This window comes from Hungatella sp. L36, from assembly GCF_014288035.1.
The window spans coordinates 57,672-288,357 of record NZ_JACOPC010000003.1 but is presented as its reverse complement, the minus strand read 5'-3'; the positions used below and the strand labels follow the sequence as shown (position 1 = coordinate 288,357).

The window sequence follows — 230,686 nt, the reverse complement described above, 5'->3', positions numbered from 1 at the left end:
TACATGAAGAACTTTGCCCTGTTTATCTCTATCTTTTCCTGCGATAACCTTTACCAGGTCATCTCTCTTAATTTTATGCACAGTCGACACCTCCCTATAATACTTCTGGAGCTAAAGAAACAATCTTCATGAACTGTTTCTCTCTTAATTCTCTTGCAACCGGTCCAAAGATACGAGTTCCTCTCGGAGTCTTGTCATCTTTGATTATTACTGCAGCGTTCTCATCGAACCTGATATAAGAACCGTCTTTGCGGCGGGCACCTTTTACAGTACGCACAACAACGGCCTTTACTACGTCACCTTTCTTTACAACACCGCCTGGTGTTGCATCCTTAACGGTAGCGACGATAATATCACCAATATTAGCATATCTTCTTGTAGAGCCGCCCATAACACGGATACACAGTAATTCTTTCGCACCGGTATTGTCGGCAACCTTTAACCTGGTCTCCTGCTGAATCATGCCTGTTACTCCTTCCTGGAAATAATTTATTTCGCTTTCTCGATAATCTCAACAAGTCTCCATCTCTTGTCCTTGGACAGCGGTCTTGTTTCCATTACTTTTACTGTATCGCCCATGTTGCATTCGTTGTTTTCGTCATGAGCTTTTAATTTATACGTTCTCTTTACGATCTTGCCGTATAAAGGATGTTTTACATGGTCTACGATAGCCACAACGATGGTCTTATCCATCTTATTGCTGACTACCTTGCCCGTACGGGTTTTTCTTAAATTTCTTTCCACGCTACGTTACTCCTTTCAATGTTACACACGGTCGTGTGTGTCATACTGAGATGAAAAATATCTACTTAAGCCAGTCTAGCCTTCTCTGTCATAACAGTCTGGATTCTGGCAATGTTCTTACGAACTTCTTTGATTCTGCTGGTGTTATCCAGCTGATTCGTTGCGTTCTGGAATCTCAAGTTAAAGAGCTCCTTCTTTGCAGCTACTAATTCTTCGTTCAGCTCTGTGACTGATTTTGCCTTTAATTCTTCTACATATTTATTCATTTTCACTGTTATCACCGCCTTCTAAATCTGCTTTAGCAGCAATCTTACATCTGCATGGTAACTTGTGCATAGCAAGACGTAAAGCTTCACGAGCCAGGTCTTCAGGTACTCCAGCGATTTCAAATAATACACGGCCTGGTTTTACTACTGCTACCCAGTATTCCAGAGCGCCCTTACCGGAACCCATACGGGTTTCTGCTGGCTTTGCTGTTACAGGTTTATCCGGGAAAATCTTGATCCAGACTTTACCACCACGCTTAATGTAACGGGTCATGGCAACACGGGCTGCCTCGATCTGGTTCGATTTGATCCAACATGGCTCTAAAGCGACTAAACCGTATTCACCATTGCTGATTGTATTGCCTCTTAAAGCCTTACCAGCCATGGATCCACGGAACTGTTTACGACGTTTAACTCTCTTAGGCATTAACATTATTTACCGCTCCCTTCCCTATTTCCTTTAGTTGGAAGTATTTCGCCTTTGTAGATCCATACCTTAACGCCAACTTTGCCGTAGGTAGTATTTGCTTCAGCGAAACCATAGTCAATATCTGCTCTTAATGTCTGTAACGGAATCGTTCCCTCGCTGTAGAACTCTGTACGAGCCATATCAGCGCCGCCAAGACGACCTGCGACTGCAGTCTTGATGCCTTTGATTCCTGACTTCATGGAACGGCCCATAGTGGACTTCATAGCACGACGGAAGGAAACACGGTTCTCTAACTGCTGTGCGATGGATTCAGCTACTAACTGAGCGTCTTTGTCAGGTCTCTTAACTTCTTTGATGTCAACAAATAATTTCTTATCTGTCATCTTCTGAACTTCTGCTTTTAATTTCTCAATTTCAGAACCACCCTTACCGATAACGACACCCGGTTTTGCAGTGTGGATAATAATTTTAACACGGTCAGACGCTCTTTCAATCTCGATATCAGATACGCCGGCACTGTATAATCTCTTCTTCAGGTATGTTCTGATCTTGTAGTCTTCTACTAAATTGTCTGCAAAGTCAGCTTCTGCATACCACTTGGAATCCCAGTCTTTAATAACACCGACTCTTAAGCCGTGTGGATTAACTTTCTGTCCCATTATTTGCCTCCTTATCTTTCATTAAGCACGATGGTGATGTGGCTCATTCTCTTCTCGATTCTATAAGCGCGGCCCTGTGCCCTCGGTTTTACTCTCTTCATTGTCGGTCCTTTGTTTGCGTAGCATTCTTCTACGTAAAGTTTGGACGGATCCATACCGTTGTTATTCTCAGCATTCGCAATCGCTGATTTTAATAACTTTTCTATTAAAGTAGAAGCATATCTGGGATTGTAAGTTACAATACCAAGTGCTGCCTGTGCATCTTTGCCTCTGATGGCGTCTAATACGAAGCATGCCTTCTGAACAGAAACTCTGGCATAAGATAACTTTGCTGACGGTCTTGTGTCCTTCTGAGCATTTCTTTCTCTCTTAATTTGGGTTCTATGTCCCTTAGCCATTGGTGAAGCCTCCTTTCAACTAATCAATCTATTACTTACGTCCGGATTTCTTCTCGTCTTTGCCATGACCTCTGTAGGTTCTGGTTGCAACGAATTCACCGAGTTTATGTCCAACCATATCTTCTGTAACATATACCGGAACGTGCTTTCTTCCATCATGAACTGCAATTGTGTGTCCAACCATCTGTGGGAAGATGGTAGAACGACGGGACCAGGTCTTAATTACCTGATGCTGTCCTGCTGTGTTCATAGCATCAATTTTTTTCAGTAAAGACGCATCCGCGAATGGTCCTTTTTTCAGTGAGCGAGCCATAGGTTCTAACCTCCTTCAATTATTTAATGGTCTTTCCATCTCTTCTTCTAACGATTAACTTGTTAGACTGCTTGTTTTTCTTTCTGGTCTTTAAACCAAGAGCAGGTTTGCCCCATGGTGTACACGGACCTGGACGGCCGATACCGGTCTTTCCTTCACCACCACCGTGTGGATGGTCGTTCGGGTTCATAACGGAACCACGTACAGTAGGTCTGAAGCCCATATGGCGCTTTCTACCAGCTTTACCAATGTTGATAAGGGAGTGATCTCCGTTGCCTACAACGCCGATTGTAGCTCTGCAGTTGATCGGAACCATTCTCATCTCGCCTGAAGGTAATCTTAAGGTTGCATACTTGCCTTCTTTAGCCATTAACTGAGCAGAGTTTCCAGCGGAACGAACCAGCTGACCGCCCTTGCCCGGATAAAGTTCGATGTTGTGTACCTGTGTACCAACCGGGATCTGGCCTAATGGTAAACAGTTACCAATTCTTGCCTCTGCATTCTCGCCGCTCATGATCTTCATGCCGTCTGTCAAACCAGCCGGTGCGAGGATATAAGACTTTGTACCATCTGTATAGCAGATTAAAGCGATGTTAGCAGTTCTGTTCGGATCGTACTCGATGCCGATTACAGTTGCCGGAATGCCATCTTTGGAGTTTCTCTTGAAATCGATGATTCTATATTTTCTCTTAGCACCGCCGCCGCGATGTCTAACAGTGATCTTACCCTGATTGTTACGACCAGCCTGCTTGTTCATTGTAGCGCTGATTAAGGACTTCTCTGGAGTTGTCTTTGTAATCTCGCTGAAATCAGAACCAGTCATATGTCTTCTGGAAGGGGTATATGGGTTATACTTTTTGATTCCCATGTTGTAACTCTCCTTTCTTGCTAAAAGCACTTATACATGAGCCTCTGTTATCATGGCCCGCAAATGCTTCAACGCCGCCTGGCGTTTCATTTTATCGTGATATAATGTTCATCACATAGTTTAGGACCAATACTGCCGTAACGGCGAATATCCTACAGTCCTTCGAAGATTTCGATATCCTTGCTGTCAGCAGTAAGCTGAACGATCGCTTTCTTCGTCTTAGCTGTCTTACCGAAGGTCATTCCTCTTCTCTTGGTCTTTCCTTCTAAGTTCATGGTGTTCACGCTGGCAACCTTGGTTCCCGGGAACATCTTCTCGACAGCTTCTTTGATCATGGCCTTGTTTGCATCCGGATGAACAGTGAAAGTATATTTCTTGGACGCCATAGCGTTCATGCTCTTCTCGGTTACGATCGGCTTCTGGATTACGTCAAAATATTTAATATCTGCCATTATGCGTACACCTCCTCGATTGCTGCAACAGCAGTCTTGGTAGCAACAACTGTGTTATATTTTAAGATATCGTATACATTGATCGTGTTAACAAAAGCAGTCTTAACAGCCGGAATATTCCTTGCGGACTTCACTGCGTTTGCGCTGTCATCGCCAACAACAACAAGTGCTCTGGATACCTTTAAATTATTCAATACGTTCTGGAACTTCTTTGTCTTGATTTCGTCAAACTTTAACTCGTCAACAACGATGAACTTGTTCTCGTTCACTCTGCTTGTAAGGGCAGACTTTAACGCAAGCTTTCTTTCCTTCTTGTTCAGTTTGATCGTGTAATCTCTTGGTGTTGGAGCAAATACTACTCCGCCGCCTGTCCACTGTGGAGATCTTGTTGAACCCTGTCTTGCATGACCGGTTCCTTTCTGCTTCCACGGTTTTCTTCCGCCGCCGGATACTTCAGAGCGAGTTTTCGCTTTCTGTGTGCCCTGGCGCTTATTAGCAAGCTGGCTGACAACTGCTAAGTGTACAAGGTGCTCATTTACATTCACACCAAACACAGCATCGTTTAACTCTAATGTGCCAACTTCATTACCTTCCATATTGTAAACAGATACGTTTGCCATCTGTGTGTTCCTCCTTTCTTATAAAAGCATTAAACTGCTGCTTTTACTGTTTCCTTGATTGTTACTAAGGACTTCTTCGGTCCTGGTACAGCGCCCTTAACCAGAATTAAGTTGTTCTCTGCGTCGATCTTAACGATCTCGAGATTCTGGATTGTTACGCGCTTGTTACCCATCTGTCCAGGCATCTTTTTGCCCTTGAATACCTTGCTCGGGTCAGAACAGGAACCGTTGGAACCTGCATGACGATGGAATTTGGAACCGTGAGCCATAGGTCCTCTGGACTGTCCGTGTCTCTTAATAGCACCCTGGAAACCTTTACCTTTGGAGATTGCGGTTGCGTCGATCTTATCGCCTGCAGCGAAGATGTCTGCTTTGATTTCGTCCTTAACGGAATACTCGGAAGCATTCTCGAACTTGAACTCTCTTACGTATCTCTTGTAAGATACACCGGCCTTATCAAAATGGCCCTTAAGCGGCTTGCTTACAAGTTTTGCTCTCTTGTCAACAAAACCAACCTGTACTGCATTGTAACCGTCGTTCTCAGCTGTCTTAACCTGTGTTACTACACACGGGCCGGCTAAAAGAACTGTTACTGGAGTTAATACTCCGTCCTCATTGAAGATCTGTGTCATTCCGACTTTGGTAGCTAATATACCCTTCTTCATGTTTTTACCTCCTGTTTGTTAATTCTACAGCGGATTGCCGGGATTAAAGATCCCTTCTGCAATCATCCTAGAACAGTCCAATATAAGTGGAACACTATGAGTCCCTCTCACCGAGGTCCGGCGGAATGGTGTGTTGCTTCTATATCTAAACCCTTCAGGATATTACCTTATTAATTGATGCGATGAAGAAAAATTATTTGTTCTTCATCTTGATATCAATGTATACACCGGCCGGCATTTCCAGTCTGGATAATGCGTCCACAGTCTTCTGACTTGGTGTAATGATATCGATGAGTCTCTTGTGCGTTCTCTGCTCGAACTGCTCTCTGGAATCTTTGTACTTGTGAACTGCACGTAAGATAGTTACCACTTCTTTCTTCGTTGGTAACGGCACCGGTCCGCTCACCTGTGATCCTGTTTTTTTCACAGTGTCGATGATTTTGCTTGCAGACTGATCAACTAACTGATGATCGTACGCCTTTAATGTGATTCTCATTACTTGACTTGCCATAAAAAAAGTCGCCTCCTTTTCGCACTTAGTAGAAGTACGACAAGCGGTGACTGTACACGTTCCCGTGTGTGTCCTCCAGGACCCCACACTGATTTTCCGTTTTTTTGAAACAGAATTCTTTAATTGTACAGTGACTTGTCGCCAGTTTCCTAACTTGACATTCGCTCCACGGAAAACCTGCCTCTTGGACAGCAACCTCACGCTTCACAGCTATCATGCCACAGCCTTTACAGGATAGCACACTTTTTTTTACATTGCAAGCATTTTTTTCTTTATTTCTTAATTTTTTTTATTCGATGGCTGATCTGCCGCTTTTGAGGGGTTTTACAGTGTTTCTTCCTATTAGTAATAGCTATTTTATAATCGTTCTGAGGAGACAGTGAAAAATACAAAAGCAGGATCAGAACCATCCCTTTGGCTCCAATCCTGCTTCCCTGTCATTCTTCTTAAATTTTTTATTCTTTCCAAACCGGTTCAATCGGATCCCGGTAGCTCCCGGAGGCGTCTTCGTCATCCACCTTCGTAAGCGATCCGCTGCTGCTCGTCTTGTACTTCACACCGTCCGCGTTCTTGACCGTCGTGTTCTTAGCCACCTTGCCCGATGCATTCACCACATAGGTCGTGTAGCTGTTTCCGGCCGGGATGGTAATCGGCTCATATCTGACGCCGTCCTCCGCCCGCTGCAGCTTGCCCATGTAATAGAGGTATCCGTCTTTAACGCCGGTATAGCCGCGGCCGCTGTCGCTGAAGTAATACGTCTCTTCATCGCCGTCGCCCTCGGTAACCTTGATCTTTCCCTTCTGCATGGTACTCGTCTTCTTGTCACCAAAATAATAGGAGGTATACTCTGAAGTACTTCCAATCCGAACCTTCTGAAGACCGTAGACCGGATTCCCTCTGTCATTGAACAGATACGTCTTTCCGTTGATCTTTGTTAAGTTCTGTGTTGTGGCCTCTCCTTCCTTCGGTCCTGCCTTTGGCGTTCCGTTGCTGGAAAAATAAAACCATTCTACATCACCTTCGTATCCGCTTAAATCCTCCGGCGGTTCGATCGAATACCAGCCGGTCCTTAACTTTCCGCTGGAATCGTAATACTTATAATTCTGAATGTCATAATCTGCGTTATCAACCCCGACATTCTTCCAGCCTGTCTGAAGCGCGCCGTCCGAATCGAAGCAGTACGCTACGCCGTCAATCTTATAAGTACCGTAATCTCCGCTGGTTTCCTTCGGCATATACTTTTTGCCGCTGTCACTGAAATAATACCAGCGCTTTCCGTCGTCATCCTCGTCTCCAGGGGACACACGGTCCGGATCGTAATCACTGTCCGGCGGAAACAGCTTCTGCCAGCCTGTCCTCATTACGCCATCCGTACCACAGTAGTACATGTTATCCAGAACCCATCCAGTCTGCATCTCACCGTTAGAATCGAAATAATACCATTTATTATTAATCTTGGACCAGTTGTCCATAATCGCTTTTCCGCTGCTTCCGAAGTAATACCACTTATACTCGGAGCTGCCGGACTCCTGAAACTTCATCCACTTATCCGTTACCAGAATCCCGTTAGAATCCATATAATAAGTATTATCTACCCATGTATTGACGGCCATTTCGCCATTGCCGTTCAAATATCTCCATAAGTTGTCCGCGCCTTTTTTCCACACATTGGTCACTTTATATCCGTTGGAATCATAGTATGACCAGGTGTTTCCGGACTGCGCCCATCCCTCCGCTGCCCATGCGCTCATGGTGGCAGTTCCTAATGTCAGTACCGCAGCAACTGCCAGCACAACGAAACCTTTTTTCTTCATATTGTCACTCCTTACAGGATTCTCCTTTTTACACTATTCATTGTAGCAATTTATCTGAAATTATTCAACTATTATTATCTTTCAATTCTATTACGATGCCATTTCTTTTTTATATCGTATAAAAGAAGGATTATGATATTAAATATCTGTTTTTCATCGAATATCTGTTTGTATTTTACTCATTCTAAAATTTTTTAGTATCAGAATAGTATCACAGAAGTGTGTACTTTCCATATTCTTCCACTACCATTCTGTCCTCGTAGGTGTATATTTAGCCTAAGGGGATGATGATATGAAAGGGAAAAGAAGATCTATTTTTAAGCGAATAAGATATTTTCTAACACGGCAAGTAAGACTGGACGCTCGGCAGCTAGATTTTATGCAGGAGCACCCAGAGATCGCATCAGACGGAGATCTCGAAGCACCACCAGGAGAATTTCAGAAGATTATGGAGGAGATGGAACGAAGAGGTATCAAACCTGCTGTCAAAAGGCAACTCAAGTTGAAACGTCTACTTGAAAAACTATTCAAAAGAAATAGCCACTGACTTCGGCCAGTGGCATTTTTTAACTATTGTTTTTCGAACATTTGTTTGCTATGATAAAAGAAAAAAGGAGATAGTAAAATGGCAAGTATATGCACCCTGGCTGAAGACATTAATCAGTGCCAGTACTATTATAAGGAAACTTGCGGCTGTGGGAAACCAGAGCAGAAGTGCCTCTTTCTCGAGATTGAACCACAAAAGGCAAAACCAGAGCAGATGGAGCGCCGGGTGAAGTGGTACGAGAAATACTATGAGTAACGATAGGACGGCAGGGCGGAGCTAATGGGGTGGCTACCGCCCTGCTGATTAATGAGCATACTTATATAACGTTTTGTGGATTGTATTGTGATGCAAAGGCGGATAAAAGGGCGGTAATTCACCCTATTATTTTGATTTCCCCTTAATACCAATCAAGGTATATACTTACTAAGACAATTTAAACATTTCAAAAGTAGAATTAGGGCTTCCTGAAGTTACTTGTAAAAATTTGTACTCCAGATAAATCAACAGATTAACTTGCTTATCAATTAGATACTCCAAATCTTTGTCAGAACATGTAATAATCAATTGTTGTTTTAAATTGACACTATGTGTCAAATAATGCTCTCTGGAAATTGTAAAACATGTTCGAGTCGCGTCTAACCGACCAAACACTATTCCTACCTTAGCAGCATTTGTATCCATAATACTTAATAACTTGTTACAATAAGTGTTATCGGGTTTTTTCTTGGGTTCATTTTTACATTCAATAATAAAATAAGGTGCAAGATAGTCAAATACCGACAGCGTCATTGGTTTGATTCCACATAATGCTGTACAATCAAACTGGTTTGTTTGCGTCTTTACGTCATTTGTACATTTTACTCCCCTAATATTGTTGAAAATTTCTTTAATAAGCATTTCTAGGGCTTTCCCCTTTGCTGTTGTATCATCTCCATAATCCAAATCCAGTTTATTCCTCAATTCATGAAATTTCTGGTATGCTGACTCACTCGGATTATAGAAAGATTCATAAATCGTATTTATATCATGAGAAAGCGAGTCAGCCATTGTAAAATTTACAGTAATACCTTCCCCTTGATTTAGCCTCTTCTCTATAGCCTCCTTAATTTCTCCTTCTGTAACATCGGGTAATTGGATTACCTTATATGCTACATAAATATCAGCTGCCGAAATATGTTTATCCTCCTCACAGTCGTCACAATACATTGGTTCTAGTAATGCTTCAGCTATTTCTCCTTTTGATAGCACACTAAGAGTATTGTCACAATCTGGACACTTAGCAAGATAATGTTTTTCAAGAATCTTCTGTTTCTCTGCATATTTCAGAATAGATTCTGCTAAGGAATAGCTTACCCCCAGTCTGGCGGATACTGCTGATGCTGTTATATTCCTCTTACTCTGTCTAGGCAGAGTTGCAAGCCAATAGTCGAAGTTTTCTACGAAATCAGGATTCAGGATATCAATAATTGTCGAAAATTGCTTGTAGAACATTTTGTATATCAGCCTCCTCTGCATATTGCAACGTCTTTACATATCCATAATTTTTTTGGGTTCCGAACTGAACTTCCAGTTGCCTTATATTTCCTGTTAAATATTTTTCATCATTGCGTTTAAAAACCATATTTAATTTTTTACACTTTTTCCCCTTTATAACGGATTTCTTACTATCAAAAAAAGCTTCTGTACACTGTAAAGGTATCGACTTTTCTGATTTTGTATCAATACTGGTTAAATCTAACTCATCATCGGAACTTATTTTAATAAGATATGCTTTTCTATCTTGTTTAAACACATTTTCATTATCTCCATTTATTGAAATATATTTCTCTACCAATATTCTCGTGTCTACTAAAGCCTTTTCCTTATTACGAATATCCAATGATAAATCGCCAAATAATTGATTGACAAAACTAAATATTAAACCATTCTGTGTATCAATTTTTTCCTCAACATCTGCGGGAGTAAAAGAATATTGCTCGTATAATTTATAAAGCATCTGTGAATTTTCATTCTTGACTTTTTGTTTGTCCCTTTCAGTTGTAAACTCAAATATATTGATTATCTGATCGATTGCGGCCACTGCAACTGCCATAGTATTTATTCTTGAAATACCTAAAAGCATTGGATTATTTGCATCATATGGATATAATGTAGATTTAGCCTTTGCTCTGCTGATAACAAACCCTTCATTTAAATATACTTCTATAAATATGGGAAATACTGTAGTCTCTCCATTTTTTCCTTCTTCACCGCACAGATACAATTGGGAAAAAGTGAATTCTATCTTCTGAATTTCGCCCTCGTCCATATAAAAATGATAATCAATCATTTTCCATTCTTCTGAATTTCTGTATGCTAATACATTTTGTCTAGGGCATTCTGGAAAAGCCTCTTTTATCATTGCCTCTACAACTGAAACATCTCTATGCCGTTCCCCAATCCCATGAATTTTTCTATAACAGATCTCCTTGCTTCCCTCTTTAACAATCTTCAAAAGCCACTTACAGACAATTGCTTTATTTTCCTCACTTATTTCAGAAAATCTTTCAATTGAATTAATATAATCCGCTCGTGTACTTACCAATTCCAGGTTATGTTCTTTTAAAAATCTGCGCATAATCGGGTTCTGTAAATAGTTATCCCGATCCAAAAAACTTGGGATTTTCATAGTTTGTCCTCCGTATTGTAAAATAATACCATATAATAAACTATACCATATTTTCATCAGGAGTTCATCTTATTTTGATCCAAAATTATTTTTTTATTTGAACAGATGGTTCTCATTTATCACCTCCTATTCCCCTGCCAGTCCCGGCCACCGCAGTGCACCATCCTGATCTGGCGTCAGCACCACCGGCTCCACGATCATGCGTCCGGCGTTATCCATGATGTACCACTTGCCGTCCACTGTCACCTGGCCCGTACACATGGCTCCATCGTTCCCCAGATAGTACCAGGCTTCCTTATACCGGTACCAGGTGTTACGGACCATCATGCCGGCGCCGTCAAACCAATACCAGTCCTGGCCGTCCTTGTACCATGCATTACGCACCGGCTCCCTGGTATCGCCATTGTAAAATTTCCAGCCGCCATCTTCCTGGCTCCAGCCTGACTTTTTCGGCTGCTCTACTGGATCCTCCGGATAATCCACCATAACATACCCAAGAATACTACTATCCCCCAGCTGATAGGACTTATTGCAGACCATGCCGCCATTACGTACCACCGCGGTCCCGTTGCTGGTATTGCCCTCGTTGGTGTAGATTCTACCGCCGGTCACTCTGGTGACCAATGCGATATGGCTCTGGCGGAAGATTACGCGGTATCCGGGCTTAGGAGTTGCTCCGGCCGCCAGCCATCTGCCTGTGGCTTTGGCACGATCCCGGACTGCGAAGCAGTTATAGAACTGCGGCCCGAGCGTTTTAAGCGCCTGCTCCTTTCCTACCGTCTTGACCTCCAGCCACATCTGATAGACTGCGCACCAGGCGTCTCCACAATAGCCAGGAAGGCCCATAGCGGTTAAGTCCCGGGCGTACTTCGTATGATTGCCATTACCGGCTGTAGGGCCGACCATGGCGTCTAAATCCTTGTCGTTATTCTTCTCGGTATAGCCGGTCTGGCTCTCTGCTAGAGCAAGAAGCTTGTCCAATGTTTTACTCATAAATAACCTCCAATCAAAAAGAGGCCCAGGATCACCCAGGCCCCAAAATCTTGTGACGTCACAAGTTGTGATATTACAACTTTTTGCGATCTCGCAGCAGCTCCGGCGCTCACACTGCCGGCGGGAGTTTCGACCGTCGAAACTATTTCTCACCCGTATCTGCTCCGGCGCTGATAAGCTTTTCTGTAATCGCTAAACCCTTAATCAGGAAATCAGGAACATTAATGCCGTATTCCACCAGATTCTCCAGAATACTGCGGATCTCGTTGATAAGAAGCGTTGCCAGGGTGAACCACCCCAGAAGCGCCAGGAAGCTTAAATTGACCCCCAGTAAATCTTGTCCCAGATGGATAAACAGTTCTGGAATCATGAATGCCACCAGAATAATAATCCAGTATCCAACTTTCTTGACAATCCCTACAATCCCGATACCGCTTGACTCCTTATGCGTCTTCCTGGCCTTCGCCCAGCCGGTTATGTAGTCTAAGATATTACAAAGCAGATACCCGGCAAAGACATACCAGTAAACGCCGAATAACGCAGTTAATAGTGTTACAGCTGCGCCTACGGCAGCGTTGTACTTATCAATAAATTTCATGTCTTGTCCTCCTTATATGGTTGGTGTTTCTGGGTTTTCGGGTTCTGGTGTCGACTCTACCGGCGGTGCGTACACCGTCTCAGCCAGCAGAGCAAGTTCAGTCATCTGCTCCGCAGAGAGCATGTTGAAGGCGAAATATACGCCCAGCTTGTCCGTGGCCTCCTCTTTGGTTGCATAATACTTTTTGCTGATAAGACTGCTCATCAACGTGTAAATCACTGTGTTACTCATAATCTCATACCTCCTGTAAAAGTTTAGTTGTCTGGTTATCTACAATAGCCGCCTGCGTCGCTGTCGGCAGGGCTGCTACTATTGTCGCTATCTGGTTGTCGGTGTACTCTTTGGCCGCCTCATAGCACTGCTCCAGCGCCTTGTGGGTGTCCTTGACGTAGTCCAGAGTCACCGTAGGGGCCGGGCCGCCCGCGGTGATCGTCAAGTGTGTTGTGCCTGCGTAGGTCGTCAGGGCGTTGAGGGCCTGCTGGGTGGCGGAGGGGAAAGGCTCCCAGGTAGGGGTGGCAAGGGGATAGAGGGTGATTGCATCGGCTATAAATTCCCTAAATGCTTCGATCGTTTCGAAATCAGGGTTAAGCGTGCGAATAAAAATTTTTCCCACTTCATCTGTCGCCACATAATCGCCAATAGCGTTAAAGCTAGCACCCTTTGGACGTCTTGTATATTTAGAGCATATAACCATGCAATTTAATTTTTCGATCATATCTGTTGCATCATATACAAACCTATGTCCGGCGCTTCCTGATGCTACATTTAGCTTCCTCCATTGCCCGTTATCCACCACACCAATATACCGCTCAATCCCCCATTCCCCATCTTTGCACGCGATCCTGTCCCGGCACTCTCCGGTCCCATGTAATGGTTCTGTCAAAGTGACGGGGGCAGTTTGGCGGTCTTTGTACGGCTCCCATGGGAGCGGGGTGTCTCCGGCGTTAATCATGATATCCTTATATATTACATAATCATTTACGACGGCCGCGTCACCGATATCGGCATACAACAACAATGCCAATTTTGTAGCCATATCATTTTGAGGATCCTCTATTGTAATTGTAGTGGGAGATTTATTTACATACACCACATAGGATAATACGGATCCATTAATGTCTATCCAATACAATCGGATACCGGGTGTCAAACCGCTTTTACTCGGTATGATACTGCCGTACGATATTGTTAATGTCTTGCCAACAATATTACTTTTATCGTCCACAATAAATCCTGCATATTTTCCGCCATTAGCTCTTGTGTAAGTAATCTTAATGGCTCTTTTGTCCGTGATATCAGCTTCTGCACCTGTCCCCTGTAACGTCACAAGAGATTTGTAAAACATCTGCGCCCCTGTCACCACCAGCTCCAACGTCTGCGGATACTCCACCGACGGGCTCGGCTTGCCTCCGGTGTACGGCTCCCATGGTAAGGCTATGTCGCCTGTGTTGAGCATAGGTTTAAGTGCAACTACTTCCGATGGTATCACCGTTCCCTCCGCACCATCTTTGGCAATAAATCTAATTCTGATATATGCAGTCCCCTCTGTGACAGTAAATTTTCCGTTAGTTGGTTTAATTGACAAACTACTTTGTATTACTTTCTCTTGATTGAAATACATAACGTAATTTAAATATGACTTTAGTCCATCACCGCTTAGCACATAATCTCCGGGCTTAACTGGTATATAATCACTACGCACAAAATTAGAAGCATTATTCGTTGCTCCTGTATCCGCATTAATTCCGCCCTGTACAATCGTGTCAGCATTTAACATCTGCTTCCCCGTGCTCACCGTCCCCACGCTGATAATGTCCTGCGGGTAGTCCGGGCTGGGAGAGGGAGCGGCTCCGGTGTAGGGTTCCCAGGGGAGGGCGGTGTCTCCGGCGTTAAGCATGGGATAACAAACACTATCGGCGGTTACTCCTGATAATACTTTTATTTCTGCACGCGCCCATACATCATGGTCAATTGTAACGGTCGCGCTAGTAACATGGCCTACCTTTGCCAGCTCACCAACAAATTGACCACCCTGTGCACTTATTTCAACAAGCTGAAAATACATTTTACCAACGACCAAACCGGATAATCCCGACAGTGTATACTGCCCCGCCTGAAGCAGGATTTCCGCAACCGTAAATGTAATAGCGGCTGTTGCGGTTCCCGTTATGGAAATTCCACCGTCCGTCTGTGTTTTCACAGTGATACCGTTTTTAGTATCGTTGAATTGAGGCTGCGGTAACAACTGCGCTCCCGTCGTCACCACCTGCTCACTCTTACCTGCCACATCAAGCCCCAGCACCGGCGCCGTCCACGCGTCCTCTACGGTTACGCCGCCCTCACCTGTCGCGGTCTCTGTCAGGGCGTTGGCGTACTTGCTGTCAGACTCCCGTTTTGAGTAACCGGCAAAGGCGGCCTTCTGCGCCTCGACGTAATCCGTGACCTCCTGCTGAGTCTGCGCCGCAGCTATCTCCGATGTCTTAGCGTTGGTCTCGCTAACTTTGGCTGCCGCCGCCGCATCGACCGCTACCTGTATGCTGTCCGCTGCATCATTTGCACGCTGGGCCGCATCTCTGGCAGAGTTGCCCTGCTCCGTAGCGTACTGGGCGGCAATGTCTGCGGCTTCCGTGGAGGTTTTGACTTCTCTGAGCGCGTCCTTAAGAACCTGGAAATCGTCTGAGGAGGCCAATCGGTCTAAGTCTGTGACGGCATCTCGTACTACTACGGGAAAAGTCTGGGATCTAATGTCTCCATCATTGCCAAGAAAATACAGTTCCCCCAAATGGGTTCCCGCTACGGCAGCCATCTGGTCTGTTATTGGGGCAAGAACTGTACTTTCAGTTTCCCGCGTACACGTGGCATTGGCTAAAGTCCCGTCGGTCTTCCGGACGCTGATGTGTATCTGACATCCAAACGGGATAATCCATGGACTCTTGAATGCTACCAGAGATATACGCGCCCATCGGCTGTTCGTGTCGTACTGCTTGATCTCCAACGGATCCTTTTTCGTATCGGCCGCCATGTCAAGCGTATAGTTTTGGATTGTACCGTCCATCTTATCCCTCCTCTGTCACTGCCCGTAAGACCTCGTATTTCTCGGCATCGGTCAGGTTGCGGTATCCCTTCAGGATCTCTTCCACATCTTCCCCCTGCCCGCGCCTGATCTTAAGCGCATAGATAATTATATTTTTCGCCGCTGTACTAAGCATAGTACACACCTCCAATCACATCAGCCAGGATAAGGGACATGTCGTCGATCATGGCCTTGATTGTCTTGACCTCCTCGTGCAGATCGATACCATTGCTGTCGTACTGATAGACCGGCTGTGGACTGGCAGGATTGCTGACGTCCATGCTGGTAACTGCCGCGCCGTCTGGGATCGTGACGACCAGACCGAGGACTCCGGCGGGGACTGTATCCTGACCGTGGATTACCGACCAGATTGTGCCGGTGGCGTCGTAGATGATTAATGATTTCATAAGTTTTCTTCCTTTCTTGTCAGTTATGACGCCCAAATGCGATATACAGCGCCACGCCAACTCGCAAATTCAAAGCCGAAGAACGAGTTGATAGCCAATGTATTAAGGGCGATCGATACGGTTTGTGTTACATTTAATGTATTGTCCAGTACGACTTTGGCATATACGACTTTATTGTTGAGGTCTCTAATCGAAATATAAGAGTTGGCCTGTTTAGCTGTTTTGTGTATTTCAAAATTAACTCTTGTGTACCTGGTGAAGTCAAACGGCGCTTGCATTCCACCATAGTTAGTAACGAATGTAAGTTGTCCGCTATCAAAGTTCGGGAGATCGTACCCCTCGTATTTCGAGAATCCGACTATGTTATTACCTCTTACATACAAATCCGTCGGCATTGGTACATACCCCTCAAAAGTTCCGTCAACGTAGTTACTGCCTATCCAATACCGGTACCCCTTCTTAATCACATTCGCCGGCGGAAGTGATGCAGCTGCTATTTCCACGTTGCCTGTCATGCGTTTCCACGCCGACTGCACTGTCTGAGCATAGGTTTGCGGTGTAATCGTCACTCCCGCCATGGACTGGATCTTGCCCTGCTTTCCCAGCACGTTAATACTGTCCAGCATACAATCCGGGTTAAGTCCGATTGTGGCAGCCACCTCGTCGCGGCTCATATAGACCCACGACTTTCCAGATCCGTCTTGAATCCAGTAACCGGCGCCCATGTAATAATACAGGCCACTGTCGTTTAATCCGCATGATATACCTTTTGTTCCGGATATGTACTCCGGCATAGTCCCGGCTTTTTCTATTCCCTCATCGTTCGTAAAGGTTTTTCCCTTCCGGACATCCGCCGGCTGTGCATTCCCGGATCCCAATACAATGCGTCCGATATTTGCTGCCATCTCCTTAAATGTCGCTGTCGCCGCTGTTGCTACTCTCTTCGCAGTGATGGCTGCGGCAACAAGGGCTTTTCCATCACTGACAGATTTTTTTATCTCATTTACTTCCTCGCCAATCGTATTGAGTTCCTTCGCCCCGAAACTGTCTCCTCGCTGGGTATAATCCGTTGCGTCCTCCGGTGTAACCGTGCCGTCTCCGTTGTCTACCATGCGGAGCTTCCGGCGGGTGAAGATATCATCTTTCCAGTCTGTCTTCATAGTCCTCTTAAACCTCCTAATCTAAATGATAACCGCCGCTTGCCCTCTGCCTGGCCCTGTAAGTTATCGTGGATCAGCAGCGTGGCTGATTCCAGGCGGTTGAGCTCCTGCCAGTCGATAGTGGGGACGTTGCCGTAATAGGTCCGCTTCTGCCCCGTCCGGAACTGATACGTATGATTCCGGATTGTCTCCAGATTCTCCTCCAAGCGGTTGATCTCGGACGGATAAGGCCAGAGACTATAATTGTCTTTGTCCGGATCCACTGTGATGTCAAACTCCCGATACAACTGCGCCGCCAGATCCCGCAGATACGCCAAGTTGTTTTTGATCCGGTTGTAATCCACATAGTTAATCCTGTCCGTCTTAACCCAATTAGTTTTAGGTGTTACCCACGCCATTAACAGCCCTCCTTGCTTTCACGGTACCGGATACGGCTCCGCCGTCGTAATTGATCGTATGCTCCCCGATGTTGATTTGGAGCTTATCCACATATTGGTTCTGGAGGAATACGATATCCCCAGGATCCAGCCGGAAATCCCCACGGTAGCTGATCTCATAGTTGATATTGTTGTTCAGGTAATTTCCAGTCCACTCCGCTACCAGCTGCGCATGAGCCGCATCGTTGATTAGAGGATTAGTCCAGGTCTTACTCTGTCCAGACGGGTTAAGTCTCAGCACATAGTCAGACGGTGTCTGGAGGTATTCGCAGCCGGTGATTATCAACTCCACAGAGCCGGTAACACTGCTTAGATCCACGATCACCTTATAGGCCGTAGACTCCACAATAGATCCAATATTAACTGCATACCCGTGGCTTGCATTAAGCATCGTAGCCACATAACGGCCGCCGCCCTGCACCACGTCCTTAAACAGCTCCTTACGATCAGTGCCCTCATAGTAGTTGGTCATCTGCACCCGGAGATCCTTATACCTATCGACCTGGATACCTGTAGGCGGTTTCCGCATGTTGTGATAGTTAAGTTCATAATCGCTCACGTCCCCAAACTTAACATAGTTGACGATTACATCGTTGTTGGAGTGCGCCTGCGTAAATTCAAAAACTATGGTATCGAACTCCGGAAACTCATGTTCCACTACCATCTCGTTGCCGGTTATCCCCTGCGTATAGCTTTCCTGCAATGCACCGGCCTTATAGGTGTGTATCACCATCTCGACCGGGTGATTGCCGCCAAACTCCATAGACAGGCCGTAGTACTTCATGGCCGCTTCCAGTCGGATTGACAGCTTTGGAGGATCTGTAAATCGCCCATCATCTCCGGCCACCTGCTTGCTTATAAAACCGGTATTTAAGTAGTTACCTCCGTCCTCTGGAAGAAAGTACATACTGCCATCTGCCACCCAGTAATCCTGTGTATACCTGGCATAATCGTACTTAACGCTCGGCAGCACAACCTCTTTAAGGTGCGAGTACTCCATGGCATCGTCCGACGTCACCGTCATGCGCTCCGGAGAGATCACCGTGGCGAATGCTGCCTTAATCCGGATCATACCCTGTCGGTCCTGGTATAAGATGCAGCGGCCTGCGTTGGCTATGATCTGTAACGCTTCTGCATGGGTGACTGCGGGCATCGGGTTGACAACCAGCACCTGCCGCAGATAATCGTCCAGTACGTAATTCCGAGGATCCACGTCTGCATCTGCCAGCACATCGACGGCCAGATCATACAACGTTGTGGTGCCATGCCTCCCCCGGTAATACGTCCCGTTGAGGTTTGCGACTGCATCACGCGCCCCGAAGCTCATGCGGTCGTCGTCGGCCTTCCACGTGTCCAGGTATAGCTTCGCTCCGTCCAGCCACTCGATGGAGCCGTCCGCCAGTGTCACGCCGTACTTGATCTCGACCTCCTGGCCGATCTCCAGATAATATAGGGCGCTGTCGCGGTTCTCGGTGTCAAACTTCCGGCCCTTGTTTTCCACGGTCAGGGATAGGTCTATGGTCGGCAGCTCCTCCGAAATCTGCGACAGATACTCCTTTTTACTGCTCGAGGTAATCTGTCTGCTCTTAAAGTAGATACCAACACCCATGGATATTTTAAAAATCCGGAGCCGCCCCTGGCCGTTGACCATGGCGTGAGGGACGATCCGGATGTACGTAGCGTCCTCGAAAATCTCCTCGGTTATGTATACCCGGCTGCTGTTTCCGATGACATTCAGCGTCTTATTGTCTGACACAACGTCAAAGTCAACCGGGAAGTAATCCGAAAAATCTATAGTCAGCCCCCGGATATCATAGGGGCCGCCGTGGTAATCGATCTGGATTGCCCCCAGCAGCTCCCGGCTGACCGCCCCCTGGTTGAAATAGGGGCTGCCGTCCTCTGGCAGGAATAACATGGAGCCATCGGCCCGCCAGAAGTCTTGTTCGTAAGTCGCGTACATGTACTCTGGGTCGTAGTTGTCCAACAGCTTCCGGGTGTTCGAGAACTCCGTACACTGGCCCGGATCCACGGAAGAGTTATTCTGTGCTGCCTGGTTGATAACACCGATGGTGACGTCCATGTACATCTGATCTCTGGTCTGCTTTGTCTGTGTCTCTTTATAGGCTCTGCTTACCGCCTGCATCAGTCAATCACCCCGCAATCCACCAGATTGACCTTGCACACCTTATACCGGGTGGGCCGGCCGTCACTGTCATATTCACACGGCGTACCGGTCCGGTTGCCCGGGTACATCTGGATTGTAATCCAGCCATCGTGTACCATGTCGGGGATCCGGGCCGTCACTACGAACTCCGAAAACGCCTGTAACATCTCCGCCCACGTAGCTGCGTCCAGATAGGACCATTGCAGGTTATCCACCTTGTACTGATCCCTACCGACGCGGTCCCCGATAAACTCGCCGAGGGCATTTTTACCATCGCTCACGTTCGTGGCGACAATTAAGTCGGCCATGTTGTCGGGAGGCGGAAACTCCCGACCGTTGATTGTAATAAAAGCCACGTCTCCACCTCCTTATCCAAACGAAAAGCCTGACCGTTTTTCGAGATCCTTAAGCTTCTGTCGGATCTCACGGATATCTATGTTGACCACCAGATCAAAGTTCTCGATCAGCTCGATAATCTTCTTAAGTAGATCGATCATAATGATTAAGTACTGCTCGCTCATGCCGTCCGGTCTGGCTGCCATTGCAACGGCCTTATCGACCATATCTCGTATTCTCCCGGTGTCTTCATAGCCAGGACTCGATGATCCCACCATAGCCAGACGCGGCGTTGCATTGCTTGTCATACTCCTTATGCTATTAACCAATGGTGTAAGGGCTGCTCTCATGCCACCCTGTACTGCCTGAGAGATTCCCTGAGTGATCTGCGTGTTATTGGCAACCGCCGCTTTACCGCCCCACTTACCAATCATCTCAGGGGTGCCGTTTTCATTGGCCACAAACATCTGGCCTGATTTCGGGAAGCCTCCGGTTGCATGGCCCTTTACACCTGGGCCACTGTCAACATAGTCGGAAGTGCCTCCCGGCCCGGAACTATCACTGTCACTTTCTTCAGCTTCTTCTTTACCTCGCTTGAACAGATTCTTTGCACCATCTACAATACCGTCCCAGACACTTCCTACAAAATCTGCAATGCCGCCCAGCCAGTTTTTCACGTCTTCCCAGATATTACTCATACCTTCCCACAGTTTGTTCATGATGTTCTTTCCGACTTGCAGCATTTCGTCAAGATTGAAAATATCTTTGATCTTCTGCCAGATTCCATCGAACCACTCTTTGATGGCATTCCACTTTTCCTCAATCGTGGACTTTACGCTATCCCAGATTTCAGACAGCTTATCCTTGATGCTATTGAATATCTCTGATGCTGAGTCTTTTAAACCATTCCAGAGTCCGGAAGCAAACTCCTTAATCTTTCCCCAAATAGATTCCCATACACCTTTAATAACGCCCAGCACCGTACTTATAATATTGCTTATTGCAGTCATCAGGGTATTTGTCAGGCTCTTCATAGCCTCCCATATTTGGCTGAAAAATGTCTTAATGCCTTCCCATGCCTTTTTCCAGTCTCCAGTAAAGATTCCGGTGATAAAATCCATCAAACCGCCCAGCGCGTCGAATACATGGCCCAGAGTCTCGCTAATTCCTTTCCACCAGCCAAAGAACATGTCAACCAGTCCTGATAATGCATTGCCAATGATAGGAACCATTGTCCCAATAAACCATAAAACAAATGGCTTAAGGAAATTTTCCCACACCGTCGTTATAGCATCAGCGACTTTTCCAGTGAAATCAAGAAACTTATCTATAAGAGGGCTTAAATATTGTTCGTGAAACTCCTGGAATTTCTGGGACATTTCTGATATTACCGGGAGGATGTACTGATTATAAGCGTCCAAAAGTTTTTCTGTTATTTCAGAAAATCCTTTTTTAAATGACATGAGCATAGGTGCTACATGGTCGTTGTATGCGTTACCTATTTTGGTGAATGCTTCCTCGATCACTGACTTAATCGTTGCAAATACCGGTTCAATCGCGCTAAATGTATTTTCCAGCGTTGATTTGATATAATCTGCATTATCTATAATCGGGCCAGTAAGCACGTCTAGTAAATCAGCCAGAAACGTGCCTGCCAGTTCAGTAACACCCATAAATCCTTCAGAAAAAATCCCGATGATGTCAGCTGTGATCTGTTTTGCACTGTCACTCCGGAAAGACTCAAATATTTTAGCTACTGCGGTCGAAAATCGGCCACTTATCTCAGAGATTCTGGAACCGATATCAAACATTGCTACAATATATTCGATCAGACGTTCCTTGTTCTGCTCTAAGTACAGGCTGATCCCGCCCAGTAGATTATCAGCAAATGATGCACCAATGCTTGCAGTGGAACCAGCAACTTTACCCAGATTAAATACAAACCGATTTAGAAACTCATCTGCCGCAGAAACGACAGCCGGATCCAGGAATATATCTTTTAGGCTCTGCCCAATATTAGTGATGGACTGCTGAATACTGTCTAAAACGCCTTTATCTCCGAAGGCAATATTAAATCCACCCTTAAACAGACTGGAAAGCTCTCTGGCCTTATCAATGAGTCCCTGATACTTACTATCCATCTCATCAATGGCTGAAGTATCAACTTCCCCCATATCGAACTCGTCGGCCGCATATCCGCCGCTCGCGCCACCAGATCCACCACTATCTGGCGCCTGAATGACATTGAGTTCGTCAATGCCACTTGTGGCTCCCTTGATATCTTTCGCGGCCTTTTTCGCAGCGCTCCCAGCTCCGCCCATGGCTGTTCCTGCATTATCCGCGGATTCTGCTACGCCTTCCATACCGGCGGCTGCAACCGCAGCGCCTCCTCCGCCTGATTTCTTCCCAGCAAACATATCTGTCAGGGATTTAAAAGCATTGGCCAGGCTCATCAACTTGTTGATTATAAGGTTAATAACCTTAATCACAGGAGTAAGGACATTGATGAGCCCTTGGCCGATCGTCGCCTTTAAGCTATCAAACTGAAGTTGCAGGATACGAACCTGATTCGCCCAGCCGTCACTCGTCCGGATAAAATCCCCGGAAGCCAGGGCCAGCTGATCTGTCACGAACTGATACCGTAATGCTACCTTTTCAGCCTCGGTCATTTTGGCCGTAACTTTACCGTATCCGTTTGCCATGGCATAAGCATCGAGTGCATTCTGGGTCATGACAATTCCGAGATCTTTCAAGACCTCAGTTTCTCCGGTGAACACCGCCTTCATTTTGGTGTATGCTTCGTCCTGGCTGATGTTGTAGAACGACGCAACGTCTCCAGCCAGACCGGTAAGGGCCGTAGACATCTCGTAGGCTGCTTGCTCGTTGAACCCGAATGCCTTCGCCATAGCGCCGAACGTACCCGTGAACTTCTTTGCCATCGTTTCAGACAGGCCGAAGGATCCTGCCGCATTCCGGGCGAACTCATCTACTTGTTTTGACATTCGAGGGAATGTCACGTCAACGACGTTCTGGACCTCGGCAAGATCCGATCCCAGCTCAATACAGGAAGCCCCGAAATCTATAATCTTTTTAACTGCAAATGCGGCAGCCAGGGCGGCGCCCGCTTTCTTTGCCATGCCCTGAATGCCGACCATCTGCTTCTTAAAACTTCGATCATTTACTGTAAGGTCAAGACCAATTTGTCCGACGCTCTCAGCTGCCATACTATCACCTGCCTTTACTCATCTGGTAAGACAGGCACATCGGCACAGCGTCTTAGATTCTTAATTCAAATTCCCGTTTGCAATCCTTATTTTTGCATTTAAAAAAGACGCCCTGACACCTGGCGTCCTGATTTCTGATTGCATTAACAGGGTACCCGCAATACGGGCACCTCACTTTTTCTCTTTCTGTTTTTATCTTCTCAATCTCAACCACCTCCGCACAGGAAAGCCATCTGCCGCTCCAGATATTCCATCTGCTGACCGTATGCCTGAGGGCTCATCTGCTCGGCCTGACGTTTATGCCACTCATCGTAAATCCGCTTCTGGTCTGTGGTAAAATGCTTAATTACATCTTTATCCGTCTCTGATCGGATCGCCACGATACGCCCCAACACGGTCTCCGGATCTATTCCGGCCAGAAGGGACTTGAACTCATCCCAACTAACTGACTCAAATTCTTTTGTCCTTATTCTCAGCCCGTACTGCGACAGGAAACTGGAAATAATCAAATTCCAGTCTTCAAACAAATCGTAGTACGGGTCACTGCTCCCCCTGGCTGTTTTCCTCGCCTACTACCAGGTCCATAGCCGCTTCTACCACAGTCGTCCAATCCTCGAAGTTTAATTTAAATTTTTCAATTTCCTTACGGGACTTTTCCGGGAAAATCAGCTCATACGCTTCATTGATTTGATTAATCTCTACACCGCCCGCTGTCATAAAATTCATTACTTTAAGCATGGTTGGAGCATCAGCGTTGACCTCCAGCTTTTTGCCTTTAATCATTAATGACGGATTCCCGTCAAAGGTAAGCTTATCTGTGATATCAATTACTTTTGCCATCTCTTATTCCTCCTTATGCGGCGGGCGCTGCTGGTGTAAAAACCGGCTTGCCATAGCAGACTACTTCAAATTCAAGCGCATCAAGTGCCGCAGTATCCCCGCCGCCTGGTGTCGTTACGTTAATGACACAGTCAAACGCCAGCTTTGCACCAGATACCATTTCCCATTCGAACTTTGTCATTGCATCGCTGCCCATAGCCATAAACAGACTGGCTATATAGTCATTCCCCGGATCGCCAACGCTCCTCTTCCCCTGGAAGGAAAAACTGAGTTTCTTACCAACGACGGCGCTTTTAGCCCAGCCTTCCGCGTCCATTGCATACCACTCATCTGTTGTGTTGTCGATTGTTGGCGCGAAATTGGTCAAATCTTTCGGCATCATCATATCCGCGTCCGCACTTTCCAGTCCCTTCGTTCCAAACTTGAACTTATTATTAGATACTTTAAATACACGTGCAGTTTCTGCCATTTATCGTTCCTCACTTTCCATATACAAAATCCAGCCATATCACATATTCGTATACGCCCTTGTCATCTGTCCCCACATCAACCGGTTCGGGTACCTGAAGGATAATACAGTGAATGGGCGTATCCCCTATGGACAGGCTGGATCCATTTTTAAGTTTCTCATATAACTCATAGGCGGCCTGCTCCGATGCCTGCACGCTCTTATCCCAGTGGATCAGAAGGGAGAGGCGCCGGATATCATAGCTGCTGTATTCGTAGCCACCCAGAGCCATCACAGGCGGCCCGCTGTCTTTTCTATGGTACACGCCGATTGAATGTTCCTTCTTGCCGTTCAGCTTACCGATATAGACATTGTTATCGTCAGCAATTCCCAGGCTTGCAATGTAACCGCGGATATTATCCAGAGTCAACATCATACAGCACCTACTCTCTTATAAAATTGCTTGAAGGCTTTCTTTGCAAAGTCTTCCTGCTTTCCGCCCTTCAGCCATGGCGAATACCACTCACCGCCGGCAAACGGATTCTCATCTGTCTGGTAATCATATTCCGGATGATAGTAAAGCCGGCGGGCATATGGCGTACTGGAAACCAGTCTCGCTCTCCCATGCTTGGACTCGCTGTAATCTACGAACGATGCATCTTCTTCCAGATGGCCGCTGTCAAATGGCATAACCTGCGCCTGTACTACCTCTGTATGCAGTGCTTCCGCCGTCATTTCCAGCGCGGTGACTGCCGCCTGGGTAAGCTGCTTAATTCGTGGAAAATTCATTTTTACCGATGACTTAACCTGCATTAGATCACCTCCAGCTGGCTGTAATTAACCGTCCCATCTGGATTCCTGGCCTTCATTCCCTGTTCGATCCGACGTTCCTGGCCGAACACGGTCACCGTACCGCCGCTGAGTATCGGAAAGTTCGGTGCAATATCACCCGGAAACATGGCCGTGCCAGTGATCTGGATCAGTTTTTTTTCCGCCGTCAGGATTGTCTTAGCTCGGTCCTGAAAGTTACATTTCAGATCCAGATCAAGTATCTGCTCCGGCTCTCCGTGGTTATTCACGTCTTCAGACTCCAGATGGACGTGTATATCTACCTTGCAGAGCTTTTTAGGTACTAAACATGGGTATCTCATTAAATCACCTCGCTAACCGGCAGCACATGCCAGTTTGAGACAACAGGGCATATGTATCACGCATCATCGCCACGCCCTTATCCGTATAGACGTTCCAACTCTGCCCGAATTGAACCGACGCTCCATTCAAACTATAGCCAGATAAAATTGTGCTGATCTCGTCGGCGTTCTCATACTCAAAATCCGCCTGCTGGCAGACTGCTTCTCTGATTGTTTCCTGCTGAAAAGGCGTCAAATTGGAAAATCCCCGGCCTATAATGCGGTTATAGGTCAGGGAATCAATATGGCGGCTGGCCTGCCGGAGCCGCTGATTGATCTCAGCGCATTCCTTCAGGACTGTACCGTGGTACTCGTTAAAGTAATATTCTGATGTGACATATGGTTCGCATGCCATACTATTCACCAGCTTTCTTACCCGGCGCCTTCTGCTCCTGTTTCGCAGCCTTGAGTCCTGCAATTTCTTCTTTCAAGGCTTCTAATTCTTCGTACCGCTCAGCTGCTATTCCCTGCAGGCGTTCGATCTCCTTTACGGCTTTTGCGTGCTCCTCATATGGAACCGTCTTGCCGCGGCCATATGCAATTGTCTCGCCATCATCACCCAGAATATCAAAACCGCCGTCCTGGTAAAACTTCTGCTGTGATTCGTCAATCGTGTACTCCTTGTTTCCTTTAACCGCTCTCATCTTAGCTCCTCCTTACGCTCCGGCTGCCACATTCATGGCACAGCCTTCTACCTTTTTCTCCAACAGGAACAGATCGCCAAAGTTACGGTTCTGGTACAGATAGCCATCTGCGGTCCTGGAATCGGTTCCCGGAGTAAACAGCTTGATATAGCTGTACCTGTCGCGGCAAACCACACAGGATGTATGAATCAGGATCCAGTTGATCTGTTTCGCATCGGTCGCCGCCACACAGCCGGCTGTAAAGTCATACTTTGTCTTCATTCTGGCGGCCGGTACCATCTTAATAGAAACATTATCCAGACTGTGGACATTCCGGTTAATGGTGGAAGGAGACGTCACGGTCATAACCCGCTGAAGCCCCTCTGCCTCCTTAATGATCTTGTTCATGGCCGGAGTGACGTACAGCATTCTCCCCTCTTCCGGAACCCCTGCCTCGTCCATGCGTGCCATCTCCTCATCAAATGCCTCGAGGAAATTTGCGGCTGCTATCACATCGTTGCTGATCCGGCCGGAATATCCTGTAAGTTCTGCGTGGAGCTTGGAAAAACGGTAAGAATCCTTTTCCGGGATCGCCTGCTCCGTTTCAAAGGTATTCTGGATATTTGCCACTGATAAGGTAAGATTCGTTTCGTCGATGTCCATGGGATCAATCCAGAATTCCACATCTCTGTCGTGCTCCAGTTTTTTAGCCTCCCAGTCATTACTGAGGGTACCGGAGTTGAATCCCGGTGTCCTGGTATGATCCTTATACCCGGATACCGTCATTCTCGGGAGTTTAATGGTCTGGGCGTTAATAAACTTCACACTCTGATTGCTCTGTGTCAGTGCATCAGAGCACAGTTCTTTTGCATACTTCTGCTGGAGAAGCTGCGTAAAGGTTGTTGCATAATCGTATACTGCCATGTGTTAGTTCCTCTCTTTCTTTAAAGTCCGAATGCCTTCTTTAAGGCGTCGTCATTACTTGTTTGCTGTCCGGATCCTGAGGCACCTACCTGGATAAAACCGGTAGAACCTGCCGCCTGCGGTTTAAGCGCCGGCACGTCTTCCAGCACCTTATTGATCGCATTTTTCAGCGACTCATCATTGATCTTTCCGTCCTGCCCTGAGACCTGGCTTAAATCCGCCATCTTAAGGACATATGGAATTGTCTTTGCATCAAGCCCCAGACTGATCGCTGTAAGAGTAGCCTCTTTTTCAAGCATTGCCTTCTGGGCTATAGCCTGAGCCTGCGTGATCTGTGTCTGAAGAGCATTCACATCCGGCTGTTGGGCTGCTTTCTGCTGTTTGAATCCTGCAATCGCCTGCTTCATCTCTTCCTCAGACAAGCCCTGCTGTTTGAAATAGGCCTTCAGCGCCGTATCTTCTTTGGCTGCCAATGTTCCATCAAGCATCTGCTGGATCTTACTATAGTCAATCTGTGATGCCTGTGGACTGCCAGCGGCTGGTGGAGTCTGCTGACCCGCTCCTGCTGGTACTGATCCCGCGCCCGGATCTCCTCCCCCTGCCGGCTCTGCAAAAAATTGTAAATTCATCTTTTTCATCATGCTTCAATTACTCCTTTCCATTTTGAGGGTGTCACCCTTATTGCTGTTCATTGTCATCGGTATCGCCGGCCACGCAGATTTTTAAGCCTTGCTCGTGTTTGGGCATAAAAATAACACCCAGGGTAATCCTGCGTGTTAAATCAATTCTATTGCGATATCGCAATAAAATACCACCGGCCATTTACTGACTGGTGGTTATAAACCCGGTATTGTATCCTTTATTCCTTTTGCAAGGCTTGCCGCTTTCTTCATCAGGGTATTTTCTTCCAGATACTCAAGACCTTTTAAAGTAATCTCTGGTCTTGTTAATGACACTCTGGGGTATCCGCAGTCCATAGCATTCCATGTCTCTCCCCCTGTGATGTATCCTTCTTTCAACAACATCGCCATTATACGACTCCATTTCGGTACCGACAATTCAAGCCTTTCCGGAGACAAAATGTCAGCATCAATTTCCTCACAGTCCATTGATTTTTGCAGGATGCGAAGGATTTTATAAATCAAACGAAAATCATCCATCTTCCATATCACTCCTCTTCCCATAAACTGGCAATATTATTTACATCGTCCCCACGTTTCATTGACAAGTTCCCCATCTTTTTTACATTCTCTGATAACGCATTTTGACGCCTGTTTTTTATCAATTGGATTATTGTCATCATCGAAATAGTAGATTTCTGAATAATCGCCCCCGCTTGGTGTTTTCTCTTCGATTTTCTGATATTTCATGGTTCACCTCCTATATTCCCAAAATTAAATTTAAAAGAGATGCTCTGTTAGGAAAACTCTTCTTAAATGCTTCTGTATCTGCAACATATTCTGCTATACTTTCCGCAAAGTCTTCCGCTGGTGCATTTTCTCCATACGGTGTCGGAGATTTCTTTCCTGACTCTATTATATCTTTTTTCATAGACTCTGTCCACAAAACTTCTGAAGAAAAATGTTTTTCAGTCGACGCTATCTGCCTATCTATATAATGGCCGGACTCATGGCAATATGTTCTTACAACGTAGTCATCATTGTGGGGATAATCATGCCGATAAAATGTAATTTTATCTCCCCCGGTTGCATAGGAATGTGTGAAATTTTTGTACTTCTTCTTCCAATAACTATCCTGCGGGTTATAATAATCCACAAATTCAATTGTCTTTGGCCCCTGTTGTCGAATTGTTTCCGGAACATTTTGCCATAATTCAATTGCCTTTTCGGGAGTCATCATTTGCTTTGCAGAATTCATTTTTTCTGGAAAAACGAATTTTGTTCCATCCGGAGTCTCGTATATTGTAGCCTTTGCAGTTCTCTTGACACCACCACAGCCATCTGGAAGACCATAATCCTCTTTCGTAACGGCACAATCAATTCCACCGATTGATATCGGACATTGTTTTTTCCACGCCTCCGCCTTCTGCTGATATTGTTTCCGATTTTCATCATCCAACGAGTTGTCAGACAGCCTGTCAAACTTCTCGGTCTGCCGTTTCGCATACTGTTGTTTGGTCTCCTGCGTATTGGCCTGGCCGATGTCCTCCAACTCCTTCTCTGTCCATGAGTCATCAGCCGTGGAGATACCTGGGAAATAGGTTGTATGGCTGTCCTTACATCGTGGGTGGTATAAGCCAGCGGCTATGGCCTTGCTCATCAACGGATACGACCCATCGGATTTCTTCCCGCCGCTCCACACATCATCAATCAGAACTTTACCAACAAACGGCAGACACTTCGGGCAAGGATTCCCACGCTTTACCATAATAACAGTGGTAATTCCCCATTCCTGCCGCTTCTCTCCCTCTCCCTGCAAATACGCCCGCTTGCTGGCCGTCCTGATTGCCATGTCAGCGTAATCAGCCAGAGTATGGCGGGCTCCGTTTGCATACTCTACACATGTAAGACCACGGGACAACATATCCTTTGTAGCCATGTCCACGGCCTTCTCGTAAGTTCCGGCGCCGGTATTGGCATAGACCTGAGCGTTGTATATTACCTTCCGGTACTCATCATTAGCTTTCCTAAGGATTGCTGTCTCTGCCCGTTCCATATCGTTCGTGGTGGCTTCGATCAGGGCTTCCAGTTTCCGGTTGTTTAGACGGAAGAACTCTGCCGCGGTACCCTGGGAGACTTTATTTGCGCCGGTAAATCCATTCTTAATGGCGTTCAGGATCTGGATCTCTTGCTGCATATTCCCAGTCTGCCTTGCCTTGTAAAGGATTTCTCCAATCTGACCGTTGATATCCTTAAACTGCTTCCCGTAGCGCTTCTGATTGGCTTTCTTATACTTCTCCAGCGTTTTTAACTGTTCTGCCTGCCACATGCTCCACTGGATTCCCTCGTCATCTTCCCAAGCGCGATGACGGTCCATATTCCGGATCATGGAAGCAATCAGTTCGTCCTCGATCGCCTCGAAGGCGGCGCCGATATCATAATCCGCCAACAGCATCACCTCCCGTTTGCATATACTTTGAATCCCTGCGCCTTAAACTGCCGCGTTAGGTTTTTAAGCTGGGTAACGCTCGTACACTTATCGCAGCGCAACTCCGCATATCCCTGTTTCTCAATCGCGTAGATTCCGAAAGGGACCTGCTCACTTGCCGTCTGGAGTAAGCCCTGGTATTCCTTCTGGTTCATCTGGTACAGGTGGTTCATTACTTTGACCTTCATCTGGATTTCCTCCTTCCGTGTTGACCATGAAGCCACCGGCAGCCATATTCATGCCTAGTTCCTCAACTTCTGCGATTCCCTGCTCTGCCTTCAGGCGCTTTACTTCCTCTGCCTTCCACGCCTCGTCCTTGCTATCTCCCCACATCTCCTCCACCTGGGCCTCGATGCTCATAATACTGGCACCAGGGCGGGCCTTAGCCAGCGTCTCAACCTGACTCTCGAATGACGGATTCGCATACTCGCCAAACGGTATCTCGACCTTCACCTCTTCGATCGGTTGCCCCAACAGGATATGATAAGCATTGATGCAGAACGATATCACTTCCGGAAGTTCCTCCTGCAAGGCCTCCACAATGGCATTACGAGTATACAGGGTGGCCTTCTCTTTCTCCCTTTGTGCCTCGGCATTGTCCAGCTTCTTGACGTCAATACCGAGGGTGCTGGGACTGATGATCCCCTGCAAGCAAAGGTCTAAGGCTGTCACATAGCTGGCAAGGTAACTCTCGTGCGGGATATCTGGCTGCTCCGTTAGAATCTGGTTCTTTCCGCCTTCACCCATGTTGTCGTCGCCGGCAATGAACCGGTTATCAAATGCACTCGCCTTCAGCAGCTCCCCGGTTTCCGGATTTCGTGGAATATATGACTCTGGAATGTATGTCCTGGCCCTTCCTGCCCGGAGCGCGTCCATCCATTGCGACCAGGCCTCATCAAATGCATCGAAGCTGTCCAGTTTGCCGTCAAAAATAGAGCCGCCACGACCCTCGTATTTCGTGCTCTCATACACCTTGAGCGGCACTGCCAGGATCACCATCTCATCAAATTTCCAGTCGGATATATTCCGCGTGGCTTCGATGGTCTTCATGTCAACCTCGCGTTCTCCCTTATAGAGCTCATTCCGGATGTATCCATAACCATAATGCTCGTAGAGGACATACTGCTGACGATGGTCTATATATGGTGTTTTAAACACGACCTCTTTTAGCCGGCCGCGCTCCTGTATGATCTCGATCCGCTCCCCCGGATACCATTCCAGGATCGGGTACTGGCTTAAGTTTGTGTCGATCGTCACCTTGTAGGCGCCATCACCAATATACAATACTTCCTTAACAGATCGCTCCAGGGCCTTCCTGAACTTATTTTCTTTCTCTATCTCCTTCCAGAGTTGTTCCTGTGCCGGGCTCTCAAACTCAAAATCATTCATATCGGCCAACACAATCCCGGAGAGGATCCGCACGATCAGACCAGGGAGGCCCGTATGAATCTTCCGCATCTCCATGCCAGGTGTACATTTACTGGCCCAGAACTTATATTTATCTGCATACTCATTGACGCTCTGGTACATCTGTTCCAGTTCGTTACTGTCCCCGCGGTACCAGATCCGGTTTCGGATGGCATTAAGTTCAAAGTCCATTGTTTCCTGAATCTGTATGCTCTGCCCCATGGCCGGCTGGACATCAAGCCAGCTCCGGATCCCTCGTTTGATATTCTCATTCAATGTTGATAGCCACCTCATTTCTCTGCCTCCTCAAATCCTATAAGTCCTCTATATGGGATCCAGCCATACTGTGATGCATTAATCGTATGATCGTTACGGTCCTCGGGGAGATCCTTATCTTCCTGCCAACTGTACCGGTCCAGTTCTCCCAGGTGCTCTCTGCACGTATCTACAACCAGGTAACAGCCCTGCTGGATCCAGCCCAGCATAAACTTAATACGGTCCAGAATCTCAACTTTCTTATAGCTGTCGTTAAATGTGTACAGGCTACCATGAAGGCGCTTCCACTTCTTAAGCTCCATGATTGTCGCCTGATCCGCACAATCGATAAATACGTCCCTGGCAAGCCCCCATGCCTTCCGGTTGTGCTCCAGGAAGTCCAGGAACTTACCCACCGTATCCGATGGCGCCAGCGGCTGCGATAGGTCCGCATTACTGTATACCTTCTCATCCAGCACGATCACGCGCCGGTCCATGGTAGTCCCCTGGAAGATCATGGCGATGGTGTCAGGGGACTTGCTTGAGTAGGACGTATCCAGGCCGGCCGAAAACTTCTTAAATTTAATCTTACCAGCTGCGACCTGTGCCTTCACCCAGGCAACCGTGACCACATGCTTAGACCGCTCGAAGTTCGGGAAGATCAGCCCGGTTGCCCTGCCCCGCAGGCCCTGAATCTTATTCTTCCAGATCTTCGTTCCCTTCGGCGTGTTAGTCATGATCTGATCCAGTTTCTCCTTACTCAGACCTAAGTTGTGAGCAAAAGAAAAGAACCAATGCACCCAGCCGGGTTTCGGTTCCTCTCTCAATTCCTCTCTAATTTCCTGCGGAGTCTCTTCCTCCCATTCGGGCAGCGGCCGGGAGCAGTTGATATACTCCTTGTAGACGTCCAGCCCCGGATCATCGGGGTTAAGCGTCGCCATCATGTAATCGCAACGCATGGACGCTTCACGGATAAACTCAATGTCTGCCGTGTTAATCTCATCGATGTACAGACAGCCGTACTGGCCGCCGAGGGCCTTCTGCCATTTCGTCTTATCACCGTAGCCCATTACATAAATGACCTTGTCACCGCCGGACGTGTGGAAGAGGATATGCGGGATCTTATCGTCTTTGGATCCGTTGCCGTTGTACTCGGCCAGGATCCCGAAATCGTCTATAATTCCCAGATCCTTGTTGATGATGTTCTTCTCGGCGGTGCCGGTGTCTTTGGCCGCGATGATGTGCAGCTTCTTCGGACTCTCAGCCACCTTGAGCATGAACTTAAATAGACCGACTGTTGTCTTACCTGCATAGGTGGTTAAGTACCCTCAAGAAATTCGACGGGTGCATCACACCTAAGAAACGCTTTATACTTCTCTGACAAAAGTAATCGTTCAGAACTCATGAGGTAGCATCACCACCTCTCATCTGTCCGATCAGGTCGTCCAGCTTACTCTTTTCAGTATCGAGGCCGCCGGATAATTCAATCCTATCCTTGAACATTCCCAGGTGCTTCCCCAAGAGCTCCAAGGCTTTAAGCTTATCGGCCATTTTAATCTCACGCTCCAGGCCGTCCTCACCGAAGGTCTTAACCTTCACCGACTGGATCGCCGCTGTATCCTCCGGAAGAGCATCCTCCTTAACCGTTGCGGTCTTTGGGTCGATCACCTCTGCAGCGTTCACGAAGGCAATCTTCGCCAGTTCCTGAACCACCCGTTCAGCATTGACGCCAGTGCGCTTGGAGCGTTCGGCCATCGCGCGGTCTATTTGTGCACGAATAACAGGTTTTGACAGGTTTTCACTTCCAGTTTGCTGTGCCGTATCAGGACTGTACCCGGCACGGATAGCGGCCTGAGTGGCATTTAAGTCGATCAGGTACTCTTCTATGAATCTTTTCTGTTTCTGAGTCATTCAGGCTCACTTCCTTTCTGTTTTTGGGTAAAAGAAAACACCCATCTTTCGACAGGTGCTTCTTAGGGAGAAAACATGAATTATGAAGGATAAATCAGCCACCGACCGGTAAAAGCCGGCGGCCGTCAATTGGGGGAGGAAATCCGTTTTTCAGATCTTCCAGTTTAAAGTGTATCACAGAAAAACCGTCGGAACCGTCGTTTTAAACTTTTTCTAAAAATCTGTCATGTTTACATCTGCAACTATCCGCCGTATAGCTCCCTTTTCTCTTTGGGTACAGATAATTCATTCTGTGCGCTACCTGTACCCAGTTCAGATCTTCCACGTAATACAATGTCATTAAGTTTCTGATCTCAGCATCAGCAATCCCAGATATGTACTCCTCCACCCTCGTTGTGTCTTCTAAAAGTGCCTGCTCCTCTCGTGCCAGAATAAAATCCTGCTTTTTCAGCTCTGCTTTTACTTTACTGATTTCCGAGTAAGGAGTTCCGAATATTTTTACCGTCTGTAAAGGCTTTCTCCCTTTTCTGCCGCAAGCTACCGAATCAGCTACGGTATATCCCTTCTCATTTAGCTTGTTCAGGCGCCTCTGTTTCTTTTCCCGGTGCTCCTGTATCAGTCTTACCCTCGCAAGTCTGTCTGAGTATTGTTCCAGTACCTCTTTGTCCAACGGCCTCACCCCTTCCCTACCCGCGGCTTGTACGCACGTTCCCCATCTAGGTACTCTTCTTCCTTCCTCTGCTGGCCCAGAAGCTGCCGCATCCGATTCAGCGTGTCCCGGTTCTTCTGCTCCTCAAAGAACTTTACAATCCGCTCATTTCGCTTGACAATATCTTTGTTCTGCCTGCGGTATTTCCGACTCTGCTGAAGCTTCGTCGCTACCCGGTTCCGCTCAGACTTATCCACTGCAAATTCCATTGCATGAACCAGATCTTGCAGACGCCGGTCCTCTTCGTTCACATTTTCATAAGCTGCCTTGTATTCCTGGACACATTGGTCTATGAAATTCAAGAAATTCTCCAGTTCTTTAGCCGGACTGTTTTGCTCCAACGGCTCCACCTCCTCTTAACCATGCCAGTTTCTCGATCCTTACCCGATCCCATGTCTCAGCCCACCCTGGTTCAGTATCGTCCACTGCCTCAATCGTATACCGTCTTAAGAATCTGGCCCCGCTGGCCGCATAGGCCGAAACTCTTCTCAACGGGATCCCGATAAGCTGTGATACCTCATCAGCATAGTACTGACCCAGCAGGGCACCACGATCATATACTTCATACTTTTTGTTAAATGCCATGTTTGTTCCTCCTCCAGATCGGCGCCCGTAACTTTGGATCCGGACACGCCGGTGTGTAGCAGTAGGCTGGCTTGTCCATGGACCACGTTCTTTCAGGTGACTGATCTTTTAATAGGTCCTCATATTTCCTGTGCTTCGCCATCTCTTCTTTAAGGCTCAATAGATGGCCTCCCTTCATCGTTCAAATATCAGTTTAACTGATTTTTTAAATATTCTAAATTGCTACTCTGGTTATAGAAAAATCCATATCTGCATAGATTAAAAGAAACATAACAATCACATCCTTCGGTTCCCTGGTTGAATCCATTAAAATCTGCACCAACATAGAAACCACACAAAATAGTTGCTCCGACTATTTCACCATCATTATTTCTGAACCACCGCTTATCATAAACTGTATACTCATCACCAAATACAATTTTTAAAGCCGCTTCCAGTTCTTGCATATTTCTTTTTCCCTTGTAATATTCAAATTCCCAGTCGTCCTCACCATGATAACTCCAGCGAGGATGTCGAAAATAATTACTCAGAATTTCTTTTCTTTTATTAAATTCGGACGAAACCATAAGTCTCCTTTCTCTGCAAAATCTTAATTTTCTGTAAATTCTATAAGTGCATCGAAAATATTTTTCGATAGTTCGTAGTGCCTGCAACGTTTCGATTCATCTTTAATAATCAGATCGCCGGTAATCCCAAACAATACCGAAACGTCGTTCCGCTCCTGCTCGTTGGTACAACTCCCGTTTTTATTCCACACACAATTCGCACACTGTTTCTTCAGCTGAATTTTTCCGGCGGTGTGGTTTAGCTTACCAAGCATGCAATCACAGCCATCATCTTCGGTTTTTGACGGTATGTACCGGCTGCGTCCGGTACAATAGTCCACCTCATCGTATCCATCTCGGTACGTATACGTCCGGGTTTTCCCGCAATACGGACATAATTTTGTAAGCGTCTTCCGCTGTGGTCTGGTGCTATACATATCTTTACCCTCCTTAATCCTTAACCTACCACTACAGTCTCATTACAGGCCGGGCACGTTATTCGCTGCTCATACTCATTCATACCGGTCTGAACAGTTTTCAGATCATCTTCCTTGAACTCCAGCAACGCCCCGCACACCTCACATGTTACCCGGCGCTTCTCGCCGTACTTAATTACTTTCACCATTGTCTCCCCCTCGCTTGATGACCTCCACCAAAATGTCTATGATCTTCTGATATCGTTCTCTCATCTTCTTTGCCGTCTGGTATTCGCTCTTGCTGGCCGAAGCTTCTCGTTTGGCAAATGCCGCTTTTTCTCTGGCGGCCTTAAGGGCCTCCTTGTCCTGTGTGAATTCCACGTAACAGGGGCTTTTCATGTGTTCGTATTGCACTTCCAATTCCTTGTACTCAGTAAAGCAGTCCACATACCTTTCCGCCCAGTATTCTGCGCATCTGTGCTTCTCCGAGGCCTGGTCACGCAGCCATACAAGAATCTCCTTCCGGCGGCTATCATCTAAGCCAGATTCCCGCAGCATCTTAAACATCCTGCGGATCTGTGCCATGCCCGCCTCGGCGAAAAACTCCTCTGCACATATTTTCATATTCCCATTAGGGATACTAAACTCTATTATCAATTCCGGTACCTCCTTATCCTTGCTTTCAGACTCTCCATTACCCAGCTCTGCACGTCGTCTTTTCGTTTCAGGGCTTCCATGACGTCCTCATCGCGTGTGCCGCTGCAGATCAGGTGATGGATAATCACCTTTTCCTCCTGTCCCTGGCGGTGAAGGCGCTTATTTGCCTGGGTATATAACTCATAGTTCCATGTCAGGCCGAACCAGATCACGTGATTGCCTCCCTGCTGTAAGTTCAGGCCGTAGGCGCTGCTGGCGGGATGGGTAAGCAGGATATCGATCTTTCTGGCGTTCCAGTCGTCCTCATCCTGCGTGGTCTTAAGCTCCCTTATCCGCAGTCCCGTCTTTTCCAAAGCCTTCAGGATCCGTGTCCGGTCGTGCTGGAAATTATAGAAGACCAGGGCTGGTTTCCTCTGCAGGGATTCGATCAGCTCCATGAATGCCTCGATCTTGCAGTTATGGACTTTATGTACACTGTGGTCTTCGTCATATACGGCTCCGTTCGCCAGCTGCAGAAGCTTATTGCTCAGTGCCGCCGCACTGGTCACGCTGATCTCCTCCTCGTCCTCCGGCAGGGCCAGAACCATCTCACGTTCCATGTCGTAATAAGCTTTACCGGCCCTGCTGTCCAGCTCCACAGGGATCTCGTGATATGTGATATCCGGCAGCTGTAAGTAATCCTCTGCCTTCATGCTGATGCAGATATCGGAGATTCGTTCCAGGATACTTCCCTCACTCCCCGGCTTCACCTCGTAACTGTAGATCATGCCGTCAGCCCCGCGCTTGTCCGGCTGGAAGTACCGTTCACGGAACTGGGTATACCGTTTCCCGAGACGTTCCCCGCCGTCCAGTAAAAATACCTGAGCCCACAGATCATCAAGCCCGTTGGGGGAAGGAGTTCCAGTCAGCTCCACAAGCCGCTCGATGTATCCGCCCATACTCGCCAATGCCTTAAACCGCTTTGCGCTGTGGCTCTTAAAGCTGCTGGACTCGTCAACCACCACCATGTCAAACGGCCACGCATTCCGGTAATAGTCCACCAGCCACACTACGTTCTCGCGGTTGATGATATAGAGATCAGCTGGCGTGTTAAGCGCCCGGATCCGCTTCGCTTGGCTTCCCAGTACCGGAGATACCCGAAGCATTTTCGTATGATCCCACTTCGCGGCCTCCTTCGTCCAGGTTCCTTCTGCTACTTTCTTCGGGGCAATGATTAAAACTCTGCGGACCTGAAAACGATTATACTTAAGCTCCTTGACAGCCGTCAGCGTGGTGACTGTCTTGCCTAGCCCCATATCTAAAAATAAGCCCAGCTTTTTGGTTTTCAGAATCTGCTCGATGCAGTGCTGCTGATAGGCATGTGGCTTAAATATCATGCGGCATCACCTCCTCCCGGTAAATAATTTTAATCATCGTCATTTTCACACAACTGGGGCTTTTCCCAGTACCATCTCAGTGTCATTCTCAGCTTACAGTCCTCCAGGAAATCCCTGACCTGCGACTCCCCGTACAGGACTTTAACGTCCTGTTTCAGATCCTGCAGGCGGTTAATCTGTACCCTCTGTAGTGCTGAAAGCTGTCCTTTCTCTGTTTTCAATTCCACGAACATTGGTCGTAATCCCGGCAGGATTACAATCCGGTCTGGCACGCCATCGTTACCGGGGCTAACCCACTTATAGGCCCGGCCGCCCAGTTTCTTCACTTCACTTACCAGTATCTTCTCAATGTCTTTTTCCAGCATTGCAACTTTCCTCCTCGCGTGTGTACGTGATATACGTATCAGGCGTCACAGGCTATACACGTATTTACCTATTCTCTCTATTTCTACTACTCTATATAGAATTGGTTTACATAGTTTACACATCTTAGTATTTGTTGTAGTTACGGGGTTTTTCCGCAAACCTTCTATGTAAACATCGTGTAAACCCGTAAACTTTCCCCGCAAACTTAGAATGTTTACGGTAAACTTCCTGATTTTTAAGTATGGTTTACACTCTTTCAAATCCTTTTTGAGTTCCGTACGGGCCATATCTGCGGACATTTTTATTCCGCTTCCAGCCTTTTAGTCCTGACAAAATATTGTTGATTTCCGTGCTATCTGCCCGTTTCAGATACTTTGGTTCGCCTCCGAAGCACTCCACCCAGATTTCCACAGCACAGGTTTTTTCACGTGGTACGAGCTCTACATCACCTACTCCGCCTCCGGCCAGGAACATTTTTCTTGCGGGTATATCCATCTGATCCCAGTTTTTCGGTACCGGCTTTGCCAGATATTCTGAAATCAGCCCTTCTTTTCCGGATGTCTCCCGGTGGCTTTCCTGCTGTTCATAAGCCATATCTTCAATATCCTTCGTAAGATGCAGCTGTTCGCCCAGTGCCCAGTACATATATGCTTCTGCCCATATCTGATCCACTTCTTCCGGCAGATCGTTCCATATGGACTTTATCGCCGGATGTACTCCCACGTCTACGGGCCAGAACCGGCGGTTCCCCGTGGTATCTTTTAAAAATTCCCGGTCATTGGACGTACCAAAGAACACGCAGCGCCGCGGGTGCCGTTCCGTCCTGCGGCCGTATGCGGCCCTGTAGATATCTTCCCTTTTGCTTAAAAACTGCTTAACAGCTGACGTCTCCTGCTTTGACATGGCCGTAAGTTCTCCCACTTCGTTGATCCATGTACCCTGTATCAGCTCTGCGGCCTCCTTGCCCTCAAATGACGTCAGGCTGTCGGAGAACCATTCTTTTCCCAGCATTGCGAGAAACGTACTTTTTCCGATTCCCTGTGGCCCCGTAAAGATCGGCATGTAATCATACTTCACGCCGCCCTCGATGGCTCTCGCAACAGCGGCACACAGGGATTTCCGCATCACGGCCCTGGTATAAGCAGTATCCTCTGCCCCTAAGTACACTGACAGCAGAGTATCCACCCGTTTCACACCGTCCCATTTGAGGCTCTTTAAATACCGCTTTACATCATTAATCATGTTCTGTCCTCCTACTATTGCAAGCGCGTCGTCCAGCTTGTCGCGCGCTGTGATCCCGTAATAAGTTTCCATGTACCAGAAGAATCCTGAATCATCCGGATCTATCCACTGTCGTTTTTCCTCCGACTTATTCCACGGCAGTGTCCCAAGTATGAGCCCCCGTCCGGCGAACTCGTCCGTTACTATTTTTCCTTTCAGCAGAGGGTCATTCTGCAACACGATAATAATATTGTTTACCGTCTTCTGATAGTTTCCATTTCCGTCCACGGCCAGGTGCCCAATCCAACTTAAATCCTCCTGTCTAGCCCTTTCTGTGGGCTCCGCAAAGGCCGCCACAGCCGCCTCGTGCTTCTCTTTGGCTATCAGATCAGCTACGGCCTTATCGTCCATTGCAAGCCTGCTCATGGCTACAAATGACGGCAGCTTGTTGACAGGTGTCCCCTCCTTCGCCTCGTTGTCACGGTCTCCGTACATATGGAGCCGGACCAGATCGAAGGCATTGACCAGCTGATTACAGCATGGGTCGTGGGAGTGGTGGGAGTACAGGAACAGATCCCCGTCATAGATAATCGCCCCACCCGTTGTCTCTCCTCCGGTGTAGGTATACCGGCCGGACGAGGCCGTCTCCTCATACATTCCCGGGATAAACTGATCCATGGCCTGTGTGATGCTGTACGTCCGGCAAAATGCGCCGATCACGCCCCGTTTGGTCGTGGGATCCTCCTGTTTCGCCAGCCGGCGGCGCTCCACCGCTTCCGTTCCCGGAACCTGCGGCCACTGGCTGATATCTCTCCAGTCACCATACATGCCCAGCAGACCGTCCACGCTGCAGAAGAGGTTATCGTACACCTCACACATATACTGGCTGTCAATGCAGCACGACGGCCAGTACATCAGCCTGTTGACTTCGAAGGTTGTCGGATCGCAAAATTCAATACCGATCAGGGAAGCCAGCTTGCGCGCTGCAGGTTCGTATTCGTCTGCTGTAGCTGTCCGGTCCGTTGGGACGATCACGCGGAACCTGGGAGCATATCCGGCATGTTTTCGGGTGCTGTAAACAACTGCAGCACACCCGAGGCCGTTCACGCGCCGCAGGACATCGTCTGCCTGCCCCGCAGGGATATTATCCAGATCCAGTGTTAAAAGATCCCGGCCTTCCGCGCATTCCGGTTTCCGGCGATCTCCGGTAAACGTACCGCCCACAAAGCCGCCCACATCTTTTAGTTCGTCCTGTCTGGCCTTCGGCAGCGCGAGATACTGTTCCAGGGTCTCCGTCCCCCGGATGGGAGTTTTTAATTTTTCGGTAAACTCGGACCACATGATCTCACACCGCGGCCAGTGCGTTGACTTCCGGCTCCCCGCTGTGCTGATCTGCAGCTTCCTGTTATTCTGCAAGTTCTCCCCTCCTAATCCTTCATATAATACTGACTTTCAAACCCGGCGCCTTTCAGCACCAGTCCCGGCGCCCACGGGATCGGCTCCGCCATCAGACCGCAGATCTCTTCCACCGTCGTCTCCATGGGAGCGTCGATGATAACCTCGTCATGTACGTGGAACACCACCTGCAGGCCCTTAGCTGCGATCCTCTCCAGCGTCACCACCAGGCAGTCTCTGGCAATGGCCTGGACGATGTTCTCGACCATCTTTCCACCGTAAGTGCTCGTGACCTCCCACTTCCGTGTCTGCTGGCCTACCGTGTAATAATGGACAGCCATCTTCTCAAAACGGTTCTCCTTGAGAAACGGTTTTGGGTAAAAGAGTTTCCGGCCGCTCGGGAGCCGCACGGTAAGAAAAGACTGTCCATAGATCAGATCCCCTTCCAGTGCAAAGATCAGCCCGTTGATTCCCTGTGGCTGCGCCGTCTCCATAACTGCAAGAGCTGCGTTCTCGATTGCATACCATAAGCCCTTAATCCGGGGATTTGCCTGTCTCCACCGCTGAACAATGTCCGGCAGTTCCTCTTCCGTCAGGCCCATCTGCAGGGCACCCATGGCAATCAGCGCCGAAGTACCGCCCTGATATCCCAGGGCCAGTGTTGCAACCTTGCCTTTCTGCCGCAGGCTGTACTCCGGGTTTCCTTTTGCAATCCGTTCCACAGGCACGCCGAACATCTGGGACGCCGTCGCTTCGTAGATCTTCCCGTGGGTGGCAAATACCTCATTCACCCACTGCTCCCCGGCCAGCCATGCGATCACCCGCGCTTCGATGGCGCTGAAATCCGCTACCACGAACTTATGGCCGGAGGAAGGGATAAACGCGGTCCGGATCAGCTGGGAAAGCGTATCCGGTACGTTGCCGTAAAGGATCTTCACACCGTCATAATTCTTAGCCTTGACGAGGTTGCGGGCATAGTCGAGGGTCTTAAGATAGTTACGCGGAAGGTTCTGCATCTGCACCAGGCGGCCGGCCCATCGGCCGGTCCTGTTCGCTCCGTAATACTGCGTAAGACCCCTTACCCGGTCCCCTTCCCCGCAGGCGGTGTCCATTGCCACATACTTCTTGATGGAGGTCTTCCCTAACTGCTGGCGGATCTCTAACATGCGCTGTACCTTTTCCGGATTAATACCGTCCAGAAGCTCTGACACCGTCTCTTTTCTTAAGTTATCCGTTTCCGTCCCGTTGTCCTGCAGCCATTTAACCAGCTGCGCCGTGCTGTTCGGATTTGATAATCCAGTCAGCCTCACAGCCTCATCAGTCAGCCGTTGTGCGCTGATCTGATCAATGTACAGGGCTCCTTCGATAAGCTCCGTATCCACCCGGACACCATAGGCATTCATCAGGACATCCATCTGCCAGAGCCGTTCTTCCTCCTCCGGCATCGGAAACAAGTCCAGCCGTTTCAGAATCTCATGCTCCGTGACTACGTCCTGACAGCAGTACTCTTTAAACAGATTCCACTTGTCCGTGTCATGCCATGGCTGATTCCAGATCCGGCCGCCATTGGTTTTTGTCGGCTTACATGGTACACAGAAGTACCGGATCAGGGCCCTGCCTGTCGTCAGTTTCTGTTTATCCTGTGGGAGGCCGATCGCTTTGCCTGTCGCGTCCAGTCCGGCAGTATAGCCGCAGTACAGGCCGTGGGCCATGGTACAGCGCCACTGGTCGATCGGAGTCTCATATCCTGCTCGGTTAAGGCAGTACCACTCAAATGCTGCATTATAGGCGTGTTTGATAACGTCTGGATTGTCAAGCATCTCTGCAATTTCAATTGGGATTTCCTCCCCGTTTTTAAGGTCTATGACTTCCACAGAGTAATCATCCAGCTGGTAAGCGAACAGAAGGATCTCAAAATCTGGAGACTGAGCGTACTTGTAGGCCCCTGCCTTGCCGATATCCACGCTGCTCCTTGTCTCGATATCAATACTAAGATGATGCATATAGGTTCCTCCCTGTCAGGTTGAGGGGCCTTGCGGCCCCTCTTAAAATTAATATGGAAGCCCGTTAATCGGGTTAATACGCTGTGCCGATGGCTGTGTGTACTGAGGCTGTGGTGCATAACCGGCGGCTCCCGGAGTTGCGGGCATGGCCGCCCCGTACTGCGGTGTAGCTGACTGGACTCCGAAGGCTTGTGCCGCACTCGGCGCACTGCCTCCCAGTGCCTCCCCGTCTCTTGTCTTCATGACCGGCCCTAGGCCTTTTCCGCAGCCGATTCCCTTCTTGCCACCGAAAGAGTATGGGTAGAAGGATACATTTACACGGCCATACATGCCACTGTAGACCTCAGACTGGTTGATGATCGGGTTTCCCATACTGTCTACGACCTCTGGCCGATAATCCACACTTGCTCCTGCAGTAAATACCCAGTGGCCTTTGCATTCGGGTCCAAACGGCATACCATCAGATGGCTTTACTCCATCACCATCATAAACAGGTGTCGGAATAATTGGAGGGCATGTTCCACCCCACTTATCACTTATGCCTATTTGCTTTGCCGCTTCAATCGCTGCGTTAATCCTCGCCATAGTATTCACATCTGTTTTCGGTACAAGAACGGTCACACTATATTTTTCTTCCTGCCCTGGTTCATTCGCATAGGGCTTGAACAGGTGCACATAAGATAATCTCACTTCTCCAGTTGTTACTCTTGTTAAATCATTCATAGTAAAATTCCTTTCTATTCTTTGTATTTGTTTTTCTTCTTCATAAAATCTGTCAAATTCATAATCATCAAAGTAACTCATACCTGGTCCTCTTTAAATGCTTCAGCCGCGGTTACTTTATTTGTGATTGCCGGTCTCTTATCCGATGATTCCACCAGGGCCGGCTTCCCTGGCTTCCATACAACGTACTCACCTACAGCGTCAGCAAAATCCTTCTTCCCGACTGTCGTCTCCACCTGGGCAAGTGACAGCGGCTTTCTTTCCCACAGTACGGCTTCCTCAGCTACACCGCTCTTAACAAGCGTTTCAAAAGCTTTGTCCATGTCTGTCCACTCTCGTCCACCACGTCCGGACACTGCCTTCCAGCCAGGAACCTCTTTTCCGGCCAGACACTCCTTAAGAGCATAGTCCTTTAAAGCTTCAAGCCATTTTGCTACATCGATCCCCTTCCGCAGGTAGTCTCCTGCCTCTGCATTAGAGATAAGCGGCGGGAGTTTTCCCAGATTGTCCGAAAATGCCAGTTTCACATTTTCATCGGCCCTTGCCCGACACTGTCCCCTCGCCCGGCAGTACTTACAGGTCTCCGGTCCGGGAGCATACTCCCCCTCTCCTTTAATTGCAAGTTCCGCGCGGCCCTTTGCGTACCGGCCAAACGCCAGTACTTCCTCCAGTGGGCACTCCCATTCGGAGATACCGTCTGTGAGCCGTGGCTGCACGATAGACATCCGGATCGTCTCGATCGGATACAGGATTTTATACATCTCGTAAGCTCCCAGAGCGTATAAAGCAAGCTGGGGATTACCCTCTGCCTCCACTCGTCCATTGGGACTCTTTCCATATTTAAAGTCAATGACGTGCAGCACGTTGCCGCAGATCAGGATACAGTCCGCGGTCCCAAACCCATCAGGGACATATACAGAGAAATCAACCCTCTTTTCGATTGCCACATAAGGAGTGCTTTTCATGGCCAGTGCAACACCTTTTATGTAATCAAGGTATTCTTCTGTGTAGCCCATCATCTCATCCTGCCACGGCTTCTCTTTCTTAAGCTTATTGATGGCTGCCGTCAGTTTGCGTTTTCCAAACTCTACGCTGTAAAAGTAATTCCGTACCTTCAGCTCCGCAAGTTCATGGGCCAGCGTCCCCTCCTCAGCCGCTTCCGATGTAGTATCTGGAAATGGCTCCTCCAACCGGGCGCTCGGTGTACAATACAGCCACCGGTGCGCCCCAGATGCACTTAATAATGCATGATCTCTCTCAGCATGTCCCATCAGATCGGAGCCCCCAGTCCTCTAAGTGCTGTGGCAAACGCCCCGTACTGTTCCGGAGGCAGCTGTGTTAATGCCTCCGTGCCGAACTGCGCCAGAAGGTTAATCAGATCGCCCTGCCTGCCGGAGTCCATAAGGGTCATGGCCGCCCTTGCCAGATCGTCAGCGGTATAGGAAGGAGCTGCCGTCTGTACAGGTGCCTGCTGTACTGGAGGCGGTGTTACTGGGGCCATCTGCTGTACAGGTGGCGTTGTTGCTGGAGCAGCCTGCTGTACTGGCGGCTTGTCCTTAGTTTCGACCGTCGAAACTAAATTCCTTGCAAACCCCATCATGTCCTCAAAATCTTTAAATTCAACTGTAATCATAGATTAAATCCTCCTAATTCATTTTTTAATATGATCAGCTCGTCCTTTGTGAGCGTGATTCCTTTTGACATCTGTGACCGATCCTCGTTCCAGCTACGGAGATCGTATTTCGGTTCATGATCTCCCCATTTCACCAGATTTAGTTCCTTGTGATACTTTCCATCTCCCGGAAACTCGATCAGGGTTTCCAGAATCTCGCATTTCAGTTCTTTTGCCATCTTGCACTCCGTTTCTCCCTCTGTTATAATGAGGGTGTAAAATTGTTAGTAGTTACTTTGATTCCCGGACGGCTCCACCCGTCTGGGTTTCTTTTTTTACAACACACATGCCCGTAATAGTAGATACCCTATGTAGGCACAGGCCCCCGCTCCAGCCAGATCAAAGATCCCAACCAGCAGCCATTCCACCCAGTCGATCAGTGGCGGCCGGCTGTCGTCCTCGAAGTCGTCGAGGTTGTCAATGTACTTCTGCATTCTGTATCACCTCACTTTCAAGCATCAAACCAGTGCGTTCACAAAAATACTTTCTTGAAACTCTACCGCGCCTAGTAATAAAGCCTTTGGCTTCCAGTTCATCATTAAGTGTCTTGATGATGTTGTATCCCATGCTCTCTGAGCAATCCATGATCTCGGCCACTTCTGCGGCGGTTATCATTGCGCTCATGGTTTTCGCCTCCTTTCCTCATCTTCCCATTGACACAAATATTCGACGGTGGTATATTTGTCATATCGAACATAAGTTTGTTTTTTGTTAATTTTCTCGCTTGAACAAGTAATCTAAATCGTACTTTGGAAACAGAACATTTCTAATCGCTACTGCGTCTTCATAGTAAAAACCCTTCTTCGTTTCGCCATTTACCGTATCGCTTACAGTTTGGTATCTACAACCAAGCAAACTTCCTATTTGAGTAAATGTTACATTCTCGTCTTTCATAGCGGACAAAAAGTTTCTATACATGTCATCACCTCCTTAAAAATACTGAATTTCGAATTTCATAAGCAAATTATATTCTTTATTCAGTATTTTGTCAACGCGAAATATTCCTTTTTCCGAATTTATTCGCTAAATCGAATATTTTTCATTTACAAAATACGTTTTATGGTATATAATAAAAGCACTTAGAAAACGAGGTAACAGCTATGGAAAAAGCGAGAATTTTAGAAAGGCTAATAAAAGAACAAGGCTATAGCCTAAAATCATTTGCTCTAAAATGTGATATTCCTTATACTACACTATATGGAATAATGAAAAACGGTGTTGGAAAAGCTACTGTCGATAATGTTATGGCCATATGCCATGGGCTTGGAATTACTATGGATGAATTAGAGGAAATGGCCAATGGCAAGAAAGCAACAAAGTTGGAACCTTCTTATACCGACGTAGAAAAACTTGTAGCCAGAAATGGAAAGAAAATGTCTGTTGAGCAGAAAATGCGCCTTATACAGCTTTTGTCCGAAATTGAATTTGAGGACTGATTTTATTGAGAAATTATTTATGCTGCACCGATTTTAACAGAGCTGGACTTAACCGATTGCTAAGTTATGTATTAACTGTCTACAAGGAATGCAATGTAATTGCCTTTCCGATTGATTGTTTTTCAATACTTCGGCATTATGGTTTTAAGGTTTTGAGTTATTCAGAGTTAAAGGAGATCAACTTTGAATTATATACGATATGTCAGAGTTGCACAGAAGACGCTTTTACTTATGAAAAAATTGTTGCCTATAATGAAAACAATACGCCTGAGCGCATTCGCTTCTCATTAATGCACGAACTGGGGCACTTTATTATGGATCTTCCTTCAACGGATAAATCATTCGAAGATCTTGTCGACTATTTTGCCAGTAACATTCTTGTTCCTCGTGCAACTATATGGCATATGCGATCAGATAGTATCAGAGGTATCTGTCATACATATGGAGTATCCTGCATGGCCGCGAATCGGATATACGAAGATTATAAGATGTGCCACTTAAGTGAGTGCAAAGAAATAAATCAGGATATACATAACTGGTTTTTTCCTGTTGTTATACCGGAAATGACGGTGCCGAAACCCAAGCCTATCCTTGAACAGAAAGAGCCTAAAGAAAAACACACCACATGGGCAGAGTATCACGATATGCTTGAGAGATATTTTCCTGAGCGGTTACAAAATTGTGTGTTAAGATAACACTATTTTTTTCAATTTATGAACTAGGGAGGGTTATAATATGTCACTAATCAAATGTACAGAATGCGGCAAGGAATTCTCAGACAAAGCAACAGCATGTCCCAATTGCGGTTGTCCCACCAGCGAAATGGTTCCTTCTGCAGAAGCGGCTCCTGAAGAGTATATCAATTCAGACACCGACATTCAGATAAAAGAATCTGCTGTCAATAAGGTATGGGGAGCAGTACAAAATAGTATGCAAACTATAGCAGAAAATAATAAAAATTCTATAAAATCCACTCGTCAGGTAGGCCCTGTACAAATAGATGAACCGCATAAAATGTTCCGCATAAATGGGGCAGTACCAGTTAATGGTAAAAAAGATGGTATTGGTAAATCAATGTTTAAGGGCATGATGGCTGTTGGTACAATGGGAATGTCTGTTGCCGCTGAAAAACTGGTTGGAGGAGGAAATAAACAAAAAGTTGGGAATAAAGAATGGCTTGAATTTAATGATTTGATCAATTACGATCTTTTAGAAGATGATAGCCTTGTTACGAGTGGAGGAGTTGGGCAAGCGCTGATCGGAGGAGCCATATTTGGAGGTTTCGGTGCGGTTGCTGGCGGTATTACTGGTAAAAGAACACAAAAAAAGAAAGTTGAATCACTTTACATAAAAGCAACAGTAAATAATTTTGGGTCCCCCTGCATCATGATACCTTTAATAACTAAGTCTACTAAGATTAATAGCAAAGAGTATCAAACTGCATTTAACTTAGCCCATCAAATCCTATCAGCATTTGATGTTATCACACATAATAAATAAGCAAAAAGCCCCAGGAGCTACCAACTCCCAGAGCCTTTACATAGATTTTCTCTTGCCGGATCGCTCCAGCAGATATATTCAACTTGAACACTTGAATTATATCATTTCTGGAACGTCCTGGCAAGGGGCGTATTTTTTATACTCAAAAAAAAAATAGAAAGGAATGATATTATGCCTACATATTACGATGAATCAAAGAAAACTTACTTCTGCAAATTCTACTACGTTGACTGGACAGGTCAGCGTAAGCAAAAACTAAAACGCGGATTCCCCCGCAGCAAAGACGCAAAGGCATGGGAGCGGGAATTCCTCCAGAAACAACAGGGCAGCCCGGATATGACATTTCAGGCTCTTTACAATCTCTACATAGCAGACATGGAACATCGTCTCAAAGAATCTACCATGCAAAACAAAAAATATACCTATGGAAAGCATATAGTCCCATACTTCAAGGACAAGACCATCAATCAGATCACTGCGGTAGATATCCGCAACTGGCAAAACAAAATAATAAGCAGCGGCTTTAAAGAAACATATCAACGTCAAATATACAATCAGTTAAATGCTGTCCTTAACTTTGCTGTCACATACTATAATCTTCCTCAAAATCCATGTAAAATTACGGGCTCAATAGGGAAACTAAAAGCGGAGGAAATGGATTTCTGGACACTTAATGAGTTTAACTGTTTCATTCCCAAGGTACGTAATATTACTATGCAGACTGTTTTTTATACACTTTACTATACTGGAATGCGCTACGGGGAACTGCTGGCACTTAATATGGGTGATATCAATTTACAAAACGGAGCTATTACAATAACCAAAACATTCCATCGAATTAAGAAGCGCGATGTGATTACATCACCCAAAACGGAAGATAGCAAAAGAATCGTAACAGCTCCGCCATTCCTCGTAGAACTCATTAAACAATATATTGAGAAAAATTATGATATGCAGCCCGAAGAGCGATTATTCCCCGTTACCAGAAGCAAAATTGTCACCAGCATGAAGCACGCTTGTGAGGATTCTAAAGTCAAAATAATACGAATCCATGACATACGGCATAGCCACGTATCTCTACTCATCGAGATGGGTTTCTCTCCACTCCTTATCGCCGAAAGAATCGGCGACTCCGTTGAAATGGTAAACAAAACTTACGGCCATTTATATCCCAATAAGCACAACGAAGTAGTAGATAAACTACAGCTTTTAGTATCAAAATAGTATCAAAGCAAAATATTAGAGCCAAACGATAGCGTAAATACGTTATTTCTGGCTCTTTATCTTTCAATTCTATTACAATTTTTACGTAAATTATGGATAATGCACCGCTCCGTAACTATGTAAAAAAATCGTCTGCCGTTCAGAACGCTGTTCCCTTGACGCATTTCCCCTTATCCAGTATAATCATAGAATCATAGAACGCATTTTACGGTGAATACAGAAAGGTCAGGGATAAGTGGCATGTGGATTGCAGACGGTTGGAAGGATTATGAAGTGATAGACTGTTCAGAGGGAGAAAAACTGGAGCGTTGGGGTAACTACACGCTGGTTCGCCCGGACCCGCAGGTCATCTGGTCTACCCCAAAGACGGAGAAAGGCTGGAAACACAGGAATGGACATTACCACCGCAGCGCTAAGGGAGGCGGAGAATGGGAATTCTTCGATCTGCCTCAGCAGTGGAGTATTCAATATAAGGAGCTGACATTTCAGCTGAAGCCCTTCAGTTTCAAACACACCGGACTGTTTCCAGAGCAGGCGGCCAACTGGGACTGGTTCGGCAGTAAGATCCGGGAGGCGGGACGGCCAGTCAGAGTCTTAAACCTGTTTGCCTACACGGGCGGAGCCACACTGGCAGCCGCAGCCGCCGGCGCCTCGGTCACCCACGTGGACGCCTCCAAGGGCATGGTGGGCTGGGCCAAGGAAAATGCCAGGTCCTCCGGTCTTGAATCGGCGCCCATCCGCTGGATCGTGGACGACTGTGTCAAGTTCGTGGAGCGGGAAATCCGGCGCGGGAGTCACTATGACGGAATCATTATGGATCCGCCATCCTATGGCCGCGGTCCTAAAGGGGAGATCTGGAAGATCGAGGAATCCATTCATCCGCTGGTCAGGCTCTGTGCCCAGCTTCTCTCGGATGATCCGCTCTTCTATCTCATCAACTCCTACACCACGGGACTGGCTCCCGCCGTCTTAACCTACATGCTGTCCATCGAGGTGGCCAGCAAACACGGCGGCTTCGTTCAGTCGGAGGAGGTGGGTCTTCCGGTTACCAGGACAGGCCTTGTACTTCCGTGCGGAGCCTCAGGCCGGTGGTCATCGACCCCCGTTTAACAGCCTCCATACGGCAGGCGCAAAGCGCCGGATCAGACGGCTTGCCAGCCAGCTGATGACAACGGCGAACAGAGGCATAAAAAAGAACAGAAGAAAAGCAAGAACTGGTACAGGCGGGAGCAGCAATGCTCCCGTTTTGTTGATCAGACGGACAAGTGCAAAGTGAACCGCATATAAAAAGAAGTTATTCTTCATGAAATCTCTGGCTTCGAAAAGCCTTTCCTCCGGCACCATGAGCCACAGGCCGACCGGGACCAGAAGCCGGTAGACCACCGTAACAGACGCAGTCTCCCCCAGGCTGCTGCCAGGCAGATCCGTCCGCAGGGAGATGCAGCCGGCCGCCAGAAGCACCAGACCCGCAATCAGGCGTTTCCGTGACCAGACTCCTTCCACCACCGCTTTTTTGTGTACCGCCGCGAAGGCCGCAAAGGAATAGTAAAACAGCGCGTCCAGGTTCAGAAACGGCAGATCGATCCCCAGATAGACCCCTGTCAGCAGGATCGCCAGAAACACGATTCCGGGCCAGACCCGTTTTACTGCGAGATAGATGAGGGGAGCCAGGAGAATAAGAAGGATCAACTGGTAGAGATACCAGAACACATAATTATAGGTATAATTCAGAATCGCATCAACCGTTTCCAAAAGGCCAAACGGAATCTTTCCCTTACCGATCACATCAGAAATATAGGGAAGCCTGCTTCCGATCACATAGCCGAAATAGTACAGACTGTTCCACACGATATACGGAACCAGAACGCTCCTGATCCGGGAGCTCCATTTGCGCATTAAAATCTCCGGTTTATATCCGCGGAAAAAGAGATAAGAAGAAATCATAAAGAAGCCAGGAACCGCGATCTGAGCGATTTTGTCGCCGAAGAAGCGCTCCAGCCGCACCAGGGAGGCCGCCGCCCCGGTATTTCCCAGGAACAGTACGGCATTATAGGAGTGGACCCAGATAACCAGCACGCTGAACAGGAAGGTAAACCAGTATATTTTATTTCTGAATGTTTTCTCTGCCATGGAAACCGCACCTCCCTCTCCGTCCTGATACTTATTTTATTCTATCACACCCGGAAAAGAACAGGCAATATATTTAGTATAATCCCCACAGCAAACCTCCAGACCGTTACTGTTTCCTCCCAGCCCGGGGCTCTGCCGTCTGGTTTGACTCTGCTGCAAAAAAAGAAGAGGCGGCCGAATTCATTCCGGTCAGCCTCTCCTTATTATATGAAGAAGTTTTATTTCAATCCACACCCAATTATTTTACAGCGTACGGCTGCACCCGATATAAATGTACGGCTTGTTTCCGGCACACTTAACCTTTTACCGCCCCCATCGTAATTCCCTGCGTAAAGTATCTCTGGAAGCAGAGGAACACAATGATAATCGGAACGGAGGCCAGAGCCGCACCTGCCATAATTAATCCGAAATCGTTGGACATTTCGCTCAGCTTACTGGCAATACCTAAAGCAATGGTCTTAGATTCATTCTGAGTCAGCATAACCAACTGCAGCGGATATTCATTCCAGGAGTTAATGAATGTGAAGATCGCCAGCGCACCAAACCCAGGTTTGATGATTGGAAATGCCACATTCACAAAGGTTGTCAGCTCTCCTGCCCCGTCAATCCGGCAGGCTTCCAGAAGAGAGGTCGGAATATTCTCAGAGAACTGCTTCATCATGAATACACCGAATGGCCATCCGACAACCGGGAAGATTACTGCAAACATGGAGCCCCATACGGATTTCAAAAATCCCATAGCTGACATCTGTCTCATCAAAGGAATCAGAATAACCTGCTTCGGGAGTGCCATGGCACATACGAACAGACCGAAGATCAGGCTCTTGCCCCAGAAACGTTTCTTCGCCAGTGCGTATCCCGCCAGAGAAGAGGTAATACAGGTAAGTCCCATCGCCACTACGGAGATGAACACACTGTTAAACAGCCAGCGGATTGCCATCGGCATGCCTATGCCGAAAAGCTTCGTCCCGCTCTTAAAGAGCCGGCTGTAGTTATCCCATGTAATCGTTGTAGGAAACCACTTTACCATTTCACCGGACTTTATAATAATGTCGCTCTTCTCCTTCACGGAACCGGTGATAATCCAGTACAGAGGAAAGAGAAAGAACACGGCCATAGCCGCCAGGAGGATAAGTGTAATCACATAATACGGACTTATTGCTTTCTTTTTATTTCCCATATCTTTCGCCCCTCCTATTCTGATGTTCCACCATTCATGACCTTAAACTGCAAGGCACTGAACAGCGCAATTACAATTGCCAGAACCACACCCATGGCGTTGGCATAACCAAACTCCTTGGTGGTCTTAAATGCGATCTCATACAGCAGGTACATAACCGTACTGGTACTGTAATTCGGACCGCCGGAGGTCAGAAGCTGGATCAGTGCAAAACACTGGAAGCTGTTGATGGTGGTAATAACCGCCACATACAGTGTCGTCGGCATGATAGACGGCCACTTAATATTCCAGAACACCTGGAAATTATTGGCTCCATCCACCTTGGCAGCCTCCTCCATAGAGGCATCCACATTGCCCAACGCTGCTACGTAAAGAACAATCGGCTGACCGATGGAGGTCGTAAACAGGATCAGAATAATACACCACAGGGCCATGGACTCACCGGAAGTCCAGGGAAGCGGCTGCCCGCCAAAGCTCCTGATGATATAGTTAAAAAGGCCGTCATACTTATCGAACATCCATTTCCATACTACAACAACTGCGACGGAACCGGTAACTACCGGAAGATAGAATACACAGCGGAAAAAGGAACGGATACCGGAACGCATCTTATAGATGGCTGTTCCGACCCACAGGGAGAATGCGGTTACAACAGGAACCGATACCACCACGATAATAACGGTATTCACCGCCGATTTTAAGAAAATTTTATCCTGAAAAAGCCGTATGTAATTGGCAAATCCTACGGCAGTTCCCTTCGGATCTGAAAAACTGGCATTGGTAAAGCTGGTGATAACCCCTGACGCCATAGGGAAAATAACAAAGCCTACAAAGAAAATCAGCGCCGGAAGCAGGAACATATATGAAACAAATGTCTCTCTGCGCTGAAGCACCTTACTGCGTGCAGGCATTTTTTCTTTTTTGTTTTTTGGACGCCCGGGTTTCTGTGTGGAAACAGTTGTATTTGCCATTTGTTTTACACTCCCTCCCTAAAGATTGGCTTCCTCCCTCTGCACTCGGCAGAAGAAGGAAGCCATGTAAATGTTACTGTTCATAAATTAGTGTTTATTAGTTGCTGTTTGCACTCGCGTTGAACTCGTCAGCAGCGGCCTGTGGGTCGGTACCGTTGAATACCTGCTGAAGCATATTGAACCACAGCGGACGCATGGCTGCAAAGCCTGCACGTGTATTGTAGTATGGGCCATAGTACTGGCTCCAGGAAGCCAGCATCGCTTTGTGCTCATCTCCAGGATACAGATCGCCAAAGGAAGTACGTACCGGGAATGCATTGGTCTTAACAACACTCTTCGGACCCCATTCTGCATCATCACAGATAAATTTCACGAACTTTTTCGATGCCTCAGCGCGTGCTTCATCTTTGTTGTCAAAGATAGCGAAGCCATTAACCAGATATTCTAAGGAAGGTTTGCCGCTCTCTGATGGGAATGGAACGGAAAGCTGTGTAAAGTCATCTGATGCATATGTAATTTCACTGGAAGTACCAAAGCAGAATGTCATCGCTGCAGTCTCCTGCTGGAACTTCTGAAGCTCATCTGCTGCTGCCATGTCAAAGCCTGCATCGATTGCCTTGCTGTCATACATGCTCTTTAACAGAGTGAGAGCTTTTACGCCATTTTCGCTGATATTCCATTTGCCGTCATCGCCGACGATGGAAGCGCCATATAAGTTATTTACAAGAGCACGGGTACCCTGATCGCCGCCCTGTCCTCCGCAGTATACAATGCCAGGAACCTGTGTGGGAGCTGCGTCACGAAGCGCTTCACACATCTTTACGAAGTTCTCGGTCGTCCATGTACGGTCGCCTTCCAGGTTTACATACTGGAGTGCATCTGCCTTTTCCAGAGCCTCTTTGTTCAGACCCATATAGAATGGAGAGGAGGAAATCGGATACATCCAGGCGGTACCGTCTGCGCCTACGCAGGTTTCAATCAGAGACTGGCTGGTTAAATCGCTCTTCAGTTCGTCTAACATATCATCTAAAGGAACCAGATAGCCGGCTTCTCCAAACTCAATGATACGGCCTGGTGCATCGAAGAGAATGTCAGGTGCTGTACCGGAAGTCAGAGCTGCTGTCAGCTTATCCGGGCCGGACGTAAAGTCGATGTACTCTACCTTGACGTTAATGTCAGGATTTTTCGCAGTAAATGCATCAACGACTTCCTGCTCGTATCCAGTGTCTACGCCGAATGTCGGGAATGCCCACCATACGATATCCGTGGTGCCGCCTGCTGCGGTTGTTTCCGGTGCCTTGCTTGCATCTGTTGCCGCCGCTGTCGTCGTCTCTGGAGCTGCCGTTGTCTCTGCCGGTTTGTTTCCACCACATCCTGCCAGCGTACCAACTACCATAGCCGTTGCCAAACCAAGAGATAAAATTTTCTTCATTACTACTCCTCCTTATAATAAGTCAATTTAACGCCAAAGGCATTTGGTCAATCTGTATACTTTTTGCAATTAAGCGCCTTTCTCGTTTATGAATTTATTATATATCGGAATTTTCTTTTTGTCAATCTGAAATAAAAAAATTTTTCTTTTTTTCTTTTTTTTAGGAATAATCTTTGGTCAGTAAAGTTTTTCAATGACCGACGAAGAAGTCTTTTCGTTATTTTTGCTGCATTTTTCGAAATATCGACGGTAGTATTCTGTATACATTAAATCAATCAGGAACAGCTGGCTGATCTCCGCCGAAGTAGAACCTCCCTGAAGCGGTCCTTCATTGGCTCCGCACAGCAGCGTCACATCGGAAAATGATGTCAGCGGCGATTTGACGAATCTGGTCACGCAGATCACTGTCGCCCCGGCACGCTTGGCCAGTTCCGCCACATGGATGGTGTCCTTTGTGGCTCCGGAATAGGAAAAGACCACCGCCACCTCATTCGCTCTCATCATGGACGCTACCATGGCCTGCATATGAGAATCCTGGACACAGTACACCTTCGGCTCGATGCGCAGAAACTTGTTGGCCGCCTTCATGGCCGTAAGCATACTGGCACCCACTCCATAGAAGCAGATCCTGTCCGCATCATGAAGGTGTCTGATCACCTTATCGAAGTTCTCCTCATTCAGCAGTGAAAATGTCTCCTTCAGCGCGTTTACATTCGTGTTCAGCACCTTCTGAGCCATCTCCGAGAAGCTGTCCTCCTGGCTGATGTCGCCATCCAGCTGACCAAGCCCCGATTTCCCATCGTGAAGGCTTAAGGACAGCATCATCTTAAACTCCTGATATCCCTTCAAATTCATGGTCTTACAAAAGCGGAATACACTCGTATCTCCAACCTCACATACCTCTGCCAGATCCGTAATCGACATAAAAAGCACTTCTCTCGGATTCTGCAGGATATAATCGGCCACCTTCTTTTCCGCCTTCGTAAATTGATTGTACTCTGCTCTGATTTTTGTTAAAAAGTCTCCTTGCATGTTTAATCCCCCTTTATGTTTCCAACGGCAATCCTGCAACGATGCCCATGCATGATGCACGGATCACCGTAATAAGAAAAGGCACGCCGGAAACGGCACCGCTTCATGCCGTTTCCGTCGCGCCTACGCCGCCTCTGCTATTAGAATATACCAGGGAACAGTCGTTTGTCAATTAATAAAAAAAAGATTTTTTATTATATAATTTAAAATTTTCTTTTTAACTGACAAATTATTCCCAGCCGGTTTTCACCCCATCATCCCACACCGATAAAATCCTTTTGGAGAGATTTTCTTTTTTCTCCGGGTAATCCCAGCGATAATGGGAACCACGGCTTTCCTTTCGCAGCAGAATCGCCTTCATCAGACACTCAGATAAATACAGCGCCGCGGTAAGACGGCAGGATACCGCAAGTCCCGCCGTGCCGTCTCCCGTTTCCAGGTATCCCGCTTCACATCTGCACAGCTCCTTGATCCGTTCCAATCGGTTTAATGCAAGCTCCGCCCGCGCGCCATTGCGAATCACCATGGCGCATTCGAAATTCATTTCCTGAATCTGTTTTAAATAGGAAGCGGCATTGGGAATGACAGAGAGCAGTACCTCCGCCCATTCCTCCTCCGGTCCGGAGATGCTGCTGCTCCAGCCGGCCGCGGCTTTCCCCGCGATCTCTCCGAACACCAGGCCATTAGCCGTCGATAAGCCGCCCAGCCGGTCCGCCCCATGCATTCCTCCCGTCGCCTCCCCGCAGGCATACAGGCCGGGAACTCCCGTGCTTCCGTCCGGTCCGATCCTGATTCCCCCGTTGGACGCGTGGGCAAAAATCCCCAGCTGGATGGGATCGTCGATCGTCAAATGCTTCTCTTCTTTCAGCCATTCAAAGTAGGTCCTGATGAATTCCGGCTGATTCTCCCTTAAGGATTCCCGGTACGTCACCGTGACACCCCTGGGATTCCTCAAAAATTCCGTGAACAGCCTGATATCTACCGGCGCGGACGGAAGTCTGGTGGTAAACGGACCGTGGGTGGAACGCACCTCCATCCGCTCTTCCAAATCCGCCTTCCGCCAGTCCTCAAAGATGGAACGCCCCGTCTCCTGGCGGCAGAAATTGCTGTATTTGAACACCTTTTCGTTATAGATCGTCTTCGGTGCCGGAGACAGATACCCTGGCATCATCTGCATAAACTCGATATTTACCAGCTTCGCACCGGCACGGAGCGCCAGATACTGGCCGCATCCGGTGACGTCATCCGTGTTCAGACGGTACTGGAACAGTCCGCCCAGGCCTCCGGAAGCCACAACCAGACTTTTGCAGGAAAACGCGGTCAGTCCGCCTTTCTCCGTCAAGGCCGCCGCGCCGCTTACCCGTCCGTCCGTCATGATAAACTGTAAGATCCGGGTGGACGGAAAGCATCTGACCCCCAGTTCCTCTAACCGGGCCAGGAACACCTCCCGGGCGCTGTCTTTTACAATCCCGTGCCAGTCTCTGTTCTTATAATCAAAACAGGGGATGAACTCCTTCTCCCCTTTGTTTTCAGCTTCCTTCAGCTGGATTCCAAATGCCTTTAACCGGTCCGTCCCCCTGCGGATATGGCTGACCAGGACGGAGACCAGCTCCGGGTCTGCCATGCCTTCACCGACCTTTAAAATCACGGACTTTAGGTCTTCCTCATCCGCTTCACTTTCGGGTCCCACGAGCCCCAGGCCCCATGTCCCCGGATAAAAACTGGAGCCGGAGCAGATGCACGTACCGCTTACGATACAGACATCTGCCCCCGCTTCGGCGGCTGAGATCGCAGCCATAATGCCCGCGATCCCGGCCCCCATGACAAGCACATCACATTTTATTTCGTTTTTCAGCCGCATGTTTGATATTTTCCTCTGCAAAATGGCAGGCGACGTAGTGTTCACGCCCGTCAATGTCATATTTCTTAAGTTCCGGCCTCTGGTTCTTACAGATTTCCTGACACTGGCTGCACCTTCCGTGGAAATGGCAGCCGCTGGGCGGATTCATCGGGGAAGGCACATCACCCTCCAGAATGATCCTCTTTTTCTTATGATGAATATCCGCAACCGGAATCGCGGAGAGAAGGGCCTGGGTGTATGGATGAACGGTATTGCGGTACAGCTCATCCGCCTCAGCCAGCTCCACGATTCTGCCAAGATACATGACTGCGATTCTGTCGCTGATATACTCCACCACGCTCAAATCGTGGGTGATGAAGATATAGGTCAGATTGCGCTCTTCCTTCAGTTTCTTTAACAGGTTTAATACCTGAGCCTGTATGGATACGTCGAGCGCGCTGACCGCCTCGTCACAGATCACAAGCTCAGGGTTGATGCACAGCGCCCTGGCGATGCCGATACGCTGTCTCTGGCCGCCGGAGAACTCATGGGGATAACGGTCCATGTATTCCCGCCGCATATTTACGGCTTCCAGCAGATCGCCGATGATCTTCCTTCTCTCCTCTTTCGTCTTGATGCCGAATTTCTTCAGCGGGTCTGACAGGGACTGGTAGATCGTAAAGGACGGGTTTAAGGAAGACTGAGGATCCTGAAAAACGATCTGAATCTTCTTTCTGGCCTCATCCATCTCCTTACTGGTCAGCTTCTCCAGATTGCGGGGGCCGTTCTCAAATTCGTAGACCATCTCTCCTTCGGTCGGCTTATAGAGCTGAAGGATGGTTTTGCCCAGCGTCGTCTTTCCGCATCCGGACTCTCCTACCAGCCCCAGGGTCTCCCCTTTATAGATGGTCAAATCAATATCGTTGACGGCCTGGACGTAGCTCTGAGTCTTTCCCATAAAGCCGCCCTTGACCGGAAAATACGTTTTTAAGCCTTTGATTGTAAGCAGCGCTTCTTTATTCTTATCATGATTCTTATCTGCCATCGTTTGTCACCTCCTGATACCGTGCACATCGTACCATGTGAGTTCCGCCAAGCTGTACCTCTTCAGGCATGCATTTGTCGCATTCCGGGCAGGCGTAGTCGCACCGCGGCGCGAACTGGCATCCGGGCGGCCTGTTGTACGGATCCGGCGTGGAACCCTTGATCGGGTTGATGTCCTGTTCGGCGCCCCTTCCCAGAACAGGGATGGACTTTAACAGCGCTCTCGTGTACGGATGCGTGGGGTGATCCAGCACCTCCTCCGCAGAGCCGCTTTCGATGATATTGCCCATGTACATGACGGCGACATCGTCGGCCAGCTCGCAGACAACTCCCATGTCGTGGGTAATCAGCATGATAGCCGTGTTGTAATTCTTCTTTAAATGATCCATCAGTTCGAAAATCTGGGCCTGTATGGTCACATCGAGAGCCGTAGTCGGTTCATCGGCGATCAGGACCTTCGGATTACAGCTCATGGCCATGGCGATCATGGCACGCTGTCTCATACCGCCGGAGAATTCGTGGGGATACTGGTCGATTCTCTTCTGAGGATTGGGGATTCCCATGTCGGTCAGAAGCTTTAAGGCTGTTTCCCTGGCCTCCTTCTTGGATACGTTCTTGTTATGGGAACGGATCATCTCCTCAATCTGCCATCCGATCGTGTAGACCGGGTTCAGCGCCGTCATGGGATCCTGGAAAATCATGGCGATATCCTTGCCGCGGATATCCCTCATCTCTTTTCCGTTTCTTTCCAGTTCGTGGATCTTAATATCACCGCGCTTGTCTCCGCTGTGATAGATGATTTCCCCTTCCTCAATCCTGGAAAGCTTGGGAAGCAGCTGCATGATGGAAGTAGCCGTCACGCTCTTGCCGCAGCCCGACTCTCCTACGATACAGAGTGTCTTGCCGCTTTTAATATCCATGGAAACGCCGTTGATCGCCCTGTTGCAGCGCTCATTTGTATAGAAATACGTCTTTAAATTTTTAACGGAAATTACTGCATTATCGCTCATATCCTGCCTCCTAGCCCTGCTGTGTCGGATCTGTGGTATCTCTGATGCCGTCGCCCATGAAGTTGATGCTCATGACGAATAAGGAAACCACAATACCGGTTGGGAGCCACATCCACCAGTTATTCTGAAGAGTGAACATATCCTGAGCCGCATTTAAAATATTGCCCCAGGTCGGGACCTCCAGCGGAACGCCCAGGCCTAAGAAGCTTAAGGAAGCCTCCTCCAGGATAAACATGGCCGTACTCAGTGTAACATTGACAATAATCGGGCTTAACGCATTCGGTAAAATATGCTTATAGCAGATGATAAACGGATTGAGTCCGAACACCTTTAAGGACTGTACGTATTCCTCTTCTCTTATGGAGAGCACCTGGGATCTGGCCATACGGAAACAGGACCCCCATCCGCAGATGATAAAGATAATCACGATATTTTTCGCACTCTGTCCCATGATCGCAACCAGCATCATAACGAGAATCAGCTGTGGAATGGACATGAACACCTCGGAGATCCGGACCATAAGGCTGTCGAACCAGCCGCCGCGGTATCCGCTGTAGCATCCTAAGAGTACGCCGATAAATGCACAGCCCAGGGCGCTTCCGAATCCGATCGCGATGGACATGCGGCCGCCGTACAGGACTCGCGCAAATACATCCCGGCCGATCTTATCCGTCCCAAACCAGTGCTCGCCTGACGGCGGCTTCAGAATAGATTTCATATCCACGGCCTTCGGCGAATAGCCGGTTAAAAGCGGTGCGAAGATACAGGCCAGAAGAATGATCAGGAAAATTACGCCGCCCACGATGGCAAGACGGTTGTTCAAAAGCTTTCGTAGCGCCCGGTTGCCGGACTTCTTGTTCTTCAGTTCTCCGGATTCCTCCATCTGTCGGATCTGGTCAAACTTCCGGTTTAAATGCAGCTGTTTTGATTTTATACTCATCTTCCGTCCCTCCTATCGTTCCAGCTTAATACGCGGGTCTAACGCGGCAGTCAGGATGTCGACCAGCGTACTGGCAAACAGTGTCATGAAGACGAATAACAGCGCCAGCATCATGACCAGATTGTAGTTCTGCGAACGAACCGCCGTATTGAATGCACTTCCGATTCCAGGCCACTGGAATACGGTCTCGATAACTACGGAACCTGCGATCAGGGTCGGAAGGCGGAAGCCCACCAGGACGATAACAGGAGTCAGCGATACACGGAAGCCGTGTACTAAATTCACTCTGAATTCAGAGAGCCCTTTGCTGCGGGCCGTCTTTATGTAGTCCTTGTTCATGGTATCCAGCATGCTGCTTCGGGCGTAACGCATGACACCTGCCGTCATGGAGATTCCCAGAACGAGAGCCGGCATGACGAGATACTTGATTCGCCCTGCAAAATTGACCACGGTCGGATCCGTCCGGCCGCCAACCGGCAGCCATCCTAAATTTAATGCGAAGATTAAGATTGCACAGACACCGAAGAAGAACTGAGGGATGGATACGCCGATCATACCGGCTACGGTCAGAACGTTGTCGCCGATGGTTCCCTTGTAGATTGCGCCGAGAACACCGAGAACACTTCCTAATACGGTGGAGATGCAGAGTGCCGCCACGGCCAGTTCAAGAGTGGCCGGAAGCCGTTCCGCCATAATCTGGATTACAGGCACACCGCTGGAAGAACTGTAGCCAAAGTCTCCGGTCAGCAGGCGGCCCAGCCATTTAAAATAGCGGACAAAAAAAGGATCATCAAGTCCATACTGTGCGCGCAGCGCCGCTACCTGCTCGGCGGTCAGCCTCGCAAGCGCCTCCGGGTCCATCAGGTACGAAACGGGATCGCCTGGTGTCAAATCCAGAAGCCAGTAAATGATAAACGTAATGATCAACAGCATGGGAATCATACCAAGAATTTTTTTAATTGTGTATTTTGCCATTTTATCACCTTTCTTAAAAGTTAAGGGACTGTACATAATATACAATCCCTTAACAGCACCTCCTAAGTGTTACTTGATTTCCCAGTTTTGAATATCCCAGTTATAGTTAAACTGCGGGTTGCCAAGCTTTGCACCCTTTACAATCTTGTCGCTCTGAAGCAGGAAGATTGGCTGATAGTAAAGCGGAAGCTCGAATAATGTCTCATTCTCGTACTTCTGTAATTCGAAGAATGCCTTTCTCTGTACCTCTGCATCTACGGAAGCGTTGGTGGCTGCGATGAGTTCGTCTAACTTCGGATCGCTCGGTGTATGAGAGTTGATGGAATAACCGGTCTGATATCTGTCATAGTACTCATGTAAGGATAACGCTGCATTGGCTGCGTAGCACATATCCCAGTCTACTGCGCTCGGTCCGTTGACCGGATCTTCCGGAGCTTTCCAGAGAATGGTTGCCAGATCGCCTTCTACCAGTCTTGCGTTCATCTTAATGCCTACTTCTGCAAGGTACTGCTGAATGATAGCCATAAGATCCTGTGTCATCTGATCCGTATAGTAATAAACAACATCAAGCTCTGTATTCGGATCCCAGTTTGCTTCCTTTAACAGTTCTTTTGCTTTTTCCGGATTGTAGTCGTAATTGTTCAGTCCGTCTGCCTTGTCCGCTCCGTCTGGTGTCAGGCTGTTTGCAGGAAGTGCTGCGCCCTCGAAAACGCCGTCTAAGATGGATTTCATGTCAAGTGCGTAAGCGATGGCCTGGCGTACTTTCTCGTCTGCCAGAGGCGCCTTCTTGCCGTCCTTTTTGTCAAACTTGTTTAAATACAGGAGACGGGTATAACGCACATTTACGGTGTCGATGGTAAGTCCAGGTGTTCCCTCCAGCGCCTTGACATCGGCAATGTTCTTGGTGTAAGCGTAATCCAGCTTGCCTGCCTTCGCATTCGTTACGAAGTTCGCATCGCTGTCGCCTGCACTCGGATTTAAGTGAATAGTGAAGTTCGCGGTTCCGCCATAGTACTTGTCAAACGGCTTCAATGTGGTGTAGTTGTTCATCTGAACTTCATCTACCATGAATGGGCCGGAACCAACCGGGCTCTGGAAATACTTGGCCTGCTGTAAGGAGATCGGATCTGTATCCGCCAAATACTTCTTAGGCAGAGGAGCAAACTGCGTAAATGTCAGCAGTGCATCCGGTGCGACTTTCTCAAAGGTCAGTGTAATCTTGCTGCCATCTACGGCAATTCCTTCGATGTGCTCGGCGCTGCCGTCTTCATAAGCTGCCGCACCCTTTAATGCTTCAAATGTGGAACGGAATACGGAGTTTAACACCGTTGTCTTAAGCGCATACTCGATACTCCACTGAATATCGTCTGCTGTAATCGCTTCGCCGTCGTGCCAGAAAATATTATCTCTTAACTCAAAGGTCAGTGTCATTCCATCGTCGGACATCTCGTAAGATTTAGCCAGATCGCCTTCACCGGTTACCGGCGCCAGGTTCTCATCGGCAAAGATCAGATGTGCGTACAGGGTTTTGTTATATGTGTATGTACCAGGATTGAGCCACGGTGTCTCGAAGAACTCAGTAGGGCCGCCGTTACTGTAGAGAACACCCGATTCCCCCGCTGCTGCCGGCTCTGCCGGTGCGGCTGTCGTATCTGCCTGTCCCCCCGCGGTGGCAGCTGTAGTGGAACTCGCCGGGTTACCGGATCCACAGCCTGCCAGCAAAGATGCCGTCATTGCCGCAGCCAGTCCTAAAGAAAAGATTTTTTTCAATTTCATGCAATACTTCCTCCTTTTTTAAAATAAAAAGGCGCAATGGATCATTTGTCCTTCATCCGTCACGCCCTTGTTGTTGATAAACACATTATATTACCGAAAATTTATTTTGTCAACATTGAATAGAAAAAAATTTTTTCCATTTTTTATTTTATGTATTTTTTATCCGGTTTACAAATATCCAAAAGATTCCTTCGTGATATTGTATACAGTATTGTAGTATTTCATTTGTTCTCAAAACAATTATGCTTATTTCACTTTGGCCTGCATCAGTTCTGCTTATTGCACTTCAGTCCGGCCGTTCTGTTCTAAGAGTGCACCGGCCAGATACGCCGCGCCCATCAATCCGGCACGGTTGCCCAGTTCCGCCTGGCGCAGTTCCACATTGCGGAAGCTGCTCATGATTCTCGCAGAAGCCTTCTGCTTCACCTCTTTCAGAATATAGGGCTGCGCCATGACACCGCCCCCTAAGACGATACAGGATGGGTTAAAAATATGAATAACAGAAATCAGCCCGTACACGATCTCATCGATCCAGCTGTTCACAATGTCTCTCACCTTCGGATCGTCCAGTCTGGCAAATATCTTTCTTCCATTGTCCAGGTCCCGGTTGTAGGCCATAGCCCTCCGCACCAGCGCTGTAGTGGAAGCGTATTTCTCGTAGCATCCGCAGAAAGGTTCCCCGTACACACTGTCCTCCGGATGGATCATAATACCGCCGAACTCTCCCGCCGAGCAGGCACTTCCCGTATAGATTCCCTTATTCATGACAATGGCGCCGCCGACTCCGGTCCCGTAGGTGATACAGAGAAAATCCTGAAAGTCTCTTCCCGCTCCAAACTGGCCTTCTCCGATGGCTGCCGCGTTGACGTCATTCTCTACAGCGACAGGCACATGAAACTCGCGTTCCATGATCTCCCGCACCTTCATCCCCGTATAACCGGGTATGTTTTCATTGGCGTAGCGGATATAGCCATCCGCAGAATTCACCTGGCCGGCAGTGCTGATCCCGATGGCCTCAAAGTCATCGTACTGACGGAGAATCTCCACAGCCCGCTCCATCACATACCTTCCGCCGTTCCTGGCATTGGTGGCATGCTCCTTCACCCCCACAATGTCCTGTCCGTTCCAGATTCCAGACTTGATGGAGGTGCCCCCGATATCCAGTGCCGCAATCCTCATAACAATCTCCTCCTGATAGAAAAAGGACAAAGAAACTAACTTTTCTGGCCTCTTTGTCCGTCATACCTAACTATTCTTTACTGTATCGCAGCCACAAAATGTCTTGTGATATCCCTCGGTCTCGTGATCGCGGTACCTACAACTGCCGCCAGCACACCGGTATCAAGAGCCGCCTTTAACTGCTCCGGCGTCCAGATTCCGCCTTCCGCGATAACCGGCTTGCCGCAGGTCTCAACGAGATGCTTCATCAAATCAAAATCAGGAAGCTTAGCTCCCTTTGTATAATCCGTATAGCCGTTCATCGTTGTGCCAACCAGATCAAGTCCGATCTGTGCGGCATGAAGACCTTCTTCATAACAGGAACAGTCTGCCATAAAAAGCTGATCCGGATATTTGGCGCGTACTTCTGCGAAGAACTCGTCCAGAGTCTTTCCATCCGGTCTGATGCGGTTGGTGCAGTCCGTGGCAATAATATCCACGCCGCACTCCACAAGCGCATCGACTTCCTTCATGGTCGGTGTGATATATACGTCACAGTCCCCGTAAACTTCCTTAATAATGCCGATTACCGGAAGATCTACCGTTTTCTTAATTTCCACAATATCTGCGACCGTGTTAGCTCTGATGCCGACCGCGCCGCCCTCTTTGGCCGCATATGCCATTCTGGACATAATGTAAGAACTGTACAGCGGTTCTTCCTTTAATGCCTGGCAGGATACGATCAGACCACCTCTGACCCGTTCCAGTACTGAATAATCCATATTAGATACCCCCTCTTGTATTTTTTACTGATTTTTGGGATTTTTAACTGTTTTAATCATAGCACGTATAAAAAATATTTTCAATACAAACATTAAATAAAAAAAAGTTTTTATTTTTATTGATTTCTGCCAGTAATGATGATATGATACACACAGATACTGTTGAATTATTATAATAATTGAAAAGGCAGGTATGTATTATGTCCAAGTATGATGTCAACAAATTCAAAAACGTTACTGTTGCGCTCAACACTCCGTTCGACAAAAACGGCGATGTTGATTTAGAGGCGACAAAGGCCGTTGTAAACTATTTCTGTAACAAAGGTATTAAGCAGATGTATGTCTGCGGCAGTACGGGCGAAGGCTTCCTTCTGGATACGGAAGAAAGAAAGGCCGTGACGGAGACTGTTGTAAAGGAAGCGGCAGGACGCATGAATATCATCGTCCATGTAGGCTGTCCTGATACGAGACATTCCGCCGAACTCGCCAAGCATGCGGAGGCTGTAGGCGCCGATGCTACATCCGCAGTTCCCTGTGTATATTACCACATGGGTGAGGAAAGTGTATACCAGCACTGGACAAAAATTACCGAGGCTGCCGATCTTCCTTTCTTCATTTATAATATCCCGCAGCTGACCGGATTCAATCTGTCCATGGGGCTGTTCGGCCGTATGCTGGAAAACGAGCGCGTTGCCGGCGTAAAATGCTCCTCCGACCCGGCACAGGATATCCTGCGCTTTAAGCTGGCCGGCGGCAAGGATTTCATCGTATTCAACGGACCGGACGAGCAGTTCATCGCAGGACGCCTGATGGGCGCTGATGCCGGTATCGGCGGTACATACGGTGCCATGCCTGAGTTATACTTAAAGATGGACGAACTGGTTAACCGCGGCGAATGGGAAAAGGCCAGAGAAGTGCAGAATCTGGTTACCCCGCTCATTTACCGTCTCTGCTCCTTCCCGTCCATGCACGGCGCAGTAAAGGGAATCATCTCCTTGGACGGCTGTCCGATGGGCGATCCAAGACTTCCATTCCTTCCGGTTGCACTGGATGATCCGAAGCTGGTAGAGCTCTACCACGATATCAGGAAAGCAGTCGAGGATACGAAAGATTTATAAAGACTTTAAAAATCAGTCTGAGAGGATGTACCTGCTTGCAGGCTGCATCCTCTCTTTTTATTTCCGAAGGCAGCGAGCCGGATGCCATGCCTGCATAAGTATTTGGCAGCTGCGGCGGAGTATTTAACTATTTAGGAGGAGGACATCATGAAAAAACACATTGTATGCTACGGAGATTCCAATACCCACGGGTACTGTGCTGCGAACGACGGCCGTTTTGATGAAAATGAGCGCTGGCCGCGTCTCCTGGAACAGAAGCTGGGAGAAGATTATCTCGTTCTCGAGGAAGGCCTGTCTGGCCGGACCACCTGTTTTAACGATCCGATCCACGAGGGCTTGTCCGGGCTGGATTATATTTACCCATGCCTCATGAGCCACGAACCCGTAGATTTGCTGATCATCATGCTGGGAACCAATGATACCAAGGAACGTTTCGGCGCATCCGCCGCCTGCATTGCGCTGGGCCTCAAGCGTCTCATCGCAAAGGCCATCGCCACCACCGACTGCTGGCGGGATAAGAAGCCCAATATCCTTGTGGTCGCTCCCAAGAACATCGAAAAAGAGTACGAGGCCACAGCGGTAGGTGCTACGATGGGCCGCGGCTGTGCGGAAAAATCAGAAGGTCTCGCCGAAGAATACAGAAAAATCGCAGAGTTGATGGGCTGCCACTATTTCGACGCCAATACCGTCGTAAAAGAAAACAATAAAATCGATTATATGCACCTTACAAAAGAGGGCCACGAGGCGCTTGCCACCGCACTGGCCGGTCTGGTGAGGTTACAGTTCACAGCCTGCTGAGAAAATATTAAGGGAATTTTCACATATTTTTCCACGCCTTTGCTCCGGGATTATGGTATACTAAAGAAAAATGTTCCTCGCATAAGGAGAATCATCAGAATGAAGAAAAGAACGCGCGCAGTCAGTCTTTCTTTAGCCCTTGCCATCGCCGTGTCTGCAGTGATCCCATGGACTTTTGCATCCACTTCCGATTCCGCTTCCGGATCCATTTCCGATTCCGGAAGTAATAGAACGGCCTCCTGGAAGGCGGCACAGGGAGACATGCTGTCCGTCAGCCAGAGCGGCCAGTCCCTGCAGACCTTCGCATTGGGGCCAGGACTTGTCAATTTATCCCCGGCTGACCAGTTTGCCACCTACCAATGGGGATTAAAGAATGACGGGGAATTTCAGCTCGTCGAGATAAAAGCAAAGTTCCAGGCCGCTGACAATATCTATTCCGGCGGCAAAGGCGGTTTCGGCCTTCCGGGCCTTGGTCCCGGCGACTTCGAGTCCACGGTTACCGATGCGGTAACGGGTGTCGATATCAATATCCGCCCGGCTTGGGATCTCTATGACCAGTCGGAAAACAAACGGTCCGTGGTTGTAGCCATCATCGACACAGGCGTCGATTATAACCATCAGGAGTTTTCGGGCGCCATGTGGACGAATCCCGGAGAAATTCCTGGTGATGGAATTGACAACGACGGAAACGGTTACGTGGACGATGTTCACGGCTGGAACTTCTATTCCGGCAACAGCCAGATCTTTGTAGGCGAAGAAGACAGCCACGGCACCCACGCCGCAGGCACCATCGCCGCGGTCCGCGGTTCCTACGGAATCGCCGGCATCACCGACAACAATTACGTAAAGATTATGTCCTTAAAGGCATTAGGCGGCAGTGACGGAACGGGTTCGCCCGACTCGGTCATCCAGGCGATTCGCTACGCGGAAGCCAACGGTGCCGCCATCTGTAACTTAAGCATGGGAACCTCCGCTTATAACGAGGCGCTGGCCCAGACCATGCAGAATTCGAAGATGCTGTTCATCGTGGCCTGCGGCAACGGCGGCATTGCCGGAAAGGGATACGACACCGACATTTACCCGGTCTATCCCGCGTCATTCCCATTTGACAACGTAATCTCCGTTGCCAACTTGTTATTCGACGGAAGCTTGAGCCGTGACTCCAACTACGGAGCCGCCAGCGTGGATATCGCGGCCCCCGGAACCTATATTGTCAGCACATTGCCGGGCAATAATTACGGTTTCATGAGCGGCACTTCCATGGCCGCCCCCATGGTGACCGGAGTCGCCGCCATGCTCTACTCCTACCGCCCCGAGATTTCACTGTCCGACGTGAAAAACATACTGCTGAACTCCAGCAGAAAGATGGACCAGTTAAGCGGGAAAATGGTGAGCGGCGGAATGCTGGATGCGTATGCAGCACTGAGTTACCAGTAATATTTAGGTGGGGAGTCAGTGATGGGAGATGTTGGATTTCAGTATTCAGTGAGAAAATTTGGATTTTAAGAACAATTATAGAAAGGACGTTCCTGTCAGGTATTTGGCGGGAGCGTCCTTTTATGTTGGGGCAGGTTGGATTTTATGTGGGGTGGTTTGGGGAGGTGTGGGGAGTTTCGCGTTGGGCTTTATGTGGTTTTCGCATTAGGTTTTATGTTCGATTTTATTTGAATTTCATGTTGCTTTTATGCTTTTTTCTACTATATTTTATAATGTATTTGATGAGACTTTCAAAAGGCCCATTTATAAACTACATGTTTTTATTGAACTTACTCCTCAATCTTCAGAAGATCGATAGCCTCATTGCCTGATTCGCCTGCTGTCTTAGCCGTCAGACGCATGTATAACAGCGGATATGGATTTCCCTGCTCGTCCAGCTCCGTCCTTTTGAAACATTCAAATCCCATGTGCTCATAAAACCCTTTCGCCAACGGATTCTGCTCATTTACACACAATTCGCGTATCCCCAGCTCTTCTATACCATAGGTAAGAAGCCGCCTGCCCAAACCAGATCCACGCAATTCCGGTTCGAGGAAAAGCATCTCCAGACGCTCTCCCGCTGTACCCATGAAGGCAATGGGTTCACACTCCGCATTTATAGCAATCACCAGAGTGGGAACTTCAAGAAGCGCGGCCGGGACATACTTCTCTATTTCCCCGATTTCCTGATCAGACAGGAAAAGATGGGTCTTCTTGACGGAGCGCCTCCATACTTCTGTCAGGCGATCGATCAATTCATCGCTTCGTACTTCCTGCAAAATTATTTCTGCCCGGTTTACCCCCTTTGGCAGCGTTTCCCGATTAATCTCCCGACTCTGTTGATTTTGGTTTCTCTGTATACAATTTCTTAGGGTTGATTCCCCCTGTTCTGATTGATTCTGCATAATCTGCTCCTGCCTTACCGTTAAAATAACCCGGGAAGCACAAGTCTTCCCGGGTATCACTTCCACTTCTTATTCGTTCACTTTCGTCTCTTCTACTCCATGGAACGCCATCTGAAATTCGGAATAAGATCAGACCACTTGTTGACGCCGATAATCGGCTTTGCAAATTCCGTAGCTTCCAGCGTATACTTCTTCTTATCAATGTCACGGAACACCTGCCAGATCTTACGGCGCTTCGTGGCCACAATGGTATCGCCCTGATTCATATCACACTCCCACAGACCAAATGCCAATCCACTGCGCACCTCCAGCGGTGCGTCCACCTGACGGCTTAAGATATAGGCGTCGATATATGGATTACTGTCTACCAGGTAATAAGAATAGGCAAATGCCGCCGCCTGGATCTGAGGAATGTCTCCTCTTGTCGGGCTCTTCGCCGTAAATCCTTCTTCTGTAAGGATAATATGGCGGACATCTCCGGTCGGTGAACGGAATGCAGCCTGTGACATGTAATCGGTAAGAACATTTAAATTAGCGAAGTTGATGACAGGGGAATTAAAGTCATTAGAAATCCATCCGGTCTGCGCATCGTCCCAGAATTCCGGTTCCGTCATAGGCGCCGGATATGGGTGGTAAGCCAGACCCCAGTCCATCTGCCCCTGAGCGTTGGCGATAGAATTAAATGTATCCATGATATTCTTTCCGCCGTATTTTAACTTGTTGTCGATCTCTGCATTCCAGTTATAATCAAGGGAGAAATAGACCCTGTCGTTTGCACTGGTGCTCTTGATTGCCGTATAGAACACACGGAATGCATCCTGATACGCCTGAACGTAGCTGTTTAAATCCCAGGCTCCAGTGTAATTCCACTGCTGGTTATTAATCTCATTACCGATAATCCAGTTGGATATCTTGCCCTGATCCGGATTCGAACCGTTGTACCGCTCTGCAAGGAATGAAGCGATAGCCTTAGTCTGTTCAAAACCGGCCTCTGTTGCCGCGTTAAATAAGTAATAAAATGCTTTTGAAGACTTCTTCGTACCGGGATAGATCAGATCCGGCGTGGCGTCATTCCAGCCATTTAGGATGATAGCCGTAACCGTCATACCTTTACCGGAAAGCGCACTGATGGTTCTGTCGTAATCTTCAATAACCCGCTTGTCGAAATGATACGTCTTACCGTCATACTGGTAGTCAATACCCTGACCTAAAATCTGATGAAAGGCAATATTCGTTCCCACATGTTTGACACCCAGATCAAATGCATCTGCCAGCATGTTAAGCTCGATATTAAGCCCTTTTTTTGTCAAAGGATCGTTAAATGCTGCGGTGTTCGGAGCTACCGCCTCCGGATTTGTGATATAGTGCGGATCGCTGACCTCGATGTATTTCGTCCCATCCCAGACCGCTACCACAAATCTGCTGTATAACCGGTCCTCCGCGGTACCTTCATTCAACGGGAACTGATACGTTACCTCCGTTCCAAATGAAGCGGCCCCTGCGTAATCAAGGCGTCCTTCCAGATTCTTCTGATACGGCTTCTGTTCCACCAGATAGAGAACTCCGTCCGTACCGGTCATGTCTCCGCTGCTGGTGACCTTGACCGTCACACTTTTCTTATCCGGATTGATCAGGCAGGAGGTGATCGATGATTCCACCTTGGGCCCCTGTGTCTCAGCGTTTTCAGCGGTCTCAGTGTCCGCGCTGGCGAATGAAGCAAACACTCCGGTAAAACACAGCAACACTGTAGCCAGAATGCCTGCCGCTCCTTTTCTTATCATCTTACTATCCATTCCTGTTTCCCTCCGTGATGTCTAACTTTATGTACTCTACCATGATACCCAATTGCCATACCATTTGCAATAAAGTTTTTATTACGGAATTCTAAATTTACTTACAATATTGGTACCATCTGGAACTTCAGGAGCCCCTCCATCGAACGCTGCTTTGTGGATATTATGGCTAATAAACGACAAAACTGTGGGCGGTAACAACCTCCATCCAGCATTTTGCTCTTAGACGGTTTGTAAAACGGTCTACCTGCTCCATACCTGGATAGAAAGACATCTGATACGCTTTCTTCCAGTCCTTGTAGGTCACTTCGTAAATAAACTCTTCCGGTAAATCCACAATAGGGGCTGGTGATTTTCTCCTGTTTTCTACAGCGGTTTTGGCAGCCTCACAGAGACGTTCTATAACGAGCTTCTGCGGAACGCAGAAGGTGGCACCGCCCACGCCGCGCTTGATCTCGGCAGTCGAAATCTGCGGTGCCAGTTCTCTGGCATCCCGGCAGACGGCTTCGTCACCAGAGAGAAAAAGAACTGGTATTCCGAGGGAGGAAGCGGTGTAGGTATTGAGCATAAACTCGCTCATATAGCGGCCATTGAGGCGAATGTACTGGCTGTTTCCTGTGGAGGTGTGGCTGATGGCAAACTCCGGATTGCCGGCGGCCGCATGGTACCCAAGAAAAAATACTCCGTCAAAGGTCTCGTCTAGGCCAAACATCATGTTATACGGATGTCCGCTCTTCCCCCGGATCAGCGTTACGTATTCCGGCATCGCGAGAGGGTTGATGTTGGAGGCGTCGCCATGGCCATCCTTTACGACAATAGCGGTCGCTCCGGCGGCATGAGCCGCCTCGCAGACTGCGACGACTTCGTTTGTCATCTCCTCTGCATACCTCTGGTAAACAGACTCGTTTTTATGAGTCTCATCGGTGAAACTTAGTCCGGCGCAGCCTTCGATGTCTGCGCTGATGAATATTTTCATAGTGTTTCTCCTGTTCCGGGCTTTCGCCCTATAAAAATAAATGCAAAAGTGCCCGGCGAAGAGCAAGCTCTCCATTGGCCTCCCGCTACTCCGCAGTGCATCTTCTTGCCCGCAAATTCGGCGGACAAGAAGCTCCGGGCTTTCGCCCTATAAAAATAAATGCAAAAGTGCCCAGCGAAGAGCAAGCTCTCCTCTGGGCACTTTCACATTTATTTTTGCACTGCTCAATGCTTGCGCATTATTTGCACTGCTCATTGCTTACGCATGATTACTCAATGATTGTAGCAACTTTTCCTGATCCAACGGTTCTGCCGCCTTCACGGATAGCGAAACGAAGACCCTGCTCCATAGCTACTGGATGAATCAGTTCTACAGTCATCTCTACGTTATCGCCAGGCATACACATTTCTACGCCTTCTGGAAGATCACATACGCCAGTTACGTCAGTTGTTCTGAAGTAGAACTGAGGTCTGTAGTTGTTGAAGAAAGGAGTATGACGTCCACCTTCATCTTTTGTTAAAACGTAAACCTGAGCTGTAAATTTCTTGTGGCACTTTACAGAACCTGGTTTAACAAGACACTGTCCTCTTTCGATTTCAGTTCTCTGAACACCACGAAGTAATGCACCGATGTTATCACCAGCCTGAGCCTCGTCTAACAGCTTACGGAACATCTCGATACCTGTAACAACTACCTTACGGGTCTCTTCATGGATACCAACGATTTCAACTTCGTCAGATACGTGTAATGTACCACGCTCTACTCTACCTGTAGCAACAGTACCACGGCCTGTGATGGAGAAAACGTCCTCTACTGGCATTAAGAAAGGCTTGTCTGTTTCACGAACTGGATCTGGAACCCACTCGTCAACAGCCTTCATTAATTCAAGAACCTTGTCGCCCCACTCGCTGGACGGATCCTCAAGAGCCTTTAAAGCGGAACCCTGGATGATTGGTGTATCATCGCCCGGGAATTCATATTCATTTAACAGTTCACGAATTTCCATGTCTACTAATTCAAGTAATTCTTCGTCGTCAACCATATCGCACTTGTTCATGAATACTACGATGTAAGGAACGCCTACCTGACGAGAAAGCAGGATGTGCTCTCTTGTCTGAGCCATAACACCATCAGTAGCAGCAACAACAAGGATAGCGCCGTCCATCTGAGCAGCACCAGTGATCATGTTCTTTACATAGTCAGCATGGCCTGGGCAGTCAACGTGAGCATAATGTCTCTTCTCTGTCTCATACTCAACGTGAGAAGTAGAAATAGTGATACCACGCTCTCTCTCTTCCGGAGCCTTATCGATATTCTCGAAAGCTACGGACTCACCGGTACCTAATCTTTCATGAAGAGTCTTTGTGATAGCAGCTGTTAAAGTTGTTTTACCATGGTCAACGTGGCCAATGGTACCGATGTTACAATGTGGTTTGTTTCTTTCAAATTTAGCTTTGCCCATTTTATAACGTCCTCCTTAATTTGTGCTCTTTTGAGCTTTAATTTTTATGTTAGGCTGTCTTTTATTATATGCTATTTATGCACTATTTTCAAGCCTATTTGATGGATTCCGGGCGGTTTTAGACCGCTCGGAGTCCAATTAGTACCCGGATTTTCTGGTCTGCTAAAGTCCCTTTTGGGAGCGACGGATTATTTACCGTTCTTCTCAGCAAGTACCTTCTCCTGTACAGATTTTGGAACTGGCTCGTACTTCTCGAAGAACATCGAGTAGTTACCACGTCCCTGTGTTTTGGAACGTAAATCTGTGGAGTATCCAAACATCTCTGCCAGCGGAACGAATGCGCGAACAATCTTACCGCCGCCTAAATCGTCCATACCTTCGATACGGCCACGACGGGAGTTGATATCACCGATAACATCACCCATGTAGTCTTCCGGCATGGTTACTTCAACCTTCATGATCGGCTCAAGTAAGATAGCTCCTGCTTTGTGCATCGCATCCTTGAACGCCATGGAACCGGCGATGTGGAATGCCATTTCACTGGAGTCTACCTCATGGTAGGAACCGTCATATACAGTCGCATGAACACCCAGTACCGGGAATCCGCCAAGAATACCGCACTTGGAAGCTTCCTTGATACCTTCACCTACCGGCTGAATATATTCCTTCGGAATAGCACCGCCGACAACGGTGGAGTCAAACTTAAACAGCTCTTCCGCATTGGCATCCATCGGCTCAAAGTGAACCTTACAGTGTCCGTACTGACCACGTCCGCCGGACTGCTTTGCATACTTGCTGTCTACATCAACAGCCTTAGTAAATGTCTCCTTGTAAGCAACCTGAGGAGCACCTACGTTGGCTTCTACGTTAAACTCACGCAGCAGACGGTCTACGATGATCTCCAGATGAAGCTCGCCCATACCGGAGATAATAACCTGACCGGTTTCCTGGTTTGTCTTCGCTCTGAAGGTCGGATCTTCTTCCGCAAGCTTTGCAAGCGCTTCGCCCATCTTGCCCTGACCTGCTTTGGTCTTCGGCTCGATTGCGATATCGATAACAGGCTCCGGGAATTCCATGGATTCCAGAATAACCGGGTGCTGCTCATCACAGATAGTATCACCAGTTGTTGTGGTCTTGAAACCTACAGCAGCAGCAATATCTCCTGCATAAACCTTATCTAACTCCTGTCTCTTATTGGCATGCATCTGAAGGATACGTCCAACACGCTCTTTTTTGCCTTTGGTGGCATTGAGAACGTAAGAACCGGAGTTCATGCTTCCGGAGTACACACGGAAGAATGCTAACTTACCCACGAATGGGTCTGTCATAATCTTAAATGCCAGCGCTGAGAATGGCTCGTCGTCGGAAGAATGTCTCTCAACTTCGTTGCCATCCATGTCGGTACCCTTGATAGACGGGATATCGATTGGTGAAGGCATATATTCTACAACTGCATCAAGAAGTTTCTGAACGCCTTTGTTTCTGTAAGCGGTACCGCAGCATACCGGAATCGCAGTACATTCACATGTCGCTTTTCTCAGTGCTTTCTTCAGTTCCTCTACAGTAGGCTCTTCTCCCTCTAAATACTGCATCATCAGATCATCATCAAGTTCGCAGATTTTCTCTACTAATTCGGTGTGGTAAAGCTCGGCATCGACTTGCATATCCTCAGGGATCTGAGTGATGGTAATGTCCTCACCCTTTTCGTCATTGTAGATATAAGCCTGCATCTCGAACAGATCGATAATACCTTTAAATTCATCTTCTGCGCCGATTGGCAGCTGAAGACAGATTGCGTTTTTGCCAAGTCTGGTTCTGATCTGTTCAACGGCACCGTAGAAGTCCGCACCCATGATATCCATCTTATTGATAAATGCCATACGTGGTACATTGTAGGTATCCGCCTGACGCCATACGTTCTCAGACTGCGGCTCAACTCCACCCTTTGCACAGAACACGCCTACGGCGCCATCCAGTACACGAAGGGAACGCTCAACCTCTACTGTAAAGTCAACGTGGCCTGGAGTATCAATAATATTGATACGGTGTTCCTGGGCACCCGGCTTTACCTTGCAGTGTTCCTGCTGGGTCCAGTGGCAGGTTGTAGCAGCTGAAGTGATTGTGATTCCTCTTTCCTGCTCCTGCTCCATCCAGTCCATGGTAGCAGTACCTTCATGAGTATCACCGATTTTATAGTTTACACCAGTATAATAGAGGATACGCTCTGTCAATGTTGTTTTACCAGCATCGATATGGGCCATAATACCAATATTTCTGGTTCTTTCCAATGGATATTCTCTTCCAGCCAAAGCTTTTTCCTCCTATTAGAATCTGTAATGAGCAAATGCCTTGTTTGCCTCTGCCATCTTGTGCATGTCTTCTTTCTTCTTTACAGAAGCACCAGTGTTGTTGGCAGCATCCATAATCTCATTAGCAAGTCTTTCTTCCTGGGTCTTCTCGCCTCTCTTACGGGAGTACAGAGTGATCCATCTGAGTGCTAATGCCTGTCTTCTCTCAGCCTTAACTTCGATCGGCACCTGATAGGTAGCACCACCGATACGTTTTGCCTTTACTTCCAGTACAGGCATGATGTTGTTCATCGCTTCTTCGAATACTTCGACAGCCGGTTTGCCCATCTTTTCTTCTACTCGGCCGAATGCGCCGTATACAATCTTCTGAGCAACGCCCTTTTTACCATCTAACATGATGTTGTTGATTAACTTGGTAACAACCTTGTTATTGTAAAGCGGGTCTGCTAATACGTCTCTCTTCTGAGTATGTCCTTTACGTGGCACGTTACTTCCCTCCTTAATATCGCCGCCCGAGCCTGCATGATGCAGGTTCCACAGCTTTTCATTAGATCTTAGGTACTCACAAACATTGAAGTTGCGTTCGCGCTCGGTTCTCTTATATATAATCCTGCAACCTACAGGTTCAATATCATCAATCCGGCACTAGAAATTCAATCATGTGGTTCTAATTATTATTTTTTGTCTTTTGGTCTCTTAGCACCGTATTTGGAACGAGCCTGCTTTCTGTTGGCTACGCCTGCGGTATCCAGTGTACCTCTAACGATATGATATCTGGTACCTGGTAAGTCTTTTACTCTTCCGCCACGGATTAAAACAACGCTATGCTCCTGTAAGTTGTGACCCTCACCTGGAATGTAGCTTGTTACTTCGATTCCGTTAGACAGACGTACTCTGGCGATCTTTCTGAGCGCTGAGTTAGGCTTCTTAGGTGTAGCAGTCTTAACTGCTGTGCAGACACCTCTCTTCTGAGGAGCGGAAACATCTGTAGCTCTCTTCTGTAAAGAGTTGTAACCCTTCTGCAGAGCCGGAGCTGTGGATTTCTTTACGGATGTCTGTCTTCCCTTTCTAACTAACTGGTTAAATGTTGGCATTCTTTTCACCTCCTGTGATATTGTCTGTGGTTGCTGTATTTCTTTCAGCCTGATTGCGTGCACAAAAACATGACGCGTTTATGCACGCCTAATTATTATATACACTTTGCATTTTTCTGTCAAGGAAATTCTTTAAAACATTCTAAAAAACGAAAAAAGGCAGCTCCGGCCGGCCCGGACTTTGCCTTTTTTCTCAATTTATACCATTCGTCCTATTGAACGAGTCTCGGTTTATCCATCTTTCCTTCCACTACAGTCTGCAATTCCCGGATGGCGGCGTAATTGTCGATAATCTTATCATAATTGTATACAGTCTGCTTCTTTACAATATCCATATCCTTCCGAAGTTCACAGATATCATCACGCACATCGGCCATCTCGTTCTTCAGACCATGTACCTCTCCATATAAAGTCAGTATGTCAGTACGGATCGGCTTTAATTTCAATTCTAACTTTTCTTCTAGCTTTTCTTCTAGCTTTTCTTCTAGCTTTTCTTCTAACTTTTCGTCCAGCTTCTGGTACAGCCGCGTCTCCAGTCCGTCAAGCATGACGGCAATCGCATCTAATGTTTCCTGATCTGCCATTCTATCCCTCCCCTTTCACTAATTGACAGGCAAGTTTTCGTCTTTTATCATAACATGAAAAACAGGCAAAGTCCATCGATATACAGTTATCATAGTACATGTTTATTCTGGAACTTCTGTCGAAATGACCGGACCTGGCAAGTCAGCGGAACCGCTGTTTCTTAAACTGTATTATAAGGATATCATATTTTCTGGAAAGACGCAATCTCTGTTTTGTCATTCTTATATGGATATGGCAGTCAGTTACTGTTCCCCGTCTCCTCATTCCCATCGTCTTTTCTCTGATGGCAGTTCATCCCGCAGCTGCCGCAGCATCCTCCGCAGCCGGATTTCCCCATTTTTTTATCCCGTCTTTTCTTCCAGATCACCGCGCCGACCGCTGCTATCAGAATGATTCCGATCATAAGATCTGCCATGAACTCCACCTCCTGTGAATGCAGTTAATTCATCAATTTTGTCTATTCTGCCTATTCCCCCTCCGAAGCATTCTTCTATGTGCCGGAAGGCTCCGCCTGGTTCGTGGACCGCAGAAATAAGAATCCCGGCGGGCCGGACGGCTGAGCATACGCCCAACCGGCTCCGTCCGCCGGGACTTATATTATTCTCAGACTGCTTTATACGTCCTCTTCATCAATATCATCGATGTCCAGAACTTCCTCAGCCTCTAAATACTCTTCTGTAACGGGAATCGCAAGATCGTCGCCAAGGATGATCTCATCTTCATTCATCTCTTCCCCGTCCGTGCTCAGCTTAACGATACGGTAACGCTTCATTCCAGTACCTGCCGGAATTGGTTTACCGATAATTACGTTCTCCTTTAAGCCGATTAAGTGGTCTACCTTGCCGTTGATCGCCGCCTCGGTCAGAACCTTGGTGGTCTCCTGGAAGGAAGCCGCTGATAAGAAGGAGTCTGTAGCCAGAGATGCCTTGGTGATACCCAGCATAACCTGCTTTCCATCCGCCGGCTCCTTGCCTTCTGCAAGAAGTGCCTCGTTCATATCGTTGTAATCAAGAACGTCCATGGAGGTACCCGGAAGCACATCGCTGTCTCCGCTCTCCTCGATCTTGATCTTCTTAAGCATCTGTCTGACGATCATCTCAACGTGCTTATCATTGATCTCAACACCCTGCAGACGGTAAACACGCTGAACTTCCTGGATCATGTAATCCTGTACCGCGCGGACACCCTTGATCTTTAAGATATCATGCGGGTTGATACTACCTTCTGTCAGCTCGTCGCCGGCCTCTAAATAGACGCCATCCTGGATCTTGATTCTGGAACCGTAAGGAATTAAATACGTCTTGGAGTTGCCGGTCTCATTATCTGTAATGATGATCTCACGTTTCTTCTTCGTATCCTTGATCGTGGCTACGCCGCCGAACTCCGCGATGATCGCAAGTCCCTTTGGCTTACGCGCCTCAAAAAGCTCCTCGACACGGGGAAGACCCTGTGTGATATCGCCGCCGGCAACACCGCCGGTATGGAACGTACGCATGGTCAGCTGTGTACCAGGCTCACCGATGGACTGAGCGGCAATAATACCGACTGCCTCACCAACCTGTACCGGCTGTCCGGTAGCCATGTTGGCACCGTAGCATTTCGCGCAGACACCCAGATGGGATTTGCAGGTAAGGACAGTACGGATCTTGACGGAATCGCGTCCCATCTTCTGTAATGTCTTCATAACCGCAGCCGCACGCTTCGGTGTACACATATGGTTTGCCTTCACAATTACTTCTCCGGTATCCGGATCGGTAATGGTCTCAGCAATATATCTGCCTGTCAGTCTCTCCTCGAGACCCTCGATCGTCTCCTGGCCATCCATGAAAGCCTTGATCTCCATGGCAGGAATTGTCTTTCCTTCGCAGCAGTCTACCTCGCGGATAATCATATCCTGGGAAACGTCTACAAGTCGTCTCGTCAGATACCCGGAGTCGGCTGTTCGCAGAGCCGTATCGGAAAGTCCTTTACGGGCACCGTGAGCGGAAATGAAGTACTCCAGTACGTCCAGACCTTCACGGAAGTTTGACTTAATAGGAAGTTCGATGGTATGACCGGTTGTATCGGCCATAAGTCCACGCATACCAGCCAGCTGTTTGATCTGTTTATCAGAACCTCGGGCTCCGGAGTCCGCCATCATGTAGATGTTGTTATACTTGTCAAGGCCGGTAAGCAGATCGTGAGTCAGCTGATCATCCGTCTCTTTCCAGGTATCGATAACTTCTTTATAACGCTCTTCCTCCGTGATCAGACCACGTCTGAAGTTCTTGGCAATCTGGTCAACGGTCGCCTGAGCGTCCGCAATCAGCTTCGGTTTGCTCTCCGGCACAGTCATATCGGAAATGGATACAGTCATGGCCGCTCTCGTCGAATACTTATAACCGATTGCCTTGATATCATCTAACGTCTCAGCAGTCTGAACTGCACCGTGAACGTTGATAACCTTTTCCAGAATCTGCTTTAACTGCTTCTTGCCGACGTGGAAATCCACCTCCATCAGAAGCTCGTTGCCCGGAATGCTTCTGTCTACAAAGCCCAGGTCCTGAGGAACGATCTCATTGAAAATGAAACGGCCCACCGTAGATTCTACGGAGCCGGTCTTCATGGTACCATCCGGCATTTTCTTTGTCACTCTCGCCTTGATTCTGGAGTGTAAGGTTACGGCTCCGTTCTCATAGGCAAGAATCGCTTCGTTTACATTATGGAATACCATGCCCTCGCCCTTGGCGCCAGGTCTTTCCTGGGTCAGGTAATAGATTCCGAGGACCATATCCTGAGACGGAACGGCCACAGGGCCACCGTCGGAAGGTTTCAGTAAGTTGTTCGGTGAGAGGAGTAAGAACCGGCACTCCGCCTGTGCTTCTACGGACAGAGGCAGATGAACGGCCATCTGGTCACCATCGAAGTCCGCGTTGAACGCGGTACAAACCAGCGGATGCAGCTTGATCGCCTTACCTTCCACCAGAATCGGCTCGAATGCCTGGATACCAAGTCTGTGCAGTGTAGGCGCACGGTTTAACATAACCGGATGCTCCTTGATTACGTCCTCCAGTACATCCCAAACCTCGGTCTGAAGTCTCTCCACCATCTTCTTGGCATTCTTAATATTGTGAGCGGTGCCGTTGGCAACCAGCTCCTTCATAACAAACGGCTTAAATAACTCGATCGCCATCTCTTTCGGAAGGCCGCACTGGTAAATCTTCAGCTCCGGTCCTACGACGATAACAGAACGTCCGGAATAGTCAACACGCTTTCCTAACAGGTTCTGACGGAAACGTCCCTGCTTACCCTTTAACATATCAGAAAGAGATTTAAGAGCACGGTTACCAGGTCCGGTAACAGGTCTGCCTCTACGGCCGTTATCGATCAGGGCGTCAACGGCTTCCTGCAGCATACGCTTCTCGTTGCGGACAATAATATCCGGCGCGCCCAGCTCTAAAAGACGGGCCAGACGGTTATTTCTATTGATAATTCTTCTGTATAAATCATTTAAATCGGAGGTGGCAAAACGTCCGCCATCCAGCTGTACCATCGGCCGGATATCCGGAGGGATAACCGGGATCGCGGTCATGATCATCCATTCCGGCTTGTTGCCGGAGTTACGGAATGCCTCTACGACTTCCAGTCTCTTGATGATTCTGGCACGCTTCTGGCCGGTGGCATCCTTCAGTCCCTTTCTTAACTCTTCGGAATCTTTCTCTAAATCGATCGCCTGTAAGAGTTCCAGGATTGCTTCTGCACCCATTCCTACACGGAATGCGCCGTAACCGTATTTGTCAACCTCTTCGCGGTATTCCTTCTCAGATAACACCTGCTTATACTGAAGTCCTGTATCCGCCGCATCCAGTACGATATAGGATGCGAAGTACAGTACTTTCTCAAGGGTTCTCGGTGAGATATCGAGAATCAGGCCCATACGGCTCGGGATTCCCTTAAAATACCAGATATGGGAAACCGGAGCTGCAAGCGCAATATGGCCCATACGCTCTCTACGAACGCTGGCCTTCGTGACTTCGACACCGCATCGGTCACAGATAACGCCTTTGTATCTGATCTTTTTGTATTTACCGCAATGACACTCCCAGTCCTTGCTCGGTCCGAAGATTCTCTCGCAAAAAAGACCGTCTTTTTCCGGCTTTAAGGTTCTGTAATTGATCGTCTCTGGCTTTTTAACTTCGCCATGGGACCAATCGAGAATCTTTTCCGGAGACGCTAACCCAATTTTGATAGCGTCGAACGTCATTGGGTGATAAGTTTCATTATTCTCAGGCATGAGCGGTTCTCCTTCCTAACATACACAACTATTCTTCGTCTGAATCGTCTAATTCGGCGTCATCGAAATCCTCGTAAGAATCGTCGATACCGTCTGCATCCTCTTCTTCATCAATACTAACCAGTTCATCATCCTGGAATTCCTGCTTCTGGAAACCGTAGTCAGCAAGAGGTTCCTCTTCCCTGAATTTTCTGTCACCTTCGATGATGGATCGTAAATCTGTCTCCTCGTAATCCATTGCCTCTGCAATCTGTACCTCGGTATTATCATCTCGCAGTACACGTACATCGAGAGCCAGTGACTGAAGCTCTTTAAGCAGTACCTTGAAGGATTCCGGAATACCCGGCTCAGGAATGTTCTCGCCCTTGATAATCGCTTCATACGTCTTCACACGGCCTACCACATCATCCGACTTCACCGTCATGATTTCCTGCAGTGTGTAGGATGCGCCGTACGCCTCGAGAGCCCAAACCTCCATCTCTCCGAAACGCTGACCGCCGAACTGGGCTTTACCACCCAGAGGCTGCTGTGTAACCAGGGAGTATGGTCCTGTAGAACGGGCATGAATCTTATCGTCAACCAGATGATGCAGCTTCAGATAATGCATGTGTCCGATCGTAACCGCACTGTCGAAATACTCACCGGTACGTCCGTCGCGGAGTCTTACTTTACCGTCACGGCTGAGCGGTACACCCTTCCACAGTTCTCTGTGATCCAGATGATCACCCAGATACTCAATTACATCGGGTTTCAAAATGTCATTATATTTATCCTGGAATTCTTCCCAGGTCATGTTGACGTAGTCATTGGCAACATCGAGGGTATCCATGATATCGATCTCGTTTGCGCCGTCGAATACAGGTGTTGCAATGTTAAATCCGAGGGCTCGGGCCGCAAGACTTAAGTGAATCTCCAGAACCTGCCCGATATTCATACGGGAAGGTACGCCCAGAGGGTTCAAAACGATATCCAGCGGACGGCCATTCGGCAGGAACGGCATATCCTCAACCGGAAGTACACGGGAAACAACACCCTTGTTACCATGACGGCCGGCCATCTTATCACCAACAGAGATCTTTCTCTTCTGGGCGATGTAGATACGGACTGTCTGGTTCACGCCTGGGGACAGCTCGTCACCATTCTCCCTGGTAAATACCTTGGCATCCACGATAATACCGTAGGCGCCGTGCGGTACCTTTAAGGAGGTGTCACGGACTTCTCTCGCCTTCTCACCGAAGATTGCACGAAGCAGTCTCTCCTCGGCTGTCAGCTCGGTCTCTCCCTTTGGAGTAACCTTTCCGACCAGGATATCTCCGGCACGGACTTCCGCACCGATTCGGATGATACCTCTCTCATCCAGATCCTTTAACGCATCTTCACCGACACCAGGAACGTCACGGGTGATCTCTTCCGGTCCCAGCTTGGTATCACGGGCTTCCGCCTCGTATTCCTCAATATGAACGGAGGTGTAAACATCCTCCTGAACGAGTCTTTCACTGAGCAGAACGGCATCCTCGTAATTGTAGCCTTCCCAGGTCATGAATCCGATGAGCGGGTTCTTGCCAAGAGCGATCTCACCATTCTGTGTGGACGGGCCGTCAGCGATGACCTCTCCCTTTTCCACATGATTATTCTTATATACAATCGGCTTCTGGTTGTAGCAGTTGCTCTGGTTGCTTCTCTTGAATTTGGTCAGATGGTAAACGTCTCTTCCGCCGTCAGCATCTCTCTTGATGATGATCTCGTTGGAAGCGGAACGCTCTACCACACCGGCATTTCTCGCCACAACGCAGACACCCGAGTCAACGGCTGCCTTGGCTTCCATACCGGTTCCAACTACAGGCGCTTCCGTTGTCAGCAGCGGCACGGCCTGACGCTGCATGTTGGATCCCATCAGCGCACGGTTGGCATCATCGTTCTCCAGGAAAGGAATCATGGCTGTCGCCACGGAGAATACCATCTTCGGGGAAACGTCCATCAAATCGATGCTCTTTCTCTGGAATTCGGATGTCTCCTCGCGGAAACGTCCGGAAATATTCTTATGAATAAAATGGCCTTCTTCATCCAGCGGTTCGTTCGCCTGTGCGACAACGAAGTTATCTTCTTCATCGGCAGTCAGATAAACGACCTCGTCGGTAACGATCGGATTGGCCGGTTCGCTCTTGTCTACAAGACGGTAAGGCGCTTCCACAAATCCATACTGGTTTACCCTCGCATACGTAGCCAGGGAGTTGATCAGACCGATGTTAGGACCTTCAGGGGTCTCGATCGGGCACATACGTCCGTAATGGGTGTAGTGTACGTCTCGAACCTCGAATCCAGCACGGTCTCTTGACAGACCGCCAGGTCCCAATGCGGATAAACGTCTCTTATGAGTCAGCTCAGCCAGCGGGTTGTTCTGATCCATGAACTGGGACAGCTGGGAACTTCCAAAGAATTCCTTTACAGCCGCAGTTACCGGTTTAATGTTGATTAAGGACTGGGGAGTAATACCCTCCATATCCTGTGTTGTCATTCTCTCACGAACCACACGTTCCATTCTGGAAAGACCGATCCGGTACTGGTTCTGCAGCAGCTCGCCGACCGCACGGATTCTACGGTTTCCTAAATGGTCGATATCGTCGGCATTACCTACCTGCTGCTCTAAATGCATGTTGTAGTTGATGGATGCCAGAATATCTTCTTTTGTGACATGCTTCGGAATGAGTTCGCCCAAACTTCTGTGAATCGCGCTCTTTAATACTTCTTCGTCTTCTGTGCCAACATCTTCCAGAATTTTTTCAAGTACCGGATAGAATACTAACTCCGTAACACCTGCGTCCTTCGGATCGAAGGATACGTAAGCGCCTAAATCTACCATTAAGTTGGATAAGACTTTCTGCTTGCGCTCCAGGCCTTCCACCCATACGTAAGGTACGGCTGCGTTCTGGATATCTACGGCAAGCTGCTTGTCTACAGTCGTGCCGGCAGTCGCCAGAATCTCGCCGGTTGTGGTATCCACCACATCCTCTGAAAGCACGTGGCCCACGATACGGTTCTTGAAATGAAGTTTCTTATTAAATTTATATCTTCCGACCTTTGCAAGATCATATCTTCTCGGGTCAAAGAACATACTGTTTAATAAACTTTCTGCACTATCAACAGATAAAGGTTCACCTGGGCGGATCTTCTTATATAACTCTAATAAGCCATCCTGGTAATTATCGGACGTATCCTTACCGAAGCTGGCTAAAAGCTTTGGCTCCTCGCCAAACAGCTCTAATATCTCGGCATTCGTTCCGAAACCAAGGGCACGGATCAGCACGGTAACCGGAACCTTTCTGGTTCTGTCTACACGTACGTAGAAAATGTCGTTGGAGTCTGTCTCATACTCCAGCCACGCGCCTCGGTTAGGAATTACTGTACAGGTATAGAGCTCCTTACCTACCTTGTCATGTCCGATACCATAATATATACCTGGGGAACGTACTAACTGGCTGACAATAACACGTTCGGCACCGTTAATGACGAAGGAACCGGTATCTGTCATAAGCGGAAGATCACCCATGAAGATCTCATGTTCATTAATCTCATCTTTATCTTTATTGCAAAGCCTTACCTTGACTTTTAAAGGAGCTGCGTAAGTTGCATCTCTTTCCTTGCATTCTTCTATGGTATACTTGATGTCGTCTTTACATAATGTAAAGTCAACAAATTCCAGACTCAAGTGACCCGCAAAGTCTGCGATCGGAGAGATATCTTCGAAGACTTCCTTCAATCCCTCATCAAGGAACCACTGATAGGAATTCTTCTGAATCTCGATCAGGTTAGGCATCTCAAGGACTTCTTTCTGTCTCGAGAAGCTCATTCTCAGGCTTTTACCGGCTGGGACCGGACGCATTCTGCTTTTTTCCATTGACGTTTCACCCCTGTTTTCTTTCTATTGGTTCTGTTTTTGGGCATAAATGTCCCTCAAGGCACATGATGCCACAATAGTGCACATTCCATAATATCATAGCCCTGTCAAGGTGTCAAGCATTTTTTGCTTGCACTTTCCATAATATAATGCTATACTATTACAGATAGACTTTATTTACAAAATGAACTATTGGAGGTATTCCCCGTGAGCACATTTTTAAACGTATTACTGGTGATTCTTCTCATCTTAGTGGTAGTACTGGCTGTTCTCTATTTTCTCGGAAGAAAGCTGGAAAAACGCCAGGTTGAACAGCAGCAGGCTCTGGAAGCGGCAGCACAGACCGTATCCATGCTGGTCATCGACAAGAAAAAGATGAAGCTGAAGGACGCCGGACTTCCAAAGATCGTTTACGAGCAGACGCCGAAGTACATGAGGCGTGCGAAGGTACCGATCGTAAAGGCCAAGATTGGTCCGAAGGTCATGACGCTGATCGCAGATGCGAAGGTATTCGATGTTCTTCCAGTCAAGACGGAGGCTAAGGTCGTAGTGAGCGGTATCTACATAACCGAGATCAAGAGCATTCGCGGCGGTGCGGTTCCGGTTGCACCGAAGAAGAAGAAATTTATGGACAGGTTCAAAAAAGGGAAAAAAGAAAAGAACGACAAAAAGTAAATTGGAGACCGCTTCATTGGCCTTGGGCTGATGGGGCGGTTTTTTTATTGTGGGAGTTACGCCCCAGTACTTGCGGAGAGGCGGAGCCTGGCGGGGGCTGTGTATTGGCTCCGCTAGTGGATATGAACGCAACGCGACATCATCTGTGAATAGATATGAATTGAAATTGGTAAATCTACAGTAATATTAAGGCAGCGGTTGCTTTCTAATTGGATTTAGAAAGCAAATTTTAGCTTTTTGCTTTTCTTACCCAGCCAGTACACAGCCCCATGCCAGCCGGGCGGTCCGGGGAATTGGGAGGGGCGGGGGAATGAACCGTTTCCTTTTCTGAGGTTCGCAGGAGCTAAAGCAGAACGGCGGGAAAAAGGGGTGGTGAAAGTTGGCCTCAAAGCCAACTTTCAAGTGAACACGGAGGCGAAGTCCTTCAGGACTTCGGCGGAGTTTTCGCGATCCGCCCCTTTTTCCCGCCGTTCTGCTTTAGCTCCTGCCACCGAAGAAACAAGAAACGGTTTGTTCCCCCGCCCCTCCCAATTCCCCGGACCGCCCGGCTGGCATGGGGCGTAACATATCACAAATGAATATTCGCAGTAGACTTTGAGTGAATATCCAAATTGATATTGCACTCCGATACATGCTGATAGTTGATGTCCAGAGAATAGGATACGCGGACCTTTAAGCTGTCCTCGTCCTCGGCGATGAGGATGTCGTTGGTGTTGATGCCGATCATCATCTCTCCGAAGGGTGTCGCATAACAGGAAAGATTTTTCCTGTCCTTTTCAAATGTCATGTGGACGCTGGAGCTTCCGCGTTTTATGATGTCAAGGCCCTCGGGACGGATCTTGATTGTGTTTTTGATAATATCGTTCTGGCCTTCCATTACCTCGTCGTACAGAATGTAATGGCTGCCGTTTTTCTGGAAATAATCACCGGCGGTGATCATCTCGACTTCATTGCTGTCACCGTCCGCCAACTGAATGCCGCTTATGGTAATCAGTACATCTCTTGTCATCTCAAAACTCCTCTATGTTTATCTGTCTCGTTTCCTTCACCTCTCCGGGAAGAATCGACGCCGCAAAGCTGGTGAATTTTTCTGCCAGATCGCTGACATAAAAGCGATACTGCTCCTGGCCGTCCTGGGGACCTCCGCATAATAGATCCGCATCCTCCAGAACCTGTTTCAGTTCCAGGGCCGTCTCATACGCCGGATTGACCAGTGTCACCTCGGGTCCCATCAGACGCCCTACCGTCGAACGCAGCAGCGGATAATGGGTGCAGCCCAGAACCAGAGTGTCTATATATTTGCCCTTCAGTTCGCTTAAGTAACGGGACGCAATCTCATCTGTTACGGAATCGTGAAGCAGCCCTTCCTCCACCAGCGGAACCAGGAGGGGACAGGACTTGCCGGTCACCTCGATGTCGGAGCGCATCCCCTTCATCACCTTTGTATAGACGCCGCTGCGGATCGTTCCTTCCGTGCCGATGATGCCGATCTTTCCATTTTTCGTGGCCTGGGTCGCCGTCCTGGCGCCGGCGTGAATTACGCCGATGATGGGAATATCCAGCTCCCCCTCCACCGCTTCCAGCGCATAGGCTGTCGCGGTGTTGCATGCGATAACGATGGCCTTTACATCCTGAGTCAGAAGAAAGCGGATAATCTGTCTCGTGAAACGGATTACCGTATTGCCGGACTTGTTGCCGTATGGAACTCTGGCGGTATCGCCGAAATAGACGATCCGTTCTGTCGGCATCTGTCTCATAATCTCCCGCGCAACGGTCAGACCACCGACGCCGGAGTCAAATACCCCTATGGGTGAATTCCTGTCTGCCATAGTGTCTCTCCTTAAGTTTTGATCCGTTTTCTAAAGCCGGCAGCGGTCAAATGCGTGCTCCGTCAGGCGGTCTACCAGCTGATCCTTGGTGACTCCTGCGGCTTCCCAGAGCATGGGATACATGCTGATGGCCGTGAAGCCCGGCAGTGTGTTGATCTCATTAAATACCACGGTTCCGTCATCCTTAACGAAGAAGTCCACGCGGGCGAGGCCGTAGCCGTCCACCGCCTGGAAAATGGCCTTTGCCGCTTCCCGTACCTGATTCACCGCGTCTCCCGGAAGGTCCGGATTCACAACCGTTCTGGAATCGGAATTGTAATATTTTGCGTCAAAATCGTAGAACTCCGCGGCCGCCAGGATCTCTCCGACTCCGGAGGCTTCCACCGGAATCAGTCCGCCGCCAAATACTGCACACTCGATCTCCCGGCCCTTGATCATCTCCTCCACAAGAATCTTGCGGTCGTGGTTTGCCGCCTCGCGAAGCGCTGCCTCCAGCTCCTCCCTGCCGTCCGCACGGGCCACGCCCTTCGACGAACCGGCATTCGACGGCTTTACGAATACGGGGTAGGAGAACTTCGCTTCCACTCTGCCGACTACGGAGGCCATATCGTTTAAGTCAGACCGCATGACGGGGACGTAGGCGGCCTGGCGCACGCCTAAATCGTCTACCACGATCTTTGTATACAATTTATCCATGGATACGGCAGATGCCAGCACGCCGCAGCCCACGTACGGGATTCTGGCCAGCTCCAGGAGTCCCTGAACGGTGCCATCCTCTCCATACAGCCCGTGAAGCACCGGAAATACCACATCCGCCTTCACAAACTCCACACGGTCTCCCTCGGTTAATATGACGCACTGCTTCGTGGCATCGGGAGATATGACGGCATTTACCGTCCCCTCTCTCCAGCTGCCGGACTCGATCGCCTCCACGGATTCCACTTTGATCCAATGGCCCTCTTCCGTGATTCCAATTAAAAGAAGGTCGTATTTCTCTCTATTCATATGATTGATGACGTTGACCACAGACATGCAGGATACCACATGCTCAGATGACTGACCGCCAAATAAGACAACCGCTGTTTTCCTGTTCATTTTACTTTCTCCTCATACTTTCCTTTTCCCGCGGGATTGCTGCTGCAGGAATTTCCTTTTTACAGTGTTTATATTATAGCACATATGGTTACAATTACAACAAATAGATAATTCCTGACTGTAAAATGGAGGTTCCTTATGAAATATAGACGTGATTTATTCCTGTGCTTAACCTGCCTTCTTCTGGCATTCTTATTCACCATGGCCGGCCAGCGCCAGAGCGACGAAGCCATGGCCGCCCGGATCGCCCCGGAAATTCTGCGTTTCCACGTTCTGGCCAACAGCGATTCCGACGAAGATCAGCAGCTGAAGCTGCGCGTGCGAACCCTGCTCCTCGATTCAATATATGAGAAACTGGGGGAAAATGCATCACTGGATGATACGAAAGAGTATGTCCTTGCCAATAAGGACAGCCTGGAGCAGGAGGCAGAAGATTACATGAAAGCGGAAGGATATGATTATCCTGCACATATGGAGGTAACAGAATGCTATTTCCCCTCAAAAACCTACGGCGACATGGTATTTCCCTGCGGCACCTACGACGCGGTGCGGGTGGAAATAGGCAAAGGAAAAGGACACAACTGGTGGTGTGTCCTCTATCCTCCGCTTTGTTTTGTTGATTCGACCTACGCGGTCGTTCCCGATTCTTCCCGGGAAATATTAAGAGAATCCCTCGATGCCGCGGACTATCAGGCGCTTCTTAAGAAGCAGCCGGAGGTCCATATCCGGATTCGTTCAAAATTCCTTGAGCTGCTGGAAAATTAGTACTGCTGAGCTTAAATGCGTCCCCCGCTCTGTAATCCTACTGTTGGGCATAAATGCATCCCCTGCTCTGTAATCCTACTGTGGAATGGACACATATCCCTGGACTGCCCAGTCATAGTCAAGCATAGCCTGAAGCAGCGCGGTGTCAGCCGATTTTCTCGCGCCTTCCGCCTGGTAAAACTGGGCCTCTGCGCCGAGATACTGCAGTCTGCTCAGCATCTTCAGGTCATACTGGCGTTCTGCGGCGCCCTTGGCCAGAAGAGCCTTCTGGTACGCCGTGTTGGCCGCGTCGTAGAGCACCTTTTTCTGCTGCATGACCGAATACAGCCGCTGCATTTCCACCGTCAGCTGCTGTTCCGACACGTCAATATTCTTCAGACGGTTGTCGATAGCGGCCGTGGACTTTGTGGATGACGCATGACGCTGTGATATCAGGGTCTGGTTATTGCCGATGGCCTTCAAAATATCGGCCGCCAGATCGATGTTGTCGATCTTCGACGGGTCCGCAGCGGGGACCGTACCGATCTCCGGTGTGGCGTCCACCTTCCAGCCCGTTAAAAGGCAGAGCTGGCTGCGCAGATTATTAGAGAGGTTACGCAGATTGTCAAGCTGGGACTGACTGGACAGCAGATCGCTCTGGGCCTGCAGTACGCCGGTGTCCGTCGCCATCCCTAGCCCTGCCTGAAGCTTCGCGGCTTCCAGCGCTTCCTTCTGAAGCTCTTCCACCTTTTCCAGGGTCTGCACCTGGGCGCGGAGATTGTCATACGTAATCATCAGGGTCTGTGTGCCCTTTAAAGCCGATCTCGCTCCCGTGTCAATCTGTTTTCTCGCCTTCTCCAGCTGTTTATCCGTTGCTTTCGTCGTGGCCGACGGGGCGTCCAGCATGGACTCCAGCCCCTTAATTGTCGTCTTCAGTTCCTGTAGGGCGGCATCCTTGCCCTCGAAATCCGGCATCGCTTCCAGCTGTTTCTTCTGTTCCTTCAGCGCCTTAACCGTATCTTTATAATCATTTTTCTCTATCGAATCTTTCAGATTTCTGACCGTCGAGGCCGTATCATCGTCCGAGAAATCCAGCTGATTATATGCGTAGCTGATCTCGGGATTGTACTCCCTGATCAGATTCTCCAGTTCGTCGTACTCCAGTTTATCGTCCTGAAGCCGCGCCGCCGTCTCCGCATCATAATCCGACAGCTTTGCCCAGGAAGAGAAACTTCCTCCGGCTAAAAGCGTACCGGCCAGAGCCATACACATTATCATTTTCCATTTTTTCATGCCTTTACTCCTTCCGGCTGTAAGCTATCCCATCCACCGGTTACATGCCTGCGCTGGCACTCGCCAGGCCATCGATGTTCCAGTCATACGATTCCACAGCCTGGAACAGCGCCATACTCGCGTCTTCCATGGCTACCTGAGCCTGGAGATACGCATACTGCTGGTTTAAGTAATCCAGTCGGCTGAGCGTACCGATCTGCATCTTCCTCTCGGCCGCTTCCATGTTCTTGGAAGCCACCTCTAAGGATACCGCTGCCTGCTGATAGGCGGTCTGGCTCTGAATCACATTCTTATATGCCGAATCCACGGACGATCCGATTCTCTGGATGTTATCGTCTATGGTCATCTGAAGGCTCTCTTTTTTCGAATTATTCGAAGAGTTGGCCAGTTTCTTTTTGTTGATGCGAAGCGTGTAGTTGTTCTCCAGGGCCCTGGCTTTGTCTGCCGCCGGATCCATGGACTGGATTCTGTTTAAATCCACGGCCGGGATCTCCCGGATCTCCGGGGAAGCGTCGTATCTCCAGCCCAGCATAACACAGAGCTTCTGGCGCGTATTCTCCAGATCGGACTCGGCGGTTAAGATCGCCGCATCCGCGTTCTGTAAATTCTCCTGGGCAGTCAGCACATCCATCTGCGTGGCCATGCCGTGATTCATCTTAAGCACCACGGAGTCATAGGTCGCGGCCAGCAGTTCCCTGTTCTTTTTCTTCAAGTCCAGGTCCCGGGCCTTCTGGTGGTAGGAGATCATATTAGTCTGAGCGTTGGATACAAGCGTGGCCTCTGTCTGATCATAGGTCATCTTGAAAATCTCGCTGTCCTCCACATTGTCATCGGCCTGCTGCTCCAGGCTTAAAGCCTGCGCTTCCGCCATGCTGTCCTGCATGATAGCCTGGGGACTGTCGTCCCCAGACATGCTGCTCCGGACCGCGTCGGCCGCATCCCGGTAATCCTGTGCGATTTCATCGCTTGTTTTATTCTTTTTCTCGTTATAATCACGCTGATTATTCTGTACCGTCACATTATATTCATGTATCAGCCCCGCCAGTTCGTCATACTCCATGACGTTATCGCGAAGCTTTGCCCACTCCTCGGCGCTTCTGGCGAATTCCGGGCTTCCGGCCCAGGCAGTCCCTGTCGGAGCCGCAGCCGCCAGAACTGCTGCCAGACAGCAGGCACTAATCTGTTTCCATTTTTTCATCAATTGGTCCTCCTAACCTTGTACCGGATGGATTTTATGTTACAGTCTGAATCATCTGCTCTTTTTTCGTATCCTTATCTTACCATATAACTGCAATAAGTTCAAAGACACATTATTCCAGTTTTCATATAACTTAGTCCGGCATTGGCTCCGTATCCACTTTTCCGCTCATGATCGAGTAGTAAACCGGCAGCATCAGGAGGGACAGAATGGTCGAAGCCGTCAGGCCGCCGACATTGACAAGGGCAAGCCCCTGCATCAGTTCTCCGTTGCTTCCGTATCCGATCGCCATCGGGATCATGGACACGATGGTCGTCAGAGTCGTCATGAGGATAGGACGAAGTCTCGTCGCGCCCGCCTCAATCATGGCCGTTCGCTTATCCATCGTGGAGCGGTACTGGTTGACCGTATCGACATAAAGAATACCGGCGTTCACAACCGTACCGATTAACATCAGGAAGCCCAGTAAGGAAGGCATGGTAATCATGACATCCGCGGCCGCCAGCAGACCGAAGGAACCGATCAGGCTGAACGGAATGGTCGTCATGACCATCAGTGAAAACTTCGGTGACTCGAACTGAGCCGCCATAACTACGAATACCAGGAAGATCGCGATGGCAATGGCCTTGAACAGGGCGCTGAATTCCTCATACATGGACTCGTCAACGCTGTTTTTCGCTCTTGTAACCGAGCTGTTCAAGTATTTGTTTACCACCTGTTCATTGATCTTCTTCAGAGCTTCCGTCTTTTCCTTGTCGGTAGACACCTCGTCGGTAAAGGAGCCCGTGATGGTCGCCTGGTACTGTTTATTCTTACGTGTGATTCCGGCCGGGCTGTCTTCATAAACGATATCAGCGATATCGGTAAGCGCCACGGAACCGCCTGTCTGCGTTGGAATCGTGATTCCCTTTACCTTATCCAGCGTATCATACTCGCCATCCGGATATTCGACCTTAACGTCCACGTTGTTGCCGTCCACGTCCATGGTCATCGCCTTCACACCGCTTAACATGTTGTTGAGCAGTCCTCCCACAGAGGCCGGAGCGACGCCGTCCGCAGCCGCTTCGATCGGATCCACATGGACCTTGATAACCGGAGCTGCGTTTTCCAGATCGGAATGCACCTTGATGAGGCCCGGATACTGTGTGAGCTCATCAACCAGATTGTCGGATGCCTCTTTCAAGTCATCTAACTGGGAGCTCTGTAAAATAACCTGTAAATCGTTGGAACTGCTGAAGGAGCTCATCATGGAGCTGGATTCCACGGTTATGTTGCAGTCCGGGATATCCCGCATCTCTTTCTTCCATTTATCCACGACCTGTTTTGTGGTGAGTTCTCTGTCATCCTTCAAATATGCGGTCAGAGAAGCGCTGCTTCCGCCCAGGGACAATCCGCTGCCGCCGTATGTAACCATATAGGACTTCCTGTCAGGCTCGGCTTTGACAATCGCCTCCACCTTGCTCAGAATCTTATCCACCTCTTCTATCTTGAGACCGGGGCGAACCTCTACCGTCACGGCCACGGTTCCCTGGTCCACATCAGGCATCAGGGCGAATCCCAGCCGGCCGGCGATCACAAAGGATACCACCAGAAGCAGTACGGAAACCACCATAACCGTCTTTTTCTTATTCAGCAGCTTTCCGATGATATTCCGGTAGCCCTCCTGCAGCCAGCGAACCATGCCGGAGGCCGGAGAATTCTTCTTCTCCACCGGACGGAACCGGCTGTAGCACAGCGGAACAATGGTCATAGCGGAGATCAGTGAGGCAGCCATACAGAATACGATGGTGAAACCGAGCGGTGCGAACATCTGTCCCGACATACCCTTTAAGAGTGCAAGCGGGATAAATACGACACAGGTGGTAACGGTTCCGCCGAAGATCGACTGGATAACCTTGCCGGTTCCTTCCAGCGCCGCCTCCATGTATTCCCGGAAGCCCTGCCCCTTGTGGGAGCGGAAACAGCTTTCCAGCACAACGATGGAGTTATCGACCATCATACCGACGCCGAGAACCAGGCTTCCCATGGTAACAACGTTCAGGGAAAATCCCATAACCGACATCAGGATCAGGGCCGCCAGGATCGATACCGGGATGGAGCTTCCGACGATCAGGGACGCCTTGATATCTCCGAAGAACAGGAAGATGATAACCATGGAAATGATAACCGCCATAACCATGGTGGTCGTCACGGAACTCAGTGCGGAGGTAATCTGCTCGCTGGTATCATTGACAACGATCATCTCCAGCTGCGGATGCTCTGCCTTCAGCGTCTCGATCGTGCGGTTTACCGACTTCGATACGTCTACCGCACTGCTCTTCTGCTGCTTGTTGATGGACAGGGACACGGTATCTTCTCCGTTATAACGGCCAATACTGGTATCCTTTCCGGTTGTCTCGGACACGTCTGCCACATCCTCTAAATAGATGGTCTTTCCGCTTCCGGCTACGATCGGAATTCTTTTTAAGCTCTCCACCGTATCGAATTTCACGGAGGTACTGACCGATAAATCCTGTTTGCCTACCCCTGTGCTTCCTGCCGGGTAGGTGAAATCCGCGCTCTTAATGGCCTGGCTGATGGAATTCATATTCAGATGATACTGATTCATCTTCTCAGGGATCAGGCGGACTCTGATATAGCCCTCCTGGCCGCCGCTTAAATCCACGCTGGCTACGGATGATATTTTCTCAAATTCCGGAACGATCTCATCGCTCACGTAATTGTATAAGTTATCCGCCGAGGGATCATTGACTGACAGTGTAATACTCGGCATGTCATTCATGTTAAATTCGAAGATGCTTGGCGAATCCACATCATCCGGCATGGTGATGCTGTCCATCTTCTTCTTCAAATCGGAATACGCTTTATCCATGTCCGTGCCGTATTCATACTCCATCATGACAATGGAGATATTTTCCTGGGACATGGACTGAATATTCTTAATGCCGGACAGGGTTCCAACCGATTCCTCGATGGGCTTTGTAATCAGCTCATTGACATCATCCGGGCTGGCTCCCGCGTATACGGCGGTTATCATCATCATCGGGAAATTCATCTCCGGTGTCAGCTCCATCTTGGAGGAGAACACGGAAGACAAACCGAAGACCAGAAGGCATAGAACGGCCAGGACGGTGGTGATGGGTCTCTTTAAAACACTTTTTGTAATTCCCATTCTTCCGCCCCCTTACTGATTCGCATCAGCCGGCTCTGTCTGACTGAAACTTTCGGTCTGAGCGTCTGGTGTCCCGTCTTCTGATGTCTGATTTTCGCTTAAGGTGACTTTGGATCCGTCATAAAACTCTGTTGTCCATGTAGTAACAACCAGATCGCCTGCGTTAATTCCATCTTTTACTTCGATGAAGCTGTTATCAGCAATTCCCACCGTAACCGCATTTTTGTGGAGAACACCGTCTCCGTATGTGTAAATATAGGGACTGCCGCCCTCATAGTAGACTGCGTCAACCGGCACAGTGAGCACATTTTCGGCCTTCTCGGAAATCACGCGAAGCTTTACGGAGGTTCCTGTAGCCAGCGCGCCTCCATCCGGAATGGATGCCTTTACTTTAAATAAGCCGCTCTGCGGATCAACCATGGAACTCACCTCCGTGATCGACGCCACGTGGTCTGTTCCATTTTTCTCAACTGTGACAGGATCTCCAGCCTTCAGACCCCCTACGATCCGTTCTGAAGCGTAGAAGGTAACCGCCTTGCCGTCGCCCGCTCCGGCGATGACACAGATCTGGCTCTGCTGGGAAACCATATCGTGAAGCTTTACATTATAGCTCTCCACACGGCCTGCGATCGGGGAGGTAACCTGGCTGCTCTCAAGCTGAAGGTTATACCCCAGTTTTGCACTCTCATACTGCAGTCTTGCCAGTTCTACATTATCGGCCAGCTTCTGGAAATCAGCTTCGGCCATATCCCCTGCCGCATGCAGCACGGAATAGCGGTCCAGATTGCTCTTCGCATCCTCATACGATACCCGGGCCGTCTCCATGGTAAGTCTTGCCGCTTCCACCTGCTTCGTGTCAATCTCGCATAACAGCTGGCCCGCCGTCACCTGATCGCCGGTCTGCACGTTGACGCTTATGATTTCTCCGGCTCCCTTCGGTGTTACATACACGATGCTGTCCGGTTCAATCGTACCGATCAGCTCTGTACTCACCTCGATCGAACGAAGTTCCGGATTCTCTGCGGCTACCACCGGCGGCACCTCCGCCACGACCTCCTCTTTCTTTCCTCCGGCAACATTGGTTACGATTAAGGTTGCCACAGCAGCCACCAACACTACGCTGACTGCGATTGTAATTACTTTCTTCTTACTCATGCTGAACTCCTCACTTCGTTACAAAGATTATTCTAGTTACTGTTTACAAATTCCATGTTGCAGTATTTCTAATTTTTCACGGAAAATTTTCTTAATATTTTCCTCACTCTCCATATGCCGGTTATACCAGCCTATGCTTTCCATCACACAGCCCATGATCATGGACACGAGAATTCCAAAGGAATCCATATCGATCTTGCGGAACTTCTCCTTGTCCGTCACCTCGTACAGTGCCTCTAAGATTTCGTTGCCCTTTTCTTCACTCACACCATTGCTTCCATGGATTTCCGCAAAAAGCTTGTCGAAGTCCTGGTAGAGAACGATACTCTGCATCATCTGGAACATCTTCCCCTTCTGTGCGAAGATAATCGCCTGATCCAGCAGTTCCTCCGAGGCAATCCACAGGTTCCCGCCGTGTGTGACCACGGACTTCGTCCAGAAGAATTTCAGCTTATCCGCCGTGTCGCTGAATATGTATCTCACCAAATCCCGCTTATCTTCAAAATAGGTGTAAAAGCTTCCTCTGGATATTCCTGCATTCTGAATTATTTTATTGATGGAGACCTTTTCGAAAGGAACCCGGATGCATTCTTCCATGGCCGCGTCACGTATCGCTTTTTTCTTCTCCTCCGGCAACTTATTAAATCGTTCTGTCGGCATATTCTCACCCCTCTTTATTCGTTCTCACCCTTTTTCCGGCCAGCCATAATTTTAAACGCAAAAGGTGACAACCTGTCACTTATTATAATGACATGTTGTCACCTTGTCAATAAAGGTTATACTTTTTTTATAAATTTTATGCTCATTTATTTTTTGCTGTCAAGAAGCTCTTTCAGAGCTTCATCACTTTCCTCAATCCAGATGTCTTCTTCTTCCTCATTAAGCCCCAGAAACCGGGCCAGAGTACGGGGATCGTCGCTGCCGTTCCACTCTTCCACGTAATCGTCAATCGCCTCAAATTCGACTTCACCTGCCAAATACCGGTCCTTAAACGTCATCATATGTCTTTAGCCCTCCTGCTCCTTTATATTTCTGGAAACCGTGATTTCCTGGTTATCGATGTGCTCCCTCATGGCCTCCTTGGCTTCCTCCACACGGCGCAGCTTCACAGCCTTTAAGATCTTGTCGTGCTCGAGAAGGAGAATCTGACGCTTATCCTCGTCCTTGATGTATTCCAGGCGGTAACGGTACATCTGCTCCCTTAAATTATTGAGAATCTGTACAAGCCTGTCGTTACCGGTGCCTTTATAGATGACATCGTGATACGTCTCATCGGTCTCCGCGATCTTCATGGCATCTCCGCAGGCCACCGCAGCCTTAAATTCCTCCTGGGTCTGTTCCAGGGCATCTACCTCTTCCTCTGTCATCCTCTGACAGGCCAGTTCTATCGCCAGTTCCTCCAGAGAACGTCTCACCTCCAGGACATCCCGAAGACTCTTCTCAGAGATCTTCGCGACCTCGGCGCCCTTTCTCGGAATCATCAGCACCAGACCTTCCAGCTCCAGCTTTCTGATCGCCTCACGGATCGGTGTTCTGGAAACGCCCAGACGCTCCGCCAGCTGAATCTCCATTAAACGTTCGCCAGGAGCCAGTTCTCCTTTTAAGATAGCCTGGCGCAGCGTATTGAAAACCACATCGCGCAGCGGCAGATATTCATTCATGTTCACCTTCAGATCATTTCCCATGGGAAACCTCCTTTGTATTGTAAAAATTAGTCAGATATACAGATTTCGCCAGATTGGCCGACTTGCCGTAACGCATTTCCTCGTAGGCCTCTTCCGCCGCCTTCGGGCTTGTAAATATTCCAAAAACCGTGGGTCCGCTGCCGCTCATCAGGGCATTTACCGCTCCCAGTGATTTTAACCGGTCCTTGATCTCCGCAATCACAGGGTATTCCGGTATTGTGACCGTCTCCAGCACATTGCCCAGCAGGGAGGCGGCCCCGTATATGTCGCGTTTCCGGATAGCTGCTATCATGCCGTCAATGTCCGGATGGTCCGACGGACGCAGGGAAGCGGCATCCAGATGCTCATATACGAATTTAGTGGAGACGCTGATGCCCGGTTTGGCGATCAGAACCTGGCACTGGGGAATAGGCGGCAGGGGCGTTAAAATCTCACCGATTCCCTCCGAGAGCGCCGTCCCCCGCATCACGCAGTAGGGGACATCGGCCCCGATCTTCACGCCGCGCTCCATTAACGCTTCCATGGATAGCCCTAAGTTAAACATCTTGTTCACTCCGAACAGCACGGCCGCGGCGTCGCTGCTGCCCCCCGCCATCCCGGCAGATACCGGAATAAACTTCTTTAAATGAATGGTGACACCGTGGTTGATGTGGAACTCGTCCATCAAAAGCTTTGCCGCCTTGTACACCAGATTATTCTCGTTTACCGGAAGATAGTATAAATTGGTCTGGACAGTAATCCCCGGCGTCTCCTTTAAGTAAAGATCAATCTTATCATAAAGTCCGACCGTCTGCATAATCATACGGACCTCATGGTATCCATCCTCTCTCTTCTTAAGAACGTCGAGCCCCAGATTAATCTTCCCATAGGCCTTAAGTCCAAGATGTCTTATCATAGGCATAAATACCTCGCATTTTCTTAATCTCTTCAGATTGTACTTTTTCGTTATTTTGTATACAGTATTAAGTATAGTACGAAAGAGGAAAAAGCACAAGTCTTTTCTACGTTTTGTGGCCGCATAATTTTGTCAATATTTCACAAATATTTCTAATTATTCCGTTACAAAATGTATTTGACATTTATTTTCAGAAATGTATAATGTTTAATATCGAACGAGGGCGTTCCACTTAAGGAATGGCCCTCGTTTTTGTTGTCAACACCATAAAGGAGGATATGCGGTATGAAAAAGCTGGAAATCATCATCAGACCGGAAAAGCTGGAGAACTTAAAAGCGATTCTGGAAGGCTGCAGGGTCAACGGCATCATGATCAGCAATGTCATGGGCTACGGCAATCAGAAGGGGTATACGCAGATGTACCGGGGCACCAAATACAATGTGAACCTGCTTCCAAAGGTAAAGGTGGAAACCGTGATTCCAAAGGAACTGGCGGATCCCATCATCGATGCGGTCGTCGATGAGATCAACACGGGAAATTACGGTGACGGAAAGATCTTCGTCTACGACGTTCAGGACGCCATCCGGATCCGTACCGGAGAGCACGGACGCGAGGCTCTGTAGCACCCTGCTATCCCGTATCACCGGCCGTGCGGCCGCGGTTTGACCGTACCACTTTAAACTCCATACAGAATCCAATATATAAATTATCAAAGGGGATAATTGCTTACCGGCCGGTAAGCGGTTATCCCCTTCCTGCATCCATTCCCGGGATTCTGGCGGCGTTTACCAAAACAGTTCAGGAGGAATAAAATTATGGAAGAAACAACCTTATTGATGAATATTATGTGGACCATGCTCGGCGCTTTTCTCGTCTATTTCATGCAGGCAGGCTTTGCCATGGTCGAAACGGGCTTCACCAGGGCAAAAAACGCGGGAAACATCTGTATGAAGAATATGATGGACTTCGTTCTCGGCTCCCTCTTTTTCTTCATTCTCGGCTTCCCTCTCATGTTCGGAAAGAATATCGCCGGCATCATCGGCGGATCCGGTTTTCTAAATCCCTATTCCCTGGCGGATGCAAACGGGATGATCAACGGACTCCCCATCGGCGTATTCATGATATTCCATACGGTGTTCTGTGCCACTGCCGCGACCATCGTCTCCGGCGCCATGGCGGAACGGACGAAATTCTCTTCGTACCTCGTCTATTCGGCAGCGATCAGTATCTTCATCTATCCGGTGACCGGCCATTGGATCTGGGGCGGCGGATGGCTGGCCGAGATAGGCTTTCACGATTTTGCCGGTTCCACGGCCGTACACATGGTTGGCGGCGTATGTGCATTTGTCGGAGCAAAAATCGTCGGTCCCCGGCTTGGGAAATACAACAGTGACGGGACACCGAACGCAATTCCCGGCCATAACATTCCCCTGGGCTTCCTGGGCGTGTTCATCCTCTGGTTCTGCTGGTTCGGATTCAACTGCGGTTCCACCACCGCCGCCTCCACCTCCCTGGGAGATATCGCCATAACTACGAATCTGGCGGCTGCCGCCTCCACTCTCGTTACCCTTTTATTCACCTGGGCCCGTTACGGCAAGCCCGATGTCTCCATGACTCTGAACGGAGCGCTGGCCGGTCTCGTGGCCATCACCGCCGGCTGCGATGTCGTCACTCCCTATGAGGCCATCATCATCGGCGTCATCGCCGGATTTGTCGTCGTACTGGCCATCGAGTTCATCGACAAGGTGGTCCGTGTGGATGATCCGGTAGGCGCCATAGGCGTACATGGCTGCTGCGGTCTGGTGGGAACTCTGCTGACCGGTGTATTCGGCGAAGGATGCAGCTTCGTCACACAGCTGACCGGAGTCGTATCCGTGCTTGTGTACGCGGCGGTGCTGGCATTCCTTATCTTCACCGTGATCCGCCTGACCATCGGCCTGCGGGTATCCGATCAGGAACAGCTGGACGGACTGGATATGCATGAGCACGGCATGACCGCATACTCCGGATTCCGGATCGATAAATAATAATGCTTTCCCTCATATTATCTATATACTTCATAACCCCCGCCGGCAGTACACCGCCGGCGGGGGTTATGACTGTGAACTTAAGTCCTGGGACTCACCTTATAAGTACGCTTCCATCTCTTCTTCCATGTTCTTTAAATATTCTGCATACTCCTTGAATTCCTGAGCCGCCTTCTCTTCCAGCTTCTGGCTGCCTTTATAGCAGATGCGGTGTTCCATGCTCGCCCACAAGTCCATGGACATGGTCCGAAGCTGTATCTCCACGGGATAATACTCCATGCCGTCCGTGTGATAGACGGGGACGCCGAACACGATGTGATAGCTTCTGTAGCCGTTAGGCTTGGGATTGCTGATGTAGTCACACTCCTTGATCACTACGATATCGGTCTGTTTCTTAAGCAAAGACACCACAGCGTAAATATCACGCACAAAATAGCAGATTACGCGGATTCCCGAAATATCAGTCAGGCAGTCCCTGGCGGATTCCACGTCGCTCTCGTAGCCTCTGCGGATCAGTTTCTGTTCTATGCTTTCTTTCTTTTTAACTCTGTCCTGCACATGGTGAATGGGATAATTCTGGTATTTGCGCCGGTAATCGTCATTCAACACTTCGACGCGGACGCGAATGTTCTTCAGCGCGTCCTCATAAGGCTGGATAAACACAACATACTCCTCTTCCGTCATATGCCACCTCCCGGATTTTTCAAAACCAACCATACTGGGGATTATTATACCTCATTTTTGTGTCCATCCCATGTCCAAATTCTAAAAAAAGCGTTGTGCTTTCTGAACTTTTTCTGATCAGAATCACAACGCTTTCTTCTATATAATATAGCCGGTCTTATCAACGATTACCGTTCTGTCGGCTCTTCTTTCTTAACTTCATCCTCTTTTACCGTTCCCACTGCCTTTAAGGCCTCTTCCTCATCGGCAAAGATCGGTCTCATATCGCCGTCTTCACGATCTTCCTTTGGCATATACTTCTGAAGGATCGGAGATAAGATATAGGAGTTGATAAAAGCAAGAAGCGGGAATCCAAAGAGCACGCCAAACATCATGATCTGCGGAATCATCACCATCGCCACAACCACAGCCACATCGATGACGATGATCGCGATTGTCTGGAATAAATGACGGATGGACATGAAAAACGCATTGAAAAACGTTCTCTTAATGGTATTATAAAATCTGGACTGAAGCGGGAATATGTAGGTTATAATCGCCAGATAAATAATGGACATCGCAAGGAAAATCGTTACCATGACTGTCTTAAACTGCTGGGACATGTTAAACCCGCCCCTTGTAAAGAACAGCATGTCAAAGCCCAGAATAAGGCCCACAGCCAGCATGATCAGCCAGATAATAGTCGCCTGCTTGAAGTTCTCCTTAAAGGACTTAAAAAAGGACCGGATCGTGTATCCGTCATCATTCCTCGCAAGCTTCAGCGTTACGTAATATACAGCGGTCGTCGACGCCCCGATTGTAAAAATGGGAATACTGCACACGAACCACAGAACGTTCAGTATGATCAGATCTCCAAACTTCCCGATAAAACGCCAGACAGGATTATCATAATTAAAAAAACCAGACAGCATAAGTCGTACCCCTTCTCTTTCCTTTGAGTGTGTCCGGTGGAAATGAGTATACAGACACGCTCTAGTAGCATTACAAAGTATTATAGCGAATCCTGTCCCAAAAAGCAAACATTCTTCTTTATTTCATGAAAATTTCACAATTATTATGCCGGGGTTGTGGTATAATGTGGTATACAATGAGCAATCGCCTGGGCCTTCGGCCCGCCGCTCAACCGGAACCGGTGGAATCCGGGCCGACTAATTCACGAAAGAGGTTTGACTATCCATGACACCTTATGAAAATGTTACTTTTAAAGAACGGCTGCATGAGGAAGCCGCCAAGCTTAAAGAGATGTCTTTCAGAGACAAATTCTGGTATATCTGGGAATACTATAAGTTTCCTATCATCGGGGTTGTGATTGCGGTTTTTCTGGTGGGTTCCATCGGAGGCGCCATGTACAACAACCGGTTCGACACCGCGCTGAGCTGTGCCGTCCTGAACAGCCGCTATGACAGTGAGGCGCTGACCGTGGACCAGTATTTCAACGAGGGCTTCCGCGCCTTTATCGGACTCGACGAAAATACGAAGATCGATGTGGACTATTCCATGTCCCCTTCTTTTGATGAATCGGCCATGAACGAATACTCCTACGCGGAGCTGGCAAAGCTGACCGCCATGATCTCCAGCAAGGGGCTGGACGTCATGATCGGACGCCCGGATGTCATTGACCATTACGGAGAGATGGACGGATTTCTCAATCTGGAAGAAGCCCTCCCGGCGGATTTATACGAGCAGGTAAAGGATTACCTCTATCCGGTCACCAATGCTGAGACCGGCCAGGAAGCGTTCTGCGGCATCCGCATCGGAGATACCTCCTTTGGCGAGAAGACAGGCCTGATCCTGGAAGATCCGGTCCTCACCATTATGAGCAACTCGCCTCATACAGATACAGCAATCCAGCTGATTCGCTATATCTTTGAGCAGTAAGACGAAAGCCAAGTGATTCGGCCAGGCGTATGGAGGCCGTATTTCCTTCCTCAATGACCGCGCAGATACAGCCGGTCAGCCGGCCGGTACCATAATTTAAGATTTCCCTGCACGCCTCCTTCGCATAGCCGGAGCGCCGCCAGGGAGTGAAGATGTGATATCCCAGTTCCAGCGGGGTATCCTCTTTTTTTTGCGGCGGAGAAGCTTCTGCCTGCTGGGACTCTGTTTGTTGTATTTCTGCCTGCCGGAACTCTGTTTGTTGTATTTCCACATTCAGGAATTCTGCGGTTGGCTGAAAAAGCCCGGCCTTTCCGATCACGGTCATACTCTCCTTTTCCACCACCGCCCAGATTCCGTATTCAAAGAACCGGTACTGGCTGTCGATATATGCGGTCAGTTTCTCTCTTCTGTGAAAAATCTCATCACCGGGTCCCACATCTTCCTGAATCATGTGCGCGGCATCCTCCGCCGTGAATTCCCGGATCACCAGCCGCTCCGTCTCTGCGATGATCCAGGGCATATGAAGCCTTCTTCTCACCACCCGCTCCAGAAACTCCTCATCGGCATCCTCCGCGCATTCCACAACGTATTCCGCAGGGGCAAGGCTCTGGCCGCTTCTGTTTTTATCCCATAAACCAATGATGGCCCCGCCAGCCGCATACGCGGCCGACAGGACCTCCTGTTCACTGGAAATGGTGACAGTATACGGCGTACCACTGATGAATACGGTTCGTTTCTCTGTCATACAATCATCCTCTGTCTTAATCTGTACTTCTTATTAGTACTTCCTAATTAGCATTTCTCCGGTTCCGGATACTCTGTGCCGAAGGTCTCCACTGTCATGGATTTGATCTTCTGCTCTTTCATCGGGCGGTCGTTGTAATCTGTGCGCACATCGGCAATCTTATTCACAATGTCCATGCCCTCGGTAATCTTGCCGAATGCCGCGTAGGAACCGTCCAGATGTGGGGAAACCTTGTGCATAATAAAGAACTGGGAACCTGCGGAGTTCGGGTTCATGGCTCTGGCCATGGACAGCACGCCCTCGGTGTGCTTAAACGCATTGGTAAATCCATTCTGGCTGAACTCACCCTTAATGGAATATCCCGGGCCTCCCATTCCGTTTCCGTCCGGGCAGCCGCCCTGGATCATAAAGCCGTTAATGACTCTGTGGAAAATCAGTCCGTCATAAAAACCTTTTTTTACCAGACTTATAAAATTATTTACTGTGTTCGGAGCAATCTCAGGATAGAGCTCGGCCTTCATGACATCGCCATTTTCCATGGTTATTGTTACAACCGGATTATTCATATTATTACTTCCTTTCTCTGTACCATGCATTCTGTACAACCTGAAAGTATTTTACCAAATCTGCCCCGGCTTTTCAAGACGGAAGACAGTATTTCGATTCTTTTCGGCGCAGTACAGGCCGTGCCAGGCTTTTGTTCACATTTTGTTTAAATTTCATTCAAAAACCTTTTACATAAATAACATGATTTCTTCATGATTCGTGGATATACTTTAATTGTAAACAAATAAATAGCTTATAAGATTTTTTTCATAATACTCGAGCTGATAATTTATTATCAGCTCTCCTCCCTTTTTCAAACAAAATAAACGATTCAGCCCTCTAGTGTTACAATTGGAGGGCTGAATTATTAAAAACAAGTCTGACTTCAGTGACGGATATATATCCCACTGACAAAAGCTCAGGACTATTTGGCAATAAGATAAAAAGTGGTAAATTTATTGTATCATTTTAAGTGATATATAAGTTCGAAATGTGGATTGAAATAAACAAATATAGAGCCTCTCCGCTGCGGAGAGGCTCTTTTCGGCTGCTGCCATATCAGTTTTTTCCGGTCTGTATTTCCCCCTCTTTTCCCTTGGGAAAGGTTACTTCCTTCATCAAAAAGATTAAAGCCGCAATATTGGGCAGCGCCATCAGGCCATTCCAGATATCGGACAGCTCCCACACCGTTTCCAGTCTGGCCACACAGCCTAAGAACACCGCGCCCAGATAGAGGAACGTATACGCCTTTCCCCGCAGAATCCGAGAGAGAAGCAGGAAATGGCCGTGCTCCTTCAGCCGTTCGGCCAGATAGCCCGACGCCTGCCGTCCCAGATAGTACCAGGCGATAATGGTGGCAAATGCGAACAGCATCATCGCTGCCGACACGAGGTACTCTCCCAGGCCGCCCAGCCGTTTGGAAAAACAGTAGGCCGTAAGGGCCGCTCCATCGTATCCGGAGCCTGCCGCGTCTCCGCCGGTCATACAGAGGATGACAAGAGCCGTCATGGTGCAGATCAAAATGGTATCGAAGAACACTTCGAACATGGCCCACATGCCCTGCTGCTCCGGCGTCGTCTCCTCAGCCGCTCCATGCAGAACAGCCATGCTGCCCAGTCCGGCCTCATTGGAGAACACGCCTCTGGACATGCCATACTGAAGGCTCTTGGAGATTCCATATCCCGCAGCCCCGGATACAGCCGCTCCAGGCTTCAGCGCATCGTGAAAAATCGAAGCGAAAATAGCGGGGATCTGGTCGTAGCACGACATGATGACCACCATGGAAAACAGCATGTAAATCCCGGCTGAAATGGGAACCAGCCGTTCGGAAACCATGGCGATCCTGCCGATTCCGCCAAAAATCACGAGAAAGACGATGCCGGTCAGGATTACTCCCACCACCTCCGGGCGGCTTCCAAACGTATATTGGAAGGTTTCCGCAATGGAATTGGACTGCACCATACTCCCCATGCCCAGAGACACCATGACACAGAAGAAGCTGTACAGCATTCCCAGCCACGGCATATGCATTCCGCGCTCCAGGTAAACCATGGGACCGCAGATCCATTTGCCCTTCTTATCCCGGTAACGGTAGCGGATACCAAGCATGGTCTCCGCATAGCCTGTCATCATGCCGATGGCGGCGGACACCCACATCCAAAAGAGTGCTCCCGGCCCCCCTGCGGTGAGCGCGGTCGCCACTCCCACGATATTTCCGGTACCGATGGTAGCCGCCAGTGCCGTACAGGCCGTCTGAAACTTTGTCACGGCACCTTCCTCTTCCAGTTCCTCTTCCCGTATGCTTCCGATGGTCATCTTCCACCAGTACGGCAGCCTTCTGATCTGGAAAAAACCGGACTTCACCGTATAAATAATGCCGATCCCCAGAAACAGGACCAGCAGCCATGGCCCCCAGACAAGCTCATGAATTCTATGTATCATCGATGCCGCTCCAATTTGCTTTTATTAAGACTTATTCGGAGAGACAACGTTCTATGCATGGTACAGGCTGTCGGTTACATCGGACAGCAGTACCTCACAATTTGTCCCGTAAAAAATATCATCCCGGCCGCTCATCATCCGGCAGAATTCCTCGAATTTCCCCCAGGTGTCATGGTAGTCAAACTCGTAGCTGTGCCCCCAGATATAGTATATCTGCGGCGTATCTGGCTGTAATTTCAGGAACGCCTCTCCCAGCTCTGTCATCCGGTCAAACTCGATATGATAAACGGACGGCTGAAACCGGTGCAGGTCCTGCTGCACATCAAAGCGGCAGCAGGAGGTGATGGTCCTGGCATATTTCATGGCCGTGTGATTCCTTATGACTGACGCCACCCGCTCGTCGTTGTTGATCCCGCCGCCAGGGTAGGCCATCCCCACAACCGCCTTTCCGGTAAGACGCTCCAGGTTTATCCGGTCCTCCTCCACCTGACGGATGATCTCCGGCTCTTCCAGCTCCGTCAAATGCGGATGGGTCAGTGTATGCACAGCCACCTCGTGATTCCTGTAAAGCTCACCGACCTCCTCCGGCCGGATCTTATTGTGATTTACCCACATATTTTCCCGCCACAGGGTACCGGGTTTTCCCAGCAGTTCGGAATTAATGTTGAAGGTCGCCTTTAACCCGTAGCGGTCAAACAGCTCCACCAGCCGCCGGTCCTGCGTCACGCCATCATCGTAGCTGAAGGTCAGTGCCTTCATTTTTCCATGAAACATGGTCTCACACCCCTTTCTCTTATATCGTCTCCGCTGCTTCCTGCTCTGTATCTAATACAGTATGGATTCGCTCAAAAGTAATATTATCACAATACTGCAGAGTGAGCACCTGTTTCCCGCGATTTCTTCCGCTTCCCAGGCAGAGATCACGGAATATAAGAATAAAAAATAAACAGGAATAAAATTTCCATTAAAAATCACACTATATATTACACCATGCGAGGCGGGATGTGGTATAATGTGCGTATAGGGCAGGGCGGCCGGAACGTCTGCGTTTCGGCTTCTCTGCCCGGGATCGTCAGTCCCTTTGATTCGCTCACCGGTTATCACTGGCTGTCCCCCAAAATACTCCATCAAGAGGTGATCAAATGCCCGGATTTACCACCCATTATCTACTCGGCGTCAAAGCATACAATGATCTTCCGAACAACCAGTTAAGAAGAATTATCTCCAAGTACCGCTGGCTTTATCAGTTAGGGCTGCAGGGTCCCGATATGTTTTTCTATAACATTCCGATCCTGCGCCACCGCGACTACCGAAACGTAGGTTCCTACATGCACGAGAACCACGTGAGCACCTTTTTCGCCGTATGCTTAAACCATCTGGCCACCATCGAGTCGAAGCAGCAGCGCGAGCAGGCCATCTCCTACTTAAGCGGCTATTTCTGTCACTACGTTGCGGATTCCATCTGCCATCCCTACGTGTATGGGCGGATCGAATACGACATTAAGAATTCCGGCAATTATTACCATGGCCTTCACGCCACGCTGGAGAATGACATCGACGCCCTTCTTCTTATGAAATACAAAAAGAAAAAGCCGTCCCAGTTTAACCAGGCGGCCACGATCTGTTTAAACGGACTGGAAACGCAGTTTATCTCCGGTTTCCTCTCGTCCTGCATCAATGAAGCCTACTATCCGATCAACTACCGGAACAATTTCCGCGTAACGCCCCGGATGGTATCCCGCTCCATTCTGGCCATGCGCATCGGATGCCGCACACTGGCCGATCCCAGGAGCCGCAAAAGAAACAGCATCGCCGTGGTGGAAAATCTGCTTTTGAAGAATCCCATCGCTTCCAAAAAGCTGGTAACCGACATACCGCCGGATCCGGTCAGAGCCATGAACTTAGATCACGAGACCTGGTGTAATCCATGGGATAAACGTCTGGCTTCCCAGGCATCGTTCCCGGATCTCTTCCACCAGTCCATGCGGAAATGCAGCGACGTATTCTACTTATTTAATGAAGAGCTGATATCAACCACCCCGCTCTCTCATCAGGACCATGGAGCGCTGTTAAAGGAACTGGGCAACTACTCCTACCACAGCGGCCTGGCAGTATCTTAGAGCGCGTTTGAAAATTGCTTTCCGTCAGCTGTGCGTCACACTTTGTGAGAGATTTGACCCCGATGAAGGAGGCGTAGTGGGCTACGCTGACTGAATTGGGGGCAAATATGCCGCGAAGTGGGGCGGGCAGATGGCGGGAATGAATTTTCAAACACGCTCTGGGATTCTCAGAATGTTAAAAGGTGCAGACGCGAATAGGGAATTCGCTGCTGCACCTTTTGTTTCTCGTATCTGCGCGGTCTCGGTAAATCGATTATTCCTGGCTTTCCTCACCGCTGTCTTCCACTTCTTCGCCCATGTCCTCTTCTGCAGACGTCGGCTCCATAACCTTCGCGCCTTCTACCGGCACAATAGCCTCGTTGGAACCGGCCGGGATCGTCATATTCACCAGCCATACGGACTTATCCGTCATCATGCCGTCCGGCATAACAATAAGATTAAGCGTATAGTCCTGGAAGAATCCGCCATAGGAATCCTCGGTAGAGGTCTCAATGGAGAAGTCCTGTACTGCTGCCTCATCGTTGATCGTTCTCACAACCGCATTCGCAAAGGCCACGGCCTCCTCCGGGGTGGCTCCCGCGTTCATCATCAGCGTTAAATCGATGGTCTTCTTATCCGGATCCACGCTGTAATTGACGCTCACCGCCTTCGGGTAATCCTCGTTATTTAAGTACTCCTCATCCAGATCATCTCCGATCTGTCCCCAGTCCAGCCCAATCCCTTCCTGAGTTTCAAATACCGGCTCCGCAGGCCCTCCTGTCACAATATTGCTTTTGGTACAGCCAGCCAGCAGCATCGCCGTAATTCCACATATAATTAACACTTTTTTCTTCATGATCAATTTCAGTCCTCCTTTTTTCTGCACGAGGCTATTATATCGGATGCGGCTTCATTTTTGTAGTGGTTTTGGAAAAAAGTCAGAAAATCTTCACAATTAATTCTTGCATTTTCTGGATAACCATGGTATCATGTTCAATATCAAATTTATTTTTACTTTTTTGAACATTTAGGAGGTACTATCATGGACCAGAATGAAAAAAAATACTTGATGAAGAAGCTGGACTGGGTTACGACCATCGTCCCGTTCGTCTGTGTTCTTATACTCTGTCTTTTATTTATGGTGTTCCCGCAGAAATCGACTGATACGCTTTCGTCGATCCGTTTCTTCCTCGGCAATGAATTCGGCAGCTACTACTTACTGATCGGACTCGGCGTCTTTCTCTGCTCACTCTACATGGCATTTTCCAGATACGGAAAGATTAAGCTGGGAAATATAGAGAAGCCGCAGTACTCCAATTTCAAATGGGGAACCATGATGTTTACGGCAGGCCTTGCGGCCGACATTCTCTTCTACTCGCTCTGCGAGTGGGTGCTCTATGCCAATGAACCGCACATTGCAGACATGGGGACATTTCAGGACTGGGCCTCCACCTACCCCCTCTTCCATTGGGGTCCGATTCCCTGGAGTTTTTATATGGTGCTGGCCGTGGCTTTCGGCTTCATGCTTCACGTCAGGAAGCGCACCAAGCAGAAGTATTCTGAGGCCTGCCGCCCGATCCTCGGAAAACACGTGGATGGGATCGGGGGAAAAGTCATCGACCTGATTGCCGTATTCGCGCTGCTGGCAGGAACGGCTACCACATTTTCCCTGGCCACTCCGCTGCTCTCCATGGCGATCAGCCGCGTGACCGGGATCCCGGAATCTAACATGCTGACAATTGTTATCCTTATCATCATCTGTGTCGTCTACACCATCACCGTTTATTTCGGTATGAAGGGCATCGCCAAGCTGGCGGCCTCCTGTACCTGGCTCTTCTTCGGCCTGCTGCTCTACGTGCTGATCGGCGGCGGAGAGGCCCGCTATACCATTGAGACGGGAGTTACGGCTATCGGCAACATGGTGCAGAATTTCATCGGCATGTCCACATGGACCGACGCGCTGCGCACCTCGTCTTTCCCGCAGAACTGGACCATCTTCTACTGGGCTTACTGGATGGTGTGGTGCGTAGCCACCCCGTTCTTTATCGGTACCATCAGCAAGGGACGCACCATCCGCCAGACGGTGCTCGGCGGATACTGCTTCGGACTGTCGGGAACATTTACCTCCTTTATCATACTCGGCAACTACAGCCTGGCGCTGCAGACGAAGGGACATCTGGATGTCATGGGCATCTACGCAGCCACCGGGGATTTATATCAGACTATCATGGCCATCTTCGAGACGCTTCCGCTGGCGAAGCTGGGGCTTATCCTGCTGGCTGTAACCATGATCGCCTTTTATGCCACCTCCTTCGATGCCCTTACCATGGTAGCTTCGTCCTATTCCTACAAGGAACTGCCGTCCGACGCCCAGCCTGATAAGCACGTGAAGCTGTTCTGGGCCATACTGCTGATGCTGTTCCCCATTGCCCTCATTTTCTCAGAGAACTCGATGGCAAATCTGCAGACCGTATCCATCATCGCGGCATTCCCCATCGGAATCATTATTCTGTTGATACTCTTCAGCTTCTTTAAGGATGCGAGGGAATATTTAGACCGCTGCGAAGGCGGAGAGACACCTGGAGATGAAATCGAAAAAGAAAAGACCAGGGCGAATTAATCGTCCTGGTCCAGATCATTGAATATATCGGAATCAAAGAATTCGCGGATGGTCATTCCAAAACCATCGGCGATTTTTTTAATGTTGCAGATTCCGGGGTTCTTGCTCTTTCCATTCATAATACTCTTAAAGGTTGATGGCGGCATCCCTGCCTGAAAGGTCAGAGAATATCCCGTCAGACGCTTCTGCCTGCATAGCTGCTCAATCCTCTTACTGGTTGCTTCACATATCGTCATGACCGAATCCCTCCTTTTTTCTTTAGTGTAACTAAAAAAATTGTAGAATTCGGTCGATATAATGTCCGATTGGAAATATTTTCCAGCAATCTATACGCTTAGTAGACATTAAGTAATCAATCCATGATTTTTATTTTCATGCTGGAGTGAGAGGGTATCTGTTCCTCTTTCGGCGGCGGGGTCATATAATCCCCGTAGACCCAGGTCAAAACCTCATGCCATCCCTTGGGCGCCATGAGCAAGGTGTCCTCGAACGGCAGATCCACCGTCTCCTCGCACCACTCCTTCTGAAGCGTCACATACAGGTAATCCGGCTGGTAGTTGCTGTAATAGCGCAGGGGGCTCTTTCCTTTTCTGTCCTTCACCGCTGCCATATGCTGCAGCTTTCTGATGACGCTCATGGGAATCAGCCTGCCCACGGTGGACAGTATCCACACGCAGATTCTTCCCATCACGCCATACTTTCCGAAGTCCAGCTTATAGCGGTGTCCCATGGCCAGTCCGTAAATCGCCGTGTGCAGAAACAGAGTCCAGGTGGATGCCGCCTTGTTGGCGGGAAGCTCGTCAATTGTAAATAAATCCACCCAAAGGTGATTCAGCTTGCCTCCGTAATACTGCATCTCCTCCGTATCCTCATGCATCTGGCTCTTCTCATAGATAATCCTGGCCGTAAAATCGAAAAATGCCTTCCCGTCCCGCAGATCCTTCGGCTCCACCAACGTCATTCCCTCCGGCAGTTCTCTTTTAACCACCTTCAAAAATGCGTCGTAATTCGGCCTGGTGAACGCCACGTCCGCATCATCATCCCACGGAATGAAGCCCTTATGGCGCACCGCACCCAAGAGAGTTCCCGCATCCAGAACATACTTTATCCTGTATTTCCGGCAAATCCGGTCAATTTCCTTCAAAATAGCCAGGTTTGCCTCATGGACTTTTTTAAGATCGTAATTCTCCATTTGGTTTCCTTCTCCCCATGCTCAGTACTGCATTGTGCAAATACCAGTGAATGCAGCACTGAAACGTCTTAATATGAATCCCCACGTCCGGGCTTCTTTCGTTTAGCTGTTTTTCTTTACTGCTTCTATAATGGTCTCGGCCATATAATCAATCATCGCATCCGTCATTCCCGGATAGACTCCGATCCAGAACGTATCGGCCATAATCCGGTCGGTGTTCTTTAACTCTCCGACGATCCGGTATCCGGTCTTTTCCGCACGCATCTCGTCGAAGCACGGATGCTTTGTCAAATTGCCCGCAAACAGCATCCTCGTCTGCACACCGTGCGACTCTACATACTGCACGATTCCGTTCCGGTCCACGCCTTCCCGGCAGGTAATAAGAAAACCGAACCAGCTTGGCTTTGAATTCGGGCACGGCTCCGGAAGGATCAGCTGCTCTTCCACCGCTGAAAGCGCGGCACGAAGCCGGTCAAAATTATGGCGGCGGCGTTCCACAAAGGTCGGGAACTTCTTGAGCTGGGCACATCCAATGGCAGCCTGCATGTCTGTCGCCTTTAAGTTGTACCCAAAGTGTGAGTAAACGTACTTATGATCGTACCCCAATGGAAGCTCGCCAAACTGCCGGTCGAAACGGTGACCGCACATGTTGTCTCTTCCCGATGGGCAGACGCAGTCACGGCCCCAGTCACGGAAGGACCGGATGATCTTGTTCAGCATCGGGTTATTCGTGTAAACGGCGCCTCCCTCTCCCATCGTCATATGGTGAGGCGGGTAGAAGCTGGAGGTACCGATATCTCCAATGGTGCCTGACAGCCGCTCCTGTCCGTCTATGGTGTATCTCGTTCCAAGTGCGTCGCAGTTGTCTTCCACCAGCCACAGATTATGGCGGTCACAGAATGCTTTCACCGCCGCCAGATCGAAGGAATTCCCGAGGGTATGGGCAATCATTACGGCTTTGGTCTTCTCGGAGCAGGCCTCCTCCAGCATCGTCACATCGATATTATACTGCGGAATCGTCACATCCACGAATACCGGCACAGCGCCGTACTGGATGAGCGGCGTCACCGTGGTCGGAAAACCGGCGGCCACTGTAATAACCTCATCACCGCGCTTCACCCGGCGTTCGCCAAGAAGCGGAGACGTCAGTGTCATAAAGGCCACAAGGTTCGCGGAAGAACCGGAATTCACCAGAGAACAGTACTTCACACCCAGATATCCGGCCAGCTCCTTTTCAAATTCATCCGTATACCGGCCGGAAGTCAGCCAGAACTCCAGGGAACTGTCTACCAGATTCACCATCTCATTTCTGTCATACACGCGGGACGCGTAGGGAATCCTGTCTCCCGCCTTAAATGGCTCCTTTTTATTATGGTAGGTATCGCAGTAAGCTCCCACCATGTCCAGGATCTGCTGTCTCGCTTCCTGTTCTGTCTTATTTTCAAACATGGTATCTTTCCTCTCTAAAAAATTCTTTTATCTGCCTGTCCATCACAGCCAGCATATCTTCACCTGCCAGATAGTCCTTTGTCCACTCCACCGTTTTCTCCACGGCCTCTTTCACGCCGTAGCGGGGGCTCCAGCCAAAGGTTTTTTTAATCTTGGAGCAGTCCAGCTTCAGGAAATTGGCCTCATGAGGGCCTCCGTCATACCGGTTCACCCACGTGATGCCGCCGCCCCAGGCAGCCGTAAATAAATCCGCCAGTTCACCGGTGGTCACGCAGTCCCTGTCGTCCGGGCCCACATTATAGTATCCCTGAAAGTTCAGATCTTCATACTGTTTCATGGCGATCGCCATATAAATCGCCAGCGGCTCCAGCACCAGCTGGTATGGCCGCGTGGAATATGGATTTCTGACTACGATCTCTCTGCCGGCCGTCGCCGCGCGGATACAGTCGGGAATGATCCTGTCGTTGGCAAAATCACCTCCGCCGATGACATTCCCCGCCCGGGATGTAGACACCGCCGTATGGCCGTCCGCAAAAAATGACTTCGCGTAGCTGTGTGTCACCAGCTCGGAACAGGATTTGCTGTTGGAGTAGGGGTCAAATCCATCTAAGGGATCGCATTCCCGGTAGCCGTATTCCCATTCTCTGTTTTCATATACCTTGTCCGTGGTCACATTTAAAAATGACTTCACACACGGATTCTTCCGGATACACTCCAGCACGTGAACCGTGCCCATCACATTCGTCTCGTACGTATATACGGGATCTTTATAGGAATCCCGCACGATGGGCTGTGCCGCCAGATGAAACACCAGCTCCGGCTGTGTTCTCTCAAACACCTCCATCAGATGGGGCAGATCCCGGATATCCCCGATCACCGAATCCATGGTGTTATGAAGCCCTGCGACGTAAAAGAGGCTGGGGTCTGTCGGCGGCTCCAAAGAGTATCCCGTCACCGCTGCCCCTGCTTCCTCAAGCATCCGGACGAGCCAGGAGCCCTTAAAACCGGTGTGTCCTGTGACCAGTACTTTTTTTCCTTTATAAAATGTGCAGAATTCCTGCCACATTTCCTTTGTCCATTCTGTCATATGAATTCCATTCTCCTGTATCAGTTTTCCCAGATCTTCCAGGGTGCCGCGCCTGTCTGCCATAAGGCCTCCAGTTTCTGCATCTCACGCTGCGTATCCATGCACTGCCAGAACCCGGTGTGATGGAAACTCATCAGCTGTCCCTCTGCGGCCAGACGCTGCAGCGGTTCTTTCTCAAATACGGTGGTGTCATCCTCCAGATAGGAGAATATGTCCGGATTCAGGACCATGAAACCGCCGTTGATGAGGCTGGCATCCTTCTCATCCTTCTCGCGGAAGGAACGTACCGCGTTGTCGTCGCTGATGTCCAGAACTCCCTTCATCTGTGCGATGTTCACCGTCGTCATGGTGGCCGTCTTTCCATGCTCCTGATGGAACTTCACGAGGGCATTCAAATCCACGGTGCACACGCCGTCGCCGTACGTCATCATAAATGGCTCATCGCCGATATACGGCTGAATCCGCTTGATTCTTCCGCCTGTCATCGTGTTTAAGCCCGTGTCTACCAGAGTTACCTTCCATGGTTCAGAATAGTTATTATGAACCTCCATCTTATTATTGGCAAGATCGAAGGTCACATCCGATGTGTGAAGGAAGTAGTCCGCAAAAAACTCCTTCACCACATACTGTTTATATCCAAGGCAGATCACAAAATCATGAAAACCAAATTCGGAATAGTATTTCATAATATGCCATAAAATCGGCCTGCCCCCGATCTCGATCATGGGCTTCGGCTTTAAATGGCTTTCTTCGCTGATTCTGGTTCCTAATCCACCGGCCAGCAGTACTACTTTCATCTGTATATCCTCCTTGTTATGAGCACTTAGCGGACGTCTTTTGGCCGCTTCCGTGCGATACATGTCATCTCCACTTAGTTATTCATTGCTATTGCTCATATCGTAACAGTTCAGACGGCTCATCTTCTTGACCGGAAAAGCCGGTCAAGAAGCATCGGATATTCATCCGATGTAAAAATTAGTGCCAATACGGTCTTATAAGCAAGCTTAACGCCCGCCTTTGCACTGATTTTACGCCGTCTGAACTGTTACTCATATTCCTCATATGCTCTGCGGTAATAATGCATGAGAAGCTTCACAACCGGCTTAGGCCACATCTTTGCAAACATCTCCGCTTCCTCCCGCGCCCGGCTGTTGTCCTTAATACAGGCCTTCGTTGTGGCCTCCTCGTGGACCCGGTAATACATTAACGGCCGTTCTATGCAGATAAAGCGGCCGCCTCGCTCCGCCAGCTTCCACAGCGTGTCCCAGTCCAACGCGAACTGGTACGGCGAATCAAAGAGCGGTTCTCCCAGAAGTTCCTTGTTGTACGTACATGCCGGACAGCAGATGGAGTTTCCGAACAGCAGCACGCTCCTCTTGACAGCCCGCAGGTGGCTGAGCAGACGGAGCCGCAGCGGCAGCCGCAGAAAACGCTTGATGAACTCTACTTTTTCAAACTTTACAAGCGTATCCTTCTTCACCACCGTATACCCGCCGGTAAACAGCGTCATATCGGGATACCGCTTCCAGGACTCCAGAAGCAGCTTTACATAATCCTTCTGATACATATCGTCCTGATGTGCAATGGTCACGAAACGGGAATCTGCCATGTGGTACGCAAAATTCCAGTCATCCATGATCCTGCTCTTTCCTTCGCGCACATGAACGGGAATGCCGTACTTGTCCGCCATATCCATAATATAGGGGCTGGGTGTGGAAGTACAGAGAATAATATCCGTCGGCACGCTCTGCCCCTTCAGGGAACGGATACACGCCTCTAAATATGGAGAATCGCGGTATGCGCAGACTGCAAATGTATGTGGCTTCATTATATTTTACTCTTTCTATGCGTGGTTTTCTGCCTCACTAAGTGTTCCTAGTATACCATAAACATCCTCAAACAATCTACCCTATTCATTATTTTGAAAGAATTTCTAAATCCTGCCACGACTCGTCTCATCCATTACATTTGCATGGACCGTCGCCTCCATTGTTTTCCGGTTCTTTTTCGGCTTCAAAGCGCTTCCTTCACCAAAAGCCGGATGACGGCTGTCCCGTTCCGAGGTTAGAATCGTCATGTCCTTCGGAATGGGCCACCGGATTCCAATGGTTTCATCATTCCACGGAATGCCGCTCTCATCCTCCGGATGGTAATAATCGGACAGCTTATAAGAAAAAACAGCAGTATCTGAAAGCACCAGAAAGCCATGTGCAAAGCCTTCCGGTACATACAGCATGTTCTTCTTTACTGCGGAAAGTACGGTACCAAACCACTGGCCATACGTCCTGGATCCGTCTCTGATATCGACCACTGCGTCAAACACCTCTCCGCTCACGACACAGACCAGCTTTCCCTGTTGATAGTTTTTTTGAAAATGCATCCCTCTGAGCGTCCCCTTCGCAGACATGGATAAATTGTCCTGCACAAATACCATGTCCAGCCCCGCATCCCGGAAGCTGCCTGCATGGTATGCCTCAAGGTTATATCCTCTCTCATCCGAGAACACCTGAGGCTCCACGAGATAAAGCCCTTCTATGTTCCCGCACTGCTCAAACTTAAAACCGCCCATTCCTTTTCCTCCTGATTTTTACATAGCCAGGCTTATACTCAGCTAACCCTTTATGTGGCTAACCATTTACTCTGCTAACTGGAGTATACAGGGTGACGTCAGGTCACGGTCAAGCACTATTTTTTACTTTCGTTCACGGCCCTGCCGGCCTCTGAATTGTAATCTGTTTTTTCTATGGCTGCGGCCAGAACCAGTTTCTTCATTGACGAATATCTCTTTTTAGTATAAGCTATGGAAAGGAATCTTATTTATCACCATTTACCAATAAAGGAGCATGTACCAATGAGCATTCGACTGATTGCCTCCGATATGGATGGCACCCTTCTTGACCCATATACTAATATTTCTCAGGCCAACATCGACGCGATTCACCGTCTGTCCGACTATGGCGTGGAATTTTTAATCTGCAGCGGCCGTGACCACCACGACGCAAAAGGAATGATGGACAGCTGCGGCATTACCTGTGGCTATATCTGTTTGAGCGGGGCCGTCATTTATGACCAGGCCGGAACACAAATGGCGAATCTTCCACTGAACAAACAGAATTTAAAGGATATCAGCCACGTTTTCGGAGAGTTCGGGGCTGCTATGGATGTTCTGACCTCTCATGGCCGCTACTCCACTGCCGATCCGGAGAGAAAAATCCTGGAGCTTTACGACTTTTTAAATGGCCGTGCCCCATTTTCGGGAGAAATTCCCGACGAAATCCGGGCTGCCGCCAAAGAGCGCATGGACACCATGACCTTCGTCCGGGACTTGGGTGAAATTCCCGCAGATGCGGATATCTACAAAATCTGTGGGAACGACTTGGACTGCGATCTGGTAATCCGCATGAAAGAGGCATTTACCAACTACCCGGATTTAGCTGCCGCCTCCTCATTTCCCAATAATATCGAACTGACCAACACTGCCGCACAGAAGGGCAACGCATTGAAGACCTACGCTGCGGCAAAGGGAATCTCCCTGAATGACGTCATGGTTCTCGGCGACAGCGACAATGACATCTCCATGTTTACTCCGGAATTCGGCTGGACCGTGGCTATGGACAATTCCATGGACTGTATCCGTAAAAGGGCCAAATATGTAACGAAATCCAACGCCGAAGACGGCGTGGCATGGGCTATTCGGAAGTATGTGTTTGGGGAAGAGGAAGGGAATTTATAGAGAAACTTGAAAATTATTCTCTGCGGCTGTCATTTATGGCGTTAATTCCAGCCTTACCATTCTGTTTCAGCTGTTCGCAGGAGCGTTGGCAGAATTATTTGATAAAAAGACTGCGGTGATATATATCGGACAGGGATTTGGAACGTGTGCGGGCGGACTGTCTCAAGAATATTACCCCAGTTCTTTTATACGGCGCTGAATCTCTCCAGCCATACGAAATGACACGTCACAAAACGCACCGTTTTTCATTTGCACTTTTCTTTCCCCCGGTAAATAAATCTCCATATTTTTAATATTAATAATTGCGGATCGGCTGCAATAGCAAAAATAACGGTTCAGACGAGTTTTTATTTCTTTTAAAGTTCCTGACAGCCGCCTTACTCCATTCCAGGTGTATATGACAATCGTATGGGAATTATGACCACAGGTAATAAACAGTATATCATCTTGATTCATAAGGATAGAATCCGGACCGTCTTTTATGACCAGCGCTCTGTTTCCGGCCTGTAAATGCCTGTAATAATTGGCATGAGCAGCCTCCAGACAGGAACAGATTTTCTTCTCAAATTGGTCTGGTTCATCCTTCAAGATAAAATCCATAGCCTCTACCTTAAGTTTAAATGTCAACGGCGCCATCTCATCATGAGTTGTAATAAACACAATATATCCCCGTGGATCATGCTTTCGTATTTTTACTGCAAGTTCCAGACCATTCATGTCTGCATTCAAATCAATGTCAATAAAATAAAGTCCCACACACTCTGATTTTTCCAGGAATGCAAGCAAGACTAAGGGATCTTTCGTCCAGCAAAACAGTTCCATATCCATATTGTGTATCATGAGATACTTTTCAATCCTATTCTTCCAGCAATCTAACTGAACCTGGTCATCCTCACACAGATAAATATTTATCATAACCTCTCTCCTTAATTACAGCGTGTTATCATCAGTCTCTGCGAAAACCATGGTTTTTCATAAACAGTATCCCATACAACATTCGAATATCCGGTCAAAAGCTTTTCGGCATTAAACAACCCTATTCCACGATTTTCCCCTTTTCCTGAAATCCCTTGCTGATTAAGCTCGTAAATACTCACAGTAAGCGGCTTTGAAGTATTTTGTATGATAACCTTCAGTACATCGTCTGTATATACCATACAAAATCTAAGACCTTTTTCATCCGTTTCCAGTGCGGCTTCAATCGCATTATCTAAAAAAATCCCCAATACTCTTGCCAGGTCCAGGGAATCTATAAAAAGCTCCCCGACAGGTTCTTTCACTTCAATATCTGTATGAATTCCAAGTTCCATACTATAAATTAATTTTGATGAAACCAGGCTCTTCAGCTCCGTATTCTCAATCCTGCTTAACGACTCCAGTTTTGTATCTGATGCTGCAAGTCCGTGCCTGGCAGACAAAATTTTGTTAAAATAATATTCCTTCAGACCCGGCAGATCGCCTTCTTTTATGAACAGCTCTAACGTTGTGAGGATATTTAAGTAATCGTGTTTAAACCTGCGCATGGCTCCATAAGATTCTTCTATTTTTTTAGTGTAAAGCTGTAAATTTTCAAATTGAGCCAATTGACTTTTCTTTTGCTGAATTTGCAATGCTTTTTCATAAATTTCGAGCAGCAAAAAAACTGTGAGCAAAAACAGCGAAAGAAATATAATTCCGCTTAAAGCAATGACACCATAGCTATATCCCAGAGCCCCACCGTATGAGATATTCAAAATAAAAAGTGATGTAAGCACGACCAGATAGGCAAACAATCCTGACATCAATCTGCGTTCGTGAAGCAATTCATTTTCTTTCAGCCTTAAATGCAGAAAATTTCCCAATAGCTTTGTTGTTACACCACAGAAGATACAGTAAAAAACCGAAAATCCAATCGCCAGTTTCTCATGAGAAAACCAATTTTCTGTACTCACGTGAAAAACTGAATTAAACGCCCATTGGAACAAATAGTTGAAGGCTACCGCATATAAATATCCGGTAAGCGAACAGATGAGACACAAAAGATCACCGTGGGTAAAAACGGTAAGTAACAGCATAATACCCGTTATGCTTACAAGAGATATCATCTGTCCAATATATTGTTCTAAAAAACATGAGACCAGCAAAATATATGCAAATATTATGATTTTTTGTCCCAAAAGCAATTTATTTGGTAATAAAAACATGCAGGCAATATAGCAGCACAGGCTTCCGCAAATCAAATAAAATGAATATACCAACATAATATGCCACCTCCCTTTTTTTTATTTTATTCCCTCGCCATGAAAAAGTAAAGATGATAAGTTATCTGATATTTTATTAATTTTCACTGTTTTTAGATCCAATTTACGTTCATGCAGAATTTTGCAACGTTTACTGCAAAAACTTTTTTTAAACTAAATTTTTTCTATACTGTTACTTAAGAGGTGATACCAATGAATATTTCCGAATTATTATCAGCAATTTGTCAAAGGCTGAATCATATCAATCAAAAAACACCAGAAGAAAACGTCATTATAGAATATGGCATGACACTCTTTCTGGAAAATGTATCAAAGCTATTATTAATCTTGGCGATTGGTTTTTTGATTGGAGAAGGTAAGGAGTCTTTTATTATCCTGTTTACATTCTGTATGTTTCGTTTGCAGGCAGGTGGAAGGCATGCCAAAAATAATATCGGTTGTACATTAAGCATGCTTTTTATACGGATAGTAATTATGCGACAGCGATTGACAGCGTTACCACCACTGCATATGCAAAGGACTATAAGGACTAGGTTATATGAACAAAAAAATCATAATAAACAATTTGGGATTTATATTCATATTTGCTGCAATGATTATTGGAGAAAGAATTAAGACCCATGCTTCCTGGTTTAATATAGTAAAGTCTCAATTCGGAACATATGTTTTAATTATTTTGATTGCAATAGTTGTTGAGTCTTTAATAATAATTTTTAGAGATTAGTGCAGAGACGAGCCAAACCTTTAATTCCGGTAAAACTCACCATACAACAGTAACTTTAGCCTGGAGTAAGGCGTAAATGAAGTTCCCGCATTATTTTTTATGGATGGTTCGAAGTTTTATCATGCCTCCGGAAGTACAATGGCTGATAACCTGGATGAACTTTTTATTCAGTATAAGTCTCTTTTAAAAGCAAATAAATCGTAAATCTTAAAATTACACTAAATTCTCTGGAAGCTGCACGAACGCTTCCGGGAAATTTTTTGTTAAAAAACCGCCATATATGTGCTATACTCTTATCATAGCAATCTGATTCGTGAAAATATTATCAGTCAAATTCCCACGCGGGAATGAAAGAATGTACCAATCAGGAGGACCGCATCATGAAGCATCTGACCGAACAACAGATCGCAGCCATGGCGCCGAACGCGAGTGCTGTGGCCAATGCAAAGAAGATTGTAAAGAGCGGCGGATTTACACACCTGGCCCGCTCCGCCGACGACACCTTTTACATGGGAGACTGCAGGGGAAGCGGAAGTTCCGTTTACAGCGTATCCGTCGATTTCATAGATGAAGCAGCGCCTGTCTGCCGCTGCAGCTGTCCCAGCCGTCAGTTTCCCTGTAAACATGGCCTGGCTCTGATGCTTAAGCTTTTGGAAGATGAGCCGTGGGAAACTTGTGAGATTCCGCAGACCATCCTCGACAAACGCGCCAGGAAAGAGGCCCGCGAGGAGAAAAAAGAAGAGAAAGGCCGCACGGACGGTGAGGCAAAGAAGTCCACGAAAGCTTCAAAACCAGCGAGTCTTGCAGCCCGCACAAAGAAACTGAAAAAACAGCTGGACGGCCTCGCCATGGCGGAATCCATGGTAAATGAACTTCTGGACGCCGGACTTGCCACATTAAAAGGCAGTTCCTTAAAGACGTATCAGGATCTGGCAAAGCAGCTGGGTGACTACTATCTGCCCGGCCCGGAACGCCTGATCCGCACGCTCATTCTGCAAATGCAGGATTTGGAAAAGGCAGGCGTGGAAAACGGCATTCGGGAAAGAGGTATCGCTGAATCCGCCGGAACGCTGGTACGGCTGCGCGCATTGATCCGGAAATCCAGAGCATGGCTGACCGAGAAGCTGGAACAGGGAAATGTGGAAGACGAGAACAGCGTCCTTTACGAGGAACTTGGCGGAATCTGGACACTTGACCGTTTAAATGAACTGGGCTTAAAGAAGGAGAACGCTCGTCTCCTGCAGCTTTCCTTCCAGGAATCCTGCGACATGGCCCGAAAAGAACTGGTAGACCAGGGCTGGTGGATCGACTTAGACAGCGGAGAGCTCTCCGTCACCTGTCATTACCGCCCGCTGAAGGCATTAAAATATGTAAAGGAAGAAGACTCAGTATCCGACATGGTGCGGGTTCCCTGCCTCTCCTACTATCCGGGTACGGGAAACCGCCGGATTCGCTGGGACCGTCAGGAATTCGAACCGGTCACCAGTACCGTTATGAGTGAAGTCCGGGCCCATGCTTGTGCATCCGTCAAAGAAGCGGTTAAGGCTGCCAAAAATGAACTGAAAAATACACTCTCCTCCGGACGGTACGGCTGTCTGCTTTCTTATGCTCTGATTGGTCATAGTACCGAAGAAGTTACTGATGAGACCACCTTGGGACTGATGGACCACGACAATACTACCATCCGGCTGGCGGACCGCCCCGGCGACCAGCCAGGTGTGTTCAGACTTACCCAGCTTCCCGATCCCGGGTTTTTAGAAAATCAGGTACTTTTCGGTGTCTTATGGTACAGCACAGAACTTCATGCCATTTGTCTGCACCCGTATGCGGTCATCACAGATCAGACTGTCGTACGTCTGCTTTATTAATATGGGGAGGAACAATTATGGAACTTCAGACATTATATGATCTTCAGGAACGGCTGGAAGCCGCGGCGGCGGCAGGCGTCCGGCTTGCCGGAGAAGACTTTCGATTGAAAAGAGCCGTAGACAGCATCGCCCCTCTGGCCGACGCATCTCCGGTAATTAAAAAGCTTTATCTGATGGCCGCCCAGACCATCGCCCCGGACTGCAAAGACAGGGCGGGGACCCTGCTCGATACGCTGGCGCTCTCCGAAGCCATTCTCTGCACGCAGGCCGGGTGCGGCGTTCCCGGCACGCTCGTTCCTTTGGAGCTGGCCGTGCGGCCATTCTCCCCCTGCCAGCCCTTCCGGGCAGTAAAACCTCTTCTGGAGGCCCTCACAGGCACAGGAGGCGGGAGATATGCCGTCATTTCAGAAGCGCTTCAAAACACACCGGAGCTTTTTGACGATTACCGTGTACAGGCCGCCATGGTTCCCGCCCTGTCTGACCGCTACAACGAGATTGCGGCTCTGGCGGAGGACTGGCTCTCCCATCAGGGTGAAAGCTTCCTCCCTCTCTTGAAACAGGGTTTTGAAGAGTGCAGTGACGGAGGCCGGGTACGCCGTCTTCGTGTCATCGAGGCGATCTCCGGAGAGAAGGAAAATGATTTCTACATAAGCCTGCTGGATTGGGCAAAAAAGGATTTGAGGGAGGAGGCTGTATCCGCACTCCGTTTCGACAAGAGGAATTCCGGCCTGCTTCTCGACCTTTTAAAGACAGAAAAAGGCAGCAGCCTCGAGGTGACCCGACAGGTTCTGGTTCTTATGGATACCGCAGAGTCAGAACAGTATTTAGAAACACTTCTGGACAGCACTCCCTGGGAGGCCATGAAATATTTAAATTTTTCACGCTCCGACCACCTTTCGGCCCGCCTTGGAGCATTGGCCCATACCTTCTTTGATGAGCTTGACCTCGGTTTCGAAAATAAGGCGAAGGAGCACTTAGAGCTTCTCCTCGAGGCCCTGACCGGCAAAGCGGACTCTTCCGTCCTGGCTCTGTATGAACGTGCAGCCGCAGCCGATTGGAATAAGAAGAGCTATTATGGAAGATTCCCGGAGCTTTTATCGAGATCCATCGCCCGCAGCCTCGATGAGCGGCTCATAACCTGCGCCCGCACGCTGGCCGAAACACACGGAAAAGCCTGGTATCCCGCTTCGCTGACAGCAGATCTGCTGACCATGCCTGCAAAAACGGTTTACGACCAGTATCGGGAACGTTTCCCTAAGACCAGTATTCTTGGCATCGGGAAAGAGGAGAAAAGCCGTGCCACCACTGCTCTGATGACAGTGTTCGGTCAGATCAATTACGTGGAACGCTCCGGGCGCCACGAGTATTTCATTCCCCTGAGAGAAGGCGGCGGACGGCAGCGTCTCATAAAGCTTCAGCGGCCGCTGAAAGAAAACTTAGATCCCCGATGGTTTGAATTCTTTACCGGCAGTATGGTTCCAGTCCGGGAGGGCATAAGCTGCGTTGCCGAAAATGGAACGCCGCAAAAGCTGGACAGCGATCATCTGCTTGCCAAGATGGCTGCTCCCGAGGTTCGGCCTCTTCTCGGAACCCATCTCTATAAAAAGGCTCTTATTGTGTCCGATAACCGTTTCCTCTACAAGCTGCTTCTCCAGTGTGGCTGGACCGACTTTAAAGGACTGGTGCCCCGCTACGTTGAAAAAAATGGGGATTCGGGCATCAACTTCTGGCGTATCAGACAGATGATCGACCTGCTTCCCATGACGGAAGAAGAAAAACAGCAGGAATTTCGGGAAATCGACAATTTTATATGCACGTATCCCATGAAGAGCCCCATACGTAAAAACTGGGATTCCAGCAGTATGATGAGAAAAATGATTGATGAGGCAGCCGGTATTATATAGCACCTGGGAGGTAAATGATGGTAACAGAAAAGAACAGACAAAACAACGATAATGTACAGCGTATGCCTGCCGAGGAAATGTATCAGAGAGAAATCGATGCCCTGATCGCCTCGGAAAAAGATCCGGTGCCATCCGGATGGCGTATGAGTCCCCGCTCCGTACTCACCTACATCACAGGGGGCCGGGCCGGCGGAGTGGAAATCACACCGAAATATATCGGAAATAAACGCCTGGTGGAAATCGCCATCGCCACACTCGTCACCGACCGCGCCCTGCTTTTAATCGGCGAACCGGGAACGGCCAAATCATGGCTGTCGGAACATTTAACGGCCGCCATTAACGGAGATTCCACGAAGGTAGTACAGGGAACCGCAGGCACTACAGAGGAGCACATCCGGTATTCCTGGAACTACGCCATGCTGATCGCCCAGGGGCCCTCCGACGAGGCGCTGATCAAAAGCCCGGTCTACCGCGCCATGGAAACGGGAAGTATCGCCAGAATTGAGGAGATTTCCCGCTGTGCCTCCGAGGTTTCTGACGCGCTGATCTCCATTTTGTCCGAAAAACGAATTTCAGTGCCGGAGCTGGCCTACGAGCTGCCGGCAAAAAAAGGCTTCTCCATTATCGCAACGGCCAATACCCGTGACAAGGGCGTCAACGAGATGTCCGCAGCCCTGAAACGGCGTTTCAACATCGTGGTCCTTCCGACGCCCTCAGACTTAACCTCTGAAATGGAAATCGTAAAAACCAGGGTGGATCAGATGGCGGCCAATCTGGAATTAAACGCCAGACTCCCGGAAGCAGACGTGGTGGAAAAGGTCTGCACCATTTTCCGTGAACTGCGGAGCGGGATGACGCTGGATGGAAAACAGAAACTAAAGCCGGCCTCCGGAGTACTCTCCACGGCTGAGGCCATCTCCCTTCTTGCCGGCAGTATGGCTCTGGCGGGAAGCTTCGGAAACGGAATGATTACCGACTACGATCTGGCGGCCGCTCTGCAGGGCGCCATCGTAAAGGACGAGGACAAGGACAGCATGGTCTTTAAGGAGTATCTGGAAAACATCATGAAAAAACGTGGCAGCCAGTGGCTTGGCCTTTACAAAGAGTGTAAGGAGTTGAACAAATAGATGGAGCATCCGGTTTGTTTTGGAATCCGTCATCTTTCGCCCGCCGGCGCATACCATTTGAGACGGCTCCTGGACGAAAGGGAACCGGAACTGATATTAGTGGAGGGCCCCTCCGATTTTACCGCTCTCCTTGGCGACATTGCAGGGGCGGAGACAAAACCGCCGATCGCGGTCATGGCCTACACAAAAGAGTCGCCCATCCGCACGATCCTGTACCCGTTCGCAGAATATTCACCGGAGTATCAGGCGGTGCTCTGGGCGAAGGACCATAGCGTCCCCTGCCGTTTCATCGATCTGCCTTCAGGCGTATTTCTGGGCATTCAGAGACCGGTGACGGAGACCACTCTTTCCGATGATTCAGAGAATCAGGGCTCCGGCGACGTATACCGGCTGCTGGATTCCCAGTGCGGAGAAGGCGGTCATGAGGCATTCTGGGAATATACCATGGAGCACAGCCAGACTCCGGAGGAATATATGGCCGGGGCGGCGGTATTCGGTGAAGAGCTGCGCAGCCTGACCGCGGGAAATGACAGCGACTGGCCCGAAATCCTCGTCCGCGAGGCCTACATGCGCCGCCAGATTGCCCGGGCTGCCGCAGAAGGCTTCGCGCCGGAACGCACGGTGGTGGTCACCGGAGCGTACCATACGGCAGGCCTTTTAAGCGACGCCCCTGCCATGACCGACAAAGAGCGGGGAGAGCTTCCGGCCGTGGAGTGCAGCGTGACGCTGATGCCCTACTCCTATTACCGCCTCTCCTCCCGATCCGGATACGGCGCCGGTAACAAGGCCCCCTTCTATTACGGAATGGTCTGGCGCTCTTTCCTGGAACAGGACCGGGAACTGGCGCTCTATACGTACCTGACCTCCATTTCCACCTACCAGAGAGAGCATGGCTTCATGGTCTCGTCCGCTGAAGTCATCGAGGCGGTCGAACTTTCCAAATCTCTGGCCGCTTTAGGCGGACACAGTCTGCCTGCCCTCTGCGATCTGCGCGACGCTGCCGTAACCTGCATGGGGCATGGACATTTTTCTGAAATCGCCCTCGCCGCCGCAGCCACGGAGATCGGGACTGTGACAGGCTCCCTTCCCCAGGGGGTGAGCCGCACCAGCCTTCAGGATGATTTTTACCGGAATCTGCGGGATTTAAAGCTGGAGAAATACCGGTCCGAGGTGGCGGAAAGCATATCCCTGGACCTTCGCGAAAATCTAAATGTAAAATCCGAAGCGGCCGCATTCCGCGACTTGAACCGTTCTTTTTTTCTGCACCGTTTAAGGGTGTTAAATGTCGGCTTCGGTACGCTGCAGCCGCTCAGGCAGGAGGACGCCACATGGGCGGAGGCCTGGACACTAAAATGGACGCCGGAGGTCGAGATCGAGCTGGTTGAAGCCACGCTGAAGGGGGACACGGTCACCGGGGCCGCCTCCTTTTCCATGAGAGAGCGGGCCAGGGAAGCCACGGAAATCAGCGCCGCCGCAAAGCTTCTGGAGGAATCTTACCTCTGCGGTATGCCTGAGATGGTCGCTTATATCACGGATATTCTGCAGCACCTGGCCGCGGACTCTTCTGCTCTGACCGATCTTGCGGCTTCGGCGGAAAGCATCTCCGTAGTCATGCGTTTTGGAGATATCCGGCGGCTCGATTCATCCCCGCTGGTTCCCGTTCTGGAACAGATTTTCCTGCGTGCCTGCCTGCTGCTGGTCTCTGCCTGTTTCTGCGACGATCCCGCCGCGGAACAGATTGTAAGGAGTGTGGATCGGTTAAATTCCGTCTGCCTTCACCATGATTTTCTGGATGAGGAGCGTTTCGTCCGCCTGATGGAGGAGATCGCCTCGCGGGATGATATAAACACCAGAATCTCCGGTTTCTGCACGGCTGTTCTTCTGGAACGCGGCCGCATGCAGGATGAGGAGCTGGGACGGGAAGTCCAGAGACGGCTTTCAAAGGGAATTCCGGCCGAACTGGGCGCCGGATGGTTTGCAGGGCTGTCGAAAAAGAACCGATACGCGCTTATCGCCCGGCTCAGCCTGTGGAAGGAACTAAGCAGCTACTTAGATACGCTGGATGAGGAAGAGTTCAAACGGGCGCTCCTTTTTCTCCGGCGGGCATTTTCTGATTTTACTCCAGGCGAAAAAGCCGATGTGGCAGAGAATCTGGGGGAAATCTGGCAGGTGAACAAGGATCAGGTCTCTGAAACCGTGACCCGCGCCTTAAAGACGGAAGAACTGGAAATGATAGATTCGCTCGATGATTTTGACTTTGACGGAATATGACCGGCTTTTTCGGTCAGGAAGATGAGCCGTCTGAACGGTTACATGGGAGGTGACATATATGGAACTGGAAGATAGAATCAAACGGTGGCGGTTAATTCTGGGTGAAGAGAGTGAGGCCGGATTTTCCGCTATGGGCGACACCTCCTTAAGCGGGGAACAGGATTTGATGGATCAGGCGCTTGCCGCCATCTATGACAATACCTCCTCCGGCGGAGGCTTCGGCGCCCGCGGCGCAGGCAAAGGCCCTTCGGCCCCCGTTGTCTCCAAATGGCTGGGCGATGTGAGATCGCTTTTCGACAAGGAACTGGTATCGATCATCCAGGCAGATGCCATGGAACGCTGCGGCTTAAAACAGCTGATGTTCGAGCCGGAGCTCCTGGAAAAGCTGGAACCGGACTTAAATCTGGCTTCCATGATGCTGACCCTGAAGGATCAGATACCAAAACGCTCCAAGGAGCAGGTCCGTTCCTTTATTGAACGGATCGTGGAAGAGATTAACCGCCTGCTGGCAGACGATATCCGCAGAGCCGTTACCGCCGCGGTTGACCGGAGGCGCCACAGCCCGATCCCATCAGCCGCTGCCCTCGACTATAAGGAAACAATCCGCCGGAATTTGAAGAACTATAATCCCGATTTAAAGAAGCTGGTCCCGGAACGCTTTTACTTTTATGACAGGACATCCAAAAATATGTCCAACCGCTACACAGTGATCCTGGATGTGGATCAGAGCGGCTCCATGGGAGAATCGGTGATCTACTCCTCCGTGATCAGCTGCATTCTGGCCAGTCTCCGGTCCTTAAAAACGCATATCGTGGCCTTCGACACGAATGTGGTGGACTTAACAGAAAAATGCGATGATCCGGTGGATCTTCTGTTTGGCTTCCAGCTGGGCGGCGGCACCGACATCGAGAAATCGGTGGCCTACTGCCAACAGCTGATTGATACCCCAAAGAAAACCCTGTTCTTCCTCATCAGCGATCTGATGGAAAGCGGAAGCCGCGCCGGCCTTCTGCGCCGTCTAGGCGAAATGAAGGATTCCGGGGTGTCCGTCATCTGCCTTCTCGCCATTGCCGACGGCGGCCGTCCCTACTACGATGAACAGATTGCCGGACGGATCGCCTCCATGGGAATCCCCTGCTTTGCGTGCAATCCGCAGAAGGTTCCCCAGCTTTTGGAACGGGCTCTGAAGGGACAGGATCTCAACGTATTTCAGAAAGACCTGGAGCGGGCCGGCAAATAGCCGGCCCTGCATTAGGAACACACTCTAAAGCTCTTTTATGATCTTCACATCTGACTTTATTGTGTGAAGGACCGCTTCCATGTTAACGAAACGATCCATTTTTTTTGATATGTCTGAGAAATTCGATACCATGGCCGCAATGCTGTCTGCAATATTGTCATCCTGAATAATCTCTACCCTTCTGAGCTGCTTTCCTATGTATTCCAAATCCCCCATCATCTGGTCCTGCCTCTTTGCCAATCCTCTCATCTCTTCATAAAGATAATTTAACTTTTCATCTGTTTCCAGAGTGGTAAAACATACTTTTTCAGTCATTTTGAGGAGCTCCTTTCGCACGAAACGTTTGATAAAAACGCCGTTATTGGATATTTTTCCTATAATGGCACTTATGTTTATCAACGTACGGAAAATTAACAGGAATTTCCGGAAAATTTCAAAAAAATACAGACCTGGCGGAATCAGATCTGATAAAAAAAAGCACCTATAAGAAAATACGCTTCTCATAAGTGCCATTATAGGAACCATCGATATTTATTCATAAATATAATTATACTATAGATGATTCTGAATCGCAAATATATTTACGGTGGCGGAAAGGTAAAACCGCTAACTTCCCCCCGGTTAAATTCAGCCAGCCGCTCCACTGCACCGTTAAGCGCCCTCTGCATCTCTGCCGTCTTCCTGACTCCCGGCTCATACCAGATATTTTTCACATTCAGCTGCTTTTCCTTCCGGTCGTATGGTGCTTCGATACGTCCGATCAGGCGGTCACCGTAGAGAATCGGGAGCACGTAATGGCCGTATTTCCGTTTCTCCACCGGAGTATAAATCTCCCATTTATAATCGAAGTCGAAGATCATGCGAATCAAATTCCGATCCCACAGCAGGTTATCGAGCGGCGCCAGAAACTCGCACCTTTTCTTCCAGTTCTTCCCTGCTCCGCACGCTTCCGCCAGTTCCAGATCCTCGCTAGCCATATAAAAAGTTTCCGGAATTCCTTCTACCGAAACGGGAACGATGACATGCTCTTTCAGCAGGCTTTCGAAAATAGTCCGGCGGCCGGCAGCGTTTAAGTTTGTAATATTCAGCCATGCATCTGACGGGCGGTTCCATAAGAGACCGACGGAACGGATTCTCCGCAGAACGCGCCATTTCTGGTGGTCCTGTTCATTCGGCAGCGGATCCTTCCGGTTTAAGATTTCCTCCGGGACACAGCGGCTGATCAAGTCGTAATATTTTACCGTACCCTTTTTGTGATGAACAGCCAGATCACCGGTAAAATACAGATGTTCCAGCGCCGCCCGGGAAAGCTTCGTATCGCTCCAGTACCAGTGCACCTTCCCCGGCATGTCCAAATCGGCGGAGCAGACCGCTCCCCGCTCCGCAATGATCCCTTTCACCTGCTCACTCACCGTCTCGATATCGGCATGGCTCCGTTCCCACTGCCGATGCTGGTCGCGGTAGCATTCAAAATAGGGCCAGTCCTCCGTGGCAAAGATGGAGAGGTTTTTATCGAAGTAATCAATCAGCACCCGGTCCTGGTACAGAAGCTCATAAAGCATCTGCTTCGTAAATCCCTTTACCCGGGACAACAGGACCAGCTCCGGACTCCTTCCGCATACGTTTACCGGATCGAATTGTATACAGCCCTCCTGTTTTACAAACTCCAGGACTCCCCGTTTTCCTTCAAACCGGTATCCGCCCAAAAGGCCATGTCTCCGCAGCAAAAAACGCCGCGCCTGCTCCCTGGTTAAATGAACCGTTTCCATTCTGACCTCCCCATCTGCACGCCCTAGTTCACTCCAAGATACCCTTCAATCAGCCGAAGCGTCTGCTCCAGCCCTTCCACATGCGTCCGCTCCGTGCCATGCGACGCATGAACCCCCTGTCCGATCAGCGCGCCGCGGATATTGTGACCGCCGCGCAGAGCCGCTCCCACGTCAGAGCCATAGTGCGGGAAAATGTCCACGGCGTACCCGATCTCCCGCTCCTTTGCGATCTCGATCAGACGGCTTGTCATCTTGTAATCGTATGGCCCGGAAGAATCCAGTGCGCAGATGGATACCCGGTATTCATCCCCAGCCAGATCATCACCCAGCGCTCCCATATCAACTGCGATAAATTCCTCGATATCTTCCGGAATCCAGCTTGCGCCGAAACCGACTTCCTCATAATTGCTGATTACGATCTTAAGTGTGCGCTCCGGCTTCACACCGGATTCCCCCAGCTCCTTCAATACTCCCATCAGCACAGCCACAGAGGCCTTATCATCGAGATGGCGTGACTTGATAAACCCGTTTTCCGTATATACAAACATCGGATCAAAGCTGATATAATCACCGGCGGAGATATCCAGCGCTTTGACATCGTCTTCACTCTTCACTCTCTCATCCAGACGTACTTCCATATTCTTTGGTTTTCGTTCCAGGGTTTTGGCATCATCATACGTATGAACCGACGGTTCCTTTGTAAGAATCGTACCGGTATATACCTTTCCGGTTCTGGTATGCACCTTACAGTACATTCCTTCAATACTCTCCATCATAAAGCCGCCCACCGGAACGATGCGCAGCATTCCCTCGGAGCTGATGGAACGGACCATAGCTCCCAGCGTGTCCACATGGGCGGAAAGCCCCAGAACCAAATCCGTATTCCCGGGAACCTCAATGATGAGACCGCCTTTCCTGCTGTAATGGGACAGGAACCCAAAACCGGCCGCCTCCTTCTCCACCAAAGCCATCACTTCATCCGTAAATCCACTGGGACTCGGCGTATTGACCAGTTTTTCCAGAAATGCCACTACATAGTTCATCGTATCCACTTTTTTACATGTCATCTTTACTTTCCCCGCTTTTCTCTATTTTCGCAGAACTGCTCAAACACTTATATCTATTCTTATTCCTTATCGTCCGGGAAATTCTTCGTCTCACCCACAATATAGATCGGCCTGTCCTTCAATTCTGCAAACAGAATCGCAATGTAATTCCCGATAATCCCGACAATGAGGAAGAGAATCGCAAACATGAAGCAGATCAGCACAATGGTTGTCGCGTAGCCGCTGGGTGTTCCAACCTCCGCCCAGCTCCAGATCGTGTAGATCATCATAATAATTCCCAGGACTCCCGCAAATCCGCCGGCGTAAATGCCCAGCTTCAGCGGCAGATTGGAAAAGCACATGATCGTGTTCATGGAAAATGTGATCAGCTTCTTGATGCTGTACTTGCTTTCCCCTGCCACACGGTTTCTGGCCTCGTATTCAATGGTTGTTCGTCTGAATCCGATATTCTGCACATAGCCGCGAAGAAAACGAACCTTTTCACGGTAATTTGTCTTAAGCACCTTTGCCGCCTTCTTCGATACAGCGAAGAAATCGGAGGCGTTCGGTTCAAATTTCACATCGGAGAGAATATTAATCAGCCGGTAAAACGCCGCTCCGGCAAAGTTCTTAAACCAGCCGGCGGATTCATTTTTCGTACGGACCATATTGATGACATCGTACCCCTCGTCCAGCTTTGCAATGATTCCAGGCAGGCATTCCGGCGGATGCTGAAGGTCCGCGTCCATACAGACGATTCCGTCCCCGCTGCTGTAGTCCATGCCCGCGATCATAGCGGCCTCGTGGCCGAAATTGCGGGAAAAATCCACCACCTTCACCTTCTCATCCCCAGCCGCCAGTTCCTTTAGAATCTCAATGCTGCCATCCTGGCTCCCGTCATTGACGAAAATAAGTTCATAATCCCAGCTTAAGCTTTTCAGTACCTTCGACGTCTCCGCGTAAAACTGGCGCAGCGCCAGTTCCTCATTATAGCAGGATACGACGACCGATAATTTTTTCTCCACAGTTTATACTCCTTTAAGTCAGTGTGTTTGCTGCCATGCACCAAGATCAGTGATTGGCTCATACTCCAGTTCCACTTCGGACGGCAGATCGTAATACTCGTCCATCCAATATATCATATACTTAAAATTCTCATCGTAAACCATCTCACAGCTGCACAGACGGTCGGGATTCTGATAAAGAGTTAATTTCTTTATCTCCTCTCCTCCGCGGATTCGCGCCGCGGCATCCCGGATGACGCCATCGTTATACATGAGCACTTCATAGTTGATGCTGTACCCCCGGTAAATATTCTTAAGGTTGGGAATGCTGACGGCCGCCACGAAGGCGAGCCCGGCCAGCCCCCATACCACACTCTTCCGTTCCAGCAGGATCAGGCAGAATAAGTACCCAAACAGTGTATAGGACAGATAGATAAACGGAAGGAGCACCCGCTGGGGAAGCTCCGGCACCACCACAAGGCAGGCCAGTGTCAGAATCGCCGCCAGGAATATCATTCCCATCAAAATCTGGTCTCTGTCATATAAAATACGGATCACCTGTACCGCAGTCACGATCAGATAGAGAAACAGAACCCATATCATCGCCTGAGAATGGCCGCCAGCCCCCAGGACATGGCGGTTCAGCTTCAGGAACAGGTACACGGTGATGGCCGCGGAAAATGCCAGATAAACGATATTTAAAACAGGCAGCTTCATCTTCTTCCAGATCATATAGGCTCCAAGCCCCATCAGAGCCATTAAGAGCACTGCCAGGTAATTCTGATTATCGGAAGAAAAGAACAGGTTCATTAAATTTCTTAAGTTGGTCATTACCTTTTGGATAAACGGCAGATTGGAAAACTCACTGTTGTTGTCCATACGCATCTTTACCGCCGGTGAGGTCAGAATCGGAAGCGCCCCGGCCACAGCCGCTGCCAGCGTTCCGAAATCGTAAGCGCGGACGCGGTATTTCTTCAAAGTCTTCCAGGCAATCACCATGCAGATATATCCGATCACGGCCACCAGCCACTCTTCCTGAGAAAATGCTGCGAAGAATGCCAGCACGATGCAGACTGCCTTTTTCCAGGTCTCCGGTTCTTCCCCAATTGTCTCATAGTAAAGAACTGCCAGTACCAGAAATGTAACCGTAGGTACCACATACAGAAAGCTGGCCGCATACCAGTACGTTCCCAGACGCTGAATCAGAATTCCGATGGTTCCATAGAGCAGGCAGATAAAAGCAGCCAGAAACACCGGGCGCCATCCATCCGGCTTTATATGGCGCATTACCACGTAATGGACCAGAATCAGAATCGCCAGAACACTGGTCGCCATAAAGGCCTGGACCGCAGCCAGTCCGCCTATCATATTTAAAAAGCTGAACAGGAATAAATAGAACAGCCTTCCATTCGAATAGAAGTAGTGTTTCCCCATAAAGGTAAGCAGCTGGGATAACGTATAATTGGAACCAATCACATCCGGTACCGTATTTCCATAGCTGAGCGATAAATATCCGAAGTCGTCATAATACACGAATACCTTGCCGAACTGCATGATCAGAAACACGTAAAACGCCAGAAATACCAGCCCGATTCCTATTTTAACTTCTTTCTTCATTTCCTACTCCAACCTTTCCGCCTATTCCACATTCTTCTTTATATAACATTTGTCAAATTCTGTCAATGCTGCCCGGCTGGTTTCCGTATATTCTCCGTCGATCTCCACCCGCGCCAGCATATTTCCCTCCTCATAACAGATGGGAATCAGCTTGCCATATTCAATGAGCGTGCGAACGAGGCTGTAACACCGTTGTTCCTCTTCCATATATCCGGCCTCTGTGTAGACGTAATCCGTCTTCGCATAGTCCATAAACTCCACGAAATTATCCATGGTTTTCACCAGAACCACATTTCCCCAGGAACCGGTGATATCATCGTACGACTGGGCATTGCAGGGGAATCCCAGCACTCCGGGATGGTCTCCCACCGCAATCAGACGGTTTTCGGGGTCTTCCGCAAGAATATCCCAGATCTGCCCGTTTCCTTTTTCCACCATTTCCTGGTGCTTCGCCTCCTGGTGGTCGTAGTACCCGTGATGATTCCAGGAAACCGGCGAAAATCCTACGACCCAGCTCCAGTTTGTCAGGGAGGACACCACCGCACAGAAACACATGACAGGAACCAGTATACCGCATAGCCCGTTTCTCACCGCCTTATCCGAGATCCGGACCACAAGCCGCATCACGTAAAGCGCAGCCAGGACATACAGCAGCATAAAGTAATTTCCGTCCACCTGGACCAGCATATAGAGACTGACTACGCAGACGATCAAAAAGGGGATAAACACAACGTTCAGCCAGGACGAAAGCAGCCTTTCATTATCATTTTCCACATTTTTTCTGTAAAACAAACTGAATATCCACAAAAGAAGCACGATAAACAGCAGAAATCCACCCCAGGCCAGAATCACATGGTCCATATCCACGCCCAACGGCCGAAGCAGGAAGCCGAAGGCCCGCTCGATAAAATTCACAAGCTGTTCGCCAAAAGGCAGCTCCGCCCCGCTGTTAGGAATTTTATTGACATTGAAGGGATACTTCATCTCCAGCCCAAGCTTCGTAAGAATGGAGGAGAACACCGAGGTCACCGGAAGCCCTGTGATGATTACCGTTCTGGCCCAGATTCCGGCGAGCGCCAGAATCGACAGCAGAAAAAGCCCCAGAGCGCCGCCTTGTCCAGCATTCCCTTTCCCACCGGCCTGTCCAGCCTTTCTTTTCCCGCCCCACAACGGAAGCAGGCGTTTCCACAACAGAAACAGCACGCTCATACCGAGAATAGCGGTAGAAAATACGAGGGCCGTCGGCTTCAGTGTCCATGTCAGAAAGAAGGAGGCGAATCCGTATGCCAGATATCTCCACTCCCTTCTTCCCTCCTTCAAATACTTGAGAAGATAATAGATCATGATTTCCTGGAAGAGAAGCGTGGCAATATCCGTCTTTGTAGTGATGGCCATATTCATGATTCCAGGCACTCCGGCTAAAAGAGCGGCAAATACGGTCGAGTGGCCTTTTCCCATATAGAAACGGGCAATCTGGTACGCCATAAATATGACGCCCGCCGTCAGCCACAAATTAAAAGCAAGAAGGAAACTGTATGAGGGCAGATTTGCGAGGGGAAGCGTCATCACTTCCCAGCCCTTGGAATAGGTGTAGACGATTCCGATGGTCCCCATATTTTCGTAAATTCCGTTTCCATTGTCCAGCACGTACCGGGAGCGGACACCGTACCAGAGGCTGTCAAAATCCAGAGCGGTATTCATGCGCCCGGCCTGAATGCAGAACATGGTCACGATAAACGCAAAGCAGAGCGCCATGAGCCAAATTCCGCTCTCACTCTCCCGCCCGGACCTCCGGCTATATCCCCAGCTATTTTTCCAGCTATTTTTCCAGTTATTTCCCCGGCCATTTCCAGCCGGTTCTTCCACATTTTTCTTACCGCACCGCGCACACCGCCAGAACACCAGAAGAATTCCGCTGGCTGCCACAAATACCTGCAGATACCCGATGGCGCCGATTCCCACGGCCGACATCAGGCAGAAGACCAGGATCACAAGAAGAGAGCCGCACAGGAAATGTACCGCTGCGCCGTCGGACGCCTTAAGCCTCAGGACCCTTCTGCAAAAAAATTCTCCCAATACAGTCAAGTAGGCCAGATAGACGCCTGCCGTCACCACCGGGAGAAATACCATATGCCCCCAGAAAAAGACGGACAGAACTGCCACGGTCCCGACCGCCTTTAAAATCCGGCTTCTTATGAGTCCATACAGGACAGTAAAAACGCAGAAGAGCGCAGTCACTTCTGCCATCATATCGTAATAGTCTTTCTGCTGCCTGTGCCAGGACAGGATTCCCTTTACGAACAACTGGTCCGCGGAATACGCGATCGCCCCCAGGGCGCACACCCACAGAAGTAAAACCAGCCCTCTGCTCTGCAGAGAGCTGCCGCCCCGCCTCCCGCGGGGAGATTTATGAGTCCGTTCCATCAGTTTCTCCACCTCAGTTACTAATTTATTTATTTGGCCTAAAGACACCCCAGCCGTTGTCTTTTAAGATCGTCAGCGCCTCCCTGACCTGCGCCCCGCTTTCCGGGCGGGTCGTCCGGTATTCAAACCCGGCCCTCAGTTCATCATCCGTCATCTCTTCGAAGTTCAGCGCCATCTGCGCCCGTATCTCAAAGGTTTCTTTCCGATTCGGAGCCTTTTTCAGTTCATGGTATGTCGTATACGCATTACCGGCCAGAAACAGCAGGCAGAAAGAAACAACCGCTGCAGAGAACAGCCGGTATTTTCCGCGCACCATTTTTTTCATCACCATCTCGTTCCGGCACAGCGCAAAGGTCAGTATAATTCCAAATATCCCCGCCTGAAACTGCAGGGCGTATCTCGAGCTGGCGCCATAGTCATCAACCAGAAAAATCCACCGTGACAGAAGAATCAGCACATGGTTGAGCCCTCCCGATACAATCAGTATGAGCGGCACCATTGACTTTTCATACAGCAGGTACCGGAAATTTAAATACAGCGCGTATAAGTAAGCCGCTATCACAAGGAATCCCAGGATCGCAAACGGGACGATATTGCCCTTAAATGCGGCAATTGCCTCCTCGATTCCAACGACCATGGAGGAAAAGGAGATCAGGATAAACCGGACAAAAAAGCCCGGAGTCTGCGCAAGCTGTGTGAACAGCCCCACCTCGGCCGCCGCGGCATGATCCTCCACCGTAAGCGAATTACTCCACATATAAAGGAGCAGAGCCGCCAGTGTACACAGAGCATAGAGAAGATACGTTTTCTCAAGCCGCTTCGTTTTCCGGTAATCCAGAATCGCCATGAAGCCATATGCCATCATGACCACCACAGAATAGACAGCGCAGTACGGACCGGCCGTCAGGATAGTTATGGCAAACGGAAGGATCACGAGAAGCTTTCTGTCTCCCGGCTTCTCGTCCCCGGTCCACAGCCTGTCCATGACGAGGTAGTGGTAATAGAATCCGGCGAAGGCCAGGAAATGGGCCCAGCCGCTTCCATTGATCAGCATCTCCCATTTATTCAGGCTGAACATCAGCGCCATCAGGATAGTAAACCAGACGGCCCCCACCTTCCTTAACAGGCAGTATTTTCCCAGGACAAATCCGGAAAGTCCCAGCGCAAGAACGCCGAGCACCCGGTCAAACATGGTGTTGAATCCAAAAAACGCCACATTGATGATGCGGGACAGATAATTTACCGGAATTCTGGTGAGAACATCCGGCACAAAGAATTTCTCCGGGTTCCACACATCCGGAAGATAACTGTTCACCAGTCTGATATAATCGGAATAGATCACATCGGAAGCCGCAATATGGATATACCACATGCCGAACAGGATTCCGGCCAGGGGAAGGATGGATAAATAGTATCTGCGTTTCATAAAGTTCCTTTCCAGGTAATTCATTCTAATGCAATGCTGTACTAGTCTGCCGCAAAGTTCACAATCATGGAGAAACGTTTCTCCCCTCTCTGTTCTCCCGCGTCCTTTAAGTAAAAATTATTATCAAACCGGAGGCAGGCGATCTGATTCGGTTCCGCCTCAATCTCCAGCTTCATGGTATTCTGATTGATGACCAGATCCTTGACCCGTTCCCCATTCAGGGAAATCTTCGAGATCTCCGATCCCGTCAGTTCTCCCGGATAATAGATCTCCAATTTGATCACTCCGCTGGTTCCTGTCATAACCCTGACTTCGGCGCTCTCGTCCATCCAGCCATCCCGGTAATATCCGTAGACCGCCTCGCATTTTAAATTACGGACAAAGTCGGTGACATCCTGGAACTCGTTGTGGGCCGGATCTTCCTTCAGCACCAGCATATTATTGGTGATCAGGCCAATATCATGGATGGAATCGATGAAATGAACTTCCGTTCCTTCCGCCTTCCTGTCGCGGTCAAACTCCTTGAAGAAGGTCCTCGCCGTGAAATCGCTCATCTGGTATGAATTACCTATGATATAGATCTTCCGGCCAAAGATATCATCCCCGTATTTTCCATACGTCTCTTCCGCCAGCGAATTATACCGCTGCTGGTCGGCCCAGAAATAGAGGTTGGGATACTGTCCCCGGTAGTAATTCTCCACGGGAAACATGATGATAATATAGACCAGAAACAGGCCGCCGCAGAGAACCGCGCTCTGGCGTCCCGCTTTTTTATCGGCTGCCTTTCTCGCTTCCCGTTTGATATCAACGACCTTGCCGTGTTCCGGCTTTGCCGTTATCATCCCATATAAATAGGCGGCCAGCAGATAGGCGGCTGTCATGGACACATAGATCCATCTCGTCTCCACACGGATTGTGACACTGGATGCGCCGATACAGAGGGCGATAAATATCAGGAACAGGCTGATATCACGGAGATACTTAAGGCGGCCTTCCTTATCCCGGATCACACGGATGACTGCCAGTATCACAAGCACCAGCAGCACCAGGTCCGCGGCAATAATCTGCACATGGATCCATGACGGCGACTCGGTCCAGCTGGCGCCGCTTAGATGGCCCGGTCCGGCATTGATGCCGAAAATATACAGGACCTGGTCGATCGCATAGCGTATGGAGGTCATCACGCTGAACGTCTCGGCGACGTTGGTCCCTCCCGTGCCTGCAGGCGCCACACCTCCGGTCGTCAGCACACGGATCGCCATGACCACTGCAAACACTCCAGCAGGAAGAAACCAGAACGCCTTCTTTTTTCCCTTTTTATAAAGAATCGCCAGATAAATGAGGGGAAGCAGCGCCAGATAGCGCTCATGGATAAAGCAGACTGCAAAATAGAGCACGCACGACTGGATTAAGTACTTCTTTCCATCCCCCTTCTCATCCACGTAACGAAGCAGACAGTAAAGAATCCCCAGCGCCGCCCACAGAGCCAGACTCTCCATCAGTCCGTACACCTGGCTGATCTGGTAGTAGGACATTCTGGATAAGAGGTACAGAAACCCGCATCCGAGTCCCATCAGATAGCTTCTCGACAGCCGCTTTCCAAAACGGTATACCGAATAGGCGATACAGCCGTTTAAGATGATGTTCAGAGGCACAAACCATCCGATATGATTACCAATCACCGCCAGCTCCAGCCATGCAGCCAGATAATACAGGAAACGGAACCTCGTACTCCCCATGGGAAATATAAACTGCCCAAAGGTCTGCTCTCCGTAACAGGACCACAGATAGAGGTCATCCATATAAAGCCCCTTTATTTCAATTCCTCTGTTTATGAAGAAGGCAAACGCCATAAGAAGTCCCGCGGCAATGATCTCATCCTTCCATTTACCGATTCCATCCATAAAGTGCTTTTCTGTCATAGCAGTCTCCAATCTGTCCCGAATTTAGAAAAAGCGTTCTTCCAGCATCAGGCACAGGGCGTGATAAACAGGAAGATGCAGCTCCTGAATCTTAAATGTCTCCGTCTCAGGCACGACGACAGAAACATCGGCCTCTCTCTTCAGCGCTCCGCCGTCTTTTCCAGTGAGTCCGATGGTCTTCATGCCCAGGGCCTTTGCAACGGTCATGGCATACATCACGTTCTTCGCATTACCGGAGGTCGAAATACCGATCAGCACATCGCCAGGCCTTCCGTATCCGTACGTCTGCTGGGCGAAGATCAGATCCCCGTCCACGTCATTCAAATAGGCGGTAGAAAGTCCTGCGTGGCCGGTTAAGGCAATGGCCGGAAGGCCGCCCTGCAGCTTCTTCGCCAGCTCCGCTCCCCGGACCTCATCAGCGTTTCTTAAGCATTCGGCAAAAGAATCGGATACCTCTCTGCGTTTCACGAATCCCTTCATCAGTTCACCGACAATGTGTTCCGCGTCGGCACAGCTTCCGCCGTTACCGGCAATCAGCAGCTTCCCTCCCTGTTCATAGCAGGCTTCCAGCAGTTCATACGCTTTCCGCACATCATCTTTTACCGCATCAAGTACCGGATACCGCTCCACCAGTTCCTCTAAATACTTCATAGGTTCCATCTTATCGTTCCTCCTTTTTAAGGGCATTTTGTTATGGGCATTTTGTTATGGGCACTTTGTTATGGGCGTTTTGTCGTAGTTTCTCCGATTATCCAGTCCACCGCAGACGGCAGATCCGGGGAGTAGTGTTCGAATGCGTTCTTCTGCTCCTCCTCCGTCATGTCTGCCACAGTCTCTGCGCCGTATCCGGTCCCCACAAGCACGGATTTCACGCCGTAGTTATGGCCTGCTTCCACATCCAGCAGCTTATCGCCGATCATATAGGAATTGGCCTTATCCACCTGATAGAACTGCTCTGCCATGAGAAACATTCCGGTCTCCGGTTTGCGGCAATGGCATGCCACCCGGTATTTTCCAATACCGTGAACCGGGTGATGGGGGCAGTAGAAAAAATGGTCGATACAGGCGCCCTGCTCTTTTAACTGCTCATTCATAAAGTCATGGAGCACGGTTACGTCTTCTTCCTCATAATACCCTCTTGCGACTCCCGCCTGATTCGTCACCACAACGACGGCAAATCCATACTCCTGCAGACGCCGGATGGCCTCTCCCACACCGGGAAGAAGTCTTAAATCCTCCGGCCTGTGTAAATACTCCACCTCTTCGTTAATAGTTCCATCCCGGTCTAAAAAAATAACTCTGTCCATGTATCGTCTTCCTGTGATATATTTTTAATTCAATTATATAGCTTTCTGATTTACAGATTAAATGTGTAGTCTCCGTTAGGCATGTGCACCTTCACACTGTCGTAATTCCATCGTTCCTCATCCGTCACCCATGCCTGGGCGCCTCTGAGTTCGAAATTCCAGTCCGTCAGCTGACCTCCCGCCGCTTCCAGCCTGGCCGCCACTTTATGGCGCACATTGTAGGGACAGTATACCAGCAGATATCCGCCTCCGCCCGCGCCCAGCAGCTTCCCGCCAAGAGCCCCCGCCTTCAGCGCCTCATCATAGAGTTCGTTGATCTGCGGAGTGGTGATCTTGCTGCTCATGCGCTTCTTGCTCTGCCATCCGTAGTCCAGCAGCTTGCCGAAGCTGTATAAGTTCCCCTTTAAGAGCTCGTCCTTTAAGGCATAAGCCAGCGCCTTCACCTCACACATGGCGTCGAACGCGTCCTTCTTCTCGTAGTTCTTCACCTGATCCTTGATGATATTGGCGGACACATGGATATTTCCCGTATAGCACAGCAGTAAATTATACTGCAGCTCGTGGATGATTTCCTTCTTAATGCGCAGCGGATTCACCACCACATTGTTGCGTCCATGGAATTCAATGAAGTTAAATCCGCCGAAGGTAGCCGCGTACTGATCCTGATAGCCGCCGTCAATCTTTAAGTCTTCCCGTTCCACCTGGTATGCCAGATCAGCCAGGGCATAACCGTCTAAATAAACGCCCTTCCACTTCGCCATGGCAATCAGCAGCGCCACCATAACCGTGGAAGACGTTCCAAGACCTGATCCTGGAGGTGCGTCGCACTGCAGGTATACCTCGCATCCCTGCTTGATGTCCATGGCCTTTAACGCCGCCGTCACGAGATCCAGACGGCCGTCGTAAACGTAGTTTTCCTTTGTATTGTATTTCACCGTCATATCGAAGTCCAGCGAATGGACGATTATCTGATCGTCATTCCTGGGAACGATGGAACAATACGCATACTTGTTGATCGTGCTTCCAATGATCGCTCCGCCCTGCTCCACGCAGAACGGCGCCACATCTGTGCCTCCGCCGCCAAAACTGACCCGAAGCGGCGCTCTTCCTCTGATTATCATACAGTTACTGCCCCTTTCTCCACATCATCTATGAAACGGTAATAGTCCTCCGGAATTCCGATATCAATGAAATATCCGTCGTTTACAATTCCGCCGAGAGCCTTCTCCCCGCCGGAAAGCCATTTTGGAATCATATCATGCTCTAAGGAAACCTTTCCCTCCGGTATCTCGTCCAGCAGGGCGCGTTTCATGTAATAAACCCCGCCGTTAATCGTCCCCGGACTGGCACCTTCCGTCTTTTCATCAAACGCAGTCAGACGGTCTCCTTCCAGGACAGCCCGTCCATACCGCGACACATCGGGTACCTCACGGAGTACAAGCGCCATGTCCAGATTCTTCTCCTGGCTCATCTTCACCAGACGGTCATACTGAATCTGATAAAAGGTATCCGCATTTAAGACGAAAAAACGCTCATCCGTCACCAGACGGCCGGCATTCTTAATGGCACCTGCAGTGCCTAACAGAGTCTCCTCATACGCATAGGAAACCTTGATTCCCAGACGTTCTCCGTCACCAAAATATTCTTCCACCATAGAGCCTTTATATCCAACAGCGAAAACAATTTCCGTGATTCCATGATTCTTCAGCTCCCGCACCACATACTCCATAAACGGCTTATCCCCAATGAGCGCCATGGGCTTCGGTCGGTCAGCCACCACGGAACGAAGCCTGGTTCCCAGTCCACCTGCCAGTAATACTGCCTGCATCGTATGATTTCCTCCTGCTATATAAAAATATCTGTAACAGCTACAAAACTGCATAATAATCCATTTTGCATCACATTATACCATAGATTGCGGGGAACAATCCACCATCTTAAGGATTTTGAAATAAAAATATATAAAAAAAGCAGGCATATCAGAGCGTTCCTTACGATCTGATATGCCTTCATAGATTAATCTGTAACATCATCTAACCATTTATATAATTTAAAACATAACTTATCATTTTCGTTTACAAAGCTGTTCATATCATCTTCGAAATTCTCATACCCGTTTCTCTCATGATATAAATGATATCCTTCTTTTGTCGAACACAATGTTATAAAAGAAATTCCAACCTGTTCACGAAGTTTTAAAATTCTTTGTTCACAATCATTCAAAAGGATATCGCCCAAATAAATTTTTTTATCTCCTGCATCAGCAACCTTTTTCCCTTGAAAATTAGTATGTATTGCAAGATAATTGATATTGACCGTTCCTCCCATAGGTTTATAAAAGATTTCTTTACCGACGCTTTCCGCTAAATCAACTCTGCCAACTTCTATATTGTAGTATCCTATTATAAAATCTTTTTGATCAGACAGCATAACATAAGTAATGCCCTGATTTTCATTCAGAGCATCACCACTTATCAAAAACCTGTTTATTACTGAATTCCCACAATCAAATTTACCTGCTAACTCACTAAATTCTTTTGTATATTTTACAATATTCATCTTATAATTTTTTATCTATAATTGTACTTTTTAGTTCACCAGTATTTTTATCCACCGAAAAAGAAAAATCATGGGAATTTATGAACTCTGTGATTTTCTTATTCTCCTCAGATACAAGCGTTCTTGGAAGAATATTTTTCGCAACATATGGGAATGTTGGTTTGATCGCGCAAGCATTCATTTCACTCTCCTCCTTTTCTATACTCATATTATATCACCTCAATCACCAGATTACAACAATTGAGTGTAATATACTAATTATTTCACCTGTATTTATATCTCTCAGTCTACCACATGCTCAATTGGAAATCAATTATTTTCTATTATATTATGCACCATGTTATAAAATAGTAATCAAAATAGTTCTGCTTTTCAGTTCTCAATTTTTCCCTAACCTATATATTAATGGATTGAAAAGACTGTGAAACTACAGTTTTTCTGATATAATTCTTTGGTAGGCTGGCCGTCGCATTGGCGACCTGGTACAATCAGCAAAGGATACGATACCATTGATTTGGCAAAAGGAGGTCGTCTTTATGAAATATAAACCACTGCCTGTCGGAATTGACCGCTTTGATGAATTAATTCTCGGTGGCTACTACTACGTAGATAAAACCTGGTTCATAAAGGAACTGCTCGATCTGAAGGGGGAGGTAAATTTATTTACCCGTCCCCGCGGATTCGGCAAAACCCTGAATATAAGCATGCTCCAGTACTATTTTGAAAATACAGGTAAAAATGAATGCCTTACCAGTCATAAACCTCTCCTTAAAATCAGGGAAACAGCCCCTCCTATGAACTGGCCTTCGGCTGTCTCGTGAAGAAATCGCCAGAGAATACAAACGCCATATATCGATTCTTGACAGCGGAAAATTAGAGCTGGAAAGGGATAAATATATGAGAATAGCAAAAGAAGAAGGCAGTGAACAGGAATACGCTACCTCAATCCGTTTTCTCTCTGAATGTCTGACGAAATGTTATGATGCAAAAACCGTTATCCTCATTGATGAATACGATGCACCCCTGGAAAACTCCTGGTTCGCGGGTTTTTATGACCAGATGATAAGTTTTATCCGTTCCGTTTTTGAATCAGCACTCAAGACAAATCCATGCCCGGAATTTGCAGTGATGACCGGTTGTTTAAGGGTCTCAAAAGAATCCATTTTTACAGGTCTGAACAATCTGGAAATTCATTCCATTCTGTCTGATGCCTACGGAGAACATTTTGGTTTCCTGCAGGAGGAAGCCGATCAGATGCTCCAGGATTATCACAGAACGGAAAAGCTCTGTCAATAAACCCGGCAGCATTTCCATCCCCTTATTGGAAAAATACCAGTTCCAATGCCATAGTAAAGGACCTTTTTGAGAGGGCGGACTTCCAGGTAAAAGCTGAAATCGAAAATCTTATAGCCGGCGGCATCATAGAAAAACCGGTTCATGAAGACATCACATACGGAGATATCTATGATTCTGAGGATAATCTCTGGAATTTTCTGTTCTTTACCGGTTACCTGAAACAGACTTCTGTCAGGATGGAAGAGGATATCCAATATGTCCGCCTGGCCATTCCCAACAGAGAGGTATGATATATCTATAACAGCACAGTTATGAACTGGTTTCGTGATCTGATACGCTCTTTATCAGGCACTTTTAAGCGGTGAGGCGGAAAGCTTCCAGAAGGAGTTGTCGGAGCTGTTAATAAACTCCATCAGCTATATGGATGGAGGCGAAGCATTCTACCACGGTTTTTTTCTGGGAATTTTAGAGAATTTGAAGGAATACATTGTAACATCTAACAGAGAGGCCGGACTTGGACGATACGACATTGCGATACGCAGTCTCAATGTATCGAAGTCCCCCATTATTCTGGAGCTGAAGGTGTCCGATACCTACAAAGGTATGGAGACCGCCTGTGACGCCGCTCTGAAACAGATCGAAGTAAACCACTACAACGACTGGCTGCCAGAGGAAGGCTACACAGAAGTTCTTAACTATGGAATCGCATTTTTCAAAAAACAGTGCCGCGTAAAATCAGTCCGCAAAACGCTTGTCTGACTGTAAAGCGCTTGTCTGACCGAAAAAAAGGCCAGTGGCTCTTAAATAACAGGAGTCACTGGCTTTTTATAATATTTTATACTTCACATCTTCTTACGCATATACTTACGCTATATCTTTTCCATTCCTCTAAAGTCTTCCTTCACCACACTCCACGCCGCATCCACGCTATAATACTTGCGAATATAATCCTGCGTTTTCCGGCTCAGTTCACGGAGACTCTCCGGGTCCTGGTAGAGGCGGACCGTCTCTTCGGCAAATTCTTCCGGGGCGTCCTTGATGCACATGACCGATTCAGCCTCCGCGATTCCTTCCGCGCCGATCGATGTTGTCACGACAGGCGCGCCGTTATAAAGAGCCTCGATGACCTTTCCTTTGACTCCGGCGCCGTAGCGCAGGGGAACTACCACGATCCGGCAGGTGCGGTACAGCTCGGAGAGTTCTTCTTCAGAGACGAAGCCCTTCACGATGATACCGTTTCCCGGCTGCTCCAGGGCCTGGATTTCCTCTGTCACCTTCGATCCGACGATGTAGAAGGGAATCTCCAGTTTTTCACGGATCTTAGGGAATATCTCTCGTGCGAACCAGAGAACCGCATCCGCATTCGGCGGATGGGCGAAGCCGCCTACAAACAGCAGCCCTTCCCTCTTCTCAAAGTCATCCGGGACCGACTCTAAGAACTTCTCGAATACATAGGCCACGATTGCCTTTACCCGGATTGTGGGATCGATCATATGAATCGCGTCGCGCTCCACATAGGACGGATAATACGATACCGCCGCCTTCCGCATGATGCGGAATTCGATGGCTTTCCAGTATTCCGACGCATCCCGCTTCTTTTCGTCTCCGGTCAGCTGGTATTCACGGCCCTCTCTCAGGAAATGGAGATCATGGCCGTAGTAAATCATCTTGATATTGGTGTGTTCCTCCATAAAGTCCACGTATTTTTCCGCAATATGAGGCCTGTTTAAATAGGCGGCTGTGATGTCATCCCCATGCTCCTTCAGCCAGTCCCAGATTTTCACCTGATAGTCGCGTCCATAGAGGATTTCTATCCCCATCTGCATCAGTACGGTGGAATACGGCTCCTCGTGAAGGAAATTGTCGCCTAAAAATTTTACCACATAGCCCTTTTCCAGGAACATCTTTAAATACTGGAAGGTGGTCTTAGACCCCGCGTCCCTGTCATACGTAGGAACGTAGTGATCGATCACCAGGATAATATCCTTTCCCTGGCTCCGCTCGCGTGCCCGGAATGGGTCTGGATTACCGTTGTTTACACATTGCTTCCTGAATTCATCCGCCCATTTTTCCTTTAACTTCACGGAATTTTCCACCTGGTACCGCTTAAGGCCGCTGCCACTCACATCGGTTCCATTGGAAATGCCTTCAAAATGGATTACCTTCGAAAGCGGCTGATATACCACCCGGTAACCAGCCTTTCTCACCTCGAAAGCAAGGTCGGAATCTTCACAGTACGCAGGCGCAAACCGGTCGTCGAAACCGCCGATCTGTTTCCACAGATTGTTGGATAAGAGAATTGCGGCTCCTGAAATATAGTCCACATCTTTTACGTAATTATATTCCGGCTTGTCCGGATCGTCCAGACGGCCGTAATTCCAGCCGGAGCCGTCGCTCCAGATGATTCCGCCCGCCTCCTGAAGCCGCCCATCCGGATAAACCAGTTTGGAACCCACCATACCAATCGACGGATCGCACTCGATTAAGTCCACCAGGCTCTTAAGCCATCCCGGTGTGACCTGGGTGTCGTTATTCAAGAACATCACGTATTTTCCGCGGGCCGCCTTCGCCGCCTGATTGCAGTTGCGTAAGAATCCCTGATTCGTCTCATTTCTGCAGATGGTCACGTGTTCCACAAATTTCGACAGCTCCATAGTGGCATCCGTCGAGACATCATCCGCGATAATCACCTCATACGATACATCCGTGGTGTGTTCCAAAATGGAGGCCAGGCAGACATACGTATAATCAATCTGATTGTATACCGGAATGACGATAGATACCATCGGCTCGTTCTCTTCTTTAAACCTGAGTTTTCCATGAATCCGGTACCCCTCGCCGATCTTCATGTCTCCCTCAATGAGATTCCGCCCCTCGGGAGTGGTGTATAAATGAAAGGACTCCACCGGATGGCGGAATGTATTCTTCACATAGCCCAGGATCTTTCGTTTTCTGGTTCCCTTGGGAAACTTCTGGTTGAATTTCTCTCCCAGCTTTCTCTTCACCTTGAAAATGATGGCTTCATGGCGGTTTAAGACTGCAATCGTCTGGGCCATGTTCTCGTTATCCTGGCGGAGATTACCGATCATCACTTCCAGATTCGTCACATGATTGTCCGTCAGACGCTTCAGCTCGATCTGCTTGCGGATGGACAAATCCTTTTCCTCAATCTCCAGATGGAGCTGTTTTACCCATTCCCGCTGCTTTTCTACCGCCCGTTTTACCTCGTTCATGTCTTCCGGAATTATCTGGACATCGTGCATGTAATTCGTCAGATAGATCTTCTGGTTCTCTCCGTGAACATACTCCTGGAAATGGTGTTCCATCTCTCCGTAAACCGGGATCATTTCTGGGCGAATACCGAAATTCACCATAAACTCCGGCAGAGTCGTCTCTCCCAGAAGGCTTCTGTACTGCTCATAAAAATAATACAGCATACGGTAACGGATAAAGCGCACCGGAATCGGGAAAAAGAACACCCATTCATAGTCGAGACAGCACGGGCCGTCTTCGGTCACCATGATGTTCTCGAACAGGCAGTCCACATTGGAGGCAGCAAATGCCTCGTCCTGTTCCACTGTTGATTCACCCGCCGATATCCCGGCTGCTCCGGCCTCTGTTTCTCCATCGGAATTCGTATACCGTCCAAACACAGCAGTAAACTCATCCGTCAGCTCAAACGGTCTTAAGAAACCTTCCCGGACCTCCAGGACCAGTTCCATGGCTTTCTTCAGTTCCTCCACCGGGACACGTTCCTCTTTTATTTTGCGGCCCAGGATCTCGGCCATGGTCTCCCCCTTCAGAAATGGGAAACGTGCAGTACGTCCCTCCTGATCCAGTGTCACCAGGGCCACGCCCAGAGGACTCTGATCGGTCAGACGGTCATATTTTTCCTTCATCGACCGGATATGGGAGACTGCCTGCTCGTTTAAAGCCGTTTTCTCCACATACTGTTTCCCGTCCTCTTCCACGATACAGGTCCGTATCTGAAACTCTTCCCGGCGGGTCCTGTTGTATTTAATGTACTTAGTCTTCTTCATAGCTGCTCCATATGGCTAAAAATGAGTTTGCAAACGCTTCAAACAGTCCGGCTTCACATATTTCGTCGAAAAATTTTCCCGGATCAAACCGGATATACTCCGGATAATCGTAAGCGAGGACCGCGTGAGCCAGCTCTCCCTTCGCCGGAAGATGCTCATCCGAATAGATGGTCACGGGCAGACGGTAATCCGGCATGGGATAATAGTATTCGAGTTTGCCGCATTTTCCGTCAGAGGCGCTGCACAGAAGCTCCGTCAGCTCCGTCTTAAGCAGGCAGGTCTCATCCGGTTTCACGCCCGACTTATATTTGAGGCCAAGACGGTTATCCACCGCTACCATCAGGGTTCCACCCGGCTTCAGCAGAGATTTAGCCCTGTTAATCTGCGCTTCATACGGCATTTTCAGGGATCCGGCCATCACCACGTAATCGAATGCGCCGCCCTCATACGTATCAAGGCTGCCCTTCACATACTGAATATTCCCGCAGGCGCCATGGCGGAGGCGGTTCGCTTCCAGATCCTCCAGATCTTCGTCCAGAACGGTCACGTTCTTCACCCGTCTGCTGTAAAGGCCGGTTAAAGCCCCGCAGCCGGATCCGACCTCCAGCAGAGAGGCTTCCGGTTTGAAATCAAACCATTCCAGTACATTTTCCCGGGTATCCGATAACGCATAAAAGTAAGCGGGCTCCGGCTCTTCCTTAATCGCCAGCTTCGTGTCGCCGTGATACTTCACCAGAAGATCTTTTATTTCGGAACTGATGCTCCCCATATCATTTTCCTCCTCCCCGTTTCAGGGCCACCTTCACTTCCGATTCCATATCGTAGACGCCCACTGTGTTCTTATTGGAAATTACCGTTATATTTGCAATATCATACAGGCGGTGATATACCACGTGCTCCCCATTTTCAAATCCGGTACAGCTCATGGAAAGCAGATATTCGCCTCCCTGAAGCGACATCTTCTGACTGAATTCCACCTCGTATTCGTCGCCACTCTTCACCGGCTTCACATCCGCCGATTCATACATGGTATTGGTTCCCGTCAAATCGGCTCCCCGTTTATCCTTGATCGTATACGTAAAAATCGGAGTATCCAGACTGGTATTAAAATGGATCCGCTCTTTAATCGTAAACATCTCGCCCTTTAAAAGCAGGTTCGTCAAATTGCCCCGCTCGTCAAAAAGGCCGAAATCCACGATCTCCGCCCGTCCGTCGCCATACTCCGTCTTTGCGGGATTGATCGTCAGTTTGTCCTTCATGAGGCCGCTGTGGGCTTCCGCCTTCCGCCTCTGTCCGGCGGCGCTGTCTCCCGAGAAATCACTCATCTCCTCCGAATTCAGTTCCACCAGCTCGTCTTCCAGCTGATCCATCTGATTTGCCAGAATCTTCTTATATAAATCAACCATCTTCCCCGGTTCTCCCTGGGCGATAAATGCACCTTTGTTCAGCACCACGACGCGGTCGCAGTACTTAATAATGGCGCCCATATCGTGGGTAACCATCAGAATGGTGGTGCCGTTCTTCCTGATCTCTTCCATACGCCGGTAGCACTTGGCCTGAAAGAAGACGTCGCCTACCGACAGCGCCTCGTCGACGATCAGAATCTCCGGCTCCACATTAATCGCAAGCGCAAAAGCCAGCCGCACAAACATACCGCTGGAATACGTCTTAACGGGCTGATAGACGAAATCTCCGATATCGGCAAACTCCAGAATATCCTGAAGCTTCGCCTCCATCTCCTTTCTGGAAAAGCCCATCATGGTGCCGTTCATAAAGATATTTTCAATGCCGGTGTAATCCATGTTGAATCCGGCTCCCAGCTCCAGTAAGGCGGAAATCACTCCGTCCACCTCCACCTCGCCGGTCGTCGGGGTCAGAACCCCGGTAATAATCTTTAAGATGGTGGACTTACCAGAACCATTTGTTCCGATGATTCCCACCGTCTCGCCTTTATTTACATCAAAGGAAATTCCGTTTAACGCGTAGAAATCTCTGTGATAATTTTTATGGGTAATGCTCATCGCCTCTTTTAAACGGTCGATGGGCTTTTCGTATAGCCGGTAAATCTTTGTAACATCCTTTACCGAAATCGCACTATTTTTTAATTTCACGAATCTTAGTCCTCCATTTCGGGCCTCTTACAGTACATCGGAAAAATGCGGCCGCAGCTTTTTAAATACCTTCAGTCCGATCAGCATCAAAATGATGGTCACCGCCCAGAAGTAGATTCCCAGTGTCGGCCGCATCCAGAATCCGTCCCCGGTCAGCATGCTGTCGCGGTAACCGGCCACGATGTAGTAGAATGGATTAATTTTTAACAGTGGTGTGAGCCACGCAGGCGCATTGGGCAGTATCTCCGGCGCCCACATAATGGGTACCATCCACATCCCAAACTGCAGCATAATTCCTATAATCTGCGCCATGTCTTTGAAAAACACATTGATAGCGCTGGTGAAATACGTCACAGCCAGCGAGAGCATGGAACATGCAAACGTATAATAAATAATCTGTAACCAGCTGAACCTGGGCGGTATGCGGTATGCCAGGAAGACAACAATCATGATAATGGCGAAAATTCCATGTACCATCATACAGGACAGCATCTTGATGACTGGCAGTATCTCCACACGGAATACCACCTTCTTGACCAAATAGCTGTACTCCTGCAAACAATTAGTTCCCGAGTTTAACACCTCGCTGAAGTAAAACCATGGCATAATGCCTGGAATCAACCACAGCACGTAAGGGTAGTCCACTGGCGGCACACTCTTGAATCCCAGCTGGAATACGCAAAAATAGACGATCACAGTCGCAAGCGGCTGCAAAAACATCCACACGATACCGAAATAGGAACCTACAAACCGCTTCTTAAAGTCCGCCTTTGCCAGGTCCAGAATCAATTTTCTCTTGTGTACAATCTCTTTACATAAGGAAACCAGATAATCCATGGTCCGCTCCTCTCCGGTTAAAATTTAAATGTATCCCGAATACCGCTCCACTTCTGGTCCTTATCGGAAATGATCAGTTCCATACCTTCCTCGATCGGCCAGTCGATGCCGATCTCCGGATCGCTCCAGAGAATTCCGCCCTCGTCGCCCGGATGGTAGAAATCCGTACATTTGTAAGCAAATTCCGCCTCATCGGACAGAACCAGGAAGCCGTGGGCAAAGCCCTCCGGGATATAAAACTGCTTTTTATTCTCTGCAGTCAGTTCAACGCCAAACCATTTCCCGTACGTCTCGGAATCAGAACGAAGATCCACCGCCACGTCAAAGACGCTTCCTCGCACTGCACGCACCAGCTTTCCCTGTGGAAACTGCTTCTGGAAATGAAGGCCGCGAAGCACACCCTTCACAGACATGGACTGGTTGTCCTGCACAAATACCATGTTAAGTCCTGCTTCCTTAAAATCATTCTGGTTATAAGTCTCCATAAAATATCCCCTGGAATCCGGAAATACAGACGGTTCAATCACATAAAGCCCTTTAATATCACACGGTGTTACTTTTATCTTTCCCATATTTTCATGCTCCTTTACATCACTTTGTCATTTCTTGTCTTGTAGCATTCTATCACAACTCAGCTTAAATTTCCACTAGATGGAGGATTTTACCTTAGAATTCGTGCATCTTCCCATCTTGACAGATGATATTTACTCTGCTACAATGTAAACACAAAAAGGGGCTGCCATAGCAAACGGCTCACCTTGGTTAACAGTTACTATCAAAAAGCAACCACGGCTTTGGAGAGAGGCGGTTGCTTTTTGATATTAGTCTTTCTTGTCTTCTTTGTCAGTATGTCTGATACTCACGACTGTTACTACAATACTGAACACAGTCACGATGATACCGACAATCCCAACAACAATCCCTAACATCATCTGTCCTTTCGTTCTTATTTTTTTCCACTTTATATTTTAGAATCCTTGACACAATCATTCTACTCTGCTACAATGTAATTACAAAAAGGTGCTGCCATAGCAAACGGTTCACCTTGGTTAATAGTTACTATCAAAAAAGCAACTACTACTTTGGGAAGTGGAGCGGTTGCTTTTTTGATGTCAATTTATTCTGTCTTTTTTGTCATCATGTCTGATACTCACCACTGTTACTACAATACTGATCACAGTCACGATGATACCGACAATCCCGACAACAATACCTAACATCATCTGTCCCTTTCGTTCTTATTTTCCACATATGTATCACCTCCGGAAATACGGGAAGCTCTCAAAATGTACTCATTTTGGCGAAAGGTGAACCGCTTACCGTTTTGGCAGCACCCTTCTTTTATGTTATCACATTCTTAAATTTTCTACAACTTATAAATGTAAAATATATTTTATTACTTTTTAGTCATATTAATATTTTTTGCTTATATTAGGCTGTCTGTACTATATTCTTCGCAATATACCTGCTAAATTTAATTTTTTATTTTAGAATCCTTGACACAATCATTCTACTCTGCTACAATGTAATTACGAAAAAGGTGCTGCCATAGCAAACGGTTCACCTTGATTAATAGTTACTATCAAAAAAGCAACTACTACTTTGGGAAGTCGAGCGGTTGCTTTTTTGATGTCAATTTATTCTGTCTTTTTTGTCATCATGTCGGATACTCACGACTGTTACTACAATACTGATTACAGTCACGATGATACCGACAATCCCGACAACAATACCCAACATCATCTGTCCCTTTCGTTCTTATTTTCCACATATGTATCACCTCCGAAAATACGGGAAGTTCTCAAAATGTACTCATTTCGGCGAAAGGTGAACCGCTTACCGTTTTGGCAGCACCCAACTTTATATTAACATATATAGCAATGTTTTACAACAACAAATAGTATTATATACTCTTTATTTACTTACTTCCTTATTATCCCGATACTTTCCCCCAATATTCCCGATTCATCGTTATTTTCATAATCACCCACCTCGGAAGCTTCCTATACCGTTTCCCCATCAGATATCCCAGATACTTAAATCCGCTTTTTACAATCACTCCGGGGATCAGCCATGGCTTTTTCTGTTCTACGAGCCATTTACACGTCTTCTTCACCAAACGGATTCCCTCGCTCTCTGAGCGGATCCCGTCAAATACTTCCGGGTGGTCTGTCTGGGAAACTGCAAGATCAAAATTGCGTTTTAGCTGAGCGCTGCACCCATAATTATGAGAATGAATCACCCTGGCCTCTGCAACATAGGCAATCGCCTGCCCCCGATAGAGAACTGCATTTCCTGCGTAAATCATATCCTCATTAAAGATCGTCTGGTTCGTGAATCCGCCTGCCTCAAGAAAAAGCTTTCTGTTATAGGCACAGCAGACATTGGAAGCAAAAAATGTCTTAATTCCCAGTTCCTCTAAATCGCCTTTCGTCTTCACATAGCTTTCCGCCGGATAGTTAAAGGACCTGGTATATTTTTCCGCCGGAGCGCAGTCACGGTTTGGCAGCTGTCTCGCATAGGCCGCCGCCACGTATTCTCCTGACGGCCCTTTCTGACTCAGTCCCTTTACCAACGCTCCGATTAACTCCCTGTCTGCGGGGATCGCATCGTCCGTCATAAATACCATGATATCGGCTTCCGAATATGAAGCTCCCTGGTTTCTCGTTCCGCCATGATCAAACTCATTTTTTGTCACGTGGTGTACTTCCAGATTTGGGACAGTCTCATAAATATCTTCTTTCCAGAAAGACTGTTCCGTATTCATAATAATAATGCGCCGGATCGGATAGTTTTGCTTTCCCAGCCGCTCTAAAAGCGTTTCAAATACCGCATCCGGTTTATATACCGGAATAATGACATCCACCGTTCGGTTTTTTTCAATCGTTTCTACTGCCATAGTCCAGCCTTTCTGTTATTTATTTCTGCTATCTATCATCTGTCTGCTATCTACCATCTGTTTGCTATCTATCATCTGTCTGCTATCTACCATCTGTCTGCTATCTATCATCTGTCTGCTATCTATCATCTGTCTGCTGTCTCCCATCATCTGATACACGTCACAGAGCAGATTCTCACAAGCGCATAGATGCTGACAAAACACTCCAGATAATATATCCCCTTCGAATAATCCCTCTTAATAGTCAGATTATCTCCATAAATCATCAGCAGAATCAGCGGAAGAATCGGCAGGAAATACCGCCCCTGGATTCCCGCGATATAGGTGAAGCCCTTTGGCGTCCAGCCCAGAAGCATGGAGGTCAGAACCAGACAGAAGCTCAGTAATGTAAGAACCGCGATCCACACCTTCTGACCGGGCTTAAACGGAGTGTGATCCCCGGCTCTCCTGACAGAGCTTACAATCAAGATTCCCCACAACAGGTACAGGCAAAAATACGGAACCGTCAGATTGGGATCCAGATTTCCCAGATACCCGCCCAGCATGGTGGCCTGATAGTAGTCTAACTGTGTCACCAGTGTCTCATAATAGATCAGGAACGCCTGGTACGGCTCCTTTAAAATATCCTGGATCGTATATCCGGCCGATCCGCCTTCCCAGCTGATTATATTTTCCGTATCCTGAATCCAGGCGGACAGTACCACATTGTTGATTAAGAAGATAGCCAGCGCCATCACTCCAATGACCGCAGCTACCGAGATCCAGTACCGTTTCTTCTCGCCGAATTTTGATGCAGGAATCAAAAGGCAGATCCCCGCCAACGGCAGATATACAATTTTGCACGGTTCTAAAAGGACAAGAAGAAGTCCAAGAATCACCGTATCACGGATTCCGATCTGTTTCTTCTCGTAGGCCAGATAAAAGCACCATGCGAAAAACAGGAGAGACAGGCCGATAAGCGACGTATCGTACGATAAGGAGGCCGCCAGATGGAGGGTCATGGGGAGAAGACTCACGGCCATGAACATTTCTTTCTTAAACGGCATAATGCGGACAGCCAGCCATGCCATACCGGCAAATGCCAGCAGGTTGAACAGACGCCCCATATAGATGAGCGGAATATATCCCAGATGCAGTACTCTTGCAAAGGAAATGCCCAGCGCCTGCGGTAAGTAGACCACCGGCGTCGTATTCACCGGCGCCTCGAAACGGACCGTCGTGCCGCTGCCTGCATCCTTCGTAAACAGTTCCCTAAGCATCAGCGCGTAGGAATCACGTCCCACGCTGGCATACGGTTCCTCCCGTCCGTCCTGCTCCCGCACCAGCACGTTGCCGCCCCGGGCAATGTATTCCTTCTCCTTATCCGACGCCGACGAAAGGAATGCCTCGTCCGCCACTGCCTGTTTCCCCATAATCTGGTTTGACAGCCGGTATGCGCTGACGAAATGGCGCGGTTCGTCCGGAGCCGAAAACGGCGGCAGAATCATCATGTAAAAGAGTCCCAGGCAGATGACCGTAGCCGGAAACAACCAGCCAGGTTTCTTTCCGTATATCCAGAGTATTCCGGCAAGAACTGCCAGAAACACGATCCCCAGCCGCAAAACCCAGATATAAAAAAGACGCACAGACTCGTATTCCGGAGAAGGAATGGCGTCAATCACATTGTGATACGGCTTTACGAAGACGATGAGAAGAAAAAGGATTGCGGCCGCCGCCATCCACAGACCGCTCTGTCCCGCAATCTTTTTTGCAGTTTGAAGATTTCTCTTCTTTCCGACTTTAACAGTATCTGCGTTCATCGCGCGTTTCTCCCTTCTTATCCGGATAGGTTTCCACGCCCTTTCTGTTCCCATCTTCTTTTCTGTCTCCATCTTCCTTTCTGTCTGCATCTTCTTTTCTGTCGAGCGCCATCTGCTGGATCAGCTCTGTCACCCTGCTTTCCAGCTGTGAGATCTTGAGCGACAGAAAGAACACCTTCACAAGCAGAATAAAGATCACAAACATGAAGATGAAATTAGAGGTAGAATACGTTCCGACGAAATCAGACAGAATGTCGGCTAATCCCGGGAATATGCTGAACACAACCATCATCAGGGCGAACATCACCCAGAATATGGAGTCTTCAATCTTTACCTTGGACTGACGGATCTTTCTCAGCACAAAAAATGTCAGCAGTATGGAAACTATTATCAGTACCCACCGAAGTATAACGGTCATCGTACATTCTCCCTTCTCTTATCCTCAGGCGCGTTTCCTGAAATTCTGCACCAGCAGGATGGAAAACATCATTTTCCCCATGTAACGAGCGGCGCTCACAGGCTTTAAGTAACTCTCTCCGAGGATTCTCTCATCCATCGTCACCTGAATCTCCGCCACCCGCGCGCCCTGCTTCAGCAGATAGGAAATCGTATCCGGCTCCGGGCCATAGTTTAAGCCTTCTGCAAACTCACGGATCATGCGCTCATTAAACATACGCATTCCAGAGGTCGGGTCCGCGACTGAAACTCCGGTTGTCAGCCGGATCGCCGCCGACAGCAGCCTGCTTCCCAGCATGCGCATGGAATTCGGCTTCTTCTCCGTGACGAAACGGGAACCGATCACAATATCGTATCCCTCATCCATTTTTTCCCGCATTGCCTCAATATATTCCGGTCTGTGCTGTCCGTCGCCGTCAAACTGGATCGCGTAGCGGTATCCTTTACGGTACGCATACTTGAGTCCTGTCTGAAATGCCCCGGCCAGCCCCAGATTTACAGGCAGATCGATCAGATGAAATCCGCAGCGCCGGCAGACAGCCGCCGTCTCATCCGCAGAGCCGTCATTGACGATCACGTAATCGAAGATGGGATATTCCTCCTGAAGCCCCGTCACGACACGCTCAATATTGAGCGCCTCGTTATACGCAGGTATGATCACCAGCACCTTGTCCATGGTCAACACCCTCCCTGTTGTTTCTTCGCTCTGTGAAATACATAGAATGCCTGACCCATGAAGCACATCATGAGCACCAGCATTTCCAGCATATAGGAAAATGCCCCTCCGTTGATTCCGCCGATCTTAACCAGAAGAAACGACAGAACCACGGACAGGAGGCACACAGGAACGTATCCAAAGAAGATCCTGCGCTGGCATTTCATAATAACAAGCACATAATAAAACAGATTCATAACCGCAAAGAACCCGCCTCCCAGAATAATATACAGAAGTCCGGACTTATATGGCGCCAGCTCCACATTGGAGATCGCCCCCAGCACCGGCACGCCGATCGCCCAGGCGCCGGCCAGTGCGATGACTGTCAGAACCAGTATAATGGCCACCAGCCTCTTTAAATCCCGGGTAAATTCGACGAACTTCTTTTCCTCCCACTGGTAGGACATCTTCGTTAAAAACGGCCGGATCACGAAGTTGGCCGCCAGATTGATGACAGAGGTCGGCATAAAGACAGCCACGAAAATGGCGGTGTCCATCGAGGTCATCTGTGCATCCACCGCATATTTCGCCATAGCAAAGATCAGGCCGTCGAGGAAGACCGACAGAAACAGAAGAAAGGATTCCCGGATCAGAGCCAGGGATTTTCCTGCCGCCCGCGAAAGGTTCACGCCGGGCACCAGCTTCATGGTGTTCCAGTCGAACAACAGAATCCCGGCCGCCTGGGCCAGTACTGCGATTACACAGGAAAATACCAGATCCTGTGTCGCATAAAGCGCGCCCAGAAACAGGATTACCGACAGAATCGTCCGGTATGCCATGGCTTTCCCGGTCAGATAGAGACGTCCTTCCCGCTGGAATTCCGATTCATAGACATCGGCAAAGCCATCCAGAACCTTATAAATTACCATCAGAAAAACCACCACCGTCTTCTGGCGTGAATATCCATCCGGTACGATAAACGAATTAACGAAAATATAGATTATACCGAATATAACGGCCGCCACACACGTATAAAGCCTGACACGCCGGTACTCTCCAAAGGTGTAGGCCTGATTTACATCGGTGCTCTGAAACGGACGCATACCAAAATAGGCCACCAGAAACATCTGCTGACCAAATGCGCTGAACGCAAATCCGAAGATACCGCCCTGCTCCGGGCCGATTAAATGATTGACCAGAGCAGTCAGAATCATGCTGGAGCCGGCATAAATCAGGCTCCCGATCATGTTCCAGGCAATATTCTGCCGTTCTACCTCGGCAGTTCCTGTACGGAGACTGCCAAACATCCTTTGTCTGAGCCATTTCATATCTTCTTCATTCCTCTGTCTGTGACCGTTTCTCCCGACAGTACCGCTCCGTCGCCCAGGTCGAGAATGTAGGGATAATGAGTCTTCCTCTTCTCCACCGGAGGCATCTGCATATAGTCCCCGTACATATAGGTGAGAATGTCATGCTCTGTTCTTGGAAATACCAGCTTGAAGCCCTCAAAATCCAGCTTCATGCCCGGCGAAAACGCCGCCTTTTCCACTATATTCCAGAATGGGTTCGTATCCGGATAAAAGGCCATGCGCTTCGTATCTTTCCCCTCATAGCGGCGGCAGATCTTCTCACAGCGGGCCGCCAGTCCCCGCTTCGAGATGCGGAGCCCCTTCAGCACGTTATGCACCGCAATACAGATGGCGGTGATCACCCTGGCCTTCCAGCCGGTCTGGGCCAGATACGGCCGGGGAATCGACCGCAGAATTAAAAGTTTACTGAAAAACCAGGCCTCCCATGCCTGAAGCTTCATGAGAAACCCGGAATCCGGTATATCGTCATATACATACATATCTAAAAATACTCCGAGAGGGCTGTCCACATCCCTCATGGGAGAATCCACGAATCTGGTGCCGCGGCGGCAGATCCTCGTCGTCATCAGCGGGTAGTTCTCACTGGTCCGCCAGTTCAGGACGTAATACTTATCACCGAGTTCTTCTTCCACCAGCTTTAAAAGGCACTCAAAATCCTTCCTTGGCATGGCAACGTCAATGTCGTCATCCCACGGAATAAACCCCTTATGCCGAATCGCTCCAATCGCCGTTCCCGCCATGCCGAAGCAGAGAAGCCCGTGGCTGTCACAGAGATCCATGACATCCTTCAGTATCTCCAATTCCATCCGCTGTACACGGGAAAGGATCTCCGGTTCATAAAAACCTGCCATCCGTCTGCCTCCAATTTCTAACAATGTTCCGTTTTATTCTACAATATTGGGGCGGAAAAGTAAAGCCTCTCAATTAACTGGATAAATGGCACAACTGACAGGCCGATGGAGTCGAGGCACAGCCTCCCAAAGCGGTCTCACGGAGTTCAGAGGGAAGCTTTTTGCCCACAGAGTACATGGTGGCCAGCATCTCATCGAAGGGGATCAGCTGCCTGATTCCGCTTAAGGAAATCTCTGCGGCGATCAGGGCATTGGCCACACCGGAAGCGTTGCGGTTCTGGCAGGGATATTCTACAAGGCCGCCTACGGGGTCGCAGACGAGGCCAAGCATGTTCATGAGAACCGTGGAGGCGGCGTAGAGGCACTGCTCCGGGGTTCCCTCCATCAGCTCAACCGCAGCTGACGCGGCCATGGCGGAGGCGATTCCGACCTCGGCCTGACAGCCCCCTACGGCTCCCGCCACCGTGGCGTTGCGCATGGCCAGGTAGCCGACTGCTCCAGCGTTGTAAAGGGCGTCAATAAGCCGCTCGTCAGTGAGGCCGTACTCTTCCTGAAGGGCCAGCAGAAGTCCTGGGACGATGCCGGAGGAGCCGGCCGTGGGAGCCGCTACGATCAGTCCCATGGAGGAATTTACCTCCAGGACAGCCATGGCGTGGGTGATCGCCCGGCTCATGACTGTGCCGCACACGGCTTGTCCATGTTCCCGGCGTACGGCCAGCTTCCGGGCCTCTCCGCCGATCAGGCCGCCCATGGATTTCCCTGGCTTTTCAATCGGCTCTGTGGCGGATGAGCGCATGATCTCCAGGACACGCCTCATACGGCCATCCGCCTCCTCAGATGTCGTCTCTCCCTGGTCACATTCTCTCTCCCGCATAATCGTTGATATCGGACAATGATTTTCACTGCATAAATCCAGAAGCTCTCTGGCATTTTTAAAATCCATCATTTTTCTTCTCCTCACCTGTGCCGCCTGCTTCAGATACACGGCGGCGCCATTCCTATGACTGTACGATCATCACATCATGAACGTGGCTGTTTTCTCTTAAGGTCTCAGTTATATTTTCGGGCAGGCGGTTGTCAGACTCCACAATAGTGTAGGCCGTATGTCCCTTCGCCTCTCGGAATATTCTCATAAAGGCAATATTGACGCTGCAGTCGCTCAATACTTTTGTGATATGGGCGGCGACACCCGGCTTGTCCTGATGGACGACGATGACGGCGCTGTACTCGCCGGAGAAATCCACCTTCACCTGGTTGATGCGCACGATCCGCACCTTTCCGCCTCCCAGAGACTCCCCGCGCACGGTCATGACCTGGCCAGCCTCATTCTCCATGCGGATATCCACGGTGTTTGGGTAAATATCGGTTTCCGTATCATTTACAATGAATTGAAACTCAAGCCCCCGCTCGTCAGCGATACGGAATGATTCCCGGATCCTGGTATCATCCGTGGAAAATCCCATAATTCCGCCTAAGAGAGCCCGGTCCGTACCGTGGCCTTTGTAGGTTTTGGCAAATGACCCGTAAAGGGTAAATTCTACCTTCTTAAGCGGCCCATTGATCATCTTCTGGGCGAGATAGGCAATGACAGCGGTTCCCGCCGTGTGTGAACTGGATGGGCCGATCATATTAGGCCCCAATACATCAAAAACACTGATAAACGACATGATAACCTCCCTGCACCGTTTCCTGTTTTTTCATTTCACGGTTGACATCTTTATGGTCTCATTATATCATGGCATTATGTATGAATCCAATTCATATATTTTATGTACTTATTGAATATTTTTAATAGATTATATTCCGGAATCATCCTTGGAAAGGGGCGTAAATCAAATGGAACTGCGTCAGTTGAGCACATTTATCCGGGCGGCACAGCTTCAGAGCTTTTCAAAGGCAGCCGGGAGCCTGGGGTATTCTCAGTCCGCTGTCACGGTACAGATCCGGCTGCTGGAGGAGGAGCTGGGCACCAGACTATTCGACCGGATCGGAAGAAAGGTCACACTCACACCGCAGGGAAGCCAGTTTTTGACCAGCGCTTACGATATCCTCTATGAGGTCAATCGGGCGAAGCTGTCCGTCAGCGATGAAACGGAACTCAAAAATCCCCTCCATATCGGCACCATTGAGTCCCTCTGTTTTTCGAAATTTCCTTCTATCCTGCGCTATTTCAGGGAACATCACCCGAAGGTAGCGATACGGATCACCACCGCGCCGCCGGAAGAATTGATCGAAATGATGGAACACAACCAGTTGGATCTTATCTATATTCTGGACGAGCCCCGCTATGACAGCAACTGGTATAAGGCCATGGAACAGAAGGAAGAGGTGGTCTTCCTCTCCTCGCCCTCCTTTCCTTTAGCCGGAAAGAAAGGGATTAAACTGGAGGAGCTGCTTCATGAGCCCTTCTTCCTGACGGAGAAGAATGCCAATTACAGGCGCGCATTTGACCGCTATCTGGCAACGAAGAATATACTGCTGACCCCATTTCTGGAGATCAGCAATACCGAATTTATCATTAAAATGATCGAGGAGAACAAGGGTCTCTCCTTCCTTCCACGCTTCGCCGTTATGGAAAGCGCCGCAAAGGGGCAGACCTGTGTCCTCGATGTCACCGATTTCCACGCCTCCATGTACCGCCAGATCTTCTACCACAAGGATAAATGGAAGACGCGGGAAATGGATGAATTTATACGGCTGGCCATGATGGAATGAAAACGAAGAGTCCGGCTCGCCGGACTCTTGCGCCGGAGCGCGGTTGCTTCAGCAACCAAATTTCCTTAGCGCGGAGTGCGCATCCCCCGGAGGGTTTTCATTCCATAGGACGAACTTTCCTATGGAAAAAAAAGCAGCATCAGAATCTGCCTTAAACAAATTCTGATGCTGCACTTCTTTCATCTTTTACAGTCCAAAGCCCGGTCCGACTTCCTGTCTTTCCTTCTCTGCGGCTTCTTCTGCTGCCTTCTGCTCGGCTGCGGCCTGTGCCGCTGCCTGCTCTTCTGCCTGACGGCGTGCAGCTTCTTCCTGCTGTGCCGCTGCGGCCTGATTCTTCATATCCTCGCTTACCAGCGGATCGGTCGGATCCCATGTCTGTTCAACCGGTATCGGAGTTACGGTTGGTTTATAGTATGGGCCTACACTTACCGGATCCTCGAAGATCTCGATCGTGGTGCCGATCGGGCAGTTGTCATATACCCACTTGGCATTCTCCGCGGTCAGACGGATACAGCCAAGGGAACGCACCACGCCCAGTCCGTTATAACCGACGGACTGCATCGTGTAGATGTCGGGTTTGTCGTAACAGACCGAGTGGATCAAAAATCCCTGTCCAGCGGTAATTCTGGTCGCATACTGGGTATAGGTATCATTTACCATAAGGCGCCAGCGGTACTTCTCCGGTGTATGGAAGGTTCCCAGCGGGGTGTCATCTCCCACGGAACACAGCATGGATTTCACCGGAATAATGTATCCGTTATCGCCATCCTTTGCATAAGGAATCAGTGTGTTTAACTGTTTGTTGACCTTAATTACATAGGAACTCTGGATTCCTATAATCGGGTCTAAATCCTGAACCAGTTTTCCCTGTTCATCGAAGTAAAACTTCAGTCCGTCTATGTACTGCCAGCCAGTTAAGAAAGAGTTGTCTCTGACATAGTAGCGCACTCCGTCATGATCGACCCAGCCGGTAAACACACCGCCAGGAACATCCGTGTAGCGTGTTACGCCGTTGTCATCATAGAATCCAAATGGAAGATTCGTTCTGACAGACGGTGTCCCGTCGCTCTCGTTATGATTCACTTCTGTCAGGTAAGCCTCCAGGCTCGTCAAGGGTTTCCCCTCTCCTACGGTTCCGGCCGGACTTCCTGTCATGGCCAGGCCAAGTTTTTCTTTGCCTGAAACAGTTGCCCGGTACCAGACATCCAATACCTGTCCTGCGTATCCTGAAAGCTTCATCTGAATCGCTTCAATCTGATTCCCGGTATTCTCTCCGCCTGCCACAGCGCCGTCAGAAACCCAGCCCTGCCAGCCGCCGTCGTGTAAGTATACGCGGTAGGAGATACTCCCGTCCACACCGGTGAGCCATACCTTAAGGCCCTCCACCGGCGATGCTGAATCTGATGCCGACTGCTTGTCCATGGCTTCATTCTTCCACTGACCATCGGTAAATACCTGATATACAACATGTGGAGACGGTGGATTTTGTACCTCATCGTCGGCAAATGCCGTCATGCATCCTAACACCATGAAAGCGGCAAGCGCTACGGCACCCGCCACCTTTTTCAATGCCTGTAACATATCCTTATCCTCCTGATACATCCGTTTTTTCCCGAAAGAAACGGGCTTTCCATACTCTAAAAAGCAGATAGTATCATTATACTATAGCGATTTTTAAAAGTAAAGCATCCGGAAAAATCGTAATTTTATAAGAAAATCGTAAGAATTCTTAATATCTTAAGATGCATTCAGCCCACTCCCAGTGTTTCCGCATTGTAATCATCTCCCGCCTGTGATAAAATGAAGCTGAATTTTGAAGTGCCCGCGACGGGCGCAGATTGGAGGAACGCGATGCAGGCAATCATCCTGGCCGCAGGTATGGGAAAGAGACTGAAGGAATATACCGCGGAAAATACAAAATGTATGGTAAAGGTGAATGGAACCACTTTAATTGAACGCGCGCTGCGCATTCTCGATAAAAAACAGCTTTCCAGAATTGTCATTGTGGTAGGCTATGAAGGCCGGAAGCTCATGGACTATATCGGCACGCTGGCCATACAGACTCCCATCTGCTTTATCAACAATGAGGTCTATGACAAAACGAACAATATCTACTCCCTGGCTCTGGCCAAACAGTATCTCGTATCCGAGGATACGCTGCTCTTTGAATCCGATATCATTTTTGAGGAAGCCCTGGTAGATATTCTGATGGAAGACTCCAGAGAGACCCTGGCTCTGGTGGACAAGTTCGCCAGCTGGATGGACGGAACCTGCATGGTGCTGGATGACGACGATTCCATCAAAGATTTTATCCCGGGTAAATACTTAAAGTTCGAAGACAAGGGCGGTTACTATAAGACCGTCAATATCTATAAATTCAGTCAGCATTTTTCCGCCAACACCTACGTTCCCTTCCTGGAAGCGTATGCGAAGGCCATGGGCAACAACGAATACTACGAATCCGTCATCAAACTCATCGCCCTTCTGGAGACAAAGGAGATCAAGGCTAAAAGGCTGAACGGTGAGGTCTGGTATGAGATCGACGACATTCAGGATCTGGATATTGCGGAAAGCCTTTTTGCCGGCACCATCCAGAAGCGGTATGATGCCATTGCCTCCCGCTACGGCGGCCACTGGCGTTATCCGAAGCTGCTGGACTTCTGCTATCTCGTCAATCCCTATTTTCCGCCTCAGAAGATGCTCGACGAGATGAAATCCAATTTTGAGATCCTGATCTCGGAATATCCCTCCGGCATGCGGATCAACAGCCTGCTGGCCTCCAGAAACTTCGGCGTACGGCCGGAGCACATCGTGATCGGCAATGGTGCTGCAGAACTGATTAAGGTACTCATGGAACACACGGAAGGTCCTGTAGGCTTTATCCGCCCGACCTTTGAAGAATATCCCAATCGCTATGACAGCGCATTATCGGTTGTCTACACACCGGATAATGAAGATTTCTCCTACACGGCGGAAGATTTAATCCGGTATTACGGCAGTCCCGGCCACACGGTCGGTACGCTGGTTCTCATTAACCCTGATAATCCCAGCGGCAATTACATCGACTGCGAAGGCCTTAAAAAGCTGATTGACTGGGCCAGGACAAGTTCCATACGCCTCGTTATCGATGAAAGCTTTTCTGACTTTGCAGAGCTTTCAGGAGACACGCAGGCCCTGGACTTATCCCTGATTAATGAGGAGGTGCTGCAGTCCTACAGCGGTCTTTTCGTCGTAAAGAGCATCTCCAAATCCTATGGAGTTCCCGGAATCCGCCTCGGTGTTCTGGCAAGTTCCGACGAGGCCGCGATCGCATTGTTAAAGAAAGAGGCGCCGATCTGGAACATCAACTCCTTTGGCGAATTCTTTATGCAGAACAGCGAAAAGTATAAAAAAGACTACCGGGAATCCTTAAAAAAACTGGCTGCAGACCGAAGCGGGCTGATAAAGGAGTTAAGCTCTGTTTCATTTCTCCGGCCGATCCCTTCTCAGGCGAACTATGTGATGTGTGAGGTCATGGAAGGCCGTACCAGCAGGGAGATTGCCTGCAAACTGTTGAAACACGATATTTTCATCAAGGATCTGACCTCAAAGCTGCATAACGGAAGACAGTATGTGCGGATCGCAGTCAGAAATGGAGAAGATAACCTCAGACTTATCGCGGCGCTTAAGGCGATGGCAGACAGTGCAGAAGCCTTGTAATTTGCAAGGAATAAAACGGCCGGCGGCATATGAACTCAATGGTTCCATGCCGCCGGCCGTTTTATGCAGGGAATCTTCTTCCCGGGCTGGAGTTCCGGCAGGTAAGATACTGCTCTCTTTCATAACGTCGAATACAAATAATTAATTCATTTATTATCCTCACTTTTTCGAAAGAAAATATCATAAGCCAGAGAACACAAATGTAAATAAAAGACAAATGCAGTGAAGACGTACGTGCTGATAAAATGCATGAATCCAAGCGTATGATAAAAAAGCTTTACCGCAATAACAAAAAATATAATTACTATGATATTAAGAAGTCTGCTAAGCTTAACCGGCATTCTGCTTTGCATTTTTATCTTTATAAAAGACAGGATTGAAATTACGATTGGAGTAAAAATATACAGGTAATAGAAAGGCATAGCGGGAAAAGCATACCGTTTGTATGCTCTGAGCATCATATCTGTAAGAATCGTTAATACAACTGGAGCTATGTTTACAACCGTGTAAAAAATTATGAAACAGTTTTTATTTCTTTTCATCGTTTTCCCCCTTACTGCTGAGTACTCAATTGGTATCGCGGCTGCATGCAATGTTCCTTTCTTATAGGCCGGTTCTTAAGATGGCGGTGCCACTGCCGTCCGTTCCCGTTTCTCAACGAAATCAGCTTTCTCAGACATGGCCTCACCTCCACTTTCGCTGATATATACAGTTTACCATAGACATCTGGAAATGTCATGAATTCTTTAGAAAGACCATTGCACTCCGCCCGGCTTTCCCCTATACTGTAAGGGCGCCTCCCACACCGCACTTCCATTCCGCCTCACAGAAGGCGGAGCATACATCAGAAAAGGGGATTAGAATGAATTTTAAAATAACAGAAAAGATAGAAGAAAAGGACAGATCGGAAATCTTTCAGGGACTGCTGGAATATAATCTGGCCAGAATCGAGGACAGAAATCCAAAGGAACTGGGCATCTATCTGGAAGATGAGCAGGGCAGGAAACTGGCGGGGCTGATTGGAGAGACCCATGGCAACTGGCTTATGGTTAAGTTTTTATGGGTGGAGGAATCCTTGAGAGGCCGGCATATCGGCAGCCGGATTCTGGAGGAAGCAGAAATAGAAGCCAGGAAAAGGGGCTGCAAAAACGCCTTTCTGGATACGTTCAGCTTCCAGGCGCCGGATTTTTATAAAAAACACGGTTATCGTGAAGTATTTGCGCTGGAAGAATATCCACTCACGGGAAAACGGTATTATCTTACCAAAACTCTTTAAAATGGAGGCGGCAGTTTCCTGCGGCCTCCACTCTGAATTTGTATCACGTTCTGTATCATTCCGCCGCGATTCTATTTATATTCCCAGCACCTCTCCGGCCTTTTTCATCGCCGATTCAATCACCTTATCCATATCGTAATACTTGTATTCGCCCAGCCGGCCGCCGAAGATCACGCTCTTTTCGCCATCTGCCAGGGACGCATATTTCTGGAACAGCTCCTGATTTTTCTCATCGTTGACCGGATAGTACGGTTCCATGCCCTCACTCCAGGTCACCGGATACTCCCGGGTGATCACCGATTTAGGCTGGGTTCCGAATTCAAAATGCTTATGCTCGATAATCCGCGTATACGGAGTCTCCCTGTCTGTGTAGTTTACCACAGCGACACCCTGATAATTATCGGTGTCCACCGTCTCGCTCTCAAAACGTAGGCTTCTGTACTCCAGCTTTCCGTAACGGTATCCGAAGTAAGCGTCGATGGTCCCCGTATAGACGACTGTCTCGCCCAGACCGTCATACCACTCCTTATTCTCCAGGTAATCCACTCCCGTCTCGATGTCGCATCCCTCGAACAGCTTGTCTATAATTACATTATAGCCGCCTACCGGAATTCCCTGAAACAGGTCATTAAAATAATTATTGTCATACGTAAAACGCACCGGAATCCGTTTGATGATAAAGGACGGTAAGTCCTTGCAGTCACGGCCCCACTGTTTCTCCGTATAGCCCTTGATCAGCTTCTGGTATAAATCCATGCCCACCAGACTGATGGCCTGTTCTTCCAGATTCTTCGGTTCTCCCTTTACGGAAGCCTTCTGTTCCTCAATCTTCTTTTTCGCCTCCGCCGGAGTGGATACGCCCCACATCCTGCTGAAGGTATTCATATTGAAGGGCATATTGTACATTTCACCCTTATAATTTGCCACCGGGCTGTTGGTATAGCGGTTGAACTCTGCCAGTTCATTCACAAATTTCCAGACCTCCCGGTTGCTGGTATGGAAAATGTGCGCGCCGTAACGATGAACATGGATGCCTTCCACGTCCTCACAGTAAATATTGCCGCCGATATGATCCCGCTTTTCCACCACCAGACACTTCTTGCCCTTTTTTCCCGCCAGATATGCGAAGACTCCGGAATAGAGTCCGCTGCCTACCAGGACGTAATCATACTTTTTCATGTTTTGTGTTCTCCTGTTCTGTAATCATCTGCCCATCATTGTACTATATCTGCCCGGAAATGTAAACAACGGCCGCCGGAGCAGAGTCCTTTCAGTTCCCTGCCCCGGCGGCCGTATCGTGTCACCGTATCTTATGTATCTCATATGTCTTCCGGCTTACGCATGCCGGATATCCGTAAATTCCGAAATCTCCCGGTTAATCGTGCACAGATCGTCCACCGTCATATCATGGATATCTTCATGACCGGTAATCCGCGCGTATGTTTTCAGTTCCTCAAAGCTGCATTTTAAAAAGTTGCCGACACGTGCAGACGCGGCACAGACATTAAACCTTTTTCTCAGTTCCGGGTCCTGCGTGGCCGCTCCCACCGGACAGTTTCCGCTTCCGCAGATCCGGTACTGCTGACATGCCGCCGCAATCAGGCCCGCAGACGCTACCGCCACGGCATCCGCGCCCATGGCAATGGCCTTTGCAAAATCGGAAGAGACCCGCAGTCCGCCTGTGATCACCAGATCAATGTCGGCTCCTGCCTCATCTAAATACTTTCTCGCCCGCGACAGGGCGAAGACCGTGGGAACGCTGGTGGAATCCCGTACAAGCTTCGGACTGGCTCCCGTGGCGCCTCCTCTGCCGTCTATGGTGATAAAATCAGGTTCTGCGAACACACAGTACTCCAAATCCTTTTCAATTCTTCCCGCCGCGATCTTGATCCCGATGGGCCGTCCGTCAGACGCAAGGCGCAGCTGGGTTACCAGGTCCCTCAAATCCTCTTTGCTGCGGATATCTTCAAATTTGGAAGGGCTGATCACGTCCTTGCCCAGCGGCTTATTACGGATCGCAGCAATCTCGGGTGTTACCTTTTCTCCCGGCAGATGGCCGCCCATCCCGGGCTTCGTCCCCTGGCCAATCTTGATTTCGATGGCATCCGCCTCCTGGAGATTCTCAGGCGTCACGCTGTATTTATTGGGTACGTACTCAAAGATATACTTGTAAGCCGCGGCCTTCTCCTCCGGCAGTATTCCGCCCTCACCGCTGCACATGGCAGTCCTGGCCATGGCGCTTCCCTCTGCCAGCGCCACCTTCATCTCCTTCGACATCGCTCCGAAGGACATATGGGATATGTAGACCGGTCCGTCCAGCACCATGGGCTTTTTCGCGCGCTTGCCGATCACCGTGGTGATATTCACCGGATCGTGCTCCATCAAAGGCGGCGGATTCAGCTGCGCACCCAGAATCAGGATATCATCCCAATTTGGCATGGCCATCTTTGTGCCCATGGCATCGATAATCGTCTTCCCGCTCACCGCCATCTCATGGATCTCTTTCATATAGCGGCAGGTGCTGTCCTGTCTCGCATACTTTGGATCGTATTCCAGGCCCTTTGGCCGATTTTCACCGGTATCCACAGATTCCGCGGATACTGCCTCCTCCTTCGTCAATGCAGCTTCCTCCTCTGCTTCCTTTAACGGGGCAAACACGGAGGCCGGCTGCCTGCACACCGGACATTCTTTCAGATCTTCAAAAGGTTTCCCTTCTTTTTCCTCATCATAAACAAATCCGCACACACCACACTGAAATCTCGCCATATTCTGTCTCCTTTCTTTCCCCGCTTTTCTTATGCAGGATTTTTTATAGTCCCAGTTTACCACCATTTTTGTGCAACAACAATACCTATTTGTCCTTTTTTTAACCGTAGATTGTGAAATATTTATTTTAATTGACAATCAATTCATGACATGATATGCTATTTTCATAAGTTAATAATAATTACTATTATTTAGGTATCACCATGAAACAGATGGGAGAAAGAGAGGTAAGAACAGTGAGTACATATGTAATTACCGGCGGAACAACCGGAATCGGAGCAGCGGTACGAAAGACATTACTGGACCAGGGCCATGAGGTATTTAACATTGATTATAAGGGCGGAGACTACCTGGCCGATCTGTCCACGAAGGAGGGACGCCAGGGTGCCATCGAGGCGGTCTTTGAAAAGTATCCCGACGGAATTGACGTTCTGATCTGTAATGCAGGTGTCGGTCCGACCGCGCCGCCCAAGATGATATTTGCCCTGAACTTCTTTGCCAGCATTCAATTGGCAGAAGGCTTAAGACCATTACTTAAGAAGAAACACGGCAACTGTGTCATCACCTCCTCCAACTCCATCACCAACATGACAGTGCGTATGGACTGGGTTGATATGCTCTCCAACGTCATGGATGAAGACAGAATTCTGGAACTGGCGGACGATATCCCCAGGAATCAGACACCGTCCTGCTACAGTTCCTCCAAACACGCACTCGCCCGCTGGGTCCGCCGGATTTCTCCTTCCTGGGCCGTAGACGGACTGAGAATCAACTCTGTAGCCCCAGGCAACACGACAACACCGATGACCCCGGGTATGACAGACGCCCAGATGGAAGCCGCCTTATTAATCCCGATACCGACACGCTACGGGCGCAGGGAATTCCTGGACGCCCAGGAGATTGCCAATGGAATTGTGTTCCTGGCTTCTCCGCTGGCAAGCGGCATCAACGGAGTCATTCTGTTCGTTGACGGCGGCATTGACGCCCTGCTTCGTTCAGAGCAGATTTAAATAAGGAGGAAAAAGTGATGACAATCTTAGAGCAGTATATTGAATGCATGAAAAAGGGCGACGAAGTGGCACTGGCCGATCTGTTTAATGAGTATGGTGTTCTTCACGATTCGTCCGTTATAAAGGCCGGCATGGACACCATCCACCTGGAAGGAAGGATGGCCGTGGAGATGATGTTCCACCACAAATTCGGATTCAACGGGGGACCATTTCCCATTCACAGTGTCAAATACGTGGGGGATAATACCGTATGGTACTTTATTACCTACCACGATCACGTCGTACCGGTTACCGCCTTCTTATCCGAGACGGATGAGAACGGCAAAATAAAACGGCTGAACATCTATCCGCTATAGATCAGCAAACCCATTTGGAGACCGCGGCACCTTTCTCGGAAGGCTGCCGCGGTCTCTGCGTTTCTGCCTTGCGCGAAAATAAAAAAGTTTGAATAAACTGAAACATTTTCTGACAGACTGCGTACTGATAGGTGAGATACATAAAAAGGAGGATATCATGAATGACTACGAAATCATCCAAAAGCTAAAGCACAGGGAGGAGGACGGCCTCCGGGACTTAATGAAGCAGTATTCCGGCTATGTAGCGGCTATTGTCTGCAACATTTCCCAGGGGAGCCTGAGCGTGGAGGATGTGGAGGAACTGTCCGCCGACGTATTTCTGTCCGTCTGGAACCATGCGGCCGGCCTCATGGAGGACAGGCCGCTGCGCCCCTATCTGGCGCAGGCCGCCCGCAATACGGCGATCAGCAGACTGCGAAAGCACGGAGAAGCTGCCCTGCCCTTTGACGATGACATCATCACATTGCAGGCCGGGGAAAATCCCGATGAACTGGCCATCAAGCGGGAGCAGACACAGATTATCAATTCGGCAGTGGAGGCCTTCGGCGAGCCGGACAGGGAAATCTTTATCCGTTTTTACTTTCTGGGTGAGCGCATCGAGGCCATCGGCAGACGGCTGGCCATGAACCAGTCGACAATCCGCACAAAGCTGCACCGGTGCCGCAAACGGATAAAAGGGATCTTTGAAGAAAGGGGATATCAATATGAATAAAAAGATAAAAATCAGTGATTTATGTTCCCGGATGAACCCGCAATATATGGAAGACCTGGAAGTGACCAATATGACAGACTTACACCCCTCGGAGCAGCGCATAGAAGATATTGTATTTCAAAAGCTGCATCCGGAACAGAAAACGGCCGCACCGGCCGGGAAAAGAGTAAATATGAAAAAGAAAACATGGAAAATTGCGGCGATCGCCGCTGTCTTCTGCCTGTTTGCAACGACTGCGTTTGCCATGGCAGGAGGATTCGAGTATTTCCGCTCCATCTACGGAGACACGGTTGACAATGCCAGACAGGATATTCTGACACCTGAAATCACCGTCACGGACGGCACCCGGCAAATGGCGCTGGACAGCATGCTGACAGACGGCTACAAGATCAACCTCATTGTATCGCTGAAGACCGTATCCGGCAAGGCCGACAAAGACATCGAAAAAACAGATCCTTTCAATCTGTTCCAGGTAGAGCTTCAGCCTCCCGTCTCCGGTTCTGAGCAGGAGGAACAAACCATGACCTTTACCTGCACGGAACTGACGGAATTTTCATCGAAAAGCCAGCATTTTTACCACATTCAGCTGGATTCCCTGACCGACTGTACCGGTTGGAATATGAAAGTCTCCCTGTCCGAAAGTCTGGGAAACCTGACCCTGGAATCGGATATCAAAGGCTCGGCGGCCGCTGCAGAGCTTACCATCAATCAGGCCATCGACAGCAGTCTGACGATTGAAACGCTCCAGATCTCCCCCTTAGGCTTCCTGGTTATCGGAAGTGAAGGCGCTGCCTCCGGCGGACTTCCCACGCCTTCCATCAGCCTTACCTTTAAGGACGGATCACAGGAAGACCTGATCACGCCCATGTCCTTCGACTCCGGCGAAGGCGGTACGATAACCGGAGGCGGCGGCGTTGTCATCGGAGAAGATCCTATGACCGGACCGCTTGTCACCACCACATACGGGCAGAGGAATCCCAGCGGAAAGCTTGCAATAGCCGGTGAATTCGGACGGATTATCCTGGTATCTGAGATACAGTCCATTTCAGTCAACGGTACAGAGTATCCGTTAAATTAAGGTAACAGGAGTACTCCCTTAGCACGGAGTGCGCATCCTCCCGGAGGGTTTTTATTTCATAGGCTAAACTTTCCTATGAAACAAAAAAGGCTGCTGCAAAATGACCGATCACTCAGTCGTTCTGCAGCAGCCTCTGCTATATCTCTTCCTTTTTAATAAAACAGACGGTTCACCGCACTAAAGATACCTCTGATTGAGGCTCTGGTGATGTTGGAGCTGATGCCCACGCCGTATGTGGCGCGTCCGGTCTTCACATCCAGCAGGTGGATATAGGAAGCCGCCTGTGCTCCTGAACCGGAAGTAAGTGCGTGCTCGTTGTAATCCAGTACCCGGATTTCAATTCCCAGCTCTTTCTCAAGTCCCTTCTGTACCGCATCGATAGGACCGTTTCCGACGCCTTCAAAGACCTTCTCCACACCGTGGTCGGTATAACGGACCTTGGCCAGTGTTGAGAACTCGGTATCGTCCTCGGCCTCTGTAATCTGGCACTTACGGAAATGGATCGGTTCCTTGCGCTCGCTGTAGTTTCTCTTGAACTCATCCATGATCTGCTCAGGCGCAACCTCACCCTGCTTCTCGGAAATCGCCTGAATGACATCGGCAAATTCCTTGTGCATTCCCTTCGGAAGCCTGAAACCATAGAATGTATCCATGACGAACGCCACGCCGCCCTTGCCGGACTGGCTGTTGATGCGCACGATTGGTTCGTACTGTCTGCCGATATCCGCCGGGTCGATCGGAAGGTACGGAACCTCCCAGTGCTCCTGGTTTCTCTCGTGCATGGCCTGCATGCCCTTGTTGATGGCATCCTGATGGGAACCGGAGAACGCGGTAAAGACGAGCTTTCCTGCGTACGGATGTCTCGGTTCGACCTCCATCTTGGTGCACCGCTCACATACGTCCACGATCTCGCGGACATTCTCCAGATTTAACTCCGGATTGATGCCCTGGGAGAACATATTATATGCCACGGTCAGAATATCCACGTTGCCGGTCCGTTCGCCGTTGCCGAGCAGAGTTCCCTCCACCCTGTCAGCGCCTGCCAGGAGCGCAAGCTCCGTGGCCGCGATACCGGTGCCGCGGTCGTTATGGGGATGAACACTTAATATGATGCTGTCACGGTTCTTGAAGTGACGGTCCATCCACTCAATCTGATCTGCGTAAACGTTAGGAGTCGTCATCTCCACGGTCGAAGGAAGATTGATAATGATCTTCTTCTCGGGAGTCGCTCCCCATGTATCCTGTACTGCCGTACAGATATCAAGTGCGAAATCAAGTTCCGTTCCGGTAAAGCTTTCCGGTGAATATTCGAGGATCACTTCCCCGTCAAACCCGTCCATGTACTTCTTTACCATCTCTGTGCCTTCTACGGCAATGTCCTTGATCTCCTCTTTGCTCTTGTGAAATACCACATCCCTCTGCAGAGTGGAGGTGGAGTTATAAATATGTACAATCGCCTTCTTAATTCCCTGAATAGCCTCAAATGTCCTCTTAATCAGATGCTCACGGCACTGAACCAGAACCTGGACTACCACATCATCAGGAATCAGTTTCCTTTCTACGAGCTGTCTTAAGAAATCAAACTCAATCTGGGAAGCGGCCGGAAATCCGATCTCAATCTCCTTAAAACCAAGCTTCACAAGAAGGTTGAACATCTCAATCTTCTCTTCCACAACCATGGGCTCAATGAGCGCCTGGTTCCCATCTCTTAAGTCAACGCTGCACCAGATCGGTGCTTTTTCAATCTCTTTGTACGGCCATTGTCTCTCCGGATAATTGATTACTGGTACCCGCTTATATCTCTGATAGTTTAACATGTCTTTCTCCTCCAAATTTAAAATTTTATTCGATTCATTCCCTTTTATCTTCATCCAGGGCTTTGGAGTCGATAAATCACGCTATACTTCTTGACAATGAACAACGTGGTTTTTACAGGTCTAACCCCATCTTCATCATTCCTTTACTATAAGAATCACCCTCCCGGAATTTGCCGAGGTAAAGTGTTATACTATTATAGCACGTTCAGAATTGAGTTACAACAAAAATCTTCGTTAAGTTTAATTGCTCAGCTGCAGAAGCTTCTGCTTTAACTCGCCTTCCATACGGGCCAGTTCCGTCTCCGCCTCTCTCCTCTTCTGGCGGCCTTCCGTCTGTATACGGACCACTTCGTCCAGCGTGGTGATCAGGGATTCATTGGTAATCTTAAGGGTCTCCATATCCACGATTCCGCGTTCCGACTCCTTGGCCGTCTCGATGGTAGCCGTCTTTAAGACCTCGGCGTTCTTTCTCAGCAGCTCGTTCGTCATGTCGGTGACTTCCCTCTGGGCTCTGGCTGCCTGTTCGGAATGATTGATTCCGATAGCCAGAACCATCTGGCTCTTCCAGAGCGGGATAGTATTGACGATGGTCGACTGGATCTTCTCCGACATCAGTGTATCATTATTCTGCACCAGACGGATCTGAGGAGCCATCTGAATGGAGATCATACGGGTCAGCTCCAGATCATGGATCTTCTTCTCAAACCGGTTGCAGAGAGACGCCATATCGTTGACCGCCTGCGCATCCTCCGGAAGGCCGGTCTTATGAGCCTTGTCCATGAGAGCCGGCAGCTCGCTTCCGCGAACCTCATTCAGTTTCTTCTTGCCCGCCAGAATGTACATGCTCAGTTCCTTAAAGTAAGTCGTGTTTAAGTCGTACATCTTGTCCAGCAGCGCAATATCCTTTAAAAGCTGAATCTGATGGTTCTCCAGAATCTTGCAGATCTGATTCACATTGATCTCAGCCTTGTTGTACTTTGCCTTCATGCTTTCCAGCTTGTTGGAGCTCTTCTTAAAGAAGCCGAAGAAGCCCTTATCCTCGTCCTCCGCCTCGAAGCTTTTAAGCTCCGTCACCACACTGCTTAACATCTGGCCGATCTCGCCCAAATCCTTTGTCTTAACGTTATCCAGCGCCGCCTCAGAGAAATCAGCGATCTTTTTCTGGGCTCCCGCTCCGTACTGAAGCACGAGGTTGGAATCCGTCAGATCAATTCTCGCCGCGAAACTGTCGATCATCTTTCGCTCCTCCGGTGTCAGCTCTGCCTCGGGAATGGACTCTGTCAAGCTCTCTTCCTTCAGCTCCGCAGGCACCGCCTGGCTGCTCTCCGCCGGAAGCTCCGATGTGCTGAATGGGTCCAGGGTCAGCACTGGTGCCTCGTTTATCATCGTTTCGATGTCTTTACTCATGATTCTTCCCTCCTGTTAAGTCGCTTTTACTAAAATCGCTTTCTGCGAATCCATCCTTTTTCAGCATCGTCTGAAGTACGGAGGCGTCAGTGCTGATATCAATCGCCGCGTCCTGGTATAAATCATCCAGAAGGCGCTCAAACGCCGTATTGATCGTATCCAAAGTCTCCTCAATCTCATGCTTCGCCGAGACGATATTGTCGCCCTCTATCTCAATTCTGTCGAAATCGCGGTACGCGGTTACCAGCTTCACCGTGGTTGGGAGATAATACTCCATAAAACGCTCCATCTCCTCCATCTGGTCCGGCTGGCGCTCCACTGTCTCGAAGATTCTTCTAATGACATTCTCCAGCCTGGAGATCTTCCCGGATATCGCCTCTCCCGGAATCGCATCGTTGGCTTCCCGCAGAATTCTTAAATACTCATGGCCCTGGGCCATCATCTCTCTTAAGCCCTCCGGAAGCTGTTTTTCATCTTCCTCTGCCTTTTTCTTTCCTTCGGGAGCCGCTGCACTCTTCTTCTGCTTCTTTTCCGATTCAGCCAGAAGAGCCATCTCCTTCTCCCTCTGTTTTAAGGACTGCTGGGCGCTTAAATACTGTTTGTACGTCTCTTCGTTTAACATCAGACAGGTCTTCTGCTCATCGATATGGGCCTCCGGCAGAATCCCCTTTTCAATCATCTTCTGTAAATCACGGACAACGAATCTCCTTGACTTCCCAATGCTGCGCGCCAGCTCCTCGATATCGCAGAACAGCCTGCTGCCCGCCTGCTTCAAATAGAGTCCGGCCCGTTTTAAACGGCCTCTCGTTGAGATGCCGGTCCCCAGCATGGTGCCGAAGACACAGCCCAGCACCAGAAGAAGTCCTGACGATCCCAGAATAGCCCCCCAAAATGGTTTTACCACGAGGGCGAGAATCCATGTCACGAGAAACAGGATTCCAACCACGCCCAGCCCGATTCCGCCGAACACGGTAAACAGAATCCCGGAAATGCGCCCTGGCTGATTCAGTCTTATGGCAACCGGGCTGGGAGCCATTTTTCTGACGCGGTATGCCCTCTGGTCTTCTCCCGCCGTCTCGCTGGTCTGAAAGGCGCGGTACCCCGGACTTTCCGCGCGTGTGGAGGTTCTCTCCGTGGTGTAGCGGCGGCTCTCATAGCCTGTCCGCCTTCTTTCCCTGGTACGGCCGCTGCCGGCCGCCGATCCCGCCCAGCTGCCGCGGTCTCTTCCCGCATCTCTTCCTGCCGCATCTCTTCCTGCGTTTCTTCCCGCATCTCTTCCTGCGTCCGCAGCTGCAGCCGTATCATAAGCGCCTGCGTTTGTATCCGGCCCTGTGCCCTGTCCTTTGTCCGGTCCCTTTCGTCCGTTGCTGCCGGTATCCATCCTTCGGGCTGCGTCCATCCCTTTGAGCATCTGGCTTCTGGCCTCATCGAGCGCGAAATTCACCGTGTCCGAAATCGTTCTGTTCAATTGTTTAAAATCCATGGAATCTATGGCATCCTGCACAGAATCCCTGATTTGATCTCCTAAATTTGAAAAGTCTTTATTATCCATAAACAATGGCCTTTCTCCATATGCATTCAACATGTGTATCCTTCATAGCACTACTTATCATATCATGAATTGAGCCCGTTTACAATTTAAAATCGGGCCACTTCCCGGAAAAACAGAAAGCCCGCGGCCAGGAAGAGAGGAACAAACTTTTTCTTCCTCTCCCCCCGGGCCGCGGACCTCCGGGGCACCGCCCCTCCGGTCACATGCGCTTACAGGATGTGCCCCTGCTGCTTCATCACTTCGATTACCTGATCCACGTGCTTCTCACACGTCTCCAAATCGGCCGCCTCGACCATGACACGGACTACCGGCTCCGTGCCGGACTGGCGGAGCAGGATTCTTCCGCTGTCTCCAAGAGCTTCCGTCACCCTGGAAACTTCTGCCTTCACCACGGCGTCGTCCTGAGCCGCTGCTTTATCCTTCACGCGGACATTTTTAAGCACCTGCGGATAAATCTCAATCTCAGAAGCCAGCTTCGCCAGGCTCTCCTTCTTCTCCAGCATGACTTCCATCACCTTTAAGGACGTTAAGATTCCGTCGCCCGTGGTGGCATGCTTGCTGAATATGATATGGCCGGACTGCTCGCCGCCCAGACAGTTACCATAAGTTACCATGTTCTCGTAAACGTACTTGTCACCGACCGCCGTCTTTTCATAGCCGATTCCCTCGCGGTCCAGCGCCTTGTATAAGCCGAAATTGGACATAATGGTGGTAACCACCTTGTTATTCTTTAACGCGCCCTGCTCCTTCATGTACTTGCCGCAGACGAACATGATCACATCGCCATCCACGACATTTCCGTTCTCATCTACCGCGATACAGCGGTCCGCATCGCCGTCGTAGGCAAATCCCACATCGGCTCCGATCTCCTTCACGAACTCCTGCAGCACCTCGATATGGGTAGAACCACATTTTGTATTGATATTCAGGCCGTCGGGACTGTTGCTGATCACATGAGTCTCCGCTCCCAGAGCGTCGAACACGTTCTTGGCAATGGCAGAAGCGCTGCCGTTGGCACAGTCTAACGCCACCTTCTTATTCTTAAAAGAACGGGTAGCAATGGAAATTAAGTATCCAATATAGCGGTTTCTGCCGGCAGCAAAATCAACGGTTCTTCCAATCTTATCCCGTTTAGCCAGCGGAACCTCAGGAGTCTCCCCATCCAGATATTTCTCAATCTCAACGATTACGCTCTCTTCCAGCTTCTCTCCGTTTCCGTTAATTACCTTAATTCCATTGTCATAATAAGGATTATGGCTCGCTGAGATCATGATGCCGCAGTCAAAATCCTCTGTGCGGACCACATAAGACACACTGGGAGTTGTCGTTACGTGAAGCAGATAGGCATCCGCTCCGGATGCGGTTAATCCCGCCACCAGGGAATACTCGAACATGTAGCTACTTCTTCTCGTGTCTTTTCCGATGACGATCCGGCATACATCGCTCTTCTTCCTCTGTCCGTAGTACCAGCCCAGAAACCGCCCTACCTTAAAAGCATCTTCTACTGTCAGCGTTACGTTGGCTTCCCCTCGGAAACCGTCAGTTCCAAAATACTTGCCCATATTTTTATCTCCTCTTTTCAATACTGGCTTACTGCTAACTGATTTTCCAGAATCAGAATGTACTATAGCACACATGTTCCCATTTTTCAATTAAGTTTCTCTTATTTCGATCCACGTCTGAACTGTTATAATTTTACAGACCGCCGCTGAGACTATTCTTCCGCGACCTCATATGCGTACAGAATCGTTCTGGCGTCGTTAAATTCATAACTGCAGGTGATGAAGGACCAGAGCTGCTCCAGCGGTTTCTCCGGGATCTGTGCAAAATCACAGCCCTTCGTCATCTCTTCCACATACGCCTGGAAACTCTCCTCCGTGGCAAACTTCGTCTTCCGTCTCATGCCGGTCGGTTCCGTATAAAGCACAGACATGGGGCGTAAATGGTATTCGCGCTCCGGAGTATAGACGGTGATATCCTGATGTTCCTTGAAATATTCCTCGTCCTTATACTTTACGATGTCTTTGAACATGCTTCCATTCTTCATATTGTGCCCATAAATTATATTATGCCTGCCGGAAAAATCAGGTTCACTCTCATAATCAAGATATATGGCACCGGCCACACTTTTTTTGCCCTCAAAGTCCGTATTTAAGTAAGTTTCATTATTTCCGGTCTGAACGATAGGGTAATCAATCTCAGTCCCTTCGACTTTAAGCCATCCCACGATGTCCGGATTGATCTTTCGCAGCTCGTCAAACTGGATCGGCGACACGTAAGGCGCCTCTGTCTCTTCCGTCTCGGCCTCGGTTGAAACCTCGGTCGGTGCTTCTGTCTCTCTGGCCAGTTCCGCAAGACTCTCATACTCCCGCTCAGCCGCAGCACGCACCTGGTAATCCACATAAGTTTTTATTCCCGCTACCGCCGCCAGCACCACGGCCAGCAGTAGGAGGACCGATGCAATACGTTTTTTCTTCATACTGTCACTTTCCTTCGGTTTTATGTATTTTTTTCTACAGTATATATGATTTCCGGTGAAATCTCAATCTTTTTTCCGTCCCCGCCCTTCATATTTATAACAGTTCAGCCTTCGCTTCCGGCTGCCGCTGCCCGGCTGCCGGAAGCGAAGGCTGAACTGTTGCTCATATTTAAAATGTTTCACAAGCAGTACTGGACATTTTTCCTTTTATTCTTTATACTAATATTAGAAAATGGGAGTGTGAGATACTCATGAATAACAAGAATGAAATCATATATGTAAATATGTTGGGGGAATTCTCCATAACGATAGGCAGCCAGACGATCATGGACCGGAACAACCAGTCCAAGAAGCCCTGGAGCCTGTTAGAGTATTTAATTACCTTCCGCGACCGCAACATCCCGGTTGAGGAGCTGATCGATTTATTCTGGAAGGATGAGGCCAGCAATAACCCGGCCGGCGCTTTGAAGACCCTGATGTTCCGTGTCAGGAAGCTTTTAGAGTCATTGGGAGTTCCGCCTCAGGACTTAATTACTCAGAACAGGAAGGCCTACGGCTGGACCAAAGAACTGACTACCATCACCGACACCGACCGTTTTGAGGACTTATGCCTTCGTTCCGAGGCGACAGATATAAACAGCGAGGAATGCCTCTCCCTCTGTCTGGAGGCGGTAGCCCTCTATAAGGGTAATTTTCTTCCAAAATCTGAGTGGGAATCCTGGGTCGTACCGATCCATACGTATTACCATACCCTCTATCAGAATCTGATTCACCGCACGCTGCTGCTGCTCGATGAGCAGAAGGATTATCCGACGATCATCGACGTCTGCCAGCAGGCCATCGCGATCGACCAGTATGAGGAGGATGCCCATTACTATCTGATCTACGCCCTTTACCAGAGCGGCAATCAGTATATGGCCATGGAACACTATCAGCATGTCAACGACATGTTTTACAATGAGTTCGCCATCACTCCGTCCGCGCGGTTTAAAGAGCTGTATAAGCTGATCAGCGACAAGAAGCACGGCATCACCATGGATTTAAGCACGATCCAGGAGACGCTGATGGAAGGAGCCAAGGAAAAAGGCGCATTCTGCTGTGAACCTTCCGTATTCCGGGATGTCTATCAGCTGGAGACCCGCGCCATCGAGCGTACCGGCGACTCCATCTTCTTATGCCTGATCACCATCAGCAACTTAAAGGGAGAATTATTAAAGCCCTCCGTACAGACGAGGGCCATGGATGAACTGGGTGAGTCCATCCGCACCTCTCTCCGCCGGGGCGACATCTACAGCCGGTACAGCGTCAGCCAGTACCTTATGCTGCTTCCGACAGCCACCTATGAAAACGGAGAGATGGTATTAAAGCGGATTATCCAGAATTTCAAAAAAGCGTATTCCAGAAAAGACTTATCCATTACGTATTCACTTCAGAGCATTATACCAAGCTAATACTAAATCCTCAGGGCCGGAAACGATTATATACGTGTCCGGCCTGAATTCCGCCCCGGTACTGGGCCATCTCGCTGACTGTCACCAGCTGATATCCCCGGTTCACCAGTTCCGGAATAATCACCTCCGCGGCATCCGCCGAAGTGCTGTAAATATCATGCATCAGCACAATATCCCCATCCTTTACCTGATTCAGTACAACATTGATCGTGTTCTGCGCGTTTCTCGTCTTCCAGTCCAGCGTATCGATGTCCCACATGATGGCCGCCATTCCCATGGAGCCCAGTGTGTCCAGTGATGCCTGATTGTAAAAGCCTCCCGGCGGTCTTACCAGAGTCGGAGTCACGCCGCATGCCTCGGCGATCTTCTGATTCGTCAGCCCTACCTGGGAACGGATTCCCGCGTCCCCCACCTTTGTCAGGTACTTGTGTTCATATGTATGGTTTGCCACCTCGCATCCCAGGGTGTTCATGCGCTGAACCACCGCCTGCGTTCCGGGGACACGGTTGCCCACCATGAAAAAGGTGGCCCGGCCTCCATTCGCTTCCAGGCTGTTTAAGATCCTCGTGGTCACAGGCGTGCTTGGCCCGTCGTCAAAGGTAAGGGCCACCATGGGCTTCGTAGGATCGATTCCCTCCGGTTTTATCTCCGGCGGAGCGGCCCCCTTGATCACAGCCGCGGCCCTTAAGCCTTCCACACGGATACCGGAGCCTTCCGCTCCCGCCGCCGCGCCGTTCATGGCCCATTCGGTCCATGCGCCATTTTCCCACACGGAATAATAGATATCGTAATACTCGGCCAGTCTGTCGGTAAACTTCATGGCGACGGCCTCAATCGGAAGCTGTTCCGGAGCCGCTCCGATCTCCACATCATTCTCTCCCCAGTCAAGCCAGCCCTTGCCGATGATATTCACCTGATAGGCGAGCGTTCCCTTCAGGACCTCCGGCTGTCCGGAGACCGTCATGCGGATGGCGCTGGCAAAGCTTCCCGTCTGAACCTTCAGCGGGTCGTTGTCGGCCTTAACCTCACTCCAGCCCACGCTGTCCTGATAGGCGCTGTAGTTCACCACCAGAGGCGTCAAATCCTCCGGATTCACCTTTGGGATGATTCCCGGTCCGATCTCTTCTTCTGCCGCAGCCTCGTCCGCACAGGAACAGAAGGGCTGTCCGCCGGCCACCAGCACGGCTGCCAGAACAAACGCCCCGATTCTTCTCAGAATCTTCCATTTAATACTCTTCATTTTTCCCACCTCCGCAAGCATCTGTCAATTTTGATATATTAAGTATAGCATAGATTCCGGGCAAATAACTCCTGAATTCCTTAAATCTTTCCTACAATACCAATTGATATCCCCTTACAATTCAATTCTTTTAAAGAATTTTACCATTTTACACTATTCAATTGTTTAAAAATCATTTATGATAAAAGGGAGTTTGAAAAAGGAAAATACCACCAGATAAGACATCAGAATCTATATTTTACAGGAGGAATCTTATGATACAGGAAGATTTTATCACACTGACACTGGAGAAACAGAAAAATATTGCTCTCATCGCCCATGACAATGAAAAGCATTCCCTCATCGAGTGGTGCAAGGAACATAAAGACATCTTAAGCCAGCACACCTTATGCGGAACCGGCACCACAGCGCGTATGATCACGGACCAGACGGGCCTGTCGGTGAAGGGCTACAACAGCGGTCCTTTAGGCGGTGACCAGCAGATCGGCGCAAAAATCGTGGAAGGAAGAATCGACCTGGTCATCTTCTTCTCCGACCCATTGACCGCACAGCCCCACGACCCCGATGTGAAGGCCCTGCTCCGTATCGCTCAGGTTTATGATATTCCCATCGCCAATACCAGGGCGACCGCGGATTTTATTATCACCTCACCGCTGATGGGCGCAACCTATGAGCATCAGGTGATTAATTTCAACAAAAATGTTGCAGACCGTGCGAACACGCTGTAACGGTTCCACCGAAAAAATGGTATGGTGCCGTCCTGATATCACAGTTTCAGGGCAGACCATACCATTTTGTTATTTTTCGCATTCTTCCCCGTCATACAGTCGAATTTCAAAAATACAGGCCAGAGGGCTTCCGTACGTCGACTCCACTCTGATACTGACGCTGTCACACCGTATTTCGTCTTCTAAACCAATGATCTGAAGCCGTTGTCCCATGGATTCCCTGCTAAGCCTTTTAACGGAATTTCCGTTCAGTAAAAATTCCACGGTATAATTCCGGATCAGCTCCGACGGTGGATTCATCTCCTGTCTTCCCAGAACCGCACGGTTAATTGAAGGCGTGATCTCCCTGCTTAAATTGGAATCCAGTGTCAATCTGATCTGTTTCACCAGTATTGGCCGTTCTGCCGTGAGCGTGATGACCGGCTTTCCTTCCATAGGTGCTCTCCAGCAATTGGAAGCCCCGCCTTCACTTCTTGCGGTTCCATTTACCACATTCTCCGGCGGACAGCCTTCTGTCTGATCCGAAGCGCTCACCTTCATCGTTCTGGCCAGATCTTTGGGGTCCGTGTTCCTCACACCAGGCAGATAGCAGTCCTGCTTTAACAGTTCCTGCTGCAGTTCATCTATAAACTCCAGAACACCGGATGGAGTGCAGCCCCTTTTCAAAGCTATCGCTGCCGCCACTCCCGCCGCCTGGCCTGCTACAGCGCAGGTAGCCATCACCCTGGTCGACGAAAATGCCACATGGGTACAGCTGATGGCCCTTCCGCCCAGAAACAGATTCTTTATGTTCCTGGAATAAAGGCATCTGTATGGAATCGGATAGATTCCGTTTACCTTGTTCCAGACCGTTGGATTATCCTCTTCATTTAAAAAGCCCTCGACAGTATGGATATCCATGGGCCACCCGCCGTATGCAACGGTATCGGGAAAATCCTGTTCCCCCAGGCAGTCATGCTCTGTCAGCACGTAATCACCGATGAGGCGGCGGCTCTCCCGCTTTCCCGGAAGGAAGCCAACCCATTCCAGTTCCATACATTCCGCGCCGTGGCTGCCGCCGTTTTTTATGTGGTCCCACACACCGTAGACAGCCTTTAACAGCTCATCGCGGAGCAGTTCTGCATCTTCAATTGTACGTTTCACACCGCCTCCCAGCTCGATCCACCAGTATCCGGAGGTCACATCGGAGTGATCCCTGAATTTCAGCTGTTCCTCTGTATAGGTGTTCGCCCAGAATGGCTTGACAAATGGGACGGGATGGCCCATATCACGTGTGGAGAACATCAGGGAATTTCCCATAGTACAGTGATCCCCCTTCTCCGGCGCCAGTTCCTCACCGTACTGCCCCTTTGCTTCCCTTCCAATCCGGTACTCTGCTCCGGCCTTCGCTCCGAGAACACCGTCACCCGTTCCGTCCAGAAACATATTCGCTTTTATATAAAACTTCTTTTCGGTCGTCAGCTGCTCCGCACAGATGGCCGTAATTTTCTCCCCGTCACAGACCACCTCCGTCATCTGTGTATTCAGATAGAGCTCCAGCTTCTCCTGATAATGGACTTTTTCCCACAGAACCGCATCGAAGATCGGGTAGATCATCTCCGGATTCCGCCGTTTGTTTTCCAAAAGGATTTCTTCTAAAATGCCGGTTTCCCTGGCATCAGGGCGGCTCATATGGTGGTCCGCCCCGCAGATATGCATGCGCATCTCCGAGCTGGCATTTCCGCCCAGTACCGGCCGGTTATGTACGAGTGCGGTTCGTATCCCGCCTCTGGCCGCCGCTATAGCGGCGCAGATTCCACCGAGTCCGCCCCCAACGACTACGAAATCATACTGTTTTTCAAGCATCTGTTTCAAGGCTTCCCCTCCTCATCATTTCCGCGCGGTCACGGTCTCACTCCAAGCTCCAACAGTCGTTCCTGTACCTGTGCCGCCTTCAGCTCCCTGGGCAGTTTTTTATTTTTCACACAGAGCGCTGCTGCGATTCCCACAGCCTGCCCCATATTGGCACAGATTGGCATAACGCGGTAATTGGAATGCGCCATATGTGTGCCTGATATATCACGCCCTGCCAGATACAGACCGTCCACCTTCTTCGGAACAAAGCAGCCATAGGGAATGGTGTAGCCCTTTTTCTGCTTAAACGTCTTCTGGCTTCCTGTTTCATCCAGGCCGTTCCCCGTCAAATTGTGAACGTCAAAGTTAAAGCTCGCCCTTGCCACCACCCAATCGTCAAATACTCTGGCCTCCAGAATATCCTGCTCCGTGATGGTGCTTTCGCCTTCAAAATGCCGCGTCTCCCGGATTCCGATCAGCGAGGCGGAGCTGATCAAATAGCAGTTTTCAAACCCCGGAACGACCTTCCTCAAAAATTCGACGATACGGTCCATCTGCTCCCTGCAAACGAATGTGGCCCTGGTCAAATCCTCTGCCTTCGTTCCGTCAATTCCGGTACAGTTTGTCATGTTGCAGGTGACTACACCCGGAAGAGTGGTTTTGTAGAGCAGTACGTGGCCGGCCGGCTCCGGCAGATACTGACGGCCCAGTGTCTGTAAATCCCCGGCGGGAATCTGGAACGTCTCTTCAAAGCCACCGGGAAATACTCCCCGTTCCACATCAACTCCCGCTACCTTAAACATAATTGAGGCGGGCTGCATCTTTCCATCCGTCTCGCGGCCTTTAAAGCAGGGAACTCCTGCCTTCGCTGCTGCATCACCGTCTCCGGTGGCATCAATCACGATATCTGCAAGAATTGCCTGACGGCCCGATTTGCTCTCCACAATAACGCCTTTCATTGTATTACCTTCCATGACCACATCACTGACAAAGGTGTATAGGAGCAATTTGGCTCCGGCTTCCACAAGCATTTCCAGAAGCACAGTCTTAAGCCTCTCGGGATTGATGATCTGCCTGGCTCCGCCGTTGAAAAGATGGCCTTCCCGCTCCATACACTCCGCAGAACGGTCCAGAATTTCCTCATAAATACCGCCCTCTGTATTGCCCGTCCAGTGACTCATCAGTCCTGCGGTGGCAATTCCGCCCACGTCCCCTGTCTGTTCAATCAGTATAGTGCGGGCGCCTTCTCTGGCTGCAGTTATGGCCGCCGCCACTCCGGCCGGTCCTGCCCCCAGCACCAGCACCTGTGTTTCCCAGGCGACCGGTATCTCTCTCTTCGGTTCTTCTATGTAGTTCATGGATACCTCCTATCCCTTAACGGCCCCTGCCACCAGCCCCTTTACCAGGAATTTCTGACCCAGAACAAACACCAGAAACGCCGGTATCAGGGCGGAGGAAGCCGCCGCCATTACCAGATTATATTCTGTTACGCTTTCTTCAATAAAGTTCGTTAATGCGATCGGAATTGTATACAGTCTCCAGTCGCTTAAAAATACCAGCGGCTCCAGATAGCTGTTCCAGTTCCATAAAAATACCACCATGGCGAGTGACGCCATACTCGGCTTTGCGATCGGCACCATGATCCGCGCCCATATTACATACTCATTTGCCCCGTCTACCCGTGCGGACTCCCGGAGTTCATCCGGAATCTGCATAAAGTACTGACGCATCAGGAAGGTTCCCGTGATCGTAATGAGTCCGGGAAGAATCAGGGTCAGATGCGTGCCCGTCAGCCCCATTTTGTTAAAAAGCACAAATTTGGGGATCAGCGTCACCTGACTCGGAATCATCATCGTCGCTAAATACAGGAGAAACAACACGTTGCTTCCGCGGAATTTAATTTTTGCAAACGCATATCCGGCCAGAGTGCTTGTGATGACAGAACCCGTCAGGTTGATGACAGCGATTTTGATCGAGTTGAAATACGCCAGCCCGAAATGGTAATCCCGCGCAGCAACTCCTCCTATGTTCCATACTTTTTTATAGTTATCCGGATAAAAATACTCTGGTATCCATTTGATCGGCAGCTTCATAACATCCAGCGGCAGCTTCATGGAAGCGGACACCATCCAGATAAACGGGGTGACCATGGATAGCGCCACCAGTCCAATCAACACGGTGAAAAAGATTTTCACAGCGGTCCGTTTCATTTTATCCCGGTTAAACTGTACCTGTTTTTCCATATTTCCGCCTCCCCTCTTAATAACTTACCCATTTCTTCTGCCCCTTCCACTGTATGATGGTGATTGCAAACAGAATAAGGAATAGAATCCATGACATAGCCGCCGCATACCCCATTTTATAAAAGGTAAACGCAGACGTGTAAATATAGTATACGAGCACATTCGTAGCCGTTCCCGGGCCGCCTCTCGTCATGATCTGAATGGGTGCGAATACCTGGAAAGACGTGACGAACGTCGTAATTACCAGGAAAAATGTGGTTGGAGACAGAAACGGTACCGTCAGTTTAAAAAACTTGGTAACCTCCCCCGCACCGTCTATATCGGCCGCCTCGTAGACATCTTTTGGAAGCCCCTGGATCGCGGAGGTATAAATCATGTTGGCATAACCTACACCCGACCATATGGTCATGATGATTAACGCGGGCAGCGCCCACTTCGGGTCTCCCAGCCACTGCGGCGGATTTTCCACTCCAAAGAATTTAACCAGCTGAGTAAACGGTCCCCATGGAGAATACATCATCACCCATACAATGGCGACCGCCACAATATTGGATATATAAGGCATAAACAGGGCCAGTCGTATTGGAAGCTTGCCGACACAGTACTTGTCGATCACAACAGCCAGTATTAATGCCAGGAAAATGGTCAGCGGAACGACTGTAACCGCAAAGATGATCGTATTGATCAGAGAACTGATAAACCACTCATCCTTCCACATATCGATAAAGTTCTGAATTCCAACAAATGTCCAGTTTCCCAGGCCCTGCGTGTAATCCCAGTCCGTAAAGCTGATCACCAGTGAAAACACCATGGGAATCAGCGTAAACAACAGAACACCGATAATATTGGGAAGGATAAAGGAATATCCCACCAGGTCTGTTTTTAACTGTCTGCTCATCTTTCTTTTCACGGTTTCCTTCCTCCTTTCCTTCACTTTCTCTGATTTTTTGCGCAGAATGGCCGGAAACCGACTTTCCAGTACTGGCCTCCGGCCGCTTTCAGAAATCTGCGAAGTCCGCCTCTACTTCAAGAGGGCATCCGCGCGTTCCTTGGCCTTTGCCATTCCTTCTTCTACAGTCTGCTGTCCGATAAAGATCTTCTCAAGCTCTTCCGTTGCAACCTTCTTCACTTCAGCGATGTGGTTTGTAATGGAGGGAACCGCGTAATTATCGGCCGGTGTTATTAAAATCTTCATGGCGGAATCTAAGTCAATGTGATCTTCGGCTCCATTTAAAAATGCTTTTGCTACCTCTTCAGGATTATACGTATTGGCTGCGGGTACTCTTCCGCCTTCCACGACCGGAATCATGCCTTCCGTTGCGTACCATTTCGCAAATTCCCATGCCGCATCGATATTCTCCGATTTCGGATTGATGCATAAATGATCGCCGTAACCGCCCTGGGTATAGTTTCTCTGTCCTTTTTCCACCACTGGATACGGTGCAAATGCCGTGGTAAAATCATGAGGATACGTGGCAGTGTCTTTAATGCTCCGGACCATCCACGGGCCGACTGTCATAGCCGATTTTCCGGTAAGGAACATTCCCTCCTGAGAAAGCTTCTGTGTCACGGAATCCGTATGGGTCGGGGATGTCTTATCGACATTCATCATGCTGTTGATTAAATCCACTGATTTAACAACGACCGGATCGGTAAAGCTGGTTTCCGTCTCGCTTAAATACATCGGATCCCCGCCGTTCGTCTGTGCTACCAGATAGCCAAACACATATGACAGGTCCTGCTGGGAATTCCAGAACATTCCATACACTTTATCCTGGCCCTCTCCATGAGTCAGCTTTCTGGCCGTCTCTGCAAATTCTTCATATGTCCAATCAGTCGGAATCTCGATGCCGGCCTCATCAAACATGTCTTTATTGATAACGATTCCATACTGGTCCAGTTTCGTCGGGATGGAGTAAGGCTTGCCGTCCACAAAGTAAGCTTCCGCCATATTGCCGAAATACTGTTTCAAATCAAATCCGTCTCTTGCCATCAGATCGGTGAGATCCAGCGCCATATTGCCGCCTGCCCTTTTGGCCAGAACGTCTGTGGCATAGGTCATATAGAGGTCCACGCCAGTGCCGGACAGTAAGTTTGTCTCCAGCTTCAGGTTTCCGGTGTCGTCATTCACAAACCGCTCGTACTCCACCTGGATTCCCTTGTCTTTATACAGCTCATTGAAATTATCACAGGCCGCCTGAGGACCTGCCTCGGCAGGAACTCCGCCCCACATTCTCAGAGTGACTGTCTCTTTCTCGCTGTTTCCCGCAGCCTCCGTTTTCTCTCCTTCTGTCTTCTGTTCCTGCGACCCGGATGCAGCTGTAGCCTCCGGCTTCTGGGAACCGGAGCAGCCCGATAATACGGACAGTGCCATTGCTGTAGTTAAAACCAACGCCCATACTTTTTTCATATTTCTCACGATTACTTCCTCCTTGTTTATTATCATACTCTGGCCGGCCTTTTGTTTCTGTCTATACTATAACAAAAAAGGCAGGCTGGAACCATATTCCTGCCTGCTGTCTTTCTACCTATTTCTGCCATCCGGCAAATCTAAGATGCGTATCTTCTCCCGCATTCTCTTATATCCTGCTATTTTTCTTTCATATTCTGCTCCATCAGGGATCTGCGGAACTCATTCGGCGACTGTCCCGTCCTTTTTTTATACTGGGCGCTGAAATAATTGGGGTTGGAAATACCGATTCGCTCTGCGATCTCATTGATTCTCAAATCCGTATTCTGCAAAAGCTCCCTCGCCTTCTCCATCCGTACCATGCCGACATATTCCATGAAGCTGATTCCCGTCTCCTCTTTAAATACGTGGGAAAACCGGCTCTCGCTCATTCCGGCTACCTCCCCAATCCTGACAATGGACAGTTCCTCCGACAGATGGTCACAGACATAGCTCTTGACCAGGGCGATCTCCCGTCTGCACGGCTTCCCTGTCATACTCTCATATTCCTTCCGATAGAGTGTGAGCAGTTCACGCGCCGCGCACTCAATATCTCCATAACACGCATAGCCGCCGATGGCATCTTCCAGATTCGCCCCGTTTTCATCTCTGATGCTCTCTACGTCAATCCCATACCTTGACAGTCCCAGGTTCAGCTTTTTATACGCCTTCATCAGTCGTCTTCGGATATCCTCCGGACGCCAGCAGCCCTTGTCCTCGAAAAACAGCAGCAGTTTTTCCATGTAATCTTCCATTCCATGGAAATCCCCATTTAAGAGCAGCTGCTCCAGCGGGGCGGTCCGGTACTCCTCCGGAAGTACCATATCTTCATATTCCCGTACTGGTCCGGCAGCCAGTTCTCCTGTCTGCCGGAAAAACCGCTCTCCCAGAAGCTTTTTGTTCCGCTCAGCCGCTGCTTTCAGCTTCTCGATGCCGCACAGTTCTCCGCTCACGGCGCCGCTGATTCCTATCCCGTAATACTGCTTAATATATTTTACAAGCGTGCCGAATTTAAGCTCCAGGATCTCAAAAAATTCCTTCCACCCCTGGGCCTCTCCCTGGTTTATCACCACCAGAAAATCCTGGTCCGGATCCAGAAACACCTCGGCCCGGCCGCCCCGGCCTAAAATTTCGGTGATAATATTTTCCATGGAGAACAGGAAGAGATCATTTTCCAGGAAATCTCCTCTTTTTCTAACAATCTCAAGACTGTCCGGCTGTATTGTCACAGCACAGTATGGCCTGCGGAAATCGATCTTTAAGTGAATATCATCGAAGCCCTTCTGCACACCGCCGAGAAAGCCGTCTTTCTTCGTTAATGCCTGCCTGACAAGATTATTTTTGATGGCATCTAGGTTCTTATAAACCACCTCGCTCGTATCGCTCCTCGGCTTCATCTCCTCCTCGTCCAGGTCCATACTGGCTTCATCCATAATCTTAAGCAGTTCATCTACATGAATTGTCAGTTTAAAAATGTAATCATAAGCCCCCAGCTTCATTGCTTTTCTGACATTTTCAAAATCATTGTAATTGCTCAGAACGATAAACCGTATTCTTGGATAGTCCGCCGCACATTTGGCGATCAGGTCAAATCCATCCATAGGCTGCATTTTCAAATCTGTCAAAATGATATGCGGCTCATACTGCCGGATCTTTTTAAGCGCCTCTTCTCCATCTGAGGCATCTGCGACAATCGTATATCCATACTGTTCCCAGGATGTCATGGACTTTATGCCGATTCTCACCAGTACCTCATCATCCACAATCATGACCTTTTTCATCGTCTTCCCCCTCTATGACCGGCAGTGTAAATGTTACCGATGTTCCATGTGTCGCCACGCGCTCCAGTGTCAGTCCGTACTGCTCTCCAAAGGTGATGCGGATACAGGAGTCCACATTGGTCAGGCCAATCCCCGTCAGGCGGTCTCCCTTTCCAGCAGTCTGGCGAAACGTCTCAAACTGTTCAATCACCTCGTCTGATATTCCGATGCCGTCATCCTCCACGAACAGATAGAGGATCTGATCCTCCGTGTATCCGTATATCCGGATGGTGATCTGCTCCCGCTGTTTGTCATACCCGTGAATCAGCGCGTTTTCCACCACAGGCTGAAGAATAAACTTCATCATTCGAAGCTTTTTCATCTCATCCGGAATATCAATGTCAAGACTGCAATAGTCCTGATACCGGTAATTGTGAATGTATACAAAGTTACGGATATTGTCCAGCTCGTCCTCCAGTGTCACCAGGCGGTCATCCCGGCTCATGCTGTAATTCAGCACGCTGGCCAGGGCGTCGATGCTTTCCACGATATTATGAGCGCCGCGTATCATAGCCATCCAACGGATTGTCGTCAGGGTATTAAACAGAAAATGCGGATTCAGCTGCGCCCTCAGCGATTCATAGCGGTACTGCTCTTTGATCTTGTTTTCCTCCTGCAGGCGGGCGAACAGCTGCTTGATGTTGCCATCCAGACGGCAGAATGCCTGGTTTAAATGGCCGATCTCATCCTTCCGCTCCGTATCAATCCCGGAAATCTCGCTCTCGATCGTATAGTCTCCCATCTTCTTCGTCAGAACCACGATGGGCCTCACCAGAAGCCGCACCGCGGCGTAAGAGATTGCTGTTATCAGCACCAGCATGACTAAAATTACGGCATTGATCCGCTTCGTCACCATGCTGACCTCACTCAGCACTTCCTGATACCCGGTAAAATGAAAGACCTTCATCTGCTGCCCATTAAATACCCAGGGCCTCGGTATTGTATAAAAATTCAGCAGATACTCTGCTCCATTGGCGCTGCATCGTAAATTCCCGCTTTTTTTACCGGCGGTCTGTTGGTACAGCGCATCTAAGGCGCTCTCACCAATCTTTCTCTCCTTGTCATTGTTCAGCAGAATCTGGCCGTCATCCACACATACGTAAGCGACATCATCCTCATAGGCATAGGTCATCATCATCTCGCTGAACCGGGACTGTTCCATACTGAGTATCAGTGTGCCTGCCCGGTCCCCTGTCGTTCCGTCTTCCATAAGAGATCTTGCAAGTGATATGTACGTCTCTCCCTTATCCTTTTCCTCCGCAATATACGGCGGACTGAACATGGACCACGTCACATGGCCCCACTGGTTCATACTCTCGGCAACCCAGTCCTGCTTCAGAAGGAATTCATAATTTCTATAGTTTAGGCTCCAGTTGGAATAGACACGCCCATAGTTGTCAAACAGAATGACCTTTACATCCTCCATGCCGGCTCTTCCTCTGTAAATGCTGAGCTGATCCAGAAGCTGGTTGAAATAAACTACATTTTCGAATTCCGTTCTGTTTTCATCCCCTATGCGTTCGATCAGTTCCTTATCGAATACGAAGACATCAGAAAGAGAGGCCAGTTCCTCCAGCCCCTCTGTAATATTGCGCTCTCCTCTCGATATATCCTGAATAATCCTTTCGCTCAGTTTTTCCTGAATAAAGTTCTCCATGTTGATCCGTATATAGAGACATACGCCTGCGAACGGGATCACCACGCAGATCACAATCAGCAAAAACATCTTAACCGAAAACTTTGATATTCCTCCAAACAGTCTTTTCATCCCCGCTACCACTAGTGCCTCCCGGTGTAAATACGCCTTGTACCGTGCCTGATATCTGCATCAGGTGTGCGTCTGCGAAGCGACGGCGTAGTGGTACCTACAGCTAGCTTCGCAGGCGTGCAACTGGCGTAGAAAGCAGGTGCTATGCATGGCGTATTTACGCCGGGAGGCACTAGCTTCCAAACACCTTCCGGCACAGTTCAAAATACTCCTGACACAGCGGATACCCGGCCAGTTCCCTGATCCGTTCCGCCACTCCGTTATAATACCAGGCGTGCTCCGACTTCCTCTTTTCATTGAACCTGTCCCAGATTGCTTCGCCAAATACCATATAATCTCTGGCCGTGCACCGCAGGTTGCTTAACTTGTCCCCCAGAATCAGGATCTTGCTCTCCCTCGGCGCCGTATCCAGATGATCAAGGGTCGCCGCCTTGCGTTCCTTCCAGGACTTCGTCTTGTCCTCCGTCTCCGCCATCACGAGTGCCGCCACCCGCGGACCAAATAAAGCCTCCAGCTGCTGCTCCGATACTCCCGCATCCTCCACTACATCATGGAGAAGCGCCGCACAAATCAGTTCTTCGTCCTCCGACATCATGGAAACGATCACTGCCGTCTCCAGTGGATGGACGATATAAGGAACTCTGGTTCCTTTCCTGAAGGCCCCCTCATGGGCCTTCATCGCAAATGCTACGGCCTCGTCAACCATATGGCATCTCCTTCTAAGCTCTTTCTTAATATATTACCACAATTTATTACGATTTAACAGATCATCTTGTAAGAAACGCTTTTTTCTGTTATGCTAGGAAACGTAAAAAACACAAGGAGGAACCTTAATCAATATGAGTCCATATACCAACAATTCCAGGCAGAACCGAGGGAGAGGAGGCTCCAACCGGCACGATTCCGGACGGAGTGACTTTATGACGGTCCTCCTGTTTTATGTGCTTCCATTTATTGTCGTCAATTCCATTATCTTTATTCTCGTCACCGCGGCTCCGAAGGGCGATCTGACCATCGGGGAGGCCACCAATTTTACGACAACGACCATGGAATTAAAGATAAAATCACTGCTTCCCATCAAGGAGATGACTGTGACGCTGGACGGCAACGCGGTGGAGCTCACCAAAACTGCCTCCAAGACCTACACGGCGACACTCGGCTCCAACGGAACCGTAAAAGTGAGTTTAACAGCCTTTAACGGCATGAAAAATATATTTTCCGAACAGGTCAATGTCCTGGATGACACTCCGCCTAGCATAAAGGATTCCATCATCGAGGACGGCGTTCTTTCCTTCCGTCTGGAGGATACCCAGTCCGGAGTGAATTATGACACCATATACGCTTACGATGATGACACGCCGGAGATTCTTCCGCTCTCGATCGACCGCAGTACCGGACTTATTACGTTCGATATGCAGAAGGAGAATCTGACCATCTGTGTGAAGGACTTAATCGGCAACGAAGCCCGTGTAACGATCACACCGGAGGGCGAGAATCTGGACCCGGAGGAAGCGGCTGCCGAGGCCAGCCAGGAAGCGGCCCAGGCCAGTGATGCGGCTGCCGGTGACAGCGCTGAGAACGACGCCAATCTGGAAACAGCAGAATAACAACATAACTGCCATTAAAAAACCCGGGAGAGCATTTCAGCTGAATCCATCAGCTGAAATGCTCTCCCGGGTTTTTGACTCCCCCCTCAGTTCTCATACAGTTTTAATGCTCACACTCCTCCACGACTTTAAATCCTACCAGCTTAATCGTCCGCGGTCCATGGCCGAGAATAATTCTCCCGATATCCTCCAGTTCCTCCAGATAAAGACTGATCGTAGCCGTTGAGTTTTTTCCCACGCCGTCGCAGATTTCGCGGATAGTGGGAGAATACAGATTTTCAGAAACAAAGTACACGATAAATTGATAAATTCTCTCCTGCAAGTCATAATCCCATCGTAAGCCTCTCAATTTTTCTCCTCCTGAATTTAAAAACCTTATTTTATCATACCATATTTTGGTAATTTCCAAAAATGGTAATTTTTTCCAGAGTCGGTTTTTGTCGGAATTTTGGACCGCCGGACGAATTCTGCGGTTTTGATAGGTCGAAAAATCGCCCGAAAGGCTCATTTTTACGTTATTATTTGCACTTTTGGTAAAAATACAGTATATTATAGAAAAAAACTATGGGAGGTGTCCTATGACGATTCAGCAGCTGAAATACATCATAAAGATCGTGGAATGCGGGTCGATCACGGAGGCGGCGAGGCAGCTGTACATATCGCAGCCCAGCCTTTCCGCGGCTTTAAAAGAACTGGAATCAGAATTTGGAATTGAACTTTTCTACCGGACAGCGAAGGGGATATCCCTGACGGCCGAAGGCACGGAATTTTTATCGTATGCGCGCCAGGTCATTGAGCAGACGCAGCTTTTAGAGCAGCGCTATACGAACGGAAAGCCGGCGAAGCGGCTCTGCTCCGTATCCACGCAGCACTATGCGTTTGCGGTCAACGCCTTTGTCAACTTAATTTCCCGGATCGATACGGATGAGTATGAGTTTACGTTAAGGGAAACACGGACGTACGAGATCATAGAAGATGTGGCAAATTTCCGGAGTGAGGTGGGGATCCTCTACTTCAGCCAGTTTAATGAAAAGGTGCTGAAAAAGCTGCTGAAGGAGCATCATCTGGCCTTTGTACCCCTGTTCGAGGCGGCTCCCCACGTGTTTATCAGTTCCGCCCATCCGCTCGCCAAACGGGAGGCAGTCACTCTCGATGACTTAGAGGACTATCCGTTTCTTGCATTTGAACAGGGAACCTATAATTCCTTTTATTTCTCAGAGGAGATCTTAAGCACCGCTCCGCATAAGAAGACCATTCACGTCAGCGACAGGGCGACTCTGTTTAACCTGTTGATCGGTCTGAACGGCTACACAATCTGCAGCGGAATACTAAACAGCAATCTAAATGGTGACAACATCGTGTCCGTACCGCTTCAAACGGATGAATGGATGCGGGTGGGCTATATTTGCAGCGATAAATTCCCTTTAAGCCCAATTTCACTTTCCTATATCAGCGAACTGAAGAAGCTGATTCTGGAAGAAGGATTCACCATTCTGCCGGAGGCCGGCCGGTAAGATTACTTACGCGGCCAGCAGGCGGTAGACAGCCTCGTGAATCTTCGCCGCAACGTAAGGATTGTTCATGGTATAAAGGTGAATGCCGTCGACACCCCGCGCTATCAGATCCACGATCTGATCCACCGCGTAGGCAATTCCGGCATCACGCATGGCCTCGGGATTATGCTCATACCGTTCCATAATTGCGGTAAATTTCGAAGGCAGGCTTACGCCGCAGAGGGATACCATACGCTCGATCTGCTTTTTGTTGGTAACCGGCATGATCCCCGCCTCCACCGGAACATGAATTCCCGCCAGCGAAGCGCGTTCCCGGAACCGGTAGAAACAGTCATTGTCAAAGAAGAGCTGTGTGATCAAATGGTCGGCGCCTGCGTCCACCTTGGTCTTTAAGCTGCGGATATCGGTCAGGATGTTTTCCGATTCCGTATGACCTTCCGGATAGCAGGCCGCCAGCACATTGAACTCCTTGAATTCATCGTTTTCTTTTATAAAGGAGATCAGGTCACTGGCATGCCCGAAGTCGCCGTCCGGGCGGCCGCCCTCGGGGATATCTCCGCGCAGAGCGAGAATATTGTCGATTCCCGCTCTCTTAAATCCGCCCAGCAGGCTGATTACATCGTCTCTCTTCAGGCCGATGCATGGCAAATGCGCCACACTCTCGATCCCGTATTCATTCTTGATCCTGGAGGCGATCTCCGTCGTCGCCTTACAGTTTTCACTGCCGCCCGCCCCGTATGTAACGCTGATAAAATCCGGATTCAGTTTTCTTAAACTGTCCAGTGTCTCGTATATCGTCTCGACCGGATTGGTTCTCTTCGGAGGAAAGACCTCGAAGGACAGCACCGGTTTCTTAGCAAATATATCTGTTGTTTTCATTTTTCTATCTCCCTGCCGGTTCGGCCATATACAAAGGGCAGCTGCCCCTTTCGCCTTTGGCGGCTCTGATTTTATGACCATAATCATAGCATAGATCGACAGCATAGGGAAATATAGATTTTATATTGTATTATATAGGTATTTCCTATGGGATATCCGGACCGAAGCGCTTGACATACTTCAGGCTTTCTAAGTATTCCTCATCCCCTTTGAGGTGCTCAATGATAACTGGCATATCCGGATTGACGTGTTCTGCCAGCCTGATATAATTCCTTAAATCCAGCGTCCCGTCTCCGCAGGCCGTCTCCTTTAACTGGAAGGTAAATTCCTCCCGCAGGGATACGTCCTTAATATGGCAGCTTTTTATCCGGTCTCCCAGCATCGCAAAGCACTGCTCCATAAATTCATGATTGTTAAAATACTTATCCGGGCTTGTGATCCAGTTTGCCAGATCCATATGCACGGCAAACCGCTCCCGGTTCACCTCCTCCAGCAGCCGCAGATACTGCTCCGGACCGGCTGGTACCATCCAGGGCATCGGTTCCAGCGTATAATACGTCCGCTCCGGCATCGCCTCATCGATAATATTCTGAATGGATCGCACCGTCTTCTTCCAGTGCGCCTCTGTAAAATTCTCCTTGTAAGCCCCATCCCACCGGCTTCCCGCGCTACCGGCTATATTGACGCAGCATGACGCGCCAATCCGGTCTGCCAGCTGAAGCTGCCGGACACAGCGGGTGAAAGCCTCACTCCGCACATCTTCATCCGGTGACAGCGGATTGGACCATGCCCCTACCTCAGCGATTATAAGCCCTTCCTGCTCTGCGGCTTCGGCATACGCACCGACAACCGCCTCTCCCGCCATATAATCCACAGGAAATACAACACAGCCGCAGCCGATGGCTTTCATATTGGCCGCCCACTCCTTTGGAGTCTCATGTTTCAGCGGCGACGCTAATCCCAGCCTCATATTCTATTCTCACTTTCTGTTCTGTCTGACTTCTCCCGCAGAATTCCCCTCTATCAGAGGCTCCGGCCTTCCGCAGGTTGTCTTCATATAATAGCACCCGCCGCTCTTCGCGGCTTCCATGATTCCATTTATGGCTTCCAACACGTGGCAGACCAGGTCCATTCCGGCTCTTGCAGGCCTGTTTTCGTTTATGGCCATCGCTAAATCCAGCGCCCCTGCTCCTCTTATATACTCCGCAGTTTCGGGATAAAGCCGTCTCAGTTCCTCTTCATCCGGGAAGCTGCGGTTTAACGGCTCTGCTGCGGCCGTACGGTCCGCCAGCACCGTCTCTTTCCTGGTGACCTCCGGCATTCCCGACGACATATTGGGATCCGGTGCAGACAGCGTCCCCTCTGTTCCATATATTTCAAACATCGGCAGAGCAGCTTTCCAGATATCAAAGCTGATGGTCAGATTGGCAATCAGCCCGCCGGAAAGCTTTAAAAGGGCCGTATAATAAGTGGGAGTCTCAACGGTAAGCTCTTCGCCCGCCAAAGGCTGGCTGTAGATCTTCCGCTTCTCGAATCCGGTTGCCGCCATGGCTCTGATCTCCGCAATAGGTCCAAACAAGGCCACGACAGCAGTTAAATAGTATGGTCCCATATCGTAAAGCGGCCCGGCCCCTTCCTGGTAAAACTGTGCCGGCGCCGGATGCCACATTTCCACTCCGCAGGACATCATCGCCGCGTTTAAATAGAGCGGCCGTCCTATGGCTCCCCGCTCCAGAAGCAGTCTGGTCCGCTGCAGCCCCGGTCCTAAAAACGTATCCGGAGCACCGCCGATCCGCACTCCCCGCTCCTCTGCCAGCTCCGTCAGCTCCCTCGCCTGTTCCCAGGTAAAGGCAAATGGCTTCTCGCAGAATAAATTCTTACCCGCCATCAGAATCCGGCGGTTTAATTCATAATGGAACTTAGGCGGCGTCAGATTGATAATCATGGAAACGTCCTTATTTTCAAGTAAATGGTCCGGATCGGACCACGTTTCTATCCCGAACTCTCTGGCACACGCCTCAGCCTTCCCGGTATCCACGTCCGCACACGCCACGATTTCCAGTGGCCGGTACAGCTCCTGTATGTTCTTTATGTAGGTGCTGCTGATCACACCGCAGCCTAATATACCTGTTTTTACTCTATCCATGAGTTCTATTTTCTCTTTCCCCCACGCTTAAGAAATAGCGAGGGCTATATTAGGCGAATTTACACCAGGCACTCTAGTGTCGCCGGACTTAAATGCGTACTGCATAGTGCCTGATATCTGCGTCAGGTGTGCGTCCACGAAGCGACGGCGTAGTGGACCCTACGACTAGCTTCGTGGGCGTGCTCCTGGCGTAGATAGCGGGTGCTATGCAGTACGTATTTAGGTCCGGCGGCACTAGTACAGCTTTGCACTAGTGCTGTTTCTAACGATCAATTCCGCCCCCGATATCCGGATCACCCGGTACGGGCGTTCCGGATTCTCAATTCTCCACAGGATCGTCTCCGCAGCGCTCATCCCAAGCTCCTCCCGGTTCACACTCACCGTCGTCAAATCCGCGGCCAGCGATTCGCTCAGATTATCAAAACCGGCCACAGCCACCATCTCCGGCACCTTTACCCCCGCTGCGCGGAAATACCGCATCAGCGAAATGGCCAGCACGTCATTAAAACACACCACCGCCGTAGGGAAATTCTTCAGATGCGAAAGCCGCTCCTCTGCCTCAATCTTCTGGACGATCTCCTGGAATTCTCCGATAAAACAGTCCTCCGATCCCACGTTTAAACCCGCGGCGGCCAGCCCCCGGCGGTAGCCCTGCCACCGCTCCTTATTCGTCAGCTGGCCGTTTATGGCTCCGGCATAACCGATTCTCGTATGTCCCAGATCTGCCAGATGGCCGATCAGCACCCTCATGGGCTCTTCATTTACGCCCATGATAACATCGGAGTAAAGCCCTTCCGCCCACGCGTCTTCTACCGTATCCACAGCCACCACCGGAAGTCCGCACTCCCTGATCCGGCGGATATGGTGTTTCTTAAAATTCCCCAGCTGTATGATTCCGCTGGCCGTCCTGGGATTAAAGTTAATCGGGAACTCAAAATCCGTATCCTCCGACAGATCCAGAAAACACAGATTCAGATTATAGCCGCGTTTCGTCAGAGTCCTGACCATTCCGCTGATGACAGGCGCCCAGTAAGAGTCCGTTGTACAGTTTAAGTTTGAAAAAAGGCAAATCTGTTTTAAATCCGACATCGTCACATTTCCCTCCTGTTCCGAAGGGACTTCTGCCTCCTGCATCTGTCTCTCAGAAATATGACGGTATCCAAGCTGTTTTGCCGTGCTCAAAATCAGGTTCCGCGTCTCCTCGCTGACTCCCGAGGCATAATTTAACGCCTTGGAAACAGTCAGTCTGGATATTTTCAAATAATCTGCTATGTCTTGCTGTGTTGTCCTCATCTTCGTACCCCCTGGGTTCTGACAATCTCTTTTATCGTTACGGTTCACGCTGTGCACAGTAACCTTTTATCACAAATGAACACCGTTGCCGGCTATTACGTCTCTGTACCAGTATCCGGAATCCTTGATAGTCCTCACCTGTGTCTTGTAATCGACATGAACGATTCCAAAACGCTCAGAGTAACCCTTTGACCATTCATAATTATCCATCAGGGACCACAAAAAATATCCCTCAACAGGAGTCCCTTCCTCCGCCGTTTTCTTTAAGCAGCGCAGATACCGCTGCAGAAAATCGATCCGGTTCGGATCATGGACCTTTCCATCCAGCGAAACACTGTCGTGAGCCGCCATTCCATTTTCTGATATATAAAACGGCTTCTGATATCTTTCATATAAAAACCTGGGACCCCAGTACAGACTCTCTGGTGTCACCGGCCATCCGATGGATGTGCGGGCGTATCCCGGCTCACGCGGAACATAGCGGTATCCGCCGTTTCCATCCGCGCGTACCGCGCTCCCGTTATAGATATTCTGACAGTAAAAATCGATCGGCTCAGAGATCACTTCCATGTCCTTTGCCCCGATCTCCGGCATGATATCCCGGTACAGGCGAACCCCTTCCTCGGGGTATTTCCCGAAGAGAACAGGATCGCTCCACCAGGGAATATTCCACATAAAATTATCCGGATCCGGACATATATCGAAAGTTGCCATTCTCGCAGCCTCCACATCCTCCGGTTTCTGCGTATCCGGATAATGGGCGCTGCACGTCGGCGCATACCCAATTTTAGCATGCGGAGCCACTTTCCTCAATACTTTTGTGGCTTTTCCATGGGCAAGAAGCACATGATGAGCCATCTCCAGAACGGCTCTCCGGGACATGATATTTCCCGGGGCATGCTCGCCGGTCACGTGGCCCAGACCGATAAAACACTGCGGTTCATTAAATGTAATATAGTGTTTCACTTTATCGCCCAGATACTCCGCCACGATCCGCGCATACTCTGCAAAATAATCGGTGATCGCAGGGTTCTGCCAACCGCCGATCCGGTAAAGCCCGTATGGCAGATCCCAGTGGAACAGCGTCACATACGGCTCAATCCCATTCTCAACGAGTTCATCCACCAGGTTCTTATAAAAGCGGAGGCCTTCCTCATTCACCGCCCCGTATCCCTGCGGCAGAATCCTGCTCCAGGCCACGGAGAAGCGATAGGCCTTTAACCCAAGCGCCTTCATAATCGCCACGTCCTCCACATAGCGGTGATAATGGTCCGCCGCCACATCTCCCGTGTGCCCGGAAAATGTCTTTCCCGGCATGCGGGCAAATTCATCCCATACGGTTAAACCTCTGCCGCCTTCCGTCACAGCCCCCTCTACCTGATAGGAAGCCGTTGCCGCTCCCCACACAAATCCATCCTTAAATCCCATCCTGTCACTCCTTTCTTCCAGCCTGGTGCAGCATAGCGTTTCCACGGTAATCCACATAGATTTCCCTGTTATCCGCAAGCACTTCCCCTACCGCCAGACGATATATGCCTTCGGCCGACTCCGCCGCCTCAATCTGGCCGTTCTCCGCCCCCATGGCCGTCTTCATGCGCCCCGGGTGAACGGAAAAAACGCGGGTCGGTATGCCCAGCGCAGCCGCCGTCTGCTTCAGTATAAAGCCATACTGTGCAATTGCCGTCTTGCTCATACAGTAGGCCGCGTACTTCGGCCCCACTCCGTCAATCGAGACCACCTCAGACGAAATATTAATCACGGTTCCTCCTCCGCTCTCCGCCAACAGGCCGAAAAAGCGGCTGCAAATATAGACAGGACCTATGGTATTTACTTTAAAGGTCTTCTCCAGATCCTCATAGCGGTCCGTCAGAATGGTTCCCTCCCTGTTTAAGAGCACTCCGGCCACATTGATCAAGATATCCAGACGGTCCGTGTATTCCCCGACTGTTGCTCTCGCCGCCTCAATACTGTCTTTATCCGAAACGTCCAGTAAGACGGGAATCAGCCGGGGATCGCCCTTCAGTTCTTCCAGCTCCATCAAATCTTCTGTCTGCAGCACACCTGCGAAAACCCGGTGTCCCTCGCTTAAAAATTTTCTGCATAACGCGGCGCCCAGTCCCATAAGCGCCCCCGATACCAATACATCCATCGCTTCTGCCTCCATCCGCGTACAAACGGGCCGCCGCACTGATTCAGTGCAGCAGCCCCGTTTTTCACCAGAGCGTATTTAAACATTGCTCTACTGCGTGTTCTGCAATTCCTTTTCCATTCTCCCCTGCAGATCCGCCAGCAGCGGCTCCGGGTCCTTATCTTCATAAAGGCACTTATCACGGACGGAGATCAGTTCCTGGCCCATGACGCTTCGAATGCTGCACAGCGCCGGAGTATTGGAGTGCTCGTTAAAGACCATATTCTTGATAACTGAATAGCGTTCGTCATTCTCCTTTACCAGAGTCAGCTCATCGATAACGTCTTTCCTGGTAGGTGTGCTGTACCATGTCTTGTTGTTGTCATCCGCAATATATGCGTTGGCAATGTAATCGACAAACTGGGCAGCCGCCTCGATACTCTTCGCCCCCTTGGGCACGCAGTACGTATTGACGCCCAAAACGGAACCGCCGTACAGCTCCGGATGGCTGTCACTTACTACCATCGGCACTACCGTATAGTCCATATCCGGCACATACTGCTTGATCGCGTTGTTAAACCAGTTTCCATTCATCGTCATGGCCACTTTTCCTGTAAAGAACGCGTGATCCGGTGAGAATGCGCCTCCAAAACCGGAAGCGAAGGATTTAATCTTCTCCGGGTTATATTTTTCTGCATACTTTCTCTGCCAGTTCATCATCTCGACAAGGTCCGGATCGGTCAGGTTGATCTTTCCATCCTCATAAATCTGAGCGCCAAAGTACCATGCCTGATTGTAAACGTCGGTCTCCGCACCGTCGATCCATGGGATAAAGCCCATTGTCGTATAGTCGTCGCCTTCCTTCACCGTCATCTTATCCGCCCACTCATCCAGTTCCGATATGCTCTTCGGCGGATTGCTCACGTCCAGGCCGGCCGCAGCCGCTTTCTCATTATTGATGAAAAGCATCTGCGTGTCCGTCTCCATCGGCATGATGTACCATGCTCCATCGATATCCATCAGGCTCTGAACGCTGGGCTGGTAATCGTCTCTGGATCGGCCAAGCTTCTCCATAGCCGCGGACACGTCCTCGAAGGCCCCCTGGGCCGCCATGGGATAGGTCAGAAGGTTTGGTGCACAGATGACATCCGGTACATTGCCGGAGGCGATGGCCGCCATCAGCTTTCCGTTGGTAATTCCCGCATCCGGCGGCACATACGTAGCTTCTACTTTTATGCCCGGATTGTTCTTTTCAAATTCCTCGATACGCCACAGATCCCAGGTCTCCGAATCTCCACCCCACGGATACCAGTATTTGATTACAACCTCCCCTTCCGCCGGCGTCTGCGCTGCTTCCGATTTGCTCTCCTCCGCCTGTGCTCCGGCCTCCTTTGTGGTCTCGCTCTGTGCGGTATCGCTCTTTGGGGTTTCATTCTTTGTGGCCGCCGTGCCGCTACATCCGGCCAGATTGCACGCCACTGCCGCTGTAAGAACCAGTGCTGCTCCTCTTTTTCTCATGAAATGCTCCTCCTTTTAATTTTTATGATTTATTTCAGCCTTCCGGCTCATATTTTAAATTGAACAGGATTCCATACTTCTCCATGGACTCCGGAAGCAGATACTCGCCCCCCGGATATTTTCCATGGTGTCTGACCGGGCAGCCCCTGTCTTCGAAAAATGCGACGGCTTCCTCCAGATTATCGACCATAAAGCCCACGTGATGGAACACCACGTCCTTATCCCCCAGCGCTTCCTTCCAGGAGCTGTCGCATTCATCCGGTTCCATGATCTCCAGGAACAGCTGGCCCATGTCAAATCCACATAGCCTGGCCTGCGTGCCGGAAGCGATTCCCCGGAATTTCGTCTGCGCCACCTCCACCGGCGGCATCGAATTGATCTCAGGCATGGGGACTCCGAACACTTCCGCGTACAGAGCCGCCGTCTTTTCAATATCCCTGGCGACTAGCCCTACCTGACAGCAGGTCTTTGGATTAATGATTCCTTTTCTCTTCTCCATCTCGTATCTCCTTCTCTTAAAAGCTTTCCAGAAGCTCAAAAATCAGTTTCAGATCTTTTCTTGCATCAATATAGGCGTACATTCCCGAACCATTTCCGTAATTGCCCTTTTGCATCAGCGGAAATCCTTTTTCACCAAGAGTCTTTATCTTGCCCTCGGCATCTTTTACCTGGAAGGCGATGTGATGAAGTCCCTCCCCCTTTTCATTGAGAATATCCCGCCAAGCGCTGGGCTTCTCATCCGGTTCAATAAGCTCAATCTGGACCGTTGGCGTATCGAAAAACATCATCTTGCAGGAGGCCGTGGAACGTTCCCCGTAAACTTCCGCCTTTACGATCTCATCGGGGCCGGAATCCGCGACCTCCGGCCTCTCGATTCCAAAGAAATCTGCAAAGGCCTGCCCTGTCTTCTCCACATCATTGACTACCAGTCCAATCTGACACACTACATTTGTTTCTATTACGCTTCCCATTTTTCTTCCTCTCTTCCTTCTTAATTAAATATGTTAAGACTCTTCTTTGCCAAAACCGGTTACCTTCAGCATGACAAAGGTCAAAATCATCGCAGCCACCAGCATGATCCAGGCCATCGCGGATGCATACCCCATCTTCATAAACTTAAACGCATTGTTATACAGATAATATCCGAAGAAGGTCGTCGAATCATTGGGACCTCCGTTCGTCATAACGAAGGATTCCGTGAACTGCTGCAGCAGCTTGATCATATAAGTGACCACATTGTACACGATAATCGGCTTCATAAAAGGAATGGTAATATACCGGAACTTATGTAAGATATTGCCTCCATCGATCTCCACCGCCTCATAAAGGCTCGTCGGTACATCCTGCAAACCGGCCAGGAATATAATGATCAGGTTGCCGGAGCACCATAAGTTCATCAGAATCATGCCCGGCTTCGCCCACCGCGGACTGGCCAGCCAGCCCGGTCCGTCAATCCCGATCAGTGCCAGCCCCTGGTTTACCGCCCCATTGTCCTTAAGGAGCCAGATCCACAGAATGCAAAGCACAACCATCGGCACCAGCGTCGGCATGAAGAATAATGTCCTGATAAAAGAAACGCCCCTCAGTCTCCGGTCATTTACAATTGCCGAAATGATAAATGTTACGATAATAATTACGGGAAGGCCTACCAGCATCATATACCCTGTATTCATAAGAGACTTGATAAACAGAGGGTCGCTGGTAAACAGCGTCTTATAATTATCTAAGCCTACGAATCTGGGGGCCTTAAGTGCGGAATAGTTCGTAAACGAATACCGCAAAGAATTGATGATCGGATATAAAGTAAAGCATAAAAATCCCACGATCCACGGGCTGATAAACGCCAGGCCCGTCAGAAGACTCCGTCTGTCCGCCTTCGATCTGCTCCTTGTTTTTTTCCTGTTCATATCTTACTCCTCTCTGCGTGTCACCTCTCACGCATCAAATCCGGTATTACCCCTTGATACCGGAAAATGAAATTCCCTCGATAAAGTATTTCTGAAGGATAAAGAAGATCGCCAGCATCGGCAGTGTCATCGACACTCCAACTGCAATAACCAGAGGCCACCTCGGGTCGTTCGTGCTCATCAGCTGTTGAATTCCAATGGACAGGGTATACAGCTTGTTATCCGTCAAAAATACCAGCGGTCCGATAAAGTCATTCCAGCAGTTCATAAAGGTAAAGATCGCCACCGTCGTCAGCGCCGGTTTCGCCAGCGGGATAATAATCCGGTAAAAAATAGTAAATTCGCTTGCCCCGTCTATCTTGGCGGATTCCGAGATATCATACGGTACCCCGACCAGAAACTGCCGCAGCAGAAAGATAAAAAAGGCATTACCAAAGAACGACGGAACGATCAGCGGAAGAAAGGTTCCGATCCAGCCCAGCTTCTGAAACATCAGGAATAACGGAATCATGGTTACCTGGAACGGCAGAACCATCGTCATCAGCACCAGATAGAACACCGCGTTTCTTCCTTTCCATTTGATTCTGGAAAATCCATAGGCCACAAGAGAGTTGGAGAACAGTCCGCCGATCACGTTGAATACAATGATAAACAGCGTATTTCCCAGATACTTGAGAAATGGAAATCCGGTAAATCCCTGGATATAGTTCCCTATCGTCCATGTTTCAGGCAGCCACTTCGGCGGTGTCCGGAATAAATCCTGACTCGTCTTAAAAGAACTCAGAATCAGCCAGATAAACGGAACGATAAACGCCAGCGCCAGAATCGCTATAATCAGGTACTCGGCCGCCACCTCAATCGTGCTTCGCTTGATCCGCCTGTCCTTCTCCTTTGCCTTTAATTTTTCCATAAGCCCCTCCTCTTACTTCATTGCATGATACGGTCATTTTTTGTATGCATACATTTTATTTCCTTTGTTAGTTACATGGTACTATACTTTTATGCAATATGCAATATTAATTTTCCATTTTCGGTGCTTTATTATGTTATTTTACCTTTTTCACAAACACAAGCGCTTTATTTTGCACACATGTCACAAGTTTGTAAGCTTATATATGCTTACATTTTGTAAGGTAGCTGTGGTATGATATTTTTCACATAAAAAACGTGGAGACAGCGGCTTCTATAGACCGCTGTCTCCACGTTATGAATGCGTATTGTACCATTCGATTTTTTTATTCTATCTTCTATCTTCGTCCTTAGTCACGCCTATGTTAAGTTGTATATACATTGGGCTACGATTGAAATCCATATCATTTTACAGGATTATATCAATTTTTTCCTTATGCCAGAATTTTTCTCTGATATAATTTTATTGGGCCGTTTATCTGCCGGGTGACTTCCATCTCCGAAAGGAGGTGGTTCTATATGATGTCTTCTTATGAAGAATTTATGATAATCATAAATGCAGTAATGCTTATCATTGCTATTCTCGTTTACATAGATAGAAAAAATGGTACAAAAAAATAGTCACCCTCCCTCCAAAGGTAAGTGACTATTTTTTAATAGCAACTAATCGCATGGAAGCCACTCTGTGGAGTGGACCGCCTTTTGTACCCTCATTATAAGCCCAACGATTAGTCGCGTCAAATAAATTTTTATTATATCGTCACAACAATTTTAATGAATTTTAAAGACCAATCCCTGGTCATACTTGACTATCTTTTTACCGGTTTCAAACGCTCCTGGTCGACTCTCCCTCCACCAGTTCCCCCTTAAACACCCGTTTCTGATGGCCCGCCTTCCCGCGGATTACATCAAACAGAATCTTTATAGTGCTTTCGGCCATCTCCTCCACCGGCTGTCTTATGGTTGTCAGCGTCGGATTGTAGTAATGAGCGATATCGAGCCCATCGAAACCGGCCACGGAATAATCTTCCGGGATCTTCCCGCCGCACTCGGTAATCGCCTTGCAGGCTCCTATGGCGATGCTGTCCGATATTGCGTAGACCGCCGTAAAATCCACTTTTTTCTCCCTCAGAATCCGGCTCATAGACATGAATCCGTAATCCATGGTATAGCAGTCCCTGCCTACCCCGGAGAACACACAGAGCTCCTCATCAGGCTCGATCCCATTGTCCACCAGGGCCTTTTTATATCCTTCAAGCCGCAGTCTTCCGATACTCTCATCATCCTGTGTCGCCGCCAGAATCAGGATTCTTTTATGCCCAAGTTTACATAAATAATCCGTCATCTTGTAGCTTTCCGCAAAATCGTCCACGGAAACCCAGGAATAGGAGGAAGATTCCTCCAGAGAATCCGTCATTCCGATGGTGCTCAGCACGAAGGGAACCGTCAGCTGCTCCAGCTTCTCCCTGCTGTGTGAGAAAAATCCGCCCAGGAACACGATTCCCCTCGGCTTCTTTTCCTTGATCAGTTCCAGCGCCACGTCTACCTCATCCTCGCAGGCGTCAACGCGCTGCATAATAAATAAGTATTTCTTCTTCTGGATTTCCTCCTCGAAAATGCGGATCATCTTGCTGAAGAATGGATTGCTGATTCCCTTGATCAAAACCGCAATGGCCTTCGAATCCGTGCGTTTTAAATTCCGGGCGCTGTTATTAGGAATATAATTATGTTCCTTAATCGCCTGCATAATCATGTTCTTCGTCTCCGGATTGATATCCGGGTGATTATTAATAGCACGTGATACCGTACTTACGCCAACCCCGCAGATTCTGGCTATGTCCTTAATATTGATAGAATCCATAAGAAATACTCATCCCCTGTCATACCCTGCCGTAAAGCTTTGCCATCTTCCGGCACTTTACCGCGATCTCGTCAGTTATCTCCCCGGAAAGCATGCGCCATCTCCAGTTCTCCCCCAGAGTGGAAGGCGTGTTAATCCTCGCTTCCCCTCCAAGCCCTAAATAGTCCTGAACCGGTATTACTGCAAGCTTCGCCACACTCGACAGTGCAAGGCGTACGAAATCCCAGTGAATCTCGTCCACGGGTGTGTGTGCATTGTTCATGTAGTCCACGGAAAGCTGTCTGTCGGCCTCGTCCATCTCCTCATACCAGCCACGGATGGTGTTGTTATCGTGAGTCCCCGTATAAACAACACAATTAGTCGTATAGTTATGCGGCAGATAATCGCTTTCCTCTCTGGAATCGAACGCGAATTCCAGAACCTTCATTCCTGGAAATCCCGTATCTTTTACTAATTTTAACACAGATGGCGTTAAAAATCCAAGATCTTCCGCAATAATATCGAGTTTACCAAACTTTTCCTGCATTTTCTGGAAAACCTCAATTCCGGGTCCCTTTTCCCAGGTTCCATGGATGGCCGTTTCACTCCCGGCCGGTATGGAATAGTATTCATCGAAGCCCCGGAAATGATCCACACGCACCACGTCATACAAGCGGAAGCTGTATTCCATACGCCTCATCCACCACTGATATCCGGTTTTACCATGGTACTCCCACTGGTACAGCGGATTCCCCCAGAGTTGTCCTGTGGCTGAAAATCCATCAGGAGGGCATCCCGCTACCGCCACCGGCTCCCTGTTCTCATCGAACTGAAACAGCTCCGGATGGTACCACGTATCCGCGCTGTCCAAAGCCACATAGATGGGAATATCCCCAATGATACGGATTCCCTTTTCATTCGCGTAAGATTTCAGCGCGCTCCACTGTTCTTCAAACTTCATCTGAAGGAAGGCGTAAAATCCCGCTTCATCCGCCAGTTCATACTGGAGCTGCTCCATGGCTTCCCGCTTCTGAAGGCGGATATCCTCATCCCATTCCGTCCAGCTCTTTCCCTTATAATGGTTCTTAACGGCCATATAAAAGCTGTATTCCACAGTCTCCGACCAGAGCTTCTCCCTGGCTTCGGCCGCTGTGTGTCCGTCCTTCAACCAGCGCTCATACGCCCTGCGAAGCAGTGGAAAACGGTTAAAATAGATCTTTCCGTAATCAATATCCCTCGGATTATCTCCGAAATCCGCGGCGTCACATTCCTCTTCTGTAAGGAGACCTTCCTCCACCAGCCTGTCGAGATCGATGAAATAGGGATTGCCTGCAAAAGCCGAAAATGACTGGTAGGGCGAGTCTCCGTAGCTGGTCGGTCCCAATGGCAGAATCTGCCAGTAATGCTGCCCCGCCTCTTTCAGTGTATCAATAAATTCATATGCCTCTTTAGAAAATGCTCCGATTCCGTACTTTGACGGCAGACTGGCAACCGGAAGCAACATACCACATTCCCGCATCGTGTGTCTCCTTTATCCTTATCCTTTTACTGCGCCGGCAGCCACACCCTTGATGATGTATTTCTGACAGCTTAAATAGAAAATAATAATTGGTACAATTGCCAGAACCAGCATGGCCATCATGGCTCCCATGTCTATGGAACCGTAGCCGCCCTTTAAGTTCTGAATAACCATGGGTATTGTACCCTTTTCCTGTGGAAGAATCAAGCTCGGAAGCAGATAATCGTTCCAAATCCACATGGCATTTAAAATCGCTACGGTAACAGCGGTTGGCCGGAGCATCGGAAATACCACATTAAAGTAAGTCTGAATGGGAGAACATCCGTCGATCATGGCCGCTTCTTCGATCTCCAGCGGAATCGCCTTTACGAAACCGCAGAACAGGAACACCGCCTGCCCCGCCCCGAATCCCAGGTACAGCAGAACGAGTCCATACATGGAGTTTAAATATAAGTCATTGGCCGTTTTGGACATGGTAAACATGACCATCTGGAACGGCACGATCATGGCAAACACGAAAACATAGTAGAGAATACTGTTAAATTTCGATTTTACTCTCGTAATGTACCACGCGGTCATGGAGGTGAACAGCACAATTACCGCCACAGAACACACCGTAATAAACAGAGACCGTCCGAACGCCGGAAAAAATCCGGTCTTCCTTACGCCTTCAAAATAGTTTGTAAGGCCCACATACGTTCCCACTTTGGGAAACTGGAACGGCGCGTCGCTGATGTAGAGCTTGCTCTTAAAGGAGTTCACCAGTACCAGGAAAATGGGAAACAGAAATGCGAGTGAAAGTACGCCGAAAAACGCCGTCATCACAGCGCCAGTCGATTTGCTGACTTCCATCTGCTGATTTTCCACTTTTTTAGCTTTCCCGCTCATCAGTTTTCCACCTCCTTACGCCTTGTCAGATACAGCTGTGTCAGAGAGATAATCGCCACCATCAGGAAGAAGACAACCGCCTTCGCCTGACCGACGCCTTCCCATCCGACTCTGCCGTAAAACGTGCTGTAGATATCCAGCGCCAGCATGCTGGTCTGTCTGCCCGGTCCTCCCGCAGTAAGAGCCAGGTTCTGGTCAAACAGCTTAAAGGAATTGGTCAGGGTTAAGAAGAGACAGATCGTAAGAGATGGCATAACCATCGGGATAATGATACGCCGCAGCGTCTGTGTCTTCGTAGCTCCGTCAATCTTTGCCGCTTCGATCAGGTCCGGAGAAACGTTCTGAAGACCCGCGATATAGATAATCATCATATATCCGATGAGCTGCCAGTTCATCAGGATAACCAGACCCCAGAAGCCGTATTTTGCATCGAAGGACAGCGTGACTCCGAACTTCGCCAGAATACCGTTTAATAACAGCTGCCAGATATAGCCCAGAACGATACCGCCGATTAAGTTAGGCATGAAGAACACGGTTCTGAATAAATTCGTCCCCTTGATTCCCCTTGTCAGAGCATACGCCATCAAAAATCCAAACACATTAATTGTAACAACGGACACTATGGTAAATTTCACAGTGAATACCAATGCGTTTAAAAAGTTCTGGTCCAGAAATATCTTTTTATAGTTGCTTATGCCTACCCACGTCGCATCCTTTACCGTGGTAAATTCCGTAAATGAAAGATAAATACCCATGATAAACGGATACAGGAATGCAATGATAAATGCAATCAGCGTCGGCAGCACAAAAATCGGAAAATACCGTTTGATGGATTTTTGCATGGCGCACCCTCCTTGAACATTCATACTGATTCTTAGCTATTGACGATCACCCGGACGCATCGCGCACGAGTCACCGTGATAAGTAAAGAAATGGGTGAGGAAGTTCCCTTACGCTCACCCATCTCATGTCTGTTGCCTTAGTCTTATTTGGTCATCGCTTTTTCATTAGCCCAGTCGGCCTTCATGTCGTCCACTACGGCCTGCCATTCTTTTCCGCCCTGAGCGTACTGTAACAGGGATGCGCCAAAGTTATCCTTAAAGGTCTGGCTCGGGAATGATGTGAAGTTCCAGGATACGGAGTATAAATCGGTATTGCTCATGTATCTGTCAACTTCTTTTGCCAGCGGGTCGGTTGGCTTCTCGTCTGCTGCGAAAGTATCAAACGGAGCGATAAAGCCTAACTTATTTGTCACATAGTCTTTTCCTGTATCAGAGCTGAAGAGCCATGTTAAGAAGTCAAGAGATGCCTGCTGATCTTCTTCCTTGGCCTGGCTGTTGATGGAGAAGAAGTTCTCTGTACCGATACATAAGCCCTGTTTCTCTTCGCCTGCTACGCCTGTATAGATCGGAAGGAACTTAACATCTTCTTCCTTCACGGTATTACCTTCTACGCCTGCTACCTGGCTCCAGCCCCAGTTACCGTTCTGAACCATGGCAACCTTGCCCAGTGCGAACTCAGCCATGGAGTCCTCTACGGTCTTGGCGCCTACCATCTTCGGATCTGTGCAGGAATTATTTAAATATAAGTCGAAAATGTTCTTGAAATTATCGGAATACTTGAAGTCGATGGCGTCTTTATCGCTTACATTGTCATCTTTGTATTCGTAATAAATCGGAAGGTTTGCAAGATGGGTCTGCCATCTCCAGTCTTCACCAGGTGCGAAGGATGTGGAAGCGAATACGCCTTCAATGCCCAGATCAGCCTTTCTTGCCTGCATATCCTCGGCAACTGCCTTCAGTGTATCGAAATTCTTGATTTCGTCCATGGATTTTGCTTTTGCGCCGTCCAGTGCGAAATACTTCTGCATAACCGCATCGTTATAAATAATGCCGTAGCCTTCTACTACATACGGGATACCGTATACGCCGTCGCCGTCTGTCACTGCCATGCTCTTATCAACCAGATGGCTGTAAATATCGGAATCCTTTAAATCACGGCAGTACTTAGCCCATGACTTATATCCGATCGGTCCATTGATCTGGAACAGTGTCGGCGGTTCTTTCTTCGCTACTTCGGATTTTAATGTCTGCTCATACGTTCCGGCCGCTGCTGTCTGAACCTTCATCGGTACACCGGTCTCAGCCGTGTACTTCTCAGCCAGCTCTACCCATACATCCGCAACCTCAGGCTTAAAGTTTAAGTAATAGATCTGTCCCTTCGCATCGGATGCTGCTGCAGTAGTGTCCTCCGCCTTTGCTGCCTCGGTGGTCTCGCCAGCCGGAGCCGCTGTGGTCTCTGCCGGTTTCGTCTCCGCCGGTTTGGAAGAGCATCCAGCCAGTGTTCCAGCCGCCATAGCGGCTGCCAGTGAAAGTGCTGCCAGTTTTCTTAGTTTCATAATATATATCCTCCTTCCGTATCTGCGTTCTCTGCCGCAGGTACTTACCATATTATGTGTTACGTTACGTTTGGAACTGTTTCCGGGAACCTTCTCGGTAACGGTATCGGTAACGTTTCCAATAACCTTGGTTTCACTATAGCACAGTGTACGAGGAGATGCAAGAGTTTTTTTATTTCCCTTTCAATTTTTGTCACTATACCACAATATTATTTTATAATTTTATGCATATGTTACAATTATTATTCCTTTTATTTAAAAATGCGGAGGGGATTCTTGGTAAAAGCGTCGAATTGTATGGTTGGGGAGACGTTGAGAAAAAGCTTGAAGTTAAGAGTTGTTTTGTGTCCCATTTCTGTCGAGGCCGGTGTGGCTTGTTCCTGTGCGGGTTAATGGTCAGACAGAACGCAAGCACCGGCAGCCAGACTGGGGATTTCGTTCTGAAGAGGAAAATTCTGCCGTGAGGAGGATACTCATTTCACGAAGAGCAAACTCAATTCACAGGGAGCAAAAGCTCCCCAAAGAGGCACGACTCTTCGAAGGAGCTTTTATAGTGAAACCATACCACTGTTTCATCTCATTTTTAATAACAAACACGATTCCTGATTCTACACCACGTCAACATCATCATCATGATACATATATTCCGCCACCGCAAACACCACAGCCGCTTCGTATACATCGAGTGTTTTCTCCCATTCCACCTCATGTCCTGTCAAAGAGGCGATCTGGGTAATGCGCCCGATCCATCCATTCTGATCTTCCAGAACTATCTCCCGTTTCCGGTTCTGCCGTACCATCACATCACCTGCCATCAGGGGAATCACCGCCTTCACGGCCAGCGGCGCACGAAACAGGACTGCCGCTCCATATCCCTTACCGCTTCCGCTGCTCTCCGCCCTCTCCTCATATTGAAAGGAGATTGAAACTTCCTGCTTCATCTGCGGCTTTGTCCTGTTTTCTATGAGACAGCCGCCCTTTTCCTTTCTCACACGATAAAGGACATTACCGTCTGTCCCACATATTTCACGGGCCGGACCGTCCTTGGGCCATCCCTCTATGGTTCCCGCCATACTTCCATCTTCTCCGTAAATTCTGGAATTTCCCACACATTCTTTAATCCTGATTTTCATCCTATCATACCTCCTGCTGCTGTAATAATGGTCTGACAGACACCTGCCAGTACCATGACATAAATGGGATTGATATCAAACCGGCGAAGTACAAACAGTGCCGCCGCAAAGATCAGTACCGCGTCCACCTTCAGGCCGGATATGACCGCCGGAAGAGAAAATCCGGCCTCCCCCCAGAAAGAGGTGATGATGATGCTCATTCCTGCAGTCGCAATCATTGCCACCACAGCCGGCCTTAAGGTATTCAGAATCCCCTGAAGCATCGTGAGTTTCTTATACTTCGTATAGACGTATGCCAGAGCCGACACCAGAATACAGGACGGCAGTATGCACCCGGCGGTTGCTATAACCGCTCCCGGAAGTCCGGCGATACGAAGCCCCACAAAGGTAGCAGAATTGACTGCGATCGGTCCCGGTGTCATCTGGGAGATTGTAACCAGATCATTAAATTCGCCCGCCGTCAGCCAGTGGTGCAGCGTGACCACCTGATTCTGAATCAGCGGCATTGCCGCGTAGCCTCCGCCAAAGCTGAATGCACCAATCTGCAGAAAACTTAAAAACAGCTGAATGTAACTCATTGTACCGCCCCCTTCTTCATTGCGCTCCAGGTTCTGACTGCTCCAAATACGATACAGCCGATCACCACGTATACCACATTGACGTTCAGGAAAAATGTAAGAATGAAGGCCGCTGCCATAATAAGTACGGATACCCTGTTTTTTTCCACCAGAATTCCATGCCCCATCTCGATTACCACGGCAATAATGACTGCCGCGACGCCTGCCTGCATTCCCGTCAGCATGGAGTGGACCCAGATATTATCACGGAATGCGATATAAAACATCGAGACCAGGGACAGGATCACGAACGGCGGAAGAATCGTTCCCAGGATGGACACCAGCATCCCTGGTATGCCTGCCAGCTTATAGCCGACTACGATGGAACCGTTGACCGCGATGGCTCCGGGTGCAGACTGTGCAATGGCAATCAGATCCAGCATTTCCTTTTCGTCAATCCAGTGATATTCATCGGCAAATTTCTTTTTCATCAGAGTCACGATCACGTAGCCGCCTCCAAATGTAAAAGTTCCAAGCGATATCATGGATATAAACAGCTTCAATAAAATTCCTTTTTCTCGTTTCATATTTTGCTTCCCTCCTCTTATCAACAGTATATTTCCACTTGATTAATAAGTAAAATAGTATTATTATATCAAATATATAACGTATTTCTTATGTATCACATGTTTGCTCGATCGAAAGGAGGTATTTTTATGACGCTCCGCCATATGAAAATCTTTGTATCAGTCTACCAGAACAATGGAATTACCAGGGCTTCCGAAGAGCTCCACCTGGCCCAGCCGTCCGTCAGCCTGGCTATCCGTGAGCTGGAGGATTACTACGGAATACGCCTGTTTGACCGGATCTCCCGAAGGCTCTACGTCACAGAACAGGGAAGGATGTTCTACGATTACGCGCTCCACATCGTCTCCCTGTTCGATGAGATGGAGCTGGGAATCCGTAACTGGGAACACATGGGTACGCTTCGCATCGGTTCCAGCATCACCATTGGCAACTTCCTTCTCCCCGGCCTTGTAAAGAAGTTTACGACCACACACCCGAAGATGAATGTAAATGTATCGGTTCATAACTCTTCTTATATTGAAGACTGTATTTTGAACAACAGGATCGATTTTGCACTGATCGAAGGAATTCCGGAATCTCCTCAAATTGTAAGGGACCCCTTTATGAACGACCGTCTCTGCCTGATCTGCGGCAAAGCTCATCCTCTTGCATCGAGAGACGCGGTTCCATTGGCGGAACTGGAGCAGCACAATTTTATCTTAAGAGAACCGGGAAGCGGAGGACGCGAGATATTGGAGAGTCTCTTAACCGGCTTTCAGATTCATTTGAATGCCGCCTGGGAGAGCGTCAGCACGCAAGCCATTGTCAAGGCGGTGGCCGAGGGGCTTGGCATCTCCATTCTCCCCTATCTCCTGGTCGCCGATGACATCAGAAACGGTGTTATCCTGGAAAAAAGAGTGGAAGGTATCTCGCTCTCCCGTAAATTCTCTATCATTTACCATAAACATAAGTATTTAACGCCGTCTGCCAGGGAGTTCATCCGGATGTGCCACACCGACGAGATAATTCAAGAATTCGACCTGTAATGTTAAGAGAAAAGAAATAGTAAACTCTTGAATTTAGTGTAAAATGAAGGTACGACAGAATAAGGAGGAGATTTATTATGAGAAAACATTTTGCACAGACAGCAGTTATTCTGGCCGCGGTTTCGGCCATTGGCCTTACGGCCTGCACACAGGGCAGCGCTTCCGCTCCCATTCCAGACACAATTAAAGTAGAAAATGTAAAAGATAATGTAATCACCGTACAGAGTACGGAGGAGGTAAAGGTCGTCCCCGACATGGCGGAGCTGGTCTTCTCGGTGACCACTCAGGCGGCAGACGCGAAGGCGTGCCAGGAACAGAACAGCAAAGATTTGGATCATGTAATCAGCTTTTTAAAGGGTACCGGCATTGCGGAAACTTCAATTCAGACCTCCAACTATGGGCTTGATCCGATTTACGACTGGAATTCGGGAAGAACGATCACAGGCTACGAGATGAATACCACCATTACCGTGTCCGATATTCCGATCGATCAGGCAGGAACCCTGATATCTTCCAGCGTTGAAGCCGGAATTAACAGCATCAGCCAGGTCACCTACCTTTCCAGCAAGTATGACGAGACGTACCAGCAGGCGCTTAAGAATGCCATCGCCTCTGCCAAAGTCAAGGCAGAAGCCATTGCGGAAGCTGGCGGCTGCACACTGGGGCCGGTCGTCCATGTGGAAGAATATAACGACAACCAGATCGCCCGCTACTCCACCTATAAGAACGCAGCCACTGAGGATATGGCCGCAGGCGCGGCATCCATGAGCGTCGAACCGGGACAGTTAAGCGTCGAAGCGCGGGTGACGGTGGAGTTTGAAATCCAGTAAGGGAAATGACTTCTAATTGTATTTCATGGCACAAAAACAGGCTTGTCCGCCCGGAAGACTTCTTTCAGTCAACCAGACAGGCAAGCCTGTTTCTTCTATATCCATCTCTGTTATCTATATTTATATCTTTTCCTGTCTCAAATCCCCTTTTATCTCATAACCTTCTTCATCAGCATCTCACTGAACAGCGAATTCACCCATGCAAACCAGGGCCTCGTATAAATCATCTCATCGTCCTTATGAATGCTCTCATGAATATATCCCGTGCCCGCATCATTCTCCACCAGCATAGAAATCAAGCGGTCAATTTCTGCGTTGTCATCCGTTGTAAGGGCCTGAATAATCAGAGCCATCGGCCATACGTGGCCCGGTTTCGTGTGGGGGCTTCCGATTCCGGTGAGTCTGGTTCCTTCAAAGTAGTACGGATTTTCACTGCTGAGCGCCAGTCTCCTGGTATTCTGATATACCGGATCGGATGCATCACAGTATCCAAAATACGGCATAGACAAAAGCCCCGGGATTCCTGCATCATCCATTAAAAGTGTATTTCCCAATCCGTCCGCCTCGTAAGCGTAGACACGCCCATATTTTCCGTGCTCCACGATTCCGTACCGCTCAATTCCGCCCCGAATCTCCTGGCTAAGAAGCTTTGCCCGGCCGGCCAGCGCATGATCCTGCCATACCGTCTCTGCAATCTCAGACATCTGTTCCAGAGCCACAGCCGCATACATGTTGGATGGAATCAGATATCCATAAGTACAGGCATCATCACTGGGCCGGAATCCGGACCAGGTCATGCCTGTATAGGCAACCGGCGTTCCCAGTCCGGAGCGTTTTAAAGTCTCTGTCTCTTTATCCGTATCCCGTTCAAACCGGTAATGGGATTTTACCTCATGGTTCTGTTCTGTCGCCCACTGGTCTGTGACCTTCTCACAGGCGCCTTTCAAAGCAGGATCCAGATGGTCCGTACGCGCGGTTGTCTTCCACAGTTCAAAGGCCAGCGCAATCGGAAAGCAGAGAGAATCCACCTCATATTTCCGTTCCCATGTCCAGTCTGTCTGGCCTGACCGGTCCGGCGCATAGTGACGTCCGTTGGCGGTGACGTTAAATGCATTGGCATAAGGATCTTTATTCATATAATAGACCTGTTTCTGAAGGACCCGTCTGATCAGATCATAGATTTCCTCATGCCGGGCCGCAGCTGGTAAGTAGTGATGCACCTGCGCCGCTGAATCTCTCAGCCACATGGCCTCAATATCGCCGGTTATGACAAACAGGCTGCCGTCTTCCAGTTCTTTTACCGCCTCGTCGATCGTATTCAAATAACACCGTTCAAACATGTCCGCAAGCTTGCCTTCGGGCAGTCGTTTTTTCAGTTCTGCCGCCTCCGCTGCCAATATGGCCTGGTACCGTTCTACCATCTTAAGTCCTCCACCTTTAAGTTAAGTTTTAAAGGAGTCTTTCCTGTCAGTTCGACACTGCGGCCGTCCGGCTGGCTCCCTCCGCAGGTGACAACCGCCGCACTTCCGTCAAATACAAACTCTCCCTCCTCATTTACCACCATAAATACTTTGGCAGAAAGGATAAACGCAGCCGCCGCAGACTCTCCGGCTTTCAAATGAATCCGCTTAAAGTCCGCCAGGGATCCCCCAGGCGCCGCCAGTTCCGAATCCGTAATCCGGACGTAAACTTGAGCCACCTCGTCGCATTCAAACATCGAATGGTTCGTAATTTCCACAGAGAGCTTGACCTGTCCCGTTTCGATCTGCTCCGCCTTCAAATTGCTGTATTCAAAATCGCCGTAGCTCAAGCCATATCCGAACGGATACAGCGCCTCATGCTCCATGTAGCGGTATGTCCTGCCCTTCATGCTGTAGTCTGTGAAATCCGGCAGTTCCTCCGTTGTCCGGTAAAACGTGACCGGCAGTCTGCCCGAAGGCACCGCTTCTCCCATCAACAGCCTTGCCGCCGCCAGACCGCCCATCTGTCCGGGATACCATACATGCAGAATCGCACTGCAGTGTTCATCAGCATCGCTTATCGCCATGGCACTGCCTGTAGACAGGAGCAGAATCACCGGAGTTCCCGTCTCACAGACCGCCTTTAAGAGTCTCATCTGGGACTCAGGAAGATTTAAATCCACCTTGTCCGCACCGGCATAGCTGTTGTTGGCGTCGCCTTCTTCCCCCTCCAGTGTGCCGTTTAAGCCCAGGCATAAGAATACCACGTCGCTCCGCATTGCCATGGAAACAGCCTCTTTGATCCTGTCATCCGCCTCAGCGAGATTTTCCACATTGTCGCGGTAGAGATGAGCGCCTTCCGAGCAGAAAATCCTGGTATCTTTCCCCAGTACGGCCCGTATTCCTTCCAGAAGCGTGTATTTCTCCGTTGCTGTGCCGTTGTAATTGCCTTTCAGAATCTCCTCGCTGTCGCTGTTGGGTCCGATTACTGCCACAGTCTTAAGCTTCGTCTTATCGAGAGGGAGAATTCCGTCATTCTTTAAAAGCACCATGGATTCCTCCGCCGCTTTCAGGGCCAGACTGTGATGTTCGGCACAGTCATTTACCTCATACGGTATCTCATCGAATTCCGTATGCTGATCAAACATTCCCAGCCTCATCCTCGTCATCATTAAGTGGGTGACTGCTCTGTCGATATCGTCCTCAGACACCAGCCCCTGGTTATAGGCACTCATCACATGAAGATAGACGGCGCCGCAGTTTAAATCACAGCCGCTCTTAAGCGCCAGAGCCGCCGATTCCTGGGGCGTGTCCGTCAGCCCGTGATGCATATGGAAATCTTTGATCGCCCCGCAGTCTGAAACGTAATAACCGTCGAAGCCCCATTTTTCCCTCAGAATCTCTGTGATCAGATGATGGCTCCCACAGGCCGCCTCGCCGTTCAAACGGTTGTAGCCTCCCATCACGCCTTCGACTCCGGCCTCCTTTACACACCGCTCAAACGCCGGAAAATACGTCTCCGCCAGATCCTTTTTACTCACCACACTGTTAAAGGAATGACGTCCCTTTTCCGGTCCCGAATGGGCGGCAAAATGCTTCACGCAGGCAGCCGCCTTCAGCCTTTTTCCATTTCCCTGAAGCCCTTTAATGTAAGCGGTTCCCATGCGTCCTGTCAGGCACGGGTCCTCCCCGTACGTCTCATGTCCCCGCCCCCATCTCGGATCACGGAAAATATTGATATTGGGAGACCAGAAGGTGATTCCCTTATAGAGTCCCCTGTCCTCGTTCTTCACCGCCTCGTGATATTTTGCCCGCCCCTCGAGAGCAGTCACATCGCCGATTTGCTCCAATAGCGCCTCATCAAACATTGCCGCCAATCCGATGGCCTGCGGAAATACCGTAGCCGCTCCGGCTCTGGCCACTCCGTGCAGCGCCTCGTTCCACCAGTTATAGCTGGGAATCCCCAGACGTTTTACCGCCGGGGCATCGTAACGAAGCTGCGATACCTTTTCCTCCAGCGTCATCTGTGACACCAGATTCCGCACCCTCTCTTCATCTGTCCTGCTCTCATCCAAATATACCGATTCCATCTCGTACTCCTGTGACCTATTCTTCGATTTCGAAAATAGCCTCTGTCTCCACCGGAATATTACCCGGCAGCACGTTCATGCCTACTGCAGATCTGGTAGGCGCTCCCGCTTCCTCGCCAAATAAATCCACCAGAAGCTGGGAACCTCCGTTTGCAACGTATGGCTGCTCATAAAAATCATCATCGCTTGCCACATAAACCAGGATCTTCACAACCTGTTTTACCTTGTTTAAATCGCCGATGCGGTCCTGTAAAACAGCCAGAACATTTAACATGGAATTCCTGGAGAATACGTATGCCTCTTCCTTTGTAAATTCCTTGCCAACCTTGCCAGCCACCTGACCGTCGATTACCGGGCCGCAGCCGGAGATATAAACGAGATTGCCTGCAAACATTCTGGAGGATGAGTAAACGCCTCCTTTTGCAGGTGCCTTCGGCAGTTCCAGACCTAATTCTTTTAACTTTGCATATACATCACTCATGATTCATTCCCTCATTCTTCTGATTTTTCATTATACTATAATTTCATATATCATTCTGCCGTGCGGCGGTTTGTATGGAAAAGTGTGTTGCAGGCTTGCTTGTATAAGCACTTTTCCATACAAACTGGCATAGGGCGGAACGCCCCGGCTTCTTGTTTTCGTGTTTTTCGAAAACAAGAAGATGCACGGCTGAGTCATTACCTATAATTTTATAACACTGCCGCAGTTTCTTTTCAATATCCTATCGTTTGAAACGGCAACCGTTCCATCTACCATAATCATCTGAAATCCGCTGCACAGCTGTTTCGGATTTTCGTAAACCGCGTAATCCCTTACTTTTGCAGGGTCAAACACGTTAAGATCCGCATGGTAACCTTCTTTTATCATACCCCGGCCATCGAGGGAAAGCCTCTTCGCAGGCAGAAGCGTCATCTTTTTAACTGCTTCCTCCATTGTCAGAACGCCGCGTTCTCTGACGTATTCCCGGATAATTTTCGGGAAGGAACCGTAAAGTCTGGGATGCGGACAGTCGCTCACGCCGTACAGGGAATCCGAAATTACCATGGAGTATGGAAGCCGGGCTACCGTATCCACATCCTCCTGGGACATGGAGAGAACGATGATTCCCACCTTTCCCTGTTCCTCTGCCAGCAGGTCGCTGCAGAAATCAGCCGGCTCTTCGTATCCGGCCTGGGATGCGGCTTCCCGGAAATTCTTTCCTGTGAACCTGCGGTTCGCCTCCTTCGTAACGGAGCTAAGAAGAATACGCTCCCAGCCTATGGCGGTCACCATGTTGTCCCAGCCTGTATGCTCCCGGTAGATCTCCCGCCTCAGTTCTTCCTTTCCGCTTTCTGTCTTAAGCTTCTTTAAGGTCAGCTCCACGCTGTCTTCCATCACGGAAGGAGGCAGAAGGCTGATCAGCGTGGTGGAACCGCCGCAGTAGGGATAGAAATCCACAGTCACATCCTGGCCGGCCGCTCTGGCCGCGTCAATCAGTTCGATCGCCTGATAGATCTCTTTGCCCCAGTTTTTCACTCCGGTTGCCTTGAAATGGCTGATATTCAAGGGGACCCCGGCTTCCTTTGTGACCTCGATAATCTCCTTCACAGAAGAGACCAGGTTATCCCCCTCACCTCGAATGTGACAGGACAAAGGGCGTCCGAACGGTGCGGCTGCGCTAATCAGCTCCTGCATCTCGGCCCGGGCGGAATAGCATTCCGGCTGGTACATAATGCCCATGGAAAGGCCCGCAGCCCCAGCCTCAAGCCCTTCACGGATATAGGCTTTCGCCTGGTCCATCTCCTGTCTGGTAAACGGACCTTTCCCATATCCCTTGATCGCCGCCTTCAACGTCCCGGTCGCAAGCAAGCTGCCCACATGAAGCGGAAGCTCCCGTTTCCCCAGTTCCTCCAGATAATCGCCAAACCGTTCGATGGCCATCTCCTCAGGCGCAATACCGAGACACGGCTCGATAAAATCATAAATATCCCGGCGGTACTGTTTCGGTGCCGGAATCGGCGCCAGACCACAGTTTCCTCCAATGACCGTCGTAAGGCCCTGAGCCATCTCCAGTCTGCCGAATTCTGGATTATACAGGGCATCGATATCACAGTGTCTGTGGGTATCGATAAAGCCCGGCGTCACGACAAGCCCCGACGCGTCCATGACTTCCGCTGCGGCCGCTTCCGCTCCGCTTGCCTCCGCCCTGGTCATTTCCATCCCGTACGCTTCCGCGCTCTCTGTCACCGCCTCGATGAATCCATCCTTTATAAGCACATCTTTCCGGAAAGGCGTACCGCCGCTTCCATCATAGACCAGTCCATTTTTTATCAGTGTTCTCATACCAGCATTCCTCTCGCGGCCACCACTTCCTGACGCAGCGTCTCCCCGTCATAGAGATAAACTTTATTCTGCATATTGATGGCGGTGCAGACGTGAATCGGAATCAGTTCCACCTTGTCGCCGACCTTCAGTCCGGTGTCTCCCTTTTTGCTGGTAATAATTCCGTGTTCCTCATTCATACGGCGAAGCTGAAGATCATCATTTCCGGCAACCAGTGCGTATCCGGGGTAATAATAGGGAGCCGTATCGAGAAGAATATCCATGGGAAATGTCTTCGTGCCGCCGTCGATCACCGCATACTCCCTGCATGGCGTACTGACCACTGTGGCGTAGATCCGGACAGCAATGTCCTCCGGCTCAGCCGCCCCCTCCTTGCACAGCATGTGGTCCTTAAAAATATAGGTGCCCGGGCGAATCTCATCCACCTTTCCCGTCTTCGCAACCTCCACGCCCGTAGGTGTGGAGCCTGCGCTGATCTCGGCAATGGGAACGCCGGCCTTCCTGATCTCTTCCGCTATAGCCTCCATCATATCGCCTTCCTCGGCTCCCGCGATGACCTTATCCTCGGTGGGCTCATCGTGATAAACCAGACTCTTAAAGGTATAAATACCAGTCAGATTCAAATTGGAAAGCTGATGGACTTCCTTCGCCAGCTCGGCGGCCTTTGTTCTCTGGACGCCGGTCCTCTTCGCTCCGGTGTCCACTTCCAGCCGGACCTCCAGGGTAATGCCGGCGGCCTTTGCCGCCTCATTAAGCGGCACCGCGCATTCCATGCTGTCCACCGCCAGAATCAGGCGTTTTAAACGCCCGGCCAGTGCGATGGCTCTTTTTATCCGGAAATTACCCACCATGGGGTAAGCGATAAAAATGTCCTCCGCTCCCCCATCTGCCATGACCTCCGCCTCGGAGACCTTCGCACAGGTGATGCCGGCGGCCCCGTGAGCCAGCTGCATTCTGGTAAAAAGCGGCATCTTGTGCGTCTTGATATGCGGTCTCAGCCTGCATCCGGCCGCATCGGCTTCCGCCTGCATCCGGATCACATTCTCCTCCGTCCTGGCCATATCAATGACAATGCAGGGTGTCTCCAACTGATCCAGTAATTCTTTCTGCATACGTTCTTCCTCCCTTTAAAAACTGTCTGCCACACTCCTGATGTGAAGTGCAGCCGCCACTTCCTCCGCCGTTACCTGGTTCGGGAATTCCTTTTTATCCACAGTTATATCCACGCCTTCTTCCGATGTTATATCGAAGAAATTGTCTTCCAATACCACATCATACTCATCCAGGCTCAGTTCCGCATAACTCACATACGTATCAGCTTCTGCGTGAATACAGAATCCATCCGCCTTCTCTGTCACAGAAACCCGGTACTCCGGAGTCTTGAAATCAAAGTATTTCGGCTTCACGAACAGCGTGGTTCCGCGGCTTACTATACAGCCATCCTCGATCAGACTGTATTCCGCCACCGCCCTCTTTTTCATCCCGGCCTCTGCCAGGAAGGGGGCGAAGTCCATGGGAAGCACGTTCTTCACTTCGAAGGCCGCCGCCGTGATTTCTGTTTCCGTCTCATACAGTGTATGGAAATCCCGGTCGATGAGGCGGACCCTTAATACGGCCTTCCTCTCCTCAAAGGATTCATTATGAATGTAATAGTCAATCTCTGTACTCAGTTCTTCCTTCTCACAGGCAGTAGCCATGAAACGGGCATAGAACCGTTTTGCTCCGTAATGCAGCGCTTTCCAGCGGCCATAGTAATCGATGCTGGCCCAGGAAGCCACCGGCCAGCAGTCATTAAGCTGCCAGTAGATGGAACCCATGCACCGGCCCCAGTTCCTTCTCCAGTGCTCCACGCCGTACTGAATCGCCTTCAGCTGGAGAATCTGGGAAATATAGGCAATACTCTCCATATCCTTCGGATACTTATAGTAGCCGGAAATATAGGAGAAGATCTTGGTATTTGCAAGGCCGTTCTTCTGATGAGATTCCATGACCTCGCTGAAGATGTTCTGGTCCTCCGGAAGGCTGAAACTATCCAGTGTCTTCTTTCCGGGGAATGACTGGAAGCCAAACTCCGAGCAGAACCGGAAATAAAAATCCCGGTACTCCGTAAATGGTTTGTTTGAATGCCATACTTCCCAGTAATGGTTGTCTCCCCGGTTGAAATCATTGGGATCATCGAATGAACCGCCTGACGATGGAGAAGACAGCCAGTAATACGTCTGGTCATCCACCTGTTTTACCAGACGGGGCAGAAGCATCTCAAAAATCTTCGTGTAATCCGCCTTGTATTTCGGTCTGTGTCCCTCCAGACGGCCCCAGTCACGCCAGCCCCATTCCATCTCGTTATTGCCGCACCATAGGCCGAGGCATGCATGGTGGCGGATTCGTTTCACAT

General features: G+C 49.1%; 220 protein-coding genes and 3 pseudogenes (2 of these 223 only partly in view). 41 read left to right on the top strand and 182 right to left on the bottom strand.

Translation table 11 applies throughout. The features are described from left to right. From rplX to H8S80_RS10095, 14 genes are all read right to left on the bottom strand, one after another. Positions 1–81, bottom strand: partial view of a 50S ribosomal protein L24 gene (gene rplX, locus H8S80_RS10160; RefSeq protein ID WP_002604693.1) — the 5' end (the start) only. The gene continues 225 nt to the left of window position 1, outside the view; 81 of the gene's 306 nt are visible here — the first part of the coding sequence; it begins with the start codon at positions 79–81; its stop codon lies beyond the left edge, outside the window. 13 nt (positions 82–94) lie between these two features. Further along, positions 95–463 carry a 50S ribosomal protein L14 gene (gene rplN / locus H8S80_RS10155; RefSeq protein ID WP_002604694.1) on the bottom strand — a complete coding sequence of 123 codons (369 nt, stop codon included), beginning with the start codon at positions 461–463 and terminating at the stop codon, positions 95–97. Positions 464–489: 26 nt separating this feature from the next. Beyond that, on the bottom strand, positions 490–744 hold the full coding sequence (gene rpsQ, locus H8S80_RS10150; RefSeq protein ID WP_002604695.1) for a 30S ribosomal protein S17: 255 nt from the start codon (positions 742–744) through the stop codon (positions 490–492). A 65-nt stretch (positions 745–809) separates the two neighbouring features. Next, on the bottom strand, positions 810–1,016 hold the full coding sequence (rpmC, locus tag H8S80_RS10145; protein ID WP_002604696.1) for a 50S ribosomal protein L29: 207 nt from the start codon (positions 1,014–1,016) through the stop codon (positions 810–812). Beyond that, a complete protein-coding gene (gene rplP, locus H8S80_RS10140) occupies positions 1,003–1,443 on the bottom strand; it encodes a 50S ribosomal protein L16 (RefSeq protein WP_025530784.1) in 441 nt (146 codons plus the stop codon). The genes rpmC and rplP overlap by 14 nt, the downstream gene beginning before the upstream one ends. Next, positions 1,443–2,099 carry a 30S ribosomal protein S3 gene (gene rpsC, locus H8S80_RS10135; RefSeq protein WP_002604698.1) on the bottom strand — a complete coding sequence of 219 codons (657 nt, stop codon included), beginning with the start codon at positions 2,097–2,099 and terminating at the stop codon, positions 1,443–1,445. Before rpsC ends, rplP begins: the two co-directional genes overlap by 1 nt. A gap of 11 nt (positions 2,100–2,110) precedes the next feature. Then, positions 2,111–2,497 (bottom strand): 50S ribosomal protein L22, encoded by a 387-nt coding sequence (rplV, locus tag H8S80_RS10130; protein WP_002604699.1) that lies wholly within the window; start codon positions 2,495–2,497, stop codon positions 2,111–2,113. Positions 2,498–2,528: 31 nt separating this feature from the next. Next, positions 2,529–2,810: a 30S ribosomal protein S19 gene (gene rpsS, locus H8S80_RS10125; protein WP_002604700.1), complete on the bottom strand. Its 282-nt coding sequence runs from the start codon at positions 2,808–2,810 to the stop codon at positions 2,529–2,531. A 19-nt stretch (positions 2,811–2,829) separates the two neighbouring features. Next, complete coding sequence (gene rplB / locus H8S80_RS10120) at positions 2,830–3,678, bottom strand: 50S ribosomal protein L2 (RefSeq protein ID WP_002604701.1); 849 nt, start codon at positions 3,676–3,678, stop codon at positions 2,830–2,832. A 152-nt stretch (positions 3,679–3,830) separates the two neighbouring features. Further along, entirely contained in the window at positions 3,831–4,130 is a 300-nt protein-coding gene (gene rplW / locus H8S80_RS10115; protein ID WP_002604702.1) for a 50S ribosomal protein L23, read from the bottom strand. Then, positions 4,130–4,750 (bottom strand): 50S ribosomal protein L4, encoded by a 621-nt coding sequence (rplD, locus tag H8S80_RS10110; protein ID WP_002604703.1) that lies wholly within the window; start codon positions 4,748–4,750, stop codon positions 4,130–4,132. The genes rplW and rplD overlap by 1 nt, the downstream gene beginning before the upstream one ends. 29 nt (positions 4,751–4,779) lie before the next feature. Next, on the bottom strand, positions 4,780–5,415 hold the full coding sequence (gene rplC, locus H8S80_RS10105; protein WP_002604704.1) for a 50S ribosomal protein L3: 636 nt from the start codon (positions 5,413–5,415) through the stop codon (positions 4,780–4,782). Positions 5,416–5,608: 193 nt separating this feature from the next. Beyond that, positions 5,609–5,926 (bottom strand): 30S ribosomal protein S10, encoded by a 318-nt coding sequence (gene rpsJ, locus H8S80_RS10100; protein WP_002604705.1) that lies wholly within the window; start codon positions 5,924–5,926, stop codon positions 5,609–5,611. 455 nt (positions 5,927–6,381) lie between these two features. Next, a complete protein-coding gene (locus tag H8S80_RS10095) occupies positions 6,382–7,740 on the bottom strand; it encodes a hypothetical protein (protein WP_002604708.1) in 1,359 nt (452 codons plus the stop codon). A 292-nt stretch (positions 7,741–8,032) separates the two neighbouring features. Here H8S80_RS10095 and H8S80_RS10090 point away from each other — a divergent pair, with 292 nt between their 5' ends. After that, complete coding sequence (locus tag H8S80_RS10090; protein WP_117630719.1) at positions 8,033–8,287, top strand: hypothetical protein; 255 nt, start codon at positions 8,033–8,035, stop codon at positions 8,285–8,287. A 78-nt stretch (positions 8,288–8,365) separates the two neighbouring features. Beyond that, entirely contained in the window at positions 8,366–8,542 is a 177-nt protein-coding gene (locus H8S80_RS10085) for a hypothetical protein (protein ID WP_181987874.1), read from the top strand. A 168-nt stretch (positions 8,543–8,710) separates the two neighbouring features. On the opposite strand, the gene H8S80_RS10080 is transcribed toward H8S80_RS10085, so the two are convergent. The 47 genes from H8S80_RS10080 to H8S80_RS09850 all read right to left on the bottom strand — a co-directional run bounded on the left by H8S80_RS10080 (position 8,711) and on the right by H8S80_RS09850 (position 46,639). Then, positions 8,711–9,778, bottom strand: coding sequence for a hypothetical protein (locus H8S80_RS10080; RefSeq protein ID WP_117630718.1), 1,068 nt, complete (start codon positions 9,776–9,778; stop codon positions 8,711–8,713). After that, positions 9,747–10,955, bottom strand: a complete 1,209-nt coding sequence (locus H8S80_RS10075; protein WP_117630717.1) for a hypothetical protein — start codon at positions 10,953–10,955, stop codon at positions 9,747–9,749. Before H8S80_RS10075 ends, H8S80_RS10080 begins: the two co-directional genes overlap by 32 nt. A 126-nt stretch (positions 10,956–11,081) precedes the next feature. Further along, positions 11,082–11,948 carry a CHAP domain-containing protein gene (locus H8S80_RS10070; RefSeq protein ID WP_243007832.1) on the bottom strand — a complete coding sequence of 289 codons (867 nt, stop codon included), beginning with the start codon at positions 11,946–11,948 and terminating at the stop codon, positions 11,082–11,084. A 142-nt stretch (positions 11,949–12,090) separates the two neighbouring features. Next, the gene (locus tag H8S80_RS10065; protein ID WP_117630716.1) at positions 12,091–12,546 is read right to left on the bottom strand and encodes a phage holin family protein; all 456 of its coding nucleotides are present in this window, start codon (positions 12,544–12,546) and stop codon (positions 12,091–12,093) included. A gap of 12 nt (positions 12,547–12,558) precedes the next feature. Further along, positions 12,559–12,777 carry a hypothetical protein gene (locus H8S80_RS10060; protein ID WP_117630715.1) on the bottom strand — a complete coding sequence of 73 codons (219 nt, stop codon included), beginning with the start codon at positions 12,775–12,777 and terminating at the stop codon, positions 12,559–12,561. Positions 12,778–12,781: 4 nt separating this feature from the next. Continuing rightward, positions 12,782–15,601 (bottom strand): hypothetical protein, encoded by a 2,820-nt coding sequence (locus tag H8S80_RS10055; protein ID WP_117630714.1) that lies wholly within the window; start codon positions 15,599–15,601, stop codon positions 12,782–12,784. Position 15,602: 1 nt separating this feature from the next. After that, complete coding sequence (locus tag H8S80_RS10050; protein WP_181987873.1) at positions 15,603–15,755, bottom strand: hypothetical protein; 153 nt, start codon at positions 15,753–15,755, stop codon at positions 15,603–15,605. Continuing rightward, complete coding sequence (locus H8S80_RS10045; protein WP_117630713.1) at positions 15,748–16,026, bottom strand: hypothetical protein; 279 nt, start codon at positions 16,024–16,026, stop codon at positions 15,748–15,750. Before H8S80_RS10045 ends, H8S80_RS10050 begins: the two co-directional genes overlap by 8 nt. Before the next feature lie 23 nt (positions 16,027–16,049). Then, the gene (locus tag H8S80_RS10040; RefSeq protein WP_117630712.1) at positions 16,050–17,186 is read right to left on the bottom strand and encodes a hypothetical protein; all 1,137 of its coding nucleotides are present in this window, start codon (positions 17,184–17,186) and stop codon (positions 16,050–16,052) included. Then, the gene (locus H8S80_RS10035) at positions 17,183–17,584 is read right to left on the bottom strand and encodes a hypothetical protein (RefSeq protein ID WP_117630711.1); all 402 of its coding nucleotides are present in this window, start codon (positions 17,582–17,584) and stop codon (positions 17,183–17,185) included. The genes H8S80_RS10040 and H8S80_RS10035 overlap by 4 nt, the downstream gene beginning before the upstream one ends. Next, the gene (locus H8S80_RS10030; RefSeq protein WP_117630710.1) at positions 17,565–19,766 is read right to left on the bottom strand and encodes a hypothetical protein; all 2,202 of its coding nucleotides are present in this window, start codon (positions 19,764–19,766) and stop codon (positions 17,565–17,567) included. The genes H8S80_RS10035 and H8S80_RS10030 overlap by 20 nt, the downstream gene beginning before the upstream one ends. After that, positions 19,766–20,143, bottom strand: coding sequence for a hypothetical protein (locus H8S80_RS10025; protein ID WP_243007831.1), 378 nt, complete (start codon positions 20,141–20,143; stop codon positions 19,766–19,768). The genes H8S80_RS10030 and H8S80_RS10025 overlap by 1 nt, the downstream gene beginning before the upstream one ends. A gap of 12 nt (positions 20,144–20,155) precedes the next feature. Then, entirely contained in the window at positions 20,156–23,347 is a 3,192-nt protein-coding gene (locus H8S80_RS10020; protein WP_117630709.1) for a phage tail protein, read from the bottom strand. Between the two features lie 206 nt (positions 23,348–23,553). Further along, entirely contained in the window at positions 23,554–23,856 is a 303-nt protein-coding gene (locus H8S80_RS10015; RefSeq protein WP_243272805.1) for a Gp15 family bacteriophage protein, read from the bottom strand. Between the two features lie 31 nt (positions 23,857–23,887). Continuing rightward, on the bottom strand, positions 23,888–24,187 hold the full coding sequence (locus H8S80_RS10010) for a hypothetical protein (RefSeq protein ID WP_117630707.1): 300 nt from the start codon (positions 24,185–24,187) through the stop codon (positions 23,888–23,890). Positions 24,188–24,200: 13 nt separating this feature from the next. Next, positions 24,201–24,656 carry a phage tail tube protein gene (locus H8S80_RS10005; RefSeq protein ID WP_117630706.1) on the bottom strand — a complete coding sequence of 152 codons (456 nt, stop codon included), beginning with the start codon at positions 24,654–24,656 and terminating at the stop codon, positions 24,201–24,203. Between the two features lie 10 nt (positions 24,657–24,666). Further along, on the bottom strand, positions 24,667–25,071 hold the full coding sequence (locus H8S80_RS10000) for a minor capsid protein (RefSeq protein WP_243007830.1): 405 nt from the start codon (positions 25,069–25,071) through the stop codon (positions 24,667–24,669). Continuing rightward, positions 25,068–25,448, bottom strand: coding sequence for a hypothetical protein (locus H8S80_RS09995; protein ID WP_117630705.1), 381 nt, complete (start codon positions 25,446–25,448; stop codon positions 25,068–25,070). The genes H8S80_RS10000 and H8S80_RS09995 overlap by 4 nt, the downstream gene beginning before the upstream one ends. Next, positions 25,448–25,786, bottom strand: coding sequence for a hypothetical protein (locus H8S80_RS09990; protein WP_117630704.1), 339 nt, complete (start codon positions 25,784–25,786; stop codon positions 25,448–25,450). The genes H8S80_RS09995 and H8S80_RS09990 overlap by 1 nt, the downstream gene beginning before the upstream one ends. A 4-nt stretch (positions 25,787–25,790) precedes the next feature. Continuing rightward, on the bottom strand, positions 25,791–26,180 hold the full coding sequence (locus tag H8S80_RS09985) for a head-tail connector protein (RefSeq protein WP_117630703.1): 390 nt from the start codon (positions 26,178–26,180) through the stop codon (positions 25,791–25,793). Position 26,181: 1 nt separating this feature from the next. After that, positions 26,182–26,469, bottom strand: coding sequence for a hypothetical protein (locus H8S80_RS09980; protein ID WP_117630702.1), 288 nt, complete (start codon positions 26,467–26,469; stop codon positions 26,182–26,184). Between the two features lie 12 nt (positions 26,470–26,481). Then, positions 26,482–27,372 carry a capsid protein gene (locus tag H8S80_RS09975; protein ID WP_117630701.1) on the bottom strand — a complete coding sequence of 297 codons (891 nt, stop codon included), beginning with the start codon at positions 27,370–27,372 and terminating at the stop codon, positions 26,482–26,484. 20 nt (positions 27,373–27,392) lie between these two features. Beyond that, positions 27,393–28,010: a hypothetical protein gene (locus H8S80_RS09970; RefSeq protein ID WP_117630796.1), complete on the bottom strand. Its 618-nt coding sequence runs from the start codon at positions 28,008–28,010 to the stop codon at positions 27,393–27,395. A gap of 198 nt (positions 28,011–28,208) precedes the next feature. Then, positions 28,209–28,532 carry a YjcQ family protein gene (locus tag H8S80_RS09965; protein ID WP_117630700.1) on the bottom strand — a complete coding sequence of 108 codons (324 nt, stop codon included), beginning with the start codon at positions 28,530–28,532 and terminating at the stop codon, positions 28,209–28,211. Positions 28,533–28,568: 36 nt separating this feature from the next. Beyond that, the gene (locus H8S80_RS09960) at positions 28,569–28,742 is read right to left on the bottom strand and encodes a hypothetical protein (RefSeq protein WP_181987872.1); all 174 of its coding nucleotides are present in this window, start codon (positions 28,740–28,742) and stop codon (positions 28,569–28,571) included. 10 nt (positions 28,743–28,752) lie between these two features. Then, the gene (locus H8S80_RS09955) at positions 28,753–30,441 is read right to left on the bottom strand and encodes a phage minor capsid protein (RefSeq protein WP_347561377.1); all 1,689 of its coding nucleotides are present in this window, start codon (positions 30,439–30,441) and stop codon (positions 28,753–28,755) included. 150 nt (positions 30,442–30,591) lie between these two features. Beyond that, complete coding sequence (locus H8S80_RS09950) at positions 30,592–32,181, bottom strand: capsid protein (protein WP_117630698.1); 1,590 nt, start codon at positions 32,179–32,181, stop codon at positions 30,592–30,594. Beyond that, positions 32,178–33,419: a terminase large subunit domain-containing protein gene (locus tag H8S80_RS09945; RefSeq protein ID WP_347561376.1), complete on the bottom strand. Its 1,242-nt coding sequence runs from the start codon at positions 33,417–33,419 to the stop codon at positions 32,178–32,180. The genes H8S80_RS09950 and H8S80_RS09945 overlap by 4 nt, the downstream gene beginning before the upstream one ends. A 124-nt stretch (positions 33,420–33,543) precedes the next feature. Beyond that, positions 33,544–34,053: a terminase small subunit gene (locus H8S80_RS09940; RefSeq protein ID WP_117630697.1), complete on the bottom strand. Its 510-nt coding sequence runs from the start codon at positions 34,051–34,053 to the stop codon at positions 33,544–33,546. A 202-nt stretch (positions 34,054–34,255) separates the two neighbouring features. After that, the gene (locus H8S80_RS09935) at positions 34,256–34,723 is read right to left on the bottom strand and encodes a hypothetical protein (protein WP_117630696.1); all 468 of its coding nucleotides are present in this window, start codon (positions 34,721–34,723) and stop codon (positions 34,256–34,258) included. 5 nt (positions 34,724–34,728) lie between these two features. Continuing rightward, a complete protein-coding gene (locus H8S80_RS09930; protein WP_117630695.1) occupies positions 34,729–35,103 on the bottom strand; it encodes a hypothetical protein in 375 nt (124 codons plus the stop codon). Next, positions 35,081–35,347: a hypothetical protein gene (locus H8S80_RS09925; RefSeq protein WP_117630694.1), complete on the bottom strand. Its 267-nt coding sequence runs from the start codon at positions 35,345–35,347 to the stop codon at positions 35,081–35,083. The genes H8S80_RS09930 and H8S80_RS09925 overlap by 23 nt, the downstream gene beginning before the upstream one ends. Positions 35,348–35,535: 188 nt before the next feature. Continuing rightward, positions 35,536–35,793, bottom strand: a complete 258-nt coding sequence (locus tag H8S80_RS09920; RefSeq protein WP_147338528.1) for a hypothetical protein — start codon at positions 35,791–35,793, stop codon at positions 35,536–35,538. 143 nt (positions 35,794–35,936) lie between these two features. Next, on the bottom strand, positions 35,937–36,329 hold the full coding sequence (locus H8S80_RS09915; protein WP_117630691.1) for a hypothetical protein: 393 nt from the start codon (positions 36,327–36,329) through the stop codon (positions 35,937–35,939). A 20-nt stretch (positions 36,330–36,349) separates the two neighbouring features. Next, positions 36,350–36,517, bottom strand: a complete 168-nt coding sequence (locus H8S80_RS09910; protein ID WP_181987871.1) for a hypothetical protein — start codon at positions 36,515–36,517, stop codon at positions 36,350–36,352. After that, on the bottom strand, positions 36,501–36,965 hold the full coding sequence (locus tag H8S80_RS09905) for a hypothetical protein (RefSeq protein ID WP_117630690.1): 465 nt from the start codon (positions 36,963–36,965) through the stop codon (positions 36,501–36,503). Before H8S80_RS09905 ends, H8S80_RS09910 begins: the two co-directional genes overlap by 17 nt. Further along, positions 36,962–38,341: an SNF2-related protein gene (locus H8S80_RS09900; RefSeq protein WP_117630689.1), complete on the bottom strand. Its 1,380-nt coding sequence runs from the start codon at positions 38,339–38,341 to the stop codon at positions 36,962–36,964. Before H8S80_RS09900 ends, H8S80_RS09905 begins: the two co-directional genes overlap by 4 nt. 29 nt (positions 38,342–38,370) lie before the next feature. Beyond that, on the bottom strand, positions 38,371–38,706 hold the full coding sequence (locus tag H8S80_RS09895; protein ID WP_117630688.1) for a VRR-NUC domain-containing protein: 336 nt from the start codon (positions 38,704–38,706) through the stop codon (positions 38,371–38,373). Between the two features lie 247 nt (positions 38,707–38,953). Continuing rightward, positions 38,954–41,344 carry a virulence-associated E family protein gene (locus tag H8S80_RS09890; RefSeq protein ID WP_117630687.1) on the bottom strand — a complete coding sequence of 797 codons (2,391 nt, stop codon included), beginning with the start codon at positions 41,342–41,344 and terminating at the stop codon, positions 38,954–38,956. A gap of 11 nt (positions 41,345–41,355) precedes the next feature. Beyond that, entirely contained in the window at positions 41,356–43,326 is a 1,971-nt protein-coding gene (locus tag H8S80_RS09885) for a DNA polymerase (protein ID WP_117630686.1), read from the bottom strand. Positions 43,327–43,374: 48 nt separating this feature from the next. Next, positions 43,375–44,049 (bottom strand): DUF2815 family protein, encoded by a 675-nt coding sequence (locus tag H8S80_RS09880; RefSeq protein WP_117630795.1) that lies wholly within the window; start codon positions 44,047–44,049, stop codon positions 43,375–43,377. Between the two features lie 77 nt (positions 44,050–44,126). Further along, positions 44,127–45,320, bottom strand: a complete 1,194-nt coding sequence (locus H8S80_RS09875) for a DUF2800 domain-containing protein (protein ID WP_117630685.1) — start codon at positions 45,318–45,320, stop codon at positions 44,127–44,129. After that, positions 45,320–45,682 (bottom strand): hypothetical protein, encoded by a 363-nt coding sequence (locus H8S80_RS09870; RefSeq protein WP_117630684.1) that lies wholly within the window; start codon positions 45,680–45,682, stop codon positions 45,320–45,322. The genes H8S80_RS09875 and H8S80_RS09870 overlap by 1 nt, the downstream gene beginning before the upstream one ends. Beyond that, complete coding sequence (locus tag H8S80_RS09865; protein WP_117630683.1) at positions 45,679–45,900, bottom strand: YdbC family protein; 222 nt, start codon at positions 45,898–45,900, stop codon at positions 45,679–45,681. The genes H8S80_RS09870 and H8S80_RS09865 overlap by 4 nt, the downstream gene beginning before the upstream one ends. Before the next feature lie 96 nt (positions 45,901–45,996). Further along, positions 45,997–46,155 (bottom strand): hypothetical protein, encoded by a 159-nt coding sequence (locus H8S80_RS09860; protein ID WP_181987870.1) that lies wholly within the window; start codon positions 46,153–46,155, stop codon positions 45,997–45,999. Continuing rightward, a complete protein-coding gene (locus tag H8S80_RS09855) occupies positions 46,139–46,345 on the bottom strand; it encodes a LysR family transcriptional regulator (RefSeq protein ID WP_117630682.1) in 207 nt (68 codons plus the stop codon). The genes H8S80_RS09860 and H8S80_RS09855 overlap by 17 nt, the downstream gene beginning before the upstream one ends. Positions 46,346–46,432: 87 nt before the next feature. After that, the gene (locus tag H8S80_RS09850) at positions 46,433–46,639 is read right to left on the bottom strand and encodes a DNA-binding protein (protein WP_117630681.1); all 207 of its coding nucleotides are present in this window, start codon (positions 46,637–46,639) and stop codon (positions 46,433–46,435) included. Positions 46,640–46,821: 182 nt separating this feature from the next. On the opposite strand from H8S80_RS09850, the gene H8S80_RS09845 reads away from it, so the two are divergent. The 5 genes from H8S80_RS09845 to H8S80_RS09825 all read left to right on the top strand — a co-directional run bounded on the left by H8S80_RS09845 (position 46,822) and on the right by H8S80_RS09825 (position 50,991). Then, positions 46,822–47,157 (top strand): helix-turn-helix domain-containing protein, encoded by a 336-nt coding sequence (locus tag H8S80_RS09845; protein WP_117630680.1) that lies wholly within the window; start codon positions 46,822–46,824, stop codon positions 47,155–47,157. A 5-nt stretch (positions 47,158–47,162) separates the two neighbouring features. After that, positions 47,163–47,852, top strand: coding sequence for an ImmA/IrrE family metallo-endopeptidase (locus tag H8S80_RS09840; protein ID WP_181987869.1), 690 nt, complete (start codon positions 47,163–47,165; stop codon positions 47,850–47,852). A 40-nt stretch (positions 47,853–47,892) separates the two neighbouring features. Then, positions 47,893–48,657 carry an OapC/ArvC family zinc-ribbon domain-containing protein gene (locus tag H8S80_RS09835; RefSeq protein WP_181987868.1) on the top strand — a complete coding sequence of 255 codons (765 nt, stop codon included), beginning with the start codon at positions 47,893–47,895 and terminating at the stop codon, positions 48,655–48,657. Positions 48,658–48,828: 171 nt separating this feature from the next. Then, the gene (locus H8S80_RS09830) at positions 48,829–49,881 is read left to right on the top strand and encodes a site-specific integrase (RefSeq protein WP_117630678.1); all 1,053 of its coding nucleotides are present in this window, start codon (positions 48,829–48,831) and stop codon (positions 49,879–49,881) included. A 240-nt stretch (positions 49,882–50,121) separates the two neighbouring features. Further along, positions 50,122–50,991 carry a class I SAM-dependent methyltransferase gene (locus tag H8S80_RS09825; protein WP_002604709.1) on the top strand — a complete coding sequence of 290 codons (870 nt, stop codon included), beginning with the start codon at positions 50,122–50,124 and terminating at the stop codon, positions 50,989–50,991. On the opposite strand, the gene H8S80_RS09820 is transcribed toward H8S80_RS09825, so the two are convergent. The 13 genes from H8S80_RS09820 to H8S80_RS09760 all read right to left on the bottom strand — a co-directional run bounded on the left by H8S80_RS09820 (position 50,974) and on the right by H8S80_RS09760 (position 66,151). Beyond that, positions 50,974–52,011 (bottom strand): acyltransferase family protein, encoded by a 1,038-nt coding sequence (locus H8S80_RS09820; protein WP_117630677.1) that lies wholly within the window; start codon positions 52,009–52,011, stop codon positions 50,974–50,976. The genes H8S80_RS09825 and H8S80_RS09820 overlap by 18 nt on opposite strands. 295 nt (positions 52,012–52,306) lie before the next feature. Then, a complete protein-coding gene (locus tag H8S80_RS09815) occupies positions 52,307–53,191 on the bottom strand; it encodes a carbohydrate ABC transporter permease (RefSeq protein WP_002604711.1) in 885 nt (294 codons plus the stop codon). 14 nt (positions 53,192–53,205) lie between these two features. After that, positions 53,206–54,162, bottom strand: a complete 957-nt coding sequence (locus H8S80_RS09810; RefSeq protein ID WP_002604712.1) for a carbohydrate ABC transporter permease — start codon at positions 54,160–54,162, stop codon at positions 53,206–53,208. A gap of 97 nt (positions 54,163–54,259) precedes the next feature. Continuing rightward, on the bottom strand, positions 54,260–55,594 hold the full coding sequence (locus H8S80_RS09805; protein ID WP_002604713.1) for an ABC transporter substrate-binding protein: 1,335 nt from the start codon (positions 55,592–55,594) through the stop codon (positions 54,260–54,262). 177 nt (positions 55,595–55,771) lie between these two features. After that, the gene (locus H8S80_RS09800; RefSeq protein ID WP_002604714.1) at positions 55,772–56,626 is read right to left on the bottom strand and encodes a MurR/RpiR family transcriptional regulator; all 855 of its coding nucleotides are present in this window, start codon (positions 56,624–56,626) and stop codon (positions 55,772–55,774) included. A gap of 229 nt (positions 56,627–56,855) precedes the next feature. Further along, complete coding sequence (locus H8S80_RS09795) at positions 56,856–58,487, bottom strand: FAD-binding protein (protein ID WP_117630676.1); 1,632 nt, start codon at positions 58,485–58,487, stop codon at positions 56,856–56,858. Then, positions 58,459–59,511 carry an ABC transporter ATP-binding protein gene (locus H8S80_RS09790; protein ID WP_029467286.1) on the bottom strand — a complete coding sequence of 351 codons (1,053 nt, stop codon included), beginning with the start codon at positions 59,509–59,511 and terminating at the stop codon, positions 58,459–58,461. Before H8S80_RS09790 ends, H8S80_RS09795 begins: the two co-directional genes overlap by 29 nt. After that, on the bottom strand, positions 59,501–60,520 hold the full coding sequence (locus tag H8S80_RS09785; RefSeq protein WP_002604717.1) for an ABC transporter ATP-binding protein: 1,020 nt from the start codon (positions 60,518–60,520) through the stop codon (positions 59,501–59,503). Before H8S80_RS09785 ends, H8S80_RS09790 begins: the two co-directional genes overlap by 11 nt. A gap of 10 nt (positions 60,521–60,530) precedes the next feature. Beyond that, complete coding sequence (locus H8S80_RS09780) at positions 60,531–61,460, bottom strand: ABC transporter permease (protein ID WP_002604718.1); 930 nt, start codon at positions 61,458–61,460, stop codon at positions 60,531–60,533. A 12-nt stretch (positions 61,461–61,472) separates the two neighbouring features. Beyond that, positions 61,473–62,435: an ABC transporter permease gene (locus H8S80_RS09775; RefSeq protein ID WP_025530777.1), complete on the bottom strand. Its 963-nt coding sequence runs from the start codon at positions 62,433–62,435 to the stop codon at positions 61,473–61,475. Between the two features lie 69 nt (positions 62,436–62,504). Next, positions 62,505–64,211: an ABC transporter substrate-binding protein gene (locus tag H8S80_RS09770; RefSeq protein ID WP_002604720.1), complete on the bottom strand. Its 1,707-nt coding sequence runs from the start codon at positions 64,209–64,211 to the stop codon at positions 62,505–62,507. A 276-nt stretch (positions 64,212–64,487) separates the two neighbouring features. Further along, on the bottom strand, positions 64,488–65,390 hold the full coding sequence (locus H8S80_RS09765) for an ROK family protein (protein WP_117630675.1): 903 nt from the start codon (positions 65,388–65,390) through the stop codon (positions 64,488–64,490). Positions 65,391–65,467: 77 nt separating this feature from the next. Then, positions 65,468–66,151: an N-acetylmannosamine-6-phosphate 2-epimerase gene (locus tag H8S80_RS09760; RefSeq protein WP_002604722.1), complete on the bottom strand. Its 684-nt coding sequence runs from the start codon at positions 66,149–66,151 to the stop codon at positions 65,468–65,470. A gap of 200 nt (positions 66,152–66,351) precedes the next feature. Between H8S80_RS09760 and H8S80_RS09755 the strand changes: the two genes are divergently transcribed. From H8S80_RS09755 to H8S80_RS09745, 3 genes are all read left to right on the top strand, one after another. Further along, positions 66,352–67,269 carry a dihydrodipicolinate synthase family protein gene (locus H8S80_RS09755; protein WP_002604723.1) on the top strand — a complete coding sequence of 306 codons (918 nt, stop codon included), beginning with the start codon at positions 66,352–66,354 and terminating at the stop codon, positions 67,267–67,269. Positions 67,270–67,416: 147 nt separating this feature from the next. Next, complete coding sequence (locus H8S80_RS09750; protein WP_181987867.1) at positions 67,417–68,067, top strand: SGNH/GDSL hydrolase family protein; 651 nt, start codon at positions 67,417–67,419, stop codon at positions 68,065–68,067. Positions 68,068–68,166: 99 nt separating this feature from the next. After that, the gene (locus H8S80_RS09745) at positions 68,167–69,504 is read left to right on the top strand and encodes a S8 family peptidase (RefSeq protein ID WP_002604725.1); all 1,338 of its coding nucleotides are present in this window, start codon (positions 68,167–68,169) and stop codon (positions 69,502–69,504) included. A 329-nt stretch (positions 69,505–69,833) separates the two neighbouring features. Here the strand turns inward: H8S80_RS09745 and H8S80_RS09740 are convergent, their stop codons facing one another. From H8S80_RS09740 to rpoB, 11 genes are all read right to left on the bottom strand, one after another. Next, positions 69,834–70,448, bottom strand: coding sequence for a GNAT family N-acetyltransferase (locus H8S80_RS09740; RefSeq protein ID WP_002604726.1), 615 nt, complete (start codon positions 70,446–70,448; stop codon positions 69,834–69,836). Between the two features lie 92 nt (positions 70,449–70,540). After that, positions 70,541–72,241 (bottom strand): DUF5722 domain-containing protein, encoded by a 1,701-nt coding sequence (locus H8S80_RS09735; RefSeq protein ID WP_002604727.1) that lies wholly within the window; start codon positions 72,239–72,241, stop codon positions 70,541–70,543. 169 nt (positions 72,242–72,410) lie between these two features. Next, complete coding sequence (locus H8S80_RS09730) at positions 72,411–73,217, bottom strand: M55 family metallopeptidase (RefSeq protein ID WP_117630673.1); 807 nt, start codon at positions 73,215–73,217, stop codon at positions 72,411–72,413. 268 nt (positions 73,218–73,485) lie between these two features. Beyond that, positions 73,486–74,679 carry an elongation factor Tu gene (gene tuf, locus H8S80_RS09725; protein ID WP_002604729.1) on the bottom strand — a complete coding sequence of 398 codons (1,194 nt, stop codon included), beginning with the start codon at positions 74,677–74,679 and terminating at the stop codon, positions 73,486–73,488. A gap of 188 nt (positions 74,680–74,867) precedes the next feature. Beyond that, positions 74,868–76,988: an elongation factor G gene (fusA, locus tag H8S80_RS09720; protein WP_117630672.1), complete on the bottom strand. Its 2,121-nt coding sequence runs from the start codon at positions 76,986–76,988 to the stop codon at positions 74,868–74,870. A gap of 15 nt (positions 76,989–77,003) precedes the next feature. Next, entirely contained in the window at positions 77,004–77,474 is a 471-nt protein-coding gene (rpsG, locus tag H8S80_RS09715; RefSeq protein WP_002604731.1) for a 30S ribosomal protein S7, read from the bottom strand. A 188-nt stretch (positions 77,475–77,662) separates the two neighbouring features. After that, positions 77,663–78,082, bottom strand: a complete 420-nt coding sequence (gene rpsL / locus H8S80_RS09710) for a 30S ribosomal protein S12 (protein WP_002604732.1) — start codon at positions 78,080–78,082, stop codon at positions 77,663–77,665. A gap of 212 nt (positions 78,083–78,294) precedes the next feature. Further along, on the bottom strand, positions 78,295–78,666 hold the full coding sequence (locus H8S80_RS09705; protein ID WP_181987866.1) for a hypothetical protein: 372 nt from the start codon (positions 78,664–78,666) through the stop codon (positions 78,295–78,297). A gap of 239 nt (positions 78,667–78,905) precedes the next feature. Beyond that, positions 78,906–79,082 (bottom strand): FeoB-associated Cys-rich membrane protein, encoded by a 177-nt coding sequence (locus tag H8S80_RS09700; RefSeq protein ID WP_002604734.1) that lies wholly within the window; start codon positions 79,080–79,082, stop codon positions 78,906–78,908. A 198-nt stretch (positions 79,083–79,280) separates the two neighbouring features. Then, the gene (rpoC, locus tag H8S80_RS09695; RefSeq protein ID WP_117630671.1) at positions 79,281–82,940 is read right to left on the bottom strand and encodes a DNA-directed RNA polymerase subunit beta'; all 3,660 of its coding nucleotides are present in this window, start codon (positions 82,938–82,940) and stop codon (positions 79,281–79,283) included. Positions 82,941–82,968: 28 nt separating this feature from the next. Then, on the bottom strand, positions 82,969–86,835 hold the full coding sequence (gene rpoB / locus H8S80_RS09690) for a DNA-directed RNA polymerase subunit beta (protein WP_029467278.1): 3,867 nt from the start codon (positions 86,833–86,835) through the stop codon (positions 82,969–82,971). Positions 86,836–87,042: 207 nt separating this feature from the next. On the opposite strand from rpoB, the gene H8S80_RS09685 reads away from it, so the two are divergent. Next, positions 87,043–87,510 carry a hypothetical protein gene (locus H8S80_RS09685; RefSeq protein ID WP_002604737.1) on the top strand — a complete coding sequence of 156 codons (468 nt, stop codon included), beginning with the start codon at positions 87,043–87,045 and terminating at the stop codon, positions 87,508–87,510. Between the two features lie 568 nt (positions 87,511–88,078). On the opposite strand, the gene H8S80_RS09680 is transcribed toward H8S80_RS09685, so the two are convergent. From H8S80_RS09680 to H8S80_RS09670, 3 genes are read right to left on the bottom strand one after another with little or no spacing between them, the layout of a single operon-like run. Continuing rightward, complete coding sequence (locus H8S80_RS09680) at positions 88,079–88,519, bottom strand: YwiB family protein (protein ID WP_117630670.1); 441 nt, start codon at positions 88,517–88,519, stop codon at positions 88,079–88,081. Between the two features lies 1 nt (position 88,520). Then, positions 88,521–89,339 carry a glutamate racemase gene (gene murI / locus H8S80_RS09675; protein WP_002604739.1) on the bottom strand — a complete coding sequence of 273 codons (819 nt, stop codon included), beginning with the start codon at positions 89,337–89,339 and terminating at the stop codon, positions 88,521–88,523. A gap of 30 nt (positions 89,340–89,369) precedes the next feature. Then, a complete protein-coding gene (locus H8S80_RS09670) occupies positions 89,370–90,434 on the bottom strand; it encodes a D-alanine--D-alanine ligase family protein (RefSeq protein ID WP_117630669.1) in 1,065 nt (354 codons plus the stop codon). 138 nt (positions 90,435–90,572) lie between these two features. On the opposite strand from H8S80_RS09670, the gene spoIIR reads away from it, so the two are divergent. Further along, positions 90,573–91,199: a stage II sporulation protein R gene (spoIIR, locus tag H8S80_RS09665; protein WP_117630668.1), complete on the top strand. Its 627-nt coding sequence runs from the start codon at positions 90,573–90,575 to the stop codon at positions 91,197–91,199. Between the two features lie 75 nt (positions 91,200–91,274). Here spoIIR and H8S80_RS09660 read toward each other — a convergent pair whose 3' ends face one another. The 8 genes from H8S80_RS09660 to ispE form a co-directional block, all read right to left on the bottom strand. Further along, the gene (locus H8S80_RS09660) at positions 91,275–92,471 is read right to left on the bottom strand and encodes a TolC family protein (protein WP_117630667.1); all 1,197 of its coding nucleotides are present in this window, start codon (positions 92,469–92,471) and stop codon (positions 91,275–91,277) included. 40 nt (positions 92,472–92,511) lie between these two features. Next, on the bottom strand, positions 92,512–93,669 hold the full coding sequence (locus tag H8S80_RS09655) for a TolC family protein (RefSeq protein ID WP_117502598.1): 1,158 nt from the start codon (positions 93,667–93,669) through the stop codon (positions 92,512–92,514). A 133-nt stretch (positions 93,670–93,802) separates the two neighbouring features. Further along, the gene (locus tag H8S80_RS09650; protein WP_002604744.1) at positions 93,803–96,841 is read right to left on the bottom strand and encodes an efflux RND transporter permease subunit; all 3,039 of its coding nucleotides are present in this window, start codon (positions 96,839–96,841) and stop codon (positions 93,803–93,805) included. Positions 96,842–96,853: 12 nt separating this feature from the next. Beyond that, on the bottom strand, positions 96,854–97,996 hold the full coding sequence (locus H8S80_RS09645) for an efflux RND transporter periplasmic adaptor subunit (protein ID WP_002604745.1): 1,143 nt from the start codon (positions 97,994–97,996) through the stop codon (positions 96,854–96,856). Between the two features lie 36 nt (positions 97,997–98,032). Beyond that, on the bottom strand, positions 98,033–98,656 hold the full coding sequence (locus tag H8S80_RS09640; protein ID WP_002604746.1) for a TetR/AcrR family transcriptional regulator: 624 nt from the start codon (positions 98,654–98,656) through the stop codon (positions 98,033–98,035). Positions 98,657–98,802: 146 nt separating this feature from the next. Next, on the bottom strand, positions 98,803–98,997 hold the full coding sequence (locus tag H8S80_RS09635) for a hypothetical protein (RefSeq protein ID WP_002604747.1): 195 nt from the start codon (positions 98,995–98,997) through the stop codon (positions 98,803–98,805). A gap of 6 nt (positions 98,998–99,003) precedes the next feature. Next, positions 99,004–99,681, bottom strand: coding sequence for a GntR family transcriptional regulator (locus H8S80_RS09630; protein ID WP_002604748.1), 678 nt, complete (start codon positions 99,679–99,681; stop codon positions 99,004–99,006). Next, entirely contained in the window at positions 99,671–100,576 is a 906-nt protein-coding gene (gene ispE / locus H8S80_RS09625) for a 4-(cytidine 5'-diphospho)-2-C-methyl-D-erythritol kinase (protein ID WP_025532271.1), read from the bottom strand. The genes H8S80_RS09630 and ispE overlap by 11 nt, the downstream gene beginning before the upstream one ends. A gap of 285 nt (positions 100,577–100,861) precedes the next feature. On the opposite strand from ispE, the gene H8S80_RS09620 reads away from it, so the two are divergent. Continuing rightward, positions 100,862–101,200, top strand: a complete 339-nt coding sequence (locus H8S80_RS09620) for a P-II family nitrogen regulator (RefSeq protein ID WP_002604750.1) — start codon at positions 100,862–100,864, stop codon at positions 101,198–101,200. 192 nt (positions 101,201–101,392) lie between these two features. Continuing rightward, positions 101,393–102,604 carry an ammonium transporter gene (locus H8S80_RS09615; protein ID WP_117630666.1) on the top strand — a complete coding sequence of 404 codons (1,212 nt, stop codon included), beginning with the start codon at positions 101,393–101,395 and terminating at the stop codon, positions 102,602–102,604. Between the two features lie 99 nt (positions 102,605–102,703). Here the strand turns inward: H8S80_RS09615 and H8S80_RS09610 are convergent, their stop codons facing one another. Together H8S80_RS09610 and H8S80_RS09605 are read right to left on the bottom strand one after the other, a co-directional pair. After that, positions 102,704–103,288 carry a GTP pyrophosphokinase gene (locus tag H8S80_RS09610; protein ID WP_002604752.1) on the bottom strand — a complete coding sequence of 195 codons (585 nt, stop codon included), beginning with the start codon at positions 103,286–103,288 and terminating at the stop codon, positions 102,704–102,706. Positions 103,289–103,455: 167 nt separating this feature from the next. Next, a complete protein-coding gene (locus H8S80_RS09605) occupies positions 103,456–104,199 on the bottom strand; it encodes a YesL family protein (RefSeq protein WP_117630665.1) in 744 nt (247 codons plus the stop codon). 265 nt (positions 104,200–104,464) lie between these two features. Between H8S80_RS09605 and H8S80_RS09600 the strand changes: the two genes are divergently transcribed. Further along, entirely contained in the window at positions 104,465–105,166 is a 702-nt protein-coding gene (locus tag H8S80_RS09600; RefSeq protein ID WP_002604754.1) for a hypothetical protein, read from the top strand. On the opposite strand, the gene H8S80_RS09595 is transcribed toward H8S80_RS09600, so the two are convergent. The 4 genes from H8S80_RS09595 to H8S80_RS09580 form a co-directional block, all read right to left on the bottom strand. Further along, complete coding sequence (locus H8S80_RS09595; protein ID WP_117630664.1) at positions 105,102–105,911, bottom strand: GNAT family N-acetyltransferase; 810 nt, start codon at positions 105,909–105,911, stop codon at positions 105,102–105,104. The two genes, H8S80_RS09600 and H8S80_RS09595, sit on opposite strands and share 65 nt — an antisense overlap. A 47-nt stretch (positions 105,912–105,958) precedes the next feature. Next, the gene (locus tag H8S80_RS09590; protein ID WP_002604756.1) at positions 105,959–106,477 is read right to left on the bottom strand and encodes a peptidylprolyl isomerase; all 519 of its coding nucleotides are present in this window, start codon (positions 106,475–106,477) and stop codon (positions 105,959–105,961) included. 538 nt (positions 106,478–107,015) lie between these two features. Continuing rightward, entirely contained in the window at positions 107,016–108,398 is a 1,383-nt protein-coding gene (locus H8S80_RS09585; RefSeq protein ID WP_029467267.1) for an alanine/glycine:cation symporter family protein, read from the bottom strand. A gap of 51 nt (positions 108,399–108,449) precedes the next feature. Next, positions 108,450–109,172, bottom strand: coding sequence for a polysaccharide deacetylase family protein (locus tag H8S80_RS09580; protein WP_117630663.1), 723 nt, complete (start codon positions 109,170–109,172; stop codon positions 108,450–108,452). 368 nt (positions 109,173–109,540) lie between these two features. Between H8S80_RS09580 and H8S80_RS35075 the strand changes: the two are divergent. Next, positions 109,541–110,506: pseudogene (locus tag H8S80_RS35075) on the top strand (zinc dependent phospholipase C family protein); the annotation flags it as partial. Here the strand turns inward: H8S80_RS35075 and H8S80_RS34805 are convergent. Beyond that, positions 110,412–110,609 (bottom strand): annotated as a pseudogene (locus H8S80_RS34805) (DUF6783 domain-containing protein); the annotation flags it as partial. The pseudogenes H8S80_RS35075 and H8S80_RS34805 sit on opposite strands and share 95 nt — an antisense overlap. On the opposite strand from H8S80_RS34805, the pseudogene H8S80_RS34800 reads away from it, so the two are divergent. Then, positions 110,526–111,116, top strand: a pseudogene (locus tag H8S80_RS34800) (DUF6783 domain-containing protein). The pseudogenes H8S80_RS34805 and H8S80_RS34800 overlap by 84 nt on opposite strands. A 423-nt stretch (positions 111,117–111,539) precedes the next feature. Then, positions 111,540–113,117, top strand: a complete 1,578-nt coding sequence (locus tag H8S80_RS09565; protein ID WP_117630660.1) for a BCCT family transporter — start codon at positions 111,540–111,542, stop codon at positions 113,115–113,117. On the opposite strand, the gene H8S80_RS09560 is transcribed toward H8S80_RS09565, so the two are convergent. From H8S80_RS09560 to rfbC (H8S80_RS09530), 7 genes are all read right to left on the bottom strand, one after another. Continuing rightward, positions 113,114–113,353, bottom strand: coding sequence for a helix-turn-helix domain-containing protein (locus H8S80_RS09560; RefSeq protein ID WP_025529472.1), 240 nt, complete (start codon positions 113,351–113,353; stop codon positions 113,114–113,116). The two genes, H8S80_RS09565 and H8S80_RS09560, sit on opposite strands and share 4 nt — an antisense overlap. 116 nt (positions 113,354–113,469) lie before the next feature. Continuing rightward, a complete protein-coding gene (locus H8S80_RS09555) occupies positions 113,470–114,309 on the bottom strand; it encodes a LicD family protein (protein WP_029467262.1) in 840 nt (279 codons plus the stop codon). A 102-nt stretch (positions 114,310–114,411) separates the two neighbouring features. Next, entirely contained in the window at positions 114,412–115,758 is a 1,347-nt protein-coding gene (rfbH, locus tag H8S80_RS09550; RefSeq protein ID WP_117630659.1) for a lipopolysaccharide biosynthesis protein RfbH, read from the bottom strand. Continuing rightward, positions 115,751–116,845 (bottom strand): CDP-glucose 4,6-dehydratase, encoded by a 1,095-nt coding sequence (rfbG, locus tag H8S80_RS09545; protein WP_181987878.1) that lies wholly within the window; start codon positions 116,843–116,845, stop codon positions 115,751–115,753. The genes rfbH and rfbG overlap by 8 nt, the downstream gene beginning before the upstream one ends. Before the next feature lie 20 nt (positions 116,846–116,865). Then, positions 116,866–117,642 (bottom strand): glucose-1-phosphate cytidylyltransferase, encoded by a 777-nt coding sequence (gene rfbF, locus H8S80_RS09540; protein WP_025529473.1) that lies wholly within the window; start codon positions 117,640–117,642, stop codon positions 116,866–116,868. A gap of 248 nt (positions 117,643–117,890) precedes the next feature. Next, positions 117,891–118,676 (bottom strand): glycosyltransferase family 2 protein, encoded by a 786-nt coding sequence (locus H8S80_RS09535; protein WP_412300458.1) that lies wholly within the window; start codon positions 118,674–118,676, stop codon positions 117,891–117,893. Positions 118,677–118,778: 102 nt separating this feature from the next. Continuing rightward, the gene (rfbC, locus tag H8S80_RS09530; RefSeq protein WP_117630657.1) at positions 118,779–119,414 is read right to left on the bottom strand and encodes a dTDP-4-dehydrorhamnose 3,5-epimerase; all 636 of its coding nucleotides are present in this window, start codon (positions 119,412–119,414) and stop codon (positions 118,779–118,781) included. Positions 119,415–119,696: 282 nt separating this feature from the next. Between rfbC (H8S80_RS09530) and H8S80_RS09525 the strand changes: the two genes are divergently transcribed. Then, positions 119,697–120,578, top strand: coding sequence for a Cof-type HAD-IIB family hydrolase (locus H8S80_RS09525; protein ID WP_117630656.1), 882 nt, complete (start codon positions 119,697–119,699; stop codon positions 120,576–120,578). A gap of 171 nt (positions 120,579–120,749) precedes the next feature. Here H8S80_RS09525 and H8S80_RS09520 read toward each other — a convergent pair whose 3' ends face one another. After that, positions 120,750–121,493, bottom strand: a complete 744-nt coding sequence (locus tag H8S80_RS09520; RefSeq protein ID WP_117630655.1) for a response regulator transcription factor — start codon at positions 121,491–121,493, stop codon at positions 120,750–120,752. Between the two features lie 11 nt (positions 121,494–121,504). Further along, positions 121,505–122,818, bottom strand: coding sequence for a sensor histidine kinase (locus tag H8S80_RS09515; RefSeq protein ID WP_117630654.1), 1,314 nt, complete (start codon positions 122,816–122,818; stop codon positions 121,505–121,507). A 192-nt stretch (positions 122,819–123,010) separates the two neighbouring features. On the opposite strand from H8S80_RS09515, the gene H8S80_RS09510 reads away from it, so the two are divergent. From H8S80_RS09510 to H8S80_RS09485, 6 genes are all read left to right on the top strand, one after another. Next, positions 123,011–123,433 carry an accessory gene regulator B family protein gene (locus tag H8S80_RS09510; protein WP_117630653.1) on the top strand — a complete coding sequence of 141 codons (423 nt, stop codon included), beginning with the start codon at positions 123,011–123,013 and terminating at the stop codon, positions 123,431–123,433. A 489-nt stretch (positions 123,434–123,922) separates the two neighbouring features. Then, on the top strand, positions 123,923–125,410 hold the full coding sequence (locus H8S80_RS09505; protein ID WP_117630652.1) for an SWIM zinc finger family protein: 1,488 nt from the start codon (positions 123,923–123,925) through the stop codon (positions 125,408–125,410). Between the two features lie 17 nt (positions 125,411–125,427). Next, the gene (locus tag H8S80_RS09500; protein ID WP_117630651.1) at positions 125,428–127,314 is read left to right on the top strand and encodes a hypothetical protein; all 1,887 of its coding nucleotides are present in this window, start codon (positions 125,428–125,430) and stop codon (positions 127,312–127,314) included. Positions 127,315–127,331: 17 nt separating this feature from the next. Then, a complete protein-coding gene (locus H8S80_RS09495; protein ID WP_117630650.1) occupies positions 127,332–128,441 on the top strand; it encodes an AAA family ATPase in 1,110 nt (369 codons plus the stop codon). Beyond that, entirely contained in the window at positions 128,442–130,712 is a 2,271-nt protein-coding gene (locus H8S80_RS09490; protein WP_117630649.1) for a DUF5682 family protein, read from the top strand. It abuts the gene before it with no gap. 58 nt (positions 130,713–130,770) lie between these two features. Beyond that, positions 130,771–131,952, top strand: a complete 1,182-nt coding sequence (locus H8S80_RS09485) for a VWA domain-containing protein (protein WP_117630648.1) — start codon at positions 130,771–130,773, stop codon at positions 131,950–131,952. 24 nt (positions 131,953–131,976) lie between these two features. Here H8S80_RS09485 and H8S80_RS09480 read toward each other — a convergent pair whose 3' ends face one another. The 14 genes from H8S80_RS09480 to H8S80_RS09415 form a co-directional block, all read right to left on the bottom strand. Beyond that, positions 131,977–132,267 (bottom strand): hypothetical protein, encoded by a 291-nt coding sequence (locus H8S80_RS09480; RefSeq protein ID WP_002604780.1) that lies wholly within the window; start codon positions 132,265–132,267, stop codon positions 131,977–131,979. Between the two features lie 266 nt (positions 132,268–132,533). After that, complete coding sequence (locus H8S80_RS09475) at positions 132,534–133,721, bottom strand: winged helix-turn-helix domain-containing protein (protein WP_117630646.1); 1,188 nt, start codon at positions 133,719–133,721, stop codon at positions 132,534–132,536. A gap of 23 nt (positions 133,722–133,744) precedes the next feature. Further along, the gene (locus H8S80_RS09470) at positions 133,745–134,788 is read right to left on the bottom strand and encodes a M42 family metallopeptidase (protein ID WP_181987865.1); all 1,044 of its coding nucleotides are present in this window, start codon (positions 134,786–134,788) and stop codon (positions 133,745–133,747) included. Between the two features lie 59 nt (positions 134,789–134,847). After that, positions 134,848–135,792, bottom strand: a complete 945-nt coding sequence (locus H8S80_RS09465; protein ID WP_025529481.1) for a glycosyltransferase family 2 protein — start codon at positions 135,790–135,792, stop codon at positions 134,848–134,850. 18 nt (positions 135,793–135,810) lie between these two features. Next, positions 135,811–137,388 carry a DUF6056 family protein gene (locus H8S80_RS09460; RefSeq protein ID WP_002604784.1) on the bottom strand — a complete coding sequence of 526 codons (1,578 nt, stop codon included), beginning with the start codon at positions 137,386–137,388 and terminating at the stop codon, positions 135,811–135,813. 21 nt (positions 137,389–137,409) lie between these two features. After that, complete coding sequence (locus H8S80_RS09455; protein WP_117630645.1) at positions 137,410–139,812, bottom strand: glycosyltransferase family 39 protein; 2,403 nt, start codon at positions 139,810–139,812, stop codon at positions 137,410–137,412. A 25-nt stretch (positions 139,813–139,837) separates the two neighbouring features. Further along, positions 139,838–141,238 (bottom strand): hypothetical protein, encoded by a 1,401-nt coding sequence (locus H8S80_RS09450; protein WP_117630644.1) that lies wholly within the window; start codon positions 141,236–141,238, stop codon positions 139,838–139,840. A gap of 41 nt (positions 141,239–141,279) precedes the next feature. Continuing rightward, complete coding sequence (locus tag H8S80_RS09445) at positions 141,280–143,160, bottom strand: putative glycosyltransferase family protein (RefSeq protein ID WP_029467243.1); 1,881 nt, start codon at positions 143,158–143,160, stop codon at positions 141,280–141,282. A 24-nt stretch (positions 143,161–143,184) separates the two neighbouring features. Beyond that, the gene (locus H8S80_RS09440; protein WP_025529484.1) at positions 143,185–143,820 is read right to left on the bottom strand and encodes a D-sedoheptulose-7-phosphate isomerase; all 636 of its coding nucleotides are present in this window, start codon (positions 143,818–143,820) and stop codon (positions 143,185–143,187) included. A gap of 59 nt (positions 143,821–143,879) precedes the next feature. Beyond that, the gene (gmhB, locus tag H8S80_RS09435) at positions 143,880–144,467 is read right to left on the bottom strand and encodes a D-glycero-beta-D-manno-heptose 1,7-bisphosphate 7-phosphatase (RefSeq protein ID WP_117630643.1); all 588 of its coding nucleotides are present in this window, start codon (positions 144,465–144,467) and stop codon (positions 143,880–143,882) included. 50 nt (positions 144,468–144,517) lie between these two features. After that, positions 144,518–145,588 carry a GHMP family kinase ATP-binding protein gene (locus H8S80_RS09430; protein WP_002604790.1) on the bottom strand — a complete coding sequence of 357 codons (1,071 nt, stop codon included), beginning with the start codon at positions 145,586–145,588 and terminating at the stop codon, positions 144,518–144,520. Further along, complete coding sequence (locus H8S80_RS09425; protein ID WP_025529486.1) at positions 145,585–146,295, bottom strand: nucleotidyltransferase family protein; 711 nt, start codon at positions 146,293–146,295, stop codon at positions 145,585–145,587. Before H8S80_RS09425 ends, H8S80_RS09430 begins: the two co-directional genes overlap by 4 nt. Before the next feature lie 188 nt (positions 146,296–146,483). After that, positions 146,484–147,026, bottom strand: coding sequence for a hypothetical protein (locus tag H8S80_RS09420; protein WP_025529487.1), 543 nt, complete (start codon positions 147,024–147,026; stop codon positions 146,484–146,486). A gap of 1 nt (position 147,027) precedes the next feature. Further along, a complete protein-coding gene (locus H8S80_RS09415; RefSeq protein ID WP_147334417.1) occupies positions 147,028–147,234 on the bottom strand; it encodes a hypothetical protein in 207 nt (68 codons plus the stop codon). Between the two features lie 328 nt (positions 147,235–147,562). Between H8S80_RS09415 and H8S80_RS34795 the strand changes: the two genes are divergently transcribed. The 3 genes from H8S80_RS34795 (at position 147,563) to H8S80_RS34785 (ending at position 149,081) form a co-directional block, all read left to right on the top strand. After that, entirely contained in the window at positions 147,563–147,847 is a 285-nt protein-coding gene (locus tag H8S80_RS34795; protein WP_320932426.1) for an AAA family ATPase, read from the top strand. Positions 147,848–147,923: 76 nt separating this feature from the next. Next, positions 147,924–148,322, top strand: coding sequence for an AAA family ATPase (locus H8S80_RS34790; RefSeq protein WP_320959115.1), 399 nt, complete (start codon positions 147,924–147,926; stop codon positions 148,320–148,322). A gap of 387 nt (positions 148,323–148,709) precedes the next feature. Further along, positions 148,710–149,081, top strand: coding sequence for a PD-(D/E)XK nuclease domain-containing protein (locus H8S80_RS34785; RefSeq protein ID WP_320959116.1), 372 nt, complete (start codon positions 148,710–148,712; stop codon positions 149,079–149,081). 110 nt (positions 149,082–149,191) lie between these two features. On the opposite strand, the gene H8S80_RS09405 is transcribed toward H8S80_RS34785, so the two are convergent. The 13 genes from H8S80_RS09405 to sdaAB form a co-directional block, all read right to left on the bottom strand. After that, positions 149,192–152,362, bottom strand: a complete 3,171-nt coding sequence (locus H8S80_RS09405) for a glycosyltransferase (RefSeq protein ID WP_117630642.1) — start codon at positions 152,360–152,362, stop codon at positions 149,192–149,194. Then, positions 152,349–153,131 (bottom strand): class I SAM-dependent methyltransferase, encoded by a 783-nt coding sequence (locus H8S80_RS09400; protein WP_117630641.1) that lies wholly within the window; start codon positions 153,129–153,131, stop codon positions 152,349–152,351. Before H8S80_RS09400 ends, H8S80_RS09405 begins: the two co-directional genes overlap by 14 nt. 1 nt (position 153,132) lies before the next feature. After that, positions 153,133–154,473: an ABC transporter ATP-binding protein gene (locus H8S80_RS09395; protein ID WP_117630640.1), complete on the bottom strand. Its 1,341-nt coding sequence runs from the start codon at positions 154,471–154,473 to the stop codon at positions 153,133–153,135. A 27-nt stretch (positions 154,474–154,500) separates the two neighbouring features. After that, the gene (locus H8S80_RS09390) at positions 154,501–155,310 is read right to left on the bottom strand and encodes an ABC transporter permease (RefSeq protein WP_002604795.1); all 810 of its coding nucleotides are present in this window, start codon (positions 155,308–155,310) and stop codon (positions 154,501–154,503) included. Positions 155,311–155,327: 17 nt separating this feature from the next. Beyond that, complete coding sequence (rfbC, locus tag H8S80_RS09385; protein WP_002604796.1) at positions 155,328–155,882, bottom strand: dTDP-4-dehydrorhamnose 3,5-epimerase; 555 nt, start codon at positions 155,880–155,882, stop codon at positions 155,328–155,330. Positions 155,883–157,243: 1,361 nt separating this feature from the next. Then, on the bottom strand, positions 157,244–158,209 hold the full coding sequence (locus tag H8S80_RS09380) for a glycosyltransferase family 2 protein (RefSeq protein WP_117630639.1): 966 nt from the start codon (positions 158,207–158,209) through the stop codon (positions 157,244–157,246). A gap of 146 nt (positions 158,210–158,355) precedes the next feature. Continuing rightward, entirely contained in the window at positions 158,356–160,008 is a 1,653-nt protein-coding gene (locus H8S80_RS09375) for a DUF2142 domain-containing protein (RefSeq protein WP_117630638.1), read from the bottom strand. Further along, positions 159,989–160,426, bottom strand: coding sequence for a DUF2304 domain-containing protein (locus tag H8S80_RS09370; protein WP_055653401.1), 438 nt, complete (start codon positions 160,424–160,426; stop codon positions 159,989–159,991). The genes H8S80_RS09375 and H8S80_RS09370 overlap by 20 nt, the downstream gene beginning before the upstream one ends. A 24-nt stretch (positions 160,427–160,450) precedes the next feature. Next, entirely contained in the window at positions 160,451–161,140 is a 690-nt protein-coding gene (locus H8S80_RS09365) for a glycosyltransferase family 2 protein (protein ID WP_055653400.1), read from the bottom strand. 2 nt (positions 161,141–161,142) lie between these two features. Beyond that, on the bottom strand, positions 161,143–162,447 hold the full coding sequence (locus H8S80_RS09360; protein ID WP_117630637.1) for a lipopolysaccharide biosynthesis protein: 1,305 nt from the start codon (positions 162,445–162,447) through the stop codon (positions 161,143–161,145). Then, positions 162,444–163,340 carry a LicD family protein gene (locus tag H8S80_RS09355; RefSeq protein WP_117630636.1) on the bottom strand — a complete coding sequence of 299 codons (897 nt, stop codon included), beginning with the start codon at positions 163,338–163,340 and terminating at the stop codon, positions 162,444–162,446. The genes H8S80_RS09360 and H8S80_RS09355 overlap by 4 nt, the downstream gene beginning before the upstream one ends. A 73-nt stretch (positions 163,341–163,413) precedes the next feature. Next, positions 163,414–164,283, bottom strand: a complete 870-nt coding sequence (gene sdaAA / locus H8S80_RS09350) for an L-serine ammonia-lyase, iron-sulfur-dependent, subunit alpha (RefSeq protein ID WP_181987877.1) — start codon at positions 164,281–164,283, stop codon at positions 163,414–163,416. Between the two features lie 55 nt (positions 164,284–164,338). Further along, positions 164,339–165,007 carry an L-serine ammonia-lyase, iron-sulfur-dependent subunit beta gene (sdaAB, locus tag H8S80_RS09345; RefSeq protein ID WP_002604807.1) on the bottom strand — a complete coding sequence of 223 codons (669 nt, stop codon included), beginning with the start codon at positions 165,005–165,007 and terminating at the stop codon, positions 164,339–164,341. 169 nt (positions 165,008–165,176) lie between these two features. Here sdaAB and H8S80_RS09340 point away from each other — a divergent pair, with 169 nt between their 5' ends. Beyond that, positions 165,177–166,055: a LysR family transcriptional regulator gene (locus H8S80_RS09340; protein WP_002604808.1), complete on the top strand. Its 879-nt coding sequence runs from the start codon at positions 165,177–165,179 to the stop codon at positions 166,053–166,055. Between the two features lie 186 nt (positions 166,056–166,241). Here the strand turns inward: H8S80_RS09340 and H8S80_RS09335 are convergent, their stop codons facing one another. Then, positions 166,242–167,636 (bottom strand): L,D-transpeptidase family protein, encoded by a 1,395-nt coding sequence (locus tag H8S80_RS09335; RefSeq protein WP_002604809.1) that lies wholly within the window; start codon positions 167,634–167,636, stop codon positions 166,242–166,244. 270 nt (positions 167,637–167,906) lie between these two features. Between H8S80_RS09335 and H8S80_RS09330 the strand changes: the two genes are divergently transcribed. Both H8S80_RS09330 and H8S80_RS09325 read left to right on the top strand, forming a co-directional pair. Next, positions 167,907–169,754, top strand: a complete 1,848-nt coding sequence (locus H8S80_RS09330; RefSeq protein ID WP_117630634.1) for an aminotransferase class I/II-fold pyridoxal phosphate-dependent enzyme — start codon at positions 167,907–167,909, stop codon at positions 169,752–169,754. Between the two features lie 862 nt (positions 169,755–170,616). Continuing rightward, a complete protein-coding gene (locus tag H8S80_RS09325; protein WP_117630632.1) occupies positions 170,617–171,030 on the top strand; it encodes a GNAT family N-acetyltransferase in 414 nt (137 codons plus the stop codon). A gap of 75 nt (positions 171,031–171,105) precedes the next feature. Here the strand turns inward: H8S80_RS09325 and glf are convergent, their stop codons facing one another. After that, the gene (gene glf, locus H8S80_RS09320) at positions 171,106–172,209 is read right to left on the bottom strand and encodes a UDP-galactopyranose mutase (protein WP_117630631.1); all 1,104 of its coding nucleotides are present in this window, start codon (positions 172,207–172,209) and stop codon (positions 171,106–171,108) included. Between the two features lie 156 nt (positions 172,210–172,365). Further along, a complete protein-coding gene (locus tag H8S80_RS09315) occupies positions 172,366–173,796 on the bottom strand; it encodes a glutamate synthase-related protein (protein WP_025529500.1) in 1,431 nt (476 codons plus the stop codon). A gap of 236 nt (positions 173,797–174,032) precedes the next feature. On the opposite strand from H8S80_RS09315, the gene H8S80_RS09310 reads away from it, so the two are divergent. From H8S80_RS09310 to H8S80_RS09295, 4 genes are all read left to right on the top strand, one after another. Continuing rightward, positions 174,033–174,806 carry an SDR family oxidoreductase gene (locus H8S80_RS09310; protein WP_117630791.1) on the top strand — a complete coding sequence of 258 codons (774 nt, stop codon included), beginning with the start codon at positions 174,033–174,035 and terminating at the stop codon, positions 174,804–174,806. Between the two features lie 17 nt (positions 174,807–174,823). Beyond that, positions 174,824–175,162 (top strand): hypothetical protein, encoded by a 339-nt coding sequence (locus H8S80_RS09305; protein WP_002604815.1) that lies wholly within the window; start codon positions 174,824–174,826, stop codon positions 175,160–175,162. A gap of 157 nt (positions 175,163–175,319) precedes the next feature. Then, positions 175,320–175,874 (top strand): RNA polymerase sigma factor, encoded by a 555-nt coding sequence (locus H8S80_RS09300; RefSeq protein ID WP_117630630.1) that lies wholly within the window; start codon positions 175,320–175,322, stop codon positions 175,872–175,874. Continuing rightward, positions 175,867–176,952 carry a DUF4179 domain-containing protein gene (locus tag H8S80_RS09295; protein ID WP_117630629.1) on the top strand — a complete coding sequence of 362 codons (1,086 nt, stop codon included), beginning with the start codon at positions 175,867–175,869 and terminating at the stop codon, positions 176,950–176,952. The genes H8S80_RS09300 and H8S80_RS09295 overlap by 8 nt, the downstream gene beginning before the upstream one ends. Positions 176,953–177,104: 152 nt before the next feature. Here the strand turns inward: H8S80_RS09295 and leuA are convergent, their stop codons facing one another. The 5 genes from leuA to srtB form a co-directional block, all read right to left on the bottom strand. Then, positions 177,105–178,769 carry a 2-isopropylmalate synthase gene (gene leuA, locus H8S80_RS09290; RefSeq protein ID WP_002604818.1) on the bottom strand — a complete coding sequence of 555 codons (1,665 nt, stop codon included), beginning with the start codon at positions 178,767–178,769 and terminating at the stop codon, positions 177,105–177,107. 240 nt (positions 178,770–179,009) lie between these two features. Then, complete coding sequence (locus H8S80_RS09285) at positions 179,010–180,176, bottom strand: toxic anion resistance protein (protein ID WP_002604819.1); 1,167 nt, start codon at positions 180,174–180,176, stop codon at positions 179,010–179,012. Then, positions 180,169–181,659, bottom strand: coding sequence for a 5-bromo-4-chloroindolyl phosphate hydrolysis family protein (locus H8S80_RS09280; protein ID WP_243010375.1), 1,491 nt, complete (start codon positions 181,657–181,659; stop codon positions 180,169–180,171). Before H8S80_RS09280 ends, H8S80_RS09285 begins: the two co-directional genes overlap by 8 nt. Before the next feature lie 278 nt (positions 181,660–181,937). Then, entirely contained in the window at positions 181,938–183,290 is a 1,353-nt protein-coding gene (glmM, locus tag H8S80_RS09275) for a phosphoglucosamine mutase (RefSeq protein ID WP_002604821.1), read from the bottom strand. Positions 183,291–183,442: 152 nt separating this feature from the next. After that, positions 183,443–184,207, bottom strand: a complete 765-nt coding sequence (srtB, locus tag H8S80_RS09270) for a class B sortase (protein WP_029467234.1) — start codon at positions 184,205–184,207, stop codon at positions 183,443–183,445. Between the two features lie 251 nt (positions 184,208–184,458). Here srtB and H8S80_RS09265 point away from each other — a divergent pair, with 251 nt between their 5' ends. Further along, positions 184,459–185,658 (top strand): AfsR/SARP family transcriptional regulator, encoded by a 1,200-nt coding sequence (locus H8S80_RS09265; protein WP_029467233.1) that lies wholly within the window; start codon positions 184,459–184,461, stop codon positions 185,656–185,658. Between the two features lie 10 nt (positions 185,659–185,668). Here H8S80_RS09265 and H8S80_RS09260 read toward each other — a convergent pair whose 3' ends face one another. After that, positions 185,669–186,898 carry a polysaccharide deacetylase family protein gene (locus tag H8S80_RS09260; RefSeq protein ID WP_243007826.1) on the bottom strand — a complete coding sequence of 410 codons (1,230 nt, stop codon included), beginning with the start codon at positions 186,896–186,898 and terminating at the stop codon, positions 185,669–185,671. 254 nt (positions 186,899–187,152) lie between these two features. Between H8S80_RS09260 and H8S80_RS09255 the strand changes: the two genes are divergently transcribed. After that, a complete protein-coding gene (locus H8S80_RS09255) occupies positions 187,153–187,626 on the top strand; it encodes a methylglyoxal synthase (protein WP_002604825.1) in 474 nt (157 codons plus the stop codon). A gap of 69 nt (positions 187,627–187,695) precedes the next feature. On the opposite strand, the gene H8S80_RS09250 is transcribed toward H8S80_RS09255, so the two are convergent. The 8 genes from H8S80_RS09250 to H8S80_RS09215 all read right to left on the bottom strand — a co-directional run bounded on the left by H8S80_RS09250 (position 187,696) and on the right by H8S80_RS09215 (position 198,445). Continuing rightward, positions 187,696–189,471, bottom strand: coding sequence for an FAD-dependent oxidoreductase (locus H8S80_RS09250; RefSeq protein ID WP_117630790.1), 1,776 nt, complete (start codon positions 189,469–189,471; stop codon positions 187,696–187,698). 38 nt (positions 189,472–189,509) lie between these two features. Beyond that, positions 189,510–190,817 (bottom strand): FAD-dependent oxidoreductase, encoded by a 1,308-nt coding sequence (locus H8S80_RS09245; protein WP_117630626.1) that lies wholly within the window; start codon positions 190,815–190,817, stop codon positions 189,510–189,512. A 9-nt stretch (positions 190,818–190,826) separates the two neighbouring features. Continuing rightward, positions 190,827–191,702, bottom strand: coding sequence for a carbohydrate ABC transporter permease (locus tag H8S80_RS09240; RefSeq protein WP_117630625.1), 876 nt, complete (start codon positions 191,700–191,702; stop codon positions 190,827–190,829). Positions 191,703–191,718: 16 nt separating this feature from the next. Then, on the bottom strand, positions 191,719–192,612 hold the full coding sequence (locus tag H8S80_RS09235) for a carbohydrate ABC transporter permease (protein ID WP_243007825.1): 894 nt from the start codon (positions 192,610–192,612) through the stop codon (positions 191,719–191,721). 111 nt (positions 192,613–192,723) lie between these two features. Then, positions 192,724–194,112 carry an ABC transporter substrate-binding protein gene (locus tag H8S80_RS09230; RefSeq protein ID WP_207729816.1) on the bottom strand — a complete coding sequence of 463 codons (1,389 nt, stop codon included), beginning with the start codon at positions 194,110–194,112 and terminating at the stop codon, positions 192,724–192,726. A gap of 179 nt (positions 194,113–194,291) precedes the next feature. Then, positions 194,292–195,932, bottom strand: coding sequence for a response regulator transcription factor (locus H8S80_RS09225; RefSeq protein ID WP_117630623.1), 1,641 nt, complete (start codon positions 195,930–195,932; stop codon positions 194,292–194,294). Continuing rightward, a complete protein-coding gene (locus H8S80_RS09220) occupies positions 195,907–197,751 on the bottom strand; it encodes a sensor histidine kinase (protein ID WP_243010374.1) in 1,845 nt (614 codons plus the stop codon). Before H8S80_RS09220 ends, H8S80_RS09225 begins: the two co-directional genes overlap by 26 nt. 160 nt (positions 197,752–197,911) lie before the next feature. Continuing rightward, complete coding sequence (locus H8S80_RS09215; protein WP_002604826.1) at positions 197,912–198,445, bottom strand: HD domain-containing protein; 534 nt, start codon at positions 198,443–198,445, stop codon at positions 197,912–197,914. A 133-nt stretch (positions 198,446–198,578) separates the two neighbouring features. Between H8S80_RS09215 and H8S80_RS09210 the strand changes: the two genes are divergently transcribed. Then, on the top strand, positions 198,579–199,346 hold the full coding sequence (locus H8S80_RS09210) for a hypothetical protein (RefSeq protein ID WP_002604827.1): 768 nt from the start codon (positions 198,579–198,581) through the stop codon (positions 199,344–199,346). Between the two features lie 103 nt (positions 199,347–199,449). Here H8S80_RS09210 and H8S80_RS09205 read toward each other — a convergent pair whose 3' ends face one another. Beyond that, positions 199,450–199,695, bottom strand: a complete 246-nt coding sequence (locus H8S80_RS09205; protein WP_002604828.1) for a LexA family protein — start codon at positions 199,693–199,695, stop codon at positions 199,450–199,452. A 229-nt stretch (positions 199,696–199,924) separates the two neighbouring features. Here H8S80_RS09205 and H8S80_RS09200 point away from each other — a divergent pair, with 229 nt between their 5' ends. Further along, complete coding sequence (locus H8S80_RS09200) at positions 199,925–200,860, top strand: LysR family transcriptional regulator (RefSeq protein WP_002604829.1); 936 nt, start codon at positions 199,925–199,927, stop codon at positions 200,858–200,860. 6 nt (positions 200,861–200,866) lie between these two features. Here H8S80_RS09200 and metF read toward each other — a convergent pair whose 3' ends face one another. The 19 genes from metF to H8S80_RS09105 all read right to left on the bottom strand — a co-directional run bounded on the left by metF (position 200,867) and on the right by H8S80_RS09105 (position 220,562). After that, positions 200,867–201,739: a methylenetetrahydrofolate reductase [NAD(P)H] gene (metF, locus tag H8S80_RS09195; RefSeq protein ID WP_029467232.1), complete on the bottom strand. Its 873-nt coding sequence runs from the start codon at positions 201,737–201,739 to the stop codon at positions 200,867–200,869. 145 nt (positions 201,740–201,884) lie between these two features. Then, on the bottom strand, positions 201,885–202,709 hold the full coding sequence (locus H8S80_RS09190) for a sugar phosphate isomerase/epimerase family protein (RefSeq protein ID WP_117630622.1): 825 nt from the start codon (positions 202,707–202,709) through the stop codon (positions 201,885–201,887). A 9-nt stretch (positions 202,710–202,718) separates the two neighbouring features. After that, entirely contained in the window at positions 202,719–203,885 is a 1,167-nt protein-coding gene (locus H8S80_RS09185) for a Gfo/Idh/MocA family protein (protein WP_117630621.1), read from the bottom strand. A gap of 234 nt (positions 203,886–204,119) precedes the next feature. Further along, positions 204,120–205,178 (bottom strand): LacI family DNA-binding transcriptional regulator, encoded by a 1,059-nt coding sequence (locus H8S80_RS09180; protein ID WP_117630620.1) that lies wholly within the window; start codon positions 205,176–205,178, stop codon positions 204,120–204,122. A gap of 69 nt (positions 205,179–205,247) precedes the next feature. Beyond that, positions 205,248–206,606 (bottom strand): GH1 family beta-glucosidase, encoded by a 1,359-nt coding sequence (locus H8S80_RS09175; protein ID WP_002604834.1) that lies wholly within the window; start codon positions 206,604–206,606, stop codon positions 205,248–205,250. A 4-nt stretch (positions 206,607–206,610) separates the two neighbouring features. Next, a complete protein-coding gene (locus H8S80_RS09170) occupies positions 206,611–207,327 on the bottom strand; it encodes an SDR family NAD(P)-dependent oxidoreductase (protein ID WP_181987864.1) in 717 nt (238 codons plus the stop codon). Positions 207,328–207,417: 90 nt separating this feature from the next. Next, a complete protein-coding gene (locus tag H8S80_RS09165) occupies positions 207,418–208,824 on the bottom strand; it encodes an extracellular solute-binding protein (protein WP_117630618.1) in 1,407 nt (468 codons plus the stop codon). A gap of 34 nt (positions 208,825–208,858) precedes the next feature. Continuing rightward, positions 208,859–209,323 carry a VOC family protein gene (locus tag H8S80_RS09160; RefSeq protein WP_117630617.1) on the bottom strand — a complete coding sequence of 155 codons (465 nt, stop codon included), beginning with the start codon at positions 209,321–209,323 and terminating at the stop codon, positions 208,859–208,861. Between the two features lie 16 nt (positions 209,324–209,339). Further along, positions 209,340–209,795 carry a VOC family protein gene (locus H8S80_RS09155; RefSeq protein ID WP_002604838.1) on the bottom strand — a complete coding sequence of 152 codons (456 nt, stop codon included), beginning with the start codon at positions 209,793–209,795 and terminating at the stop codon, positions 209,340–209,342. Between the two features lie 33 nt (positions 209,796–209,828). Continuing rightward, positions 209,829–210,731: a carbohydrate ABC transporter permease gene (locus H8S80_RS09150; RefSeq protein ID WP_117630616.1), complete on the bottom strand. Its 903-nt coding sequence runs from the start codon at positions 210,729–210,731 to the stop codon at positions 209,829–209,831. Between the two features lie 46 nt (positions 210,732–210,777). Beyond that, positions 210,778–211,641, bottom strand: coding sequence for a carbohydrate ABC transporter permease (locus tag H8S80_RS09145; protein ID WP_002604840.1), 864 nt, complete (start codon positions 211,639–211,641; stop codon positions 210,778–210,780). Between the two features lie 825 nt (positions 211,642–212,466). Then, positions 212,467–213,501, bottom strand: a complete 1,035-nt coding sequence (locus tag H8S80_RS09140) for a LacI family DNA-binding transcriptional regulator (protein ID WP_002604841.1) — start codon at positions 213,499–213,501, stop codon at positions 212,467–212,469. A gap of 19 nt (positions 213,502–213,520) precedes the next feature. Continuing rightward, positions 213,521–214,999: a 4-alpha-glucanotransferase gene (gene malQ / locus H8S80_RS09135; RefSeq protein WP_117630615.1), complete on the bottom strand. Its 1,479-nt coding sequence runs from the start codon at positions 214,997–214,999 to the stop codon at positions 213,521–213,523. An 18-nt stretch (positions 215,000–215,017) separates the two neighbouring features. Continuing rightward, positions 215,018–215,887: a carbohydrate ABC transporter permease gene (locus tag H8S80_RS09130; protein ID WP_002604843.1), complete on the bottom strand. Its 870-nt coding sequence runs from the start codon at positions 215,885–215,887 to the stop codon at positions 215,018–215,020. Next, entirely contained in the window at positions 215,887–216,729 is an 843-nt protein-coding gene (locus H8S80_RS09125; RefSeq protein WP_002604844.1) for a carbohydrate ABC transporter permease, read from the bottom strand. The genes H8S80_RS09130 and H8S80_RS09125 overlap by 1 nt, the downstream gene beginning before the upstream one ends. Before the next feature lie 143 nt (positions 216,730–216,872). Then, positions 216,873–218,285, bottom strand: a complete 1,413-nt coding sequence (locus H8S80_RS09120) for an ABC transporter substrate-binding protein (protein WP_002604845.1) — start codon at positions 218,283–218,285, stop codon at positions 216,873–216,875. A 608-nt stretch (positions 218,286–218,893) separates the two neighbouring features. Next, complete coding sequence (locus H8S80_RS09115) at positions 218,894–219,418, bottom strand: hypothetical protein (RefSeq protein ID WP_117630614.1); 525 nt, start codon at positions 219,416–219,418, stop codon at positions 218,894–218,896. After that, entirely contained in the window at positions 219,415–219,996 is a 582-nt protein-coding gene (locus H8S80_RS09110; RefSeq protein WP_117630613.1) for a chromate transporter, read from the bottom strand. The genes H8S80_RS09115 and H8S80_RS09110 overlap by 4 nt, the downstream gene beginning before the upstream one ends. Continuing rightward, entirely contained in the window at positions 219,993–220,562 is a 570-nt protein-coding gene (locus tag H8S80_RS09105) for a chromate transporter (protein ID WP_029467226.1), read from the bottom strand. Before H8S80_RS09105 ends, H8S80_RS09110 begins: the two co-directional genes overlap by 4 nt. Before the next feature lie 129 nt (positions 220,563–220,691). On the opposite strand from H8S80_RS09105, the gene H8S80_RS09100 reads away from it, so the two are divergent. Continuing rightward, positions 220,692–221,588 (top strand): LysR family transcriptional regulator, encoded by an 897-nt coding sequence (locus H8S80_RS09100; RefSeq protein WP_002604849.1) that lies wholly within the window; start codon positions 220,692–220,694, stop codon positions 221,586–221,588. Positions 221,589–221,665: 77 nt separating this feature from the next. Then, positions 221,666–222,418, top strand: a complete 753-nt coding sequence (locus H8S80_RS09095; RefSeq protein ID WP_117630612.1) for an SIMPL domain-containing protein — start codon at positions 221,666–221,668, stop codon at positions 222,416–222,418. A 149-nt stretch (positions 222,419–222,567) separates the two neighbouring features. Here the strand turns inward: H8S80_RS09095 and H8S80_RS09090 are convergent, their stop codons facing one another. The 6 genes from H8S80_RS09090 to H8S80_RS09065 form a co-directional block, all read right to left on the bottom strand. Further along, positions 222,568–223,839 (bottom strand): glycoside hydrolase family 125 protein, encoded by a 1,272-nt coding sequence (locus H8S80_RS09090; RefSeq protein ID WP_117630611.1) that lies wholly within the window; start codon positions 223,837–223,839, stop codon positions 222,568–222,570. Then, positions 223,833–225,968 carry a glycoside hydrolase family 3 C-terminal domain-containing protein gene (locus tag H8S80_RS09085; RefSeq protein WP_117630610.1) on the bottom strand — a complete coding sequence of 712 codons (2,136 nt, stop codon included), beginning with the start codon at positions 225,966–225,968 and terminating at the stop codon, positions 223,833–223,835. Before H8S80_RS09085 ends, H8S80_RS09090 begins: the two co-directional genes overlap by 7 nt. A gap of 16 nt (positions 225,969–225,984) precedes the next feature. Continuing rightward, positions 225,985–226,449: a RidA family protein gene (locus H8S80_RS09080; RefSeq protein WP_002604853.1), complete on the bottom strand. Its 465-nt coding sequence runs from the start codon at positions 226,447–226,449 to the stop codon at positions 225,985–225,987. A gap of 201 nt (positions 226,450–226,650) precedes the next feature. Then, positions 226,651–228,291, bottom strand: coding sequence for an N-acyl-D-amino-acid deacylase family protein (locus H8S80_RS09075; protein WP_117630609.1), 1,641 nt, complete (start codon positions 228,289–228,291; stop codon positions 226,651–226,653). Further along, positions 228,288–229,403 carry an alanine racemase gene (locus tag H8S80_RS09070; RefSeq protein ID WP_117630608.1) on the bottom strand — a complete coding sequence of 372 codons (1,116 nt, stop codon included), beginning with the start codon at positions 229,401–229,403 and terminating at the stop codon, positions 228,288–228,290. The genes H8S80_RS09075 and H8S80_RS09070 overlap by 4 nt, the downstream gene beginning before the upstream one ends. Before the next feature lie 15 nt (positions 229,404–229,418). Beyond that, on the bottom strand, positions 229,419–230,686 hold the 3' portion of the coding sequence (locus H8S80_RS09065) for a beta-mannosidase (RefSeq protein WP_117630607.1). The gene runs 1,219 nt beyond the window's last position; the window shows 1,268 of its 2,487 coding nt (coding positions 1,220–2,487); its start codon lies off the right edge, out of view; its stop codon occupies positions 229,419–229,421.

Bases quoted from the DNA above. Each gene is read 5' to 3' on its own strand.
- rplN (WP_002604694.1), bottom strand. From the start codon at position 463: ATGATTCAGCAGGAGACCAGGTTAAAGGTTGCCGACAATACCGGTGCG.
- rplP (WP_025530784.1), bottom strand. From the start codon at position 1,443: ATGTTAATGCCTAAGAGAGTTAAACGTCGTAAACAGTTCCGTGGATCC.
- rpsC (WP_002604698.1), bottom strand. From the start codon at position 2,099: ATGGGACAGAAAGTTAATCCACACGGCTTAAGAGTCGGTGTTATTAAA.
- rplV (WP_002604699.1), bottom strand. From the start codon at position 2,497: ATGGCTAAGGGACATAGAACCCAAATTAAGAGAGAAAGAAATGCTCAG.
- rpsS (WP_002604700.1), bottom strand. From the start codon at position 2,810: ATGGCTCGCTCACTGAAAAAAGGACCATTCGCGGATGCGTCTTTACTG.
- rplB (WP_002604701.1), bottom strand. From the start codon at position 3,678: ATGGGAATCAAAAAGTATAACCCATATACCCCTTCCAGAAGACATATG.
- rplW (WP_002604702.1), bottom strand. From the start codon at position 4,130: ATGGCAGATATTAAATATTTTGACGTAATCCAGAAGCCGATCGTAACC.
- rplD (WP_002604703.1), bottom strand. From the start codon at position 4,750: ATGGCAAACGTATCTGTTTACAATATGGAAGGTAATGAAGTTGGCACA.
- rplC (WP_002604704.1), bottom strand. From the start codon at position 5,415: ATGAAGAAGGGTATATTAGCTACCAAAGTCGGAATGACACAGATCTTC.
- rpsJ (WP_002604705.1), bottom strand. From the start codon at position 5,926: ATGGCAAGTCAAGTAATGAGAATCACATTAAAGGCGTACGATCATCAG.
- H8S80_RS10095 (WP_002604708.1), bottom strand. From the start codon at position 7,740: ATGAAGAAAAAAGGTTTCGTTGTGCTGGCAGTTGCTGCGGTACTGACA.
- H8S80_RS10090 (WP_117630719.1), top strand. From the start codon at position 8,033: ATGAAAGGGAAAAGAAGATCTATTTTTAAGCGAATAAGATATTTTCTA.
- H8S80_RS10085 (WP_181987874.1), top strand. From the start codon at position 8,366: ATGGCAAGTATATGCACCCTGGCTGAAGACATTAATCAGTGCCAGTAC.
- H8S80_RS10080 (WP_117630718.1), bottom strand. From the start codon at position 9,778: ATGTTCTACAAGCAATTTTCGACAATTATTGATATCCTGAATCCTGAT.
- H8S80_RS10075 (WP_117630717.1), bottom strand. From the start codon at position 10,955: ATGAAAATCCCAAGTTTTTTGGATCGGGATAACTATTTACAGAACCCG.
- H8S80_RS10070 (WP_243007832.1), bottom strand. From the start codon at position 11,948: ATGAGTAAAACATTGGACAAGCTTCTTGCTCTAGCAGAGAGCCAGACC.
- H8S80_RS10065 (WP_117630716.1), bottom strand. From the start codon at position 12,546: ATGAAATTTATTGATAAGTACAACGCTGCCGTAGGCGCAGCTGTAACA.
- H8S80_RS10060 (WP_117630715.1), bottom strand. From the start codon at position 12,777: ATGAGTAACACAGTGATTTACACGTTGATGAGCAGTCTTATCAGCAAA.
- H8S80_RS10055 (WP_117630714.1), bottom strand. From the start codon at position 15,601: ATGGACGGTACAATCCAAAACTATACGCTTGACATGGCGGCCGATACG.
- H8S80_RS10050 (WP_181987873.1), bottom strand. From the start codon at position 15,755: ATGCTTAGTACAGCGGCGAAAAATATAATTATCTATGCGCTTAAGATC.
- H8S80_RS10045 (WP_117630713.1), bottom strand. From the start codon at position 16,026: ATGAAATCATTAATCATCTACGACGCCACCGGCACAATCTGGTCGGTA.
- H8S80_RS10040 (WP_117630712.1), bottom strand. From the start codon at position 17,186: ATGAAGACAGACTGGAAAGATGATATCTTCACCCGCCGGAAGCTCCGC.
- H8S80_RS10035 (WP_117630711.1), bottom strand. From the start codon at position 17,584: ATGGCGTGGGTAACACCTAAAACTAATTGGGTTAAGACGGACAGGATT.
- H8S80_RS10030 (WP_117630710.1), bottom strand. From the start codon at position 19,766: ATGCAGGCGGTAAGCAGAGCCTATAAAGAGACACAGACAAAGCAGACC.
- H8S80_RS10020 (WP_117630709.1), bottom strand. From the start codon at position 23,347: ATGGCAGCTGAGAGCGTCGGACAAATTGGTCTTGACCTTACAGTAAAT.
- H8S80_RS10010 (WP_117630707.1), bottom strand. From the start codon at position 24,187: ATGGCAAAAGTAATTGATATCACAGATAAGCTTACCTTTGACGGGAAT.
- H8S80_RS10005 (WP_117630706.1), bottom strand. From the start codon at position 24,656: ATGGCAGAAACTGCACGTGTATTTAAAGTATCTAATAATAAGTTCAAG.
- H8S80_RS10000 (WP_243007830.1), bottom strand. From the start codon at position 25,071: ATGATGTTGACTCTGGATAATATCCGCGGTTACATTGCAAGCCTGGGA.
- H8S80_RS09995 (WP_117630705.1), bottom strand. From the start codon at position 25,448: ATGCAGGTTAAGTCATCGGTAAAAATGAATTTTCCACGAATTAAGCAG.
- H8S80_RS09990 (WP_117630704.1), bottom strand. From the start codon at position 25,786: ATGAGATACCCATGTTTAGTACCTAAAAAGCTCTGCAAGGTAGATATA.
- H8S80_RS09985 (WP_117630703.1), bottom strand. From the start codon at position 26,180: ATGGCATGCGAACCATATGTCACATCAGAATATTACTTTAACGAGTAC.
- H8S80_RS09980 (WP_117630702.1), bottom strand. From the start codon at position 26,469: ATGAGAGCGGTTAAAGGAAACAAGGAGTACACGATTGACGAATCACAG.
- H8S80_RS09975 (WP_117630701.1), bottom strand. From the start codon at position 27,372: ATGGCAGTATACGATTATGCAACAACCTTTACGCAGCTTCTCCAGCAG.
- H8S80_RS09970 (WP_117630796.1), bottom strand. From the start codon at position 28,010: ATGAAAAAGATGAATTTACAATTTTTTGCAGAGCCGGCAGGGGGAGGA.
- H8S80_RS09965 (WP_117630700.1), bottom strand. From the start codon at position 28,532: ATGGATGATTTTCGTTTGATTTATAAAATCCTTCGCATCCTGCAAAAA.
- H8S80_RS09960 (WP_181987872.1), bottom strand. From the start codon at position 28,742: ATGAAATATCAGAAAATCGAAGAGAAAACACCAAGCGGGGGCGATTAT.
- H8S80_RS09950 (WP_117630698.1), bottom strand. From the start codon at position 32,181: ATGAGGTGGCTATCAACATTGAATGAGAATATCAAACGAGGGATCCGG.
- H8S80_RS09945 (WP_347561376.1), bottom strand. From the start codon at position 33,419: ATGCTCAAGGTGGCTGAGAGTCCGAAGAAGCTGCACATCATCGCGGCC.
- H8S80_RS09940 (WP_117630697.1), bottom strand. From the start codon at position 34,053: ATGACTCAGAAACAGAAAAGATTCATAGAAGAGTACCTGATCGACTTA.
- H8S80_RS09925 (WP_117630694.1), bottom strand. From the start codon at position 35,347: ATGGCATTTAACAAAAAGTATGAAGTATATGATCGTGGTGCCCTGCTG.
- H8S80_RS09920 (WP_147338528.1), bottom strand. From the start codon at position 35,793: ATGCAAGAACTGGAAGCGGCTTTAAAAATTGTATTTGGTGATGAGTAT.
- H8S80_RS09915 (WP_117630691.1), bottom strand. From the start codon at position 36,329: ATGTATAGCACCAGACCACAGCGGAAGACGCTTACAAAATTATGTCCG.
- H8S80_RS09910 (WP_181987871.1), bottom strand. From the start codon at position 36,517: ATGGTGAAAGTAATTAAGTACGGCGAGAAGCGCCGGGTAACATGTGAG.
- H8S80_RS09900 (WP_117630689.1), bottom strand. From the start codon at position 38,341: ATGATATTTAAGCCACATGCCTATCAGCAGCACTGCATCGAGCAGATT.
- H8S80_RS09895 (WP_117630688.1), bottom strand. From the start codon at position 38,706: ATGCTGGAAAAAGACATTGAGAAGATACTGGTAAGTGAAGTGAAGAAA.
- H8S80_RS09885 (WP_117630686.1), bottom strand. From the start codon at position 43,326: ATGCATCATCTTAGTATTGATATCGAGACAAGGAGCAGCGTGGATATC.
- H8S80_RS09880 (WP_117630795.1), bottom strand. From the start codon at position 44,049: ATGAATGATTTAACAAGAGTAACAACTGGAGAAGTGAGATTATCTTAT.
- H8S80_RS09875 (WP_117630685.1), bottom strand. From the start codon at position 45,320: ATGGGACATGCTGAGAGAGATCATGCATTATTAAGTGCATCTGGGGCG.
- H8S80_RS09870 (WP_117630684.1), bottom strand. From the start codon at position 45,682: ATGATTACAGTTGAATTTAAAGATTTTGAGGACATGATGGGGTTTGCA.
- H8S80_RS09865 (WP_117630683.1), bottom strand. From the start codon at position 45,900: ATGGCAAAAGAACTGAAATGCGAGATTCTGGAAACCCTGATCGAGTTT.
- H8S80_RS09860 (WP_181987870.1), bottom strand. From the start codon at position 46,155: ATGCAGAAGTACATTGACAACCTCGACGACTTCGAGGACGACAGCCGG.
- H8S80_RS09855 (WP_117630682.1), bottom strand. From the start codon at position 46,345: ATGAGCGCAATGATAACCGCCGCAGAAGTGGCCGAGATCATGGATTGC.
- H8S80_RS09850 (WP_117630681.1), bottom strand. From the start codon at position 46,639: ATGTATAGAAACTTTTTGTCCGCTATGAAAGACGAGAATGTAACATTT.
- H8S80_RS09845 (WP_117630680.1), top strand. From the start codon at position 46,822: ATGGAAAAAGCGAGAATTTTAGAAAGGCTAATAAAAGAACAAGGCTAT.
- H8S80_RS09835 (WP_181987868.1), top strand. From the start codon at position 47,893: ATGTCACTAATCAAATGTACAGAATGCGGCAAGGAATTCTCAGACAAA.
- H8S80_RS09830 (WP_117630678.1), top strand. From the start codon at position 48,829: ATGCCTACATATTACGATGAATCAAAGAAAACTTACTTCTGCAAATTC.
- H8S80_RS09825 (WP_002604709.1), top strand. From the start codon at position 50,122: ATGTGGATTGCAGACGGTTGGAAGGATTATGAAGTGATAGACTGTTCA.
- H8S80_RS09820 (WP_117630677.1), bottom strand. From the start codon at position 52,011: ATGGCAGAGAAAACATTCAGAAATAAAATATACTGGTTTACCTTCCTG.
- H8S80_RS09815 (WP_002604711.1), bottom strand. From the start codon at position 53,191: ATGGGAAATAAAAAGAAAGCAATAAGTCCGTATTATGTGATTACACTT.
- H8S80_RS09810 (WP_002604712.1), bottom strand. From the start codon at position 54,162: ATGGCAAATACAACTGTTTCCACACAGAAACCCGGGCGTCCAAAAAAC.
- H8S80_RS09805 (WP_002604713.1), bottom strand. From the start codon at position 55,594: ATGAAGAAAATTTTATCTCTTGGTTTGGCAACGGCTATGGTAGTTGGT.
- H8S80_RS09800 (WP_002604714.1), bottom strand. From the start codon at position 56,626: ATGCAAGGAGACTTTTTAACAAAAATCAGAGCAGAGTACAATCAATTT.
- H8S80_RS09795 (WP_117630676.1), bottom strand. From the start codon at position 58,487: ATGCGGCTGAAAAACGAAATAAAATGTGATGTGCTTGTCATGGGGGCC.
- H8S80_RS09790 (WP_029467286.1), bottom strand. From the start codon at position 59,511: ATGGCAGATAAGAATCATGATAAGAATAAAGAAGCGCTGCTTACAATC.
- H8S80_RS09785 (WP_002604717.1), bottom strand. From the start codon at position 60,520: ATGAGCGATAATGCAGTAATTTCCGTTAAAAATTTAAAGACGTATTTC.
- H8S80_RS09780 (WP_002604718.1), bottom strand. From the start codon at position 61,460: ATGAGTATAAAATCAAAACAGCTGCATTTAAACCGGAAGTTTGACCAG.
- H8S80_RS09775 (WP_025530777.1), bottom strand. From the start codon at position 62,435: ATGGCAAAATACACAATTAAAAAAATTCTTGGTATGATTCCCATGCTG.
- H8S80_RS09770 (WP_002604720.1), bottom strand. From the start codon at position 64,211: ATGAAATTGAAAAAAATCTTTTCTTTAGGACTGGCTGCGGCAATGACG.
- H8S80_RS09765 (WP_117630675.1), bottom strand. From the start codon at position 65,390: ATGAGGATTGCGGCACTGGATATCGGGGGCACCTCCATCAAGTCTGGA.
- H8S80_RS09760 (WP_002604722.1), bottom strand. From the start codon at position 66,151: ATGGATTATTCAGTACTGGAACGGGTCAGAGGTGGTCTGATCGTATCC.
- H8S80_RS09755 (WP_002604723.1), top strand. From the start codon at position 66,352: ATGTCCAAGTATGATGTCAACAAATTCAAAAACGTTACTGTTGCGCTC.
- H8S80_RS09750 (WP_181987867.1), top strand. From the start codon at position 67,417: ATGAAAAAACACATTGTATGCTACGGAGATTCCAATACCCACGGGTAC.
- H8S80_RS09745 (WP_002604725.1), top strand. From the start codon at position 68,167: ATGAAGAAAAGAACGCGCGCAGTCAGTCTTTCTTTAGCCCTTGCCATC.
- H8S80_RS09740 (WP_002604726.1), bottom strand. From the start codon at position 70,448: ATGCAGAATCAATCAGAACAGGGGGAATCAACCCTAAGAAATTGTATA.
- H8S80_RS09735 (WP_002604727.1), bottom strand. From the start codon at position 72,241: ATGGATAGTAAGATGATAAGAAAAGGAGCGGCAGGCATTCTGGCTACA.
- H8S80_RS09730 (WP_117630673.1), bottom strand. From the start codon at position 73,217: ATGAAAATATTCATCAGCGCAGACATCGAAGGCTGCGCCGGACTAAGT.
- tuf (WP_002604729.1), bottom strand. From the start codon at position 74,679: ATGGGCAAAGCTAAATTTGAAAGAAACAAACCACATTGTAACATCGGT.
- rpsL (WP_002604732.1), bottom strand. From the start codon at position 78,082: ATGCCAACATTTAACCAGTTAGTTAGAAAGGGAAGACAGACATCCGTA.
- H8S80_RS09705 (WP_181987866.1), bottom strand. From the start codon at position 78,666: ATGGCAGATCAGGAAACATTAGATGCGATTGCCGTCATGCTTGACGGA.
- H8S80_RS09700 (WP_002604734.1), bottom strand. From the start codon at position 79,082: ATGGCAGATCTTATGATCGGAATCATTCTGATAGCAGCGGTCGGCGCG.
- rpoC (WP_117630671.1), bottom strand. From the start codon at position 82,940: ATGCCTGAGAATAATGAAACTTATCACCCAATGACGTTCGACGCTATC.
- rpoB (WP_029467278.1), bottom strand. From the start codon at position 86,835: ATGGAAAAAAGCAGAATGCGTCCGGTCCCAGCCGGTAAAAGCCTGAGA.
- H8S80_RS09680 (WP_117630670.1), bottom strand. From the start codon at position 88,519: ATGACAAGAGATGTACTGATTACCATAAGCGGCATTCAGTTGGCGGAC.
- murI (WP_002604739.1), bottom strand. From the start codon at position 89,339: ATGGCAGACAGGAATTCACCCATAGGGGTATTTGACTCCGGCGTCGGT.
- H8S80_RS09670 (WP_117630669.1), bottom strand. From the start codon at position 90,434: ATGAACAGGAAAACAGCGGTTGTCTTATTTGGCGGTCAGTCATCTGAG.
- spoIIR (WP_117630668.1), top strand. From the start codon at position 90,573: ATGAAATATAGACGTGATTTATTCCTGTGCTTAACCTGCCTTCTTCTG.
- H8S80_RS09660 (WP_117630667.1), bottom strand. From the start codon at position 92,471: ATGAAAAAATGGAAAATGATAATGTGTATGGCTCTGGCCGGTACGCTT.
- H8S80_RS09655 (WP_117502598.1), bottom strand. From the start codon at position 93,669: ATGAAAAAATGGAAACAGATTAGTGCCTGCTGTCTGGCAGCAGTTCTG.
- H8S80_RS09650 (WP_002604744.1), bottom strand. From the start codon at position 96,841: ATGGGAATTACAAAAAGTGTTTTAAAGAGACCCATCACCACCGTCCTG.
- H8S80_RS09645 (WP_002604745.1), bottom strand. From the start codon at position 97,996: ATGAGTAAGAAGAAAGTAATTACAATCGCAGTCAGCGTAGTGTTGGTG.
- H8S80_RS09640 (WP_002604746.1), bottom strand. From the start codon at position 98,656: ATGCCGACAGAACGATTTAATAAGTTGCCGGAGGAGAAGAAAAAAGCG.
- H8S80_RS09635 (WP_002604747.1), bottom strand. From the start codon at position 98,997: ATGATGACGTTTAAGGACCGGTATTTGGCAGGTGAAGTCGAATTTGAG.
- H8S80_RS09630 (WP_002604748.1), bottom strand. From the start codon at position 99,681: ATGGGAAATGATCTGAAGGTGAACATGAATGAATATCTGCCGCTGCGC.
- ispE (WP_025532271.1), bottom strand. From the start codon at position 100,576: ATGATAAGACATCTTGGACTTAAGGCCTATGGGAAGATTAATCTGGGG.
- H8S80_RS09620 (WP_002604750.1), top strand. From the start codon at position 100,862: ATGAAAAAGCTGGAAATCATCATCAGACCGGAAAAGCTGGAGAACTTA.
- H8S80_RS09615 (WP_117630666.1), top strand. From the start codon at position 101,393: ATGGAAGAAACAACCTTATTGATGAATATTATGTGGACCATGCTCGGC.
- H8S80_RS09610 (WP_002604752.1), bottom strand. From the start codon at position 103,288: ATGACGGAAGAGGAGTATGTTGTGTTTATCCAGCCTTATGAGGACGCG.
- H8S80_RS09605 (WP_117630665.1), bottom strand. From the start codon at position 104,199: ATGCTGTCTGGTTTTTTTAATTATGATAATCCTGTCTGGCGTTTTATC.
- H8S80_RS09600 (WP_002604754.1), top strand. From the start codon at position 104,465: ATGACACCTTATGAAAATGTTACTTTTAAAGAACGGCTGCATGAGGAA.
- H8S80_RS09595 (WP_117630664.1), bottom strand. From the start codon at position 105,911: ATGACAGAGAAACGAACCGTATTCATCAGTGGTACGCCGTATACTGTC.
- H8S80_RS09590 (WP_002604756.1), bottom strand. From the start codon at position 106,477: ATGAATAATCCGGTTGTAACAATAACCATGGAAAATGGCGATGTCATG.
- H8S80_RS09585 (WP_029467267.1), bottom strand. From the start codon at position 108,398: ATGATACATAGAATTCATGAGCTTGTCTGGGGGCCATGGCTGCTGGTC.
- H8S80_RS09580 (WP_117630663.1), bottom strand. From the start codon at position 109,172: ATGTTTCATGGAAAAATGAAGGCACTGACCTTCAGCTACGATGATGGC.
- H8S80_RS09565 (WP_117630660.1), top strand. From the start codon at position 111,540: ATGGACCAGAATGAAAAAAAATACTTGATGAAGAAGCTGGACTGGGTT.
- H8S80_RS09560 (WP_025529472.1), bottom strand. From the start codon at position 113,353: ATGACGATATGTGAAGCAACCAGTAAGAGGATTGAGCAGCTATGCAGG.
- H8S80_RS09555 (WP_029467262.1), bottom strand. From the start codon at position 114,309: ATGGAGAATTACGATCTTAAAAAAGTCCATGAGGCAAACCTGGCTATT.
- rfbH (WP_117630659.1), bottom strand. From the start codon at position 115,758: ATGTTTGAAAATAAGACAGAACAGGAAGCGAGACAGCAGATCCTGGAC.
- rfbG (WP_181987878.1), bottom strand. From the start codon at position 116,845: ATGACAGAATGGACAAAGGAAATGTGGCAGGAATTCTGCACATTTTAT.
- rfbF (WP_025529473.1), bottom strand. From the start codon at position 117,642: ATGAAAGTAGTACTGCTGGCCGGTGGATTAGGAACCAGAATCAGCGAA.
- rfbC (WP_117630657.1), bottom strand. From the start codon at position 119,414: ATGGGCGGTTTTAAGTTTGAGCAGTGCGGGAACATAGAAGGGCTTTAT.
- H8S80_RS09525 (WP_117630656.1), top strand. From the start codon at position 119,697: ATGAGCATTCGACTGATTGCCTCCGATATGGATGGCACCCTTCTTGAC.
- H8S80_RS09520 (WP_117630655.1), bottom strand. From the start codon at position 121,493: ATGATAAATATTTATCTGTGTGAGGATGACCAGGTTCAGTTAGATTGC.
- H8S80_RS09515 (WP_117630654.1), bottom strand. From the start codon at position 122,818: ATGTTGGTATATTCATTTTATTTGATTTGCGGAAGCCTGTGCTGCTAT.
- H8S80_RS09510 (WP_117630653.1), top strand. From the start codon at position 123,011: ATGAATATTTCCGAATTATTATCAGCAATTTGTCAAAGGCTGAATCAT.
- H8S80_RS09505 (WP_117630652.1), top strand. From the start codon at position 123,923: ATGAAGCATCTGACCGAACAACAGATCGCAGCCATGGCGCCGAACGCG.
- H8S80_RS09500 (WP_117630651.1), top strand. From the start codon at position 125,428: ATGGAACTTCAGACATTATATGATCTTCAGGAACGGCTGGAAGCCGCG.
- H8S80_RS09495 (WP_117630650.1), top strand. From the start codon at position 127,332: ATGGTAACAGAAAAGAACAGACAAAACAACGATAATGTACAGCGTATG.
- H8S80_RS09490 (WP_117630649.1), top strand. From the start codon at position 128,442: ATGGAGCATCCGGTTTGTTTTGGAATCCGTCATCTTTCGCCCGCCGGC.
- H8S80_RS09485 (WP_117630648.1), top strand. From the start codon at position 130,771: ATGGAACTGGAAGATAGAATCAAACGGTGGCGGTTAATTCTGGGTGAA.
- H8S80_RS09480 (WP_002604780.1), bottom strand. From the start codon at position 132,267: ATGACTGAAAAAGTATGTTTTACCACTCTGGAAACAGATGAAAAGTTA.
- H8S80_RS09475 (WP_117630646.1), bottom strand. From the start codon at position 133,721: ATGGAAACGGTTCATTTAACCAGGGAGCAGGCGCGGCGTTTTTTGCTG.
- H8S80_RS09470 (WP_181987865.1), bottom strand. From the start codon at position 134,788: ATGACATGTAAAAAAGTGGATACGATGAACTATGTAGTGGCATTTCTG.
- H8S80_RS09460 (WP_002604784.1), bottom strand. From the start codon at position 137,388: ATGAAGAAAGAAGTTAAAATAGGAATCGGGCTGGTATTTCTGGCGTTT.
- H8S80_RS09455 (WP_117630645.1), bottom strand. From the start codon at position 139,812: ATGGAACGGACTCATAAATCTCCCCGCGGGAGGCGGGGCGGCAGCTCT.
- H8S80_RS09450 (WP_117630644.1), bottom strand. From the start codon at position 141,238: ATGAAACGCAGATACTATTTATCCATCCTTCCCCTGGCCGGAATCCTG.
- H8S80_RS09445 (WP_029467243.1), bottom strand. From the start codon at position 143,160: ATGACAGAAAAGCACTTTATGGATGGAATCGGTAAATGGAAGGATGAG.
- H8S80_RS09440 (WP_025529484.1), bottom strand. From the start codon at position 143,820: ATGGAACCTATGAAGTATTTAGAGGAACTGGTGGAGCGGTATCCGGTA.
- gmhB (WP_117630643.1), bottom strand. From the start codon at position 144,467: ATGGACAGAGTTATTTTTTTAGACCGGGATGGAACTATTAACGAAGAG.
- H8S80_RS09430 (WP_002604790.1), bottom strand. From the start codon at position 145,588: ATGATAATCAGAGGAAGAGCGCCGCTTCGGGTCAGTTTTGGCGGCGGA.
- H8S80_RS09425 (WP_025529486.1), bottom strand. From the start codon at position 146,295: ATGCAGGCAGTATTACTGGCAGGTGGACTGGGAACCAGGCTTCGTTCC.
- H8S80_RS09420 (WP_025529487.1), bottom strand. From the start codon at position 147,026: ATGAATATTGTAAAATATACAAAAGAATTTAGTGAGTTAGCAGGTAAA.
- H8S80_RS09415 (WP_147334417.1), bottom strand. From the start codon at position 147,234: ATGAGTATAGAAAAGGAGGAGAGTGAAATGAATGCTTGCGCGATCAAA.
- H8S80_RS34795 (WP_320932426.1), top strand. From the start codon at position 147,563: ATGAAATATAAACCACTGCCTGTCGGAATTGACCGCTTTGATGAATTA.
- H8S80_RS34790 (WP_320959115.1), top strand. From the start codon at position 147,924: ATGAGAATAGCAAAAGAAGAAGGCAGTGAACAGGAATACGCTACCTCA.
- H8S80_RS09405 (WP_117630642.1), bottom strand. From the start codon at position 152,362: ATGAAGAAGACTAAGTACATTAAATACAACAGGACCCGCCGGGAAGAG.
- H8S80_RS09400 (WP_117630641.1), bottom strand. From the start codon at position 153,131: ATGGGGAGCATCAGTTCCGAAATAAAAGATCTTCTGGTGAAGTATCAC.
- H8S80_RS09390 (WP_002604795.1), bottom strand. From the start codon at position 155,310: ATGGATTATCTGGTTTCCTTATGTAAAGAGATTGTACACAAGAGAAAA.
- rfbC (WP_002604796.1), bottom strand. From the start codon at position 155,882: ATGGGAAAGATAAAAGTAACACCGTGTGATATTAAAGGGCTTTATGTG.
- H8S80_RS09380 (WP_117630639.1), bottom strand. From the start codon at position 158,209: ATGGCAGTAGAAACGATTGAAAAAAACCGAACGGTGGATGTCATTATT.
- H8S80_RS09375 (WP_117630638.1), bottom strand. From the start codon at position 160,008: ATGAACGCAGATACTGTTAAAGTCGGAAAGAAGAGAAATCTTCAAACT.
- H8S80_RS09370 (WP_055653401.1), bottom strand. From the start codon at position 160,426: ATGACCGTTATACTTCGGTGGGTACTGATAATAGTTTCCATACTGCTG.
- H8S80_RS09365 (WP_055653400.1), bottom strand. From the start codon at position 161,140: ATGGACAAGGTGCTGGTGATCATACCTGCGTATAACGAGGCGCTCAAT.
- H8S80_RS09360 (WP_117630637.1), bottom strand. From the start codon at position 162,447: ATGAAATGGCTCAGACAAAGGATGTTTGGCAGTCTCCGTACAGGAACT.
- H8S80_RS09355 (WP_117630636.1), bottom strand. From the start codon at position 163,340: ATGGCAGGTTTTTATGAACCGGAGATCCTTTCCCGTGTACAGCGGATG.
- sdaAA (WP_181987877.1), bottom strand. From the start codon at position 164,283: ATGGATTTTAAAAATGCCAGAGAGCTTCTGGATTTATGCAGTGAAAAT.
- sdaAB (WP_002604807.1), bottom strand. From the start codon at position 165,007: ATGTCGTTTATCAGTGTTTTTGATGTATTGGGGCCTAATATGATCGGC.
- H8S80_RS09340 (WP_002604808.1), top strand. From the start codon at position 165,177: ATGGAACTGCGTCAGTTGAGCACATTTATCCGGGCGGCACAGCTTCAG.
- H8S80_RS09335 (WP_002604809.1), bottom strand. From the start codon at position 167,636: ATGTTACAGGCATTGAAAAAGGTGGCGGGTGCCGTAGCGCTTGCCGCT.
- H8S80_RS09330 (WP_117630634.1), top strand. From the start codon at position 167,907: ATGCAGGCAATCATCCTGGCCGCAGGTATGGGAAAGAGACTGAAGGAA.
- H8S80_RS09325 (WP_117630632.1), top strand. From the start codon at position 170,617: ATGAATTTTAAAATAACAGAAAAGATAGAAGAAAAGGACAGATCGGAA.
- glf (WP_117630631.1), bottom strand. From the start codon at position 172,209: ATGAAAAAGTATGATTACGTCCTGGTAGGCAGCGGACTCTATTCCGGA.
- H8S80_RS09315 (WP_025529500.1), bottom strand. From the start codon at position 173,796: ATGGCGAGATTTCAGTGTGGTGTGTGCGGATTTGTTTATGATGAGGAA.
- H8S80_RS09305 (WP_002604815.1), top strand. From the start codon at position 174,824: ATGACAATCTTAGAGCAGTATATTGAATGCATGAAAAAGGGCGACGAA.
- H8S80_RS09300 (WP_117630630.1), top strand. From the start codon at position 175,320: ATGAATGACTACGAAATCATCCAAAAGCTAAAGCACAGGGAGGAGGAC.
- H8S80_RS09295 (WP_117630629.1), top strand. From the start codon at position 175,867: ATGAATAAAAAGATAAAAATCAGTGATTTATGTTCCCGGATGAACCCG.
- leuA (WP_002604818.1), bottom strand. From the start codon at position 178,769: ATGTTAAACTATCAGAGATATAAGCGGGTACCAGTAATCAATTATCCG.
- H8S80_RS09285 (WP_002604819.1), bottom strand. From the start codon at position 180,176: ATGAGTAAAGACATCGAAACGATGATAAACGAGGCACCAGTGCTGACC.
- H8S80_RS09280 (WP_243010375.1), bottom strand. From the start codon at position 181,659: ATGGATTTTAAACAATTGAACAGAACGATTTCGGACACGGTGAATTTC.
- glmM (WP_002604821.1), bottom strand. From the start codon at position 183,290: ATGGGCAAGTATTTTGGAACTGACGGTTTCCGAGGGGAAGCCAACGTA.
- srtB (WP_029467234.1), bottom strand. From the start codon at position 184,207: ATGAAGAAAAAACGTATTGCATCGGTCCTCCTACTGCTGGCCGTGGTG.
- H8S80_RS09265 (WP_029467233.1), top strand. From the start codon at position 184,459: ATGAATAACAAGAATGAAATCATATATGTAAATATGTTGGGGGAATTC.
- H8S80_RS09260 (WP_243007826.1), bottom strand. From the start codon at position 186,898: ATGAAGAGTATTAAATGGAAGATTCTGAGAAGAATCGGGGCGTTTGTT.
- H8S80_RS09255 (WP_002604825.1), top strand. From the start codon at position 187,153: ATGATACAGGAAGATTTTATCACACTGACACTGGAGAAACAGAAAAAT.
- H8S80_RS09250 (WP_117630790.1), bottom strand. From the start codon at position 189,471: ATGCTTGAAAAACAGTATGATTTCGTAGTCGTTGGGGGCGGACTCGGT.
- H8S80_RS09245 (WP_117630626.1), bottom strand. From the start codon at position 190,817: ATGAACTACATAGAAGAACCGAAGAGAGAGATACCGGTCGCCTGGGAA.
- H8S80_RS09240 (WP_117630625.1), bottom strand. From the start codon at position 191,702: ATGGAAAAACAGGTACAGTTTAACCGGGATAAAATGAAACGGACCGCT.
- H8S80_RS09230 (WP_207729816.1), bottom strand. From the start codon at position 194,112: ATGAAAAAAGTATGGGCGTTGGTTTTAACTACAGCAATGGCACTGTCC.
- H8S80_RS09225 (WP_117630623.1), bottom strand. From the start codon at position 195,932: ATGAAAAAGGTCATGATTGTGGATGATGAGGTACTGGTGAGAATCGGC.
- H8S80_RS09215 (WP_002604826.1), bottom strand. From the start codon at position 198,445: ATGGTTGACGAGGCCGTAGCATTTGCGATGAAGGCCCATGAGGGGGCC.
- H8S80_RS09210 (WP_002604827.1), top strand. From the start codon at position 198,579: ATGAGTCCATATACCAACAATTCCAGGCAGAACCGAGGGAGAGGAGGC.
- H8S80_RS09200 (WP_002604829.1), top strand. From the start codon at position 199,925: ATGACGATTCAGCAGCTGAAATACATCATAAAGATCGTGGAATGCGGG.
- metF (WP_029467232.1), bottom strand. From the start codon at position 201,739: ATGAAAACAACAGATATATTTGCTAAGAAACCGGTGCTGTCCTTCGAG.
- H8S80_RS09190 (WP_117630622.1), bottom strand. From the start codon at position 202,709: ATGAGGCTGGGATTAGCGTCGCCGCTGAAACATGAGACTCCAAAGGAG.
- H8S80_RS09185 (WP_117630621.1), bottom strand. From the start codon at position 203,885: ATGGATAGAGTAAAAACAGGTATATTAGGCTGCGGTGTGATCAGCAGC.
- H8S80_RS09180 (WP_117630620.1), bottom strand. From the start codon at position 205,178: ATGAGGACAACACAGCAAGACATAGCAGATTATTTGAAAATATCCAGA.
- H8S80_RS09175 (WP_002604834.1), bottom strand. From the start codon at position 206,606: ATGGGATTTAAGGATGGATTTGTGTGGGGAGCGGCAACGGCTTCCTAT.
- H8S80_RS09170 (WP_181987864.1), bottom strand. From the start codon at position 207,327: ATGGATGTATTGGTATCGGGGGCGCTTATGGGACTGGGCGCCGCGTTA.
- H8S80_RS09165 (WP_117630618.1), bottom strand. From the start codon at position 208,824: ATGAGAAAAAGAGGAGCAGCACTGGTTCTTACAGCGGCAGTGGCGTGC.
- H8S80_RS09160 (WP_117630617.1), bottom strand. From the start codon at position 209,323: ATGGAGAAGAGAAAAGGAATCATTAATCCAAAGACCTGCTGTCAGGTA.
- H8S80_RS09155 (WP_002604838.1), bottom strand. From the start codon at position 209,795: ATGGGAAGCGTAATAGAAACAAATGTAGTGTGTCAGATTGGACTGGTA.
- H8S80_RS09150 (WP_117630616.1), bottom strand. From the start codon at position 210,731: ATGAACAGGAAAAAAACAAGGAGCAGATCGAAGGCGGACAGACGGAGT.
- H8S80_RS09145 (WP_002604840.1), bottom strand. From the start codon at position 211,641: ATGGAAAAATTAAAGGCAAAGGAGAAGGACAGGCGGATCAAGCGAAGC.
- H8S80_RS09140 (WP_002604841.1), bottom strand. From the start codon at position 213,501: ATGGATTCTATCAATATTAAGGACATAGCCAGAATCTGCGGGGTTGGC.
- malQ (WP_117630615.1), bottom strand. From the start codon at position 214,999: ATGCGGGAATGTGGTATGTTGCTTCCGGTTGCCAGTCTGCCGTCAAAG.
- H8S80_RS09130 (WP_002604843.1), bottom strand. From the start codon at position 215,887: ATGAGCGGGAAAGCTAAAAAAGTGGAAAATCAGCAGATGGAAGTCAGC.
- H8S80_RS09125 (WP_002604844.1), bottom strand. From the start codon at position 216,729: ATGCAAAAATCCATCAAACGGTATTTTCCGATTTTTGTGCTGCCGACG.
- H8S80_RS09120 (WP_002604845.1), bottom strand. From the start codon at position 218,285: ATGAAACTAAGAAAACTGGCAGCACTTTCACTGGCAGCCGCTATGGCG.
- H8S80_RS09115 (WP_117630614.1), bottom strand. From the start codon at position 219,418: ATGAAAATCAGGATTAAAGAATGTGTGGGAAATTCCAGAATTTACGGA.
- H8S80_RS09110 (WP_117630613.1), bottom strand. From the start codon at position 219,996: ATGAGTTACATTCAGCTGTTTTTAAGTTTTCTGCAGATTGGTGCATTC.
- H8S80_RS09105 (WP_029467226.1), bottom strand. From the start codon at position 220,562: ATGAAACGAGAAAAAGGAATTTTATTGAAGCTGTTTATATCCATGATA.
- H8S80_RS09100 (WP_002604849.1), top strand. From the start codon at position 220,692: ATGACGCTCCGCCATATGAAAATCTTTGTATCAGTCTACCAGAACAAT.
- H8S80_RS09095 (WP_117630612.1), top strand. From the start codon at position 221,666: ATGAGAAAACATTTTGCACAGACAGCAGTTATTCTGGCCGCGGTTTCG.
- H8S80_RS09090 (WP_117630611.1), bottom strand. From the start codon at position 223,839: ATGGTAGAACGGTACCAGGCCATATTGGCAGCGGAGGCGGCAGAACTG.
- H8S80_RS09085 (WP_117630610.1), bottom strand. From the start codon at position 225,968: ATGGAATCGGTATATTTGGATGAGAGCAGGACAGATGAAGAGAGGGTG.
- H8S80_RS09080 (WP_002604853.1), bottom strand. From the start codon at position 226,449: ATGAGTGATGTATATGCAAAGTTAAAAGAATTAGGTCTGGAACTGCCG.
- H8S80_RS09075 (WP_117630609.1), bottom strand. From the start codon at position 228,291: ATGAGAACACTGATAAAAAATGGACTGGTCTATGATGGAAGCGGCGGT.
- H8S80_RS09070 (WP_117630608.1), bottom strand. From the start codon at position 229,403: ATGCAGAAAGAATTACTGGATCAGTTGGAGACACCCTGCATTGTCATT.